Source organism: Methylobacterium sp. Leaf94 (genome assembly GCF_001426045.1).
Taxonomy (GTDB): domain Bacteria; phylum Pseudomonadota; class Alphaproteobacteria; order Rhizobiales; family Beijerinckiaceae; genus Methylobacterium.
Genome location: NZ_LMRM01000034.1, coordinates 224592 through 451644, shown reverse-complemented (window position 1 = coordinate 451644; position 227053 = coordinate 224592). Strand labels below are relative to the sequence as shown.

215 protein-coding genes, 1 tRNA gene, 3 pseudogenes and 1 riboswitch (2 of these 220 only partly in view) are annotated in these 227053 nt (G+C 69.3%); of the genes and pseudogenes, 100 read left to right on the top strand and 119 right to left on the bottom strand.

Annotated features, from left to right (window positions below; genetic code table 11):
* From ASG63_RS17625 to ASG63_RS17565, 13 genes are all read left to right on the top strand, one after another.
* On the top strand, positions 1-516 hold the 3' portion of the coding sequence (locus ASG63_RS17625; RefSeq protein ID WP_056219212.1) for a biotin/lipoate--protein ligase family protein. 231 nt of this gene lie to the left of the window's left edge; 516 of the gene's 747 nt are visible here — the last part of the coding sequence; its start codon lies beyond the left edge, outside the window; the stop codon is at positions 514-516.
* On the top strand, positions 513-1088 hold the full coding sequence (locus tag ASG63_RS17620; RefSeq protein ID WP_056219209.1) for a DUF6505 family protein: 576 nt from the start codon (positions 513-515) through the stop codon (positions 1086-1088). The genes ASG63_RS17625 and ASG63_RS17620 overlap by 4 nt, the downstream gene beginning before the upstream one ends.
* Before the next feature lie 35 nt (positions 1089-1123).
* The gene (locus tag ASG63_RS17615; protein ID WP_056219206.1) at positions 1124-2134 is read left to right on the top strand and encodes a DUF6352 family protein; all 1011 of its coding nucleotides are present in this window, start codon (positions 1124-1126) and stop codon (positions 2132-2134) included.
* Positions 2134-2709 carry a DUF3305 domain-containing protein gene (locus ASG63_RS17610; RefSeq protein ID WP_082559359.1) on the top strand — a complete coding sequence of 192 codons (576 nt, stop codon included), beginning with the start codon at positions 2134-2136 and terminating at the stop codon, positions 2707-2709. The genes ASG63_RS17615 and ASG63_RS17610 overlap by 1 nt, the downstream gene beginning before the upstream one ends.
* A complete protein-coding gene (locus tag ASG63_RS17605) occupies positions 2706-3380 on the top strand; it encodes a DUF3306 domain-containing protein (protein ID WP_056219203.1) in 675 nt (224 codons plus the stop codon). Before ASG63_RS17610 ends, ASG63_RS17605 begins: the two co-directional genes overlap by 4 nt.
* A gap of 168 nt (positions 3381-3548) precedes the next feature.
* On the top strand, positions 3549-4151 hold the full coding sequence (locus ASG63_RS17600; protein ID WP_056219199.1) for a TorD/DmsD family molecular chaperone: 603 nt from the start codon (positions 3549-3551) through the stop codon (positions 4149-4151).
* A 68-nt stretch (positions 4152-4219) separates the two neighbouring features.
* A complete protein-coding gene (locus ASG63_RS17595) occupies positions 4220-4459 on the top strand; it encodes a formate dehydrogenase (protein WP_056219196.1) in 240 nt (79 codons plus the stop codon).
* Positions 4460-4466: 7 nt separating this feature from the next.
* Positions 4467-7409, top strand: a complete 2943-nt coding sequence (locus tag ASG63_RS17590; RefSeq protein ID WP_056219193.1) for a formate dehydrogenase subunit alpha — start codon at positions 4467-4469, stop codon at positions 7407-7409.
* Positions 7410-7425: 16 nt separating this feature from the next.
* The gene (gene fdh3B, locus ASG63_RS17585) at positions 7426-8022 is read left to right on the top strand and encodes a formate dehydrogenase FDH3 subunit beta (protein WP_055955987.1); all 597 of its coding nucleotides are present in this window, start codon (positions 7426-7428) and stop codon (positions 8020-8022) included.
* Between the two features lie 71 nt (positions 8023-8093).
* On the top strand, positions 8094-9134 hold the full coding sequence (locus tag ASG63_RS17580) for a formate dehydrogenase subunit gamma (RefSeq protein WP_056219190.1): 1041 nt from the start codon (positions 8094-8096) through the stop codon (positions 9132-9134).
* A gap of 39 nt (positions 9135-9173) precedes the next feature.
* Positions 9174-9413: a hypothetical protein gene (locus ASG63_RS17575; protein ID WP_056219187.1), complete on the top strand. Its 240-nt coding sequence runs from the start codon at positions 9174-9176 to the stop codon at positions 9411-9413.
* A gap of 54 nt (positions 9414-9467) precedes the next feature.
* Positions 9468-10055 (top strand): hypothetical protein, encoded by a 588-nt coding sequence (locus ASG63_RS17570; RefSeq protein ID WP_056219185.1) that lies wholly within the window; start codon positions 9468-9470, stop codon positions 10053-10055.
* A gap of 2 nt (positions 10056-10057) precedes the next feature.
* On the top strand, positions 10058-10912 hold the full coding sequence (locus tag ASG63_RS17565) for a shikimate 5-dehydrogenase (RefSeq protein WP_274534742.1): 855 nt from the start codon (positions 10058-10060) through the stop codon (positions 10910-10912).
* A 298-nt stretch (positions 10913-11210) separates the two neighbouring features.
* On the opposite strand, the gene ASG63_RS17560 is transcribed toward ASG63_RS17565, so the two are convergent.
* Positions 11211-11447 (bottom strand): helix-turn-helix domain-containing protein, encoded by a 237-nt coding sequence (locus ASG63_RS17560; RefSeq protein WP_056219182.1) that lies wholly within the window; start codon positions 11445-11447, stop codon positions 11211-11213.
* Between the two features lie 192 nt (positions 11448-11639).
* Here ASG63_RS17560 and ASG63_RS17555 point away from each other — a divergent pair, with 192 nt between their 5' ends.
* Positions 11640-11999, top strand: coding sequence for a c-type cytochrome (locus ASG63_RS17555; protein ID WP_056219179.1), 360 nt, complete (start codon positions 11640-11642; stop codon positions 11997-11999).
* A 106-nt stretch (positions 12000-12105) separates the two neighbouring features.
* Here the strand turns inward: ASG63_RS17555 and pufC are convergent, their stop codons facing one another.
* The 12 genes from pufC to ASG63_RS17495 all read right to left on the bottom strand — a co-directional run bounded on the left by pufC (position 12106) and on the right by ASG63_RS17495 (position 23267).
* Positions 12106-13227, bottom strand: coding sequence for a photosynthetic reaction center cytochrome PufC (gene pufC, locus ASG63_RS17550; RefSeq protein ID WP_056219176.1), 1122 nt, complete (start codon positions 13225-13227; stop codon positions 12106-12108).
* Positions 13224-14216 (bottom strand): photosynthetic reaction center subunit M, encoded by a 993-nt coding sequence (gene pufM / locus ASG63_RS17545; RefSeq protein WP_056219173.1) that lies wholly within the window; start codon positions 14214-14216, stop codon positions 13224-13226. The genes pufC and pufM overlap by 4 nt, the downstream gene beginning before the upstream one ends.
* 27 nt (positions 14217-14243) lie before the next feature.
* Positions 14244-15068, bottom strand: coding sequence for a photosynthetic reaction center subunit L (gene pufL / locus ASG63_RS17540; protein ID WP_056219170.1), 825 nt, complete (start codon positions 15066-15068; stop codon positions 14244-14246).
* 108 nt (positions 15069-15176) lie between these two features.
* Positions 15177-15365 (bottom strand): light-harvesting antenna LH1, alpha subunit, encoded by a 189-nt coding sequence (pufA, locus tag ASG63_RS17535; protein ID WP_018043293.1) that lies wholly within the window; start codon positions 15363-15365, stop codon positions 15177-15179.
* A gap of 14 nt (positions 15366-15379) precedes the next feature.
* Positions 15380-15601, bottom strand: coding sequence for a light-harvesting antenna LH1, beta subunit (gene pufB, locus ASG63_RS17530; RefSeq protein ID WP_056219165.1), 222 nt, complete (start codon positions 15599-15601; stop codon positions 15380-15382).
* Between the two features lie 152 nt (positions 15602-15753).
* On the bottom strand, positions 15754-15969 hold the full coding sequence (locus tag ASG63_RS17525; RefSeq protein ID WP_055956535.1) for a hypothetical protein: 216 nt from the start codon (positions 15967-15969) through the stop codon (positions 15754-15756).
* A 134-nt stretch (positions 15970-16103) separates the two neighbouring features.
* Positions 16104-17570, bottom strand: coding sequence for a chlorophyllide a reductase subunit Z (gene bchZ, locus ASG63_RS17520; protein WP_056219162.1), 1467 nt, complete (start codon positions 17568-17570; stop codon positions 16104-16106).
* Complete coding sequence (gene bchY, locus ASG63_RS17515) at positions 17570-19180, bottom strand: chlorophyllide a reductase subunit Y (RefSeq protein ID WP_056219159.1); 1611 nt, start codon at positions 19178-19180, stop codon at positions 17570-17572. Before bchY ends, bchZ begins: the two co-directional genes overlap by 1 nt.
* A 6-nt stretch (positions 19181-19186) precedes the next feature.
* The gene (locus tag ASG63_RS17510; RefSeq protein WP_056219154.1) at positions 19187-20203 is read right to left on the bottom strand and encodes a chlorophyllide a reductase iron protein subunit X; all 1017 of its coding nucleotides are present in this window, start codon (positions 20201-20203) and stop codon (positions 19187-19189) included.
* Entirely contained in the window at positions 20200-21135 is a 936-nt protein-coding gene (gene bchC, locus ASG63_RS17505) for a chlorophyll synthesis pathway protein BchC (protein ID WP_056219150.1), read from the bottom strand. Before bchC ends, ASG63_RS17510 begins: the two co-directional genes overlap by 4 nt.
* Before the next feature lie 109 nt (positions 21136-21244).
* Entirely contained in the window at positions 21245-22396 is a 1152-nt protein-coding gene (locus ASG63_RS17500) for a methyltransferase (RefSeq protein ID WP_056219146.1), read from the bottom strand.
* 1 nt (position 22397) lies between these two features.
* Positions 22398-23267: a polyprenyl synthetase family protein gene (locus tag ASG63_RS17495; protein WP_056219143.1), complete on the bottom strand. Its 870-nt coding sequence runs from the start codon at positions 23265-23267 to the stop codon at positions 22398-22400.
* Positions 23268-23363: 96 nt separating this feature from the next.
* Here ASG63_RS17495 and crtD point away from each other — a divergent pair, with 96 nt between their 5' ends.
* Positions 23364-24887: a 1-hydroxycarotenoid 3,4-desaturase CrtD gene (gene crtD, locus ASG63_RS17490; RefSeq protein ID WP_244479947.1), complete on the top strand. Its 1524-nt coding sequence runs from the start codon at positions 23364-23366 to the stop codon at positions 24885-24887.
* Complete coding sequence (locus tag ASG63_RS17485) at positions 24845-25744, top strand: carotenoid 1,2-hydratase (RefSeq protein WP_200941372.1); 900 nt, start codon at positions 24845-24847, stop codon at positions 25742-25744. Before crtD ends, ASG63_RS17485 begins: the two co-directional genes overlap by 43 nt.
* 6 nt (positions 25745-25750) lie before the next feature.
* Here ASG63_RS17485 and ASG63_RS25440 read toward each other — a convergent pair whose 3' ends face one another.
* The 22 genes from ASG63_RS25440 to bchF all read right to left on the bottom strand — a co-directional run bounded on the left by ASG63_RS25440 (position 25751) and on the right by bchF (position 49680).
* Positions 25751-25912, bottom strand: coding sequence for a hypothetical protein (locus ASG63_RS25440; RefSeq protein WP_156394230.1), 162 nt, complete (start codon positions 25910-25912; stop codon positions 25751-25753).
* Positions 25909-27045 (bottom strand): phytoene/squalene synthase family protein, encoded by a 1137-nt coding sequence (locus tag ASG63_RS17480; protein WP_056219140.1) that lies wholly within the window; start codon positions 27043-27045, stop codon positions 25909-25911. Before ASG63_RS17480 ends, ASG63_RS25440 begins: the two co-directional genes overlap by 4 nt.
* Positions 27026-28552 (bottom strand): phytoene desaturase, encoded by a 1527-nt coding sequence (locus tag ASG63_RS17475; protein ID WP_056219137.1) that lies wholly within the window; start codon positions 28550-28552, stop codon positions 27026-27028. The genes ASG63_RS17480 and ASG63_RS17475 overlap by 20 nt, the downstream gene beginning before the upstream one ends.
* Positions 28553-28660: 108 nt before the next feature.
* A complete protein-coding gene (locus ASG63_RS17470; protein ID WP_056219133.1) occupies positions 28661-29293 on the bottom strand; it encodes a LysE family translocator in 633 nt (210 codons plus the stop codon).
* Positions 29294-29596: 303 nt separating this feature from the next.
* A complete protein-coding gene (locus tag ASG63_RS17465) occupies positions 29597-30187 on the bottom strand; it encodes a GNAT family N-acetyltransferase (RefSeq protein WP_056219128.1) in 591 nt (196 codons plus the stop codon).
* Between the two features lie 114 nt (positions 30188-30301).
* Positions 30302-31210, bottom strand: a complete 909-nt coding sequence (gene bchO, locus ASG63_RS17460) for an alpha/beta fold hydrolase BchO (RefSeq protein ID WP_056219125.1) — start codon at positions 31208-31210, stop codon at positions 30302-30304.
* A 10-nt stretch (positions 31211-31220) separates the two neighbouring features.
* Complete coding sequence (locus tag ASG63_RS17455) at positions 31221-32918, bottom strand: magnesium chelatase subunit D (RefSeq protein ID WP_056219121.1); 1698 nt, start codon at positions 32916-32918, stop codon at positions 31221-31223.
* Entirely contained in the window at positions 32915-34030 is a 1116-nt protein-coding gene (bchI, locus tag ASG63_RS17450) for a magnesium chelatase ATPase subunit I (RefSeq protein WP_082559372.1), read from the bottom strand. The genes ASG63_RS17455 and bchI overlap by 4 nt, the downstream gene beginning before the upstream one ends.
* Before the next feature lie 102 nt (positions 34031-34132).
* Positions 34133-35350, bottom strand: a complete 1218-nt coding sequence (gene hemA, locus ASG63_RS17445; RefSeq protein ID WP_056219117.1) for a 5-aminolevulinate synthase — start codon at positions 35348-35350, stop codon at positions 34133-34135.
* A 107-nt stretch (positions 35351-35457) separates the two neighbouring features.
* Positions 35458-36309 carry a putative photosynthetic complex assembly protein PuhE gene (gene puhE / locus ASG63_RS17440; protein WP_082487674.1) on the bottom strand — a complete coding sequence of 284 codons (852 nt, stop codon included), beginning with the start codon at positions 36307-36309 and terminating at the stop codon, positions 35458-35460.
* A gap of 1 nt (position 36310) precedes the next feature.
* Positions 36311-37354, bottom strand: a complete 1044-nt coding sequence (acsF, locus tag ASG63_RS17435) for a magnesium-protoporphyrin IX monomethyl ester (oxidative) cyclase (RefSeq protein WP_200957560.1) — start codon at positions 37352-37354, stop codon at positions 36311-36313.
* A 44-nt stretch (positions 37355-37398) separates the two neighbouring features.
* On the bottom strand, positions 37399-37701 hold the full coding sequence (locus tag ASG63_RS17430; protein ID WP_407067248.1) for a hypothetical protein: 303 nt from the start codon (positions 37699-37701) through the stop codon (positions 37399-37401).
* A complete protein-coding gene (puhC, locus tag ASG63_RS17425) occupies positions 37698-38174 on the bottom strand; it encodes a photosynthetic complex assembly protein PuhC (RefSeq protein ID WP_082487672.1) in 477 nt (158 codons plus the stop codon). The genes ASG63_RS17430 and puhC overlap by 4 nt, the downstream gene beginning before the upstream one ends.
* Positions 38175-38178: 4 nt before the next feature.
* The gene (puhB, locus tag ASG63_RS17420; protein WP_443189809.1) at positions 38179-38832 is read right to left on the bottom strand and encodes a photosynthetic complex putative assembly protein PuhB; all 654 of its coding nucleotides are present in this window, start codon (positions 38830-38832) and stop codon (positions 38179-38181) included.
* 29 nt (positions 38833-38861) lie between these two features.
* Positions 38862-39638 (bottom strand): photosynthetic reaction center subunit H, encoded by a 777-nt coding sequence (gene puhA / locus ASG63_RS17415; RefSeq protein ID WP_056219108.1) that lies wholly within the window; start codon positions 39636-39638, stop codon positions 38862-38864.
* A 12-nt stretch (positions 39639-39650) separates the two neighbouring features.
* Positions 39651-41069 (bottom strand): MFS transporter, encoded by a 1419-nt coding sequence (locus ASG63_RS17410; protein ID WP_056219105.1) that lies wholly within the window; start codon positions 41067-41069, stop codon positions 39651-39653.
* Positions 41066-41767, bottom strand: a complete 702-nt coding sequence (gene bchM, locus ASG63_RS17405) for a magnesium protoporphyrin IX methyltransferase (protein ID WP_056219102.1) — start codon at positions 41765-41767, stop codon at positions 41066-41068. Before bchM ends, ASG63_RS17410 begins: the two co-directional genes overlap by 4 nt.
* Before the next feature lie 14 nt (positions 41768-41781).
* Positions 41782-42675: a ferredoxin:protochlorophyllide reductase (ATP-dependent) iron-sulfur ATP-binding protein gene (gene bchL, locus ASG63_RS17400; RefSeq protein ID WP_056219099.1), complete on the bottom strand. Its 894-nt coding sequence runs from the start codon at positions 42673-42675 to the stop codon at positions 41782-41784.
* Positions 42672-46382 carry a magnesium chelatase subunit H gene (locus tag ASG63_RS17395; protein WP_056219096.1) on the bottom strand — a complete coding sequence of 1237 codons (3711 nt, stop codon included), beginning with the start codon at positions 46380-46382 and terminating at the stop codon, positions 42672-42674. The genes bchL and ASG63_RS17395 overlap by 4 nt, the downstream gene beginning before the upstream one ends.
* Positions 46357-47898 (bottom strand): ferredoxin:protochlorophyllide reductase (ATP-dependent) subunit B, encoded by a 1542-nt coding sequence (gene bchB, locus ASG63_RS17390; RefSeq protein ID WP_056219093.1) that lies wholly within the window; start codon positions 47896-47898, stop codon positions 46357-46359. Before bchB ends, ASG63_RS17395 begins: the two co-directional genes overlap by 26 nt.
* A 4-nt stretch (positions 47899-47902) precedes the next feature.
* The gene (locus ASG63_RS17385; RefSeq protein WP_056219090.1) at positions 47903-49180 is read right to left on the bottom strand and encodes a ferredoxin:protochlorophyllide reductase (ATP-dependent) subunit N; all 1278 of its coding nucleotides are present in this window, start codon (positions 49178-49180) and stop codon (positions 47903-47905) included.
* Complete coding sequence (gene bchF / locus ASG63_RS17380) at positions 49177-49680, bottom strand: 2-vinyl bacteriochlorophyllide hydratase (protein WP_056219086.1); 504 nt, start codon at positions 49678-49680, stop codon at positions 49177-49179. The genes ASG63_RS17385 and bchF overlap by 4 nt, the downstream gene beginning before the upstream one ends.
* A gap of 310 nt (positions 49681-49990) precedes the next feature.
* On the opposite strand from bchF, the gene ASG63_RS17375 reads away from it, so the two are divergent.
* The 8 genes from ASG63_RS17375 to ASG63_RS17340 all read left to right on the top strand — a co-directional run bounded on the left by ASG63_RS17375 (position 49991) and on the right by ASG63_RS17340 (position 58401).
* The gene (locus ASG63_RS17375) at positions 49991-50875 is read left to right on the top strand and encodes a cobalamin B12-binding domain-containing protein (RefSeq protein ID WP_056219082.1); all 885 of its coding nucleotides are present in this window, start codon (positions 49991-49993) and stop codon (positions 50873-50875) included.
* 71 nt (positions 50876-50946) lie between these two features.
* Positions 50947-52392, top strand: coding sequence for a transcriptional regulator PpsR (gene ppsR, locus ASG63_RS17370; protein ID WP_056219079.1), 1446 nt, complete (start codon positions 50947-50949; stop codon positions 52390-52392).
* Between the two features lie 132 nt (positions 52393-52524).
* Entirely contained in the window at positions 52525-53409 is an 885-nt protein-coding gene (gene chlG / locus ASG63_RS17365) for a chlorophyll synthase ChlG (protein ID WP_056219076.1), read from the top strand.
* Positions 53406-54767 (top strand): BCD family MFS transporter, encoded by a 1362-nt coding sequence (locus ASG63_RS17360; protein ID WP_056219073.1) that lies wholly within the window; start codon positions 53406-53408, stop codon positions 54765-54767. Before chlG ends, ASG63_RS17360 begins: the two co-directional genes overlap by 4 nt.
* Positions 54768-54771: 4 nt before the next feature.
* Positions 54772-55968: a geranylgeranyl diphosphate reductase gene (locus ASG63_RS17355; RefSeq protein ID WP_056219070.1), complete on the top strand. Its 1197-nt coding sequence runs from the start codon at positions 54772-54774 to the stop codon at positions 55966-55968.
* An 8-nt stretch (positions 55969-55976) separates the two neighbouring features.
* A complete protein-coding gene (locus tag ASG63_RS17350; protein ID WP_056219517.1) occupies positions 55977-56474 on the top strand; it encodes a TspO/MBR family protein in 498 nt (165 codons plus the stop codon).
* A gap of 3 nt (positions 56475-56477) precedes the next feature.
* The gene (locus tag ASG63_RS17345; RefSeq protein ID WP_056219067.1) at positions 56478-56786 is read left to right on the top strand and encodes a hypothetical protein; all 309 of its coding nucleotides are present in this window, start codon (positions 56478-56480) and stop codon (positions 56784-56786) included.
* A 34-nt stretch (positions 56787-56820) separates the two neighbouring features.
* Complete coding sequence (locus ASG63_RS17340; RefSeq protein WP_056219064.1) at positions 56821-58401, top strand: c-type cytochrome; 1581 nt, start codon at positions 56821-56823, stop codon at positions 58399-58401.
* 112 nt (positions 58402-58513) lie between these two features.
* Here the strand turns inward: ASG63_RS17340 and map (ASG63_RS17335) are convergent, their stop codons facing one another.
* The gene (map, locus tag ASG63_RS17335) at positions 58514-59263 is read right to left on the bottom strand and encodes a type I methionyl aminopeptidase (RefSeq protein ID WP_056219061.1); all 750 of its coding nucleotides are present in this window, start codon (positions 59261-59263) and stop codon (positions 58514-58516) included.
* A gap of 177 nt (positions 59264-59440) precedes the next feature.
* Here map (ASG63_RS17335) and hrpB point away from each other — a divergent pair, with 177 nt between their 5' ends.
* Complete coding sequence (gene hrpB / locus ASG63_RS17330) at positions 59441-61945, top strand: ATP-dependent helicase HrpB (RefSeq protein WP_056219512.1); 2505 nt, start codon at positions 59441-59443, stop codon at positions 61943-61945.
* Positions 61942-62385, top strand: coding sequence for a DUF805 domain-containing protein (locus ASG63_RS25830; RefSeq protein WP_056219058.1), 444 nt, complete (start codon positions 61942-61944; stop codon positions 62383-62385). The genes hrpB and ASG63_RS25830 overlap by 4 nt, the downstream gene beginning before the upstream one ends.
* A gap of 5 nt (positions 62386-62390) precedes the next feature.
* On the opposite strand, the gene lpxB is transcribed toward ASG63_RS25830, so the two are convergent.
* The 9 genes from lpxB to ASG63_RS17280 all read right to left on the bottom strand — a co-directional run bounded on the left by lpxB (position 62391) and on the right by ASG63_RS17280 (position 74127).
* Entirely contained in the window at positions 62391-63563 is a 1173-nt protein-coding gene (lpxB, locus tag ASG63_RS17320) for a lipid-A-disaccharide synthase (protein ID WP_056219054.1), read from the bottom strand.
* Positions 63560-64474 carry an LpxI family protein gene (locus ASG63_RS17315; RefSeq protein ID WP_082487668.1) on the bottom strand — a complete coding sequence of 305 codons (915 nt, stop codon included), beginning with the start codon at positions 64472-64474 and terminating at the stop codon, positions 63560-63562. Before ASG63_RS17315 ends, lpxB begins: the two co-directional genes overlap by 4 nt.
* The gene (gene lpxA / locus ASG63_RS17310) at positions 64471-65283 is read right to left on the bottom strand and encodes an acyl-ACP--UDP-N-acetylglucosamine O-acyltransferase (protein WP_056219050.1); all 813 of its coding nucleotides are present in this window, start codon (positions 65281-65283) and stop codon (positions 64471-64473) included. The genes ASG63_RS17315 and lpxA overlap by 4 nt, the downstream gene beginning before the upstream one ends.
* The gene (gene fabZ, locus ASG63_RS17305; protein ID WP_407067255.1) at positions 65280-65735 is read right to left on the bottom strand and encodes a 3-hydroxyacyl-ACP dehydratase FabZ; all 456 of its coding nucleotides are present in this window, start codon (positions 65733-65735) and stop codon (positions 65280-65282) included. Before fabZ ends, lpxA begins: the two co-directional genes overlap by 4 nt.
* 181 nt (positions 65736-65916) lie before the next feature.
* Positions 65917-66975 carry a UDP-3-O-(3-hydroxymyristoyl)glucosamine N-acyltransferase gene (lpxD, locus tag ASG63_RS17300; RefSeq protein WP_056219045.1) on the bottom strand — a complete coding sequence of 353 codons (1059 nt, stop codon included), beginning with the start codon at positions 66973-66975 and terminating at the stop codon, positions 65917-65919.
* A gap of 45 nt (positions 66976-67020) precedes the next feature.
* Positions 67021-69609 (bottom strand): outer membrane protein assembly factor BamA, encoded by a 2589-nt coding sequence (gene bamA / locus ASG63_RS17295; RefSeq protein WP_056219042.1) that lies wholly within the window; start codon positions 69607-69609, stop codon positions 67021-67023.
* A 335-nt stretch (positions 69610-69944) separates the two neighbouring features.
* The gene (gene rseP, locus ASG63_RS17290) at positions 69945-71105 is read right to left on the bottom strand and encodes an RIP metalloprotease RseP (RefSeq protein ID WP_056219039.1); all 1161 of its coding nucleotides are present in this window, start codon (positions 71103-71105) and stop codon (positions 69945-69947) included.
* 184 nt (positions 71106-71289) lie between these two features.
* Positions 71290-72867, bottom strand: coding sequence for a DHA2 family efflux MFS transporter permease subunit (locus ASG63_RS17285; protein ID WP_056219036.1), 1578 nt, complete (start codon positions 72865-72867; stop codon positions 71290-71292).
* 9 nt (positions 72868-72876) lie between these two features.
* Entirely contained in the window at positions 72877-74127 is a 1251-nt protein-coding gene (locus tag ASG63_RS17280) for an HlyD family secretion protein (protein WP_056219033.1), read from the bottom strand.
* A gap of 141 nt (positions 74128-74268) precedes the next feature.
* On the opposite strand from ASG63_RS17280, the gene ASG63_RS17275 reads away from it, so the two are divergent.
* Positions 74269-74913: a TetR/AcrR family transcriptional regulator gene (locus ASG63_RS17275; RefSeq protein WP_056219031.1), complete on the top strand. Its 645-nt coding sequence runs from the start codon at positions 74269-74271 to the stop codon at positions 74911-74913.
* Positions 74914-74921: 8 nt separating this feature from the next.
* Here ASG63_RS17275 and dxr read toward each other — a convergent pair whose 3' ends face one another.
* The 8 genes from dxr to ASG63_RS17235 form a co-directional block, all read right to left on the bottom strand.
* Positions 74922-76085, bottom strand: a complete 1164-nt coding sequence (gene dxr / locus ASG63_RS17270; RefSeq protein ID WP_056219027.1) for a 1-deoxy-D-xylulose-5-phosphate reductoisomerase — start codon at positions 76083-76085, stop codon at positions 74922-74924.
* Positions 76086-76097: 12 nt separating this feature from the next.
* Positions 76098-76961 (bottom strand): phosphatidate cytidylyltransferase, encoded by an 864-nt coding sequence (locus ASG63_RS17265; RefSeq protein WP_056219024.1) that lies wholly within the window; start codon positions 76959-76961, stop codon positions 76098-76100.
* 2 nt (positions 76962-76963) lie between these two features.
* Positions 76964-77797 (bottom strand): isoprenyl transferase, encoded by an 834-nt coding sequence (locus tag ASG63_RS17260; RefSeq protein WP_082501245.1) that lies wholly within the window; start codon positions 77795-77797, stop codon positions 76964-76966.
* A 63-nt stretch (positions 77798-77860) separates the two neighbouring features.
* Positions 77861-78427: a ribosome recycling factor gene (gene frr / locus ASG63_RS17255; RefSeq protein ID WP_056219022.1), complete on the bottom strand. Its 567-nt coding sequence runs from the start codon at positions 78425-78427 to the stop codon at positions 77861-77863.
* Positions 78428-78990: 563 nt separating this feature from the next.
* The gene (gene pyrH, locus ASG63_RS17250; RefSeq protein WP_056219019.1) at positions 78991-79713 is read right to left on the bottom strand and encodes a UMP kinase; all 723 of its coding nucleotides are present in this window, start codon (positions 79711-79713) and stop codon (positions 78991-78993) included.
* Between the two features lie 173 nt (positions 79714-79886).
* Entirely contained in the window at positions 79887-80807 is a 921-nt protein-coding gene (gene tsf / locus ASG63_RS17245) for a translation elongation factor Ts (RefSeq protein ID WP_056219016.1), read from the bottom strand.
* A 185-nt stretch (positions 80808-80992) separates the two neighbouring features.
* A complete protein-coding gene (locus tag ASG63_RS17240) occupies positions 80993-82060 on the bottom strand; it encodes a 30S ribosomal protein S2 (RefSeq protein ID WP_056219011.1) in 1068 nt (355 codons plus the stop codon).
* A gap of 168 nt (positions 82061-82228) precedes the next feature.
* Complete coding sequence (locus ASG63_RS17235; RefSeq protein ID WP_056219008.1) at positions 82229-82603, bottom strand: PH domain-containing protein; 375 nt, start codon at positions 82601-82603, stop codon at positions 82229-82231.
* Positions 82604-82698: 95 nt separating this feature from the next.
* Between ASG63_RS17235 and ASG63_RS17230 the strand changes: the two genes are divergently transcribed.
* The 21 genes from ASG63_RS17230 to ASG63_RS17130 all read left to right on the top strand — a co-directional run bounded on the left by ASG63_RS17230 (position 82699) and on the right by ASG63_RS17130 (position 101701).
* Positions 82699-83460 carry a pyridoxine 5'-phosphate synthase gene (locus tag ASG63_RS17230; protein ID WP_056219005.1) on the top strand — a complete coding sequence of 254 codons (762 nt, stop codon included), beginning with the start codon at positions 82699-82701 and terminating at the stop codon, positions 83458-83460.
* On the top strand, positions 83457-83870 hold the full coding sequence (gene acpS, locus ASG63_RS17225) for a holo-ACP synthase (protein WP_056219002.1): 414 nt from the start codon (positions 83457-83459) through the stop codon (positions 83868-83870). The genes ASG63_RS17230 and acpS overlap by 4 nt, the downstream gene beginning before the upstream one ends.
* A gap of 116 nt (positions 83871-83986) precedes the next feature.
* Positions 83987-84787 carry a signal peptidase I gene (gene lepB, locus ASG63_RS17220; protein WP_056218999.1) on the top strand — a complete coding sequence of 267 codons (801 nt, stop codon included), beginning with the start codon at positions 83987-83989 and terminating at the stop codon, positions 84785-84787.
* Positions 84788-84800: 13 nt separating this feature from the next.
* Entirely contained in the window at positions 84801-85595 is a 795-nt protein-coding gene (rnc, locus tag ASG63_RS17215; RefSeq protein ID WP_056218996.1) for a ribonuclease III, read from the top strand.
* A gap of 79 nt (positions 85596-85674) precedes the next feature.
* Positions 85675-86577, top strand: coding sequence for a GTPase Era (gene era / locus ASG63_RS17210; protein ID WP_156389836.1), 903 nt, complete (start codon positions 85675-85677; stop codon positions 86575-86577).
* A 127-nt stretch (positions 86578-86704) separates the two neighbouring features.
* Positions 86705-87625 (top strand): class I SAM-dependent methyltransferase, encoded by a 921-nt coding sequence (locus ASG63_RS17205; RefSeq protein ID WP_156394228.1) that lies wholly within the window; start codon positions 86705-86707, stop codon positions 87623-87625.
* 14 nt (positions 87626-87639) lie between these two features.
* Positions 87640-88377, top strand: coding sequence for a pseudouridine synthase (locus ASG63_RS17200; protein WP_156394235.1), 738 nt, complete (start codon positions 87640-87642; stop codon positions 88375-88377).
* A gap of 67 nt (positions 88378-88444) precedes the next feature.
* Complete coding sequence (locus ASG63_RS17195) at positions 88445-88708, top strand: PepSY domain-containing protein (protein ID WP_056218987.1); 264 nt, start codon at positions 88445-88447, stop codon at positions 88706-88708.
* A 456-nt stretch (positions 88709-89164) separates the two neighbouring features.
* Positions 89165-89641 (top strand): 30S ribosomal protein S6, encoded by a 477-nt coding sequence (gene rpsF, locus ASG63_RS17190; RefSeq protein ID WP_055956175.1) that lies wholly within the window; start codon positions 89165-89167, stop codon positions 89639-89641.
* A gap of 3 nt (positions 89642-89644) precedes the next feature.
* Positions 89645-89932 carry a 30S ribosomal protein S18 gene (gene rpsR / locus ASG63_RS17185; RefSeq protein WP_056173092.1) on the top strand — a complete coding sequence of 96 codons (288 nt, stop codon included), beginning with the start codon at positions 89645-89647 and terminating at the stop codon, positions 89930-89932.
* Positions 89933-90095: 163 nt separating this feature from the next.
* The gene (locus ASG63_RS17180; protein WP_056218984.1) at positions 90096-91121 is read left to right on the top strand and encodes a DUF2232 domain-containing protein; all 1026 of its coding nucleotides are present in this window, start codon (positions 90096-90098) and stop codon (positions 91119-91121) included.
* A 28-nt stretch (positions 91122-91149) separates the two neighbouring features.
* Positions 91150-91713: a 50S ribosomal protein L9 gene (gene rplI, locus ASG63_RS17175; protein WP_056218980.1), complete on the top strand. Its 564-nt coding sequence runs from the start codon at positions 91150-91152 to the stop codon at positions 91711-91713.
* Between the two features lie 290 nt (positions 91714-92003).
* The gene (locus ASG63_RS17170) at positions 92004-93491 is read left to right on the top strand and encodes a replicative DNA helicase (RefSeq protein WP_056218979.1); all 1488 of its coding nucleotides are present in this window, start codon (positions 92004-92006) and stop codon (positions 93489-93491) included.
* Between the two features lie 118 nt (positions 93492-93609).
* On the top strand, positions 93610-94116 hold the full coding sequence (locus ASG63_RS17165) for a DUF29 domain-containing protein (protein WP_082559356.1): 507 nt from the start codon (positions 93610-93612) through the stop codon (positions 94114-94116).
* 20 nt (positions 94117-94136) lie between these two features.
* Positions 94137-95234: an alanine racemase gene (gene alr, locus ASG63_RS17160; protein WP_056218976.1), complete on the top strand. Its 1098-nt coding sequence runs from the start codon at positions 94137-94139 to the stop codon at positions 95232-95234.
* 48 nt (positions 95235-95282) lie between these two features.
* Positions 95283-96719 (top strand): DNA repair protein RadA, encoded by a 1437-nt coding sequence (gene radA / locus ASG63_RS17155; RefSeq protein ID WP_056218973.1) that lies wholly within the window; start codon positions 95283-95285, stop codon positions 96717-96719.
* A 396-nt stretch (positions 96720-97115) separates the two neighbouring features.
* Entirely contained in the window at positions 97116-97721 is a 606-nt protein-coding gene (locus tag ASG63_RS17150; RefSeq protein ID WP_056218968.1) for a CvpA family protein, read from the top strand.
* A 107-nt stretch (positions 97722-97828) separates the two neighbouring features.
* Positions 97829-99319, top strand: coding sequence for an amidophosphoribosyltransferase (gene purF, locus ASG63_RS17145; RefSeq protein WP_056218966.1), 1491 nt, complete (start codon positions 97829-97831; stop codon positions 99317-99319).
* A 7-nt stretch (positions 99320-99326) separates the two neighbouring features.
* A complete protein-coding gene (locus ASG63_RS17140; RefSeq protein ID WP_056218962.1) occupies positions 99327-100076 on the top strand; it encodes an SDR family NAD(P)-dependent oxidoreductase in 750 nt (249 codons plus the stop codon).
* A 41-nt stretch (positions 100077-100117) separates the two neighbouring features.
* Positions 100118-100537: a dihydrofolate reductase gene (locus ASG63_RS17135; protein WP_056219496.1), complete on the top strand. Its 420-nt coding sequence runs from the start codon at positions 100118-100120 to the stop codon at positions 100535-100537.
* A 36-nt stretch (positions 100538-100573) separates the two neighbouring features.
* The gene (locus ASG63_RS17130; RefSeq protein ID WP_056218959.1) at positions 100574-101701 is read left to right on the top strand and encodes a carboxylate-amine ligase; all 1128 of its coding nucleotides are present in this window, start codon (positions 100574-100576) and stop codon (positions 101699-101701) included.
* Between the two features lie 9 nt (positions 101702-101710).
* Here the strand turns inward: ASG63_RS17130 and der are convergent, their stop codons facing one another.
* The 3 genes from der to ASG63_RS17115 form a co-directional block, all read right to left on the bottom strand.
* A complete protein-coding gene (der, locus tag ASG63_RS17125) occupies positions 101711-103069 on the bottom strand; it encodes a ribosome biogenesis GTPase Der (protein ID WP_056218957.1) in 1359 nt (452 codons plus the stop codon).
* 46 nt (positions 103070-103115) lie between these two features.
* On the bottom strand, positions 103116-103829 hold the full coding sequence (locus ASG63_RS17120) for a tetratricopeptide repeat protein (RefSeq protein ID WP_056218953.1): 714 nt from the start codon (positions 103827-103829) through the stop codon (positions 103116-103118).
* A gap of 120 nt (positions 103830-103949) precedes the next feature.
* On the bottom strand, positions 103950-104558 hold the full coding sequence (locus ASG63_RS17115) for an NnrU family protein (protein WP_056218950.1): 609 nt from the start codon (positions 104556-104558) through the stop codon (positions 103950-103952).
* Between the two features lie 119 nt (positions 104559-104677).
* Between ASG63_RS17115 and ASG63_RS17110 the strand changes: the two genes are divergently transcribed.
* The gene (locus tag ASG63_RS17110) at positions 104678-105862 is read left to right on the top strand and encodes a hypothetical protein (protein WP_056218946.1); all 1185 of its coding nucleotides are present in this window, start codon (positions 104678-104680) and stop codon (positions 105860-105862) included.
* Here ASG63_RS17110 and ASG63_RS17105 read toward each other — a convergent pair.
* Complete coding sequence (locus tag ASG63_RS17105) at positions 105846-106757, bottom strand: LysR family transcriptional regulator (protein WP_056218942.1); 912 nt, start codon at positions 106755-106757, stop codon at positions 105846-105848. The two genes, ASG63_RS17110 and ASG63_RS17105, sit on opposite strands and share 17 nt — an antisense overlap.
* 100 nt (positions 106758-106857) lie before the next feature.
* On the opposite strand from ASG63_RS17105, the gene ASG63_RS17100 reads away from it, so the two are divergent.
* Entirely contained in the window at positions 106858-107856 is a 999-nt protein-coding gene (locus tag ASG63_RS17100) for an aldo/keto reductase (RefSeq protein ID WP_056218940.1), read from the top strand.
* A gap of 9 nt (positions 107857-107865) precedes the next feature.
* On the opposite strand, the gene ASG63_RS17095 is transcribed toward ASG63_RS17100, so the two are convergent.
* Together ASG63_RS17095 and ASG63_RS17090 are read right to left on the bottom strand one after the other, a co-directional pair.
* A complete protein-coding gene (locus ASG63_RS17095; protein WP_056218936.1) occupies positions 107866-110442 on the bottom strand; it encodes an ABC transporter permease in 2577 nt (858 codons plus the stop codon).
* Between the two features lie 4 nt (positions 110443-110446).
* The gene (locus ASG63_RS17090; protein ID WP_244472739.1) at positions 110447-111160 is read right to left on the bottom strand and encodes an ABC transporter ATP-binding protein; all 714 of its coding nucleotides are present in this window, start codon (positions 111158-111160) and stop codon (positions 110447-110449) included.
* 161 nt (positions 111161-111321) lie between these two features.
* Between ASG63_RS17090 and ASG63_RS17085 the strand changes: the two genes are divergently transcribed.
* Entirely contained in the window at positions 111322-111951 is a 630-nt protein-coding gene (locus ASG63_RS17085; RefSeq protein ID WP_056219490.1) for an arylesterase, read from the top strand.
* A gap of 4 nt (positions 111952-111955) precedes the next feature.
* Positions 111956-112495 (top strand): RNA 2',3'-cyclic phosphodiesterase, encoded by a 540-nt coding sequence (gene thpR, locus ASG63_RS17080; protein ID WP_056218933.1) that lies wholly within the window; start codon positions 111956-111958, stop codon positions 112493-112495.
* Between the two features lie 20 nt (positions 112496-112515).
* On the opposite strand, the gene coaA is transcribed toward thpR, so the two are convergent.
* From coaA to petA, 11 genes are all read right to left on the bottom strand, one after another.
* Positions 112516-113520 carry a type I pantothenate kinase gene (gene coaA / locus ASG63_RS17075; RefSeq protein ID WP_056219487.1) on the bottom strand — a complete coding sequence of 335 codons (1005 nt, stop codon included), beginning with the start codon at positions 113518-113520 and terminating at the stop codon, positions 112516-112518.
* A 20-nt stretch (positions 113521-113540) separates the two neighbouring features.
* Positions 113541-113864: a phosphoribosyl-ATP diphosphatase gene (locus ASG63_RS17070; RefSeq protein WP_056218930.1), complete on the bottom strand. Its 324-nt coding sequence runs from the start codon at positions 113862-113864 to the stop codon at positions 113541-113543.
* Between the two features lie 92 nt (positions 113865-113956).
* Positions 113957-114733, bottom strand: coding sequence for an imidazole glycerol phosphate synthase subunit HisF (gene hisF, locus ASG63_RS17065; RefSeq protein ID WP_056218927.1), 777 nt, complete (start codon positions 114731-114733; stop codon positions 113957-113959).
* Between the two features lie 17 nt (positions 114734-114750).
* Positions 114751-115509 carry a 1-(5-phosphoribosyl)-5-[(5-phosphoribosylamino)methylideneamino]imidazole-4-carboxamide isomerase gene (hisA, locus tag ASG63_RS17060; protein ID WP_056218924.1) on the bottom strand — a complete coding sequence of 253 codons (759 nt, stop codon included), beginning with the start codon at positions 115507-115509 and terminating at the stop codon, positions 114751-114753.
* Positions 115510-115557: 48 nt separating this feature from the next.
* The gene (hisH, locus tag ASG63_RS17055; RefSeq protein ID WP_056218921.1) at positions 115558-116220 is read right to left on the bottom strand and encodes an imidazole glycerol phosphate synthase subunit HisH; all 663 of its coding nucleotides are present in this window, start codon (positions 116218-116220) and stop codon (positions 115558-115560) included.
* Positions 116217-116702, bottom strand: coding sequence for a DUF2628 domain-containing protein (locus ASG63_RS17050; protein ID WP_056218918.1), 486 nt, complete (start codon positions 116700-116702; stop codon positions 116217-116219). The genes hisH and ASG63_RS17050 overlap by 4 nt, the downstream gene beginning before the upstream one ends.
* 37 nt (positions 116703-116739) lie before the next feature.
* A complete protein-coding gene (gene hisB, locus ASG63_RS17045) occupies positions 116740-117342 on the bottom strand; it encodes an imidazoleglycerol-phosphate dehydratase HisB (protein WP_056218915.1) in 603 nt (200 codons plus the stop codon).
* Between the two features lie 97 nt (positions 117343-117439).
* Complete coding sequence (locus tag ASG63_RS17040) at positions 117440-118315, bottom strand: S-methyl-5'-thioadenosine phosphorylase (protein WP_056218913.1); 876 nt, start codon at positions 118313-118315, stop codon at positions 117440-117442.
* Positions 118316-118415: 100 nt separating this feature from the next.
* Positions 118416-119306: a cytochrome c1 gene (locus tag ASG63_RS17035; RefSeq protein ID WP_056218910.1), complete on the bottom strand. Its 891-nt coding sequence runs from the start codon at positions 119304-119306 to the stop codon at positions 118416-118418.
* A 22-nt stretch (positions 119307-119328) separates the two neighbouring features.
* Positions 119329-120615 (bottom strand): cytochrome b, encoded by a 1287-nt coding sequence (locus tag ASG63_RS17030; RefSeq protein ID WP_056218907.1) that lies wholly within the window; start codon positions 120613-120615, stop codon positions 119329-119331.
* Between the two features lie 33 nt (positions 120616-120648).
* Positions 120649-121224: a ubiquinol-cytochrome c reductase iron-sulfur subunit gene (gene petA, locus ASG63_RS17025; protein ID WP_056218904.1), complete on the bottom strand. Its 576-nt coding sequence runs from the start codon at positions 121222-121224 to the stop codon at positions 120649-120651.
* 513 nt (positions 121225-121737) lie between these two features.
* Here petA and ASG63_RS25430 point away from each other — a divergent pair.
* The gene (locus ASG63_RS25430) at positions 121738-122196 is read left to right on the top strand and encodes a hypothetical protein (protein WP_156394227.1); all 459 of its coding nucleotides are present in this window, start codon (positions 121738-121740) and stop codon (positions 122194-122196) included.
* A gap of 193 nt (positions 122197-122389) precedes the next feature.
* Positions 122390-124579, top strand: coding sequence for an ATP-binding protein (locus tag ASG63_RS17020; protein WP_162248650.1), 2190 nt, complete (start codon positions 122390-122392; stop codon positions 124577-124579).
* A gap of 39 nt (positions 124580-124618) precedes the next feature.
* Here the strand turns inward: ASG63_RS17020 and ASG63_RS17015 are convergent, their stop codons facing one another.
* The 7 genes and pseudogenes from ASG63_RS17015 to ASG63_RS16980 form a co-directional block, all read right to left on the bottom strand.
* On the bottom strand, positions 124619-125548 hold the full coding sequence (locus ASG63_RS17015; protein WP_056218898.1) for an amino acid ABC transporter substrate-binding protein: 930 nt from the start codon (positions 125546-125548) through the stop codon (positions 124619-124621).
* A gap of 309 nt (positions 125549-125857) precedes the next feature.
* Positions 125858-127534, bottom strand: a complete 1677-nt coding sequence (locus ASG63_RS17010) for a porin (RefSeq protein WP_056218894.1) — start codon at positions 127532-127534, stop codon at positions 125858-125860.
* A 922-nt stretch (positions 127535-128456) separates the two neighbouring features.
* Positions 128457-128798, bottom strand: a pseudogene (locus tag ASG63_RS26585) (transporter substrate-binding domain-containing protein); the annotation flags it as partial.
* Positions 128799-129138: 340 nt separating this feature from the next.
* Positions 129139-129420: a cation:dicarboxylate symporter family transporter gene (locus ASG63_RS26580; protein WP_338011820.1), complete on the bottom strand. Its 282-nt coding sequence runs from the start codon at positions 129418-129420 to the stop codon at positions 129139-129141.
* A 320-nt stretch (positions 129421-129740) separates the two neighbouring features.
* Positions 129741-130358: a bifunctional 4-hydroxy-2-oxoglutarate aldolase/2-dehydro-3-deoxy-phosphogluconate aldolase gene (gene eda, locus ASG63_RS16990; RefSeq protein WP_056218883.1), complete on the bottom strand. Its 618-nt coding sequence runs from the start codon at positions 130356-130358 to the stop codon at positions 129741-129743.
* Between the two features lie 32 nt (positions 130359-130390).
* Positions 130391-132214, bottom strand: coding sequence for a phosphogluconate dehydratase (edd, locus tag ASG63_RS16985; RefSeq protein ID WP_056218880.1), 1824 nt, complete (start codon positions 132212-132214; stop codon positions 130391-130393).
* Positions 132215-132415: 201 nt separating this feature from the next.
* On the bottom strand, positions 132416-133894 hold the full coding sequence (locus ASG63_RS16980) for a SulP family inorganic anion transporter (RefSeq protein ID WP_056218877.1): 1479 nt from the start codon (positions 133892-133894) through the stop codon (positions 132416-132418).
* A 341-nt stretch (positions 133895-134235) separates the two neighbouring features.
* On the opposite strand from ASG63_RS16980, the gene ASG63_RS16975 reads away from it, so the two are divergent.
* Complete coding sequence (locus tag ASG63_RS16975) at positions 134236-135486, top strand: GGDEF domain-containing protein (RefSeq protein WP_056218873.1); 1251 nt, start codon at positions 134236-134238, stop codon at positions 135484-135486.
* 40 nt (positions 135487-135526) lie between these two features.
* On the opposite strand, the gene ASG63_RS16970 is transcribed toward ASG63_RS16975, so the two are convergent.
* Positions 135527-136156 carry a L,D-transpeptidase gene (locus tag ASG63_RS16970; protein WP_056218870.1) on the bottom strand — a complete coding sequence of 210 codons (630 nt, stop codon included), beginning with the start codon at positions 136154-136156 and terminating at the stop codon, positions 135527-135529.
* Positions 136157-136230: 74 nt separating this feature from the next.
* Positions 136231-136668, bottom strand: coding sequence for a globin family protein (locus tag ASG63_RS16965; protein ID WP_056218867.1), 438 nt, complete (start codon positions 136666-136668; stop codon positions 136231-136233).
* Positions 136669-136966: 298 nt separating this feature from the next.
* Here ASG63_RS16965 and ASG63_RS26020 point away from each other — a divergent pair, with 298 nt between their 5' ends.
* Positions 136967-137380 carry a hypothetical protein gene (locus tag ASG63_RS26020; RefSeq protein ID WP_056218864.1) on the top strand — a complete coding sequence of 138 codons (414 nt, stop codon included), beginning with the start codon at positions 136967-136969 and terminating at the stop codon, positions 137378-137380.
* Positions 137381-138000: 620 nt separating this feature from the next.
* Positions 138001-138897, top strand: a complete 897-nt coding sequence (locus tag ASG63_RS16955) for a DUF4336 domain-containing protein (RefSeq protein ID WP_244479946.1) — start codon at positions 138001-138003, stop codon at positions 138895-138897.
* Between the two features lie 44 nt (positions 138898-138941).
* Here ASG63_RS16955 and ASG63_RS16950 read toward each other — a convergent pair.
* The 3 genes from ASG63_RS16950 to ASG63_RS16940 form a co-directional block, all read right to left on the bottom strand.
* Positions 138942-139027: transfer RNA gene (locus tag ASG63_RS16950), tRNA-Leu, on the bottom strand.
* A gap of 37 nt (positions 139028-139064) precedes the next feature.
* A complete protein-coding gene (locus ASG63_RS16945; protein WP_056218861.1) occupies positions 139065-140249 on the bottom strand; it encodes an FAD-dependent monooxygenase in 1185 nt (394 codons plus the stop codon).
* 17 nt (positions 140250-140266) lie between these two features.
* Entirely contained in the window at positions 140267-140521 is a 255-nt protein-coding gene (locus ASG63_RS16940) for a zinc-finger domain-containing protein (protein WP_055956304.1), read from the bottom strand.
* Between the two features lie 213 nt (positions 140522-140734).
* Here ASG63_RS16940 and map (ASG63_RS16935) point away from each other — a divergent pair, with 213 nt between their 5' ends.
* From map (ASG63_RS16935) to ASG63_RS16910, 6 genes are all read left to right on the top strand, one after another.
* Complete coding sequence (gene map / locus ASG63_RS16935) at positions 140735-141565, top strand: type I methionyl aminopeptidase (RefSeq protein WP_056218859.1); 831 nt, start codon at positions 140735-140737, stop codon at positions 141563-141565.
* 10 nt (positions 141566-141575) lie between these two features.
* Complete coding sequence (gene radC, locus ASG63_RS16930; RefSeq protein ID WP_056218856.1) at positions 141576-142289, top strand: RadC family protein; 714 nt, start codon at positions 141576-141578, stop codon at positions 142287-142289.
* Between the two features lie 102 nt (positions 142290-142391).
* Positions 142392-143831 (top strand): circularly permuted type 2 ATP-grasp protein, encoded by a 1440-nt coding sequence (locus tag ASG63_RS16925; RefSeq protein ID WP_056218853.1) that lies wholly within the window; start codon positions 142392-142394, stop codon positions 143829-143831.
* Positions 143832-143959: 128 nt separating this feature from the next.
* A complete protein-coding gene (locus ASG63_RS16920) occupies positions 143960-144904 on the top strand; it encodes an alpha-E domain-containing protein (RefSeq protein WP_056218850.1) in 945 nt (314 codons plus the stop codon).
* Between the two features lie 37 nt (positions 144905-144941).
* Positions 144942-145769 carry a transglutaminase family protein gene (locus tag ASG63_RS16915; RefSeq protein ID WP_056218847.1) on the top strand — a complete coding sequence of 276 codons (828 nt, stop codon included), beginning with the start codon at positions 144942-144944 and terminating at the stop codon, positions 145767-145769.
* A gap of 31 nt (positions 145770-145800) precedes the next feature.
* Positions 145801-146553 carry a hypothetical protein gene (locus ASG63_RS16910; protein WP_056218845.1) on the top strand — a complete coding sequence of 251 codons (753 nt, stop codon included), beginning with the start codon at positions 145801-145803 and terminating at the stop codon, positions 146551-146553.
* Here ASG63_RS16910 and ASG63_RS16905 read toward each other — a convergent pair whose 3' ends face one another.
* The 9 genes from ASG63_RS16905 to ASG63_RS16865 all read right to left on the bottom strand — a co-directional run bounded on the left by ASG63_RS16905 (position 146554) and on the right by ASG63_RS16865 (position 156980).
* Positions 146554-147627, bottom strand: a complete 1074-nt coding sequence (locus ASG63_RS16905) for an NAD(P)H-dependent flavin oxidoreductase (protein ID WP_056218841.1) — start codon at positions 147625-147627, stop codon at positions 146554-146556.
* A gap of 18 nt (positions 147628-147645) precedes the next feature.
* A complete protein-coding gene (locus ASG63_RS16900) occupies positions 147646-148302 on the bottom strand; it encodes a thiamine phosphate synthase (protein ID WP_056218838.1) in 657 nt (218 codons plus the stop codon).
* Between the two features lie 40 nt (positions 148303-148342).
* Positions 148343-149128, bottom strand: coding sequence for a thiazole synthase (locus ASG63_RS16895; RefSeq protein ID WP_056218835.1), 786 nt, complete (start codon positions 149126-149128; stop codon positions 148343-148345).
* Between the two features lie 34 nt (positions 149129-149162).
* The gene (gene thiS / locus ASG63_RS16890; protein WP_056218832.1) at positions 149163-149375 is read right to left on the bottom strand and encodes a sulfur carrier protein ThiS; all 213 of its coding nucleotides are present in this window, start codon (positions 149373-149375) and stop codon (positions 149163-149165) included.
* Positions 149372-150577: a glycine oxidase ThiO gene (gene thiO, locus ASG63_RS16885; protein WP_443189808.1), complete on the bottom strand. Its 1206-nt coding sequence runs from the start codon at positions 150575-150577 to the stop codon at positions 149372-149374. Before thiO ends, thiS begins: the two co-directional genes overlap by 4 nt.
* Before the next feature lie 77 nt (positions 150578-150654).
* Positions 150655-150783, bottom strand: a riboswitch (TPP riboswitch).
* A gap of 45 nt (positions 150784-150828) precedes the next feature.
* On the bottom strand, positions 150829-152076 hold the full coding sequence (locus ASG63_RS16880) for an adenylate/guanylate cyclase domain-containing protein (RefSeq protein WP_056218825.1): 1248 nt from the start codon (positions 152074-152076) through the stop codon (positions 150829-150831).
* 238 nt (positions 152077-152314) lie between these two features.
* Positions 152315-154309 (bottom strand): RNA polymerase sigma factor RpoD, encoded by a 1995-nt coding sequence (gene rpoD, locus ASG63_RS16875; RefSeq protein ID WP_056218821.1) that lies wholly within the window; start codon positions 154307-154309, stop codon positions 152315-152317.
* 200 nt (positions 154310-154509) lie between these two features.
* Positions 154510-156432: a DNA primase gene (gene dnaG / locus ASG63_RS16870; protein WP_056218818.1), complete on the bottom strand. Its 1923-nt coding sequence runs from the start codon at positions 156430-156432 to the stop codon at positions 154510-154512.
* A gap of 86 nt (positions 156433-156518) precedes the next feature.
* Positions 156519-156980: a GatB/YqeY domain-containing protein gene (locus tag ASG63_RS16865; RefSeq protein ID WP_056218815.1), complete on the bottom strand. Its 462-nt coding sequence runs from the start codon at positions 156978-156980 to the stop codon at positions 156519-156521.
* A 208-nt stretch (positions 156981-157188) separates the two neighbouring features.
* Between ASG63_RS16865 and carA the strand changes: the two genes are divergently transcribed.
* From carA to ASG63_RS16825, 8 genes are all read left to right on the top strand, one after another.
* Positions 157189-158430 carry a glutamine-hydrolyzing carbamoyl-phosphate synthase small subunit gene (gene carA / locus ASG63_RS16860; RefSeq protein WP_056218812.1) on the top strand — a complete coding sequence of 414 codons (1242 nt, stop codon included), beginning with the start codon at positions 157189-157191 and terminating at the stop codon, positions 158428-158430.
* Between the two features lie 211 nt (positions 158431-158641).
* The gene (locus tag ASG63_RS16855) at positions 158642-159019 is read left to right on the top strand and encodes a hypothetical protein (RefSeq protein WP_056218810.1); all 378 of its coding nucleotides are present in this window, start codon (positions 158642-158644) and stop codon (positions 159017-159019) included.
* A gap of 163 nt (positions 159020-159182) precedes the next feature.
* Positions 159183-162668, top strand: a complete 3486-nt coding sequence (gene carB / locus ASG63_RS16850; protein WP_056218802.1) for a carbamoyl-phosphate synthase large subunit — start codon at positions 159183-159185, stop codon at positions 162666-162668.
* Positions 162669-162793: 125 nt separating this feature from the next.
* Positions 162794-163270: a transcription elongation factor GreA gene (gene greA, locus ASG63_RS16845; RefSeq protein ID WP_181017364.1), complete on the top strand. Its 477-nt coding sequence runs from the start codon at positions 162794-162796 to the stop codon at positions 163268-163270.
* Positions 163271-163277: 7 nt separating this feature from the next.
* Positions 163278-163790 carry a hypothetical protein gene (locus ASG63_RS16840; RefSeq protein WP_056218798.1) on the top strand — a complete coding sequence of 171 codons (513 nt, stop codon included), beginning with the start codon at positions 163278-163280 and terminating at the stop codon, positions 163788-163790.
* A 50-nt stretch (positions 163791-163840) separates the two neighbouring features.
* Entirely contained in the window at positions 163841-164866 is a 1026-nt protein-coding gene (locus tag ASG63_RS16835; RefSeq protein WP_056218795.1) for a mitochondrial fission ELM1 family protein, read from the top strand.
* Between the two features lie 14 nt (positions 164867-164880).
* Entirely contained in the window at positions 164881-165855 is a 975-nt protein-coding gene (gene trxB, locus ASG63_RS16830) for a thioredoxin-disulfide reductase (RefSeq protein ID WP_056219483.1), read from the top strand.
* Between the two features lie 251 nt (positions 165856-166106).
* Positions 166107-166997, top strand: coding sequence for a LysR family transcriptional regulator (locus tag ASG63_RS16825; protein WP_055956592.1), 891 nt, complete (start codon positions 166107-166109; stop codon positions 166995-166997).
* Between the two features lie 57 nt (positions 166998-167054).
* Here ASG63_RS16825 and msrP read toward each other — a convergent pair whose 3' ends face one another.
* The 4 genes from msrP to ASG63_RS16805 all read right to left on the bottom strand — a co-directional run bounded on the left by msrP (position 167055) and on the right by ASG63_RS16805 (position 172124).
* Entirely contained in the window at positions 167055-168011 is a 957-nt protein-coding gene (gene msrP / locus ASG63_RS16820; protein ID WP_056218792.1) for a protein-methionine-sulfoxide reductase catalytic subunit MsrP, read from the bottom strand.
* A 135-nt stretch (positions 168012-168146) separates the two neighbouring features.
* Positions 168147-169841 carry an AMP-binding protein gene (locus ASG63_RS16815; RefSeq protein WP_056218789.1) on the bottom strand — a complete coding sequence of 565 codons (1695 nt, stop codon included), beginning with the start codon at positions 169839-169841 and terminating at the stop codon, positions 168147-168149.
* Positions 169842-169926: 85 nt separating this feature from the next.
* Positions 169927-170622, bottom strand: a complete 696-nt coding sequence (locus ASG63_RS16810) for a hypothetical protein (protein ID WP_200941281.1) — start codon at positions 170620-170622, stop codon at positions 169927-169929.
* A gap of 5 nt (positions 170623-170627) precedes the next feature.
* The gene (locus ASG63_RS16805) at positions 170628-172124 is read right to left on the bottom strand and encodes a leucyl aminopeptidase (protein WP_056218786.1); all 1497 of its coding nucleotides are present in this window, start codon (positions 172122-172124) and stop codon (positions 170628-170630) included.
* A 282-nt stretch (positions 172125-172406) separates the two neighbouring features.
* Here ASG63_RS16805 and lptF point away from each other — a divergent pair, with 282 nt between their 5' ends.
* The 5 genes from lptF (at position 172407) to rsmA (ending at position 179262) form a co-directional block, all read left to right on the top strand.
* Positions 172407-173576 carry an LPS export ABC transporter permease LptF gene (lptF, locus tag ASG63_RS16800; protein WP_056218783.1) on the top strand — a complete coding sequence of 390 codons (1170 nt, stop codon included), beginning with the start codon at positions 172407-172409 and terminating at the stop codon, positions 173574-173576.
* Positions 173577-173591: 15 nt separating this feature from the next.
* Positions 173592-174680, top strand: a complete 1089-nt coding sequence (gene lptG, locus ASG63_RS16795; RefSeq protein ID WP_056218780.1) for an LPS export ABC transporter permease LptG — start codon at positions 173592-173594, stop codon at positions 174678-174680.
* A 56-nt stretch (positions 174681-174736) separates the two neighbouring features.
* A complete protein-coding gene (locus ASG63_RS16790) occupies positions 174737-177346 on the top strand; it encodes an LPS-assembly protein LptD (RefSeq protein ID WP_443189807.1) in 2610 nt (869 codons plus the stop codon).
* Positions 177347-177454: 108 nt separating this feature from the next.
* Positions 177455-178405 carry a 4-hydroxythreonine-4-phosphate dehydrogenase PdxA gene (gene pdxA, locus ASG63_RS16785; protein ID WP_443189806.1) on the top strand — a complete coding sequence of 317 codons (951 nt, stop codon included), beginning with the start codon at positions 177455-177457 and terminating at the stop codon, positions 178403-178405.
* Positions 178402-179262, top strand: a complete 861-nt coding sequence (gene rsmA / locus ASG63_RS16780; protein WP_056218770.1) for a 16S rRNA (adenine(1518)-N(6)/adenine(1519)-N(6))-dimethyltransferase RsmA — start codon at positions 178402-178404, stop codon at positions 179260-179262. Before pdxA ends, rsmA begins: the two co-directional genes overlap by 4 nt.
* Before the next feature lie 87 nt (positions 179263-179349).
* On the opposite strand, the gene ASG63_RS16775 is transcribed toward rsmA, so the two are convergent.
* From ASG63_RS16775 to ASG63_RS16765, 3 genes are all read right to left on the bottom strand, one after another.
* Positions 179350-180348 (bottom strand): Tim44 domain-containing protein, encoded by a 999-nt coding sequence (locus ASG63_RS16775; protein WP_056218768.1) that lies wholly within the window; start codon positions 180346-180348, stop codon positions 179350-179352.
* 115 nt (positions 180349-180463) lie between these two features.
* Entirely contained in the window at positions 180464-181579 is a 1116-nt protein-coding gene (locus ASG63_RS16770; RefSeq protein ID WP_056218763.1) for an ATP-binding protein, read from the bottom strand.
* Positions 181580-181666: 87 nt separating this feature from the next.
* A complete protein-coding gene (locus tag ASG63_RS16765) occupies positions 181667-182299 on the bottom strand; it encodes a S24 family peptidase (protein WP_056218760.1) in 633 nt (210 codons plus the stop codon).
* Positions 182300-182517: 218 nt separating this feature from the next.
* Here ASG63_RS16765 and ASG63_RS16760 point away from each other — a divergent pair, with 218 nt between their 5' ends.
* The 3 genes from ASG63_RS16760 (at position 182518) to ASG63_RS16750 (ending at position 184589) form a co-directional block, all read left to right on the top strand.
* On the top strand, positions 182518-182910 hold the full coding sequence (locus ASG63_RS16760) for a DUF952 domain-containing protein (protein WP_056218757.1): 393 nt from the start codon (positions 182518-182520) through the stop codon (positions 182908-182910).
* Entirely contained in the window at positions 182907-183986 is a 1080-nt protein-coding gene (locus ASG63_RS16755) for a quinone-dependent dihydroorotate dehydrogenase (RefSeq protein ID WP_056218754.1), read from the top strand. The genes ASG63_RS16760 and ASG63_RS16755 overlap by 4 nt, the downstream gene beginning before the upstream one ends.
* A 228-nt stretch (positions 183987-184214) precedes the next feature.
* On the top strand, positions 184215-184589 hold the full coding sequence (locus ASG63_RS16750; RefSeq protein WP_056218750.1) for a response regulator: 375 nt from the start codon (positions 184215-184217) through the stop codon (positions 184587-184589).
* A gap of 51 nt (positions 184590-184640) precedes the next feature.
* Here the strand turns inward: ASG63_RS16750 and ASG63_RS16745 are convergent, their stop codons facing one another.
* The 6 genes from ASG63_RS16745 to ASG63_RS16720 form a co-directional block, all read right to left on the bottom strand.
* Complete coding sequence (locus ASG63_RS16745) at positions 184641-186110, bottom strand: PAS domain S-box protein (RefSeq protein ID WP_056218746.1); 1470 nt, start codon at positions 186108-186110, stop codon at positions 184641-184643.
* 324 nt (positions 186111-186434) lie between these two features.
* Positions 186435-186887, bottom strand: a complete 453-nt coding sequence (locus tag ASG63_RS16740) for a BLUF domain-containing protein (protein WP_056218743.1) — start codon at positions 186885-186887, stop codon at positions 186435-186437.
* A gap of 169 nt (positions 186888-187056) precedes the next feature.
* Positions 187057-187713 (bottom strand): SOS response-associated peptidase, encoded by a 657-nt coding sequence (locus ASG63_RS16735; protein WP_056218739.1) that lies wholly within the window; start codon positions 187711-187713, stop codon positions 187057-187059.
* Positions 187714-187716: 3 nt separating this feature from the next.
* Positions 187717-188025 carry a hypothetical protein gene (locus ASG63_RS16730; RefSeq protein ID WP_244476371.1) on the bottom strand — a complete coding sequence of 103 codons (309 nt, stop codon included), beginning with the start codon at positions 188023-188025 and terminating at the stop codon, positions 187717-187719.
* Complete coding sequence (locus tag ASG63_RS16725) at positions 187985-188194, bottom strand: hypothetical protein (RefSeq protein ID WP_056218733.1); 210 nt, start codon at positions 188192-188194, stop codon at positions 187985-187987. Before ASG63_RS16725 ends, ASG63_RS16730 begins: the two co-directional genes overlap by 41 nt.
* Before the next feature lie 337 nt (positions 188195-188531).
* Entirely contained in the window at positions 188532-188792 is a 261-nt protein-coding gene (locus tag ASG63_RS16720; protein ID WP_056218729.1) for a hypothetical protein, read from the bottom strand.
* A gap of 344 nt (positions 188793-189136) precedes the next feature.
* Between ASG63_RS16720 and ASG63_RS16715 the strand changes: the two genes are divergently transcribed.
* Positions 189137-189328, top strand: a complete 192-nt coding sequence (locus tag ASG63_RS16715; protein ID WP_056218727.1) for a hypothetical protein — start codon at positions 189137-189139, stop codon at positions 189326-189328.
* Between the two features lie 384 nt (positions 189329-189712).
* Here the strand turns inward: ASG63_RS16715 and ASG63_RS16710 are convergent, their stop codons facing one another.
* From ASG63_RS16710 to ASG63_RS27075, 3 genes and pseudogenes are all read right to left on the bottom strand, one after another.
* Positions 189713-189931, bottom strand: a complete 219-nt coding sequence (locus ASG63_RS16710) for a hypothetical protein (RefSeq protein WP_056218723.1) — start codon at positions 189929-189931, stop codon at positions 189713-189715.
* Positions 189932-190292: 361 nt separating this feature from the next.
* Positions 190293-190859, bottom strand: a complete 567-nt coding sequence (locus ASG63_RS16705; protein WP_082559352.1) for a PilZ domain-containing protein — start codon at positions 190857-190859, stop codon at positions 190293-190295.
* A gap of 648 nt (positions 190860-191507) precedes the next feature.
* A pseudogene (locus ASG63_RS27075) lies at positions 191508-191685 on the bottom strand (recombinase family protein); the annotation flags it as partial.
* A gap of 978 nt (positions 191686-192663) precedes the next feature.
* On the opposite strand from ASG63_RS27075, the gene ASG63_RS16700 reads away from it, so the two are divergent.
* Together ASG63_RS16700 and ASG63_RS25420 are read left to right on the top strand one after the other, a co-directional pair.
* Positions 192664-193635 carry an alpha/beta fold hydrolase gene (locus tag ASG63_RS16700; protein WP_056218715.1) on the top strand — a complete coding sequence of 324 codons (972 nt, stop codon included), beginning with the start codon at positions 192664-192666 and terminating at the stop codon, positions 193633-193635.
* A 24-nt stretch (positions 193636-193659) separates the two neighbouring features.
* Entirely contained in the window at positions 193660-193959 is a 300-nt protein-coding gene (locus ASG63_RS25420) for a hypothetical protein (RefSeq protein WP_156394225.1), read from the top strand.
* A 788-nt stretch (positions 193960-194747) separates the two neighbouring features.
* Here the strand turns inward: ASG63_RS25420 and ASG63_RS16690 are convergent.
* The 3 genes from ASG63_RS16690 to ASG63_RS16680 all read right to left on the bottom strand — a co-directional run bounded on the left by ASG63_RS16690 (position 194748) and on the right by ASG63_RS16680 (position 198107).
* Positions 194748-195782, bottom strand: a complete 1035-nt coding sequence (locus ASG63_RS16690; protein WP_056218709.1) for an efflux RND transporter periplasmic adaptor subunit — start codon at positions 195780-195782, stop codon at positions 194748-194750.
* Positions 195766-197466 carry an ABC transporter transmembrane domain-containing protein gene (locus tag ASG63_RS16685; RefSeq protein WP_056218706.1) on the bottom strand — a complete coding sequence of 567 codons (1701 nt, stop codon included), beginning with the start codon at positions 197464-197466 and terminating at the stop codon, positions 195766-195768. Before ASG63_RS16685 ends, ASG63_RS16690 begins: the two co-directional genes overlap by 17 nt.
* A gap of 359 nt (positions 197467-197825) precedes the next feature.
* Complete coding sequence (locus tag ASG63_RS16680) at positions 197826-198107, bottom strand: hypothetical protein (RefSeq protein ID WP_056218704.1); 282 nt, start codon at positions 198105-198107, stop codon at positions 197826-197828.
* A 354-nt stretch (positions 198108-198461) separates the two neighbouring features.
* Between ASG63_RS16680 and ASG63_RS16675 the strand changes: the two genes are divergently transcribed.
* Positions 198462-199358 (top strand): LysR substrate-binding domain-containing protein, encoded by an 897-nt coding sequence (locus ASG63_RS16675; protein WP_056218700.1) that lies wholly within the window; start codon positions 198462-198464, stop codon positions 199356-199358.
* Between the two features lie 124 nt (positions 199359-199482).
* Here the strand turns inward: ASG63_RS16675 and ASG63_RS16670 are convergent.
* Positions 199483-201254: pseudogene (locus tag ASG63_RS16670) on the bottom strand (methyl-accepting chemotaxis protein).
* Positions 201255-201629: 375 nt separating this feature from the next.
* Between ASG63_RS16670 and ASG63_RS16665 the strand changes: the two are divergent.
* Positions 201630-201986, top strand: coding sequence for a hypothetical protein (locus ASG63_RS16665; RefSeq protein ID WP_056218697.1), 357 nt, complete (start codon positions 201630-201632; stop codon positions 201984-201986).
* Positions 201987-202007: 21 nt separating this feature from the next.
* On the opposite strand, the gene ASG63_RS16660 is transcribed toward ASG63_RS16665, so the two are convergent.
* Complete coding sequence (locus ASG63_RS16660) at positions 202008-202649, bottom strand: TetR/AcrR family transcriptional regulator (protein WP_056218694.1); 642 nt, start codon at positions 202647-202649, stop codon at positions 202008-202010.
* Positions 202650-202860: 211 nt separating this feature from the next.
* Between ASG63_RS16660 and ASG63_RS16655 the strand changes: the two genes are divergently transcribed.
* Positions 202861-206277: an acyl-[ACP]--phospholipid O-acyltransferase gene (locus ASG63_RS16655; protein ID WP_056218691.1), complete on the top strand. Its 3417-nt coding sequence runs from the start codon at positions 202861-202863 to the stop codon at positions 206275-206277.
* A 490-nt stretch (positions 206278-206767) separates the two neighbouring features.
* Positions 206768-207025, top strand: coding sequence for a hypothetical protein (locus tag ASG63_RS25415; RefSeq protein ID WP_156394224.1), 258 nt, complete (start codon positions 206768-206770; stop codon positions 207023-207025).
* Positions 207026-207035: 10 nt separating this feature from the next.
* On the opposite strand, the gene ASG63_RS16645 is transcribed toward ASG63_RS25415, so the two are convergent.
* Positions 207036-208220, bottom strand: coding sequence for an aminotransferase class I/II-fold pyridoxal phosphate-dependent enzyme (locus ASG63_RS16645; RefSeq protein WP_056218682.1), 1185 nt, complete (start codon positions 208218-208220; stop codon positions 207036-207038).
* A gap of 234 nt (positions 208221-208454) precedes the next feature.
* Between ASG63_RS16645 and ASG63_RS16640 the strand changes: the two genes are divergently transcribed.
* Positions 208455-208838: a response regulator gene (locus tag ASG63_RS16640; RefSeq protein WP_018046001.1), complete on the top strand. Its 384-nt coding sequence runs from the start codon at positions 208455-208457 to the stop codon at positions 208836-208838.
* Between the two features lie 49 nt (positions 208839-208887).
* A complete protein-coding gene (locus ASG63_RS16635) occupies positions 208888-209421 on the top strand; it encodes a protein phosphatase CheZ (RefSeq protein WP_056218680.1) in 534 nt (177 codons plus the stop codon).
* Here ASG63_RS16635 and ASG63_RS16630 read toward each other — a convergent pair whose 3' ends face one another.
* Positions 209422-210336, bottom strand: coding sequence for a TIGR01459 family HAD-type hydrolase (locus ASG63_RS16630; RefSeq protein WP_056218676.1), 915 nt, complete (start codon positions 210334-210336; stop codon positions 209422-209424).
* A gap of 88 nt (positions 210337-210424) precedes the next feature.
* Positions 210425-211882 (bottom strand): EAL domain-containing protein, encoded by a 1458-nt coding sequence (locus ASG63_RS16625; RefSeq protein WP_056218672.1) that lies wholly within the window; start codon positions 211880-211882, stop codon positions 210425-210427.
* 245 nt (positions 211883-212127) lie between these two features.
* On the opposite strand from ASG63_RS16625, the gene ASG63_RS16620 reads away from it, so the two are divergent.
* The 3 genes from ASG63_RS16620 (at position 212128) to ASG63_RS16610 (ending at position 215052) form a co-directional block, all read left to right on the top strand.
* Positions 212128-212349 (top strand): heavy-metal-associated domain-containing protein, encoded by a 222-nt coding sequence (locus ASG63_RS16620; RefSeq protein WP_056218669.1) that lies wholly within the window; start codon positions 212128-212130, stop codon positions 212347-212349.
* Positions 212350-212578: 229 nt separating this feature from the next.
* Entirely contained in the window at positions 212579-214252 is a 1674-nt protein-coding gene (locus ASG63_RS16615) for a formate--tetrahydrofolate ligase (RefSeq protein ID WP_056218667.1), read from the top strand.
* Between the two features lie 122 nt (positions 214253-214374).
* Positions 214375-215052 (top strand): spermidine synthase, encoded by a 678-nt coding sequence (locus ASG63_RS16610; RefSeq protein WP_056218664.1) that lies wholly within the window; start codon positions 214375-214377, stop codon positions 215050-215052.
* Between the two features lie 7 nt (positions 215053-215059).
* Here ASG63_RS16610 and ASG63_RS16605 read toward each other — a convergent pair whose 3' ends face one another.
* The 3 genes from ASG63_RS16605 to ASG63_RS16595 form a co-directional block, all read right to left on the bottom strand.
* Positions 215060-215266 carry a hypothetical protein gene (locus tag ASG63_RS16605; RefSeq protein ID WP_056218660.1) on the bottom strand — a complete coding sequence of 69 codons (207 nt, stop codon included), beginning with the start codon at positions 215264-215266 and terminating at the stop codon, positions 215060-215062.
* A gap of 142 nt (positions 215267-215408) precedes the next feature.
* Positions 215409-215735, bottom strand: a complete 327-nt coding sequence (locus ASG63_RS16600; protein WP_244479942.1) for a hypothetical protein — start codon at positions 215733-215735, stop codon at positions 215409-215411.
* A 94-nt stretch (positions 215736-215829) separates the two neighbouring features.
* The gene (locus ASG63_RS16595; protein WP_056218658.1) at positions 215830-216399 is read right to left on the bottom strand and encodes a GNAT family N-acetyltransferase; all 570 of its coding nucleotides are present in this window, start codon (positions 216397-216399) and stop codon (positions 215830-215832) included.
* Positions 216400-216694: 295 nt separating this feature from the next.
* On the opposite strand from ASG63_RS16595, the gene zapE reads away from it, so the two are divergent.
* The 4 genes from zapE (at position 216695) to ASG63_RS16575 (ending at position 221837) form a co-directional block, all read left to right on the top strand.
* Positions 216695-217873 carry a cell division protein ZapE gene (gene zapE, locus ASG63_RS16590; RefSeq protein ID WP_056219477.1) on the top strand — a complete coding sequence of 393 codons (1179 nt, stop codon included), beginning with the start codon at positions 216695-216697 and terminating at the stop codon, positions 217871-217873.
* Positions 217874-218308: 435 nt separating this feature from the next.
* A complete protein-coding gene (locus tag ASG63_RS16585; protein ID WP_056218655.1) occupies positions 218309-218788 on the top strand; it encodes a (2Fe-2S)-binding protein in 480 nt (159 codons plus the stop codon).
* The gene (locus ASG63_RS16580) at positions 218785-221148 is read left to right on the top strand and encodes a xanthine dehydrogenase family protein molybdopterin-binding subunit (RefSeq protein ID WP_056218652.1); all 2364 of its coding nucleotides are present in this window, start codon (positions 218785-218787) and stop codon (positions 221146-221148) included. The genes ASG63_RS16585 and ASG63_RS16580 overlap by 4 nt, the downstream gene beginning before the upstream one ends.
* A 296-nt stretch (positions 221149-221444) precedes the next feature.
* Complete coding sequence (locus ASG63_RS16575) at positions 221445-221837, top strand: hypothetical protein (protein WP_056218650.1); 393 nt, start codon at positions 221445-221447, stop codon at positions 221835-221837.
* Positions 221838-221960: 123 nt separating this feature from the next.
* On the opposite strand, the gene ASG63_RS24475 is transcribed toward ASG63_RS16575, so the two are convergent.
* Positions 221961-222188, bottom strand: a complete 228-nt coding sequence (locus ASG63_RS24475; RefSeq protein ID WP_082487457.1) for a hypothetical protein — start codon at positions 222186-222188, stop codon at positions 221961-221963.
* Positions 222189-222580: 392 nt separating this feature from the next.
* Between ASG63_RS24475 and ASG63_RS16570 the strand changes: the two genes are divergently transcribed.
* From ASG63_RS16570 to ASG63_RS16550, 5 genes are all read left to right on the top strand, one after another.
* Positions 222581-222769 (top strand): hypothetical protein, encoded by a 189-nt coding sequence (locus ASG63_RS16570; protein WP_056218648.1) that lies wholly within the window; start codon positions 222581-222583, stop codon positions 222767-222769.
* Between the two features lie 766 nt (positions 222770-223535).
* A complete protein-coding gene (locus ASG63_RS16565; RefSeq protein WP_056219474.1) occupies positions 223536-224582 on the top strand; it encodes a sulfate ABC transporter substrate-binding protein in 1047 nt (348 codons plus the stop codon).
* A 63-nt stretch (positions 224583-224645) separates the two neighbouring features.
* Positions 224646-225518 (top strand): sulfate ABC transporter permease subunit CysT, encoded by an 873-nt coding sequence (cysT, locus tag ASG63_RS16560; protein WP_056218645.1) that lies wholly within the window; start codon positions 224646-224648, stop codon positions 225516-225518.
* Positions 225511-226395: a sulfate ABC transporter permease subunit CysW gene (cysW, locus tag ASG63_RS16555; RefSeq protein WP_056218643.1), complete on the top strand. Its 885-nt coding sequence runs from the start codon at positions 225511-225513 to the stop codon at positions 226393-226395. Before cysT ends, cysW begins: the two co-directional genes overlap by 8 nt.
* 4 nt (positions 226396-226399) lie before the next feature.
* A protein-coding gene (locus ASG63_RS16550; protein ID WP_056218641.1) for a sulfate/molybdate ABC transporter ATP-binding protein crosses the window boundary here: on the top strand, positions 226400-227053 show its 5' portion. 393 nt of this gene lie beyond the right edge of the window; the window shows 654 of its 1047 coding nt (coding positions 1-654); the start codon lies at positions 226400-226402; its stop codon lies beyond the right edge, outside the window.

Below are 227053 nucleotides of genomic sequence, written 5' to 3'. Positions count from 1 at the left end.
TTCCTGGCTGCCATGACGGCCCTGGCCGACGCTGTCGGCGCGCATGGTCCACCGGAGATGCCGCTGACCTTCGGCTGGCCCGACGTGCTAGTCTTCGACGGCGCCCGGCTCGGGGGGGGACGGTTGGGCTGGCCCGCCCACTGCCCGGAGGAATCGACGCCGGACTGGCTCGTCTTCTCGGCCATGCTTCTTCTCTCGAAAGGAGCCACCGGCGATCCGGGGCTCACTCCTGGTTCGACGGCCCTCGACGAGGAGGGCTTTGCGGCGGACATCCGGTTTCCGCTTGTGGAGAGCTTTGCCCGCAATCTGATCCGGACGTTCTCCCTCTGGGCGGAAGATGGCTTCGACGGGATCGCCGCCCGCTACCTCGCGCACCTGCCGACACCGCCGGGCGTGCCGGTCCATATCGATCGGGCCGGCGACGTCATCCTGGGTGAGTCCGAGCGCTGGCCTCTGGCGCGGCTGCTGCGCGAACCGGCATGGCTTGATCCTGAAACCGGGACGGTCCGTTTATGACGGCGCTCAAGCTGCCGCGCACACTGCGGCTCGACCCCTCTGATACCTTCGTCTTCGCGCATCCGGCCGAGCCGGGTGAATGGGCGGTGACGGGCTCGTTTCTTTTCTGGGACCAGGATCTTTCCGCCCTGGAGGGGAAAGCGCGCGCCGCCTTCCGGTCCGGTTTCGTCGGGGTGACGTCTCTCGGCTTCTCGACCCTGGTGGTGGTGACCGAAGCGTCCGAGACCGAGCGCGATGCCGCGGTCGAGGATTTGGCTCGACATCTTCACGAGCGTCTCGGTGCACCGGACCGGGTGACCGCACGGGCGGCGGCCCGCGAAGAGCTCGACTTCGCAGCCTCCCTCTGCGGCGTTCCCATCGGGAGCGTCGTAGCGATGCACCGGACCCAGACGGACGGCGAGATCACCGAAGCCTTCCGGACGTTGCACCAGCGCGATGCCGGAACGCCGGGAGCTGACCGTCTGCATGCCCATGCCCGCGCCTTTCGCTTCGTGGAGACCGATGAGGAGGAACCCGAGGAACGCGCCGATCTCATCGGGCTCGCGCGCGCTTCGGCTTCCTCGGGAAACTGATCGATGCCAGCCCTCGTACCGGGACAGACCCTGCCATGACCGAATTCTGGGTCTCCAGCGGCCACCACCTGACGCAGCGCACCGAGGGTGGGGGATTGGCCGTCACCGACGAACTGATCCTCGCCTATCTGGCCCGCCCGGAGGTATTGCCGCCCGACGACGCCTGCGCCGCGGAGCGTGGCCTGTATGCTGACCTGCTCGCCCATCCACGCCGCGTCGTATCAATGGAGGCCGTGAGGGCCATCGCGGATCCAGATGCTCGGGAAAACTGGGAGGTGCTGCTTGCCTTCCGAGACCGCCTGTTGGCGGCGCGCTCGATCGAGGCAGCCTATCTCGGAATGATCCGGGAGGGCCTGCAGGGCATTCCCTCGCTGTTCCTGAACCAGCTGGTCCACCTGATCCTGCGCAACGCCCTCGACGGCTGCGACGACCCGTTCGTGCTGCGCGCGGCGGAGCTGTTGTTCCGGCCTCAACGGATCAGTCGCCTCGATCACGCCGTTCTCCTGGCCGACGCCGAGGTGATCGAGGCGCGAGAAGGGAGCGCCCCCCTGTCGCCGCTGGTGAGCATGCTGGGCAAGGACGCGGCGAACGAACTCGACATCCTGAACGAGGACAATGCCTGGAGCTATTGGAGCCGCTCCGATGCATTCTCGATGGCGCTGAACCTCGGCTCCAGCATGCGCAGCCGCGAGGCGCTCGCCCGGGTGATCGAGGCTTTCGTCGGGCACCTCCTGAACGTCGAGGTTCGGGTCAACCCCCTCGACAAGCTCGAGGATTCCGACTGGCGCTGGTTCGTCGGCCTTGATGCGGAAGCGACGCGGATCGGCAACGCCCTCTGGCGGGGAGAACCGGTCTCGAACGCCGACCAGGAACGCGTCATCGCGCTCTTCAGCCTGACGTTCACCGACCGGACGCGCCTCGAAGACTCGGTCGGCGACCGTCCGGTCTACCTCCTGCTGGCGGCGACGGGCGCGAACCTCGTGACGCTGAAGCCGCACAATCTGATCGCGGGTCTCCCCCTTAAGACAGCGCAGGCGCCTTGCTGATGTCGAACGATCCGACAATACTCGACGAAGATGCGGGCGGACGAGCGCTGGACGACCCTGAGCAGGATCGCGCCAGGCCGCAGAATCATTTCGAGGTCGGTATCCTCGTCGCCCGACGGCGCCTGCGCGGCCCCTGGGCGACCCATGCCTGGCTGCCGGTCGCGGCACTCCCGGCGGCGCCTCCCGTCGCGAACTGGACCCCGCTTGCAGAAAACGAAGAGGAATCAACGTTCTACGCCGGATCCTACGAGGTTCTCCTCCACCCCGCGGAGACCTCGCATTATCGCGACAACCTCGTGTCCGGACGTCCTTCCCTCTGGGTCTCGTTGCGCAAGCTCGGTGAGGATTCCTACGAGATCGCGACTGTGACGGCGGACCCCTACGAGGGCGAGGCCATGGCGGAAGGCATCGGCGAGATCGTGGAGGCGGTCCCGATGCCGACGGAATGCCAGGGCATCCTGCTCGCGTTCTTCGAGGCGTTCCATGTCGAGCGGAAGTTCGAGAAGCGGAAGCGCGACCGCGCCGATCCGGAAGCGCTGGCGCGGGGCGGTCAGGGCAAGGGACGCGGCGAATGAACGAGAGCCTTCTCTCACGCTGGGCGCGACGCAAGCAGGAGGTTCGTCAGCACGAGCGCGCGCAGGCGATCACGGAACCGTCGGCGCTCGCGGTCCCGCCCGAACCGCAAGTCGTTGACGAAGCTCTGGTTTCCTCGGAACCAGCGCTCGACGACGAGAGCCTGGCGGACGCGATCGCCCGGTTACCGAAGATTGAGGATCTGACCGCGGAGACCGAGCTCGTTCCGTTTCTCAGGGCGGGGATTCCGGCGGCGCTGCGAAAAGCCGCCCTTCGGCGGATGTGGTCCGTCGATCCGGCGATCCGTGATTTCGTCAGCGAGGCCCGGGAATATGCCTACGACTGGAATACGCCCGGTGGGGTGCCCGGGCTCGGACCCATGCTCCCCACGGACGACATCACGGCAATGGTCGAGCGGATCATGACCGGCCACGCCCCGAAGCCGCCGCAGGAGCCGGTCGGTATCCAAGAGGGTGACGTCGAGGTCGCGCCGTCGACCGTCCCGGTCGCGGATGAAACCGCCGCGGAAACGCAGATGGTCTCCATCCAGGACGCGCCGACCGCGCACGTCGGCGCGGAGGACCTTCATCCATCGCAGAATGGCGAGCGCACGTTTCAATCGGCCCCGATTGTTTCGCCCCTGCGACGCCATGGCGGCGCGATGCCGAGCTAATGCGAAGAAACGCGATTGCCGTTCGGTGAAACCCTTTTTATTATCAATACAAACTAGACCGCACCTCAGGTGGAGCGGCGGGGGCCGGAAGGGTCGAGGAGTGGTATGCGTTCCGGTGCGCCGTTTTCAGAGCCGCCAGGGGAAGTCGGCGTCGGGGTGATGGATCGGATGGGCGAGGCCACGACGGTGAGCTTGGCCCTGGACGAGGTCGATCACCTGCGCGCGCAGCAGTACGACCTTCTCGCGGTCCTCCTCGGCCGTCCTCCCACGGTGGATCTTCTTCGTGCGTTGGCGGGGCTCGCGGGCGGCGACAGCGTCCTGGGCCGCGAGGTCGCTTCCCTCGCAGCCCTGGCCCGGGAGACGTCGGCGGATGCCGTGGAGCGGGAATATTTCGCGCTCTTCGTCGGTGTCGGGCGGGGAGAGCTTCTGCCCTACGCCTCCTACTACCTGACGGGGTTCCTGAACGAGCGGCCCCTCGCCCGGGTTCGCGAGGATCTCTCGGGACTGGGCATCGAGCGCGACCCGGCGACGACCGAACCCGAGGATCATCTCGCGATTCTCTTCGACGTGATGGCCGGGCTCACGGCCGGACGGTTCGAGGCCGAGCCCGGTGCCGCGCGCGCGTTCTTCCTCCGGCACATCGCGCCGTGGGGCGAACGTTTCTTCACGGATCTGGAGCGGGCCAAGGCGGCGCGCTTCTATCGCCCGGTCGGGGCCCTGGGACGGGCCTTCCTCGAGATCGAGGCGGCGGCTTTCGCGATGGATGCCTGAGGCATCCGTCTCTTTGGATCATGGCGCTCGACCCCGTGTCGGAGAGCGCCGGAGGGAGTGTGTGGGCGATGGGACAGGATCAGAAGGACCAGCTCGGCCGTCGCCAGTTCTTCCGCGCGCTCGGCGGCGGCACGGTGGCGGCCGCGGCCGGCATGGCGTCGCCGCTCTCGGTCACCGAGGCGCAGGCCTATGACCCCGGCACGGACGAGACCCGGTCGCGCTACCGCCTCACGGACGAGGTGAAGGCGTTCTACCGGACGAACGGCTACGAGACCCTTCAGAACAGCACGAACGCCGGAAAGAAGTGAGCCTGCGATGCTGACCAAGCGCAAGAGCGGCGAGGCGAGCCGCACCAAGCACCAGGCCGTCGCCGCGGGCCTCGCGGCCGGCGTGCTCGACCGTCGCGGCTTCCTGAAGAAGTCGGGCCTGACCGCCGGCGCCCTGGCGGCGGCCGGCACGATCCAGCTCGGTTCGGTCCGTCAGGCCCGCGCCGCCGGCTCGTCGGCCGTCGGCCCCGACGTCCAGATCAAGAAGAACATCTGCACCCACTGCTCGGTGGGCTGCACGGTGACGGCCGAGGTGGTGAACGGCGTCTGGGTCGGCCAGGAGCCGTCCTATGCGAGCCCGATCAACCGCGGCACGCACTGCGCCAAGGGCGCGGCGATCCGCGAGCTGGTCTCGTCCGACCGGCGCCTGAAGTACCCGATGAAGCTCGTCGGCGGCCAGTGGCAGCGCGTCTCCTGGGAACAGGCCATCGAGGAGATCGGCGACAAGCTCGGCGCCATCCGCGAGAAGAACGGCGCGGACTCGGTCTACTGGCTCGGCTCGGCCAAGTTCACCAACGAAGCCGCCTACCTGATGCGCAAGTTCGGTGCCTTCTGGGGCACCAACTCCGTCGATCACCAGGCACGCATCTGCCACTCGACCACGGTGGCGGGCGTCGCCAACACCTGGGGCTACGGCGCCCAGACCAATTCCTACAACGACATCCGCAACGCCAAGACGATGATCATCCTCGGCGGCAACCCCGCCGAGGCGCACCCGATCTCCATGCAGCACGTGCTGTCGGGCAAGGAGATCAACCGCGCGAACATGATCGTCATCGATCCGCGCTTCACCCGCACGGCGGCCCACGCCACCGAGTACGTGCGCATCCGCTCCGGCACCGACATTCCGGTGGTCTGGGGCATCCTCTGGCACGTCTTCCAGAATGGCTGGGAGGACAAGGAGTTCATCAGCCAGCGCGTCTACGCCATGGACGACGTCCGCAAGGAAGTCGCCAAGTGGACCCCCGAGGAGGTCGAGCGCGTCTCCGGCGTGCCCGGCGAGCAGCTGCGCCGGGTGGCGGAGAAGTTCGCCAAGGAGAAGCCCGCGACCCTGATCTGGTGCATGGGCGCGACCCAGCACACGGTGGGCACCGCCAACGTGCGCGCCCTCTGCATCCTGTGTCTCGCCACCGGCAACGTGGGCAAGCCCGGCACCGGCGCGAACATCTTCCGCGGCCACACCAACGTGCAGGGCGCCACCGATCTCGGCCTCGATGTCACCTCGCTGCCGCTCTACTACGGTCTCGTCGAGGGCGGCTGGCGCCACTGGGCCCGCGTATGGGACGTGCCCTACGAGTGGCTGCAGTCCCGCTTCGACGAGGTTCCCGCCGCGGCCGGCCGCAAGGCCCGCTCGCGCAAGGAGAACATGGAAGCGCCCGGCATCACCTCGACGCGCTGGTTCGACGCCGTGAACCTGCCGCCGGAGCAGATCGACCAGCGCAGCCCGATCAAGGCGTTCATGGTGTTCGGCCACGGCGGCAACACGGTGACCCGCCTGCCCGAGGCCATCGAGGGCATGAACAAGCTCGAGCTCCTGGTAGTCGCCGACCCGCATCCGACCACCTTCGCGGCCCTCGATGCCCGCCAGGACAACACCTACCTGCTGCCGATCTGCACCTCGCTGGAGATGGAGGGCTCGCGCACGGCCTCGAACCGCTCGCTCCAGTGGGGCGAGCAGATCGTGAAGCCGGCCTTCGAGTCGAAGAACGACTACGAGGTGCTCTACCTCCTCGCCAAGAAGCTCGGCTTCGCCGAGACGCTGTTCAAGAACATCAAGGTCGAGAACAACGTCCCTTCGGCCGAGGATCTGCTGCGGGAGATCAACCGCGGCGGCTGGTCGACCGGCTATTGCGGCCAGAGCCCCGAGCGGCTGAAGGCGCACATGCGCAACCAGCACAAGTTCGACCTCATCACGCTTCGGGCGCCCAAGGACGACCCGGAGGTGGGCGGCGACTATTACGGCCTGCCCTGGCCGTGCTGGGGCAAGCCCGAGCTGCGCCATCCGGGTTCGGCCATCCTCTACAACACCTCCCTCCACGTGAAGGACGGTGGCAGCACCTTCCGGGCCCGGTTCGGCACCGAGCGCAACGGCCAGACCCTGTTGGCCGAGGACAGCTTCACCAAGGATTCCGACCTCACCGACGGCTACCCGGAGTTCACCTTCGGGGTGTTCAAGAAGCTCGGCTGGGACAAGGACCTGACGGCGGACGAACTCGCCACGATCCTCAAGATCGGCGGCGACAAGGCCGACACCGTGAGCTGGGCCACCGACCTGTCGGGCGGCATCCAGCGGGTCTGCCTCGATCACGGCGTGATCCCGTTCGGCAACGGCAAGGCCCGGGCGAACGCCTGGAACCTGCCCGACCCGGTGCCGGTGCACCGTGAGCCGGTCTACTCGCCGCGCCCCGATCTGGTGGCGAAGTACCCGACCCGCCCCGACGAGCGGCAGTTCCGCATGCCGAACATCGGCTTCTCGGTGCAGAAGGCGGCCGTCGAGCGCAACGTGGCGCGCGACTTCCCCATCATCCTCACCTCGGGCCGCCTCGTGGAATACGAGGGCGGTGGCGAGGAGACCCGGTCGAACCCGTGGCTGGCCGAGTTGCAGCAGGACATGTTCGTCGAGATCAACACCGGCGACGCCGTCGAGCGCGGCATCAAAGACGGGTCCTGGGTCTGGGTCACCGGCGCCGAGAACAGCTCGAAGGCCAAGGTCAAGGCGCTCGTCACCGACCGTGTCGGCAAGGGCGTCGCGTTCATGCCCTTCCACTTCTCGGGTTGGTACGAGGGCAAGGACATGCGCGACTACTACCCGAAGGGCACCGACCCGGTGGTGCTCGGCGAGAGCGTCAACTCGGTCACCACCTACGGCTTCGATCCTGTGACGGGCATGCAGGAGACGAAGTGTACCCTATGCCAGATCAAGGCCGCGTGAGAGGAGCGCATCGACCATGGCCCGTATGAAGTTCCTCTGTGACGCCGACCGTTGCATCGAGTGCAACGCCTGCGTCACCGCCTGCAAGAACGAGCACGAGGTGCCCTGGGGCATCAACCGCCGTCGCGTCGTGACGCTCAACGACGGCAAGCCCGGCGAGCGCTCGGTCTCGATGGCGTGCATGCACTGCACGGACGCGCCCTGCGCGGCCGTGTGCCCGGTGAACTGCTTCTACACCACGGCCGACGCGGTGGTGCTGCACTCCAAGGACATCTGCATCGGCTGCGGCTACTGCTTCTACGCCTGCCCCTTCGGCGCGCCCCAGTATCCGCGCGTCGGAAACTTCGGCTCGCGCGGCAAGATGGACAAGTGCACCTACTGCTCGGGCGGCCCGGAGCCGGACCTGTCGGTGGCCGAGTACGAGAAATACGGCTCGAACCGCCTCGCCGAGGGCAAACTCCCCCTCTGCGCGGAGATGTGCTCGACCAAGGCCCTGCTCGCCGGCGACGGCGAGATGATCGCCGAGATCTACAAGCAGCGCGTGATCAAGCGCGGCTACGGCTCCGGCGCCTGGGGCTGGAAGACGGCCTACCGCGAGACCGTGGCGATCTGATCGCCCCCTCGCCCCTGGAGCCGGCGGCCGTCCGGCGGCTCCATGACGACACGCCATCGAAAGGAACGCCGATGCGGCGGGCAGTCACGCTCCTCAGCACCCTCGTCGTCGCGACGACGCTCCTGGCCGCGCCGGGCGCGTTCGAACCGGCACGCGCCCAGAATCCGATCACGCAGGATGGGCAGAACCCCATGGGCGCCAGGCCCACGGCGGATTCGGTGAACGAAGAGTTTTACTTCAAGCAGAACTCGAAGATCGTTGGGCGCGGGTCCATACCGGATCGCAAGTCCTACACGCTCGAACAGCCGCAGGGTCGCGAGTACCAGTCGTTCCGCGAGCACTACCTGCCGTGGATCGGGGCCGCCCTCATTCTCGGCATGATCGGCGCGCTGGGGGCGTTCTTCCTCTGGCGCGGGCGCATCCTCACGGAGCACAGCCAGGAATCAGGCCGGAAGATCCTGCGCTTCAACACCTTCGAGCGCTTCACCCACTGGATGACGGCCGTATGCTTCATCATCCTGTCGCTCTCCGGCCTGAACTACATCTTCGGCAAGCGCCTGCTGATGCCGCTGATCGGCCCCGAGGCCTTCGGCGCCCTGGCGCAGTGGGCCAAGTACAGCCACGTCTATCTCGCCTGGCCGTTCATGTTCGGCGTGGTGATGATGTTCGTGGTCTGGATCAAGGACAACATCCCGAACCGCCTCGACTGGGACTGGATCAAGGCCGGCGGCGGGTTCATCGGCAAGAAGCACCCGCACGCGGCCCGCTTCAACGCCGGCCAGAAGGGCGTGTTCTGGATGGTTGCCGGCTTCGGCGCCGCCATGAGCATGACCGGCCTGATGATGCTGTTCCCGTTCGCGCTGCTGGACATCAACGGCATGCAGGTCATGCAGGTGATCCACTCGCTGATCGGCATCGCCTTCATCGCCGGCATCCTCGCCCATATCTACATCGGCACGCTCGGCATGAAGGGCGCCTACGACGCCATGGGCAGCGGCAAGGTCGACCTGGCCTGGGCGCGCGCCCACCACGATCTCTGGGTGGAGCAGGAGCAGGCGAAGACGGCGAGCGGCCCGCAGCTCTCCGGTCGCCACCCCGCCCCCGCCGAGTAACCGAACACCCTGCACGCCCGCGCGGCGAGGACCCCGACCATGAAAGCCTTCATCCTCGCCATCATCGCGGCCATCGGGCTCGGCGTCGTGGCGATGTACGCCCTGACGAGCAATCAGACGTTCGCCTACCAGGCCTTCGCGACGTCGGGCGCCCGCGTGTCGGAGCCGGGCACCAATCTCGTCGGGGAGAAGTGGAACGGGGATCCGCAGACGAACGACACCGGGGAATCCGCCCACGGCAAGGCCACCGGAGAGCCGTCCCATCCGAAGCGATCCTGATCCTTCCAGCGATCACCGATGAAAACCACGAGCCCGGACCACAGGGGACCGAAGATGATCCGACGCCTGCCCTTCGCCGCACTGCTCCTGTCGGGCTGTCTCGCGGCGCCCGCGGCCTTCGCGCAGGATGCGGCACCCGCCCCGGCGGCGGCCCCCGCGAAGGGACCGGCGAACCTGTGCCAGGAACTGATCGCGTTCGTGCAGAAGCCGGAGGAGAAGAAGCAGGAGGCCGCCACGCCGCCCAAGCAGGCCACCGCCATCTCCAATGCCTCCGGCAAGAGCGACGGGCAGCCCTCCACGGCCGGCGGTGACCCGCAGCAGAACTCGGGGCTGAGCGGGCCCACGAACACCGATACCAAGGCGCCCACCAGCGACACCCGGGCCCCCGTCAGCGACGGCAAGACCGTCCTGGCGCAGGCCAATGCCGCCGCCAAGTCTCCGCCGCCCCCCGGTGCGCCGGCGCCGAGCCCGAAGCCGGATCCCGCCGTCGTGGCGCAGCTCGAGGCCGCCGCCGGAGCGAACGACCAGACCGCCTGCAGGGCGGCCGCGCGCGCTATGCGCGTCGCCGGCGTCATCATGCCCCCGCCCCTCCTGGCGCTCGCCGCCCTGAACCCGAAGCTCTTCGCGGGATCGCAGCCCTGAGGGTGGGCGGGACGGCGGAGAACGCGGAGGCGGGTCTGCCCGCGCGTCCCCCGATCGGACGGGACACGACGCTCTGCATGTCCCTGTCGGCCCGGCCGGGGCATTTCGGGTCGCGGTTCCACAACCGGCTCTACGCGCTGCTCGGTCTCGACTACGTCTACAAGGCGTTCTCGACCACCGACCTGCCCGGGGCGATCGGCGGCATCCGCGCCCTCGGCATCCGCGGCTGCGCGGTCTCGATGCCCTTCAAGGGGGCGGTGATCCCCCTCCTCGACACCCTCGATCCGTCCGCGCGGGCGATCGACAGCGTCAACACCATCATCAACGACGGCGGCACGCTGACCGGCGCGAACACGGACTATCTCGCCGTGCGCGCCCTGCTGGCCCGGCACGCGATCGATCCGGCGACGCCGTTCATCGTGCGCGGGTCCGGCGGGATGGCCAAGGCGGTCGTGGCGGCCCTGCGCGATTCGGGCTTTCGGCATGGGACGATCGTGGCGCGCAATGCGGCGGCGGGTGCGGCCCTGGCGGAGCGTTCCGGCTTCGCCCATGCGACCGCGCTCGGCGACGGCACGGCGCCGCTCCTCGTCAACGTCACGCCCCTCGGCATGGAAGGGCCGGATGCCGGGGCCCTGGCCTTTCCGGAGGCGGCCATCGCCGCCTGCGCCATCGCCTTCGACGTGGTCGCCCTGCCCTCCCGGACGCCGTTCCTCGCGGCGGCGGAACGCCTCGGGAAGCCGTGCATCACCGGGCACGAGGTCCTGGTCCTGCAGGGCCTCGAGCAGTTCATCCGCTACACCGGCGTGACGCCGTCCTCCGCGCAGGTGGCGGATGCGGCCGCCTTCGCCCGGACCTGACGGGACGAGGGCGCGCGGGCGTTCAGCCCGAGGTCACCCGGGCGACGACGGCAGCGATCGACGCCATCGTGCCGAGGAGGCGCCGCGGTCGTGACCGGACCGGCACCCTTGGCGTTTCTTCCTCGGCGCGGACCATCCGGCCTTCGCCGCGGGGGACATCGGTCATTCGCGAACGAGCCTTGCGGGACCTTCGGCGAGCGTTCGCCAAGTGAAGGCGACGGCGCGCTTCGGGCGAGCGTCCAACGCGAAGACGGGCTGGATCCGATGCCGGCAGCGCCGGTGTCGGGAGAGTGGCAGTCTACGCGCGCGGAGGGCCGTGCCGATGCCCGCCGCCTGTCCGCGCCGCGACGCGGGCCTGCGCCTCCGCCGCGAAGAAGGCGTCCAGGACACGCACGAGGTCCGGGTTCGGTTTCTTCATGCCGTTGATGAAACGCGAGATCCGCGGCTGGTTGATCCCGAGTTCCCAGGCGAGGCGCGCCTGGCTCCAGCCGGTGCGATGGAGGAACTGGCAGACGTCGGCGGGTTGGACCGGCATGGCTCCACCTGGGGCGATGAATTTCGCGCAGGGGCCTGAGGGTAGGCCCCCCAATCGGCCAAACCAGACGGTCGCCGCCCTTAATCCCTCCCGGACGATCACGTTGCCGTGATAATCGTTGCGGTTCGCATTACTTTTGATAGCGGCGCTTTAGCTAGGTTTCACCACCAGAACGATCTGCGAGGAAACCCCATGCGACACACGATCTACGGTGCTCTGTTTGCCGCCCTGCTCCCGATGGCCGCGCATGCCGAGGGGGATGCCGCGGCGGGGGAGAAGGCGTTCGCACCCTGCAAGGCCTGTCACGCCTTCGGCAAGAATGGGGTTGGACCGAACCTGACCGGCGTCGTCGGCCGCAAGGCCGCCTCGGAGGAAGGCTACACCTATTCCGCCGCGCTCAAGGGCTCCGGGATCACCTGGGACGAGGCCAATCTGCACGAGTGGCTGAAGAATCCGAAGGCGAAGGTCCCGGGAACCAAGATGGTGTTCGCCGGCTATCCCGACGACAAGAAGATCGACGATGTGATCGCCTACCTGGCCTCCAAGAAGTAGTCCCGCGCGACGAGACGCGTCACTCGTCGCGGACCGTCTCCGATCGTCGAAACGCCGCTGGAGACTTGTCCAGCGGCGTTTCGTGTCCGATCGGGAGACGGCCGGCCTATTGCGGCGTCGGAACGGGCATCGCGGGCTGATCCGGAACGGGCGATGGGGTGACCGGCGGATTGGGATCGGCGGCACTCGCCGTCTCGGTCGACTTGGCGAGCTCGGGATAGGCGTCGATGACGTTCGCACCGTTCAGGGGCTTGCTGACCCCGTTGTGGCAGGTGGTGCAATTGACCTTCGGCACGTCACCCAGAGCGCCGAGGCGGTTCGGGGGGAACGTCGAGAGCAGCGGCTCGAGGTAATTGCCGTTGATGTCCCGCACCATCCGGATGCCGTGCCAGGCGGTGGTCCGTTGCGGAGTGCTCTGCGACCAGTTCGAGATCGCCCGGGTGTTGTGACAGAAGGTACAGTTGACCCCCAGTCCCTCCGACATGTGGATCATCAACCCATAGGTCTTCTCCGCATCCTGGATCGGTTTGCCCTTGGTCGTCGGCAGCGCCGTCGTCGCGTTCACCCGGATCGCGTTGTTGTCGATGGTCTTGTCGGCGAGGTATTCGGTGAGGGTGTCGTAGGGGAGCGAGGCTAGGCCGACCGACGGCGCGGCCATGTTCTGCCCGTTGTTGCGGGCGATGAAGCCGCCCGGGCGATTGGGACCCGGCTGGGTGAACCAGATATTGGCCGGCACCGGCTGTCCCCGGTGGCAGGTGTAGCAGGTGACGCCCGCACCGCCGACGTGGTTCTCCTTCCAGGAACTGTTGATGTGCTGCGTCATCTGCAGCATCCGCCGGGCGACCTTCTTCTGATAGAGGCTGTCGTCGGCCATGTTCTCAGTATTGTGGCAGTAGGTGCAGCCTTGTTCGGGGCTGACCCACTCGGTCATCGACGCCATCAGGCGATTGAACTCGTTGACGCTGACGTTCTTGAGGACCTGGACGTTCTCGTAGGTCGTACCGGCGAGCTCCTCGCCGGGCTCGGCGGGATCGGCGGGCGCCGGCGCCAGGTTGGCGTCCCGGGTGTCCTCGACGGCTTCGCGGGTGTGGACCTGCGCCATCGCGGTCCCGCGAAAGCCATTCTGTTGGACCGCCAGCGGCGGTCGGTCCCAGTCGGTCAGACCAACCATCGCCACGGTGAGGAAGAAGGCGATGGAAGCTCCGAGGACGGCGAAGAAGGTCTTCATGGAGCTCCCCCAGGCAGGGTTGTGGGCGACACACTCAGCGGATCGACGACCGGCGGATAGACCTGCGGGTAGGACGGGGCGACGCCGTGCTTGACGGCCCAGAGGTACCAGTTGTCGACGACCGTCCCGGTGAGCAGGATTCCGATGCCGCCGGTGAGCGTCGTCAGGACCGCGAACCACCAAGCCCAGCGGTGGACCGATTCCATGGTGGCGTTGAAGCCCATGGTCCAGCGCCAGAACAGGGCGGCGCGTTCAGTGGCGGTGCCGCGGTCGACGATCTGGTCGATCTCGCGCTCGCCGCCGAAGCGGCTCACGGCCAGGATGGTGCCGCCATGCATCGCGAAGAGCAGCGTCGACCCGTAGAGGAAGACGATCGAGAGCATATGGAAGGGGTTGTAGAACAGGTTGCCGTAGCGCAGCGAGAAGGCGGCGGTCCAGTCGAGGTGGGGGAAGATGCCGAACGGGACGGCTTCGCTCCAGGATCCCATCAGCACCGGCCGGATGAAGCCGAGCACGAGGAACAGCCAGATCGCGGAGGCGAAGGCCCAGGGCACGTGGTAGCCGAGGCCCAGCGCCTTGGCGCGCCGGAACAGCCGCAGCCACCAGAGCAGGATCGAGGCGGTCAGGAAGAAGCCGGCGATGAGCCACCAGCCGCCCTCGGCCAGTGGCGGCAGGACTTTCAGGCCGTATTGCGGTCGCGGCGGCTCGAGGGCGAGCCAGGGCAATTGCCGCACGAACTGGATCGGATCCCAGTTCACGCTCGCCCACATGTTGAGGCCGATGATCTCGAAGGCGATCAACCCGCAGGCGAAGGAAAGCGCCCCGAGATAGCCGATGTAGATCGGGCCGACCTGCGCATTGCCGATGAGGCCGAACAGGTAGGAGTTGAACGGCGTGCCCCAGCGCTTGTTGGAGTCGACCGGGATGCCGAGGTCCGGCTGGACCGGGCGGACCTGCACTTCGGAGAAGATGTTCTGGTAGTAGGCCATGGTGTCGCGAGCCTCCCTATTCCGAGATCAGCGCCAGACGGGGAGATTGAGCCACCAGCCCCACCATTCGGGCCAGCCGCGGGTCCAGAACGGGCCGCTGATGACGATGCAGACGGCGCTCCAGAAGCCGGCCGACAGCGCCAGGAACAGGCCGAGCCGGTGGATGCCGAGCGTGCCGATCGAGTAGCCGATGGTGTCGCGGAAGAAGGTGTCCTCGTGCTCGGGAGTCTTCACCACCTCGCCCTTACCCGGATTGGTCGAGGATAGGATCAGCGAGCCGTGCAGCGAGAGCGCGAGCGTCGTGGTGAAGAAGAACGTCACCGCCAGCATGTGCGCGGGATTGTAGTGGAAGTGCAGGTACTGGTAGCCGGTGTTCGAGACCCAATCGAGGTGGCTGAGGATACCGTAGGGGAACCCGTGCCCCCAGGCGCCCATCAGGAGCGGCCTGACCACAACCAGGGTCACGTAGGCGAAGATCGCCACCGCGAAGGCGAAGGGCACGTGGTAGCCGATGCCGAGCTTGCGGCAGATCTCGACCTCGCGCAGGGCCCAGGACGAGAAGGCGCCGACGGCGCAGAAGGTGATGATCTGCCAGAGGCCGCCCTCCTGGAGCGGCGCCAGGGCGAGCCCGTACTTCAGATCGGGCGGCGCGATGTTGATCTGCCAGATGTTCCAGGTCGGTCCGAGCGCCGCACCGTAGATGATCAGCGCCGTTCCAAGCACCGAGAAGAACAGCGTCGTGACGCCGAAGAAGCCGACGTAGAACGGCCCGACCCAGAAATCGAACAGGTCGCCGCCGACCAGGGTGCCGCCGCGGATGCGGTATTTTCGCTCGAAACTCAGCATCGCCATCGCGACCTCCCCGCTCCACCACGTTTCTCGACCACGTCTGTCGGCGATGGCCGACGGGGGGCTTTTGGCGCCCGCCCGCCGATCATCCGTGCTTGCGGTGCGCGCCGGTCAGGCGGGCATCGTGGGCAGAACCAGCGTCTGCGCGTTGGCGGCGCGCGGCGCCTTGGGACCTTCCAGCCAATTGAACCGGTCGGTGCTGAGCAAGATGAAGTGGATCAGCAGCGCCAGAATGAAGAGGAAGGTGAAGAGCGCCACCAGGGTGCGGCGCGGATCGAAGAGAAGCCAGACCTTGTGCATGATGAGGGTCCTTCTCAGGAGAGCAGGGCGGCGACGCCCTGGGCGGCCGTCTCGAGGGCGGCGTAGCCCTTCGGTCCGGGCAGCCAGGGGCGCCACAGCCACACGAGGATGTGGGCGACCACGGCGATCGCCGTGAAGATGATGAAGCTGGTCAAGAAGATCGCGTGGAACTCCTTGGCTTCCGGTTCCGTCAGCCCGGACAGGCTGCTCGGTTTCTCGACAATGCCATTGGCCATTGGGTCAAACCTCCGCTTTGGCTAGCCGCGCCCGCACGTCCGGGTACGGTGGGTGTCACCGGACCGCGCGGAGCGGCCTCGGCGGTCCTTCCCGCCTGTTCGGACGGGAGGTCGATCGGGGGCGGGCGGAACGCCTCGACCCGAGGGCGAAGTCAGCCCATGAACACGAAGGGAATGGCCGAGACGGCCATCGCCCGGGCCTCGGCGAAGACCGAGCGCCGCCGCTGCGGCAGCGCCGTCCGGGCCTGCGGGATCACGCGCTGCACCAGCGCCGCGATGAGGAAGAACGGATAGGTGCTGGCCAGGATGATCCGGAACTGGACCTCGTCCTGATGCAGGCGCGACACCGGATTGAGCGAACGTTGCATGGGATGGGTCTCCTCTCGGCGTTCCGCGGCGGGACGCGTCCGGGTCGGGACGCGCGGGGTCGGCATCGACCGCTTGGACGGCGCCGCGCCGTTCCAATCGGAAAGGGAATGGGCGCCGAGGCCGGGACGCGCGCTCATGCGGCGGCTCCCAGGCTGGCCTCGGCGCGGGCGCGCTCGACGTGATCGGCGATCACCCGGCTTCCGCCCTCGCCGCGCGCGACGCGCTCGGCGGCATCACGCAGGCGCTTGGCCGCCGAGATCCGCACCAGCACGGGATGGGCCTCGACGAGTTCGTCGAGACGGGCCCGGGCCGCCTCGTCCCAGGGCAGCTCCCGGTGGAGCCGCGCTGGGGTCGCCTCGACCCTGTCCATGTCGCGGGCCAGCGGCAGGATGTGGAAGAGCATGTCGAACAGGGCGTTGCAGACCTCCTGGACGAGGTAGGTCGCGCCGGCGAACCCCATGAAGGGCGTGCCGGTGTGGCGCCGGATGATCGCGCCGGGGAACGAGGCCGGCACGAACACCGCCCGAGCACCGGACTCGGCCGCGTACATCCGCTCGTTGAAGGAGCCGAACAGCACCAGAGGCGGGGTCTTCGCGATGAGATCGCGGATCTCGGCGTTGTCGGTCTTCGCACCCGCCTTGCGAGCCACGGCGAAGTGGCAGGGCAGCCCCATCTCGTCCTCGAGGAAGTGCCGGACGCCGCGCGCGTAGGTCTCGGAGGCCACGATCCCGAAGCTCGCCGTGCCGAAGAAATCCTGCGTCACCGAGCGCCACAGGTCCCAGACCGGCTTGATTGTGGTGTGCTTCTCGCGGGCGATGAACGGCTCGGGGTCCAGGCCGAGGGCCTCGCCGAGCGCGCGCAGGAACCGCGTGGTCGAATGGATGCCGATGGGCGCCTGGAAGTAGGGGCGCTCCAGGGCCTCGCAGAGCAGGCGGCCGAACTCGCGGTAGAGGCAGATGTTGGCATCCGCGTTCACCAGGGCGGGCACGTCGGCGAGGTGCGAGCCGAGGGGAAACACGAGGTTCACGTCGGCGCCGATGCCCTCGACGAGGCGCCGGATCTCGGCGAGGTCCGAGGGCATGTTGAAGGTGCCGTAGGCCGGCCCGATCAGGTTCACCCGCGGTTTCACGCCCTCGCTGCGGGCGGGCCGGGCCGGAATGCCCTTCTTGGCGAAGCGCTTGGCGCCGTACTCGTTCCAGAGCCAGGCCATGGCCCGGTCGGCGGCCTGCCACTGATCCTCGTCGATGGTGCGCGGCAGGAAGCGCTGGAGGTTGGTGCCCTCCGGCGTGACGCCGCCGCCGATCATCTCGGCGATGGAGCCGGTGACGACCACGCTGGGCTGGGCGGGATCGAGGGTGGCGTGGGCCCGCTTCATCGCGGCCTCTGTGCCGTGCCGGCCGAGTTCCTCCTCGGCCAGGCCGGTCACCACGATGGGCAGTTCGTGCGGCGGCAGCGCGTCGGTGTAGTGCAGCACCGAGGTCACCGGCAGGTTCTCGCAGCCCACCGGGCCGTCGATGACGACCTGCAGCCCCTTGATGGCGGTGAAGACGTAGACGGCGCCCCAGTAGCCGCCGGCCCGGTCGTGATCGAGGATGAGCATCAGGCCATCTCCCCGATCGGCGCGTGTTCGAACTGTCCCGGGGCGGGCTTGGCCCGCACGGCCGAGGCGACGTTCCGGCGGAGCTTGGGCACGTCCTCCCAGATGCCGGCGGCATGACCCTCGCCGACCCCGTCGAAGAAGGCCCGCATGGCATCGAAGCGGCCGCGGTTGCCGAGCGCCGCGTTGATGACCTTGGCCAGCGACCCGGCGCCGGCGACGCCCATCAGCGGGCGGGCCGAGATCAGGTTGGTGAAGTAGAGGGCCGGGATGCCGAGGGCCTTGGCCTTCTGCACCACCGGCGTGGTGCCGATGGCGAGGTCCGGCCGCGCGTCCCGCAGGGCGCCGAGGTCGTCCTCCAGGGAGGCGCGGTAGCGCACCGTGACGCCGCGCGCCTCGAGCCAGGCCTGGTCGGCCTCCGAATAGGGCGTGCGCGGACAGGCGGTGCCCACATAGGCCAGGTCCGCGCCGCTCTCGACGAGGAGGCGCCCGACCAGCAGTTCAGACCCCTCGTACCCCGACAGCGTGATCCGGCCCCGGATCGGGTTGGCGGCGAGCGCGCCCCGGATCATCGGCAGGAGCCGGTTCTTGGCGGCCTCGACGGTGGCACGGGGCACCGCGCAGGCTTCGCCGATGCGGTCGAGCCAGTCGGCGGTGCCGTCATGGCCGACCGGGGCCGAACCCACGACGGGGCGGCCGGCGGCGGCGAATTCCCGGATGGAAGCGGTGTAGAACGGGTGGATCGCCGCGACCGCCGTGCAGTCGAGGGCCGCGTAGAGTTCGCGCCATTCCCGCGTCGGCACCACCGGTCCGGCGCTGAGTCCGAGGGGCTCCAGCAGGCCGCCGATGACGACCGGGTCGGCCGGAAACATCTCACCGAGGAGGGCCACGGTCGGGCGCTCGGCCCGCCCCGTGCGGGGCGCCTGGACGGGACCCTGCTCGGCCTCCGTGCGGGCGAACTTCAGCATCGCCCCGGCGAGCACGTCTTTGGCCTCGGCATGGGTCGGCACCCCGAAGCCCGGCACGTCGATGCCGATGATGCGGACGCCGTCGATCGCCTTCGGCAGGAGGCGCAGGGGCACGCCCGAGGCGGTGGGAACGCAGAGGTTGATGACGACGACGGCGTCGTAGTCGGCGGGCTTGGCCACCTGGAACACCGCCTCGCGGATGTCCTCGAACAGCTTGCCGGTGACCAGGGTCTCGGAGTTGAAGGGCACGTAGCCCACGCTCCGCCTGGCGCCGTAGAAATGCGACGTGAAGGTCAGGCCGTAGACGCAGCAGGCCGAGCCCGAGAGGATCGTCGCCGTGCGGCGCATCCGCAGGCCGACCCGGAGCGAACCGAAGGCCGGGCACATGCTCTGGGGCTGGTCGTGCGGGCCGGCAGGGTAATCCGTCCGAAGCTGCTCGAGCGTCTCGGACATGCCGGCGGCCTCGGCCGCCGCCCGCATCGTCGCTCTGCCCGAGTGGCAGCCCAGGCCGTCCGCTTTCGCGGCGGCAAGGTTCACCACCTCGGCCGGGGCCGCGACGGGGGCCAGGGTCGAAGCCGGGCGCTCATGGCCGGCGCGAAGGGTCTGGCGGGCGCGGAGGTCGGCGATGTCGAGGGTGACGGCCATGATGCGTCAGACCTCGTCGTAGACGACTTCGAGGGACGGCTTCACGACCTGCGTCGTGCCGCACATGTCCGCGAAGGTGGCGGGCACCAGGGTGACGCCCCGGCCGACGGCCTCGCCCTTGAACAGGCCGAGGAGCCCATCCTGGCTGAGGGGCGTCGGATGGTTCGGCGCCGCCGCGTGGACGTTTCGGGCGAGATCGGAGAACAGGGAGCCCCAGGGGCTCTCGGGCCGTCCGATGATCTCGTAGTTCGCGCTCTTCCTGCGGATGTCGTCGTCGGCCGGGATCGAGGCCAGGACCGGGATGCCGACGGCGGCCGCGAAGGCCTGCGCCTCGCCGGTGCCGTCGTCCTTGTTGATGACGAGGCCTCCGACACCGACGTTGCCGCCGAGCTTGCGGAAGTATTCCACTGCCGAGCAGACGTTGTTGGCGACGTAGAGCGACTGGAGATCGTTCGAGCCGACGACGATGACCTTCTGGCACATGTCGCGGGCGATCGGCAGGCCGAAGCCGCCGCAGACCACGTCTCCGAGAAAGTCGAGAAGGACGTAGTCGAAGCCCCATTCGTGGAAGCCGAGCTTCTCCAGCAATTCGAAGCCGTGGATGATGCCGCGCCCGCCGCAGCCTCGCCCGACCTCGGGACCGCCGAGCTCCATGGCGTAGACGCCGTCGCGCTTGAAGCAGACGTCGCCGATCGCGACCTGCTCGCCGGCAAGCTTCTTCTTGGTCGACGTCTCGATGATCGTCGGGCAGGCGCGTCCGCCGAACAGCAGCGAGGTCGTGTCGCTCTTCGGGTCGCAGCCGATCAGCAGAACCTTCTTGCCCTGCTGGGCCATCATGTAGCTGAGATTGGCGAGGGTGAACGACTTGCCGATGCCGCCCTTGCCGTAGATCGCGATGATCTGCGTCTCCTTGGAGGCGGCCACCGGCACGGGATCCGGCTCGATGCCGGCCTCGGCGCGAAGGGTCTCGGAAGCCGTCAGGGCGCCGCCGTTCAGCTGCGTGGCCTTCAGCTGGATGTTCATGCGGCTCTCCAATCCAGGATCATCTTCAGGCATCCGGCGTCGCCGAAGGCCGTGCGATAGGCGTCCGGTGCGTCCGCGGCCGGACGCCGATGGGTGACGAGGTCGTCGAGGCAGAGGCGCTCCTCGGCGATGAGCGCGAGGGTCGCGGCGAGATCCTCCGGCCGCCACTGGGCGGCGACGCGGATCCGGGCTTCCCGGAGAAAGGCCGGCGCGAAGGCGAAGCCGAGGCGGTCTTCGTAGAACCCGGCGAGAACGACCTCGCCACCGGGCGCGAGGCGCGCGATCCCCGTATCGAGGATCGTGGAATCGCCGCTGACATCGAGGATCGTGGCGTAGTCGCGCCGCGCATCGTCGTCCGGAGCGAGGACGGGATAGGGACCCTCGCTCGCGCGCCGCACCGGGTTGGTCTCCCAAACCTGCGGCGTCCCCCCGAGGGCCTGGGCGATCCGCGCGACGAGGCGGCCGAGGACGCCGTGGCCGATGACGAGGAGCGGCTGGCACAGGTCGATCCCCGCCAGGGCGTGCCGCGCGGTGGCGGCCAAGGCGATCAGGGTTCCGCGCTCGCCCCACGCGCCGTCGATGGGCACGAGGCGCTCGCCGGCGCTGACGAGGTGGGACGCGGCCCCGCCGAACAATCCGCGGACCGGACCGAAGCATCGCGCGCCGGGAACGAACACCGTCTGCCCGACCCGGACGCCGCTCGCGACCCCGGCCTCGACGACCTCGCCCACGGACTCGTAGCCGGGCACCAGCGGGTAGCCCATGCCGGGAAACGACGGCATCCGGCCCGACCAGAGCAGGCGCTCGGTTCCGGTGCTGATGCCGCTCCAGCGGATCGCCACGACGGCATCGGCCGCCGTGGGAGCATCGAGAGCCAGGCATTCCAGGCTGATCCGACCGGGATCGCGGAGGACGACGGCATCTGTCTGCATCGCGCCTGCCCTCCCCCCATCCATCGACTCGGTTCGTTCGATCCCGAACCCTTATGTCATCCTAGATAGACACTTTAAAACGTCAAGAAAAACTTACCCCGCACATGGCTTATCGCGTTGACACCAACAGGCGCGTCAGCAGAGGACGGCGCGTTGCGACCTCGACGGTGCGCCGGAAGCCTGCTTCGGAGAGAAGCGCCCTGAGTTCCCGCGCGGAGCGGCACTGCCCGCTGCCCATCGCGAGAAGGTAGAGGCCGAAATAGGCGTCCGTGATGGGCTCGCCGCCGGGCGTGCCACTCATGGGCTCGGCGAGGATGAGACGCCCGCCGGGGGGAAGCGCTTCGCGTACCGCCGCGAGCAGGATGCGGACGGTTGCGTCGTCGTGATCGTGCACCACCCGCACCAGGGTGATCGCGTCGGCACCGGGCGGGAGCGGGTCCGTCCGGAAGCTGCCGCCGAAGGCCTCGAAGCGGCCCGCGAGCCCGGCGCGCATCATGCGCTCCTCGGCGCGATCGGCCACCGCCGGCAGGTCGAAGAGCCTGAGCTGAAGGTCCGGCGCGACGCGGCCGGCCGCCGTCAGGAAGGCGCCCTCGCCGCCGCCGACATCCATGAGGCAGCGGTGGCGCCGCATCGGGTAGGCCTCGAGGAGATCCTCCGCGATCAGCGCCTGGGAGGCCGACATCAGCCCGCTGTAGGACGCAACCGCGTCGCCCTGCAGATCGGGCCCGTCTCCGGACGCATAGGGCCAGTACCCGGCGAGACGGGTCGGTCCCGCCTCGCCCCTCAGCAGGGCCACGGGGTCGCGCAGGTCCTCGTAGAGCAGCGCGTGGTGCTCGATCATCCGGCCGATCGCGGGGTTCCCCACCAGGGCGGCGCCGAGATCGGCCAGGAGGCAGTGGCCGTCCGGCAGCCGGCGGATCAACCCGAGGGAGGCCGCGGCCTTGAGGAGACGCGTCCCGGCCTCGGGCGCGAGCCCCATCCGGTGGGCGAGCGCCGCTTCCGGCACAGGGCCCTCCGACAGCATGCCGAAGAGATCGAGTCGAACGCAGGCGAACAGGGTCTGCGAATAGGTGAAGCCCGCGCAGAGATCGAACAGGGCGCGCGTCCGCGCCCGGGCGATCCGCCGCGTCAGGGGAAAGCCGGCCGCCCAGCGCTGGAATCGCGGATCGGCGACGAGGCGGGCCCGTAACGCGTACCAGCGCGCTTGAAGGCCACCGGCGCCGGCCCGGGCCGGTGGATCGAGGGTGGCGCCGCGCGCCACCTTACGCCAACTCCCGTGCCAGGCTCGCCGGCAGGAAGAGCCGCGTCTGCGCCTCGATCTCGGCGCGCAGCGTCTCGGCGCCCGGGCAATCGGGAATCACCTCGATCGCCTCGCGCACCAGACGCTTCAGGCGCGTGAGCGCCCCGCTCATCCCGAGGAGCGCGGCGGCGTTCGGGCGACCGAGCGTCGAGTCGCGGCCGACGGGCTTGCCGACCTCTTCCTGACGGCAGGCGACGTCGCGCAGATCGTCGGCCACCTGGTAGGCCTCGCCCAGGCATTCGCCGAGGAGACGCCACGGGAGCGACGGTACGCCCGCCGCGGCGGCCCCCGTGACCGTCGCGGCGGCGAAAAGGGCCCCGGTCTTGGCCTGTTGATACTCGGTCAACGCCACGGTCGGCTCGGACTCCCAGGCCTGGCCGGCGGCGATCCCGGAGGGCGAACCGGCCGCCCGGGCAACGAGGCCGACCAGGGCGGCGAGCCGCTTCGGGTTCCGGGCCGCGCCGCGCGCCAGCGTCTCGAAGGCGGACACGATGAGGGCGTCGCCCGTCAGCACCGCCAGGGGCTCGCCGAAGGCCGCATGGACGGACGGCTGGCCGCGCCGAAGGGGCGCGTCGTCGAAGCACGGCAGATCGTCGTGGACCAGGGAGGCACAGTGCAGAAGTTCGATGGCGGCGGCAGCCGCGTCCGAGGCTGCCGGATCGTCGTCACCGCAGGCGCGCGCCACCGACAGGCACAGGCGGGGGCGGATCCGGTGTCCGCCGGGAAAGACGGCGTAGCGGATCGACTCCGCGAGTCGTGGCGGCGCTCCGGGTGCTTCCAGGTGGGAAACGGCAGCGTCGAGGGCCTGCTCGATGCGACGGTTGGCGTCCATTGGCCGTAACTCCCATGCCGCTTGTTCTTGGACATCAAAAGTGTCAGTATTTGTTGACAGTCGTCAAGTCAGATTTACTTGACGGGAGGGAACCACGTGAAGATCGTCATCATCGGCTCGGGGATCGGAGGCCTGGTGGCGGCCCTGCGGCTCGCCCATGCGGGCCTCGACGTGACGGTGCTGGAGCGAGCGCAGCGGCCGGGCGGCAAGATGCGACGCGTGCCGGTGGGCGAGGCGGCGGTCGATGCCGGTCCTACCGTGTTCACGATGCGCTGGGTCTTCGAGGAGATCTTTGCCGAATGCGGTGCGGATCTCGCCGCCCATGTCGGGCTGGAGCCGGCCGCGATCCTGGCCCGCCACGCCTGGGGACCGGGCGAACAGCTCGACCTCCACGCCGATCCGGACGCCTCCGAGACGGCCATCGCGAACTTCGCCGGGGCGCGCGAGCGCGACGGATACCGCCGGTTCCGCGCCCGGGCGGCCGAGGTCTACGCCACCCTGGAGGGGCCCTTCATTCGTGGCGAGCGCCCGAGCCCGATCGATCTGACCCGCCGGGCCGGCCTCTCGGGACTGGGCGACCTCTGGCGAATCCAGCCCTTCACGACCCTGTGGCGCGCGCTGGGCGACTACTTCGAAGACCCGCGTCTGCGCCAGCTCTTCGGCCGCTACGCGACCTATTGCGGCTCGTCGCCCTTCGCGGCCCCCGCGACCCTGATGCTGGTGGCCCATGTGGAGAGCCAAGGCGTCTGGCACGTGGCCGGCGGCCTCAGCCGCCTTGCCGCCGCGGTCGCCGATCTGGCGGCGGAGCGCGGCGCCGGATTCCGCTACGGGACGGCCGCGAGGTGCATCGCCGTGCAGGGCGGCCGCGTCGTCGGCGTCGATCTCGACGACGGCGAGCGGCTGACCGCGGATGCCGTCATCAGCAATGCCGATGTGGCGGCCCTGGCCGACGGCCTGCTCGGACGCGACGCCGCCCGGGCGGCCGAGACCGTCCCGGCCTCCGAGCGGTCGCTCTCGGCGGTCACGCTCTGCGCGCAGGCCCGCGCCGAAGGCTTTCCGCTCTCGCGGCACACGGTGTTCTTCTCGGGCGACTCCGCCGCGGAGTTCGCGCGCATCCGTGCCGGGCATCTGCCGGACGATCCCACCGTCTACGTCTGCGCGCAGGATCGCACCGACGCGAACGCGCCGTCGGGTCGGCCCGAGCGCCTGCTCTGCCTCGTCAATGCCCCGGCCCGGACCTTCAGCCCCTCGGAGATCGAGACATGCGTGACCACGATGCGGCGGCGCCTGAGCGCGAGCGGATTGACCCTCTCGGAGACGGCGGATTCGGTGACGACGGGTCCGGCGGAATTCGCGCGCCTGTTCCCGGGATCGGCGGGCGCCCTCTACGGACGGGCGTCCCACGGCTGGATGGCCTCGTTCAAGCGCCCGGGGGCCCGCACGCGGATTCCGGGCCTCTACCTCGCGGGGGGGAGCGTCCATCCGGGACCGGGGGTGCCGATGGCAGCGCAGTCCGGGCGAATCGCGGCGGACAGCCTGCTGCGGGACCGGAGCGGCGCCCGCGCTTCGATACGCGGGTGGATCGCGACGGCTACGTCTGGTGGTACGTCGATGCCCTGAGCGAGGACGGCCGCCAGGGCCTGACCATCATCGCCTTCATCGGCAGCGTGTTCTCGCCCTATTACGCCTGGGACCCCGCCCGCGACCCCTTCGATCACTGCGCCGTCAACGTCGTGCTCTACGGGGAGCGGGCCAACCGCTTCTGCATGACCGAGCGGGGCCGTGCGAGCCTCCACCGGGATGCGGACCACATCCGGATCGGTCCGAGCGGCCTGTCCTGGGACGGCACAACCCTGACGATCCGCCTCGACGAGGTGACGGCGCCGATCCCCTCGCGGGTCCGGGGGACGGTGCGCCTGCGCCCGGGCGGCTTCACGCCGGGCCCCCGCACCCTCGACGCGCGGGGCCAGCACCGCTGGTGGCCGATGGCGCCCTCCTCGCCGGTGGAGGTGGCGCTGGAGGAGCCCGGGATCGCCTGGCGCGGAACCGCCTACTTCGACACCAACCACGGCGACACGTCTCTCGAGGCCGCATTTCGCGATTGGACCTGGTGCCGTGCCGACCTGCGCGACGGGGCCGCGATCCTGTACGACGTGAACCGGACGGACGGCACCCGGCAGGAACTCACCCTGTGCTTTGCCGCCGACGGAACGCCCCGGGACATCGATCCGCCGCGGCGTGTCGCGCTGCCGCCGACGCGGTTCTGGCGCATGCCGCGCGAGACGCGCAGCGACGACGCGCGTGCCGAGGTCGCGCGGACCTTCGAGGACACGCCGTTCTACGCGCGCTCGTACCTGCGTTCGACCCTGCGCGGCGAGGCGGTGCGCCCGGTTCACGAGAGCCTGTCGCTCGCGCGTTTCCGACACCCGCTGGTCCGGCTGATGCTTCCGTTCCGGATGCCGCGCCGGACGCGCTGAAACGGATCAGGCCGGCGGGTCCTTCGCCCGCTCGGCCACCGCGCGCTGGGCCGCCGCCCGGTCGCGCCGGATGCCGCGCTTCAGGACGACGAGTTGCCAGGTTGCCAGCCCGAGGGCGAGCGCGAAGACGAGACCGATGTCGAAGGCGGCGAAGAGCGGGTCGGTCATGGGCCGGCCGGCAGCGCGGCCTCGCGCGCGCGCAGGGTCTCGACGAGGTCGAGGACCCGGGCCGCCTGGGCGGGGACGTTCCACCAGGCCGTCGGCACCGGCACGGGCTGGGCGGCCACGGCCTCCACCAGGAAGGCGGTCTCGGCCAGGGCCGGCTCGGCCAGGTCTCGCTCGATCAGGCCCGGCGCGGCGGCCAGGGGCAGGAGGGCCCGGGCCATCAGGGCGGCCTTTCGCCGGCCGGGAACGCGGGCGCGGGTGGCGACCGGGTCGAGGCCGCCACGCTCGAGGTCGCGGCCGATCTCGGCGTAGATCAGGCGGGCGGCGCGGATGGCGGGCCGGCAATCGGGGGGCAGCCCGGGGATGCCCGCCTCGGCCCGGGCGTAGAGCGAGTCGGCGACGGCGAGCAGACGACCGACGATCGCCCGCAGTTCCGGGCCGGCGACCGGATCGGCGAGGAAGGCGTCCGGGTCGAGGCCGGCCTCCCGCATCCAGGCGAGCGGTAGGTAGAGGCGCCCGGCCCGGGCATCCTCGCCGACGTCGCGGGCGATGTTGGTGAACTGCATGGCGACGCCGAGGTCGCAGGCCCGGGCGAGCACGGCGGCGTCGCGCACGCCCATCAGCACGGTCATCATCGCACCGACGCTGCCGGCGACCCGGGCCGCATAGGCGGTGAGGTCGGACAGGGTCTCGTAGCGCCGCCCCTGCGCGTCCCAGGCCAGCCCCTCGATGAGGGCGGCGGGCAGGGCCTGGGGCAGCGTGTGGCCGGCCACGAGGTCGGCCATGGCCCGGTCGGCGGGGGAATCGGAAGGGGCGTTGTCGTAGATGCGAGCAAGGCGGGTGGCGAGGCGCGCCAGGGCCGCCGGACGGTCGCGGGCCGGGGCATGGTCCACCGCGTCGTCGGACAGGCGGCAGAAGGCGTAGAGCCCGTAGGCCGGCCGCCGGACCCGGGCCGGCAGCAGGGCGGAGGCGGCAAAGAAGCTGCGCGAGCCGTCCCGGATCGCGGCCCGGCAGGCGGCATGGTCGGCGGCATCCGCATGGGGTATCGCCCAGAGCGGCGGCCGCTCCGGTTCGCGCCGGACGGCGTCGAAGAACGGGCGGGCGGGCCGAACGATTTCAGGCGAAGAGACGCGCATCCGGCACCACCGTGTCGAGAACCCTGGCCGAGGACAGGACGCCGGGAAGCCCGGCACCCGGATGGGTGCCCGCGCCGACGAGGTAGAGATTGCGGAACGCCGACGAGGCGTTGTGCGGCCGGAACCAGGCCGACTGCGTCAGCACGGGTTCCAGGCCGAAGCCGGAGCCGCGAAAGCTGAGGAAGTCGCCAGCGAAATCCGCGGGGGTGGTCACGCGGGAGGTCACGATCGAACCCGCGAGGCCCGGCATCACCGAACGCTCCAGGCTGTCGGCGATGGCCTTGCGGTAGGGCTCCGCGAGCACCGACCAGTCCTGCCCACCGGCGAGGTTCGGCACCGGCGCCAGCACGTAGAACGCGTCGTAGCCCGGCGGCGCCAGGAGCGGATCGGTGGCGGTGGGGCGGTGCAGGTACAGGCTGAAATCCGGCGCCAGCACCTTCCGGACGAAGATGTCCTCGATCAGTTCGCGATAGCGCGGCCCCATCAGGATGGTGTGGTGGGCGAGGTCGGGGAACTGCCGGTTGGTGCCGAAGTACCAGACGAAGAGGCCCATGGAGGAGGACGAGGCCTTCAGCTTCGCCCGGTTCCAGGACCGGCCCTCCTCGCTGAGCAGCGACAGGTAGGTCTCGGCGGAATCGGCGTTCGACACGACGATGTCGGCGGCGATGCGGGTGCCGTCGGCGAGGGTGACGCCGGTGGCCGCCCCGGCCGCGACGTCGATGCGGGCCACGTCGGCCCGGCAGCGCAGGGTGCCGCCCTGCCCCTCGATCAGCTTGACGAGTCCGTCGACCAGGCGGCCGGTGCCGCCCATGGCGAAATGCACGCCCCAGCGGCGCTCCAGATGGGCGATCAGGCAGTAGATGGCGCTGGCCCGGAAGGGCGAGCCGCCGATCAGCAGGGGATGGAAGCTGAAGATCGTGCGCAGGCGCTCGTCGCGGATGTGGCGCGCCACGAGGTCGTAGACCGAGCGGTGACCGCCCAGCCGCAGCAGCGACGGCGTGATCCGCAGCATGTCGCGGATCGAGGAGAAGGCGACGTGCCCGAGCTCCTCGAACCCGACTCGGCAGATCGCGGCGCTGCGCTCCATGAAGCGCTCGTAGCCGGGAACGTCCTCGGGCGAGAACCGCGCCACCTCCGCCCGCATCGCCTCCGGGTCGCCGCTGTAGTCGAAGGTGGCGCCGTCCGGGAAGCGGATACGGTAGAAGGGCAGCATCGGCGCCAGGGTGACGTCGTCGGCCATGCGCCGCCCGCACAGACTCCAGAGTTCCTCGAACAGGAACGGCGCCGTGACGATGGTCGGCCCGGCATCGAAGGTGAAGCCGTCCTGGCGGTGGACCCGGGCCCGGCCGCCGGGCTGGTCCAGGCGCTCCAGCACCGTCACCCGGTAGCCGCGCGCGCCGAGACGCACCGCCGCCGCCAGCCCGCCGAAGCCGCTGCCGATCACCACCGCGTGCGGGCGGGGAGACCGGGTCGTCGCGAGGCTCGGCGAGTCGGCGAGTGTCAACATAGCCTGACACTATTCGCGGGAGGGCGTCCGGCGCAAGCGCGATTCTGCGCCGGCCTCGCCGGCACGCCGCCCCGACCCGTCCGGCAACTCACCGGAGCCGGCGAAGGGTCAGCGCCGCGCCTCAGTCATCATCCGGACGGCGAGGCCGGCCAGGACCGTTCCCATGATCCAGCGCTGGACCACGGCGAAGGAGGGCCGGCGCGTCAGGAACAGGGCGATCGACCCGGCCGAGACCGCGATCGCGGCGTTGACCGCGACGCTGAGGACGATCTGGATCGCCCCGAGGCCGAGGGCCTGGGCGAAGACGCTGCCCCGGGCCGGGTCGATGAACTGCGGCAGCAGCGACAGGTACATCACCGCGATCTTCGGGTTGAGCAGGTTCGTCAGGAAGCCCATCAGGAACAGCTTCCGGGGACCGTCCCGCGGCAGGGCCTTCACTTCGAAGGGAGAGCGCCCCCCGGGCCGCACCGCCTGCCAGGCGAGCCAGAGCAGGTAGAGGCCGCCGACGATGCGGATCGCGTCGTAGGCAAACGGCACCGCCAGGACCAGGGCGGTGAGACCGAAGGCGGCGCACAGCATGTAGACCACGAACCCGAGGGCGACGCCGCCGAGCGAAATCAGGCCCGCCCGCGGGCCCTGGCAGATCGAGCGCGAGATCAGGTAGACCATGTTCGGCCCGGGCGTCAGCGCCATGCCGAGGGCGACCGCCGCGAACGCAAGGAGGCTCGTGGTTCCGGACATCGTCGGGTCCCCTTCCGTGAGAAGCCTGGGGGCGGGCGAGCCCGGACGGCTGGAGCGGCCGGCGCACGATCCGCGCCGGTCCCCCGTCATCGGACATCGGGCGCGCGATGGCTACGGGACACAGCCGACCAACCCCAACCATTTCCCTCGGTTCGGGCGGAGACGCTTTCGGCGCGGACCCGTCTTGCGGACCATCGGCGCGCGAAGCCACCTCGATCTCGGCGCTCGTCCGAACCGGGGCTCCGTCAAGCCCGCATGTTCGAGGAACTCGTCGTCGCGGTCACGCTGCTCGTGGCGGCCACGCTAGCGCGGCTTCGCGAGCTGCCAGGTCAGGTGGGTCCGCACGGTGGGCCAGTCCGGCGCGACGATGCTGTAGACGCAGGTGTCCCTCAGGGAGCCGTCCGCGAGGCGCTGGTGGTGGCGCAGGATGCCGTCGAGGCGCGCCCCGAGGCGCTCGATGGCGCGCCGGCTCGCCTGGTTCAGGACATGGGTGCGGAACTCGACGGCGAGGCAGCCGAGGGCCTCGAAGGCGTAGCCCAGAAGCAGGCGCTTCGCCTCGGTGTTGAGATGGGTGCGCTGGACCCGCGCGGCGTACCAGGTCGAGCCGATCTCCACCCGCGGCCCGGCGGCGTCGATGTTCATGTAGGTGGTCATCCCGACGGGGCGCCCGCCGGGCCCGTCGAGGACGGTGAAGGGCAGCATCGTGCCGAGGTCCCGCAGGCCGAGCCGGCGCTCGATCTCGGCCGCCATCGTCTCCGGGGCGGGGATCGCCGTGTACCAGAGGCGCCAGAGCTCGCCGTCCTGCACCGCCTCGGCCAGGGCCGCGGCGTGGTCGTGCGCCAGCGGCACGAGTTCGACGTGCCGGCCGGTGAGGGTGACGGGCGTCAGCGCCATGGGCAGAAACCTCCCGGACGGGGGCCGAGCCGGCACCGTCGTCGGACATCCAAGATCGGACCATCCCCAGTCGGGCGTCCTCTCGCCCGTCGGTGCGGCCGGGCTGCGTCCGCGTCAAGTCCCGGCGGACGGTTGGACGGCGACCTGCTCCCGGTAGGCCTCGACGATCTCGTCGGCGACGCGCGCCGGCGCCTCCTCGTGGGCGAGGTGCCCGAGGTTGCGGATGAGGCGGACCCGGGCGTCGGGCAGCCGGTCCTTCAGGGCGAAGGCGGTCTCGGGGGCGATCGCCTTGTCGTCGCCGCCGACGAGCAGCAGCGTCGGCACCGCGAGCCGACCGATCTCCCGGTCGAGAGCGGCGAGGTTCCAGTTCGCCATCATGCCGAGGGCGCCGGCCACGTGGCCCGGGCAGCGGAAGAGGCGCCGGTAGAGTTCGAGGCCGCGGGCGTCGAGGCGCGAGCCGGTGCCGCGGATCAGGCGCTCCACCGCCGGACGGTCGGCGGTCCAGGCGAAGATCCTCGGGGTGACGGGGTTCAGGAACAGCATCCGGGCGAGCCCCGGAAACAACATCGAGGCGAGGCCGGGAAACGGCGTCAGGGCGCCGTTCAGGGCCACCAGCAGCCGGGGCGCGAGCCCGTCGAGGCAGAGCCGCACCAGGATCGCCGCGCCAGCGGAATGCCCGACCACGAGGTCCGGCGACAGGTCGAGGGTCCGCAGCAGGTCGCGGATCGCTCCGGCCATGCCGGGCAGGGACAGGCGCCCGGCGGGCAACGGATCCGTGAAGCCGTGGCCCGGCAGGTCCGGGGCCACGACCCGGAAGTGTTCGGCGAGCAGCGGCGCGAGGCTGGCCCAGGAATGGGTGGCCGCGCCGGTGCCGTGCAGGAGCAGGACGACGGGGGCCTCCGGCGCCCCGAACTCCTGCACATGCCAGGTCAGGTCGCCGGCGCGGATGAACCGGCTCGCGGCGCGATTGGGCCAATCCGCGCCGTCGCGCTCCCACTGGGGCCGGTCGCTCGGCGCAGGCATCGCAGATCCTTCAGCGGGCCGAGCGGATCGCGGTGCTCATGGCCGCGGCATCGGCATAGGGAAGCGGGACATAGCGCGCGCCCATCGCTTCGGCGAGGCGCCGCGCGGTCTCCTGCGGCCGCGCCGCGGTGTCGATGAGGATCGTCCGGATGGCGTCGGCCCGCAGGAGGCCGGCGGCGTTCAGGGCTTCGGCGCCGGCCGCGACCCGGCCGGGCGCCCCGGAGCGGGCGACGTTGGCGCGCCCGTCGGTGAGCACCACCACCACGGGGGTGCCGCCGCCGCGCCGGACGGCGCGGGCGAGGGTGCCGGCGGCGTCGAGGCCCGAGGCCAGGGGGGTGCCCCCGCCCCCCGGCAGGGCCGAGAGGCCGCGCCGGGCCCGCGCCAGGGCGCGGGTCGGGGCCAGGACGATCTCGGCCCCGGCGCCCCGGAACGCGACGAGGGCGACCTTGTCGCGCCGGACATAGGCCTCGGCCAGGAGCAGCTCGACGGCGCCCTTCGCCTCGGCCAGGCGCTCCAGGGCGGCCGAGCCGGAGGCGTCCACGGCGAAGATCGTGGTGGTCTCGCTGCGCTGGCGGAACCGCGTGATGCGGAAATCGTCGCTGCGCACCTGGATCAGGCGCGGGGCTCCCTCCGCACCGGCCCGCAGGCGCTGCCAGGGCGCGGCGGCCCGCAGGGTCGGCAGGAGGGCGAGGCGGCCCGTGCGCGGCGAGCCGGGCCGGGTGCCGGCCGGACGGCCGCTGCGCGGCGCCTGCATCACCGCGCCGACGCGGCCGGCCTTCGGGGAGGACGGCGCCGCGCCGGCCGCGCCCAGGCGGGCGAGGAGATCCGGCGGGATCGCCGCGCGGGCGGCCTCGACCAGGCTCTCGGCGCCCGGTTCGAGACCGGGATCGGACGACTCGGTCCCGTCCGGTGCGGGCGGCTCGGGCCGCTCCGCCGGCGCCGCCTCCGCGTCCTCCGGGCTCGACGGCAGGCGCGTCGCGCGCGGGGCGAGGACGAGGCTGGCGGCCTCGCGAACGTCTCGCGCGCGAAGCGCCTTGTGCCCCGCCAGCAGGCGGGCGATCCGCAGGGCCAGCAGGGGCGCCCGCAGGGAGGCGATGCCGAGCGCGGCCGCGACCGTGCAGAGATCCGCGACCGCGGCGTCGGGTTCGAGGTCCGGGTCGTCCGGTTCCGGCTCGCCTTCGGTCGCCGCCCCTTGCGTGTCGCCCCAGGCGAGACCGGTCAGGTCGAGGCGGAAGGCCAGGCGATCGGCCAGGGCCTCGGGAACCGCGGCGTCGTCGCCCTCCCCCTCGTCGAGGAGGATGAGGCCGATCCGCGTGCGGGTCCGCGCCGCCAGTCCGTCGCGCTCGGCCCGGATCGCGCCGGCATCCAGCGCGGCGGCGAGGCGCGCGGCGGTGCCGGAGGACAGGCGCTCCGCCATGGGCACCACCACGAGCCCGCCATCGGCCTCGGCCAGAAGGCCGGACTGGGCGACGGGCCGCCCCGCCGCCAGGGTCGCGGCGAGGTCGAGTCCCCCGAGGAGGCGGTCGTCGGCGATGCCCGCCGGCATCCGGCGGACGGGCCGGGCGGGTGCGAGTTCGCCTGCGAGACGGTCGAGCCAGAGGTCCCGCACCGGGCCGGCCCCGGCCCGGACGAGGACGCCGCCGCAGGCATGTGGGTCGCGGGCGACGAGGCGCGCCACGCGCAGGGCTTGGGCCCAGGCGGGGCTCATCGGGCGAGGATGTCCTCCACGGCGCGGGCGACCCGCGCGGTGGAGCCGGATTCGTCGAGGGGGTTGCGGCGCAGGCGGTGGCGCAGGGCCGAGGGGGCGATCCGGGCCAGGTGATCGAGGCCCACCGTCTCGGCGCCCTCGTAGGCCGCGAGCGCCCGGGCGGTGCGCATCAGCGTGAGTTCGCCGCGCAGGCCGTCGGTGCCGAGCGCCAAGCAGAGGCGGGCGGCGGCCTCCAGGGTGGCGTCGGGCACGGCGAGGGCGGGAAGCCGGGCGCGGGCGGCGGTGAGCGCCTTGCGGATGGCGCGGTCGGCCTTGGCGTAGCCGGCACAGAAGGCCGCCGGATCGCGCTCGTAGGCGTCGCGGCGGCGGACCACGTCGATGCGGGTCGGCAGGTCCGTGGGCGTCGTCACCTCGACGGCAAGGCCGAAGCGGTCGAGGAGCTGGGGCCGCAGCTCCCCCTCCTCCGGGTTGCCGCTGCCGACGAGGACGAAGCGGGCGGGATGGCGGATGCTGAGGCCCTCGCGCTCCACGGTGTTCACGCCCGATGCCGCCACGTCGAGGAGGAGGTCGACCAGGTGGTCGTCCAAGAGGTTCACCTCGTCGATGTAGAGGAAGCCGCGATTGGCCCGGGCCAGCAGGCCCGGCTCGAAGGCCTTCTCGCCGCGGGTCAGGGCGCGCTCCAGGTCGAGGGCACCGACCACCCGGTCCTCGGTGGCACCCAGCGGCAGGTCCACCACCGGGACAGGAACAGATTCGGCGCGCAGCTCCACCTGCTCGCGGCAGCGGTGGCAGTGCTCGGCCGGCCGGCCGGGATCGCAGGCATAGGGACAGCCCGCCACCGCCGCCATCGGCGGCAGCAGCGCGGCGAGGCCGCGGATCGCCGTCGACTTGCCGGTGCCGCGGTCGCCGAACACCAGCACGCCGCCGACCGACGGGTCGACGGCCGCGATGAGCAGCGCCCGGCGCATCTCGTCCTGGCCGACGATGGCCGAGAACGGGAAGGTCGGCGTGGCCGAGGCCGTTTGGGCCCGCGGCGCCTTGACCGGACCCGCGGCCCGGAGGATCGGCGGCGTCTCGCTCGGAGGCGTCGCGGAGACCGGTTTGAGGGACATCGCTCGGATCGATCCATTCACGATCATGGGCTTGATCTTCCTTGCGCGAGACCGTGTGCGGGGTCCCCTGCCCCCATGCGGGGTGCAGAGTTCGCGGGCGTCCTACTCGGCCGCCGCGCGCTGGACGCCCATCCGGCCCCAGATCGTGCTCAGCGCGCCGACGAGGTGGTCAATGTCGTCGTCGGAATGCAGGGGCGAGGGCGTGATCCGGAGGCGCTCGGTGCCGCGGGGCACGGTGGGGTAGTTGATCGGCTGGACGTAGATGCCGAACTCGTCGAGCAGGGTGTCGCTGATCGCCTTGCACAGCACGGGATCGCAGACCATCACCGGCACGATGTGGCTGTCGTTCGGCAGATAGGGGATGCCGGCGGCGTCGAGGCGGGCGCGCACCGCGGCGACCCGCTCCTGGTGCCGGGTCCGCTCGGCTCCGCTCGCCTTGAGGTGGCGGATGCTCGCCGCGGCCCCCGCCGCCACGGCGGGCGGCAGCGAGGTGGTGAAGATGAAGCCGGAGGCGAAGCTGCGCACGAAGTCGCAGAGCCTGGCCGAGCCGGTGATGTAGCCGCCATGGACCGCGAAGGCCTTGCCGAGCGTGCCCTCGATCACGTCGAGGCGGTGGGCGAGGCCGTCACGCTCCGAGATGCCGCCGCCGCGCGCGCCGTAGAGGCCGACGGCGTGCACCTCGTCGAGGTAGGTGAGCGCGCCGTGCGCCTCGGCCACGTCACAGATCTCCGCGATCGGGGCGATGTCGCCGTCCATCGAGTAGACCGACTCGAAGGCCACGATCTTCGGGCGGCCCGGATCGACGAGGCGCAGCTTGCGGTCGAGATCCTCGGGGTCGTTGTGGCGGAAGATGTGGCGCTCGGCGCGGCTCGCCTTGATCCCCTCGATCATCGAGGCGTGGTTGCCGGCATCCGAGAAGATCGCGCAGCCGGGGAGCTGGCTCCCGAGGGTGCCCAACGCCGCCCAGTTCGAGACGTAGCCGGAGGTGAAGAGCAGCGCGGCCTCCTTGGCGTGGAGGTCGGCGAGCTCGCGCTCGAGGAGGACGTGGTAATGGTTGGTGCCCGAGATGTTGCGGGTGCCCCCGGCACCGGCGCCGCAGCGGTCCAGGGCCTCGTGCATGGCGTCGAGCACGGCCGGGTTCTGGCCCATGCCGAGATAGTCGTTGGAGCACCAGACGGTGACGGGCCGCGTGCCGGACGGCGTGTGGTGGGTGGCGTGCGGGAACCGGCCCGCCTGCCGTTCGAGGTCGGTGAAGACGCGGTAGCGACCCTCGCGATGCAGGCCGGCCAAAGCAGAGCCGAAGATCTCTTCGTAGTTCATGCCCGTCCCCTTCCCTCGTTGCACGGCGGGTTTCGGCCCGCTCGCCCATCCTGCCGCCGCGGCGGCGTCGATCGAGCCGGTCCGCCGGGGCGGACCGGAAACCTGTTTCAGCGTCCCTCGGCCTCGGCGAGGCGGGGCTCGCCGACGCGAGGGCTTTCCCCGCGCGCGGCCGGGACGGGCGAGGACACCGGGCCGCCCCGGTCCGGTTTCGGCAGGCTCCACTGCCACAGAGCGGCCGAGGGCAGCGGCAGCATGAGGAAGCCGTGTTCCAGGGTGGCCAGCGCCATCAGGGTCGCCAGGATGCTGAGGCCGGCGACTTCGTGGGCGGTGATGCCCTCGGCCAGGGCCGCCAGCACCAGGGCGGCGGTGGCGAGGCCGGCCGCCGTCACCGAGACCGGGAACAGCGGGTTCATGGCGCGCACCCGCAGGTAGCTGCCGAGATAGGCGAGGTGCTCGGGCAGGAATTCGGCGTTGAGGTTGCGCACCCCGAGGAAGAGGTTCAGCCGGGCGGAGAGATTCATCCCCCACAGGACGAGGTAGGTCCACAGGGCGAAGAGGTTCGGCTGGCGCCAGGTCAGGACCAGGATCGCGAGGCCGCCGGCGACGATGGCCGCCTCGTGCCACAGGCTGGTGGCCGCCGCCGCGCGAAAGCGCCGGAAGCCCCGTGCGTCGGGCGGGCAGCCCTCCGCCCGGGGGCCGGAGACGTAACCCATGTAGTAGCTCATCTCCTGCCAGCCCCAGACCACCAGGGCCGCCGTGAAGGCGACGTATGCGCCGCCCGCGCTGGCATCGCCGGCCGAGGCGCCGATGGCCCACAGCGCCAGGGCGAGCACGCCCGTGCCCGCCGCCATGCTGACCCCGTGCGTCGCGCGCGGGCGGTGGTCGAGGAGCAGGATCAGGCCGGTGGAGAACCACCAGACCAGCACCGCATAGAGGGCGGGAAGCGCGTAGGCGGCCATCCTACCAGACCGGCTCGAGGCGGATCTCCGCCGGCATCGGGTTGTCGCGGGTCGGCAGGGCGTAGAGCCGGGCGAAGTTCACCGCCGAGGCGGCGACCCAGGCGCCCTGCTTGAGCTTGCCGAGGAAGCCGCCCTGCGCCCTGGCATCGGCGATCCCCACCGAGCAGGCGAGCAGCCGGTCGAGGGCCTGCTTGAAGCGCGGATTGTCGAGGTCCAGCGTCAGGGGGAACGTCTGCTTCGAGATCTCCGAGGTGATCCGGAAGACCTGGAAGTCGTAATCGGTCGGATCGACCCCGAGGGCCTCATGGAAGGCCGGCCGGCAATGGTCGCGGACATACATGGTCGCGAAGACCGCCAGGAGGAAGAACTTGATCCAGTAGCGGTTCACGCCGGAGGTCAGCTTCGGGTTGGCCCGCATCAGCAGGGCGAAGGCCTCGCCGTGGCGGAACTCGTCGTTGCACCACTTCTCGAACCACTTGAAGATCGGGTGGAAGCGGCGCTCGGGCCTGCGCTCCAGCTCGCGGAAGATGGTGATGTAGCGGGCGTAACCGATCTTCTCGGAGAGATAGGTGGCGTAGAAGATGAACTTCGGCCGAAAGAAGGTGTACTTCTTCGACTTGGTCAGGAAGCCCAGGTCCACGCCGATGCCGAAATCCTTCAGCACGTCGTTGATGAACCCGGCGTGCCGCGCCTCGTCGCGGCTCATGAAGCCGAACAGCTCGCGGATGTCGGGGTTCTTGGCGCGCTTGCGCATCTCGGCATAGAGCACGCAGCCCGAGAACTCGGCGGTGATCGACGAGACCAGGAAGTCCATGAACTCCTTGCGCAGGGCCGGGTCGAGCCCGGACATGTCGCAGTCGAACTCCGAATTGCGGGTGAAGTGGCGCTTGTTCGGATCGGCGCGCAGCTCGGCGATGAGCTTGTTCCACTCGGCCCGGACGGGCTCGACGTCGGTGCGGTCGAGTTCCTCGAAGTTGGTCGTGTAGAAGCGCGGCGACAGGAACGTCGTCTCCTGCGCGGCCTTGGTGGCCTCGTTGAGGGGCAGTTTGGGCGCGGGAGCCTTGGGAACGGACTGCTGAATGGCTGCGGTCACAGGCGCCTCCTCTCGGAAAAGCTGACTTCGTAGAGTTCGGTGAGCTCGAGGTGGCCCGCGAGCTTGGTCCAGAGCCGCTCCAGGCGTCCGGCGCGGGTCACGGTGGCGGTCCGGCGCACCACGAGGCGTTCGCCGTAGGGCACCGAGGTGGGCGCGTCGTGCACCTGCACGGCGTCGCCGGGCTCGATCTCGAAGCTGGCGTCGAGGACCACGTGGGCGTGCAGGCTCTCGGGCGTCTGTTCGATCTCGACGGTGCAGGGGACGTCGACGGTGCGGCGTCCGTTCAGCCAGGCCATCATCGTGCGGCTCCGTCGTTCGGCATCAGGCGGGCGAAGGCGGCGAAGTTCGAGGGACCGAAGGCGCCGAAATCGACGCTGCGGCCGGTGAGCGCGTCGTCGAGCCGGAGGGAGCCGTCGTCGAAGCGCGTCAGGCGGAAGGGGACGTCGCGCGGCAGGCCGGCCCGGAGCCGCCCCTGTGCGAAGCCCCGCAGGGTGGCACGGATGAAGTTGTCCGCGCCCGGGCGGACCGTGGCGACGAGGTCGCCGTGCTCGGCATCCCGCAGGGTGATCGAGCCGTCCGCCGCGTCGTCGACCCGGAGGGCGAGGCTCTGGACGGGGCGCGCCGGCTCCATCCGGGTCAGGCCGATGCTCTCGACCCGGCCGACGGTCACGGCCACCACGACGAAGCCGAGGAGGAGGCCGACGCCGGCCACGAGTCCCCGGGAGGTGCGGCCGGCAGTGCGTGCGAGGGGATGCGGGTTGGATCGGGTCATCGGATCAGCTCGCAGTGGCGAGGCGCGGGCCGGGCGCCACGCGCGGCCGCAGGATGACCGGGCCGGCCGTCTCCTCCGGCGCCGCGCGATGGGCCGCCAGCGCGCGGGCCAGGATCGCGGCCACCTCGCCGCCCTGCGCCACCGTGCGCAGCATCGGCTCGGGCCGGTTCACGTGCCAGGGCCGGGCATGGGGCCAGAGGTGGAGGTAGGCGACGCGGTTGCCCGGGCGAAGGCGCAGGGGCAGGTCGGCGCTGCCGTCGCCATAGAGGTGGCAGCCGGCCCCCTCCACCAGGGCGAAGGGCAGGTTCAGGGTCATCGGCAGGGCGATGCCGATCCGCATGACCACCCGGCGGTTGGTGATGGTGTAGGTGGTGGTGCGGGCCGAGAGCCAGCCGAGGAGCCCCAGGAGCAGGACCGCACCGGTGCCGATCCCCAGGGTGAGCAGGGCGAGCGACGCAGCCTCCCGAACCTGTCCGGCGAGGGCCGCCGGGAGCGCCGCCCACAGGGCCAGCCCGACGAACCAGAGGCCGACGAGGCGCAGATGCAGCGCCCGGAAGGCGATGCCGAAGCCGCAGGGGCGTCCCTGCCAGAGGATGTGCTCGCCGGCGGGCAGCGGCGCCGGCAGGCCGGGCGGCGCGTCGAAGGCGTTGGCGGGCAGGTGCGGCACGGGCCGCCTGATGGACCGGTTCACAGGATGGCCTCCTGCCGGGTGGGGGTCGCGTAGAGGGTGCCGCCGCCGTAGAACGCCATTATCCGCTCCTCTTCGTTGAGGGTGACCGAATCCGGATCCTTGGTGGTGGGGACGTCGGCGAACTGGTGCGCCAGCAGGGCTTCGCAGGTCACGCGCTGGGAGAACCGGCCGGTCCGGCAGAAGGTGGCGGGCATCAGCACCCGCCGGCCGCCGGCGCCGAGCTCGATCTCGTAGTAGCGCACCATGGATTCCCCGCGATCGACCCAGAGATCGCTCACGGTGCCGGCCACCTGCCGGTCGGCGCCGAACACCGACATGCCGATGGGGTTCGGGCCGAGTTCATGGACCACGAAGTGCTCCGCGACCCGCAGGGGCACGATGCGCTTCTCGCGATCCCAGGTCTCGTCGTGGCTGTCCTCGCGGTCGGCGTAGGAGCCGGGACCGATGGCGTCGTGCAGTCCATCCGTATCGGGCTCCAGCGGCGCGCCCGGCCAGACCTCGTGCTTGTGGCCGCGATAGGTCCAGGGGGTGCGCTCGCCGGTCTGGGGCGCGTGCTTCACGTGGCCGTTGGAGAGGAAGAAGGCCTTCGGCGACGGGATCAGGAACGGGTCCGGGGGCATCGCCCGGCCGCGGGCGGCCTCGGATTCGAGCGGGTAGCCCTCGCGGCGATCCTCGCGGCGCAGGTAGAAGACGAGGCCGGCGAAGAAGATCCAGAACGCGTAGAGGACCAGCTGCGCGACGTCGACGTAGCCCGTGATTTCACCTCTCGGCATGGCCGGTCTCCTTCAGGCTGAGCGAGGCAGGGATCGAGGAAGAGGCGTGCGGCTCTCGGGCCGGACGAGCGGGCCGATGGCCAGCAGCGTCGCGAACAGCAGCGCGATCTCCAGATGGTAGACGATGAGGTACCCGGTGGAGGGCAGGTTCAGCGCCTCGCCGAGCCGGCCGGTCTCGGCCAGATGCGCGCCGAGATCGCGCAGGATGCCGCTCGCCGCGATGGCGAGGCCGGCCGCGCTGGCCTGGACCGCGCCCCAGGCGCCGAGGGCGAGGCCCGTATCCTCCGGGCCGGCCTTGGCCATGGAGGCCGTCAGTGTCCCGTGAGCGAAGAGGCCGCCGCCGAGGCCGATCAGGGCGACGCCCACGGCGAAGAGCCGGGCGGAATCCAGGGGCGCGGCGAAGACCACCGCGGAGAAGGCCGCGATGCCCACGACCGCCCCGGAGGCCGCGACCCGGAAGGCGTCGCCGCCCCGGTCGAGCCAGCGCGCCGCGATCAGGAGCCCGAGGCCGCCGCCGGCGGCCAGCAGCGCGGTCAGGGCCGTGGTGGCGGCCACCGGCAGGTGCAGGATCTGGCCACCATAGGGCTCGAGCAGGATGTCCTGCATCGAGAAGGCGGCGGTGCCGAGCCCGGTGGCGACGAGGCGGCGGCGCACCCGGCCCTTGCCGGCATAGAGGGCCCAGGAGTCCGAGAAGGTCGGCCGGGGCAGGTCGCGCGCCGTGCGGGTGGGCGACCGGGGCTCCTGCTTCCAGAGGGCGATGCCGTTGAGCACGACGGTGAGGAGCGCGGCCCCCTGGATCACCTTGATGAGGCGCAGGGCCGAGAAATCCGCCAGCAGCAGCCCGAAGGCGATGGCGCTCACCACCATGCCGGCCAGCAGCATGACGCAGAGCAGCGCCACCACCCGCGGTCGCGCATGGGCCGGGGCGAGGTCGGTGGCCAGCGCCAGGCCCACGGTCTGGGTGGTGTGGAGGCCGGCGCCGACCATGACGAAGGCGAGCGCGGCGGCCACGTGGCCGGGCCAGGCCGGGCCGGTGGTGTCGCCCGACAGGATCAGCAGGGCGAAGGGCATGATGGCCAGCCCGCCGAACTGCAGCAGCGTGCCGAACCAGATGTAGGGCACCCGGCGCCAACCCAGGACCGAGCGGTGGGTGTCCGAGCGGAACCCGACGAGCGCCCGGAACGGCGCGAAGATCAGCGGCAGGGACAGCATCACGGCGACGATCCAGGCCGGCACCGCGAGTTCGACGATCATCACCCGGTTGAGGGTGCCGATGAGCAGCACCGCGGCCATGCCGACCGTGACCTGGAACAGGGCGAGCCGCAGCAGGCGCCCCATGGGCAGCTCCGCCGTCGCCGCGTCGGCGAAGGGCAGGAAGCCGGGACCGACGCGTTGCAGGGCGCGGGCCATGGAGGCGCCAAGGCGGGTCATGGCAGCCGCCGGAGTTCGAAGGCCTGGGACAGGTAGAACCCGCTGTTCACCCGGTGCGCGCGTGCGACCCGGACACCGGCCAGAGCCGGCTCCGCCGCCAGGCGACGGCGCAGGTCCGCCGCGCCGACGGGCACGATGGCGGGCGCCCGGTCGCCGCGCGGGAAGGCGCGGCCGGCCATGTGCATCAGCGTGAGAAGGGGCGTGCGCGGCGCGACGGTGAAGAGGATGCCGGCCTTGGTCCGGGCCGCTAGGGCCGCGAGCGCCTGCACGATGTCGGGCGTGGCGTAGTGGATCAGGGAATCCATCGCCACAACGTGGTCGAATCGGCCCAGCGCGGGGTCGAGCATGTCGCCGACCCGGAAGTCGATCCGCCCCGGACCCGACAGGGTGGTGCGCTCCCGGGCGAGGCCGATCAGCGTCGGCGACACGTCGATGGCGACGACCTCGGCGCCGCGGCGCGCCGCCTCCAGGCTGAGGGCCCCGGTACCGCAGCCGGCATCGAGGAGGCGCCGGCCCGTGAGGTCTTCGGGCAGCCAGGACAGGAGGTTGGTCCGCATGGCGTCGCGGCCGGCCCGCACCGTGGCGCGGATCTTCGAGACCGGCGCGTCCGAGGTCAGCCGGGCCCAGGCCTCGACCGCAGTGCGGTCGAAGTAGGTGGTGAGCTGAGAGCGGCGGGCGGCGTAGCTGTGCGAGGTCATGGTCCGGCGCCCGCTCAATCGAAGCCGAGGAATTCGAACAGGTCGCGGTCCTTCATGGGGATCGCGTTCAGCGGCTTGCCGCCGGCCCAGAGATGCGCCGCGAGACGCATGTACTCGGTGGTGACGGCTTCGAGTTCCGGCGTCGGCTCCATCTCGAACAGGGTCGACTTCTTGAGGCGCGAGCGCCGGACCACGTCGAGGTCGGGGAAGTGCGCGATGCGCTCGAGGCCCACGGCGGCATTGAAGCGGTCGATCTCGTCGGTCTTGGCCGAGCGGTTGGCGATGACCCCGCCGAGGCGCACCGGATAGTTCTTCGCCTTGGCGTGGATCGCGGCCACGATCCGGTTCATGGCGAAGATCGAGTCGAAGTCGTTGGCGGTGACGATGAGGGCCTGGTCGGCGTGCTGGAGCGGCGAGGCGAAGCCGCCGCAGACCACGTCGCCGAGCACGTCGAAGATCACCACGTCGGTGTCCTCGAGGAGGTGGTGCTCCTTGAGGAGCTTCACCGTCTGGCCGACCACGTAGCCGCCGCAGCCGGTGCCCGCCGGCGGGCCGCCGGCCTCGACGCACATGACGCCGTTGTAGCCCTCGGCCACGAAGTCCTCGATGCGCAGCTCCTCGGAGTGGAACTGCACGGCCTCCAGGGCATCGATCACGGTCGGGGCCAGGCGCTTCGTCAGCGTGAAGGTCGAATCGTGCTTGGGGTCGCAGCCGATCTGCAGCACGCGTTTGCCGAGCTTGGAGAACGCCACCGACAGGTTCGACGAAGTGGTCGACTTGCCGATGCCGCCCTTGCCGTAGACCGCGAACACCTTGGCGGTGCCGATCTTGAGGTTCGGGTCGAGCTCGACCTGGACGCTGCCCTCGGGCTGGCGCGCGGTGACGGGATTGCGGATGGCGATGTTCATGCGGCGACCCCTGCGGTGATGCCTTCGACGCGGTCCTCGAGTTCCTCCTCGGCGCGGTCGAGCGCGTCGCGCGTCTCCGCGTCGGGGGTCCAGAAGCCGCGCTGGTGCGCCTCGATCAGCCGGTGAGCCACCTTGGCCGAAGCGGTCGGGTTGAGGGCCGCCATGCGCGCGCGCATGGCGGGGTCGAGGACGTAGGTCTCGGTGATGCGCTGGTAGACCCAGGGGGCGACGCCGTTGGTGGTGGCCGACCAGCCCAGGGTGTTGGTGAGGTGCGCCTCGATCTGGCGCACGCCCTCGTAGCCGTGGCCGAGCATGCCCTCGGTCCATTTCGGGTTGAGCATCCGGGTGCGGGTCTCCAGGGAGACCTGCTCCGTCAGGGTCCGGACCACGCCTTCGCCGCGGGTCTGGTCGCTGATGAAGATCGGCACCGCCGCGCCGCGGGCTTCGGCGACGGCGCGGCCCATGCCGCCGAGACCGTCGAAGTAGTGGTCCACCGAGGTGACGCCGACCTCGACCGAATCGAGGTTCTGGTAGGCGAGATCGACGGTGGCGAGCACGGCCCCCATCAGGGCGCGCTGGGCGGTGGGCACGCCGGTGCGGCCGTAGGCGAAGGATTTGCGCCGCGCGAAGGTCTCCGAGATCTCGTCGGCTTCTTCCCAACGACCGGATTCGACGAGCTGGTTGACGTTGGCGCCGTAGGTGCCCTCCGCGTTGGAGAACACCCGCAGGGCCGCGGTCTCGAGGTCGATCCCGTGCTCGGCCTGGAGCGCCAGGGCGTGCTTGCGCACGAAGTTCCGGTCGGACGGCTCGTCGGCGGTAGCGGCGAGATAGGAGGCTTCGGCCAGGAGCTTGGTCTGGAGCGGCAGCAGATCGCGGAAGATGCCCGACAGGGTCACGACCACGTCGATGCGCGGGCGACCCAGGGTTTCGAGGGGGATCAGAATGGCGCCGCAGAGGCGGCCGTAGCCGTCGAAGCGCGGGGCCGCGCCGAACAGCGCCAGGGCCTGTGCGATGGGACCGCCCTCGCTCTTCAGGTTGTCGGTGCCCCAGAGCACGAGGGCGATGCTCTCGGGCAGCACCGCGCCCTCGTCGCGGTAGCGGGTCAGGAGACGCGCGGCCTGCCGGGCGCCGTCCGCTAGAGCGAAGGCCGAGGGCAGGCGGTAGGGGTCGAAGCCGTGCAGGTTGCGGCCCGTGGGCAGGATGTCCGGGTTGCGCAGGAGGTCCCCGCCGGCGACGGGGGCGATGAAGCGGCCGTCGAGGGCGGCGAGGAGGCCCCGGATCTCGTGATCCCGTGACAACAGGAGATCGGTCTCGCGCAAGGACGCGAAGGCGGCGCGGTTCGCATCGGAGGGGCCGAGACCGCCCTGCGCCAGGGCGGCGTCGATGGCCGCGCCGGCCACCAGGGCCTGGAGGCCGGCACGGGTGGGCACGAGGCCGTGGCTGGCCTCCGCCAGGGCGAGGAGGATGTCGGTCCGCTCCTCCGGCGGCGTCGACTGCCCGACCACGTGGAGGCCGTGCGGGATCAGGGTGTGCTCCAGTTCATGGAGTGCCGTGCCGAGGCCGTGGACGTGGCCGGCGAGATCGGCGGTCCAGGCGGGCTCGGCGGCGACGAGGTCGAGGCCGGCGCCCTGGGCCTGGATCAGCTCGGCGAGATCGCGGCGCTCGCCCACCGCCTCCGGCTCCAGGCCGCGCCAGCGTTCGATCGAGGCCTTGAGGTCGATGAGGCCGCGATAAAGTCCGGCCTGGGCCAGGCTCGGGGTCAGGTAGCTCACCAGGGTCGCGGCCGAGCGGCGCTTGGCCAGCAGGCCCTCGGACGGGTTGTTGGCGGCGTAGAGATAGATGTGGGGCAGCGCGCCGATCAGCCGCTCGGGCCAGCAGGCGCCGGACAGGCCGGTCTGCTTGCCGGGCATGAATTCCAGCGCCCCGTGGGTGCCGAAATGCAGGACCGCGTCGGCGCGGAAATCCTCGCGCAGGTAGCGGTAGAAGGCCGAGAAGGCGTGGGTCGGGGCGAAGCCGCGCTCGAACAGCAGCCGCATCGGGTCGCCCTCGTAGCCGAAGCCCGGCTGGACGCCGACGAAGACGTTTCCGAACTGGGCGCCGAGCACGAAGATCTGGGCGCCGTTGCTGTTCTGGCGCCCGGGCGCCGGGCCCCACTGGGCCTCGATCTCGGCCAGATGCCGCTCGCGCCGGACATGCTCGTCGGCGGGGATGCGGTGATGGACGTTGGCGGGGGTGCCGAAGCGGGCGGCGTTGCCGGCGAGCACAGCCTCGCGCAGGGCGTCGACGCTCTCGGGCACCTCGACCGCGTAGCCCTCGGCCTTCAGGGCCGCGAGGGTGTTGTGGAGGGAGTGGTAGACCGACAGGAAGGCGGCGGTGCCGATGCTGCCGGCGTTGGGCGGGAAGCCGAACAGCACCACGGCGACCCGGCGCTCGGCCCGCGCCTTGCGGCGCAGGACCACGAGGCGCTCGACGCGGGCGGCGAGCATGTCGGCGCGCTCGGGATGCACGACCATGTCGCGGGCGCTGGCGCCGAGGGAGCGGCTGGAGCGTCCGCCGAACACCATCGGACTGGTCGCGCCGTCGAGCTCGGGGATCGCCACCATCATGGTGGCCTCCACCGGCGACAGGCCCCGGTCGGAGGCTTCCCACTGCTCCAGGGTCTGGAACTCGAGGGCGTGGGCCGCGAGGTAGGGCACGTCGAGGTCGGCGAGGAGCGCCTGGGCCCCGGCGGCGTCGTTGTAGGCCGGGCCGCCCACCAGGGAGAAGCCGGTGAGCGAGACCAGCGCGTCGATGATCGGGCGTCCGTCGCGCCGGAAGAACGCATCGATGGCCGGGCGGTTGTCGAGACCGCTGGCGAAGGCCGGCACGACGCTGAGCCCCCGCGCCTCCAGGGCGGCGATGACGCCGTCGTAATGCGCCGTGTTTCCGGCCAGCACGTAGGAGCGCATGACGAGGAGGCCGACGCGGCCCTTCAGGGCGCCGGCGGGTGCGGGCACCTTCGCCCCGTCCTCGCCGATCCGGCCGGCCATGCGCGGATGATACAGCCCGCTCTCGGGGTAGCTGAGCGGCGCCGGCGCGGCGGCGATTCGGCGCCAGCCCTCGCGCGGGCCGGCGGCGTAGCGGCCGACCAGGAAGCGCACGAGGTTGGCGATGTTCTCGTCCGAGCCCGAGAGCCAATATTGCAGGGTGAGGAAATAGGCCCGGACGTCCTGGGCGGAGCCCGGAATGAACCGCAGGATCTTGGGCAGCTTGCGGATCATCGCCATCTGGCGGGCGCCGTTGCCCTGGGCGCCGGGCTTGCCGCGCAGCTTCTTCAGGAAATCGAGGGCGCCGCGCTTGGTGCTGTCCATGTCGAAGCGGTTAAGGCGGGTGGTCTTCACCACCTCGCCCGCCGACAGGCAGCCGATCATGGCGTCGCAATGCGGGCGCCGGGCCAGCAGGGACGGCAGGATCGCCCGGACGTGCTCGTCCATGAACAGCATGGTGGAGAGGACGATGTCGGCGCGGGCGATGTCGGCCTTGCAGGCCTCCAGGGCGGTGGCGTCGGTGTCCCAGGCGGCGGCCGCGTGGAAGTCCAGGGTGAGGCCCGGCAGGTCGCGGGCGAGCCGTTGGCGGGCGCGCTCCAGCGCGCTCGCCACGTGGTTGTCCATCGTCACTAGGACGACCCGGAGCGCCGGGCGCTCAGCGTCCGAAATGCGCTTTGGCATCGTACAATGTCTCGACGGTGATGAGCGGCAGGGCACGTTCCCGTGCGAAGCGCTCGGTGTTCGCGCGGGCCTTGCCCCGCACGAAGAACGGGATCTTCTTCAGTTCCTTCTCGGCATCGGTCGCCCAGGTCAGGAGGATCGGTTCTGCGGCCACAGAAGGTGCCGGGGCGACCGGCTGCGGCGCAGCGACGCCGTGCCGGGGCAGGTGCGAGGGCGCGGCGGCACCGTGGAACTCGGCATCCTCGCGGAACATGCCGAGCAGGTGTTCCTCCAGGCCCATCATCAGCGGGTGGACCCAGGTGTCGAACAGGACGTTGGCGCCTTCGAACCCCATCTGCGGCGAGTGGCGCGCGGGGAAGTCCTGGACGTGGATCGGCGCCGAGATCACCGCGCAGGGCAACCCGAGGCGCTTGGCGATGTGCCGCTCCATCTGGGTGCCGAGCACGAGCTCCGGTCCAGCGGCCTGGATCGCGGCCTCGACGTCGAGGTAATCGTCGGTGATCGTGGCCTCGATGCCATGGAGCGTCGCCTCGGCCCGGACCTCGCGGGCCAATTCGCGGGTGTAGGTGCCCAGGCCCACCACCTTGAAGCCGAGTTCCGTGGCGGCGACGCGGGCGGCGGCCAGCGCGTGGGTGGCGTCGCCGAAGATGAAGACCCGCTTGTCGGTGAGGTAGGTCGAATCGACCGAGCGCGAATACCAGGGCAGGCGCGAGGGGGCGCCGGCGAGGACGGGGGCGGGATCGACGCCCGCGGCGGCGGCCACCGCCTCGACGAAGCGGATGGTGGCCTGGACGCCGATCGGGACGATCTCGACCATCGGCTGGCCGAAGGTCTTCTGAAGGTGCAGGCCGGCGGCACGGGCGATCTCGGGATAGAGCACGACGTTGAAATCCGCCGCCCCGAGGCGCCCGAGATCGGCGGGCGTCGCACCGAGCGGCGCCACCACGTTCACGTCGATGCCAAGGGCGGCGAGGATCTTGATGACCTCCACGAGGTCGTCGCGGTGGCGGAAGCCCAGCGCCGTGGGGCCGAGGATGTTGCAGAGAGGGCGGCGCCCGTCGCGCGCGCTCGGCGTGCCGCCGGCCAGCGCCCGGACGAGGCGGTAGAGGGTCTCCGAGGCGCCCCAGTTCTCCTTCTTCTGGTACGCCGGAAGCTCTAGGGGGATGACCGGGATCGGCAGGTCGAGGGCGCGAGCGAGGCCGCCCGGGTCGTCCTGGATCAGCTCGGCGGTGCAGGAGGCCCCAACGATCATCGCCTGCGGCTGAAAGCGCGCGTAAGCCTCTCCCACGGCGTTCTGGAAGATCGCGGCGGTGTCAGCGCCGAGATCGCGGGCCTGGAAGGTCGTGTAGGTCACCGGCGGGCGGGCGTCGCGCCGCTCGATCATGGTGAAGAGCAGGTCGGCATAGGTGTCGCCCTGCGGCGCGTGCAGCACGTAGTGCAGGCCCTGCATGGCGGTGGCGATCCGCATGGCGCCGATATGCGGCGGCCCCTCGTAGGTCCAGAGCGTGAGCTGCATCGCCTCAGACCTCCAGCCGGGCGCGGCGCTTCAGCGGGCGCGCAAACAGTTCGGCGAGGTCTCCGGCCTGGTCGTAGCCCTGGATCGGGGTGAACAGCAGCTCGATCGACCACTTGGTCGCCAGCCCTTCCGCCTCCAGCGGGTTGGCGAGGCCGAGGCCGCAGACCGTGAGGTCGGGCTTTTCCGACCGGCAGCGATCCATCTGCGCGTCGAGGCTCTGACCCTCCACCACCTTCGTGCCGGCCGGCAGCAGCGCCAGGTCCGGCGCATGGTGCTGGCGATGGAGGTAGGGCGTGCCGACCTCGATCAGCTCCGCCCCCATCTCGCGCGACAGGAAACGGGCGAGCGGCAGTTCGAGCTGCGAATCGGGAAAGAAGAACACCCGCTTTCCGGCGAGGCGCTCCCGGTAGAGGTCGAGGGCGACGGCGGCGCGGGCCCGACCCGGGGCGGTGACGCGGGCGAATCGCTCGGCCGGGACGTCGAAGGTCTCCGCGGCGGCAGCGAGCCAGCCTGTCGTGCCCTCCGCCCCGAGGGGGAACGGCGCCGAGATCCGCTTCGCACCCCGGGCCTCGAGGGCGCGGGCGGTCTCGGCCAGGAAGGGCTGGGCGAGGAGGAAGCGGGTGTTGGGCCCGACCGCCGGCAGCGCCCCGGCGCGGCGCGCCGGCAGGAAGGCCACGTCGGCGAGGCCGAGATCCGCGAAGAGGCGGGCGAACTGGTCCTCGACCACGTCGGCCAGGGCGCCGACCACCAGGAGCGCGGGCGCCCCGGTCTCCGCGGCGCGGGGCATCTCGGGGACGAGGGCGGCGAGGCAGGCATCCTCCCCTTGCGTGAAGGTGGTCTCGATGCCGCTGCCCGAGTAGCTCAGCACCCGCACGTCGGGGTGGAAGCTGCGGGACAGGCGCTGGGCCGCCCGCGACAGGTCGAGCTTGATCACCTCCGAGGGGCACGAGCCCACGAGGAACAGCAGGCGGATGTCGGGGCGGCGCTCGATCAGGCGGGCGACCACCCGGTCGAGCTCCTCGTTGGCGTCGACGAGGCCGGCGAGGTCGCGCTCGTCGAGGATCGCGGTGGCGAAGCGCGGCTCGGCGAAGATCATCACCCCGGCCGCGGACTGGATGAGGTGGGCGCAGGTGCGCGAGCCGACCACGAGGAAGAAGGCGTCCTGGATCTTGCGGTGCAGCCAGACGATGCCGGTCAATCCGCAGAACACCGCGCGCTGGCCGCGCTCCTGGCGGATGTCGCAGCCCGTCTCCAGGGCGGGAAGCGGCGCATGGGCGTTCATCGCGCGGCCTCCGCGACCAGGCGGGACGGCCGCGTGTGGAGCCGGGCGGCGCGCAGCTTCAGCACGAATTGCGCAGCGTTGACGGCGTAGGAGGCGTAGGCGGCCAGGGCGAGGCCCATCAGGCCGGCGGTGTCGAGGGCGCCGGCGGCCAGCGCCACGAGGTAGGCGGTGTGCAGGGCCAGCACGAGCATGCTGACCATGTCCTCCCAGTAGAAGGCCGGGGCGAAGAGGTAGCGGCCGAAGACGGCCTTCTCCCAGATCGAGCCCGTGACCATGATCGCGTAGAGCACCAGGGTCTTCACCACCACGGACGCGTTGGCGGCGGTCGCGCCTTCACCTGTCCACAGGGTGCGCAGGACGAGGCCCAGACTCACGGCGAACACGAGGAATTGAAGGGGGGCCAGAACCCCCTGGACCAGGGTCCAGCGGGTGGCGTCGCGACGGGCGCGCTGATCGGCGTCGTAGAGAGGTCGTCTGGGCCTGTCCCCACTCCGGATCATGCTGTCCGCCCCCCTGTGGAGACCCCTTGCGACCAGGTCGCCGGGCCTCGTTGAAGGGGAGGTTAGGAAGGCGGTCCCGATGTGTCAAGCCAGCTTTACGTCAAAAGAGAATGACAGATTGAATGCAAAATAGTTACAGGGTGCGTATTGATAAAGTCAGTTTCGGGCGTATCGTGCGGCTTCATTGCAGAGGCCGGCCAAGCTGGCCCTCCCCGGCGCCGGGGTACTGAGGCGCGTGCTCAGACGTCCCGGAATTCGACGCGCAAGATCGAACCGACAGTAAAGCCGTCAGCCACATTGGGAGGGACCAATGGATGATGTGAGTCAGTTCGGTGATCGCTTGCGCTACGAACCATCCAGCCGGGATGTCGCGGACCTGTGCGAATCCCGCATCAGCGCCCAGCTCGCAGTCTTCGGACAAGCGATCCGGCTGCAACGGGATCTGGCGCGCGTCGTCGAATCCGAGATCATTCCCCGCCTGATGCTGGCGCACCGGATCGAGCCGGCCCCGGAGCCGACGGACGTGCTGCCGAGCGAGGAGCAGATCGCGGCCTTCACGGCCCTCATGCTCGACCCGGCGGGCGACGACGTGGAGGGCAGGCTCGCGGAACTCCTGGCGACCGGCCTTGGGACCGACAGCCTCCTCCTCGACCTCCTCGCACCGACGGCCCGCCACCTCGGCACCCTGTGGGAGGAGGACCTCTGCGACTTCGTCGAGGTGACCCGCGCCATGGGGCGGCTGCAGCGAATCATGCGCGAGATCACGAGCCGCTTTCGCAGCGAGCCCGTGGCCCCCGCCGTGAACCGGAAGATCCTGCTGCTGCCCTGTCCGGGAGATTCCCACAGGTTTGGCCTCACCTTGGTGGAGCAGTTCTTTCGGGAAGCCGGCTGGTCGGTGACCTCGACGATCACGCAGCCGGAGACGGACAGCCTCCGCTGCATCCAGGAGGAGTGGTTCGACGTCGTGGGACTGTCCCTCGCCTCCGAGACCCTGCTTCCGACGATGACCGAGACCGTGGCGGCCTTGCGCCGGAATTCTCGGAACGAAGCGCTGCGGGTCCTCGTTGGGGGCCCGGCCTTCGCCGCCAATCCGGACAGCTTCCGGCGCGTCGGGGCCGACGCGAGCGCCGGCGACGCCCGCACGGCCCTGTCCGTTGCCGAATGCTTGCTTGATCTGCCGGTCAGACCCTGCTGAAAGACAGTTTCGATCGACACAGCCTCCCTCCCTGATCCGACCTGCCCGACCACATCCCGACGTGGTGATCCGTGACCAGCCTGGCGCTTCCTGCCGCGAGCCATGCGCTCGCGGCGCTTCAAAAGTCACTCGGCCCTCTCGACGCGCAGGCGGCGGGATTGCTGGTGGCTGCCGCGACGGACCTGTCCCTGGTCATCGACGGTGACGGCGTCGTCCGGGAAGCGACGTTCGGCAGCGCCGATCTCGCGGACGAGGGCTGCGAAACCTGGCTGGGTCGGCCGTGGGTCGACACGGTCACGGTGGAGAGTCGCCCGAAGATCGCCGCGCTCCTCAAGGATGCCGCGCCCGGCGCCGTCACGCGCTGGCGCCAAGTGAACCACGTCTCGCCCACCGGCACCGACCTGCCCGTGCGCTACGCCGCCATGCGGTTGGCCAAGGACGGCCAGATCCTCGTCCTCGGGCGGAACCTGCGTGCCATGGCCTCGCTGCAGCGGACCCTGGCCGAGACGCAGCAGGCGCTGGAGCGCGACTACCTGCGCATGCGCGGCGCCGAGACCCGGTACCGCCTGCTGTTCCAGCTCGGCTCCGAGCCCGTCCTCGTGGTCGATGCAGCGACCCGCCGGGTGACCGAGGTGAATCCCGCCGCCTCCCGGCTGATCGGGCGGGCCGAGAGGCGCATCGTCGGCCAGGATGCGGTCGACCTGTTCGACGGCTCCTGTGTCCGCGACCTCGAATCGCTCTTCGCCGGCCTGCGGATGACCGGGCAGGCGGCCGACCTGGAGGCGAGGCTCGGGCATGGGCGCGGCGTCGTGCGCGTCGCCGCCTCGCTGTTCCGCCAGGAGAACGCCACAAGCATCCTGCTGCGGCTGGCCTCCCCCGAACCCCTGGAGACGAGCGCGGCCCGTACGGGCGCCGGGGCCCTCGACGTCCTGCGCAATCTGCCCGAAGGCTTCGTGGTCACCGACCCCGCCCGCCGGGTGCTCACCGCGAATCCCGCCTTCCTGGACCTGGTGCAGCTCGCCACGGAGGAGCAGGTTCGCGGTCAGCCCCTCGACAGCTGGATCGGGCGGGAGGAATCCGAGGCCGCCGCCCTGTTCGCGACGCTGTCGCAGCATGGCTCCGTCCGCCACTTCCCCACGCAGGTCCGCGGGGCTTACGGCAGCGTCGAGGATGTCGAGATCGCCGCCGTCTCGGTCCCCGGCGGCAGCCAGCCCTGCATCGGCTTCACCCTCCGTGCGACGCCCCGGCGCGCCGCGGCCGTGGCCGGCGGGCGCGAGCTGCCCCGCTCCGTCGAGCAGATGACGGAGCTCGTCGGGCGCGTCTCGATGAAGAACCTCGTGCGCGAATCCACCGATCTGATCGAGCGCCTGTGCATCGAGGCCGCTCTGCGCATCACCCGCGACAACCGGGCCTCGGCCGCCGAGATGCTGGGCCTGAGCCGCCAGGGCCTCTACGCCAAGATGCACCGTTACGGCATCGGCGATCTCGAAGGCCGCGACGCCCCCGACGAAGCCTGACCTGCGGCGGAGAACCGGTCGTCACGAACGTCTGACCGGGCGACCGGATGCGGCGTCGCCGGGGCCCGGCCTCACGACAATATTGTAAATCAAACTTGACACTCAGGTATGTAAAACTCTAGCGTCGTCGGTATGGCAACGCCTGCACCCAGCGCCCTCATCGAGCTTCTGAAGCCGATCACATGGTTCGCGCCGATGTGGGCATTCACCTGCGGTGTGGTCTCCTCCGGCGCCTCGCCCACCGGGCAATGGCCGGTGATCGCCGCGGGGGTGATCCTGGCCGGCCCCCTCGTCTGCGCCACTTCGCAGGCGGTGAACGACTGGTACGATCGCCACGTCGACGCCATCAACGAGCCGCAGCGGCCGATCCCCTCGGGTCGGATGCCCGGGCGCTGGGGTCTCTACGTCGCCGCGGGCTGGACCGTCCTGTCCCTCGTCGTGGCCGCCGCCCTCGGTCCCTGGATTCTCGGCGCCGCCCTGTTCGGCCTCGTGCTGGCCTGGATCTACAGCGCCCCGCCCCTGCGCCTGAAGCGCAACGGCTGGTGGGGCAATTCGGCGGTGGCGATCTGCTACGAAGGGTTGCCCTGGTTCACCGGAGCGGCGGTGATGGCCGCGTCGGTGCCGGACCACCGGGTCCTGCTGGTCGCCCTGCTCTACTCGGTCGGTGCCCACGGCATCATGACCCTCAACGACTTCAAGTCGGTGGAGGGCGACGGCCGGACCGGCATCCGCTCCCTGCCCGTTCAGCTCGGAACGCTCGGGGCTGCCCGTCTCGCCTGCCTCGTCATGGCCGTCCCCCAGGTAGCCGTCATCCTCGGTCTGTTCGCCTGGGACCGGCCCTGGCACGGAACGGTCATCGGCCTCCTGCTGCTCGGTCAGTTCATCCTGATGCGCCGCCTCCTGGCCGCACCCCGCGAGCGGGCCGCCTGGTACAACGGCACCGGCACCACCCTCTACGTGCTCGGCATGCTGGTGGCGGCCTTCGCCCTCCGGCCCCTGGTCCAGGGAGGTCCATGATGCCGAACCCGACCTTCGGCTGGATCGCCATCGTCCGGCTCGGCCTCGTGCAGACGGCCCTCGGCGCCGTCGTGGTCCTGATGACCTCGACCATCAACCGCGTGATGGTGGTGGAACTCGCCCTGCCGGCCATCGTGCCGGGCGGCCTCATCGCCCTGCACTACGCCGTCCAGGTCCTGCGCCCGCGCTGGGGCTACGGCTCGGATCGCACCGGCCGGCGCACGCCCTGGATCGTGGGCGGCATGGCGGCCCTGGCCCTCGGCGGGTTCGGCGCGGCCGTCGCCACCGCCCTCGCCGAGACGCACGAGGCCGCGGGCCTCGCCCTGGCGGTGGTGTCCTTCCTCACGGTCGGGATGGGCGCGGGGGCCGCCGGGACCTCGCTCCTCGTGCTCCTCGCCACCGGCGTCGACGCCCGCCGGCGCGGAGCCGCCGCCACCGTCGTCTGGGTCATGATGATCGCGGGCTTCGCCATCACGGCGCCGCTGGCCGGGCACTTCCTCGATCCCTTCTCGGGCGACCGCTTGATCGCCGTGTCCGGCACGGTCTCGCTCCTCGCCTTCGCGATGGCGGTCCTGGCGCTGCGCGGCGTCGAGCCGGCAAAAGGGTCGTCCGGCGGCACCGAGGCGGCGGAGAAGCGTCCGTTCCGCGAGGTGCTGGCGCGGGTCTGGGCCGAGCCGGAATCCCGGCGCTTCACGATCTTCATCTTCATGGCGATGCTGGCCTACAGCGCGCAGGAACTCATCCTCGAACCCTTCGCCGGCCTCGTCTTCGCGATGACGCCCGGGGTGACCACCAAGCTCGCGGGCCTGCAGCACGGCGGCGTGCTCGCCGGCATGCTGACCGTGGCGGGCCTCACCATGGGCCTCGGCGGTCCGGTGCTCGGGTCCCTGAAGGTCTGGACCACGCTGGGCTGCCTCGGCTCGGCCCTCGCCCTCCTGGCCATCGCGGCGGGTGGCCTGGCGGGCGCCGACTTCCCCTTGCGGGTGCCGGTCTTCGCCCTCGGCCTGTTCAACGGCATCTTCGCCGTGGCGGCCATCGGCTCGATGATGGCGCTGGCCGGGGCCGGCGGCGAGGCCGAGCGCGGCACGCGGATGGGCGTCTGGGGCGCGGCCCAGGGCGTGGCCTTCGGAGCCGGCGGATTCCTCGGCACCGTCGCGGTGGACCTGGCCCGCCTCGTCACGCCGCGCGTGGTCAACGCCTATGCCAGCGTGTTCGCCGCCGAGGCGCTGCTCTTCGTTCTCGCCGCCGCCCTCGCCCTGCGCATCGCCCATGCTCCCATGACCCAAGCCCCAGCAACCCAGGTGCCGCGGGGCCGGCGTCTTCAATCGTCGTTCGAGACATCGCTATCCACGAGGTGAGATCATGGCGGCCGATCGGGACACCGACCTCGAAACCTATGATGTGGTGGTTGTGGGCGGTGGCCCGGCGGGGGCCACCGCGGCCACCGACCTCGCGCGCAGCGGGCGGCGCGTGCTGCTCCTCGACAAGCCCGGACGGATCAAGCCCTGTGGCGGCGCCATCCCGCCGCGCCTGATCCGCGATTTCGCCATCCCCGACCATCTCCTTGTCGCGCGAATCCGCTCGGCCCGGATGGTCTCGCCCCGGGACAAGCGCGTGGACATGCCGATCGGCGACGGCTTCGTCGGCATGGTCGACCGGGCCGACTTCGATCCCTGGCTGCGGGAGCGGGCCGCCGCCGCGGGCGCGGTGCTCCGGCCCGCCACCTTCCGGCACATCGAGCGCGACGCGGAGGGGGTCGCCGTGCACTACCTCCAGGACGGCTTTCCCCGCGCCGCCCGGGCGCGCCTCGTCATCGGGGCCGACGGGGCGAGTTCGGCGGTGGGCCGCGCCGAGATCCCCGGCCACGCCGCCATGCGGCAGGTCTTCGCCTATCACGAGATCGTCCGCCTGCCCGAGGGGGATGCGCACGACGTCGAGGCCACGCGCTGCGACGTCTATTACCAGGGCAAGCTCTCGCCGGACTTCTACGCCTGGGTGTTCCCGCACGGCGACACGGTGAGCATCGGCACCGGGAGTGCCCGCAAGGGCTTCTCCCTGCGGGGCGCCATCCGGGCCCTGCGCGCCTCCACCGGCCTCGAGGCGGGCGAGACCGTCCGCCGCGAGGGCGCCCCCCTGCCCCTGAAGCCCCTGCGCCGCTGGGACAACGGCCGCGACGTCCTCCTCACCGGGGACGCGGCCGGCATCGTCGCGCCGGCCTCCGGCGAGGGCATCTACTACGCCATGCTCGGCGGGCGCCTCGCCGCCGAGGCAGGCCAAGCCTTCCTCGCCACGGGGCAGGCCCGGGCCCTCGCGGGCGCGCGCCGCAACTTCATGCGGCTGCACGGACGCGTCTTCCTGATTCTGCGGATCATGCAGGCGGTCTGGTATCGCAACGACGGCCTGCGCGAGCGCTTCGTGTCGATCTGCCGGGATCGCGACGTGCAGCAGCTGACCTGGGATTCCTACATGAACAAGGAGTTGGTCCGGGCCAAGCCCGCGGCCCATGCGCGAATCTTCTTCAAGGATCTCGCGCACCTGTTCCGCTGGGTCTCGCCGTGAATCCCGCCATGGCTCTCGACGGGGCGAGCGGCTGGGCGCCGGCCGGAATCGCCGCCGTCACGGCGATCCTGGTGGCGCTGGCGGGTGGCCTCCTGACCACGACCGGGCCCTGGTACCAGGCCCTCAGGCGCCCCGCGTGGAAGCCGCCGGACTGGGCCTTCGGCCCGGTCTGGACCACGATCTTCACGCTGACGGCGATCTCGGCGGTGCTCGCCTGGAACGCCGATGCGAGCCCGGCGGCCCGGGCGGCCCTGGTGGCCGCCTACGCCGTCAACGCCGTGCTGAACATCGCCTGGAGCGGCCTGTTCTTCCGCCTGCGCCGGCCGGACTGGGCCTTCGTCGAGGTGCTGTTCCTTTGGCTGTCGATCGCGGTGCTGATCATCGTCACAGGGCGCGTGCACGGGATGGCTGCCCTTCTCCTGCTGCCCTACCTCCTCTGGGTCGGGATCGCCGCCTGCCTGAACCGGGCGATCGTCCGCCTCAACGGTCCGTTTCGGAGCGCGTGAGCGATGGAGGCCTTTCTCGCCAGCGGTCACCTCGTGGACGCCATCCTGCTCCTCGTGGCCATCGAGGCATTGGGGCTGATCCTGTGGAGCCGTCGGGCGCAGGGCGTCTGGCCGCTCGCGCTCCTGTGCAATCTGACCGCCGGCGCGGCCCTGATGCTGGCGCTGCGCGGCGCCCTGACCGGTGCCGGCTGGCCCGTGATCGCCGGATGCCTCGCCGGGGCCGGGCTGGCGCACCTCACCGAGATGGCGCTGCGCCTCGGCCTCCTCGCCCCGCCCGTCCGCCTTCGCGATCCCCACGACACGCCCATCTGACCACCCCCCGACCCCACAGTTCCGGAGAGACGCCATGGACTACCGCCGCACCGCTCTCCGTCTGGGGACCGGCCTCGTCGTGGGATTGGCCGCCCCGGGCGTCTCGATCCATGGCGCCTCGGCCCAGGATGCCGAGCTGATCAAGCGCGGCGAGTACCTGGCGACCGCCGGAGACTGCGTCGCCTGCCACACGGCACCGGACGGGAAGCCCTTCGCCGGCAACTACGTGCTCAACACGCCGATCGGGAAGATCCGCACGCCGAACCTGACCCCGGACCCGGAGACCGGCCTCGGCCGGTGGAACGCGGACGACTTCTACCGCGCCTTCCACGAGGGCATCACCAAGGACGGCTCCTACCTCTACCCGGCCTTTCCCTTCGCCTGGTACACGAAGGTCACCCGCGCCGATTCCGATGCGATCTTCGCCTATCTGAAGTCGCTGCCGGCGGTGCACGAGCCGCGCAAGCCCTCCGAGATTCCCTTCCCCTTCAACATCCGCACGGCGCTCATCACCTGGCGCACCGCCTTCTTCACGGCCGGCGAATTCCAGCCGGACCCGCAGGCGAGCGCCGAGGTCAACCGCGGCGGCTACCTCGTCGAGGGGCTCGGGCATTGCGGCATGTGTCACAACGCCAACAAGATCGTCGGCAACAGCGGCTTGGCCGGCAAGCTCGGCGGCGGCGTCATCGATGGCTGGTACGCCCCCAACATCACCCCCGATGACCATACCGGCATCGGTGGCTGGAGCGACGACCAGGTCGTGACCTACCTGAAGACCGGCGCCGCCCCGGGGAACCAGCCAGGCGTCGCGGCGGGCCCGATGCGCCAGACCATCCAGGAATCCCTGTCGAAGATGACCGATGCGGACCTGAAGGCGATGGTGGCCTACCTGCGCACGCAGAAGGCCAAGGAGAGCTACAAGGTCAAGGACATCCAGGCCTTCAACCAAGCCGACGCCCCCGGTGCGGCGACCTATCTCAGCTACTGCTCCTCCTGCCACAAGCCGAACGGGAAGGGCGTCGAGGGGGCGATCCCGGCGCTCGCCGGCAACACCTCGGTGCAGGCGCAAGGCCCCGAGACGGTGATCCGCGTCATCCTCGGCGGCCTCTCGGCCCAGAACGGCTACGCGCCGATGCCCGCCATCGGCGCGGGCATGACCGACCAGGAGGTGGCCGACGTCACCGACTACGTCCGCAATGCCTGGGGCAATGCCGCCCCGGTGATCAGCGAGCGCGGCGTCGTCGCCACGGCGCGCAAGGCGACCGAGACGATGCTGGCCGGCACCGCGCCCTGCGCGGAGATCGCCCAGCCGGAGATCGCCAAGGCGGTGGCCGAGTCGGGGGCCGCCCAGAGCCTCGCGGGCCTCGACCCCGAGAACTTCATCCCAATCCTCAACGCGCTCTTGCCGAAGATCAAGGCCGCCGTCCCGGACGCCAAGGGCGACGATATCGTCAACGGGCTGACGACGGCCTTCTGCAAGGCCGGACGGAACGACACGCGCTACGACAAGGCCGGATGGCACGCGGTGATCGGCAGCTTCGCCAGCGTGACCTATGCCCAGCTCAAGAATCCCGAGCTGAAGGCCTCGACCATGGGTTCGACGCCCACGCCCTGACGGGATCGCCTTGAACGGGGCCGGTCGCGAAGACGGTGGATCCTGCGCCGCGGATCCTGCCGCGACGGGTCGCCCGGCACGGGCTCCGCTCCTGCGCCGCGGGTGCGCCTCCCTAGCTCGCCATGGTGACGACGAGCGGGCCGTTGCGGGTGGCGACGACCGTGTGCTCGTACTGGACCGTGGGCGCCTGCGGCCGGCTGTAGAGGGTCCAGGGATCGTCCCCGTCCTCGGCGAATTCGGCCCCGAGGGAGAGGAATGGTTCGACGGTGAAGACCAGGCCCTCCGTCGCGACCCGGCGCTCGGAGGCGTCGGGCCAGGTGGCGATCTCGGTGGGCTCCTCGTGGAGGGAGTGGCCGACCCCGTGGCTCGCCAGGTTGCGCACCAGCGTGTAGCCGTTCCGGCGCGCGAAGGCGCCGACCGCCTGGCCGATGGCGGCGATCGGCTTGCCGGTGCCGACCTGGCGCAGGCCGGTCCACATCGCCCGGCGGCCATCCTTGCACAGCCGCTCCACCGCGCGGGTCACGGGCGGCACGGCGAACGAGGCGCCGGTATCGGCGAAGTAGCCGTCCTTCGCCGCGGAGACGTCGATGTTGACGAGGTCCCCCGGAGCGATCCGGCGGTCCCCCGGGATGCCGTGGGCGACCTCTTCGTTGACGCTGATGCAGGTGGCCCCGGGAAAGCCGTAGGCCAATTCCGGCGCCGGCTGGGCGCCGGCCGCCTCCAGGAGCCGGCGTCCAATCCGGTCCAGCTCCGCCGTCGTCATCCCGGGCTCGATGGCCTTCCCCATCGCGTCCAGCGTCTGGGCAACGATGCGCCCGATCCGCTTCAGCGCCGCCAAGTCGTCGTCGCTCGATACCGTCATGTCGCTGTCCCTCGGGGCCGCCCGAATGGCCGGCCGCGCGCATCGCCGCTCGTCGCGGCATTCCCATAGCGGATCGTCGGCCCCGGGACGACCGGGGGTTCGGCATGGCGGCCATCAGCCTTCATCGGGCGATGCCCCGGCTTGCGGATCGCGCCGGATCGCGTCACCAGCACCGCGATGGCTCAGACGCTTCCCGCCACCGCCGTATCGGACCTGCCGATCGAGGACGCCCTCCCGGCCCTGCGCGACGCCCTCGCCGGAGGGCCGGCCGCGGTGCTGGTGGCACCGCCCGGCGCGGGCAAGACCACCCGGGTGCCGCTGGCCCTCCTCGACGCGCCCTGGCTGCGGCCCTCCCACAAGATCATCCTGCTGGAGCCGCGCCGCCTCGCCGCCCGGGGGGCCGCCGAGCGCATGGCCGCTACGCTGGGCGAGCGCGTCGGCGACACGGTCGGCCTGCGGGTCCGCCTCGGCTCGAAGATCTCCGGCCGTACCCGGATCGAGGTCGTCACCGAGGGCGTCTTCACCCGCATGATCCTCGACGACCCGGAACTCACGGGCATCGGCGCCGTCCTGTTCGACGAGTTCCACGAGCGCTCCCTCGACGCGGATCTCGGCCTCGCCCTGGCGCTCGATACGCAAGGAGCGCTGCGCGAGGACCTGCGGATCCTCGTCATGTCGGCGACCCTCGACGGCGCACGGGTCGCCGGCCTACTCGGGACAGCGCCGGTGATCGAATCGGAGGGGCGCGCCCACCCGGTGGAGACGCGGTACTGGGATCGCGACCCGAACCGGCGCATCGAGGAGGTCATGGCCGAGGCCATCCTGCGGGCCCTGCGCGCCGATCCGGGCTCGGTCCTGGCCTTCCTGCCGGGCCAGGGCGAGATCCGCCGGGTCGCGACGCTGCTGGCCGACAAGGTCGACGCCGTCACCGAGATCGCGCCGCTCTACGGTGCGCTGACGCCCGCCGAGCAGGACCGCGCCGTGGCGCCCGCGCCGCCGGGCCGGCGCAAGGTGGTGCTCGCGACCAGCATCGCCGAGACTTCGCTGACCATCCAGGGCGTGCGCATCGTCGTCGATTCCGGACTGTCGCGCGTCCCCGTCTACGAGCCCGGCCTGGGGCTGACCCGCCTCATCACGGCGCGCGCCTCCCGGGCCTCCGTGGACCAGCGCCGGGGGCGCGCCGGCCGCACCGAGCCCGGCATCTGCCACCGCCTCTGGGCGGAGGCCGCCACCAACGCCCTCGAGCCCTTCACCCGCCCGGAGATCCTCGCCGCCGACCTCTCGGGCCTGGTGCTCGACTGCGCCGCCTGGGGCGTGTCCGATCCGGCGACCCTCGCCTTCCTCGACCCGCCGCCCGCGCCCGCCCTGACCGAGGCGCGGGCGATGCTGCGCGACCTCGGAGCGATCGAGGTCGACGGGCGGCTCACGGAGACCGGCCGGGCCCTGCGCGCCCTGCCCCTGCCGCCGCGCCTCGCCCGCATGGTCGTCGGCGCAGCGGGATACGGCACGGCCCGCGCGGCGGCGGATCTCGCGGCGGTGCTGGTCGAGCGCGGCCTCGGCGGGGACGACACCGACGTGACCCATCGGGCCGAGCGCTACGGCCGCGACCGCGCCCAGCGGGCCGCGGACATGCGCCGCCTCGCCCAGGGCTGGGCCCGACAGGCGGAGGGCTTCGCCGGCAAACTGATCAGCGCACCGGCCGGCCTCGACATGAGCGAGGCCGGACCGCTCCTCGCCCTGGCCTATCCCGACCGCGTCGCCCGCGCCCGCGGCCGTGACGGCGAGTTCGTAATGGCCAATGGCCGGGCCGGGCGCGTCGATGCGGCCTCCGCCCTGGCCCGCGCGCCCTTCCTCGTCGTCGCCGAGCTCACCGGCAGCGCCGCCCAGGGGCGCATCCTGTCGGCGGCCCCGATCACCCTGGAGGCGATCGAGGCGTTGTTCGGACCGGCGATCGAGGCGGCGACGCAGATCGCCTTCGATCGGAGCGCCCGCGCCCTGCGGGCCCGCTCCCTGCGGCGCCTCGGAGCGCTCACCCTGGGGGAGCGAACCCTGCCCGTCCCGGCCGACCTCGCCTCGGCGGAGATCCTAGCGCGGGGCGTCGGCGAGATCGGTCTCCAGGCCCTGCCGTGGACGCCCGCGCTGACGCAGTGGCGCGCCCGCCTGCAGTTCCTGCGCACGGCCGATCCCGAGACCTGGCCCGACCTGTCCGACGCCCACCTCGTGTCCACGATCGAGGCCTGGCTGGCGCCCGAGATCGTCGGGCGCACCAGCCTCGATGCGATCGGTGCCGACGACCTGGCGCGCGCCCTCCAGGCGCTCCTGCCCTGGTCCCTGCGCGCCCGGCTCGATGCGGAAGCCCCGACACACGTCGAGGTACCCACCGGCTCGCGCATCGCCCTCGATTACGAGGCCGAGGGCGGGCCGGTGCTCGCCGTCCGGGTGCAGGAGCTGTTCGGGCTCGAACGCCATCCGAGCATCGCCGGGGGACGCATCCCCCTGGTGCTGCACCTGCTCTCGCCGGCCTCGAGGCCGATCCAGATCACCCGCGACCTGCCGGGTTTCTGGCGCGGGTCGTGGAGCGCGGTGCGCTCGGAGATGCGCGGGCGCTATCCCCGCCATCCCTGGCCCGAGGACCCGATTGCCGAGCCGCCCACCCGGCGGGTGAAGCCGAGGGGCACGTGAGCGAACGCCTCCACTCCCCCCTCGCCCTCTACGATCCGCGCGGGCGGCTCGCGGTCTCAGCCTACCGGTACCTGCTGATCCGCGCGCTGCTCCTCGGCTCCGGGCTGCTCTGCCTCGGCATCTGGCTCGCGAGCCTCGGCCTGCGCTGGGTCGGGTTCCTCGCGGTCGCCGGGATCCTGCCGGTGATGGGGGCGACGGCGATCCAGACGGTCCGGCGCCTGCACGACCGGAACCGCAGCGGCGGCTGGCTCGGCCTGTATGTCCTGGCGGAAACCGTCGGCGTCCTGCCCCTGGAGCGGGCCGTCGACACCCATCCCCTCCCCGTCATCGCCCTCGTGGCGGCGATGCTCGGCGTCTTCGTCTGGTTCTTCGTCGAGACGGTGTTCCGGGCGGGGAGCCCCGGGACCAACCGGTACGGTCCGGTCCCCGCAGCGCCTTGAGCGGGTCAGGCCGCGCGCCGGGCGGCCAGGACGATGCGGGCGGCGCTCCGGCTCGGGGGCTCGTCGTCCGGCAGGCGCATCAGGCTGTCGATGCGGGCGAGCGCATCGACCTGCGCCTCCCGCGCCGGCTCACCCGCGAGGAGCGGCGCCACCGCTTCGGCGAGGCGTGCAGCCGTGCACTCGGCCTGGATGAATTCCGGCATGGCATTCCGCCCGAGGATCAGGTTCGGCAGCACGATCGTGGGCACCTGGATGAGGCGGCGGGCCACCGCCTCCTCGATCCGCGAGACCTTGTAGGCGACCACCATCGGCACGCCGGCCAAGGCCAGCTCCAGGGTGACGGTGCCCGAGGCCGCCAGGGCCGCCCGGGCCCGGCGGAAGGTGGCGTGCTTGGCCGCCTCGCCGTGCACGAGGGTGACCGGGCTGTCCCACGACAGCGCGAGGCGCTCGATCAGGGCCCTGTGCCGGGTCACCGCCGGCAGCACCGCCTCGATCGGCCCGAAGCGCGCCGTGAGCCGCGCCAGGGTGGCGCCGAAGACCGGCATCAGTCGCTCGATCTCCGAGCGGCGCGAGCCCGGCAGGATCGCCAGGACCGGCTGCCCCGCCATGCGGGCCTCGGCCTCGACGGGGTCCGGCCGCAGCTCCCCGAGCCGCTCGATCAGCGGGTGGCCGACATAGGTGCAGGCGGGGCCGTTGAGGCGCCGGTGCGCCTCCGGCTCGAAGGGAAGGAGGGCCAGGACGTGGTCGATGAAGGGGCGCATCTTCGCCGCCCGCCACGGACGCCAGGCCCAGACGCTCGGGGAGACGTAGTCGACGATGGGCAGGTCCGGCATCCGCTTGCGTACCCGCGAAGCGACCGCGTGGGTGAAGCCGGGGCTGTCGATGATGACGAGGACGTCCGGCCGGGCCTCGACGACGTCGCGCACGGTCTGGCGGATACGGCGCAGCAGGGTGCGCAGGCGGGCGGCCACCGGCAGGTAGCCCATCACCGCCACGTCATCGATGGGAAACAGCGAGGCGAAGCCCTCCGCCACCATGGCCTCGCCGCCGACGCCGCCGAAGCGGATCGGCCGGTCGGACAGCTCGCGCAGGCCGCGCATCAGCTTGGCCCCGAGCTGATCCCCGGAATCCTCGCCGGCCACCAGCCAGATCGTCCGCTCGCTGTGCGGTGCGTTCATGATCCCGATCCCGTTCCGGCCTCCGGGCCGCCCGCGTCGGCGCCGAGGCCGAGGAGAAAGAGGCCCGCCCGGTCCGCGGCCGCGATTGTGGCCGGACGGTCGATGATCAGGGTGAAGGCCGCCTGGATGGCGAGGCCGGCGCAGCCCGCCGCCGCCGCGTTCGCCACCGTGCGGGGGCCGATCGCCGGCAGGTCGACGCGCAGGTCCTGACCGATCTTGGCGCATTTCACCAGCACGGTGCCGGGCTGCGCGCTGCCGTAGCCGAAGGGGCGGCGTCCGAGCATCCGGGCCCGGGCCAGCATCCGGTCGGTCCCCTCCGGACCCTCGACGGCCAGGGCCCGCTGCCCGACGACGACGGAGGCCTGGCCAACATCGAAATCCGACAGGGCCGCCAGTAGGGCGCGGCCGGTGACGATGGACTCCCGCGCCGCGGCATCGGGCGCGTGCCGGCCGAGCAGGCCCTCGGGCGTGAGAAGATCCGGGGCGACCTCGTGGACGCCGACCACGCCGTGGCCGTGCTCTTCCAGGAGCGCCAGGGCGCCGCGCAGGAGGCGGTCGTCGCCCCCGCCGGAGATGGCCTTGAGGGCGTCGCGGTTGCGCAGGGCCGCGGCGGCGTTGAGGATCGCGGCCGGGTTCGGCCGGGACACGCCGCCGGCCGGCACCACGGCGACCGGCCCCCAGGCCTTGAGGATCGCCAGGATGCCGGCGATGTCGAGGAGGTCGACGGTGGCGTCCGCACGGGCGCGCATCGCCCGCTCGGCGAAGCCCCGGATGGCCAGGACGCGGAACGGCCGTCCGGCCCGGTCGAGGGAGGTGGCCACGAGTTCCGGCAGGCGGCCGGCGCCCGCCACCAGGACCAGCGCCGCCGGTGCGGACGCGATGCGCGCCGCCGGCACCGGGTTCGCGCTCAAGCGGCGCCCGGCGTCTCGCGCGGGGTGCAGAGCGAACGCTTGCCGCCGGCGCGGATGAAGGCGACGATCTCGGCCACGGCGCGGTGGGTCTCAAACTCGGCGGCGACGTCCTCGAGCCGCTCCATCAGCGTGCCCTCGTTGGCGAAGAGCAGCCGATAGGCACGCCGCAGGGTGTGGATGTCCTCCCGGGCGAAGCCACGCCGCTGAAGGCCGATGATGTTGAGGCCCGATAGGTAGGCCCGGTTGCCCAGGGCCATCCCGTAGGGGATGCAGTCGTTCTCCAGTCCCGACAGGCCGCCGACGAAGGCGTGCGCCCCGACGCGCGCGAACTGGATCACGGCGGCACCGCCGCCGAGGATGGCGTAGTCGCCGACGCTGCAATGGCCGGCGAGCATGACGTTGTTCGAGAACACGACGCCGTCGCCGACCCGGCAATCGTGCCCGACATGCGAATTGGCGAGGAAGGTGCAGTGATCGCCGACCGTGGTCTCGAGCCCACCCCCGGCCGTGCCGGGATTCATGGTCACGCCCTCGCGGATCAGGCAATCGGCGCCGATCGTGAGGGTCGAGGCCTCGCCCTTGAACTTCAGGTCCTGCGGCGGATGGCCGATGGAGGCGAAGGGATAGAGCCGGGTCCGGGGGCCGATCGTGGTCTGGCCGGCCACCACGACGTGGCTGACCAGATCGCAGCCCGCCCCGAGGGTCACGGCCGGGCCGACATGGCAGAACGGACCGATCCGGACGCCCTCGCCCAGGGTCGCGCCGTCCTCGACCACCGCGCTCGGATGGATCTCCGCGGCGGCGCTCACTCCGTCACCAGCATCGCGCCGATCTCGGCCTCGGCGACGAGGACGCCGTCGACCCGCGCCTCGCCCCGGAACCACCACATGGTCCGCCGGTGGTTCGTCTTGGTCATGTGGTAGCGCACGGTGTCGCCGGGCACGACGGGCTTGCGGAACTTGCACTTGTCGATGGTCATGAAGAACACCTGCTTGGTGCGCAGCTCGTCGCTCATGATGTGGCGGCAGCAGATCGCGCCCGCGGTCTGGGCCATGCCCTCGATCAGCAGGACGCCGGGAAACACCGGCAGGCCGGGGAAATGCCCGGTGAATTGCGGCTCGTTGATCGTGACGTTCTTGATCCCGACGCAGCTCCGGTCGCCGTCGATCTCGACGATCCGGTCGATCATCAGGAAGGGATAGCGGTGCGGCAGGAGTTCCAGAACCGTCTGGATGTCAGCCGAGCCGAGTTCACGCGGCATGTCGCTCATCGATTGCAATACCCTGCTGCGCGTCGGCGCCTCCGCCGCCCGCCTTTTTCCCGTGTGTCGCCAGACCTGGAGGATGCGCCTTCATTCGGCAGAAGCCCGGCGGATGCAAGCCCTCGGCGACGAATGCGGCGGCAACATGCCCTCCCCGCGCCCGGATGGACGCGGCCGCGCCTCACGCCTTCGGCTCGTCTCCGCCGGTGGACCGCTCGGCCAGGCGCGCCAGCGTGGTCAACTCGCGGAACCAGGCCCTCACGGGCTTGGCCGGGGTCCCGCCCCATCGGCTGCCCGGGGGGACGTCGCGGTTCACGTTCGACGACCCCGCGATCTGGGAGCCCATGCCGATCCGCAGGTGGCCGACGACGCCGACCTGACCACCCAGGACGACGTAGTCCTCGAGGGTGGTGGAGCCGGAGATCCCGACTCCCGAAACGATCACGCAGTGGCGTCCGACGACGACATTGTGGGCGATCTGCACGAGGTTATCGATCTTGGTGCCCTCACCGATGATGGTGTCGCGGCTGGCGCCACGATCGATCGTGGTGTTGGCGCCGATCTCGACATCGTCCTGAACGATGACCCGGCCGATCTGGGGCACCTTCAGGTGCCCGCCGGGGCCCATGGCGAAACCGAAACCGTCCTGCCCGAGGCGGGCGCCCGGATGGATGATGACCCGGTTGCCCAGGAGGGCGTGGGTCAGGGTGGCCCCGGCCCCGATCGCACAGTCGCGCCCGATCCGGACGCGGGGGCCGATGCTGGCATTCGGCCCGATGACGGTGCCGGAGCCGATCTCGGCACCGGGGCCGACGACGGCCCCCGGATCGACCCGCACGCCGGGTTCGAGGCGGGCCTCGGGATGGATGTGCGCGCCCGGGGCGACGCCGGTGGAGCCGAAGAGCGAGGCGGGCCGCATCGCCTCCGGATGAAGCCGGGCCAGCAGGCCGGCATAGATCCGGTAGGGATCCCGCAGGACGAGGGCCACGGTCTCGGCCGGGACGCGTGGGGCGAACCGGGGCGACACGAGGCAGAGCCCCGCCCGGGTCGCCGCGAGGGCGTCGCCGTAGCGGGCGTTGTCCATGTAGGCGACGTCGGCCGGCGTGGCGGATTCCAGCGGCGCGGCGCCGGTGATCACGCCGTCGGGGTTCGCCCCCTGGGGAAGCGAAACGCCAGCAGCCTCGGCGATGGCGCCGAGGCTGAGGGTTGTGGTCGCGGAGAAGAAGATCGGATCTGACATGCCGTCACAACGTGCTGCCTCCCCGAAAGGAGGCAGCGCTCCGGGTCAGAACCGCGAGCCGCCGGAGAACCGGAAGGCCTGGAGCTGATCCTTGCCGACGCGGCCGAGGTAGTTGCCGGTCGCATCGTAGGCCTTCACACCTTCATCCTTCGAGAGGGCGTAGGCGTAGTCGAAGCGGATCGGACCCAGCGGCGAGTTCCAGAGGATCGACGCGCCGACCGAGGAGCGGATCGTCATCTTGTCGCGCACGTTCACGCATTCGGGTTCGACGCCGATGGTGTTCTGGTTGAAGTTACAGGCGCCGCCCGGAGCGATACCGTTGATGAAGGCATCGCCGTTCACGTTGAACTGCGTCCGGCCGTTATAGCCGAACAGCGTACCGGCATCGGCGAACACCGCGCCCTTCAGGCCGAGATCGCGCGGCACGCCGGGAAGCGGGAACTGAACTTCGACCGTACCGCCGAAGTAGGTCGAGCCGCCGATGGCGTTCGAGCGGCTGTCGCTGATGCCGACGTCGCGCGGACCGATGCCGTTGGGCGCGAAGCCGCGGACCAGCGACGGTCCGAGGAAGAACTGGTCGGTGATGCGCAGGGGCTGGTCGTTCAGCGCCGTGATGTGACCGCCCTGGAAGCGGACGAAGCCGACCACGTCCTCGTAGAGTTCCTTGTAGTACCGGGCGTCGCCGGTCACGCGGAAGAACTTCGAGTCGCCGCCCAGGCCCGCGACGTCGGGCTTCAGCTCGGCGTAGAGACCGTTGCGGGGCGAGCCCAGGTTGTCGAGGGTCGAGTAGGCCAGCGTCAGGCCGGCGAGCGAGGTCAGCGTGCTGCCCTGCGAACCCTTGAGCGCGATCGAGGCTTCGCCGTCGAGGGCACAGTTCGGGTAGATCGCCTGACCACCGACGTTTCGCACCGGGTCACCCGGGTTCAGACCCGGAAGCGTCGCGTTCGCGGCGTAGGTCGCGGTGTAGCCGGAAATCGGGTTCGAACAGTCGTTGTACGGCCGCTTGACCGTGTTCGGGACCTTCAGCTCGGTGTTGTAGAGTGAGTAGCGCAGCGTGATGCCGAACTCTTCGGTGATCGGCAGGCCGACGCGGAGCTGGCCGCCATAGACCGTGGTCTCGTAGCGCGAGTAGCGGGTCTGGTCGCTGTACTTGTAGAAGGCGTCGAAGCCGGCGGCGAGACGGTAGCCGAGGAAGTACGGCTCGGTGAACGAGAAGTCGAAGCCGCGCGAGTACTGGCCACCGGTACCGGCCACGCGGACGTACTGGCCGCGTCCGAGGAAGTTCGACTCCGAGATCGAGACCTCGCCGATGATGCCGTCCTGGGTGGAGTAGCCGCCCGCCACCGAGAACGAGCCCGTGGGCTGATCCTCGACGTCGATGTTGATGATCACGCGGTCGGCCGAGGAGCCCGGCTCGTTGGAGAAGCGCACCTTCTTGAAGAAGCCGAGGCCGTTCAGGCGCCGCTCGGCCCGGTCGGTCAGCACCCGGTTGTAGGCATCGCCCTCGGTGATATCGAGCTCGCGCCGGATCACGTAGTCGCGGGTGCGGGTGTTGCCGCGGATGTTGATGCGTTCGACGTAGACGCGCGGGCCGTCCTCGACCACGAAGCCCAGGGCCACGGTGTGGGTGGCGCGGTCGCGCTGGCCAGTGGGACGCACCTGGGCGAAGGGGTATCCCTGGCGCCCGACCTGGTTGGTCACGCCGTTGAGGGTCCGCTCCACGTCCTCGGCGTTGTAGACGTCGCCGACCTGGGCGCGGATCTCGCCGTCGAGGGTCTGGGTGTCGAGGCCCGGCAGGCGGGAATCGATCGCCACCGCGCCGACGCGGTACTGCTCGCCCTCATCGACGGTGACGGTGACGACCCAGCCGGCATCGCCCTCGCCCTCGACATAGCGGGCATCGGCGTTGACGACGCGGAAGTCGGCGTAGCCGTTCTTCAGGTAGTAGCGCCGGACGATGTCGAGGTCGTTGGTGATGCGATCCGGGTCGTAGACGTCGGACGTCTTGATGAAGCTGAGGAAGTTCATCTCCGAGGAGGACATCAGCTCGCGCAGCTTGGACGACGAGTAGGCGCTGTTGCCCACGAAGTTGATCGCCTTGATGCCGGTCTTGTCGCCTTCCTCGATCACGTAGATCACGTCGAGGCGGCCGTTCGGCAGGTCCACCGTCCGGTAGGTCACCTTCGCCGTCCCGCGGCCCGCGCGGCGGTAGACTTCCTTGATGCGCTGGATGTCGGCCTGGACCACGGCCTCGCTGAAGGCGCCGCGCGCCTTGGCCTCGACCTCGCCCTCGAGGGTGGCCTTCTCGATCTTCTTGTTGCCCTCGAACACCACCCGGTTGATCAGGTTGTTCTCGCGGACGCTGACGACGGTGCTGGCGCCGCTGCGGGAGACCTTCACGTCGGAGAACATGCCGCTCGCCAGCAGGTTGCGGCGGGCTTCCTCGGGCGAGCCGGAGGCGGTGCCGGTCACGTAGGACCGGATGGTGTCGGCATCGACACGCTTGTTACCCTGGACGACGATCTGCTGCGCCTGAGCGGTTCCACCGAGAACAAGGCCAGCGGCCGCCGCGGCGACTAGGACGATGGTCTGTTCCGCCGACTTACGCCGGCGCTTCCCCGTCATCGACATCATGTAATCGCCCGTCTCTTTATATCTTCAGCGCGAGTTTGCACCCGCAATCAGGCGTCCGTTTTCCGGGCGTCCTGACATCTGGTCCCAAGCTCAGCTTCTATCGGGATTCCCGCGTTAAGCAAACGCCGGGGGGTCCTGCACACCGGGGATTTTGGGGAGACGTGGCCTTCCGGTCACTTAACGCCCCGGCCCGATCGTCGAACAGGGTCAACAAACGGTTGCGCGCGAAACCCGAAGGTTCCGCGCGCGCGACGGATTGTGGTTAAGATCGAGGCGGTTGCGTGTCCCGTAGCGGGACCGGAGCGCGAACGCCGGACGGTCCCGTCCGGTCGCGCTCAGGTTCCGCGTGCGCCCCAGGACGCGCCGAGGTTGAGGATGTCGTTCCAGGCGGCGAACAGCATGAGGAACAGCACGAGGGCGAGGCCGATGCGGAAACCGATCTCCTGGGCCCGCTCGCTCAGCGGCCGGCCGCGGACGGCCTCGAAGGCGTAGAACAGCAGGTGGCCCCCATCGAGCAGGGGCACGGGGAAGAGGTTGAGGAGGCCGATCGAGACCGAGAGCAACGCGATCAACCCGATCAGGCCCCCGAGGCCGCCGCTCTGGGCCACGGCACCCGACACGCGGGCGATCCCGATCGGTCCGGAGAGCTGATCGGGGGATTCCCGGCCGGTGACCAGCTTGCCGATGTAGTCGATCGTCCGGTCGACCACGAAGTAGGTCTCGTAGGTCCCGAGGCCGAGGGACTGGACCGGGCCGTAATGCACGAGCTTCGCCTCGCTCGCCTTCGGACCCTGGATCCCGAGCCGGCCGAAGCGGTGACGACCGAACGGCGTCACATCCTCCTTGCGCTCGGGCACGGCCACGAGCTCGCGGGTCTCGCCGCCGCGCTCGACCGTGAAGGTCAGGCTGGAGCCGGCCGCCCCCGAAACCGTCCGCTGCATGTCGGTGAAGCTGTTGACCCGCGATCCGCCGATGGCGCGGATCACGTCGCCGGGCTCGAAGCCGGCCCGGGCGGCGGCACTGTCGGGCATCACGGCCTCGACGCGGGCCGGCGTCTCGTAACGCCCTCCGAAATAGATGGCGCCGGAGAACAGCGCGATGGCGAGGATGAAGTTGGCGATCGGTCCCGCGGCCACGATGGCGGCGCGCTTCGGCAGGGGCTGCGTCGGGAAGCTGGTGGCCCGCTCCTGTGGGGACATGCGGGCCAGGGCCTCGGGATCCGGAGCGCTGGCGCCGTTGGCGTCGCCGTGGAACTTCACGTAGCCGCCGAGGGGGATCGCCGAGAGCTTCCAGCGCGTCCCATGCCGGTCGTTGAAGCCGAACAGTTCCGGTCCGAAGCCGAGGGAGAAGGCGTGAACGCCGACCCCGCACCAACGCCCCACCAGGAAATGTCCCATCTCGTGCACGAACACGACGATGCTCAGCACGATCAGGAAGGGGATCACGGCGCCGAAGAAGCCGCTCGCCGTGCCGCCCATGGCGTTCAGAAAGTCCATTGGTCGATCCTCTCGGCCTCCCCCGGGGCCGTCGCTCCGCTGTAGCAGATCGGATGCGTCGAACGCGAACGCAAACCTTTTGGCCGGGGTTTGCGGTCGCAGGGGCGCATCGCGCGGCGCTGTCCCCGCATTCCCGGGGTCAGGGTAAAGAACCGCGCCGGCTTCGGATGCGCGCTCGACGTCCTCAGTGCCCGCCGCCGCCGGCCGCCGCACGGGGCCGCCGGATGAAGGGCACGGCGCAGGCCATGGCCACGAACAGGACGGTCAGAACAAGGAAGACGTCGGTGAATCCCATCACCAGACCTTGGACCCGTACGGTGTTCATCATGGCCTTCAGCGCCATCGCGTCGGCATCGCCGCCGAGCACCTCGAACTGCCGGCGGGTCATGTCCAGGCGCTCCAGCACGGCGGTGTTGGTCCAGGTGAAGCGCTCGTGCAGGCGGGCGAGGTGAAGGTCCCAGCGGTCGTTCAGGACGGTGTTGATCAGCGCGAGCCCGACGGCCCCGCCGAGGTTGCGGGTGAGGTTGTAGAGGCCCGAGGCGTTCTTCATGCGCGCCGGCGGCAGGGTGCCGAGGGCGATGTTGTTGATCGGGATCATGCACAGCATCAGCGAACAGCCCCGCAGGATCTGCGGCACCAGGAGTTCCCAGAAGTCCCAGTCCTTGGTCAGGCCCGTGACCATCCAGGTGCCGGTGGCGAACCCGAGGAAGCCGAGCGCCATCATCAGGCGCGGGTCGACCTTGCCCGAGAAGCGCCCGGCGATCGGCGCGGTGGCGAACATGCAGAGGCCCGAGACGAACATCGTCTCGCCGATCTGGAGCGCCGAGTAGCCACGCACCCGCCCGAGATAGACCGGGTAGAGGTAGGTCAGGCCGTAGAGGCCGATGCCGAGGACGAAGCTGAAGAGGCAGCCGGCCGTGAAGTTGCGATCGGAGAAGGCGCGCAGGTCGACGATGGGCTCGGCGGCCGTGAAGGCCCGCCAGAAGAAGGCGGGTCCGGCGGTCAGGCACACCACCGCGCAGGCGAAGACCGCCTCGTCGGCGAGCCAATCATGGTTCGGACCTTCTTCCAGCACGTATTCGAGGCAGCCGAGCATCAGCGCCATGAACACGAGGCCGAACCAGTCGAAGCGCTTGAACAGGGTCAGGTTCGGCTCGTCGAAATCGACCAGCAGGTAGGTCGAGACCGTCACGAAGATCCCCGGCACGACGTTGACGAGGAACAGCCAGTGCCAGTCGAACAGGTCGGTGAGGTAACCGCCCACCGTCGGCCCGATGGTGGGCGCGAGCGTCGCCACGAGGCCGATCATCGGCGAAACGATGGAGCGCTTCGAGGGCGGGAAGATCGTGAAGGCGGAGGCGAAGACCGTGGGGATCATACCGCCGCCGATGAAGCCCTGCGCGGCCCGCCAGACGATCATCTCGTCGATCGAGGTGGAGGTGGCGCACATCAGGCTCATCAGCGTGAAGCCGCCGGCCGAGATCACGAACATCCAGCGCGTCGAGACGACCCGCGACAGGAAGCCGGAGAGCGGGATCGAGATCACCTCGGCGATGAGGTAGCTGGTCTGGACCCAGGGGATCTCGTCGCCCGAGGCCGACAGGCCGGCCTGGATCTCGGCGAGCGACGCCGAGACGATTTGGATGTCCAGGATCGCCATGAACATCCCGAACACCATGCAGACGAACGCCACCATCCGGCGGCGGTCGAGCGGCGGTTCGGCGGCCGGTGCGGCCGGTCCCAGGGTGGCGGTCGCGGCCATCGCTGGCCCCTAGTGCCGGGCGGCCGTGCGGAGGCGGTCGTCTCCGGCCGCGGTCTCGGCGTTCTCGCGGGTGTCCACCCGGACGGTCACGGACAGGCCGGGCCGCAGGAGGCCCGCTCGGGCAACGTCCGCCGGTACGTGGACCCGCACCGGCAGGCGCTGGACGATCTTGGTGAAGTTGCCGGTGGCGTTGTCGGGGGGCAGCAGGCTGAAGACCGAGCCGGAGGCGGGGGAGAGCGACTCGACCTCGCCGACGATATCGCGATCCGGATAGGCATCCACCGCGATGTGCACGCGCTGGCCCGGATGCATGCGCTCGACCTGGGTCTCCTTGAAGTTCGCGTCGATGCGGACGCTCTCCAGGGGAACCAGGGCGGCGATGCGCGAGCCCGGGGAGACATAGGCGCCGGCCTCCGCGGCCTTGTTGCCGATCACGCCGTCGAAGGGCGCCCGGATCGTCGTGAAGTCCAGATCGCGCGCGGCCCGTGCCTCGGCGGTGCGCAATTCGGCGGCGAGGCCCTCCGCCTCCTTGCCCTGCGCGCGCAGCACCTCGACATTGGCGCGCATGGCCACCAGGGCGGCCTCGGCCCCCTTCACGGCGGCGTCCGTCCGGTCGCGGTCGGCCCGCGCCTGCTCGATCCGCGCCTTGGCGACGAAGTCGACCTTCTCGAGCTGCTGCTGGCGGGCGTAATCGGCCGTGGCGCGGACCGCATCGGCCCGGTTGGCATCGATCTGGGCCGAGGCCTGCAGCATCTGCGCCTGCGCCGCCTCGACCTGCCGGGCGATCCGGGCGATGGCCGCCTGCTGGGTGACGAGCTTGTCGTGGGCGGCCTGCGCGGCGAGGCGGTAATCGCCGTCGTCGATCCGGGCGATGACGTCGCCCCTGTGCATCATCTGCCCGTTCACGACCGGAACCGCCGCGAGATAACCCGGGATCTTGGCGGCCAGGACCGAGATGTCGGCCTGGACATAGGCGTCGTCGGTGCTGACGAAGAACCGTCCGACGGTCCACCAGGCCTGCGCCTTGTAGGCCCCCCCGCCGAGGGCGGCGAGGAGCAGCGTCGCCAGAACGACGTTGCGCGTCCGCCGGGGCTTGACGCGGGCTTCGCCCGTCGACGGCGCGATGACCGCCGGCGTCATCGGCTGGGCCGGCGCGGCGGCCGGTGACGCCGAGACAGTCCGCGTCTCGACGGCATCGGCTCGGATGGCGTCGCCTTGAGCCGGCTCGGCCCGAAACCCGTCGTCCTGGCGCAAGCTCATGGCATCGATCTCACGGCTTCGATCCCGTTCTTCGAGAGAATTGACCGAACCGTTCGGTCATTTTCGGGCCTGCGAACGCTGGCGCGACCCACGGCCTTGGGATATTGTGACCGAACCGTTCGGTCAATGAGGGTCAGGGCCATGGCGACCGCACAGGCCCCGCGCGATGCGCGGGAGCGCACATCGGGGGAGACCGACAAGCGTCGCCAGATCCTCGACGGGGCGCGCGCGGTCTTCATGGCATCGGGTTTCGACGGGGCGAGCATGGGCGAGATCGCCAAGGCGGCGGGCGTCTCGAAGGGGACCCTCTACGTCTACTTCGACAGCAAGGAGGCGCTGTTCGAGGATCTGGCGCTCGCCGAGAAGCGGGGTCTCGCGGAGGTGCTGTTCCGGCTCGATGCGGACGATCCCGACGTGCGGGGCGTCCTCACCCGTCTCGGCCGGAGCTACCTTGCCGAGATGATCCGGCCGGAGCACGTCACGGTGATTCGGATGGTCATCGGCGCCTGCGAGAAGTTCCCGCGCCTGGGCCAGGCCTATTTCGAGGCCGGGCCGGTGCAGGGCACGACGCGCTTGGCCGCCTATCTCGATGCGCAGGTCGCGGCGGGGCGCCTGCGCCCGGCCGGTACGGATCTGGCCGCGCGCCAGTTCCTGCAGATCTGCCAGGCCGGTCTCCTGACGCGCCTCCTCTTCAACGCCGGCGACGGCGTCTCCGAGGCGGAGATCGAGCACAACGTCAGCGAGGCCGTGCGCGTCTTCCTGGCGGGCTACAGCCCCGAGGCCTGAGCCCGGGCTCAGGCCGCCGCGACGGCCTGGCTGCTCCAGCGGCGCACCTCGGCATCGATGGCCAGGGCCTCGTCGACATCCTCGGGCGCGGTCCGGTACTGGCCGGCGAAGTGCGCGCAGGCGCGCTCGACCAGGTCGGCGATGCCGTAGAAGCCGATCGCGCCCTTGATGAAGGCCGCGACCGCGATCTCGTTGGCCGCGTTCATCACGGTGGGTGCGGCGCCCCCGGCGGCGAGCGCCGCCCTGGCGATCGCCAAGCAGGGGAAGCGCGCCTCGTCGGCGGCCTCGAAGGTCAGGCTGCCGGCGGCGGCGAGATCGAGATGGCGGCCGCGGGCGATCGTCAGGCGCTCGCCGAGACCGAGGCAATGGGCGATCGGCACTCGCATGTCCGGCATGGCGAGGCCCGCGGTCACCGCTCCGTCGCGCCAGTAGACGAGGCCGTGCACGATCGATTGCGGATGGACGATGACATCGAGGCGCTCGGGTTCGAGGGCGAACAGGTGGTGCGCCTCGATCAGCTCCAGCCCCTTGTTCATTAGGGAAGCCGAATCGATGTTGATCTTCATGCCCATCGACCAGGTCGGGTGGGCCGCCGCTTCCGTGGGCGACGCGGCGGCGATGCGCTCGCGCGTCCAGGTCCGGAACGGACCGCCCGAAGCGGTGATGGTCATCTTCGCCACGTCGTCGAGGCGGCCGTCACCCAGGGCCTGCGCGAGGGCGTTGTGCTCGGAATCGACCGGCAGCAGGGTGGCGCCGTAGCGTTTGGCGTCGCGCATGAAGGCGTCGCCGGCGCAGACCAGGCTCTCCTTGTTGGCGAGGGCGACGGTACGCCCGAGCTTCAGCGCCGCGTGCGTCGGGCGCAGACCGGCGGCCCCGCTCACGGCCGCCACCACGATGTCGGCATCCCGGGCAACCGCCTCGAGGACGGCGCCCTCACCGGCCCCGTTCGGGATGCCGGTATGGGCCAGGGCGTCGCGCAGGGCCGGACCGGCGGACGCGTCGGCCAGGGCCACGAAATCGGGCTGCAGGTTGCCGGCGAGCCGGGCGATGGCCTCGACGTCGCGCCCCGCCACGAGACCGCCGATGCGGAAGCGGTCGGGATGCTGAAGCAGCAGGTCGACGGTCGATTGGCCGATGGAGCCGGTGGCGCCGAGAATGGTGACGGTCAGCAACGGAAGGGTCCTTCAGGCCGCCGCGAGGCGGCGGGCGATGAGATAGAGGCCGACCAGGACGGCCACGGCGAAGAAGCCGTCGAGGCGATCCATGACGCCGCCATGGCCGGGAATGGAACGGCCCGAATCCTTCACGCCGTAGCGGCGCTTGAGGGCGGATTCCGCGAGATCCCCGCCCTGGCTCAGGATGGAGGCGGTGGCGCTGACGAGGGCGACGAGGGCGAGCGAAGTGGTCGCGAGGTCGCTCCAGCCATGGTCGCGCGCGACCATCACCAGGGCGACACCAGCCAACGTGCCCGCCGCGAGGCCGCCGAGCGCCCCGGACCAGGTCTTCTTCGGGCTGACCTTCGGCATCAGCTTCGGGCCGCCGAAGGTCCGGCCGGTGAAGTAGGCGATGATGTCGGTGGACCAGACCACGGCGAACATCCAGGCCGGTCCCAGGAGGCCGATAGAAGGATCGTCGCGCAGGGCGGTGGGAACCAGGGCGATCACCGCCGAGCTGGCCAGGCCCACGAGGGCCCGCCCCCGTCCCGCCCCGCCGCGGGCCACGGCCGCCACGAGGACCGCCCCGACGGCGCCGACCCCGAGGGCGATCCCGAGCGGGGCGTCGCCGTGCAGGCAGAGGACGAGGCCGAACAGCGTCGCGGCAGTCAGCGCCAGGACGAGACGCCGGGGCACGACCGCGCTCATGCCGATCCACTCGGCCGCGAAGACGATCCCGGCGGCGAGCCAGATCACCGCGAAGGGCCAGCCGCCGAGGACGAGGGCGGAGAGCACGATCGCGCCGAGCAGGATGGCCGACACCAGGCGGGTGTGAAACTCGCGGCTGGCGAGGAGGCCGCGCTGCGAGGCGGGTGCCGCCTCTCCGGGTGCCATGATCAGCCGGCCTTGCCGCTGAGGCCGCCGAAGCGACGGTCGCGGCGGTGATACTCGTCGACGGCGGCGCGGAAGGCGGCATGGTCGAAATCCGGCCAGAACTCCGGCACGATCACGTATTCCGCGTAGGCCGTCTGCCAGGTCAAAAAGTTCGACAGGCGCTGCTCGCCGGAGGTGCGGATCACGAGATCCGGGTCCGGGATGCCGGTGGTGTCGAGGGCGCCCGTGAGTACGTCGAGATCGATGGCATCGGGTGCGAGCCGTCCCGCCGCCACGTCCCGGGCCAGGCTGCGGACCGCCCGCAGGATTTCCTGCCGGCCGCCGTAGTTGAACGCCACGATGAGGGTCAGGCCCGTATTGGCCCGGGTGCGTTGCTCGGCCTCGTCGAGCAATCCGGCGATGTCCGCCGGCAGGCCTTCGCGCTCGCCGATGATGCGGATGCGCACGTTGTTGCCGTGGAGATCCGCCAGGTCGCGGCGGACGAAGAGCTTCATCAGACCCATGAGGTCCGCAACCTCGGCAGGCGGCCGCCGCCAGTTCTCGGAGGAGAAGCTGTAGATCGTCAGGTAGCGCACGCCGAGTTCGATGGCGGAGCGCACGGCGCGCCGGACCGCCTCGACGCCACGCCGATGCCCCTCGACCCGTGGCAGGCCGCGATCGGCGGCCCAGCGGCCGTTCCCGTCCATGATGATGGCGACGTGCGTCGGGGGCGCCGCCAGGGCAGGCAGGGGCGCACCCGGATACACCGCCGCAGCGGTCTCCGCCGCGCCCAGCGCGACGTCCGTGCCGTGCACCCGCGCCGTCTCGATCTGACGCGCGCCTTCTGAGCGACCCAACGCGCTTCTCCCCCAACCGTCTCTCGTGCCGATCACACGTGGCCCCGATCCCGATCCGGGATCCTAGACCTGCATGATCTCCTTCTCCTTGGCGGCGAGCACGCCGTCGATCTCGGCGATGAACTGGTCGGTGGCCTTCTGGACCTCGCCGGCCTGACGCTTCTCGTCATCCTCGCTGATCGCGCCGTCCTTCTCCAGCTTCTTGAGATGGTCCAGACCGTCCCGGCGGACGTGGCGGACGGCGACGCGCGCTTCCTCGGTGTACTTGTGCGCGACTTTGACCATCTCCTTGCGGCGCTGCTCGTTCATCTCGGGCACGCGCAGGCGGATGGTCTGGCCCTCGGTCTGCGGGTTCATGCCGAGATCGGATTCCCGGATCGCCTTCTCGACGGCGGCGATCATGCCGCGGTCCCAGACCGAGATGCTGAGAAGACGGGGCTCGGGCACGCTCACCGTCGCCACCTGCGCCATGGGCATCATCGCCCCGTAGGCATCGACCTGGATCGGATCGAGGATGCTCGGGGTCGCGCGGCCGGTCCGGAGCGATCCGAGATCCCCCTTCAGCGACGTCACGGCGCCCTGCATGCGACGCTTGAGGTCATTCAGGTCGAATTCTGGAATGGCTGCCATGCTGGACTATCCCGACGCGAACTTGAGGGAATGGGTCGGGCCGCCGGGGCCCGTTCGTGGGCCTCAATGAACCAAAATCCAGTGGGTCGCAAATGGCGTTCGTGTCGTTGGGGCAGGAAACGCCCGGGCCGGGCGGGCGCGCTGCGGGCCCGAGCCTTCCCAGCCTCCACTGCAGGCGGTCCGAAGCGCGGCACGCCCTGGCTTCCCCCGACATCGGCGCGGGCGCGCAGGCGGGCAGACGCGGGCCGCGGACAGCGGGATCGGATCGAATCGCCGCAGCGGATGGAGAGTCTCACGGGCGTGCGGCGCGACCGGCATCCCCGACCCTACGCCCGGGGACGTCGCACGGCTCGATCGGCGCCCGACCGCCGTGGCGGCGATGCGCCGCAAGACGCTTGCGCCGCGCCGGCGACCGGAGCTCCTCCGGGGCTTCAAGAGATCGCCGGCCGCCCGACCCGGCGCCAGGCTCGCGAACCCCTGATCAAGATCGGGCGCCACAGCCGGAAGGACAGCGGCGACGTCCGCAGGCGTCGCCCACCGAAAGGCCGCGGCCGCAGCGGTGCCTAGGGGACAACCTGGGTCGCCGGGGCACCACCCGTGAGGATCGCCAGGATCGAGCTCGGCGCGTGGACGGACCCGACGACGATCGACAGGCGGCTCTCGCGGGCGAGCGCGAAGGCGGCGGTGTCCATCACCTTGAGGTCGCGGGCGATGGCCTCGTCATGGGTCAGCCGGTCGTAGCGCGTGGCGGTGGGGTCGCGGTTCGGATCGGCTGAATAGACGCCGTCCACCTGCGTGGCCTTCAACACCGCATCGCAGCGCAGCTCGGCCGCCCGCAGGACGGCGGCGGTGTCGGTGGTGAAGAACGGGTTTCCGGTGCCGCCGGCGAGGACGACCACCTGGCCCTTGTCGAGATGATGCAGGGCGGGCTGGCGCGCATAGGTCTCGCAGATGGTCGGCATCGAGACCGCCGACATCGTGCGCGCCGGGACGCCGGCGGCGTTCAGGGCCGTTTCCAGCGCCAGGGAGTTCATCACGGTCGCCATCATCCCGAGGGAATCGCCGGTGGCCCGGTCGATCCAGCCGGCCGCCGAGATGCGGGCGCCGCGGATCATGTTGCCGCCGCCGACCACCAGGGCGATCTGCACGCCGGCCTCGCGGGTGCGGGCGATGTCGTCGGCGATGCCCGCCAGGGTCGGGGGATGCAGCCAGTACCCGTCCGGTGCGGCCAGCGCCTCGCCGGAGAGTTTCACGAGGACGCGGCGAAACGGTGTGGTCTCCGGCATCGAGCCAGTCCCCTCTAACCCGGCCTGGATCAGGTCGGGGAGCCAATCGGAAGCGGAGGGGTGTCTAGCCCAAGGGAGGCCGGAACGTCGAGGGGCGGCGGCATTCCTGCCGCCGCCCCTCGACGTATTCGGATGTCCCCGGCGCCGAATGCACGATCGGCGCCGGTGTCTTGTCAGCGCGAAAGGTTCGCGACCTCGGACGCGAAGTCCGGCCCGTCGTCCTTCTCGATGCCCTCGCCGAGGGCGTAGCGCACGAAGGCGGCGAGCTTGACCGGCGCGCCGGCCTTGCCCTCGGCCTCCTTCAGGACCTGGGAGATGGTCTTGGAGCCGTCGTGCACGAAGGGCTGCTCCAGGAGGGTGACCTCCTTGTAGTAGCTCTTCAGGCCGCTCTCGACGATCTTGGCGAGCACGTTCTCGGGCTTGCCGGCATTCTTCTCGCGCAGGATGTTGATCTCGCGGTCGAGGGTCGCCTGATCGACGCCGGCGGCATCGAGTGCCACCGGGTTGGTGGCGGCGACGTGCATGGCGATCTGACGGCCGAGGGTGGAGAGCACCTCGACGTCGCCCTCGGACTCCAGCGCCACGAGCACGCCGATCTTGCCGAGGCCCTCGACCACCTGGCCGTGGACGTAGGAGGCGATCACGCCCTTGGTCACGTCGAGCTTGGCGACGCGGCGCAGGGTCATGTTCTCGCCGATGGTGGCGATGAGGTTGGCGAGGCTCTCCTTGACCGTGGTCGCGGCGCCGGGGAACGTGGCGGCCTCGAGGCCTTCCAGCGTGCCGTCGGTGTTGAGCGCGAGCTTGGCGGCTTCGCGGACGAAGGCCTGGAAGCTGTCGTTGCGGGCGACGAAGTCCGTCTCGGAGTTCACCTCGACGATCGCGGCGTGGTGGCCGGCGGACTCGACGGCGACCAGACCCTCGGCGGCCACGCGGCCGGCCTTCTTGGCGGCCTTGGCGAGGCCCTTCTTGCGCAGCCAGTCGACGGCGGCTTCGATGTCGCCATCGGTCTCGTTGAGCGCGCCCTTGCAGTCCATCATGCCCGCGCCGGTCTTCTCGCGGAGCTCTTTCACCAGTGCGGCGGTGATGTTGGCCATGGCGGGTCCTTTCCGTGTCTTGTCGGATGCGAAACCTTCCCGCGGGAAGGCTTCTGAAGCGAACGGGTTCAGCGAAGCTGAGTCTTTTGAAGCGACTGAGCCCGGCGCTCTTGGAAAGCACCGGGCTTCAGGAAGCAGTGTCCGATCTGGCGATGGCGGCCCGATGACGGGCCGCCGCAGCGGGATCAGGCGGCAGCGGCAGCCTCGACGAAGCCGCGGGCCTGGTCGACCCAGCCGTCGCGACCGATGCGGCCGTTCAGCTTCAGGTCGGCATCGACCTTGGCGACGTCGTCGGCGCTCATGGAGGCCAGCTGCCAGTAGTGATAGATGCCGGCTTCGTTGAGCTTCTGCACGATCTGCGGGCCGGCGCCGTGGAGCTTGGACAGGTCGTCGGGCGCGCCGCGGGGGGCCGAGAGCAGCTCGAAGTGCTCGGTGGACTCGACGAGGGCGGCGACGTCGGCCTGGTTGACCGAGCCCGACTCGACGGAGGTCGCGCCGTCGTCGTTCGCCGGCAGCTCCTCGGCGACCGGCTCCTCGGAGGCGCCGAGATCGATGCCCATCGAGCCCTGGCCGCGCGAGATGCCGTCGATGGCGGCGCGGGCGATCAGGTCGCAGTACAGGGCGATGGCGCGGCCGGCGTCATCGTTGGCGGGAACGACGTAGGTGATGCCGTCCGGGTTGCAGTTGGTGTCGACGATGGCCGCCACCGGGATCCCGAGGCGCTGGGCCTCCTTGATCGCCAGCTGCTCCTTGTTGGTGTCGATCACGAACAGCAGGTCCGGCACGCCGCCCATGTCCTTGATGCCGCCGAGCGCCTTCTCGAGCTTGTCCTTCTCGCGGGCGAGCATCAGGCGCTCCTTCTTGGTGAGGCCCTGGGCCCCGCCGTCGAGGGTCTCGTCGACCTTGCGCAGGCGCTGGATCGAGCCCGAGATGGTCTTCCAGTTGGTCAGCATGCCGCCGAGCCAGCGGGAGTTGACGTAGTACTGGGCCGAGCGCTTGGCGGCTTCCGCGATGGTGTCGGCCGCCTGGCGCTTGGTGCCGACGAACAGAACGCGGCCGCCCTTGGCGACGGTGTCGCTCACCGCCTGCAGGGCCTGGTGGAGGGCCGGCACGGTCTGGGCGAGATCGATGATGTGGATGTTGTTGCGCGTCCCGAAGATGTAGGACTGCATCTTCGGGTTCCAGCGGTGGGCCTGGTGTCCGAAGTGGGCGCCGGCCTCGAGAAGCTGACGCATGGTGAAATCGACGGCCATGTCTTTTGTACTCTCCGGTTGGTACCGCCGCGGAGGAAGCGATCGCGCCCGAGGGACGACGACCACCGGAAACGCCTCATTCAGGCATGAGGCCGGCTCCGCGTGTGGAATGGGCGGGGCCTTAACAGAGCCCGGCCGCCGAGGCAAGGTTCGCCGGGGCGGTCGATCTCACCGGATCGACGCCGCGATCGCCTGCTGGATCGCCAGGATGTTGGCGCCGCGCTTGAGGGTCTTGCGGATCGGCTCGCCCCGGCCCGACACCCAGATCGCCAGTTCGGAATCGAGGTCGAAGCTGCCCGCCGTCTCCACCGAGAACGACGTGATCGCCCGGTAGGGCACGGTCAGGTACGAGACCTTCCGGCCGGTGAGGCCCTGCTTGTCCACCAGGATCAGGCGCCGGTCCGTGAACACGATGAGGTCGCGCAGGATCCGGAAGGCGACCTGCACCGGCTCGCCCTCGGTGAGAATGCCGGCCATCTGCTGGTTGACCTCCGCCGGCGAGAGATCGCTGCCGTGGCCGAGCAGTCCATCGAGAAAAGCCATCGCGCGCCGTATCCCCCTGAAGCCTCGCCGCACCTATGTAGGGGCGCGTCCGCCGTTCCGTCAGGGCGCCACGCCCGTGCCCGGAGTCCGCCTCCATGTCCTTTCCTACCTCTCGGCCGAGCCGCCTCCGGCTCGGCGTCAACATCGACCACGTCGCGACCGTGCGGAACGCCCGCGGCGGCACGGCGCCCGATCCGATTCGCGCGGCCCGCGAGGCGGTCGCGGCGGGAGCGGATGGGATCACGGCGCATCTGCGCGAGGACCGGCGGCACATCCGCGACGCCGACATGGAGACGCTGGCGCGCATCCTGACGGTGCCGCTCAATTTCGAGATGGCGGCCACCGACGAGATGATCGAGATGGCGATCCGGCTGAAGCCGCATGCCGCCTGTCTGGTGCCGGAGAAGCGCGCGGAGCGCACCACCGAGGGCGGCCTCGACATCATCGGCGGCCACGACGCGCTGCAACCCCGCATCGCCCGCCTGTCCGAGGCCGGCATCCGGGTCTCGCTCTTCGTCGAGCCGGACGAGGCAGTGATGGAGGCGGCCCGCCGGCTCGGGGCGCCGGTGGTCGAGCTCCATACCGGCAGCTACTGCGAGGCAGTGGCCGAGGGCGACGCCACGCGCACGGCGCACGAGCTCGACCGCATCGCCCAGGCGGCCACCTACGGGGCGGGGCTCGGCCTGGAGGTCCATGCCGGTCACGGCCTGGCCCTCGACAGCGTCGGTCCGGTGGCGGCCCTGCCGGAGATCGCCGAGCTGAACATCGGCCACGCGCTCATCGGCGAAGCGATCTTCGTCGGCCTGCCCCAGGCGATCCGCGACATGCGCGCTGCCATGGACGCGGCCCGGGCATGATTCTCGGCATCGGCTCCGACCTCTGCGACATCCGCCGGATCGAAAAATCGCTGGACCGTTACGGCGAGCGCTTCACCCATCGGGTCTTCACCGATGGCGAGCGCGCCAAATGCGATGCCCGCGCGGCGCGGGCCCCCTCCTATGCCCGCCGCTTCGCCGCCAAGGAGGCCTGCGCCAAGGCGCTGGGCACCGGCATCGCCCGGGGCGTCTTCTGGCGCGACATGGAGGTGGTGAACCTGCCCGGCGGCCGGCCGACCCTCCGCCTCACCGGGGCGGCCGCAGTGCACCTCGCCGCGATGGTCCCGGCCGGCCACGTGCCGAAGCTGCACATCACCCTCACGGACGACCCGCCCATGGCTCAGGCCTTCGTGATCATCGAGGCGGTGCCGGACAGCACGCCCGGGACTTAGCCGATAGCCCCCTGCGTTGCGGCGCCTTTCCGCATGGTCTATGCCGCCGGTCGACCGTCAACGACGGAAGCCGCCCGGAATCCGGGCGCGAGCGTCGGACCGGAGATGGCAGCCAGATGGAACGTGCCCGCGTGGACCAGCAGACGAAGCGTGACCTGAAGGCTGCTGACACCGGCACCTGGGCGAGCATCAAGGAGACGCTGAAGGTCGGCGGCCAGGCGCTGCTGATCGCGCTGGTGGTGCGTACGCTCCTGTTCCAGCCGTTCAACATCCCCTCGGGCTCCCTCGTTCCCACGCTCCTGATCGGCGATTACCTGTTTGTCTCGAAATATTCGTATGGCTATTCGAAGTACTCTCTGCCCTTGAGCGAGTACCTGCCCTTCACGGCCGATGGCAGGATCTGGGGCGCCGAGCCCAAGCGCGGCGACATCGCCGTGTTCAAGTTGCCCAAGGACAACGCTACCGACTACATCAAGCGCGTCATCGGCCTGCCCGGCGACAAGATCCAGATGAAGGCCGGGCTGCTCTACATCAACGACGTGCCGGTGAAGCGCGAGAAGATCGCGCCCTTCGAGACCACCGGGCCGTACGGCGAGCAGGCCAAGGCCGAGCAGTACCTCGAGACCCTGCCCAACGGCGTCACCCACCGGGTGATCGAGCGCGACGGCGACAACGGCTACTGGGACAACACCGAGCCCTACACCGTGCCGCAAGGCCGGTTCTTCATGATGGGTGACAACCGCGACAACTCGACGGATTCGCGCGATCTCGCCAATGTCGGCTTCGTGCCGTTCGAGAACTTCGTCGGCCGCGCGGAGATGATCTTCTTCTCCATCGACGAAGGCACGCCGGCATGGCAGATCTGGAACTGGCCGGCGAAGGTGCGCTGGAACCGGCTGTTCACGACCATCCACTAGGACGTTATCCATCGTGACCGAAGAGGCGCGTCCCTCCAGCCGGGCGCGGCGCGCGCCCCGTCCGAAGCCCGACCTCGCGGTGCTCGAGGCGCGGGTCGGCCACGTCTTCGCCGACCCGAAGCTGCTGGTCCAGGCCCTCACCCACGTGAGCAAGGCCGGCGGGAACGGCCGGCTCGGCAGCTACCAGCGCCTGGAATTCCTGGGCGATCGCGTCCTCGGCCTCGCCATCGGCGACCTCCTCTACGAGGCGTTTCCGCAGGCCGACGAGGGCGAGCTGTCGCGGCGTCTCGCCGGGCTCGTCCGGCGCGAGACCTGCGCCGCCGTCGCGACCACCTGGGACGTCGGCCCGCATCTCGCCCTCGGCCCCGGCGAGGTTCAGAGCGGCGGACGGCGCAACCAGACCATCCTGGCGGACGTGTGCGAGTCGATCCTCGGGGCGGTGTTCCTTGATGCCGGCTACGAGGTCGCCAAGGGCATCGTCAACGCGGCCTTCACCCCCGACACCGACACGGCGGCCCCCCGCGGCCGCGACGCCAAATCGGCCCTGCAGGAATGGGCCATGGCCCGGGCCCTGCCAATCCCGTTCTACGAAGTGGTCGAACGCTCGGGTCCCGACCACGCGCCGGTGTTCCAGATCGCCGTCCGCGTCGAGGGACTGGAGGCCGGCATCGGCATCGGCCCCTCGAAGCGCCTCGCCGAGCAGGAGGCCGCCCGCCTCGTGCTGGAGCGCGAGATCACCGGCCCCGCTCCCTCCCGAACCCAGGAGACGTCGGCGGACGTCGCTGAAGGACATGCCCCCGATGCCTGACGCCGATGTGCCCGACGACGACTTCGACGGCGACGACGACTTCGCCCCGCCGCCGCTGCAGCCGCTTCCCGCGGTGACGATGCCGGAGAACACCACCGCGGGGTTCGTCGCGCTGATCGGCATCCCCAATGCCGGCAAGTCGACGCTGCTGAACAGCCTCGTGGGCACCAAGGTTTCGATCGTCTCCCGCAAGGTGCAGACCACCCGCGCCCTGGTGCGCGGCATCGTCATGCACGACACCGCGCAGATCATCCTCGTCGACACGCCGGGGATTTTCGCCCCCAAGCGCCGCCTCGACCGCGCGATGGTGCATTCGGCCTGGAGCGGCGCCTCGGATGCCGATGCGGTCTGCCTGCTGATCGACGCCCGCAAGGGCGTGAGCGAGGAGGTTGACGCGATCCTGGCCAAGCTGCCGGACGTGAAGCGCCCCAAGGTGCTGATCTTGAACAAGATCGACCTGATCCCGCGCGACCGCCTGCTGGCCCTTGCGGCCTCCCTGAACGAGCGGATTCCCTTCCTGCACACCTTCATGGTCTCGGCCCTGAACGGCGACGGCATCGAAACGCTGAAGACGACGTTGGCCGGCATGATGCCGAAGAGCCCTTGGCTCTACCCGGAGGACCAGGTCTCGGACGCGCCGATCCGGATGCTGGCCGCCGAGATCACGCGCGAGAAGCTGTACGACCGCCTGCACGAGGAACTGCCCTACCGCTCCACGGTCGAGACGGACCAGTGGCAGGTGCGTCCCGATGGATCGGTCCGCATCGAGCAGACCATCTTCGTGGAGCGCGAGAGCCAGCGCTCCATCGTGCTCGGCAAGGGCGGCCAGACCATCAAGGCCATCGGCCAGGCGGCACGCCATGAGATCGCAGAAGCGGCCGAGCAGACGGTGCACCTTTTCCTGCACGTGAAGGTGCGCGAGAACTGGGCGGACGATCCGGCGCGCTATCGGGAGATGGGTCTGGAGTTCCCGCGCGGCTGAGCATGGGCTATGAGAACGGGAGATCGACGCCGCGGCGATTCTTGTCGCGCTCTGGCCGAGCCTCCCGATTTCCTGTCACGCCCTGAGCCGTCGAGGCGCGCGCGCCGTCGCGCCGGATCCCGTCACGATGTCCACCATGCCTGTCTCGGAAGCCGTCTACGGCGCGCCGCCCCTGGAACTGGTGGAGGTGCCCCCGCACGCGGTCCAGGTCTCGCCACTGAGCCCCGGCGCGGCCCGCCTCGAGGATCTGGAGCCCGGGCGCCTGGAGCGGCTCGACATCCTGGCGCCGGCCGGGACGATCGAGCGGCGCTACGTGCTGGCACTCGGCCTCAAGGCCCTGCGGCCCGGCGGGCGTCTGACGGCGCTGGCCCCCAAGGATCGCGGCGGCAGCCGCCTCGCCAAGGAACTCGCCGGGTTCGGCTGCGCGGTTCAGGAGGAGGCGCGGCGCCACCACCGGATCTGCGTCGGCACGCGCCCGGAAGCGATCAGCGGTCTCGAGGACGCCCTCCACGAGGGCGGTCCGCGCCACATCGACAACCTCGCCCTCTGCACGCAGGCCGGGATCTTCTCCTACGACCGCCTCGATCCCGGCACGGCCCTGCTCCTCGCCCACCTGCCGCCCCTCGCCGGCGCCGGCGCCGATTTCGGCTGCGGCCTCGGCATCCTGGCCCGGGCCGTCCTCCATTCGCCGAAGGTGACGGCCCTGACGCTGATCGACCTCGACCGGCGCGCCATCGAGATGGCGACGCGCAACGTCGGCGATCCGCGCGCCACCCTGCGCTGGGCCGATATCCGCGCCGGCGGCCTCGGCCTGTCGCGACTGGACTTCGTGGTGATGAACCCGCCCTTCCACGACGGCGGCGCCGAGGACCAGGCCCTCGGCCAGGCCTTCATCGCCCGGGCGGCGGAAGCCCTGCGCCCGGGGGGCAGCCTCTGGCTCACCGCCAACACCCACCTGCCCTACGAGGCGCCCCTGAAGGCGGCCTTCAAGAGCGTGACGCTGAAGGCCTCGGCCGGCGGCTACAAGATCTACGAGGCGCGCCGATGACGCGGCCGGCCAAGATCGCGCAGCTGCGGCTCGACCGCCTGCTCGCCAATATGGGCTACGGCTCGCGGCGGGAGATCGCGCTCCTCACCCGCGCCGGCCTCGTGGTCCTCGACGGCTCGCCCCTGCGCGACGCGGATCAGCGCATCCCGGTGACGCCGGACCTCGCCCAGCGAATGACCGTCGACGGCGCCGCCCTCGACCCGCCGCCGGGCCTGACCCTGATGCTGCACAAGCCCCTCGGCGTGACCTGCTCGCACAAGGAGGCGGGCCCCCTCGTCTACGGTCTCCTGCCCGATCGCTGGCGCAGGCGCGACCCTGCCCTCTCCACGGTCGGCCGCCTGGACAAGGAGACCTCCGGCCTCCTGCTCCTCACCGATGACGGCGCCCTCCTGCATCGGATCATCGCGCCGAAGGCCAACGTGGCCAAGCGCTACCGCGTCGCCCTGGATCGTCCGCTGAAGGGCGACGAGGGCACGGTCCTCGCCTCCGGCACGCTGATGCTGGAAGGCGAGGAGAAGCCGCTCCTGCCGGTCGGGTTCGAGGCCGAGGGCGAGACCGGCGCCGTGGTGACCCTGCACGAGGGGCGCTACCATCAGGTCCGGCGCATGTTCGCCGCTCTGGGCAACCACGTCACCGCCCTTCACCGCGACCGCGTCGGAGGCCTCGGCCTGCCGGACGACCTCGCGCCAGGCGAATACCGCGTCCTCGGCCCGGCGGAGATCGCCGCGATCTTCGCGGGCGAGGCGCCGTGACCGGTCCGGAACCGGACCCGGCGCGACCTGTTGGATCGGCGAACGCCAACCCGACGGGTGATCCGCAATGAACCGGTTCTCGACGCTCCTCCTCGCCCTCGCCCTCAGCACCGGCCCGGCGAGCCTCGCCCTGGCCGACACGCCGGGCGCCGACTGGATGCCGGCCGATCAGGTCAAGCAGAAGCTGATGGCCGCGGGCTACACCAGCATCACCGAATTCGAGGCCGATGACGGCCACTGGGAGGGCGAGGGCGTGAAGAACGGCGTCAAGATGCAGTTCCACGCCGACCCGATGACCGGCGCGATCCTCTCGGAGAAGCCGGACAAGTAAGCCGGTCCCCATCGGTCGATCGGTCGCGAACGCCGCGATCGGCCTTCCGACCCGGCCCGCCGCGTCGCGGACTCATCCCGGCCCGCCCGCGTTGCGGGGTCGACCCGCTGGCCCGGGTGACGATCCGTTCGAAGCGGATCAGGCTCCGGGCGGCGGCTCGGACAGCCCCCCCGCGTCCGCCCCGGCTTGCCAATCCCGACCGATTCGTTTATCCGCCACCCCTCGCGTTCGCTCCGGCTGGGGGCTGAACGGACGGTGTCGATTCGTTCGGCATAGGGTGAAGCCTCGTGAAAGGCCGACCCCGTCGTCCCGTGTCTCCGCCTTCGATCAACCGCTCGGGCCTTCAAACGGCTCGAAGGGCTTGGCGCCGGGCGATTGCGGATGAACCGGCCCGACGCTTCCTTTCCCGCACGTTTTTCGTGCCGTCGGGTCCCTTTGAATATGAAGGGCCCGTTAATGCCTCTCTACGAACACGTCTTCCTGGCGCGCCAGGACGTGACGGCCCAGCAGGTCGAGACCATGGTCGAGACCTACAAGGGCGTCATCGAAGCCAATGGCGGCAAGGTCGAGAAGATCGAGATGTGGGGCGTGAAGTCCCTCGCCTACCGCATCAAGAAGAACCGCAAGGCGCATTTCACGCTCCTCAACGTCGACGCCCCCCCGGCCGCTCTGGCCGAGATGGAGCGCCAGATGCAGATCTCCGAGGACGTCCTCCGCTTCATGACCGTCCGCGTCGAAGAGCTCGAGTCCGAGCCGTCGGCGATGATGCAGAAGCGCGACCGCGACGACCGCAAGGATCGTGAGCGCGGCCGTCGTCGGGACGACGAAGGCTTCGGCGGTGGTGGATTCGGCGGCGACCGCGATCGCGGCGACCGGGGTGATCGCGGCGACCGGGGCGACCGCCCCGAGCGCAGCTTCGGCGGGGAGGCTTAAGTCATGGCATTTGGTGCTGGACCCGGTGCACCCGCCGCTGGCGGGGCTGGTGGTGGTGCGGGCGGCGGACGCCGTCCCTTCTTCCGTCGTCGGAAGACCTGCCCCTTCTCGGGCGCGAACGCGCCCAAGATCGACTACAAGGACGTCAAGCTCCTGTCGCGCTACGTCTCCGAGCGCGGCAAGATCGTCCCGTCGCGCATCACGGCGGTGTCGGCCAAGAAGCAGCGTGAGCTCGCCCAGGCGATCAAGCGTGCCCGCTTCCTCGGCTTCCTGCCCTACGTGATCAAGTAAGCGCCCCGGCGCTCGCCCCGGCCCGTCACCACGGGCCGGGGCCTCACGCCGCTCGCGCGGCACACAGGTTCGTACCGGCCGATCCGACAGGTGGGCCGGGAATCGTTGGGGCCGGACGTGCCTCTAACCCTGCCCGGACCGGGACAGTGGGACAGCGGGATTGATGACACAGTTTCTCGGCATCGGTATCGGCGCGGGCCTCGTCTCCGCCCTCCTCTTCGGCGTCCTGCTGAAGGCGACGGCGCTCGCGATCCTGCTCTACCTGCTCGCCCCGCTCCCGATCCTGATCGTGGGCCTCGGCTGGAGCCACCGGGCCGCTCTCGTGGCCGCCGTGACCGGCGCCCTGGCCCTCGCCCTCGTGGTCCAGCCCTTCCTCGGCCTCGGCTTCTTCGCCTATCTCGCCCTGCCCGCCTGGTGGCTCGCCTATCTGGCGCTGCTCGGACGGCCGGGCGCCGACGGCACGATGGAATGGTATCCGACCGGGCGCCTGCTCGCCTGGACCGCCGGGACGGCCGGCCTCGCCTTCGTGGCCATCGCGGTCATCGCCGCCCCGAACTACGAGACCTTCCAGTCCCAGCTGCGGGGCATGACCCGGACGCTGATCCAGGTCCGGGCCGACCGCGCCGCCAATCCGGCGCCCCCCGCTCCGAAGCCGGACGCCCCCGAGGCAGACGCCAAGCCTCCGGCCGAGGCCCCGGCCGAGCCGGGTCCGCAGGATCCCGCCGAGGCGACCCGGACCGAGGTCGCCAACGCCCTCGCGGCTATCGCGCCCGGGCTCGCCACCCACGGCCTCACGGTCCTGCTGACCTTCTATCTCTGGGCCGCCGCCCGCATCGTGCGCATCTCCGGGCGCCTGCTCCGCCCCTGGCCGGACCTCGCCGCGACGATGATGCCGCGCCGGGTGCTGGCCGTGCTCGGGGGTGCGGTGCTGCTCGCCCTCGTGCCGGGCTATCCGGGCGTGCTCGGCGTCGCCGTGGCGGGGGCACTCAGCGCCGCCTTCGCGATCCAGGGCCTCGCCGCCTTCCACGACCGCAGCCGCGGCCGGCCCGGGCGCCTCGCCCTCCTGCTCGGCCTCTACCTGATCCTCTTCTTCACCCAGGGCGTCGCTCTCGTCGCCCTGACCCTGTTCGGCATCGCCGATACCGCCCTCGACCGCCGCCGTCCCCGCGACGCGGCCGGACGACCCTGATCCTCCCCCCAACCGAAGGACCAACACCATGGAAGTCATCCTCCTCGAGCGCGTCGCCAAGCTCGGCCAGATGGGCGAGACGGTGAACGTGAAGCCGGGCTACGCCCGCAACTTCCTCCTCGCCCGCGGCAAGGCCCTGCGCGCCACCGACGGCAACAAGAAACACTTCGAGACCCAGCGCGCCCAGCTCGAGGCTCGCAACCTCGAGCGCAAGTCCGAGGCGCAGTCCGTCGCCGAGACCCTCGAGGGCAAGAGCTTCGTGCTCATCCGTCAGTCGGGCGAGACCGGCGTGCTCTACGGCTCGGTCTCGACCCGCGACCTGGCCGACGTCGTCACCGCCGACGGATTCACCGTGGGCCGCGACCAGTTCGCCCTCAACCAGCCGATCAAGACCCTGGGCCTGCACACCGTCCCGGTCGTGCTGCACCCCGAGGTGGAGGTCTCGATCACGGTGAACGTCGCCCGTTCGCCCGAAGAGGCCGAGCGTCAGGCCCGCGGCGAGTCCACCACCGAGCGCGAGGCCTTCAACCTCGACGACCTCGGTCTCGAGGTCGGTGCCGCCCTCGCCGAGGCCGGCGACGACCGCGAGTAATCGCGCCACAGGACGGTGAAGAATGGGGACGACCGGCCTTAACGGTTGACTAGTTCCGCATTTGTTCCAGCATGGACGCCCGTCATCCGCGAGGATGGCGGGCGTTTCTGCGACCGCCCTCCCCGTCCGCGCGTCCAAAGAATGCGGCCGCGACGGAACGGGAAGCCGCAAAGCGCGAATCGGCTAAGGTTCGGCTAACCATGCCGGCGCCATGGTCGGGCGATAGCGACGTGCGGCGGCGGACCACCGCGCGGACGATGAATCGACGAGTCGGAGCCTCGAATCAGCCCATGGCCCTGCCCAACGCCCTGACGGCCAACCTTCAGCCCGTCGCGCAGGAATTCCGCGTCGCGCCTCACAACATCGATGCGGAGCAGGCCCTGCTCGGCGCGATCCTGGTGAACAACGACGCCTATTACCGGATCTCGGACTTCCTCCTGCCCGAGCACTTCATGGAGGACGTCCACCGCAAGATCTTCGAGGTGGCCTCGCAGCTCATCAAGGCGGGCAAGCTCGCGACCCCCATCACCCTGAAGACCTACCTGGGCGACGCCGACCTCGGCGGCCAGACGGTGATGCAGTACCTGGCGCGCCTCGCCGCCGAGGCCACCACCGTCATCAATGCCGGCGATTACGGCCGCACCATCTACGACCTCGCCATCCGCCGCCGCCTCATCACCATCGGCGAGGACCTGGTGAACGGCGCCTACGAGGCGCCGGTGGAATCCTCGCCCCGCGACCAGATCGAGGGCACCGAGCGGCGCCTCTACGAGCTCGCCGAATCGGGCAAGTACGACGGTGGCTTCCAAAAGTTCTCCGACGCCCTCACGGCCGCGGTGGACATGGCGGCCAAGGCCTACCAGCGCGAGGGCAAGCTCTCGGGCGTCGCCACCGGCCTGTCGGACCTCGACGCCAAGATGGGCGGCCTGCAGCGCTCGGATCTGATCATCCTCGCGGGGCGCCCGGCCATGGGCAAGACCTCGCTCGTCACCAACATCGCCTTCAACGTCGCCAAGGCTTACCAGTCGGAGAAGCTGCCGGACGGCCGGACCGAGACGAAGAACGGCGGCATCGTCGGCTTCTTCTCCCTCGAAATGTCGGCCGAGCAATTGGCGACCCGTATCATCGCCGAGCAGTCGGGCGTGCCGTCCTACAAGATCCGCCGCGGCGACATCCAGCCGGCGGAATTCTACAAGATCACCGATGCCGCCCGGGACATGCAGACGATCCCGTTCTACATCGACCAGACCGGCGGCATCTCCATTGCGCAGCTCGCCGCCCGCGCCCGGCGCCTCAAGCGCCAGAAGGGCCTCGATCTCCTCATCGTCGACTACCTGCAGCTGCTCTCCGGCTCGGGCAAGCGCAGCGACAACCGCGTGCAGGAGATGACCGAGATCACCACCGGCATGAAGGCGCTGGCCAAGGAGCTGGCGGTGCCGATCATCGCCCTGTCCCAGCTCTCCCGTCAGGTCGAGAACCGCGAGGACAAGCGCCCGCAGCTCGCCGACCTGCGCGAATCGGGCTCGATCGAGCAGGACGCCGACGTGGTGATGTTCGTCTTCCGCGAGGAATACTACGTCAACAACAAGAAGCCCCGCGAAGGCACGGAGGAGTTCTTCGCCTGGGAGGCCGAGATGAACCGCGTGCACGGCAAGGCCGAGGTGATCCTGGGCAAGCAGCGTCACGGCCCCACCGGCACCGTCGAACTCCAGTTCGACGCCAACATCACGCGCTTCTCGGATCTCGCGCAGTCCGACCGCCTGCCGGAGCAGATGTAGGCGGGCGGCTTCTGGCCGGGGCCGCCTGGGCGCCGACGCACCTCGCGGACGATCCCGGAATCCTGTAAGATCGCCAGCTTTCGTGAACCGTCGCACTCGGACGCGATAAGGAGCGACCGTGGCACATCCCAAGCGCGTCGAGGCCGAACCGCGCCTCGGCGCCTCCTATGACGGCGATCTGGCCGCTTGGTCCCTTGAACAGGCCGGACATCTGCGTCAGCGCGCCTGGGCGAAGCTCGACATCCCCCATCTGATCGACGAGGTGGAATCGGTGGCGCGCGCGGAACGGAACGCCCTGACGAGCGCACTTCGGATCATCCTGCTGCACATTCTGAAATGGGACCATCAGCCGGACATGCGAAGCCGGAGCTGGACGACCTCCATCCGCGTCCAGCGCCTCGCCGCGCTGGAGCGGATGGAGGACAGTCCGAGCCTCGGAGCGCAGATGGAGGACCTCCTGGCCCGTGCCTATCGACGTGCACGGATCGAGGCGGCGGCCGAGACGAATCTCCCCGAGGCCACCTTCCCCGAGACCTGTCCTTATTCCGCCGACGCGGTGCTGAACCGTGACATGCCCTGGCCCGAGGCCTCCAACGAGAAGGCTGGCATCTCATCCGAGCCCTGAATGATTTGGAACGGCGCCCGATGCTCGAAGGCACCCACGGCGCCCGCCTCACCATCGACCTCGCGGCCATCGCGGAGAACTGGCGGCGGCTCGGCGCCCAGGCGCCGGGGGTGGCGTGCGCCGCCGTGGTCAAGGCGGATGCCTATGGCTGCGGCCTCGCCCGGGTCGCGCCCGCTCTGTGGGCGGCCGGGTGCCGGACGTTCTTCGTCGCGCACCTGAGCGAGGGGATCGCGGCCCGGGCCGTCCTGCCCGAGGCGACGATCTACGTGCTGAACGGCCTCCTGCCCGGCCTCGGCCCGACGCTGGCGGCGCATGCGCTGCGGCCGGTCCTCGGCAGCCGGGAGGAACTCGCCGAATGGGCCACCCTGGCGGAGGCCGCCGCCGCCCCCCTTCCGGCGGCCCTGCACGTGGACACCGGCATGAACCGCCTCGGCCTCTCGGTGCCCGAGGCCCTGGCACTCTCGGGCGATCCGCTGATCGCGCGCGCCGGCATCGCGCTGCTGATGACCCACCTCGTCAGCGCCGAACTGGCGAGCGACCCGGTCAACGGGCGCCAGAGGGCGGATTTCGCGCGGGTCCGGGCCGCGCATCCCGGACTGCCCGGCTCCTTCGCCAACTCCTCCGGGATCTTCCTGGGGGCGGCGGCGCATCACGACCTGCTGCGGCCCGGCTACGCCCTGTTCGGCGGCAACCCGACCCCGTGGAAGCCCAACCCGATGCGGCCGGTGGTGCGGTTGGACGCGCAGGTCGCGCAGATCCGCGACGTCTCGCCGGGAGAGACCTGCGGCTATAACGGCCGCTGGCGGGCCACCGAGCCGCGGCGGCTGGCGACCCTCTCGATGGGCTACGCGGACGGCTATCCGCGCGCCGCGAGCGGACGCGGCATCGCCCTGGTCGACGGCGTCCGCTGCCCCATCCTCGGGCTGATCTCGATGGACCTCGTCATCCTCGACGTCACCGACGCCCCCGAGACCCGGCGCGGCACGACCGCGACCCTGATCGGCGACGCCCTCGACGTCGACACGGTCGGACGCGCCGCCGGCACCATCGGCTACGAGATCCTGACGGGTCTGGGTTCTCGCTATGTTCGCCATTATGTGACAGGAACCGGGGCCTGACCTCCGCCTGATCCGGGCGAGTCCTCCGGCTCCTCCAGCGGAATCGCGATGGCCAAGATCCAACAGAGCTTCGTCTGCCAGTCCTGCGGGGCGGTCTACAACCGCTGGCGCGGGCGCTGCGAGGCCTGCAACGGCTGGAACACCATCGTGGAGGAGACCGGGGCCACCGGTCCCCAGTCCGGGCCGGTCAAGACGCGGCCGAGCCGGGCCCGCGGCCGCGTCTTCGCCCTGGAGGGCCTGACCGGCGCGGTGAAGGAGGCGCCACGCATCCCGTCGGGGATCAACGAACTCGACCGCGTCACCGGGGGCGGCTTCGTGCGCGGCTCGGTGATCCTCCTGGGCGGCGATCCCGGCATCGGCAAGTCGACCCTGCTGATGCAGGCCTCCGCCGCCATGGCCCGCACGGGCGAGCGCGTCGTCTACATCTCGGGCGAGGAGGCGGTGGCGCAGGTGCGCCTGCGGGCCGAGCGCCTGGGCCTGACCTCGGCGGCGGTCGAACTGGCGGCCGAGACCAATGTCGAGGACATCGTCGAGACCCTGTCGCAGGGGCGCCCGCCGGCGCTCGCCATCATCGATTCGATCCAGACCATGTGGACCGAGACCGTGGAATCCGCCCCCGGCACCGTCACGCAGGTGCGCGGCTCGGCCCAGACCCTGATCCGCTTCGCCAAGACCAGCGGCACGGCGGTGATCCTCGTCGGGCACGTGACCAAGGACGGTCAGATCGCCGGCCCCCGCGTCGTCGAGCACATGGTCGATGCCGTCGCCTCCTTCGAGGGCGACCAGGGTCACCACTTCCGCATCCTGCGCGCGGTGAAGAACCGCTTCGGGCCCACCGACGAGATCGGCGTGTTCGAGATGACCGACATGGGACTGGCCGAGGTTCCGAATCCGTCCGCGCTGTTCCTCGCCGGCCGCGACCACGCGGCCCCCGGCACCGCGGTCTTCGCCGGCATGGAGGGCACGCGCCCGCTCCTCGTCGAGATCCAGGCCCTCGTCGCGCCCTCCTCCCTCGGGATGCCCCGTCGGGCGGTGGTCGGCTGGGACCCGAACCGCCTGTCGATGGTGCTGGCGGTGCTGGAGGCCCATGGCGGCATCCGCCTGGGCACGCACGACGTCTACCTCAACGTGGCGGGCGGCCTGCGCATCTCGGAGCCCGCCGCCGATCTCGCGGTGGCCGCCGCCCTGGTCTCGTCCCTGTCCGGGGCCACGCTGCCGCCCGAGACGGTGTATTTCGGCGAGATCGGGCTCTCCGGTGCGGTCCGCCCGGTGGCCCAGGCCCCGGCGCGGCTCAAGGAGGCGCTGAAGCTCGGCTTCGCCAAGGCGGTGATGCCGCAGGGGCGCGGCGAGGGCGGCGACGGCGCCCTCTCGACGGAGGCCCTGCGCCACATCGCCGACATGGTGGCGGGCATCGCCAGCAACGGTCCGCGCCGGGTCGCGCAGCGCCGCGGCCACAACCCGCCCGATTACGGCGACGACGATTAGGCCCTCGGCCGCACGGGCGGCCCGGTGAGCGGGCCTCGCTCGAGACCTCGGATCAGGTCTAGCGCCGGCCCGAGCGGAGGGCCGACAAACGATCCCGGCCGGGCGGAAGGTCAGGCCCGCGATCCCGGCGATGTGTTTCGGCGCAAAACCAGAAAACGGCCGGCACGCCGCCGAACAACGCGGCGCTCGGCCGGCTTTCTGGTCGTCGGAAACGGCCGGAAGACGTCGTCATGGGGCCGGGCGTCACGCGGGACCCGCACGAGCACCGGGCGGGAATGGGCCTCCACGCCAGGGTGACGGCCGAGTTTCCGCACGATATACAGGGCCGCGGCCGGGGGAAGCCGCACGATCCGGTCATCGTCGCCGCTCCGCCCCTTGAAGTGACAATCGTCAGAGATGCCGTTCTCCGTTCTCGATCTCGTCGTGCTGGGTATCGTCGTGGTCTCGGCGCTGTTGGCCGCCGTGCGCGGCGCGACCCGCGAAGTGCTCGCCATCATCGCCTGGGTCGCCGCCGCTGCCATCGCCTGGAAATTCCATCCGCTCCTGCTGCCCACCGTCAGCCAGCACGTGACGAATGCCACCGTCGCCCTGGTGGCCTCGATCGCGGCGATCTTCCTGGTGACGCTGATCGTCGTGTCGATCATCACCGTGAAGGTGTCGGACATGATCCTCGATTCGCGCATCGGCGCGATCGACCGTTCGCTGGGCTTCCTGTTCGGCGCCGGCCGCGGCTTCCTGATCTGCGTCATCGGGTGGGTGTTCCTGGCCTGGCTCGTGCAGGGCAAGATGCCGCCCTGGGCGTCCGAGGCCCGCAGCCGCCCGATGCTGGAGAAATCCGGCGAGGCCCTGGTGGCCCAGCTGCCCGAGAATCCGGAAGGCCTGCTGAAGCAGTTCAAGAAGCCCAAGACCGAGACGCCGGCCGATCCCGTCGAGCCGCCGGAAGGGGAAGTCCCGGCCCAGCGCCGTACCGAAGCGCCAGCCACGCCTGCCCCGCGACGCTGATCTGCGTCTCTGCGCGCTTGGTTGCAGCGCGAAGGCCGACTACATGACGCCTTCTTGACGGTGCCCGCCCGGGATTCGCGCGGGGCCAAGCAGGGAACGACATCATCATGTCTGTAGCCAAGTCGAGCGCCCGCCCCCCTGTCGAGGTCGTGGACGGGCTCGACCGCGACGGCGACACGCTGCGCGAGGAGTGCGGCGTGTTCGGCATCTTCGGCCATCCCGATGCCTCCGCCATCGTCGCCCTCGGCCTGCACGCCCTGCAGCATCGCGGCCAGGAGGCGGCCGGCATCGTCTCCTTCGACGGGGCGGTCTTCCATTCCGAGCGCCGGCCCGGTCTCGTCGGCGATTCGTTCTCGGATCGCTCGACCATCGAGCACCTCGAAGGCCCGGCCGCCATCGGCCACGTCCGCTACTCCACCACCGGCGGCACCATCCTGCGCAACGTGCAGCCGCTCTTCGCCGAACTCGCCAGCGGCGGCCTCGCGGTGGCCCACAACGGCAACCTCACCAACGCCCTCTCGATCCGCCGCGACCTCGTGCGCGACGGCGCCATCACCCAGTCCACCTCCGACACGGAGGTGATCCTGCACCTGGCCGCCCGCTCCCGGGCGCCGCGCATCGTCGAGCGCTTCACCGAGGCCCTACGCCAGATCGAGGGCGCCTACGCCATCGTGGCGCTCACCAACAAGAAGCTCATCGGCGCCCGCGATCCCATGGGCATCCGCCCCCTGGTGCTCGGCGAGCTCGACGGCCGCTACATCCTGGCCTCCGAGACCTGCGCCCTCGACATCATCGGCGCCAAGTTCATCCGCGACATCGAGAACGGCGAGATCGTGGTGATCTCGGAAGAGGGCATCGAATCGCTCCGCTTCGCCCCGGCCCAGCCGATGCGGCCGTGCATCTTCGAGTACATCTACTTCGCCCGGCCGGATTCGGTGGTGAACGGCAAGAGCGTCTACGCCGTACGCAAGAACATCGGCCACGAACTGGCCCGGGAATCGGCGACGGAGGCCGACGTGGTCATCCCGGTGCCGGATTCGGGCGTGCCGGCGGCGCTGGGCTTCGCCCAGGAGACCGGCCTCCCCTTCGAGATGGGCATCATCCGCAACCACTATGTCGGGCGCACCTTCATCCAGCCGACCCAGTCGGTGCGCGAGCTCGGCGTGCGCATGAAGCACTCGGCCAACCGCGCGGTGGTCGAAGGCAAGCGCATCGTGCTGGTCGACGACAGCCTCGTGCGCGGCACCACCTCGGTGAAGATCGTGCGCATGATGCGCGAGGCCGGCGCCCGCGAGGTGCATTTCCGGATCGCCTCGCCGCCGATCACCTACCCGGACTTCTACGGTATCGACACGCCGGAGCGGGAGAAGCTGCTCGCCGCCACCCACGATCTCGAGGGCATGCGCCGCTACATCGGCGCCGATTCCCTGGCCTTCCTGTCCATCGACGGCCTCTACAAGGCCATGGGCGAGGCGCGGCGCGACGAGGCCTGCCCGCAATACACCGACCATTGCTTCACCGGCGACTACCCGACGGGCCTGACAGATCTCGCCATCGCGGGACCGCGGCGCCTCGCCATGCTCGCCGAAGCCGATTGAGCGTCCGATGAGCGACCCGACCCAGCCGCTCGCCGGCCGCCTCGCCGTCGTCACCGGCGCCTCGCGCGGCATCGGTCGCGCCGCCGCCCTCGCCCTGGCCCAGGCCGGCGCCCACATCGTCGCCGTCGCTCGGACGCAAGGAGGCCTCGAAGAGCTCGACGACGCCATCCGGGGCGTCGGCGGCAGCGCCACCCTCGTGCCCCTCGACCTGACGGATTACGACGCCATCGACCGCCTGGGTGCGGGCATCCACGAGCGCTGGCAGCGCCTCGACATCCTGGTGGGCAATGCCGGCATCCTCGGCAACCTCACGCCGATCGGGCACGTGACGCCGAAGACCTGGGCGCAGGTGATGGAGATCAACGTCACGGCGAATTACCGCCTGATCCGCTCGTTCGATCCGCTGCTGCGGGCCTCCGATGCGGGCCGGGCCATCTTCGTGACCTCCGGCGCAGCCCAGAAGTGCCGGGCCTATTGGGGGCCCTACTCCGTCTCGAAGGCCGCCCTCGACGCTCTCGTGCGCACCTACGCGGCCGAGACCGCGACGACGCCCGTGCGGGCCATGCTGCTGAATCCCGGCCCCTTGCGGACCGCGATGCGCAAGGCCGCGATGCCGGGCGAGGACGACACGACCCTGAAGACCCCGGAGGATCTCGCGCCGCAATTCGTGCGCTTGGCCAGCCCGGATTTTTCGGAGTCCGGCAAGATCTACGACTTCCCGAGCGACCGGATCCTGACGCCGCAGATGGCGTGCTGACGCCGGACGCCGTCCCTCCTCCTCCGTTCTTCGAGACCGCCATGATCGACGTTCGCTGCATCTGCGCCATCGGCCTTCGCGGACAGCTGGGCCTCAACGGGCACCTGCCCTGGGAGGGCAACACCGATCCGCTCTTCGTCGAGGACGTGACGCGGTTCTTCGCCGTCACCATGGGCCATGTCCTGATCGCCGGGCCGAAGACCATCGCGTCGGTACCCGAGTTCGCCTTTAAGGACCGGACCATCGACGTCATCCGCAGCCACGAGAATCCGGAGGCCGTGCTGGCGCGCTATCCCGGGCGGCGCATCTTCGTCGGCGGCGGCATCGCGGTCTGGAACGTCTACGCGAAGTATATCCAGCACTGGGACATCACCCGCCTGCCCTACGACGGCGAGGCCGACCGCTGGTTCGACCCCGCCTGGCTCGTGGGCGGCCCCGCGCGGGCACAAACCGGCGCCTGACGGGTTGAGGGGAGCCACCCTTCCACAAGGCTCCCGATGACCTCAGCCCCTTACCGCTTCGGCATCGAGGAAGAGTACTTCCTGGCGGATGCCGAGACACGCGGCACCCCCCGTCGCTCGGTGAAGCCCTTCCACGTCCAGGCCGGCGAGGAATTGCCCGAGATCGGGCGCGAACTGCTCCAGTGCCAGATCGAGGTCTGCACCCCGCCCTCCACGGACTTCGCGCAGGCGCGGGACGTCCTGTCGCGCCAGCGCTCGGCCCTGGGCAAGCTCGGGCGCGAGCACGGCCTCCTCGTGTTCGCGGCGGGCACGCATCCGGTGGCGGACTGGGCGCGCCAGCTTCCCACCAAGGGCGACCGCTACCGGGGCATCCTGCGCGACGTCGGCCTCGCCGGCCGCCGCAGCCTGATCTGCGGCATGCACGTCCACGTGGAGGTGCCCGATCCCGACGCCCGCGTCGACCTGATGAACCGGCTCCTGCCTTACCAGCCGCTGCTGCTCGCCCTCTCGGCCTCGTCGCCGTTCTGGCAGGGCAAGCCGACGGGGCTGAGCGCCTATCGCCTCAGCGCCTTCGGCGAGTTGCCCCGCACCGGCCTGCCCGATCTCTTCGCCGACACGGCCGCCTACGACCGCTACGTGCGGATCATGACCCGGGCCGGCTCGATCCAAGATGCGAGCTTCCTGTGGTGGTCGCTGCGCCCCTCGATCAAGTTCCCGACCCTCGAATTGCGGATCGCCGATTCCTGCACCCGACTGGAGGACGCGCTGACCATCGCGGCGCTCTACCGCTGCCTCGTCCGTCTGGTGGTGCGCCGGCCGGAGCTCAACGCCGACCTCGACGGCGTCTCACGGGCGCTCGCCCAGGAGAACCTGTGGCGGGCCCAGCGCAGCGGCACCGAGGCCGAGCTGATCGACGAGGCGAGCGAGGAGGCCCTGCCTTTCGCCCGGGACCTGGACGATCTCCTCGTGCTCATCGCCGAGGACGCCGCCGCCCTCGGCTGCGAAGCGGAGGTGGCGCAGGCCCGCCGTATCCTCGCGGACGGCACCAGCGCCGAGCGCCAGGCGGCCACCTTCGAGGGGGCCCGCGACGGCGACAACTCGAACCGCCAGGCCCTCGATGCCGTCGTGGATTGGCTGGCGCAGACGACCTGCGGAGCGGCCTGAGCCCGAGGCTCAGCCCTTGTTTTCCCGGTCGAAGGGATTCTTCGAGGTGCGCAGGGACAGCCGGATCGGCGTACCGGGCAGTTCGAACGCCTCGCGCAGGGCGTTGACGAGGTAGCGGGTGTAGGATTTCGGCAGGCCGTCGAGCTGGTTGCCGAACAGGGCGAAGTGCGGCGGCCGCGCCTTCACCTGGGTGGCGTAGCGGATCTTGATCCGGCGGCCCGACACCGCCGGGGGCGGGTTGCGCTGGGTGGCGGCGCTGAGCCAGTCGTTGATCCGCGAGGTGGAGACGCGGGTGCTCCAGATCTCCTCGGCGTTGGTCACGGCCTGCATCAGCTTGTCGATGCCTTCGCCGGCGAGGCCGGAGAGCGGCACCACGGAGACGCCGCGGACCTGCGGCAGCAGGCGGGTGCAATCCTCGCGCAGCTTCTTGAGGAGGCCGTTCTGGTCGGCCACGAGGTCCCACTTGTTCAGGCCGATGACGAGGGCGCGGCCCTCGCTCTCGATCAGGTCGACGATGGTCAGGTCCTGCTTCTCGAACGGAATCGTGGCGTCGAGGAGCACCACCACCACCTCGGCGAAGCGCACGGCGCGCAGGCCGTCAGAGACCGCGAGCTTCTCGAGCTTGTCGTCGATGCGCGCCTTGCGGCGCATGCCGGCGGTGTCGTGGAGCTTGATCCGGCGGCCGCGCCATTCCCAGTCGAGGGAGATCGAATCGCGGGTGATGCCCGCCTCCGGACCGACGAGGAGGCGCTCCTCGCCGAGCATCCGGTTAATCAGGGTGGACTTGCCCGCATTTGGGCGGCCGACGATGGCGACCTTGAGGGAGCGGTTCGACGGATCGTCATCGTAATCCTCGTCCTCGTCGTCGGGCTTCGGCAGGGACTCGATCAGCGCGTCGTGCAACTCGCCGATGCCCTCGCCGTGCTCGGCCGAGAACGGGATCGGGTCGCCGAGGCCCAGGGAGAACGCCTCGTAGGCGCCCGACAGGCCCGCGCCCCCTTCTGCCTTGTTGGCGATGAGGATCACCGGGCAGCCGGCCCGCCGCACCATCTCGGCGAAGGGCTGGTCCGCCGGGAGCACGCCCGCGCGGGCGTCGATCACGAACAGAACCACGTCGGCCTCGAGGATCGCGGCCTCGGTCTGAGCGCGCATGCGGCCGATCAGCGAGCCGGGATCGGCCTCTTCCAGGCCGGCGGTGTCGATGATGCGGAAGACGAGACCACCGAAATTGACGTCGCCCTCGCGCCGGTCGCGGGTCACGCCGGGGCGGTCGTCCACCAGGGCGAGCTTCTTGCCCACGAGGCGGTTGAACAGGGTCGACTTGCCGACGTTCGGCCGTCCGACGATCGCGACGGTCGGCATATCCATGGTGTGCTCGTTTCGATCAGGCGTCCGTGAGAAGCGGGTCGAGGGCTCAGCGCGTGACGGGTGGGGGAGCGGCCGGGGCGGCGGGGGCCGCAGCGGTCACGGTGACGGGTCCGCCGGCCACCAGGGCCGCGTAGACCTCGATGCGCTGGCGCAGGTTCTGCGGCGTCTGCGGGTCGGCGTTGATCTGGTCGAACCAGCGCCCGGCGCCGTCGTAGTCGCCGCGCTTCAGGGCGACGAGGCCCAGCATCTCGCGGGCGGTGTGGCGGAAGGGGCCGTTCGGCGCGGCGAGGCCCTGGAGCGTCGCCAGGGCGGCGTCGGGCTCCGTGCCGTCGAGGCGCAGCAGGGCCGAGCGCAGGCGGGCGAGGTCACGCAGGCCCGTGCTCACGCGGGTGTCGTTGGCCAGCGCGTCGTACTCGGCGGCTCCGGCCTTCGGGTCGCGCTTGGCGGTCTCCGTGGCGGACCGGAAGCGCGCCAGGAGGGCGTAGCCGGAGGGTGCATCGCTCTCGATCGCCTCGAAGGCCTTGTCGGCTTCCGCGGCCTTGCCCTCACGGGCGAGGCGGTTGGCGACCTCGAAGCGCTCGGAGGCCGCCTCGGCGCGCACGCGCTGGTCGTGCTGCCAGTAGCGCCAGCCGCCGACGGCGACCACCACGAGGACCGCCAGGGCGATGATCACGCCGCTGTAGCGGCGCCAGATCTCGGCGACCTGATCCCGGCGATAGTCCTCGTTGACCTCGCGGATGAACTCGTTGTTTTCGGCCATGTCGTCTCACGCCGATCGGGAACCGAGCGGCCGCTGCATGAAGATGAAGGCTTGCGCCTATCACAGGCGCGGGCGGTTGGCGACCGGCTTCGACGCGAGGCCCTTCGGTCCGGACGCGTCTCAGGCCTGGCCCGGCCAGGCGGCGACGCCGATCAGGAGCGGATGCAGGTAGCGCGCGAACGCGAACCAGACGCCGAGGCCGATGACGACGGCCAGGGCGTCGTTGCGCCAGCCCGCCGGTGCGGCGGCGGGGCCGCCATGCTGCGCGGCCACGGCGCCGTGGGCGAGGGCCCGCCGCTTGGCGCTGATCCGGGCCATCACCGCCCAGGCGAGGAAGCTGCCGAACAGCAGGATCGAGCCGAGGTCGCCATTGGCCAGCAGGTGCGCGGTGGCCCAGATCTTCACGGCCAGCAGCATCGGGTGCTTGGCCCGGGCGCGGATGTGCCCCGGCAGGTAGGCCGAGGCCAGGGCGACGAAGGCCAGGGCGGTCAGGAGCAGGGCGAGGTGGCGAGTCCAGACCGGCGGGTCCCACACGGCGATGTAGCCGGACTGGCGATAGAGGTGGAAACCGTAGGCGATCAGCACGAGGCCCAGGAGGGAGGCCAGGGTGTAGGCGAGCTTGTAGCGGCCCTCGCCGACCTGATCGATCACCCGCGCCCGCCGTGCCCGTGCCATGGAGAAGGCATGCGTGCCGAGGAAAAGCACGAGCCCGAGGATGAGGAGGAGCATGGAAGGCCTTCGCGGGAGGGCGTCGGGGATCTGTGGACAGGGCCGGAATCGGACGCGTGCGCACAATCGAACTGTAACGGTTCAAAACCCAATCTGCGGCCGATGTCCAGGGACTCCCGATGACGCGCCCCCTTCCCCTCGCGGCCCGGCTCCTGCTCGCGCTGGTCTGCCTCGGCGGCCCGGCGGGCGCCGCCGCGGAGCCGCCGCTCTCCGCCCTGACCCTGGTCGGCCCCCCGGTAGTGATGTTCAAGGCCGGGCGCGACGCCTGCGACGGGGTCGACGTGCCCGACGCCTCGGCCCGCGCCTTCCGCGAGGCCTCCGGCGCCGTTGCCCTGTTCGGCATGCACTACCGGAACCGCGCCTTCCGCGGTCCCCGCCTCGACGCCCTGAAACTGGACTGCGCGGTGGTGCTCGAATCCGGCGGCAAGGCCGATCCGGCCGCCTACGACGACGCCTCGTGGATCACCGCCACCTGGACCGAGGACGGCCGCGCCGTCGCCGCCCTGGTCCACCACGAGTACCGGGCCAACGAGCATCCGGGCCGCTGCCGCGCCAAGGAGTACATGGCGTGCTGGTACAACAGCGTGGTGGCGGCCGCTTCGACCGATGGCGGACGCAGCTTCACCCGCGCGACCCCACCGGTGGTCGTGGCCGGCGCCCCCTTCCGCCAGGAGGTCGGGCAGGGCAGCCATCGCGGCTTCTTCAATCCGTCGAATGTCTTCTCGGACGGGACCTGGCGCTACTTCCTCGCCTCCACCACGGGCTGGACACAGCCCGGCAGCGACCAGTCCGCGGGGGTCTGCCTGTTCCGCACCCGCGATCCCGCCGACCCGACGCAGTGGCGCGCCTGGACCGGCACCGGCTACACGGCGGCCTTCCCCGACCCCTACGCGAAGCCCGCCAAGGCGGCGGCGACCTGTGCGCCGGTCGCGCCGTTCCCGACACCGGTCGGGGCCGTCGTGCGCCACCGGGGCAGCGGCGCCTGGATCGCGGTCTTCATGGCCAAGGCCGGGCCGGGCTTTCCGCAATCCGGCTTCTACTGGACCACCTCCCGCGACCTGCTGGACTGGGACACGCCGCGCCTGCTCCTGGCCGGCGCCACCCTGTACGACGATCCCTGCCGGGCGCCCGGCGGACTCATCGCCTATCCGTCGCTGCTCGATCCCGACGCGCAGGGGCGCAACTTCGACGACACCGGCGACACGGCCTTCCTCACCTACGTGACCCTGCGCACCGAGGGCTGCACCATCACCTCCGACCGCGACCTTCTCCGGCGCAACCTCGCGATCAAGGTGTGGCCGTGAGCCCCGCCTCCGGCCGCCGCACGAGGTCGATGAAGGCCTGCAGCGGCGGGGGGATCTGGCGCCGGCCGGCATAGTACAGGAACAGCCCGGGGAAGCTCGGACACCAGTCGGGCATCAGGCGGACGAGCCGACCGGACGCCAGGAGGTCGGCGACGCTGTCCTCGAAGACCAGGCCGAGGCCGAGCCCCGCCAGGGCCGCCTGCACGATCATCTCCTGATCGTTGACGACGAGGGGACCGTCGACGGAGACCGCCAGCGCCCGCCCGTCCTTCTCCAGTTCCCAGCGATACACCGCACCGCCGGGAAAGCGCTGCCGGATGCAGCGGTGCGCCACGAGATCGGCCGGGCTCTCGGGCATCGGCCGTCCGGCCAGATAGCCGGGGGCGCCCACCAGGGCGAAGCGCTGGGGCCCTCCGAGGGGCACCGCGATCATGTCGCCGGCCAAGTGCTCGCCGAACCGGACGCCGGCATCGAACCCGCCGGCCACCACGTCGGTCAGCGCATCGTCCCCCACGACCTCGACGCGGACGCCGGGATAGAGCGCGAGGTACCGCGCCACCAGCGGCATCAGGACGAGGCGGCAGGCCGAGCGCGGCGCGTTGATGCGCAGGGCGCCACCGAGCGTGGCGCGGAACGCGCCCGCGGCTCCGACCGCCGCGGCGATCTCGGCCAGGGCCGGCCCGATCCCCGCGAGCAGGGCCGCCCCCGCCTCGGTCGGCGCGACGCTGCGGGTGGTCCTGTGGAGCAGACGCACCCCCATCCGGGTCTCCAGGCCCCGCAGGGCGTGGCTCAGCGCGGAGGGGGACACCCCGAGTTCGAGGGCGGCCCGCCGGAAGCTTCCGTGCCGGGCGATGGCCGCGAACGCCGCGAGATCCGCGAGGTCGGCCCGCTGCATTGATGAGCCTCGCTCAACGGTTCGTCCAGGAGTGTCGATCTTATCGCCGATCCGGCCCCATGGCACACCGATGCGGCGAATTTCGAACCCAGGCACCGCGATGCGACAGCACCCCCTCGGCCAGACCGGCCTCACCGTCTCCGTCCCCGGCCTCGGCTGCATGGGCATGTCCGAATTCTACGGGCCGGCCGACGAGACGGAGTCCCTCGACGCCCTCGCGGCGGCCCTCGACCTCGGCTACGACTTCCTCGACACCGCCGACACCTACGGGCTCGGCCATAACGAGACCCTGTTGGGCCGCTTCCTGAAGGGCCGCCGCGACCGGGTCGTGCTCGCCACCAAGTTCGGCATCGTCCGCCCCTCCGACAGCCCCGACGACAGCGCAAAGCGGCGGATCGACAACACGCCGGCCTATCTCACCGCGGCCTGCGAGGCGTCGCTGACCCGGCTCGGCGTCGAGACCATCGATCTCTACTACTGCCACCGCCGCAACCCGGAGACCCCGCTGGCCGAGATGATCGGCGCGATGGCGCGCCTGGTCGAGCAGGGCAAGGTGCGCGGACTCGGCCTGTCCGAAGTCTCGCCCGAAACCCTGCGGGCCGCCCACGCGATTCATCCGATCGCGGCGGTCCAGAGCGAGTATTCGCTGTGGAGCCGGAGAGCCGAGGACGAGATGCTGCAGACCTGCCGCGACCTCGACGTCACCTTCGTGGCATACGCACCGCTCGGACGCGGGTTCCTCACCGGCAGCCTCGATCCAACGCGGCTCGCCGCGGACGATTTCCGCCGGGAAAATCCGCGCTTCCAGTCCGACGCCCTGGCCCGGAATCAGCGCCTGCTCGACGGGCTCGCGGCCGTCGCGGCGCGCCGGAACGCTAGTTCCGGCCAGATCGCCCTCGCCTGGCTCGTCGACCGCGCACCGGGCGTGGTGCCGATCCCCGGTACCCGGCGCGTGGCCCGCCTCGCCGAGAACGCCTCGGCCATGGACCTCGCGCTCACCCCCGGCGAGATCGCCGAGCTCGACGGGCTGTTCCCGCCCGGCGCCGCCGCCGGCGCCCGCTATGCCGCAGGAGGAACCGCCGGCATCGAGGTTCTGTGACGACCGCCGTCAGAACTGGCGCAGATACGGCGCCGGCTTCTGGCCGAGGATCCGCCAAGTCCCTGCCAGACCGAGGAGAATCGCGAAGGCGACCGCGAGGGCCGCCGCGAGGATCGCCCCCGACAGGTCGAGGGTGAACTCGAGCCTCATCACCCGGGTGACGATGACCCAGCCCGCCAGGGTGCCGGCGGCGAGGCCGAAGATCGCCGTGGCGAGGCCGAGGGCGCCGTATTCGAGGGTGTAGGCCGCCAGCAGCCGGCCCCGCGTGGCGCCCAGGGTCTTGAGCACGACCGCGTCGTAGAGCCGGGCGCGGTGCCCGGCCGCGAGGGCGCCGGCCAGAACGAACAGACTCGCCAACACGGCGACGCCGCTGGCGCCGCGAATGGCCAGGACCAGCTTGGCGACGATGTCGCTCACGGCTTCCAGGGCCTCCTTCACCCGCACGCTGGTGACGGAGGGGTAAGCCTTTGCCACGTCACGCAGAATTTCCGCCTCTGCCTTGGCGTCGGGTCCGTTCGGCAGGGTGAGGGTCGCCAGATCGGAGTGCGGCGCCCCCCGGAACGTCCCGGGCGAGAACACCATGACGAAGTTGATGCCGAGCGAGCGCCACTCGACCTTGCGCAGGTTGGCGACCCTGGCCGTCAGCGTCCGCCCCAGGACGTTGACCGTCACGTTGCTGCCGACGGCGAGGTTGAGCTTGCCCGCCAGTTCGGCATCGAAGGACACGAGCGGCGTCCGAGCCTCCTCGGGGGTCCACCAGTGACCGCCGACCAGAGAAGAGCCCTCGGGAAGGTCGTCGGCGTAGGTGATGCCGCGGTCCCCGTCGAGCACCCAGGCGGCATCCTCGGGCGCCTTGATCTCGCCGGCCGGAACGCCGTTCAGGGCGGTGATCCGACCGCGCATCATCGGAACGCGTTCGATCTTCGCCCCCGGCGAAAGGCCGCCGAGGAAGGCGTGGAAGGCGTCCGCATCGCTCGACGGGATGTCGAGGAAGAACAGGTTCGGCGCCTTAGCTGGCAGGGAATTCGTCAGCGTCCGCCGAACGTTGGCGTCGATCAGGCTCAGGGTGACGAGAAGGGTCACGCCGAGGCCAAGGGAGAGCACGATGGCGGGGGTGAGCGCCCCCGGCCGATGCAGATTCGCCAGGGCCATGCGGGGAGCCGCCATGCGCGGGCGCGGGAGGCGTCGCGCCACCGCCATCAGCCCGAGGGCGACGAGGCGCAGCAGCCCGAAGGCGAGACCGGCGGCGACGATGAAGACGAGCGCCAGGCGCCGGTCGAAGGCGGTGACCAATGCCAGCCCGACCAGCCCCATGAGGGCGGCCGCCAGGATCAGGCGATAGCGCAGACGGGTGCGGGCGGACCCCGGATCGACCACGTCCCGGAACAGCCCCGAGACGGGAATGTCGTGGGCGCGCCCCAGGGGCAGGATGGCGAAGGCGAGCGCCGTCAGGAACCCATAGGCCGCCGCAAGAGCGAGCTCGCCGGGTGCGAGGGTCGGATTCAGCGGCAGCGGCAGGGCATCGTGGAACAGCGCATCGAGCCCGAAGGGCAGGAACGCGCCCACCGCGAGGCCGATCGCGATCCCGAGGGCCGCGATCAGCAGGACCTGGGTCAGGTAGAGCACCACCACCTGCCCGCCCGGCGCACCGACGCTCTTCAGGGTCGCGATGGAGCCGCGTTTTCGCTCGACGAAGGCAGCGACCGCATTGGCGACCCCGACGCCGCCGACGATGAGCGCCGTCAGGCCGACCAGGGTGAGGAACTGGGTGAAGCGCTCGATGCTCTTGGCAAAGCGCGGATCGGCGTTGGTGCGCGCCCGCATCTCCCAGCCCGCATCCGGAGCGGCCTTGGCGATGGCGGCGGCGCGCGCCTCGAGATCGGCGTCTCCGACCCCCGGAATCTGCAGGCGATAGCTCCAGCGGTTCAGGCTGCCTGGCCGGATCAGGCCCGAGGCCGTCAGGGCCTCGTGCGTGATCAGCACCCGGGGGCCAAAACCAATACCGTTGGCGATGCGATCGGGCTCCGACACGAGAGTGGCGCGGATCGCGAACGGCCGGCCCGCAATGGTGATCCGGTCACCGACCTTCAGGTCGAGGCGGGTGAGCAGGGCCGGATCCGCCACCGCGCCGGCAGCGCCGTCGCGTTCGGCCAGGAGATCCGCGAGCGGTTCGGCCGGATCGGTGACGAGTTCGCCGGTGGTGGGGTAGTCGGCGCCCACCGCCTTCAGCTCGACCAGGGCCGCGCCGGTCTCTCCGGCCACGGCCATGGCGCGCAGGGTCGTGACCACGGAGACGCGACCCTGCGCGTCGAGGGCGGCGCGCTCCTCGGGCGTCGCCTCCCGGTTGATCAGGCTGTAGGTGAGATCGCCGCCGAGGATGCGCGCCCCCTCGCGGCCGAGACCGTCGGTGAGGGAGCGCGAGATCGAGGCGACGCCAGCGATGGCCGCGACGCCGAGGGCGATGCAGGCGAGGAACACGGTAAAGCCCGCCAGCCCGCCGCGCAATTCCCGAAGCGCGAGGCGCAGGGTGAGTGGAACGTGCCCCCCTGAGGAACGCCCGCTCGGGTTGGGAAGGGTGCCATGCATCGGGTCAGGCCTGGACCGGCACCGGCGCTTCCACCCGGCCAGAGCGGAGGCGGACGGTGCGGTCACAGAGACGCGCGAGGCCGGGGTCGTGGGTGACGAGGACGAGGGTCGCGCCGCGGTCGCGCTTCAGGGCGAAGAGCAGGTCGACGATCTGGCGACCGGTCGCCTCGTCGAGGTTGCCGGTCGGCTCGTCGGCCACGAGGATCGCGGGGTCGGGCGCGATGGCCCGCGCGATGGCGACCCGCTGCTGCTCGCCACCCGAGAGCTGGGCCGGATAGTGGTGCAGACGGTGGCCGAGCCCGACCGCCTCCAGCTCGACCTGTGCCCGGCGGTGCGCGTCGGGCTGGTCGGCGAGTTCCAGGGGCAGGGCCACGTTCTCCAGGGCGGTCATCGTCGGGACGAGGTGGAAGGCCTGGAACACGATGCCGATGCGGCGCCCGCGAAAGCGCGCCAGGGCATCCTCGTCGAGGCTTCCGAGATCAGTGCCCTCGACCAGGATGCGGCCCGAATCCGGCCGTTCCAGGCCCGCCATGACCATCAGCAGAGTCGATTTGCCGGAGCCGGAGGGACCCACGAGACCGACCGCCTCGCCCGGCGCCACGTCGAGGGAGATGCCGCGCAGGACATGGACGCGCGCCGCCCCACGGCCAAGGCTGAGGTCGATGTCGGAGAGGGCGATGGTCTGCGCCGTCGGCGCAATGGGGTTGTCGGACTTCAACGGGCGACCGATCTGTGTGCAGCTGTCGTCATCGTGACGGCGGGCAAGGTGGATGCAAGGGTCGGGGTTGTGATCGCATGGGTCTGTGTGGAGTCTCACGCCTCGCCGATATGGTCCGCTCACGGGCGGCGCGCCATGCCGGGCTCGGCCTCGCCGCTCTGATGACGCTCTTTGCCGCACTCGGGCTCGGCACGATGCCATCGCACGCCACGCCCGACGTGCCGCCGGTGAAGCTGGTGGCCTTCGGTGACAGCCTGACCGCTGGGTATCGCCTGCCCGCGAACGCGGCCTTTCCGGTGGTGCTGGAGCGGGCCCTGAAGGCACGCGGACGCGTCGTCACGGTGGCGAATGCGGGTGTCTCGGGCGACACCACGACCGGAGGCCTTGATCGCCTCGACTGGTCGGTCCCCGACGACACCAACGGCGTCATCCTCGAACTCGGCGCCAACGACATGCTGCGCGGCACCGACCCGGCGGTAACCCGCAAGGCCCTCGATGCGATGATCGAGCGGCTCAAGGCACGCGGCATTCCCGTGCTGCTTGCGGGGATGAAGGCCTCCCCCAACCTCGGGCCGGACTACGCCGCGCGCTTCGACGCGATCTACCCGGACCTCGCCAAGCGCTACGACCTCGTCCTGTACCCGTTCTTCCTCGACGGCATCGTCGGCGACCGGCAGGCCCACCTGGACGATGGCCTGCATCCGAACGCCAGGGGCGTCGAAACGATCGTGGCCGGCATGTTGCCGACGGTCGAGACCTTCCTCGACCGTCTCCATCCGCAGGCGCGCTGAGCCCGTGCCCCGCCTATTCACCGGCCTCGAAGTTCCCCCCGACCTCGCGCAGGCGCTCGCCCTGAAGCGCGGCGCTCTGCGCGGAAGCCGCTGGATCGAGCCCTCGGACTATCACATCACCCTGCGCTTCCTCGGCGATGTCGAGATCGACCTCGCGGAGGCGCTGCACGAGCGCCTGATCGAGGCGCGACCCCGGTCCCCCTTCCCCGTGACCCTCGACGGTATGGCGAGCTTCGGCGGCGACAGGCCGCGTGCGATTCTCGCCACGGTGCTGCCAACCCCGGAGCTTCTCGACCTTCAGGCCGAACAGGAGCGTCTCGCCCGTCAGGCCGGTGCCGAGCCGGAACGGCACAAGTTCACGCCGCACGTCACGCTCGCACGCCTCCGACGCGAGACCGGCGCGGAGGATGTCGCGGCCTATCTGGGCGAGCGCGGCCTGTTCACGCCCCTCACCTTCACGGCGGAGCGTGTGGCGCTGTTCTCGGCGCGGGAATCGAAGGGCGGCGGTCCCTACGTGGTCGAGGCAGCCTACCCGCTCGGATAGGGAACGGGCGCGCGGAGACGTCAGAGGCGGCGCAGTGCCACCGACTCGATGCGGTGGCTGGCCCCCTTGGCGAGGATCAGGCTGGCCCGCTGCCGGGTCGGCAGGATGTTGTCACGCAGGTTCGGCAGGTTGATGGTCGTCCAGAGCGTATCGGCGATCTCGATCGCCTCAGATTCCGTTACCTCGGCGTACTTTCGGAAATAGGAGAGCGGATCGCGGAAAGCGGTCTGGCGCAGGCGCAGGAAGCGATTGACGTACCAGCGGTGCAGGTCGTCCTCGTGGCCGTCGAGGTAGATCGAGAAGTCGAAGAAGTCCGAGACGAACGGGATCGCGGTGCCGTCGCGGGGCAGGCGCGCCGGCTGCAGGACGTTCAAGCCCTCGACGATGAGGATGTCGGGCGATTCGATGATCCGCTCCTCGCCCTGCACCACGTCGTAGACGAGGTGAGAGTAGAGGGGCGCCGCGACACGCTTCTTGCCGGCCTTGATGTCGGTGAGGAAGCGCAACAGCGCGGCCGTGTCGTAGCTTTCGGGGAAGCCCTTCCGCTCCATCGCGCCCATCCGCTTCAGCTCGGCATTGGGCAGCAGAAAGCCGTCGGTGGTGATGAGGTCGACCTTGGGGGTGTTGGGCCAGCGCGCGAGCAGGGCGGCGAGGACACGGGCGGAGGTCGACTTGCCCACGGCCACAGATCCGGCGAGGCCGATGATGTACGGTACCTTCGTCTCGTGCTCGGCGAGAAGGAAGCGCTGGGTCGCCTTGAACAGGCCTTGCGTCGCTGCCACGTAGAGCGAGAGAAGCCGTGAAAGCGGCAGGTAGATCGCCTCCACCTCCTCGACCGAGATCGGATCGTTGAGGGATTGCAGGCGCGCCACTTCCTCCGCCGCCAGGGTCAGGGGGGTGTCGGCACGCAGCTGAGCCCATTCTTCTCGGGTGAACAAGCGGTAAGGCGACAGCCGCTCCGAGCCCTGGCCGGTGACTGGGTCCTGGCCCCGGGCGGTCGGGCGTTCGATCACGGCAGGCGGCATCGTGAAAAGCGATTCGGCGTTCACGCGGGGCTCCGGGAGGCCTTCTCCGCGATCCCGCTCTGAACCGTGCGCCGCTCGAGCTCGGCCAGCACCTCGTTCAGAGTCACGCCACCGGCCCGCAGCAGGACCAGGAGATGGTACAGCACGTCCGCGGCCTCGCTGACGAGGCCGGATCGGTCACCCTGTACGGCGGCGATCGCCGCCTCGACCGCCTCCTCGCCGAGCTTCTTGGCCGGTTTGGCCGGGCCGCCGGCTAAGAGCTTTGCGGTGTAGGAGGTCTCGGGAGACGCTGCCGCACGATCCGCGACGAGGGCTTCGAGATCGCTGAGAGTGAACTGGGTCATACAATCCTGGTCCCGGCGAACCGGGCCTATCGTGCCGTGCAACCAAACGTGCGGCACGATGGATCATGACGCAAGGGCTGCGAAGGTCCGCCTCAGAGATCGAGGCGCATGGAGAGACCGGCCGCGGCCATGTGGACCTTGGCCTCGGATACCGTGTGCTGCCCGAAATGGAAGATCGAGGCCGCCAGAACCGCACTGGCACCGCCTTCGCGGACTCCCGCCACCAGGTCGTCCAGGCCGCCCACACCGCCCGAGGCGATGACCGGCACCGTGACGGCATCAGAAATGGCCCGCGTCAGGCCGATATCGTACCCGGAGCGCATCCCGTCGCGATCCATCGAGGTCACGAGCAATTCACCGGCGCCGCGGGCCGTGACGGTGCGGGCGAAGGCGATGGCGTCGATGCCGGTGGGCTTGCGTCCGCCATGGGTGAAGATCTGCCATTCCGGCGCCTCGCCGGGACCGGAGGTCCGCTTGGCATCGATCGCCACGACGATGCACTGGCTACCGAACTTTTCCGCACCGCGGGCGACGAAATCGGGATCGTTCACGGCTGCCGTGTTGATGGAAACCTTGTCGGCCCCGGCCAACAGAAGAGTGCGGATATCCGCCACCGTACGGATGCCACCACCGACGGTGAGCGGCATGAAGCAGGCTTCCGCCGTTCGGCTGACGACGTCGAGGAGCGTCCCGCGATCCTCATGGCTCGCCGTGATGTCGAGGAAGCAGAGCTCGTCGGCACCAGCCGCGTCGTAGGCCTTAGCCGCCTCAACGGGATCGCCGGCATCGCGCAGTTCCAGGAACTGGACGCCTTTCACGACACGGCCGTCCTTGACGTCGAGGCACGGGATGATGCGATTTTTGAGCACGAATAACCTCGGATGCGTCAGGCCGCCGGAGCCGCATCGGGCGCACCGGTCGCGCGCCGGATGGCCGCCAGGGCCTCGCGCGGGTCGATCCGCCCGTCGTAGAGGGCACGGCCTGTGATGGCGCCGGCGAGGAGCGCGCAGTCCGGTTCCAGGATGCGGTGGACGTCCTCGATCGAGGCAAGGCCACCGGAGGCGATCACCGGGATGGTCACCGCGCGAGCAAGGCCGAGGGTCATCTCGATATTGAGGCCCTTCAGGATGCCGTCGCGGGCGATGTCGGTGTAGATGATGGCGGCAACGCCCGCGTCCTCGAAGCGACGCCCGAGTTCCTCCGCCGTCATGCTGGAGGTGGTGGCCCAGCCCTCGACCGCGACGCGGCCGTCCTTGGCGTCGATGCCGACCGCGATCTTGCCCGGATAGAGGCGGGCGGCCTCGCGCACGAAGGCGGGATCGCGCACGGCGGCAGTGCCGATGATGACGCGGCTGACGCCTTTAGCGAGCCAGGCCTCCAGGGTCCGCATCTCGCGGATGCCGCCGCCGAGTTGCACCGGAAGCTTGGTCCGCGCCAGGATCGCATCGACGGCATCCGCGTTCATCGGCGCGCCCGCGAAGGCGCCGTCGAGGTCGACGACGTGAAGCCAGGAGAAACCCTGCTCCTCGAAGACCGCCGCCTGGGCCGCAGGATCGTCGCTGAACACGATGGCCTGGGCCATGTCGCCCTGAACGAGGCGGACACAGCGCCCTTCCTTGAGATCGATGGCCGGAAACAGGATCACGCGTCGGTTCGCTTTCGGGTGGGACGGGTCACAGGTGGGGTCTGCGCCTCAGGGACGCCAGCGGAGGAAGTTGGCGAGCAGTGCGAGGCCGAGCCGTTGGCTCTTTTCCGGGTGGAATTGGGTGCCGGCGACGTTGTCGCGCGCCACCATCGCGGTGACCGAACCGCCGTAATTGCTGTGGGCGACGCGATCTTCCATCCGCTCAGGCGACAGCGCGTAACTGTGTACGAAGTAGGCGTGCAGTCCGCCCGCGCCCGTCGGGATCTCCGACAGCAAAGCGTGTGGCCGGTCGATCTCGAGGGTGTTCCAGCCCATGTGGGGTACCTTGAGGCCGGGATCGTTCGGCTGGATCGGACCGACATCGCCGGGAATCCAGCCAAGGCCCGCGGTCGTGTCGTATTCCAGGCCCCGCGTCGCCAGGAGCTGCATGCCGACGCAGATGCCGAGGAACGGGCGACCCCGCTCGTGCGCCGCATGGGTCATCGCCTCGACCATGCCAGGTACGGCGTCGAGACCGCGGCGACAATCGGCGTAGGCGCCAACACCGGGCAGAACCACCCGGTCGGCCTTGGCGACCGCCTCGGCCTCGCTCGTCAGAACGATGCGCGTCGCGTCGAGGCCGGCCTCCCGAGCCGCCCGCTCGAACGCCTTTGCGGCGGAATGCAGGTTGCCCGAGCCGTAATCGATGATCGCGACGGTCTCTGCACTCACCGCCGACCCTCGCTGAACGGGAACATGCCGATGGCAAGGTCACTCGGCGGCACCGAGATGCCGATATGGGGCGCCGGTCCGGTGCGCCCTGTGGGAACACCGTCCAGCCAGCGTGCAGCAGCCTTCATTTCGGCCTCCTCGGCATTCGCGGCCGTCACGGCGTCGCGCACCGGACGCCCCGCCCGGGCGTAGGTCCACCGTCGGAGGGAAGAAGCCTCCAGTCCGATCAGGAGCGAAACGAGGACCGTGATGACGAAACCGGCGATCGGCGTCAGCCCGAGGAACCGCCCCCCGAACGCCACCACGGCCAACAGAGCAAGAACACCGAGGCCGGCGAGCCAGAGCCGGTGAAAGAAGAACCAGAGCGGCCCGAAAGCGAAAGCCGGCCAGGAGAAGCCATCCGGCACGAGGTGCGCCCGCTCGAGACCGTGTGCCTCGCCGACGAGGGCCCCCTTCGCGGGGTGCAATGTGTAGGTGCGCATCACGTCTAGCATCCTCCCTGCCGACCCGACGGGCGGATCAGAGCGATCCCTTGGTCGAGGGAACACGGCCGCCCTCGCGGGGATCGATCGACACTGCGTGCCGCAAGGCGCGGGCCAAGCCCTTGAAGCAGCTCTCCGCGATATGGTGAGCATTCTCACCGTAGAGCGTCTCGACATGCAACGTAATGCCAGCGTTCATGGCGAAGGCCTGGAACCACTCGCGGACGAGTTCCGTATCGAACTGTCCGATTTTTTCGACCCGAAACTGGGTTCGGAACACGAGGAACGGGCGGCCCGAGATATCGATGGAGACCCGCGTTAGGGTCTCGTCCATCGGCAAATGGATGTCGGCATAGCGGCCGATGCCGCGCTTGTCCGCGAGGGCCTGCGCGAAGGCCTGTCCCAGGGCGATGCCCGCATCTTCCACCGTATGATGGTGATCGACATGGAGATCACCCGTGACCGCCACGTCGAGGTCGAACAGCGCGTGGCGCGCGAACAGCTCGAGCATGTGGTCGAAGAAGCCGACCCCCGTCGAGACCTGAGCCCGCCCCGTCCCGTCGAGATCGAGCGCGACCTGCACGTCGGTCTCCGCTGTCTTGCGGCTGATGCGGGCGGCGCGCTTGGCCTCGTGGGTCACGGTTCGGTTCCGGTTTGGGGAAGAACCCGCCTTCTAGAGGGAAGACAGGGTCGCGGAAAGGGTGGACGGAGCCGATTTCACCGGCGCTCCCGACTACTCAGCGGTGCAGGACCCGGCCCGCCACCGCATCGAGCTTGGCGAGTAGGGCTGGGTCGCGCTGCGCGGGAGCGGTCATGATGGCGCCGTCGAGGGCGTGCTCCGTACCGACGGGGCAGGGCTCGCGCTCGGCCGGGAAATCGCGGGCGAGACGGGCGACGAGGCGCGCGGCCTTGTCGGCATTGGCTCGCGCCACCGCCACCACGGCAGCGACGTCGACGGCATCGTGGGTCGGGTGCCAACAGTCGAAATCGGTCACCATCGCGATCGTCGCATAGGTGATTTCGGCTTCGCGGGCGAGCTTGGCCTCCGGCATGTTGGTCATGCCGATCACGTCGTAGCCGAGCGCCTTGTAAGTGGTCGACTCGGCATAGGTGGAGAATTGCGGACCCTCCATGCAGACATAGGTCCCGTCGCGATGGACCGCGATATCCTCCGCCTGTGCCGCCGCAGCGATGCGCGCCTGCAGTGTCGGTCCGACGGGATGCGCCAGGGAGACGTGGGCGACGCAGCCATCGCCGAAGAACGAACCGGCGCGGCCGTGGGTGCGGTCAACGAACTGATCGACGAGCACGAAAAGACCGGGATGCAGCTCGGCTTTGAACGAGCCGCAGGCCGAGAGCGAGACGAGGTCGGTGACACCAGCCCGCTTCAGCACGTCGATGTTCGCGCGATAGTTGATACCCGATGGCGAGAAGCGGTGCCCGCGGCCGTGGCGGGCGAGGAACACCACCTTCGTCGCGCCGATGCGGCCGATGCGCAGCGCGTCTGAAGGCGCGCCCCAGGGGGATTCGATCCGCTCCTCGCGGACATCCTCCAGGCCGGGCAGGTCATAGACCCCGGACCCGCCCATCACGCCGAGCACCGCTGCCGTCATCCCGATCTCCAAAAGTTAGCGCCGGTCGCCCTTCCCTGGGACGCCGGCGCGGGTCGTGTCAACGGAGGACGGGCAGCCCAGAAGGACTGCCCGAACCGGATCAGTAGGTCTTGTGCAGTTCGGGCTGGAGTCCGTGGACCTCGCCGCCGACCTTCGCCCAGATCTTCTTCTTCACGTAGTAGAGCAGACCGGAGAGCACGAGCAGGAACAGGATCACCCGTAAGCCGAGAGCCTTGCGCGCCATCATGTGGGGCTCGGCCGCCCAGGCCATGAACGCCGCAACGTCGCGGGAATACTGCTCCGTGGTCTCCGGCACCACCGGCTCGCCCTTGTCGTTCTTGGCGTAGGTCACCTGCCCATCGCTGATCGGCTTCGGCATCGCGATGAGGTGACCGGCATAGTACTTGTTGTAGTAGGTGCCAGCCGGAATCTCCTTGCCGGCCGGCGGATCCTCGTAGCCGTTCAGGAGCGCGTGAATGTAGTCAACGCCCTGCTCCGAGAAGCCGATGAACGGCATCGCGTCGAGGACGAACCACGGGAAGCCGCGCTCGTAGGTGCGGGCTTTGGCCAGCACGGAGAAGTCCGGCGGCGCCTTGCCGCCATTGGCGGCGGCCGCCGCCTTCTCGTTCGGGAAGGGCGACGGGAAGGCGTCGGCAGCGCGGGCGGGACGGTCGACGTCCTCGCCGGCATCGTTCTGCTCCTTCACCTTGTACTGGGCGGCGAGTTCCTTGACCTGCCCGGTGGTGAAGCCAGGCCCCCCCTCCTCCGAGAGGTTGCGGAAGCGCACCAGGCTCATGCTGTGACAGCTCGAGCAAACTTCCTTGTAGACCTGAAAGCCGCGCTGAAGCTGAGCTTGGTCGAAGCGGCCGAAGGTGCCAGCGAAGCTCCACTTCTCACGGGGCGGATGGGGAGTTCCCTCATCCGCCGACGCGACGGTGATGCTCAGGACAGCCGCGAGCAGGGTTGCGGCGAGGACGCGGGTCGTTTTCATGGTTCTCAAAAGTCCCCTGCCTTCAACCCTTGGAGGACGGTGCGGCTGCGGCGCCGACCGGCATGCCGGACCCGCCCACCTGCTTTCCGGGACCCGTCACCGTCTCGAGGATCGAGCCCGGAAGAGCCTTCGGCGTCTCGAACAGGCCGACCAGCGGCATCACGAGCAGGAAGTGCAGGAAGTAGTAGGCCGTGCAGATCCGGGCGGCGATGACGTAGCCACCCTCCGGCGGCTTGGCGCCGAGCCAACCGAGCACCACGCAGACCACCACGAACAGCCAGAAGAACTGCCGGTAGATCGGGCGGTAATTACACGAGCGAACCCGGGACGTATCGAGCCAAGGGGCCAGGGCCAGGATGAGCACGGCGCTGAACATTAGAATGACGCCGCCGAGCTTGTCCGGCACGGCGCGCAGGATCGCGTAGAACGGCAGGAAGTACCATTCCGGAACGATGTGGGCGGGCGTCACCGCCGGGTTGGCCGGCACGTAGTTGTCGGCGTGACCGAGATAGTTCGGCTGGTAGAAGATCCAGTAGGCGAAGAAGGCGAAGAACACGACCGAGGCGAAGACATCCTTGATCGTCGCGTAGGGCGTGAAGGCCACCGCGTCCTTGCCCGACTTGATCGGAATTCCGGCCGGATTGTTCTGCCCCGTCACATGCAGCGCCCAGACGTGCAGGATCACCACGCCGGTGATCATGAACGGCAGGAGGTAATGCAGCGAGAAGAACCGATTCAGGGTCGGATTGCCGACGGAGTAGCCGCCCCAGAGCAGGCTCTGGATCGTGTCACCCACCACGGGGATCGCGGCCAGGATGTTCGTGATGACGGTGGCACCCCAGAAGCTCATCTGGCCCCACGGCAGGGTGTAGCCGAGAAAGGCGGTCGCCATCATCAGGAGGTAGATGATTACGCCCAGGATGTAGAGCACCTCGCGCGGCGCCTTGTACGACCCGTAATACAGCGCCCGGAAGATGTGGACGTAGACCGCCACGAAAAACATCGATGCGCCGTTGGCGTGCATGTAGCGCAGCAGCCAGCCGTAGTTCACGTCGCGCATGATGTGCTCGACGGAGTTGAACGCATTAGCGGCCGACGGGTCGTAGTGCATCGCCAGCCAAACGCCGGTGACGATCTGCGACACCAGCATGGCGATCAGGATCGCGCCGAAGGTCCAGAAGTAGTTCAGGTTCCGCGGCACCGGGAAGGAGACGAAGGACGAATGCACCAGCCCGATCAAGGGGAGGCGCGATTCGAACCACTTCGCCAAGGCGCTCTTGGGAACGTAGGTATTGCCGTGTCCGCTCATGGGGCGACCCGCTCCAAATCCTGTTTCAGGGTGTCAGGCGACGGCCTTGCCGCCCTCCTCGCCGATCCGGATCTTGGAGTCCGACTCGAAGACGTAGGGGGGGATCGGTAGGTTCGTCGGGGCGGGACCCCGGCGTACCCGGCCCGAGGTGTCGTAGAGGGAGCCGTGACAGGGGCAGGACCAGCCCTCGTACTGTCCTTGATGGCCGATCGGCACGCAGCCGAGATGCGTGCAGTTGCCGTAGACGACGAGCCACTTGGCGTGGCCTTGCTTCACGCGAGCCGAATCGGGCTGCGGATCGATCAGATCGGTGAGCTTCACCTCGGAAGCTTCCTTGATCTCTTTCTCGGAGCGACTGCGCACGAAGATAAGCTTGCCGCGCCAGAACACGTTGACGATCTGGCCTTCCTGAATTGGCGTCAGGTCGACTTCGAGGGGTGCGCCGGCCGCAATGGTCTCGGCATCGGGCGCCATTGAGGCGACGAAGGGCCAAGCCAAGGCACCGGCCCCGACGGCCAGTCCCGCGCCCGTCGCGAGGAACATGAAATCGCGACGCGTGCCGTCCGGCGCGCCGTGGGAGCTGTCGGGATCGGCTGCCGTGTTCGCCAAGTGTCAAACTCCAAGCATGATTGCGCCGGGCGACCCTGATCCCAACCCTGCGTCCAGGGCCGGCCGGGACCTTAGAGGCTTTAAAAGGAATGTCATCCCGGCGGGACGGAAGCACCATCCCACATGATTGTGCAATGCGACCCCGCGTCACCCGAAGTCAAGGCGCGAAGCCTTTCAGAACGTGCGGTTTCTATTCGTGGAGCGACCCCGTCGCGGGGGTGGCGCAGGAAGACCACAGAAGACATGCGCACACGCGCGGACCAGCTCGAATCCCGCCGGCGGCCATGCACATGCCGGGGGTATCGACAGCGGCACTCCACTGGGTGGAATTTGGAAGAATATCTCCGACCGCCGGTTCCGCGGGCGGACGCTGTCCAGCAGCGTGCCGGCTCGAAGAGCTCGCATTGCAACCGGCACAAGTTCTGGATCCGAAAGCGGCGCTGACTTTACGCGCTCCGGTTGCATGCCTTCCGCCGATCCTTCACCTTACCCCGCCTGGGCGCGATCGGCCGGATGGAGTACCTCGGCCGGACTGACTCGACAGCTCTGTCGGGGCGCTCGGTCCGGGCAGAAGCGCCGAAAGATTCGATGGATACCCCTGATCTGCAGTCCCCGCCGGCCGTGCTGCTGCGCATCTTCGCCGCCCCGGTGGTCTTTTCCTGGCGGACGACGCCGCGTCTGCGGATTGTCGGCGGAACTCCCCCGATGATCGCGGCGAACCTCGCGGGCGGTGAGGACGAGGCGCATCCGAATGCTACGGGAAGCGTGACCCGCTGGCGCGCGTTCCAGACCGTCGCAGGCACTGACGTGGCGATGAACCTCGAAAACGTCGTCGCGGACGCGGCGGCACGAAAGGGCCTACCATCCTGTTCCTCTTCCACCGCGCGCTCTCGTTTCTCCTCGTCGTTTCGGGAGCCGCCCCGCGGGTCTCGATTGACGGCAGGGCGATCGCCACCGATCCCCTCGCGGTGAGCACGATCTCGAAACACGCTCAGTCGACGACCATGGCGGGAGCCGCAGGCGCCCGCCTAGCGGAAGGTATAGGCTGGCTCTACTCGCGACATCGGACGGCGCAGTTCGGAGGTGCGATGTGAAGGGAGCACTCCAAGGGCTTCAAGTGATCGGACGGATGCTCCAGCGCAGAAGGCGTGATGCGCCAAAGCGGGTGCTTCTCGACGCCGAGGTCCTGCGCGACGCGTTCGAGGCCTTTCCGGATCCGCAATTCATCGTCGCGCTCCGACCCGGCGACGAAGTTCGGCTGGAGGACTGGAACGCAGCGGCGCGAAACCATCACGACAGCGCCGACGCCATGGGTCGCGCATTTGCCGATCTACTGCCTGCAAGTCAGGCGGCGCTGTTGCGCGCCGGCGTCGAGCGGGCGGCCACGACCGGTGCGAGTCTTCGCATTCGGAGCGAGGCCGCGGGTGTCGAAGGTCAGAACGCGTACGAAGCGACCTTCGTCCCGCTTCGGGTGACAGGTGCGCAGGCAGACCGACGGGTCATGGTCAGCCTACACGACCTCGGACCCTCGAGGCAGGTGGACTCTGGGCCGCCGGGGCCCGATCGGCTCACCGGCGAGGCCGGGTCTTCGGCTCTTCGAGGACAGGGACCCATCAAATCCGATCCCGACCGCCCCCCCACCGAATCGGCTTCGAAGCGAATCGGATCGGATCGCCGCCCGGCTGAGGCGCCCCCGGCCTCGGTTCGAGCGGATCTGATGGAGCGGCGGCCCGCTAATGAGCGCGTGCGGGAAAGCGAGGCGCGCTATCGCCTATTGGCCAACTACACCTCGGACCTCATCGTCCTCGACGATGTCAGCGGCCGACATCTCTACATCTCGCCCGCGGTGACGAGCATGCTCGGCTACACCGTGGACGAGGCCAATCGCATGGGTCTTCGGACGCTCGTCCATCGGGAGGACATCGCAAACCTCTCGGCAATTCTGCATGCTCTTGGGCTCGGGCAGCCGACCGGATCGGTGATCTACCGGATGCGGCACCGTTCCGGGCATGACCTCTGGGTCGAGGCCGCCTTTCGGCGAATTGAGGAGCAGGGCGAGATCCAGGTCATCCAGGCGATCCGCGACGTCACGCAGCGACAGAGACAGAAGGCCGACCTGCACAGCGCTCGCATCGCAGCCGAGGCCGCCGTGCGTGCGAAAGCTGAATTCCTGGCTACCATGAGCCACGAGTTGCGCACACCGTTGGCGGGCATCCTCGGCGTGCACGACCTTCTCCAGGGCGATGCCAGCCTCAACCGAAACCAGGCACGCCTCGTCGGTCTCGCGCAGGAAGCGGGGCGCTCGCTCCTTACCATCGTGAACGACATCCTCGATGTCTCGAAGATCGAGGCCGGTCGCCTCGTGATCGAGTCACTCCCCTTCAGCCTGGCCGGGCTGATCGAGGGCTGTCGGGAGCTCAGCGTCGAGATCGCACAGGGCCGCGAGATCCGCGTTGCCACGCAGATCGGACCTGATGTCCCGGACTGGGTCCTGGGCGATCCGACCCGATTGCGCCAGGTCATCCTCAATCTCACCGCCAACGCCATCAAGTTCACGCCCCAGGGCTCCGTCACCATGCGCGTGGCCTGGAAAGCGGCATCGAACGGCGGTCCGAGGCGGCGACCGGCCCTGCGGATCGAACTCATGGATACCGGGATCGGCATCCCGGAAGATGTCCTGCCCCACCTGTTCGAGCGTTTCGCGCAGGCGGACGGATCGATCTCGCGACGCTATGGTGGAACCGGTCTCGGCCTCACCATCTGCAAACGCCTGGTGCACCTGATGGGCGGCGAGATCGGTGCGCTGAGCCGGGTCGGCGAGGGCTCTACGTTCTGGTTCGAGGTGCCGCTGCGGCTCGCCGAGGCGGAGAACGATGTCGAGCACTCGCGGCTCGCCACTCTCAGCCGACCATTGCCGCAGCGCTGGCGCATCCTGTTGGCGGAAGACAATTCGATCAACCAGGAGATCATCGGGACGGTGCTGCGCCACAAGGGTCACACCGTCACGGTGGTGGATGACGGAGAGCAGGCGGCGACGGCGGCCTCCGGCCATGAACGTCCGGACCTGATCCTGATGGACGTGCAGATGCCGGGACTGGACGGTCTCGCAGCGACCCGCGTGATCCGCGCCCGGGAGCGGCAGGAAGGGCATTCTCCCACCCCGATCATCGCACTGACCGCCAATGCCATGCCCGAGGAGATGGAGCGGTGCCGCGCCGCCGGTATGGACGCACATGTCGCGAAGCCGATCGAGTGGCCGATGCTGTTCGAGACCGTCGAGCGCCTGGCGGCGCGGGTCGAACCAGCCGACCGCGAGGACATGCTCGCCCTCACAGAGGAACGCCCCGCCCCGTGAGGGGCGAGGCGTTCGAACGCGCGACGATGGTGTGTCGGCTCAGTACGCGGCCGGGTCGGCACTATCGCTCGGCGAGACGAAGGCTTTCGCCATGGCCTCGCTCATCGGCAGGTTCAGGTTGATGCCGCGCGGCGGAATCGGCTTCGTGAACCACTTGTCGTAAAGCGCCTTGCCCTCGGGGCTTTTGTAGAGCTTGGCGGTGGCTTCGTCGGCGACGGCCTTGAAGGGCGCGTCATCCTTGCGCAGCATGATGCCGTAGGGCTCGGGTTTCGACAGCGCCTCGCTGGAGATCGCGTAGGCACCCGGGTCCTTCGAGCTGGCAGCCAGCGAGGCCAACAGTACGTCATCCATGACGAAGGCGACTGCACGGCCGGTCTCGACCATCAGGAAGGCTTCTGCATGATCCTTGGCCGGCAGGATGGTCAGGCCGAGATTGCGTGCAGTGTTCGCCTCGTTAATCTGGCGGATGTTGGTGGTGCCCGAAGTCGAGACCACGGTCTTGCCCTTCAGATCGTCGATCTTGTCGAGCTTGGCCGACTTCTTGGCGACGAAGCGAGTGGCCGTGAGGAAGTGGGTGTTGGTGAAGGAAGCCTGCTTCTGACGGTCGGCGTTGTTCGTCGTCGAACCGCATTCGAGGTCGATGGTGCCGTTGGCGATCAGCGGGATACGGGTGGCCGAGGTGACCGGATTCAGCTTCACCTCAAGGTTCGGAAGCTTCAAATTCGTCTTCACGGCCTCGGCGATCTTCTGACAGATCTCAAGGGCGTAGCCGACCGGTTTCTGGTCGCCGTCGAGGTAGGAGAACGGAACCGACGCGTCCCGGTAGCCGATGGTGATCGTATTGGTTTCCTTGATCTTCTTCAGGGTTCCGGTGAGCTCTTGCGCCTGGGCGCTCCCTACCGCGAGTACCGACAGCGCGAAGCTGACGGCAACGGCGGATAGGGTGGATCTCTGGTGACACGAACGCATCTGCGGGCTGACTCCGGAAGGTCGATCACGGTTTGGCGATCGACAGGACTGACCTGGGCAACGTAGCAGCGGCACGAGCCACCGCAATCGTTGTTTTTGCGCTGTGCAAGCTGGCAACGCCCCCGCCCCTGGCAAAGCCCGTGCCGGATAATCCCGCTGCGTAGATTTCGTCAGGTCTCGCCCATGCAGATCAACACTCGGTACGCAAAAAGGCCCGACTTCTCAGCCGGGCCAGTTCGCATGTCTCGAAGATTCGGATCTGTGAGGATCCGGGCTCGCAAGGAGCCCGGATTGAGCCGCTCTGCGGCTTTAGAAGTCGCGCTGAACGCGGCCGCGGATCTGGAAGGTGTCCGATGCAGTCACAGTGCGCACTGCTCCGCTGGCGATGGAAGCAGCGGTGACGTTACCGGTGGAACGGGTCTGGTCAACGACGCGACCGTCCTGAACACCAACCTTGGTGTAGAAGCCTTCCAGACCGATATCGAGGTCCTTAACCGGCGACCAGATGATGCTTCCACCAGCAACAATCTGGTAATTGTCACGCAGGACGGGGCTGACGGCGAAGGACGCCTGACCCGGAATACCGGTGAACTGACCAGTCGAACCCAGCGTCTGGAACACGGCGGCGTTGGCGGCGCGGGCACCGTTGGCAAAGTTGAGCTCGCCGTAGCTGGCGAACACGGCCGAACGCCACTCAGGCGACCAGTAGTGCAGCAGCGAACCGACCACCGTGAAGCTGGTGGACAGCTCGATCTTGCCCGTGAACGGGTTGAGCGTCGCATCGGACATGTAGGGGTCGAACGCAGCGCCGTTGATGGTGCTGGCGCGCGAGGCGTAGCTGCCGTTGTACGAGGAGTAGCCAGTGTAGAGGGTCGCACCCTCGCCATAGGCACCCTGCAGGTACAATGTGTCGCCCGGGGCGATGAAGGGCAGGTTGATCTTGGCACCGGCCTGCACGGCCCAGCCGTACTCGCTGGGCGGACGCTGGTTCACGATCGCAGCGCCGGTCACGCCTGGGATGAAGGGCGCGGTCAGGATGCCGCCGTTGAAGTTGGTTGCATTGCCGGCGATGGCGTTGCCGGTGTTCAGCTCCTTGACGGCAGCAGAGAGCTGCATGGAGCCCCAGGCCGCATCGTAACGAAGCACACCGACGAAGTCAGGCATGCGGTTACGCTGGGCCACGTCCACGTTGCCGTAAGTGCCGACGCCGGTCACGTTGTTGATGCCGATGAGCACCGGCGAAGTCGCACCCGAGAAGGCAACATTCTGAGACTGTGAGCCGGCCGGAGCGAAGTTGGCATTCGCACCGAACTGCTGCGAATAGATCGTGTTGCGACGGAAGGACGGATCTTCCAGCGAGATCGTCGCCGAGAGGCCGCTGTCGCCGAGCTTGCTCGTATAGGCGAGCAGGTTGGTGGACTGCAGATCCGAGTTGGCGGTCGCGCCGGCGAACTCGAAATCGTGAGCGTAGAAGTCGAAGAACGAGGAAGCGCGACCGGCGGTGAGACCGGCGAACTGGATGAAGGCTTTGTCGGTGTTCACGAACTGCTGGACACGGCCGGCCTGATCCTGGCCGGTCGCACCGAACGCGTTGCCGATACGCTCCTGGGTGCCGGAGCGGAGGCCGCCGGTAGCGCCGGTGCGCGAGGCGAACTGGAGACGCACGAAGGCGCGCAGGGTGCCGTAGGCGGTCTGGGTGCGGGCATCGACGTTGATGCGGGCGAGGCCGATATAGCCGGTGGTGTCACCGTTCGTGCCTGAGCGGCTGTCGGTCGGCTGGTAGCCGACGTCAAGTCGAGCGCGGCCCGAGAGACGGATGCAGGTATCGGTGCCCGGGATGTAGAAGAAGCCGGCGCCGTAGGCGGAGCAGACACGGACGTACTCGATCGGAACAGCTTTCTTGACCGGAAGGTCGGCTGCCTGTGCTCCTGCGACCGCAGCAAAACCTGCCGCGGAGGCGAGAAGCGAGCTCTTCAAGAGCTTCATTGATATCTCCAAAAGCTTCGAGACCCGAGGGAAGGCTTACTGCGCCCGGGATCTCTATGGATCCCGGTGTCGCGTGGCCCTTTGTTCTTGAATGACCGAGCGTTGACCGCTGGAAATTGACTTGCTGCTCTGGCGTTGACCCCAGCGCAGGATCACTCTGTGCGAGGTGGTTCCTCGCGGCAACTCGGAATCGTGATCGGCGAAACGGTTCCAAGGCGCTGTTGCGGCGCTGCAACGTTCCGCAGGCGACTAAGTAACTGTTCTGTGGGCAGGTTTTCAGCGCTCCGGCCACCGTTCTACAGTTCGCTCCCAAGGAGGCAGAGACCGGCAAGTCCTCGAAAATACGAAATAATCTGTGATTTTCGACACATTCCGAGACCACGGCGTTCGTGGACTATTTCTCGGAAGCGTGCACAGCCCGCCAAGCTGCCAGGCATACCGTCCGGTATGCTGTGGATCGCCGCCTGGGACGGATCTGCCGCTGCGCCTCGCGGCGGACGCGTTACGACAACCGGCGCCGAATCGGGTCGCGCGGCGACAGACGCCCGCGGCGTCCGTCCGGGATCGACCAAGCGATCAATCCTGCAAGCCGATCACCTCAAAGTTGGTGCGGAGCTCATCGGACATCGGCACATTGAGACGGATGCCGGTCGGCAGGCGCTCGAGGAACCAGCGCTTTTAGATCCAGCGCAGCTCGCGGGATTCGGTAGGACGCTGCAAGGTTACGCTGACGAAGCTGGCGAGTTGCAGAACATCAACCCGTAGGGCTCGAACGATAACTTGTCGGGCCCGACCGTGTCGGCGGAGCCGCCCGGCCCCGCGGCGGCGATCAAGCCGTAGAGCTGGACATCGTCGGGACCGAGGGCATCCGCATGCCTGTCCCGGACCATCGCGAAGGGTTCGGCATGGTCGTGCCCAGTCCTTAGGGTAACAGGGATGCCGAGACGAGCGAAGAGCGCGCACACCACACCCCGTTGGTGGTACCGGCGGTGACCGCCACCGTCCGGTCGGCCAGATCGCGGAATGAACCGACCGGAGCACCGCGCTCCACCAGAAGCTTGATCGCGCTGACATAGGTGATGGGCGAGAAGGCCGCCATCTTCCGCCGCTCGGCATTGTCCGTGGTCGAGCCGCACTCGAGGTCGATCTGCCCGGACGTCACCGCCGCGATCCGCGTCTCCGACGTCACCGGCTCATACAGCACCTTCAAGTCCCTACGCCCGAGTTCCGTCCCGATGTCGTCGACGACCGTCAGGCAGAGGTCGGGGGCGTAGCCGACGGGTTGGCCGGACGGGTCCCTGAAGGAGAACGTTAGGGCGTTCTTTCGATTAGCGAAGGCGGACGGTGGCGGTCTCGCCGATCGTCTTCAGGAGCCGGAGAGAACGTCGATCGCCCAGGATGGACCGTCGCTGGCCAGCAAGCCGACGCTAGCCAGGGCTCCCATGAACGGTGCGACGTGCTGACATGTGAGTCCTCGCCACGAAGCCGTACCGGTGCATCGGACGTCGCCCCGCGACGCTTGCGACCGCTTGCTACGCGACCGGTTCCGGCAGTGGACTGACTTAATGATCCAGACGCTGGTCGGTAAACGATAGTTGCCCTTCTCACTTGGCCACCGCCACGGTCGCGACGCTGTTGCGCAGCACGTTGGTGGCCGAGCGGCCCTCGCCGGGCCGGAGAATGAGGACCATCACCAAACCGAGAAGCAGCGAGAAGAGCGAGGCCCCCACGAACCAGAGCATCGCCCTGCCCCCGACGCGACCCACCGAAGCCGTGTCGCCTCTATGTGCGATACCCGCGACGAGCCTCGAGAGGACGAGCGGCGCAACGATCATCTTGATCAAGCGCAGGAAGACATCACTGATCAGGGCGCTGTATCCGGAGATCTCCTTCGAGGTCTGCGGGTCAGGCCACGTGATATTGCTCAGTTACCCAACAGCGATCTCGAGCAACATTTCGTTGAGGAGGGAGGTGGTGAGCCTGAACTGCATCGCTTCCCCCCAACCGCCGCGCCTGATGGCGCTCCGCACCGGGAGCTAAGCTTCTGGTTCACCCGACACAGTTGAGCACAGGGCGTGCGAGGCTTGAGGTCGCGCCGTCGGCCAGAGAATGAAACTCCGGGCCGGACCATGCATTTCAGGACCTTGTCGCAGAAGACTAGCCTTTTTCCGGCTACAGCTAAGCGCGTCAATCGGCCGAGAAATCGTCAGGCGGCTCGCAGGCGCCGGGCTGCCTCGGCCGAGCGCCGGATGAGATCCGGCTCCGGCGCGCCCGGCGGGACGACCCAGCTTCCACCGACGCAGAGCACCGGTTTCAGGGCGAGCCAGTCCGTTGCGGTTGCTTCGGAGATGCCCCCGGTCGGGCAGAACCGGACCTGCCCGAAGGGACCGGCGAGCGCCTTCAGTGCCTTGATGCCGCCAGCGGCTTCGGCCGGGAAGAACTTGAACCGGTCGAGGCCATGGTCGAGCCCTCGCATGATGTCCGCCGCATTGGCGACACCCGGCAGGTAGGGCACCCCACGCGCGAGGGCGGCGCGGGTCAACGGATCGGTCAGGCCGGGGCTTACGATGAACTGCGCACCCGCCTCCATCGCCGCGTCCAGGTCGCGCGGGTTCAGGACCGTCCCGGCTCCCACTACGGCGCCTTCCACCCGCGACATGGCGCGGATCACGTCGAGGGCCGCTGGCGTACGCAGGGTGACCTCCAGGGCGGTCAAGCCCCCCGCCACCAAGGCACGGGCGATCGGTTCCGCCTGGGCGACTTCCTCCACCACCAGCACCGGGATGACGGGAACGGAGCGCATCAGGGCATCGATGGTGGTCATGGGGAGCGTCCTTGGCGGGGAATGCGGAGGCTTCAGAGGCCGGCGGCTGCGAGCATGGCAGAGGCGCCCTGCTCGGCCCCGTCGGCACCGTGGCGCATGAAGGCAAAGAGCTCGCGGCCCGTGCCCAAGGCCGGCGGCGGCGCGGCTGCCTCTTCTCGAGCCTTCCACTCGACCGGGTCGACAAGGGCCTCCAGGGAACCGTCCTCCGCGCTCAGGCGCACGACGTCGCCGTCGCGAACCCTGGCCAGGGGACCGCCACCGAGCGCTTCGGGGCTGAGATGGATGGCCGCCGGAACTTTGCCGGAAGCGCCCGACATCCGGCCGTCGGTCACGAGGGCGACGCGGAAGCCGCGATCCTGCAGAACGCCGAGCTGCGGAGTCAACTTGTGCAATTCGGGCATGCCGTTGGCCCGGGGCCCTTGGAAGCGCACCACCACCACTACGTCCCGATCGAGTTCACCGGCCTTGAAAGCCGCCATGACGTCGTCCTGGTCGTCGAAGACGCGGGCCGGCGCCTGGACCGTCCAGCGCGCGGGGTCGACTGCGCTGGTCTTGAAGGTGGCCCGGCCGAGATTGCCCTTCACCAGGCGCATGCCGCCGTCCGGCTGGAAGGCGTTGGCCGGACTGCGCAGGATGCTCTCGTCGTGCGAGCGCTCCGGAGCCTCCTCGAAGACGAGGTCGTCAGCGATCAGCTTCGGATCGCGGGCATGATCACGCAGGCGCGTGCCGGCTACGGTGAGGATGTCGTCGTGCAGGAGGCCGGCATCGATCAGGCTGGCGATGACGTAGGACATGCCGCCGGCCGCGTGGAAGTGGTTCACGTCGCCTGAGCCGTTCGGGTAGACCTTGGCCACCTGCGGAACCACAGCCGAGAGGCGATCGAAATCCGCCCAGTCCAGGATGATGCCGGCTGCCCGTGCGATGGCCGGCAGGTGGATGGCGTGATTGGTCGAGCCGCCCGTGGCGAGCAGACCGACGACCGCGTTCACGATGGCCTTCTCGTCGATACAGCGCCCGAGCGGCCGATAGTCGTTGCCCGAGGCGCCGATCTCGGAGAGGCGGTGCACCGCAGCCCGAGTCACAGCCTGGCGCAGCTTCGTGCCGGGATTGATGAAGGAGGCGCCGGGCATGTGCAGGCCCATCACGTCCATCATCATCTGGTTCGAGTTGGCGGTGCCGTAGAAAGTGCAGGTGCCCGCGCCGTGATAGGATGCCGACTCGCTCTCCAGCAGTTCATCGCGGCCGACCTTGCCCTCGGCGTAGAGCTGGCGGATGCGCTGCTTCTCCTTATTGGCTAGCCCCGAGGGCATCGGGCCGGCCGGAATCAGGATCATCGGCAGGTGGCCGAACCGAAGCGCCCCGATGAGGAGGCCGGGCACGATCTTGTCGCAGATGCCGAGCAGGGCCGCGCCGTCGAACATCCCATGGCTCAGGGCTACCGCGGTGGAGAGCGCGATCGTGTCGCGCGAGAACAGAGACAGCTCCATGCCGCGCTGGCCCTGGGTGACCCCGTCGCACATCGCCGGTACGCCGCCGGCGACCTGCGCGGTCGCGCCGACCTCACGGGCGAACAGCTTCATCTGTTCGGGATAGCGGCCGTAGGGCTGATGCGCCGAGAGCATGTCGTTGTAGGCGGTGACGATGGCGATGTTCATCGCCCGGCCGGACTTGATGACGGCCTTGTCCTCGCCGGAGGCCGCGAAGCCGTGGGCCAAGTTGCCGCAATTCAGCATCGGGCGCTGAACGCCCGAGTCGCGCTCGCGGGCGATCAGGTCGAGATAGGCCTTGCGGGTCGGTCCGGAGCGTTCGATCACGCGCGCCGTAACGGCCGCGATTTCCGGGTGAAGCGCGCTCATGGCCAATTCCTCCTCGAATTCGGGCGATGCCCGACGCCCGCTTGCGCCGGGGGCGGCGGCCCGCGCCTGCATCAACCTCTCGCGCCAGCACGACAGGGGCGCGAAAGCGGGGCCTGATCGCAATCGGACCCACGCGCCGTCAATGGCATCCGGGCGGCGGCCTGGCCAGCACCTCCTGCAGGTTGCGGGCCAGGCCGTTCGTTAATGACTGCCAGCCGCGAGGGTTGCGCCGGGCTTGTGGTGGGTACCCAGGCGCTCGACCATCGTGGCCGTGGCGGCGTTCATGCCGACGATCTCCACAGCCACTCCGTGGTGCCGGTACTTGAGCACCACGCGGTCGAGGGCATTGACCCCGCTGATGTCCCAGAAATGGACCGCCGTGAGGTCGAGGACGATCCCCGTCAGCCCGGCTTCGCGGAACTCGAAGGCGCCGTGGAAGGCTTCCGCCGTGGCGAAGAAGATCTGGCCGGTTACCCGGTAGGTCCGCACCGTGTCGGTCCGCTCGGAGGCCACCGCGAAGTAGCGCGTCACCTTGTGGGCAAAGAACAGACCGCTCAGCACCACGCCGAACAGGACGCCCTTGGCGAGGTCGTGGGTCGCCACCACCACGGCGACGGTGCCGAGCATGACGACGCTCGAGCTCTTCGGATGCGTCAGGAGGGTCCGCAGGGAGCCCCATTGGAAGGTGTTGATCGACACCATGATCATCACCGCCACCAGGGCGGCCATGGGAATCTGGGCCACATAGGGGCCGAGCACGACGATCAGGAAGAGCAGGAATACCCCGGCCCAGAGCGTGGAGAGCCGGCCCCGGCCGCCGGACGAGACGTTGATCACCGATTGTCCGATCATGGCGCAGCCCGCCATTCCGCCGAACAGGCCGGCGCCGATATTGGCGATACCCTGCCCGGCACATTCGCGGTTCTTGTCGGAGCCCGTATCCGTCATTTCATCGAGGATCGCCGCCGTCATCAGGCTCTCCAACAGCCCGACCATGGTCAGCGTCAGCGCGTAGGGCAGGATGATCCGCAGAGTCTCCCAGGTGAACGGGACCTCCGGCAGGGCGAAGACCGGCAACTCGGTGGGTAGGGCGCCCATGTCGCCGACCTTGTGGATTGGCAGGCCCAGGGCCATCGAGAACGCCGTCAGGACGAGGATCGTGATGAGCGGCGAGGGTACCGCCTTGGTCAGGTACGGCAGCCCGTAGATGAGGCCGAGACCGACCGCCGTCATCAGGTAGACCGTGCTCCCCTGCCCGATCAGTTCCGGCATCTGCGCCAGGAAGATCAGGATCGCCAGCGCATTGACGAATCCCGTCACCACGGAGCGCGAGACGAAGCGCATGAGATTTCCCAGGCGCAGGAGGCCGGCCGCGATCTGCAGCAGGCCGGTGAGGATCGTGGCGGCGAACAGGTAGCCGAGGCCGTGCTCCTTCACCAGCGACACCATCACGAGGGCCATCGCCCCGGTCGCGGCGGAGATCATCGCCGGGCGTCCTCCCGCGAAGGCGGTGATCACCGCGATGCAGAACGACGCGTAGAGGCCGACCTTCGGGTCCACCCCGGCGATCAGTGAGAAGGCAATCGCCTCCGGGATCAGGGCCAGGGCGACCACGGTGCCGGCCAGGATTTCACGCGTGATATTGGGAGCCCACTGGCTCCGCAGGTTGGTCAGGGTCATGGAAATGGGACATCCAATCGTTCCCGCGCGCAGTCGGGCGGCCGGGAATCGAGACGGGGAATGCGAGACAGGCCACCCGACGCGCATCGCGGGGCAGCCATCATGGAACCCGAACGGAAGGCGGGCGCCGAGGAGAGCGGAGCTACGGCGGCGTGGGCCGTGCGTACAATCTGGCTCGATCCTTCAACATGTGGTGGGTCTTAACAGGATTCCGCCGCGGTGCAATGGACGCCGAGTCCGTGCCGGGAGGGGCCGACGCTCCGCGCGAGGCACGAATGGCGTTTACGCGCATGCAAGCAAGGCGCGTATAGGCTCTGCTCGATCGTCGGTGAACGCGCCTCATGTCCGAAACGAATTCCAGCCTGATCGAGGCTGCGCGCCGCAGACCTTGGCACCGTCTGCGGCTGCCGAGAGACCTCGAAGCACAATTCACCGAGACGACGCGCTGGTCCCGGGCGACCTACATCCAATCTTGGCTCCTGATTTTCATCGTCTTCAATGTTCTGTCGCTGAAGATGGACTTCGACCTGCTCGGTCCAGAACAATTTGTGGTTCCGGCTTTCCTGACCCTGGGCGTGTTCCTGCCTGCGGGATTCGCGGCAATCACGGCGCTGCGCGGCATCACCAGTGCCCGGCGCCAGGCCGGGATCGTCATCGGCATCTCCGTGCTCGACATGGTGATCGTCCTGAACAGCGCCCGGATCGCGCCGCGGACCCATGCGGACACCTACCTGATCCTTGCGGTGATCGTGCCCATGGTGGTCGGGATGATCGCGCCGCTCTCGTTCCGGCACAGCCTCGTCCTCTGCGGAAGCGCCTTCTGCCTCTACGCGGCCTACGCCGTCGCATTCGTTCTTCCGCACAGCGAGGCGACCGGACTGCCGCTCCTGATCGCGAGCCTCACCCTCGTCCCCATCAAGCTCGCCTATACCCGCGAATGGACGCGCAAGGAGGCCTTTCTCCTGACCCTGGAAAAATCCGCCCGCGACGTCGATCTGGCGGCCGCCAACGCGCGCCTGACGGTCCTGTCCGAGACCGACAGCCTCACCGGGCTCCGCAATCGGCGCAGCGCCACGGCCCAGGTCCAGGCCGGATGGGGCGAGGCTTGCGCAGGCGGCGCCTGGGCCACGCTGGTGCTCATCGACATCGACGCCTTCAAGCGTCTGAACGACACGGCCGGCCATCCCGAAGGCGACCGCTGCCTGAGACAGGTGGCCGAGGCGCTCGCTGCGGCGGCAGCCCGCCACGGCGCACAGGCGGCCCGCTACGGGGGCGAGGAGTTCATCGTCTTCCGGCCCGGAGCGGACCCTTCGGAGGCGGCGCGGATCGGGGAGAGTCTGCGACTGGCGATCCAGGCCCTGGCCTATCCCCATCCGGGTCTTCCCGACGGCGCCTGCATCACCGTCAGCATCGGGGTCGCGACGGCGCATGGAAGCCTGGGAACTCCCGCGATCACGGCCGCCGATCTCCTCAAGGCGGCGGACGATGCCCTCTATCGGGCCAAGCGCGGCGGACGGAACCGGGTCGAGAGCACAATTCTGGCGCCGGCCTCGGCCACATCCGAGGCGGCGCGGACCAGCGCCTTCGGCTGAGGGCGCCGAGCAGCGAGATCCATCGCTTGGTGCGACCCGCCTAATCGAGACCGTCACCGACGAAATAGGCGTCACCGTCCCCGGCCGGGTCCCGGAAATCATAGACGGGGGCGCGGCGCGACACCAACCCGACGGCGGCGGCCGGCCGATAGGCTGCGGAGGGCTCGCGCCCCATCTGCATGCCGGCGGACATCACCCCGTCTTCGTCGCCGCGGCGGCGCCGCGACGCCATCACGGAACTGCCCTCGATGACCACCCGGGTCTTGCCCATGCCCTCAGCCTTGACGATGCTGAACAGGGTCGCGGCATTCTTCGGGGCGAGCCGGACACAGCCGTGGGAGGCCGCGCTGCCGAGGCGACGGGTGTGATTGGTCCCGTGGATCGCGTGGCCCTGCCCGGTGAAGAAGATCGCGTTCGGCATCGGCGCGTCGTCGAACTCGCGCGAGAAGTGCGTGCGCTCCATCCGGAACGGACGATGGGCTCCGCTGGGCGTGTCGTAGCCATCCACGCCCGTGGAGACGGGCCAGTCGTAACGGGTCCGCCCATCGACCGTCACGGTCATGCGCTGCGCGTCCTTGTCGACGGCGATCAAAACCTCCGCCCAGGCAGGACAGGTCAAGAACGTCGCCAGGGCGAAACCGGAGACCAGTGACGTCAGACGGGAACGCATCGGAATCCTCGAAAACACAAACAAAGCCGGACCGCCTACGCTTGCCGCGCGCGTTGGTTCCAGCGCAGCGCGGATCAGGCGTCGGCGGTCGATTCCGGTCGACGAACCTCGGCAGCCGCCGCCTTCATCACATTTGCCACGAGCGCATAGGTTTCCACCCAGGCCTCCCGGACCGCGGGGGTAAAATCCGGGCCCAGGCCCTGCTCCAGCGCCCAGAGCAGGGCGGCGCCCACCGGTTCATAATGCGCGGCCTGGGTTCCGAACGAGACGTGCTGTCGGCCCAGCGTCTGCAGCGCCGGCACCACCATCTCGGGCTTATGCAGGTTCGTGACCGCAAGCCCCAGCATCGCCATCAGTTTTTTCTTCTGCTCGCGCATGTCATCCGGAAACATCGGCCGAACCTGCGGAGCGATCTCGAACAGGCGTCCGTAGAAAAGGTCTGCCGCAGCGCCGGCGATCGGCCGAACTTTGGCGAAACTGTCCTGGACGAGAACAACTTGTTCCGGGGTCATGCGGAGCTCTACGCGGGAGGAGGGGATTGCGGCGCGAACGCCGCGTATGACGTTCTTGCCCCGGCAGCGACATCCCACAAGAGAGAACCCTGTCCTAACCTGCGATAGGGTCGATTCGCGAAGGGGCATTCCCCGCGACGGACGTTTCTCCGATGAAACTGAACGGATGCCGCCAACGCGCTTCAGCCTGGGTGCAGCGCCGCTTTGGCAATCTCCTCCTGAACAGCCGGGACAGCACCGGTTGGGCCAACGAGGCCGCGCACGATGCCGGCCTCCTCGACAAAGCAGGGGATGGGCGATGAAGACGTTGGCAGCTTTCACAGCCGTTGCGCTCTTGGCGATGGGCACGTTCGGAACGCCAGAGGCGCAGGCCCGGGGCCAGGGCGGCGCCATCTTGGCCGGCGTGATCGGGGGGCTCGCGGCGGGCGCTCTCCTGGGAACCGCAGCCTCGGAAGCTCACGAGGCTCCTGCCTACGGCTACGGTTACGGCCCTCCCGAACCCTGCTATGCCGACGACGATGAGGCTCTCATCGTGCGCGACCGCCCGGCACCGCTGGTTCGCCACTACGGGTACGACGAGGCCCCGGTCTATCGCAGATCGCGTACCGTGGTCCGAACCTATGGTGAGGAATTCGGCGGATACGGCTATCGCCACGCCGGATACGGGGATCGTCCGAACTGCGACCGTCCCTACGGCCGTGGCGGCTGGTAGTCAGGCCCCTCTCGAAGGCCGGCCGGGCGAACCGGACGGCCTCCTTCCAACGTCACCACGGAAGCCGGCGCAACCGTCTGTGCCGAGTCGCGTTGTCACTATTCGCGGATAGATAGACTATCCGTCAGCGAACGGCGCCGTAGCCGACTGTTAGGATGAATTTCGAATACCCCTATCTTTGCTTTCCTCGCCCCGACAATTGCAATCGGACGCCCTTTCGCGTCGGGGTCGACCGCGCCTTGGCGCTCTTGTTTCCGCCTCAAATGGACAGAGACCTTCCCGATCGGCTGATGCACGCTCTGCAAGCGCTGATCGCCGTCCTCCCGCCGCACTATGAAGGGGGCGGGTGATCACGACCGAGCTAGCATCCCGGCGTAGCCGAGGGCGCAGCGCCGGGCGCGTGAGGCTCATCGCAGAGGCCGGCCGAAGGCGGGAAACCATCCCGCGGATTCGACCCATCGACACGCATGACGCCTCGGTAAGCGAAGACGCGCCCTTTCCTTCGGAACTGACCTGGGTGGGCGTGGTACCCGCCGGTTTCGGGCGGCGCCCGGCGCGAGGGATGGTCGTGGTCGCGCACGACAGATTGACCTCCGGGTTCTGCCGAAGCGTTCCCCCGGGTGTACGTCGATGTGGATTGCAGGACCTTGGCGCATGACCTCAGCTATCCGCCCCTAAACCAACCGAAGGAGGTGGCGGACGGCGTCTGGATCGTCGATGCCGCACCAATTCGCGCGGGCGGCATTCTACTCCCTTTGCGGATGACGGTGCTGCGACTGGCCGGCGGTGAGCTGTTGCTCCACTCGCCCGTTCCGCACCACCCGGGCCTTCAACGTGCCGTGGAGGGACTCGGGCGTATCGGGCACCTCGTAGCGCCGAGTGTCGGGCATTGGATGTTCCTGAAGGACTGGCAGACCGCTTGGCCCAACGCGATCACCTGGGCGGTGCCGGGGCTCGAAGACCGGAGCCAAGTGCGCCGATCTGGCCTCGCGATCGATGCGGAATTGGGAGACCAGCCGCCACGCGTCTGGGCGAACGAGATCGATCAGGTCCTCGTCGCCGGACCCGTGTTCCAGGAAATCTGTCTGTTCCATCGCCCAAGCCGGACCCTCCTGCTGACGGATCTCATCATCAACCTCGAGGGCGACCTTCTGCCGGTCTTCGCGCGCCCCCTGGCCCGTCTGCTGGGCATCGTCGCCCCGGATGGCAAGGCACCGCTCTACCTGCGAGTCCTTCTGCGTCTGAATCATCGGGACACGGTCCGCGCCGCGCAGCGTCTCGTCGGCTTTCATCCGGACCGGGTGATCTTCGCGCACGGCCAATGGTTCAACCGCGATGCCGCCGATGCACTCCGGCGCTCGCTCGCCTGGATCCTCGACGAAGACCACGCCTGGGCTCGACCGTCTGCGGACGGCGAGATGTCCACCCGAGCGCCCCTGCGTTCGACGGCACTCGCGGGCGTGGCCCTCGCGGGTGTCGTGGGGCTTTTCGTCTATCTCCGTCGGTCGCGGCGCTGATCGTCGCTGCAAGCCGATGAGTGCAGAGACAGGATCGCGTGAGTTGGTGCGGACGGCGGGACTCGAACCCGCACAGCCAAAGGCCGCAAGATTTTAAGTCTCGTGCGTCTACCGGTTTCGCCACGTCCGCATGCCGGCATCAGCGGTAGCGGGGCGGCCTCCGCAGATCAAGGCGTCCAGCCGTAGAGCCAGGCGTAGCGACGGTTCATTCCGTCCGGCCCGAGGCGGCCCATCACGACATTACGGATCGTGCCGACGAGAGCCCCCGCATGATAGGTCCGGCCATTGGCACGGGCGGCCCGGCGAACGCGGCGCACCCGCGCACGCCGCACCGCATCGTAGCGAGCCAGGTCGGCACCGAGATCGGCGCCGTCCGCGCCCAGTTCCCTGGCGAGGATCGCCGCATCCTCGATGGCGAGGGCGGCCCCCTGTGCGAGGAAGGGCAGGATCGGATGGGCGGCATCCCCGATCAGGGCCAGCCGTCCGCGTGCCATCGGACGGGCGGCACCCCGATCCTCCAGCGACCAGACCAGCCAGGAATCCGGTACGGCCAGGAGGGCCGCGAGGGGCGGCGCCGCGTCGCGAAAGCGGGCGCGCAGCACGGCCGGCTCACCGAGTTGGCCCCAGCCCTCGCTGCCCTTCCGCTCCGGAATCACGGCGACGACGTTGACGTGCTGGCCACCCCGGATCGGGTAATGCACCACGTGGCGCGCCGGCCCAAGCCACAGGCCCGTGGCGTCGCCCGAAAGTTCGGGTGGCAGGGCTTCCCGCGGAACGATGGCCCGCCACGCCGCGGCACGCCCGGACCTCAGGTCCTTGCCGTCGAGGTGGCCGCGCAGGCGGGAGCGTACACCGTCGGCCCCGATGACGAGGTCGGCGGAAAACCGCTCGGTCCGCGTGCCCGTGCCGCTTTCCAGGGTCAGGTCGACACCGTCCGGTCGCTCCACCAGACCGGTCACGTCCCGTCCCATCAGGAGGCGGATACCCGGCCGGCCGCGCACAGCGTCGAGGAGCAGGGTCTGCAGGTCGGCCCGGTGGATGACGTAGTAGGGCGCGCCGAAGCGCTCGCGCAGATGGGCTCCTAGAGCGACGCCGCCTATGACCGTCCCACTCGTCAGGGCCCGCACCACCACTGCCGGCGGCTCGCTCGCCGCGCGTCGCAGGGCGGCGCCGAGGCCGAGGCCGATCAACACTCGGCTGGCATTCGGCGAGAGCTGGATCCCGGCCCCGACTTCGCTGAATCCGGTGCGGCGCTCGATGAGGGTGACGGCATGGCCGGCGGAATCGAGGGTGAGCGCGGCCGTCAGGCCGCCGATGCCCGCGCCGACGATGGCGATGTTCAGGGCCGGCACGGAGCCGCCTCGCCTGATCAGGCGGCGGCCGAGGTCCGGTCGTCCCAGACGCAGATCGCCGGATCGGCGTTGCCGGCGGCCAGGGTCGGCCGGTAGCGGAACAGCGTCGAGCAGTACTGGCAAATGGTCTCGTCGTCCGTGCCCATGTCGAGGAAGATGTGCGGATGATCGAAGGGGGGCTTGGCCCCGATGCACATGAACTCCTTGGAGCCGACGTGAATGACCGCCACGCCGGGCTCGTTGTGGAAATGCGGGACCGCCTTGTCAGCCATCGCCTCGTCCTGCCTGCCGGCCCGCCGAAGCCTCGTCCTCGAGGAAGGATCGTGCTCGTGCGGGCATCCGTGTTGTCGGGGTCTGCCGGGACCCGTCTCTAGCCTCTCCCTCGGCGCAATCCTAGTGCGCAGCGCGCGAAGGGTTGGCCTCGCGCGCGCGTCACCGTACATAGGGGCAGGCCCCGCCCCGGTTCCCCTCCGCGAAACGTCCCCATGACCCAGAACGAACAGGCCGTGTCCGAGAGCGGACGCCGCGCGCCCCAGCCGCCGATTCATGGACCGGAGGCCTTCGAGGGCATGCGCAAGGCCGGCCGTCTGACCGCGGAAGCCCTGGATCTGCTGATGGAGGCCACCGCTCCCGGCATCACGACGGACCATCTCGACAAGCTCGCCTACACCTTCGCCATGGACCACGGCGCCTATCCGGCCTCGCTGCTCTACCGCGGCTATCCGAAATCGATCTGCACCTCGATCAACCACGTGGTCTGCCACGGCATCCCGAACGACAAGCCCCTGCGCGAGGGCGACATCGTCAACCTCGACATCTGCCTCATCGTCGACGGATGGCACGGCGACTCGAGTCGGATGGCCTATGTCGGAGAGGTGCCGCGCAAGGCCCAGCGCCTGTGCGAGATCACCCACGAGTGCCTGATGCGCGGCATCGCGGCGATCAAGCCGGGGGGCTCCACCACGGATATCGGCCGGGCGATCCAGTCCTATGCCGAAGCGGAGCGCTGCTCCGTCGTGCGGGATTTCTGCGGCCACGGCCTCGGGCGCACCTACCACGATGCCCCCACCATCCTGCACTACGTCGAGCCGAGCTACGACGTTAAGTTCCAGCCCGGCCAGTTCTTCACGGTCGAGCCCATGATCAATCTCGGCCGGCCAGCGGTGAAGGTTCTCTCCGACGGCTGGACCGCGGTCACCCGCGACCGCTCGCTCTCGGCGCAGTTCGAGCACACCGTGGCGGTGACGGAGACGGGGGCGGAAATCTTCACCCTCTCGCCCAAGGGTCTGCACCAGCCCGCGCCGACCGCCGGTTGATTTCGGGCTCATGACCACCCGGCCGCCGTCCGCGCCCGACCCGTCGGACGGCGAGCCGCATTACCTCGGCCATCGCGACCGCCTGCGCGCCCGGTTCGCCCAGGGTGGGGCTGAGGCCCTTCCGGATTACGAGCTTCTCGAACTCGCCCTATTCCGGGCCATTCCCCGCCGGGACGTGAAGCCCCTGGCCAAGGCCCTGATCCGACGCTTCGGCAGCTTTGCCGAGGTGGTGAGCGCTGAGCCGGCGCGACTTGCTGAAATTGAAGGCATCGGCCCCGGGGTCATCGCCGACCTGAAGCTCATCGAAGCGGCAGGGCATCGGCTGGCGCGCGGGGCGATCGCCGACCGCCCTCTGCTCTCGTCGTGGAGCGCCGTGCTGGAATATTGCCGCGCCACCATGGCTTTCGCGGCGCGCGAGCAGTTCCGCGTGCTGTTCCTCGACCGGCGCAACCACCTGATCGCCGACGAGGTCCAGGGGCGGGGAACCGTCGACCACACGCCAGTCTATCCGCGCGAGGTGGCGCGCCGTGCCCTCGAGCTCTCGGCCACCGCCATCATCCTGGCTCATAACCATCCCTCGGGCGACCCCACTCCCTCGGCCGCCGACATCCGGATGACCCGCGAGCTCATCGGGGTGCTGGACCCCCTCGGCATCCTGATCCACGATCACATCATCCTGGGTCGGGAGGGTCACGCCAGCTTCAAGGGCTTGAAGTTGATCTGAACGTGCTACCCTACACGCAAGGGCGGTGGGCGCGGACTCCGATCCCAGGTCGCTGGCGCGCCTCTTGCCTAGACAAGAACGGTGTTCAAGGGGGAGACGCGAATGGCGCTCGCTGCATTCGACGAGATGACCGGGCTGCCCGATGGGGCGCTGAGCAACCCCGCCGTGCGCGAAGCCTACGACAGCCTGAAGCACTGGCTCGACACCACGCCGCCCGAGCATTTCAACACCCGCCGCAGCCAGGCCGAGATGCTGTTCCGGCGCATCGGCATCACCTTCGCGGTCTACGGCGCGAACGAGTCCACCGAACGGCTGATCCCCTTCGACATCATCCCGCGGGTCATCACGAAGCCCGAATGGGGTTTCTTGGAGCGAGGCCTCAAGCAGCGCGTCACCGCCATCAACGCCTTCCTGAAGGACATCTACGGGGCGCAGGAATGCATCAAGGCCGGCGTGATCCCGGCCGACCTCGTCTACCGCAACCCGCATTACCGCATGGAAATGCGCGCTTTCCGGGTGCCGCACGACCTTTACGTCCACATCGCCGGCATCGACATCGTCCGCACCGGGGAGAACGACTTTTTCGTGCTGGAGGACAATGCCCGGACCCCGTCCGGCGTCTCCTACATGCTCGAGAACCGCGAGGTCATGCTGCGGCTGTTCCCGGAGCTGTTCTCCCGCCACCGCGTCGCGCCGGTGGAGAACTATCCCGACGCACTGCTGGCGACCCTGCGCAGCCTCGCGCCGTCCACGGCGACCCGCGACCCCACCGTCGCGCTGCTGACGCCGGGTCGTTACAACTCGGCCTTCTACGAGCACTCGTTCCTGGCCGACAAGCTCGGCGTCGACCTCGTCGAGGCCTCCGACCTCTTCACCAAGGACGACGTCGTCTACATGCGGACGACCGAGGGCCCCCGCCGGGTCGACGTGCTGTACCGCCGTCTCGACGACGATTTCCTCGATCCGCTGGTCTTCCGCCCGGACTCGGTGCTCGGAGTCCCCGGCATCATGAACGCCTACGAGCGCGGGACCGTGACCCTGGCCAACGCCGTCGGCACCGGCATCGCCGACGACAAGGCGGTCTACAGCTACATGCCGGAGATCGTGAAGTTCTTCACCGGCGAGGAGCCGATCCTGCACAACGTGCCGACCTACCGCTGCCGCGAGAAAGAGGCTTTTGCCTATGTGATGGACAATCTCAGCGAGCTCGTGGTGAAGGAGGTCAACGGCTCCGGCGGCTACGGCATGCTGGTCGGCCCACACGCCACCAAGCGCGAGATCGAGGAGTTCGGACGCAAGCTGAAGCATGCGCCGGACGGCTTCATCGCCCAGCCGACCTTGGCCCTCTCCACCTGCCCGACTTTCGTCGCATCCGGGGTCGCACCCCGGCACGTGGATCTGCGCCCCTTCGTGCTGTGCGGCTCGGACGAAATCCGCATCGTCCCCGGGGGCCTCACCCGGGTCGCGCTGAAGGAAGGGTCGCTCGTCGTGAACTCAAGCCAGGGCGGCGGCACCAAGGACACCTGGGTCCTCGACGCCTGAGCCATCGCGCAGCATCCGGCGGGGCCTTCCGTCCCGGGTGCCTTTCCAAGTCCGTGCCGGCTCCGGCATAGTCCTTTTCGCCCTGCGGCCTGCGTTTCCGACGCCAGCCGACGTCCCGATGGAACCCCATGCTGTCCCGGACCGCCGACAACCTGTACTGGCTCTCGCGCTACGCCGAGCGAGCGGAGTTCGTCGCCCGCATCCTCGATGCCGCCCTGCGCCTAGCCGCCCTGCCGTCGAGCTACGGCGGCGGCGAGACCAACGAGTGGGCCTCCGCCCTGGCCTCGGCTGGCGATCCGGACGTGTTCAAGCCGCTCTACGCCAGCGTCACGGAAGCGACCGTCTGCGATTTCCTTGCCTTCAGCCCCCACAATCCTTCCTCGATCCGCTCCTGCATCGAGACCGCGCGCGAGAATGCCCGCAGCGTCCGCACGGCGCTGACCACCGAAATGTGGGACGCCATCAACGGCGCCTGGCTCGAGCTGCGCAACTACGAGGGACGCGACCTCAACCGCGACGAGTTCACCCGCTTCCTGGACTGGGTGAAGGGCGTCTCCCTCGCCTTCGACGGTTCGGCCTACCGCACGATGCTGCGCAACGACGCCTACTGGTTCACACGCCTCGGAACGGCGATCGAACGGGCGGACAACACCGCCCGCATCCTGGACGTGAAGTACCGCATCCTGCTCCCCGCCACGGAGAAGATCGGCGGCAGCCTCGATTATTTCCAGTGGACCACGATCCTGCGCGAGGTCTCGGCCTTCAACGCCTATCACTGGGTCTACCGCGAGAGCGTGAAGCCACTCCTGGTGGCCGATCTTCTCATCCTGAACCGGCAAATGCCGCGCTCATTCACCAACTGCTACGGTATGCTGGTGGAGCACCTCGACCTCATCGCCGACGCCTACGGGCGGCGCGGCGCGAGCCAGCGCCTGGCCAGCAATACCCTGGCACGCCTGGAAGGCGAGAACATCAACCGCATCTTCTCATCCGGCCTGCATGAGTTCGTGACGGAGTTCATCGTCGAGAACAATCGCCTCGGCGCAGCGGTCATCGAGCAATATCTGGTATAGGGCCGGCCCCGGCCCGACGCCGCGCAAAGGTCGCCGCATGCGAATCCGCGTCTTCCACGAGACCAACTATACCTATGAGCAGCCCGCCCGCGGGCTGATTCAGGTCCTGCGTCTGCGTCCTCGCGACCATGACGGCCAGTATGTCCGGCGCTGGCGCATCGAGCCCTCCGTCGACGGCCGCGTGAGCGAGCGCGAGGATGGCTTCGGCAACGTGGTGCACTGGTTCACGGCGGACGAGCCGGCCGAGGCCCTGTCGATCCGGGTCACCGGAGAGGTCGACACCCTGGAGATGCACGGCATCGTGCGCGGCACCATCGAGCGCCTGCCGGACGTGTTCTACCTGCGGGATTCGGATCTCGCCCTGGCCAACGACGCCATTCAGGCCTTCGCCCAGGAGATCTCGGCGGCCGGCGACCCGGCCCCCCTACCGTGTCTGCACCGGCTGCTCGCCGCCGTGCACCAGCGGGTCACCTTCGTCCCCGGCCCGGCCAGCGCCAGCACGAACGCCGCGCAGGCCTTCGTCCAGGAGAAGGGCGTCTGCCAGGACATCACCCATCTCTTCATCGCGGCGGCCCGCCACCTCGAGATTCCCACCCGCTACGTCTCGGGCTACTACCATCACGCCGACCGGGATGCGGATCAAGGCTCCGGCCATGCCTGGGCCGAATCGCTGGTGCCGGGGCTCGGCTGGATCGGCTTCGACGCCGCCCACGGTATCGCCACCACCGAGGCGCATATCCGCGTGGCTGTCGCCCTCGACTATCTCGGGGCGGCTCCGATTCGCGGCAGCCGCATGGGCGGCGGGACAGAAACACTCGACGTGACGCTTCGCGTCGAGCAAGCACAGGCTTCCGTCCAGTCCTGATCGCGGATGGACGCGCGAGAAAGACCGCTCCATGACCTACTGCGTCGGTGTCCTCGTCGAGGAGGGGCTGGTGATGATCGCCGATACCCGGACCAATGCCGGGCTCGACGACATCTCGACCTACCGCAAGCTCCACCACTTCAACGTGCCGGGCGAGCGCGTGATGATGCTGGCCTCCGCCGGAAATCTCTCGATCACCCAGTCGGTCCTCAGCCTTCTGGCCGAGGGAGTCGAGGGCGATGCCGGCGAGCCGAAGATGAAGCTCGTAGAGGCGCCGACGATGTTCCAGGCGGCCCAGCTCGTGGGCCGCGCCATTCGGCGGGTCCGCGAGATCGAGAAGGCGGGGTTCGAGGCGGCCAACCTGCGCTTCTCGGTCTCGCTGTTGTTCGGCGGACAGATCGGCTCAGACCCGATGAAGCTCTACCTGATCTACTCGGCCGGCAACTTCATCGAGTGCAGCGGCGACGCGCCTTTTCTGCAGATCGGGGAACACAAGTACGGTAAGCCGATCCTGGACCGGGCGGTTAAGTACGAGACCGACCTCTACGACGCCCTCAAGGTCGGCCTCGTCTCGATGGATTCGACGATGCGCTCGAACCTTGGCGTCGGCCTGCCCATCGACATCGCGGTCGCCCGCCGCAACGCCCTCGACCTCGAGGTAAACCACCGGATCGAAGCCGGCGAGAGCTACTTCCACGATCTGCGGGAGCGCTGGTCGGCGGCGCTGCGTGCCGCCCATCGGGCGATCCCCCGGCCGCCCTACGGCCCGGCCACGGCGAAGTGATCACGCCCTCGCGCGGCCGAGGAGCCTGAGCGCGCCCTCCGCGAGCTCAACGGTCAGGCGACCCGCCTCAGTCTCGCGGGCAAGGGGCGCCCCCTGCCCGGCCCAGAGGGGCGAGAAGTCGCCGGAGCCGCGTCGCTCGGCCTCGATCCGCAGGGGCTGGAGCCCGATGGCGGCGGTGGGGAAGACCGGCACCTCCGCGTGCCAGGGCCCGAGTTCACGCATGACGCGGTTCACGAGTCCCCGGGCCGGCTTGCCCGTCAGGACGTTGGTGATCGTGGTGTCCTCGTCGCGGGCACGGCGCAGGGCCTCCTGGTGCGGCCCCGAGAGAGCGGCCTCGGTGCAGCGCAGGTAGGCCGTTCCCAGCTGAACGGCGGAGGCGCCGAGCATGAAGGCGGCGGCGATCCCGCGGACATCGGCGATGCCCCCGGCCGCGATGACGGGCACGTCCACCGCGTCGACCACCTGGGGCACCAGAGCCATCGTGCCGACTTGCGTCGCGGGATCGCCGCCGAGGAACAGGCCGCGATGCCCGCCGGCTTCGGCTCCCTGCGCGATGATCGCATCGACCCCGCGCTCGGCGAGCCAGCGCGCTTCGCGCACCGTGGTTGCGGACGAGAGAATGATGCAGCCGAGCGCCCGGACGCGGTCGAGGAGCGCCGCTTCCGGCAGGCCGAAATGGAAGCTGACCACCGCCGGCCGGACGTCGGCGACGGCCGCGAGCATCGCAGCGTCGAAGGGCGACCGCTGTGCCATGACGATCAGAGCCGACGGATCAAGGCCGAGTTCCGCATAGTAGGGCGCGAGCCGGCTGCGCCAGGCGGACTCGCGCACTGCATCCGGCACGTCCGGCACGTGACAGAAGAAGTTCAGGTTGAACGGCGCGTCCGTCCGCGCCCGAATCGCCGCCGCTTCGTTGCGTACCGTGTCCGGGTTCATCGCCGCGCAGGCGAGGGAGCCGAGGCCCCCGGCCGCGCTGACGCTGGCGGCAAGGGCCGGCTTCGGTCCGATCATCGGCGCCTGGATGATCGGATGCTGCACCCTTACGCGCTCGAGAAAGCGGTTCTTTCCCCACATGCGCTGCCTCCTTGCCTGTCACCGCTCGTCGGATGTCGCGCCGAGGCGGGCGAGATAGGCGCGCACCTCGGCCACCGGGTCCGCGCCGTGCATCAGTGCGCCCATCACCGCGACGCCGGCAGCGCCCGCAGCGCGGCATGCGTCCACGCGGTCGACCGTGATTCCCCCGAGGGCGATGACCGGCATGCCGAACCCGGCGGCGGTTTCCAGGGCCGCCGCTCCGAGGGCGGGACCGTAGCCGGGCTTGCTCTGCGTCGGAAAGATCGGGCTGAGGGTAGCGTAGTCGGCGCCGGACCGCGCGGCCACCGCGATCTCCTCCAGTGTGTGCGCCGAAACCCCGATGCGACCGCCGGATAGGCGCCGGCGGGCTTCGGCGATCTCGGCCGCGGTGGTTCCACCGGGCAGATGGACTCCGTCGGCCCCGAGCTCGGCGGCGAGCGCCACATCGGCGCCGATGGTCAGTGAACCGCCCTCAGCCTGAACCAGACGCGCGATATCCCGGGCGAGCGCGCGCCGTGCATCCGGCGCCAGGTCGCGCTCCCGAAACCAGACCCAGCGGGCGCCGGCCCGCAGGAGGCGTTCGAGGGTGGCGCGGAGGTTCTGGGCGGCGACCTCCGGTACGTCGGTCGCCGACCTGTCCGTCACCACCAGTAGCCGCGCGGGCAGGCCGCTCATCGCCGTGCGCCGGTAGCGGGCGCGTCGGACGCAACCCGGCTCACGAGCCCACGAGACCGAGTTGCGGGCTCGACGGCTCGGCCCGGCCCCGCTTCGGGATGCGGCCGGCAAGATACGCGTCGCGGCCGGCCTGGACGGCGTTGCGCATGGCACGAGCCATCCGCACGGGATCGTCGGCTTTGGCGACCGCGGTGTTGAGGAGGCAGCCGGCGGCGCCGAGCTCCATGGCGATAACCGCGTCGGAGGCGGTGCCAATGCCGGCATCGACGATCACCGGCACCGGCGAGCGCCGACAGATCAGCTCCAGGTTAGCCGGGTTGGCCACACCCATGCCGGAGCCGATCAGCGAGCCCATGGGCATCACGGCGGCGCAGCCGAGATCGGCGAGACGCTGGCAGACCACCGGATCGTCGTTGCAATAGGGCAGCACGGTGAAGCCGTCATCGACGAGGTGGCGGCAGGCATCCAGCAGTTCGGCCACGTCGGGATACAGCGTTTCGCGATCGCCGATGACCTCGACCTTGATCCAGTTCGTATCGAGGGCCTCGCGGGCGAGTTCGGCGGTCATGATCGCGTCGCGCGCCGTCTCGCAGCCGGCGGTGTTGGGCAGGAAGCGGTGCCCCTTGAGCCGGCGCAGCGTATCCGAGCCGTGCCCCTGGAGCGAAACCCGCCGGATCGAGGCCGTGACCACCTCGGCGCCGGACGCCGCCACCGCATCGAACAGAATGCTCTGGGTGGGGTAGCCGGCGGTACCGATGAAAAGACGCGAGCCCAGGCTCACACCGCCAATCACCAGCGAGTCAGTGTCGTTCGCGATCTCGGTCATTCCCACCTTCCTGTCATGATGTCTCCCCTTTCGATCATCCGCCCTGCATCGCGCGGACGATCTCGACGCGGTCGCCGTCGCTGAGGGCGGTGAGCGCCCAGTCCCGGCGGCGAACCACGGACCCGTTGAGCGCGATGGCGATGCCCTGAGGGCTCTCGATGCCGGTCTCCTCGGCCTCCTCCCGGAACAGGGCGTCGAGGTCGGCAGCCGTGCTCTCGCGGGCCTCTCCGTTGACCGTGAGCTTCATGCGAACACCCTCTGCGGTGCCGACGCGAAGCGGGCTCGACCAAAATCCCGGGCGTAATCCGGCAGCGTTCCCTCGGCGACCAGGGCCGCGACCGCATCGGCGGTGGCGGGGGCCAGCAGGTAGCCATTGCGGTGATGACCGGTGGCGACGACGAGGCCGGGCGCCAGGGCATCGATGATCGGCGCATCGTCGTCCGAGGTCGGCCGGAGGCCGCTCCAGATCGCCTCCACCGCCATCTCCTCGATGCCGGGCAGGACGCGGCGGGCGCCCTCCAGCAGGGCGTAGAGGCCGCCGGCCGTGACGCCGGGGACGAAGCCGCAATCCTCCACCGTCGCGCCGACGATGAGATGGCCGTCGCTCTTCGGCGCCATGTGAACCTGCTCGGTCCAGACCATGTGGGTGAGGGTGCCGGTGCGGGCCGTGGTCCGTAGTGCGAGGGACTGGCCGCGCAGGGGCCGGACCGGCAGGGCGAGATGATCGGGCAGGAGTCCCGTCTCCCCACTCCAGGCGCCGGAGGCGAGCACGACGGTGTCGGCCCGGCTGATGCCCTGGGCCGTACGGACGCCAGTGACCCGGTCGGCACTCCAATCCAGCGCCTCGACCGCGCAGCCCTCCACGATGGCGACTCCTGCGGCGAGGCAGGCCCGCACGAGGGCGGCCATTACCCGGCTCGGATCGACCTGATGGTCGTGCGGGCAGTACAGGCCGGCGGTGACGGTGGGGCGCAGGCGCGGCTCGCGGGCCCGGGCCTCGGGACCGGTCAGCCAGCGAGCGTCGAGGCCGGAGCGCTTCTGCAGATCGTGCCGGAAGCGCAGGCGCTCGACCTCGTCGCGGCCGATGGCCAGCACCAGGGTGCCCTCCTCTCGGTAGTCGATGTCGAGGCCGGCCGCGGCCTGAAGGGCATCGCGGAAACCCGGCCAGCGCGACAGGCTCTCCAGGGCCAGGGGCAGCAGCGGGTCGGAGCCGGGCTCGTGCTCGGCAGCGGGGGCCAGCATACCGGTGGCGGCGAGGCTCGCCCCGGCGCCGACGGTGTCGCGCTCCACCACGGTCACCGATCGCCCGGCCTGCGTCAGGCGCCAAGCGATCGACAGCCCGATCAGGCCGGCGCCGACGACGACCACGTCACTGCGTGCCGGGGCAACGGCGGCCGGCGGCGCAACGCCATGCGTCCGTCGCAGGTTGAGGAAGGCGTTCGGGGTCACGTCCAACACAATCTCCGCAACAGGCGTCGAGATTGGTGGGGCTGCAGCTTCGCGTGGTGAAGCGTGCCGGGCTCGAGGAGAAACCCGCGGTCCAATCCCTACGCCGGTATGAACCGGGTCAGGTTCGAAGGATTTCCGCGCCGCCATCCGCGAGCGGACGGCCATCGGTTTCTCAGCCCCTTGCCGGGGATCTCCCTGGAACACCCCTGATGTGGGCCGTCCGCGCATTGGGGTCAATCCCCGAGCGGGCCTCAGGCAGCGGGCGGGCGCGCCGGCCGATAGACACCCATGGGTTCGGCGAACCCATCGAGCGCATGTTCGCCGAGAGGCTCCGGCATGTCCCAGAGGAAGTCGACGAAGGGCTTCGTCATCAGGATCGGTTCGCCCAGCGTCCGGTTCAGCCGGGCGACGCGGCTAGCGAGATTCACGTCGCGTCCAATCACGGTGAAGTCTAGTCGGGCGCCGGAGCCGACATTGCCGTAGGCGGCCTCGCCGTGATGCAGGGCGATGCCGGCGGCCACGGGATTGGCGAAGCGGCCGAGCGCATTAGCCTCCGCGAGGGCCGCCATGGCGCTTTGCGAGGCGGTGAGCGCCCCCTTGGCGGCACCGCCCAAATCGTCTCCGGGCTCGCGAAAAATCGCCAGCAGGCCGTCGCCTAGATATTTCAGGACCTCGCCGCCCTCGCGCTCGATGGCCGGCACTAGGCAGTCGAAGAAGATGTTCAGGAGGTCGACCGCCTCTTCCGGCGTCATGTCGGCGGAGATGCGCGTGTAATCGCGCATGTCGGCAAACAGGATCGCCGAGCGGATGCGCTGGACGTGACCGCGACGGATGGAGCCGCCGAGGATCGCCTTGTGCGGCTCGTCGCCGACATAGATCCGCAGGACGTGATCCAGTTGCTTGTTGACGCTGCGCATCTCCATGACCGCCGCCAGTGTCGGCATGACGAAGCGGAGAATCGCCACGTCCTCGTCGCGGAACCCCGCTTCGGATCGGGTGGCGAAGGAGATGCCGTTGCGCGTGCCGTTGGTGAAGAACAGCGGCGCGACGATGTAGTGCCGGTAGCCCTCGGCCTTCAGGTCCGGAATGACCGCGAAGGCCTCATCCGGGGTCTCGGCGAGATCGAGGATCAGCCACGCGCCGGTTTCGTGAACACGGAAGAACGGACTTGCCCGATAGGCCTTGTCCGACGCTTCCCCGTGCGGGAACAGACGGACCGTGGAGCCCGTCTCGCGGGTCCAGAACCGCCCGACGCCGGAATACTCGGAATGCAGGGCGTCGATGGCCGTGGTGGCGCGGTCCACCGGCACATCCAGCGCGATCAGGCGTTCGGCGAGGCCGGAGAGCAGGTCTTCCGCTTTCGGCATGCGGGCCCCCTCGCTCAGCAGCCAGTCGCGCAGGGCCACGCATTGCTGGAGGGCGCCGAAGGGGACGTCGGCCGCCTCCGAGCCATCGGCTTCGGCGGTGGGGGAAGGCTGGGGCGGGCCTTGATCGAGCATATGGCCAAGGTGGGTTGGAAGATGGCGTCCGGCAACGGCCACCGCTCTGGTTTCGTGCGTATCGTGCCGGCGTCACCGCTTCAACAGTGCAGACTGGGCCGGACGCCGGAGCCGACGCCGTTCGGCGCGCTTCATGCGCATCGATGGCCGGGAAGTCGAAACGAAAGAGCCGACCCCGAGAGGAGCCGGCTCATTCGCAGGGGTCGTTGGCCGGGGCGAGCCGGCGCAAACGAAGATGTCAGTTGTCGAGGAAGCTGCGCAGCTTGCGCGAGCGGCTCGGGTGCTTGAGCTTGCGCAGAGCCTTCGCCTCGATCTGACGGATGCGCTCGCGGGTTACCGAGAACTGCTGGCCGACCTCCTCGAGGGTGTGGTCGGTGTTCATGCCGATGCCGAAACGCATGCGCAGCACCCGCTCCTCGCGGGGCGTGAGCGAGGCGAGCACGCGCGTCGTGGTCTCCCGCAAGTTGGATTGGATCGCCGCGTCGATGGGCAGGACGACGTTCTTGTCCTCGATGAAGTCGCCGAGGTGGCTGTCCTCCTCGTCGCCGATCGGAGTCTCGAGCGAGATCGGCTCCTTGGCGATCTTGAGAACCTTGCGCACCTTCTCCAGCGGCATGGCCAGCTTTTCAGCCAGTTCCTCCGGGGTCGGCTCGCGACCGATCTCGTGCAGCATCTGGCGCGAGGTCCGGACGATCTTATTGATCGTCTCGATCATGTGCACCGGGATGCGGATGGTGCGGGCCTGATCGGCGATCGAGCGGGTGATCGCCTGCCTGATCCACCAGGTGGCGTAAGTCGAGAACTTGTAGCCACGCCGGTACTCGAACTTGTCGACGGCCTTCATCAGGCCGATGTTGCCCTCCTGGATCAGATCCAGGAACTGCAGGCCGCGATTGGTGTACTTCTTGGCGATGGAGATCACCAGGCGCAGGTTGGCCTCGATCATCTCCTTCTTGGCCTGGCGGGCTTCGCGTTCGCCCTTCTGGACCATGTTAACGATCTTGCGATACTCGCCGATCTCGAGGCCCGTCTCCGACGCGAGGGTCAGGATCTGCTCGCGCAGCCGGGCGACCTCGCTCGATCCCTTTTCGACGAGGTTCTTCCAGCCACGGCCGCCGAGGCTGCCGACGCGCTCCATCCAGTTCGGGTCGAGCTCCCAGCCCTGGTAGTGGCGCAGGAACTCGTCGCGGGCGACGCCGTGGCTCTCGGCGTAGCGCATCAGGCGGCCCTCATGGGAGATGAGACGCTTGTTGATGTCGTAGAGCTGCTCGACCAGGGCCTCGATGCGGTTGGCATTGAGGGAGAGCGACTTCACGTCGGTGACGACGGCGTCCTTGAGCTCCTCCTGCTTGCGCTCCTGCGCATCGGTGCGGGTGCCGCCCGAGGCCTTGAGCTCGGCGTGCTCGATCTGCAGCTTGCGCAGCTTGCGATAATTGTTCGCTATGTTGTCGAACGTCTCGAGGACGCGCGGCTTGATCTCCGTCTCCATGGCCGCCAGGGAGACGTTGTTCTCCATGTCATCCTCGTCGTCGCCCTCGGGCGGCGTCGGCGCGTCGCCCTCGGCGTCCTCGCTCTCCTCCGTGCCGTCGGCGATCTGCATCGCGTTCTTGGCGTCGGGGCCCGCATAGGTCGCTTCGAGGTCGATGATCTCGCGCAGGAGCACCCGGCCGTCGACGAGTTCGTCGCGCCAGATGATGATGGCCTGGAAGGTCAGCGGGCTCTCGCAGAGCCCGGCGATCATCGCCTCGCGACCGGCCTCGATGCGCTTGGCGATGGCGATCTCGCCCTCGCGGGACAGGAGCTCCACGGAGCCCATCTCGCGCAAGTACATGCGCACGGGATCGTCCGTGCGGTCGGTGGGCTCCTTGGTCGTCTCGGCGCGCAGAGCAACGGGCTTGGTGGGGGCGATCTCGGCGACCTCGGTCCCCTCCGCCCCGTCCTCGTCGTCGGCCTCGCCGTTGCCCTTGGCCTCCGTCGTCTCCTCGGTCTCCTCCGCCTCAACGACGTTGATGCCCATCTCCGAGAGCTGCGACAGCACGTCCTCGATCTGGTCGGGGTCGGACTGACCGTCGGGCAGAACCTCGTTGATCTCCTCGTAGGTGATGTAGCCGCGCTTCTTGGCGAGCTTCACCATCCGCTTGACGGAGGCATCCGTCAGATCGAGGAGCGGCCCGTCGGTCTGTTGCTCCGGAGCAGCATCCGTCTCGTCCCGTTCCGTTGCCTTCGTCGCCATGGTCCGCCTATGGTTGTCGTGTCAGCATCGCGCGGGAGCATGTCGCTCACTCCGCGTCGTCGACGCTGAAATACATGTGATGTGCGGTCCGCCGAAGTGACAGCCGCGTCGAAGTCAGATCCCGGTATGCAAGCGAGACGCTTGACCGATTGTTAACCATGAGCCGCCAATGGCGGCCGAATTCGTTCGCGGTGCGCGTCTCAGGGTGTCGATGCCTCATCCGCATCCGGCACCACCTCGTCCGCCTCCGCACCAGCGATGACGGCCATACGGGCCTTTACGTCGCACAGCCAAGCGAAGTTCGCCTCCGTCTCGTCCTCGACCAGGGCCCGCTCAGCCAAGCGGAGTTCGCTATTTAGCGCTCCAGACTTGCGGTGCAAGATCACGGCCTGACGCAATGCGTCTTCGAGACGCACAGGATCGGCATGCGCGTCAAGGGTCCATCGATCGCCCGGGCGCACATGACTGGCGAGCCGGGAGGCGGCTTCCGTGAGCCCGGCCCGCTTCAATCGGCTCTCCAGAACCGCGACGCCGGGCTGATCCGCGTCGGCGTGGCTGTCGAGCAGGAGGGAGCGCAACGCCTGCGCATCCGGGTCGCCCAGTTCGAGCTCGGCGAGATCCTCCGCCTCGATCCCGAGCAGTTCGGGGTGGACGAGGAGGCTGGAGACGATCATCGCCTCGCGGTCGCGAAACGCCACCGGGCCGGAGGCGCTGGTCTCGCCAGCATAGAGCGGATTGAACTTGGTGGTGATTCGCGGCGAGGGTGGCGGATCGCCCGGACGGGGCTGGCGCTGGAAGGTGGGTCGCGCGGAGGCCGCCCGCGGCTCCCAGGGGCCGCGGCGCCCGGAGGCGGCCTGCGGAGAGAGAGCGCGCAGGCGGCCCTCGATCTCGTCCCGGTAGAATCCCCGCACGGTCTCGTCGCGGATGGAGGCGACCATCTCGCGCAGCGATTTGGCGAGACCGGCTCGCCGCTCGGGCGTATCGAGCGGCGCCCCGTCGGTGGCGCGCGACCACAGCACTTCGACGAGGGGCCGGGCCGTGTCGAGCACCCGGTCGATGGCCGATTTTCCCTCGGCGCGCAGGAGGTCGTCGGGGTCCTGGCCCTCGGGCAGCATGGCGAAGCGCAGGGACTTGCCCGGCGTCAGGCCGGGCAGCGCCACATCGAGGGCCTTGAAGGCCGCACGCTGGCCGGCGCCATCGCCGTCGAAGCATAGGATCGGTTCGTCGGCGTTGCGCCAGAGAAGGCCGATCTGCTCCTCGGTGAGCGCCGTGCCAAGGCCCGCCACCGCGTTGGGATGGCCCGCCAGGGTCATGGCGATGACGTCGACGTAGCCCTCGACGGCGATGATGACGCCGCGATCGTGCGCAGGCTTGCGGGCCTGGTGCAGATTGTAGAGGAGCTGCCTCTTGTGAAAGAGCGGCGTCTCCGGCGAGTTCATGTACTTCGCCTTGGCGTCCTTCTGCATCGCCCGGCCGCCGAAGGCGATGACGCGCCCGCGCGAATCGGCGATCGGAAACATCACCCGGTCGCGAAATTTGTCATAGGGCACGCGGATGTCCTCGCCGGCCACCAGCAGACCGAGCTCGACCATCAGGTCGCGGTCGACATCCTTGGCGGCGAGGTGGTCGCGCAGGGCGTAGCGGTCGCCCGGAGCGTAGCCGAGGCGAAAGTGGCTCCGGGTCTCCGGGCCGAGCTGGCGCCGGTCGAGATAGGCGCGGGCCTCCGCACCGGCGCGGCCGCGCAGCTGCTCCTCGAAAAACGCGGCGGCCATCTCCATGACGTCGAAGGTCCCGGCGCGCTTGGTCTCCTGCTCGCGGGCATCGGCGCTCGGCGCCGGCAGGGTCACGCCGGCCTCCGCCGCCAAACGCTCCACCGCCTCCGGAAAGCTCAACCCCTCCGTCTCCATCAGGAAGGTGAAGACATCTCCGTGCTTGCCCGAGGAAAAGCAGTGATAAAACTGCTTCTGGTCGTTCACGTAGAACGAGGGCGACTTCTCGGCATTGAACGGCGACAGACCGCGCCACTCGCGGCCCGCTTTCTTCAGCCGGACGCGCCGCCCCACGATATCGGATGCGGGCAGGCGCGCACGGATCTCTTCAAGGATGTGGGGCGGGTAACGCACGGCAAGAACCGGACCTCTGCGGCCGCCCATCTTAGCGACCCGGGCTTAAAGAGTCCCCAACGCCGATGCGGGGCGCTGGGACGCCCTCAGGCCTTTGCGTTCAGCGCCTCTTTCACGAGGCCGCTCGCCTTGGCGAAGTCCATGCGGCCGGCATAGGCGCCCTTCAGGGCGGCGATGACCTTGCCCATGTCCTTGGGCCCGGCGGCGCCCACTTCGGCCACGGCCTTGTCGATGGCCGCCCGGGTCTCGGCCTCGTCCATCTGCTGCGGCAGGAAGCCGGCGATGATCGCGACCTCGTTGCGTTCGTTCTCGGCGAGCTCGGGCCGGCCACCCTGGTCGTAGACAGCGGCCGATTCGTTGCGCTGCTTGATCATCTTCTGCAGGAGCGCGAGGATTTCCTCCTCGGAGGCCGGCTCCTTGCCGAGGCCGCGCGCCTCGATGTCCTTGTCCTTCAAGGCGGCCTGGATCATCCGGACGGTGGCGAGTTTCGCCTTGTCGCCGGCCTTCATGGCTTCCTTCATCTCGGTGGTGAGACGGGCGCGCAGCATCGTGTGACTCCTGAAAGATGAACCCAGGGCAGCGGATCAACGGCGTGGTCTGCGAATTGCTGCGCGAACCAGGGTTCTTGAGACGCACCGACGCGAGGGCCACATTGACCCTAACACGGCACGCTCGCTATGAGCGCCGCACGACAAGCCGCCCGCATGCGCCGCTATACGGCGCCGGGATCGGCCGGACATAAGCGAGATCACGCCGATGCTGCAAGATGATGGCGTCCAGACGCCTGCCGTGCCCGCGCCCCCCGCTCCCTGGGCCGAGCCCCTGGCTACAGCCCTTCTGGTCCTGGCGGACGGGACCGTGCTGGAGGGCTTCGGCATCGGCCAGACCGGAACCGCCGACGGTGAGGTCTGCTTCAACACCGCGATGACCGGTTACCAAGAGATCCTGACCGACCCGTCCTATGCCGGCCAGATCGTCACCTTCACCTTCCCGCATATCGGCAACACTGGTACCAACGACGAGGACCTTGAGAGCCTCGATGCGGCGCCGGCCTCCGGCGTGCGCGGCACCGTGATCGCGTCCGCCTTGACCAAGCCATCGAACTGGCGCTCGTCGAGCCACCTCGACGCTTGGCTCAAGGCCCGCGGCATCGTCGGCATCACCGGCGTCGACACCCGGGCGCTCACCGCCCTTATCCGCGACAACGGCATGCCGAACGCCGTCATCGCCAACGATCCGGAGGGCCGCTTCGACCGCGAGGCCCTGAAGGCCCGTGCCGCGGCTCTCGCGCCGATGGAGGGTCTCGACCTCGTGCCGCCGGTGACGAGCCGGGAGCGCTCGGAATGGTCGCAGACCATCTGGGACGTGAAGGCCGGCTACGGCGACCGCAAGCCCGGCACCGGGCTCAAGGTCGTCGCGATCGACTACGGCGTGAAGCGCAATATCCTGCGGCTTCTGGCCGAAGCCGGCTGCGACGTCACCGTGGTACCCGCCACGACGACCGCCGAAGAGATCATGGCGATGAAGCCGGACGGGGTGTTCCTGTCGAACGGCCCGGGTGATCCGGCCGCCACCGGCGAATACGCGGTGCCGGTGATCCGAACCCTGCTGCAGGAGAAGGTGCCGACCTTCGGCATCTGCCTCGGGCACCAGCTCATGGGCCTGGCGCTGGGCGGCCGCACGGTGAAGATGGCGCAGGGCCACCACGGCGCGAACCACCCTGTGAAGGACAAGACCACAGGAAAGGTTGAGATCGTCTCGATGAATCATGGCTTCGCGGTCGATCCGGCGAGCCTGCCCGAGACGGCGCTAGAGACCCACGTCTCCCTGTTCGACGGCTCCAATTGCGGCCTCACCCTCACCGACCGGCCGGCCTTCTCGGTTCAGCACCACCCGGAGGCCTCGCCCGGCCCACGGGACAGCCACTACCTGTTCGAGCGCTTCGTCGCCCTGATGAAGGCCGGCAAGCCCGAGACCCTGGTCACCACCGCCGACTGATTCGTATGGCCGGACGGAGGCGATGCCCCTTCCGGCCACCGCGGCGGCGGCAGGCCAGCCCTGCACGCAGGCATGCCAACCGCGAGAAGGTTCCCGCCGCGTCACAAAAAATCCGGCATTCCGGGGCATCCCGGCATCGTTAACGGCCCGCTAAGGACGGCGTTCGAAGATCGTCGCCGGGTCGGTTCCGACGCTTGCCGGGGATTTCCACATGACGTTCGACGACGCGCGCGACGACTTCTCGCGCCTGCATCGCCTCTTCACGTTCCATCTCGGCGTGGCCGTCAGCCTCGCGTGGATGACCGCCCTCTACTCGGCCTGCTATGCGCCGTGGGTCCGCAACATCCGCGCCTTGATCGACCCGGCCGCGAGCCTCGACCGCGTCGAGAGCACCTGGTCCTTCCTGTTCGCGCTACCGGTGGTGATGACGCTGGCCTGGATTGGCCTGTATTTCGGCCGCGAGATGCTCCGCCGGAGCCAGACCCTCTCCAATGCGGCACTCGAATTCGCCGCCGCCGCCGTGGTCGCCTTCGGGGTGTTCTACCTGTCCATCGACCGCGCCGTCTCGGCTCTCTACCTGGGCTTCTGAGACGCTTCAGCGCTTCACCTTCGGCCCGCGCCCTTCCAATGGCGGCGGGCTGCGTGTAAGTGCCAGGATCAACGACAATCCACGCCGCTAGCGCCCCCAGGCCCGTGCCGCTTCTCCGGCACCGCGCATGGCCGGGCGCGCGTGCCTGCAGCCAAGGCGCCCGATGCCGAAACGCACCGACATTTCCTCGATCCTGATCATCGGTGCGGGGCCGATCGTCATCGGTCAGGCCTGCGAGTTCGATTATTCCGGGACCCAGGCCTGCAAGGCCCTCCGCGAGGAGGGCTACCGGATCGTGCTGGTGAATTCGAACCCGGCCACGATCATGACCGACCCGGACATGGCGGACGCGACCTACGTCGAGCCGATCACGCCCGAGATTGTCGCCAAGATCATCGAGAAAGAACGCCACGCCATTCCGGGCGGCTTCGCCCTGCTCCCGACGATGGGCGGCCAGACGGCGCTGAATTGCGCCCTGTCCCTCAAGAAAATGGGCGTTCTGGAGAAGTTCGACGTCCAGATGATCGGCGCCACCACCGAGGCGATCGACAAGGCCGAGGACCGCCACCTCTTCCGCGACGCGATGACCAAGATCGGCCTGGAGACGCCGAAATCGGCCCTGGCCAACGCCTCGGCGGCCAAGAAGGCCGACCGCGAGAAGTACCTGGCCGAGGTCGCCCGCATCGAGGCGGCGAACGAGGGCGAGGCCCGCGCCGCCGCCCTCGCCGCCTTCGAGAAGACCTGGCACCGGGGCGAGTCCGAGCGGCGCAAGCGCTACGGCGAGCACGCCATCGGGCAGGCGCTGATCGCGCTGGCCGAAGTCGGCCTGCCGGCGATCATCCGCCCCTCCTTCACCATGGGCGGCACCGGCGGCGGCATCGCTTACAACCGCGAGGAATTCCTGGACATCGTCGAGCGCGGCATCGACGCCTCGCCGACGAACGAGGTCCTGATCGAGGAGAGCGTCCTCGGCTGGAAGGAATACGAGATGGAGGTCGTTCGCGATAAGAACGACAACTGCATCATCGTTTGCTCCATCGAGAACATCGACCCGATGGGCGTCCATACCGGCGATTCCATCACCGTCGCGCCGGCTCTGACGCTCACGGACAAGGAATACCAGGTGATGCGCGACGCATCCCTGGCGGTCCTGCGCGAGATCGGCGTCGAGACCGGCGGCTCGAACGTCCAGTTCGCGATCGACCCCGCCACCGGCCGGATGATCGTCATCGAGATGAATCCGCGCGTCTCGCGCTCCTCCGCCCTGGCCTCGAAGGCCACCGGCTTCCCGATCGCCAAGGTCGCGGCCAAGCTCGCCGTCGGCTACACCCTCGACGAGATCGCCAACGACATCACCGGCGGCGCGACACCGGCCTCGTTCGAGCCGTCGATCGACTACGTCGTCACGAAGATTCCCCGCTTCGCCTTCGAGAAGTTCCCCGGCGCCGAGCCGACGCTGACCACCGCCATGAAGTCGGTGGGCGAGGCCATGGCGATCGGCCGCTGCTTCGCGGAATCGCTCCAGAAGGCCCTGCGTTCCCTCGAGACCGGCCTCACCGGTCTCGACGAAATCGAGATCGAGGGACTCGGCAAGGGCGACGACCACAACGCCATCAAGGCCGCCCTGGGAACCCCGACGCCCGATCGCCTCCTGAAGGTCGGCCAAGCCCTGCGCCTCGGCGTCAGCCACGAGGAGGTCCATGCCTCCTGCAAGATCGATCCGTGGTTCCTGGAACAGCTTCAGGCGATCATCGACCTGGAGAACCGGGTCAAGGCCCATGGCATCCCGAACACCCCCGGGGCGCTGCGCCAGCTCAAGGCGGCCGGCTTCTCCGATGCCCGCCTGGCCGTGCTCGCCAAGACCGACGAGGACAGCGTGCGGGCGGCGCGCCGCGCCCTGGGCGTGCGCCCGGTGTTCAAGCGCATCGACACCTGCGCCGCCGAGTTCCAGGCGCCCACCGCCTACATGTACTCGACCTACGTGGCGCCCTTCGCCGGCACGGTGGTGGACGAGGCACGCCCGACCGACGCCAAGAAGGTCATCATCCTCGGCGGCGGCCCGAACCGGATCGGTCAGGGCATCGAGTTCGACTATTGCTGCTGCCATGCCTGCTTCGCGCTCTCCGAGGCCGGCTACGAGACCATCATGGTCAACTGCAACCCGGAGACGGTCTCGACCGACTACGACACCTCCGACCGGCTCTATTTCGAGCCGCTGACCCAGGAGGACGTGCTCGAGATCATCGAGACCGAGCGTCAGGCCGGGACGCTCCACGGCGTCATCGTGCAGTTCGGCGGGCAGACCCCGCTAAAGCTGGCCCGCGCCCTGGAAGCCGCCGGCGTGCCGATCCTCGGCACCTCGCCGGATGCCATCGACCTCGCCGAAGACCGCGACCAGTTCAAGCGTCTCCTCGACAAGCTCGGCATGAAGCAGCCGAAGAACGGCATCGCTTACTCTGTGGAGCAGAGCCGACTTATCGCCTCGGATCTCGGCCTGCCCTTCGTGGTACGTCCGAGCTACGTGCTGGGCGGCCGCGCCATGGCAATCATCCGCGACGAGGCGCAGTTCGCCGACTACCTCCTCGACACTCTGCCGAGCCTGATCCCGTCGGACGTCAAGGCACGCTATCCCAACGACAAGACCGGACAGATCAACACGGTCCTGGGCAAGAACCCGCTCCTGTTCGACCGTTACCTGTCGGACGCCACCGAGATCGACGTCGACGCCCTCTGCGACGGCAAGGACGTCTTCATCGCCGGCATCATGGAGCACATCGAGGAGGCGGGCATCCACTCGGGCGATTCCGCCTGTTCGCTGCCCTCGCGCTCGCTGTCGCCGGAGATCATCGCCGAACTGGAGCGGCAGACCCGGGCCATGGCCCTGGCGCTGCAGGTCGGCGGCCTGATGAACGTCCAGTACGCCATCAAGGACGGCACGATCTACGTGCTGGAGGTGAACCCGCGCGCCTCGCGGACGGTGCCCTTCGTCGCCAAGGTGATCGGCGATCCGATCGCCAAGATCGCCGCCCGCGTGATGGCCGGCGAGTCGTTGGCGAGTTTTGACCTAAAGGCGAAGGTCCTCAATCACATCGCCGTCAAGGAAGCGGTGTTTCCGTTCGCCCGCTTCCCCGGCGTCGATGTGCTGCTCGGGCCGGAGATGCGCTCCACCGGCGAGGTCATCGGTCTCGATTCGAGCTTCGGCGTCGCCTTCGCCAAGAGCCAGCTGGGTTCGGGCACCCTGGTGCCGAAGGGCGGCGCGGTCTTCGTCTCGGTGCGCGATGCCGACAAGGAGCGCATCCTGCCGGCGATTCGGCTTTTGTCTGAGTTGGGCTTCTCGATCATCGCGACCGGTGGCACCCAGCGCTATCTCGCCGATGCGGGCGTTCCGACGGAGCGGGTGAACAAGGTTCTGGAGGGCCGGCCGCACGTCGTTGACTCGATCAAGAACGGCGACGTTCAGCTCGTCTTCAACACCACCGAGGGTGCCGGCGCGCTCTCGGACTCCCGGTCCCTCCGCCGCGCGGCCCTCTTGCATAAAGTGCCATACTACACCACTCTTGCAGGAGCGATGGCGGCGGCCGAAGGGATCAAGGCCTATCTTGGAGGCGATCTCAAGGTCCGCGCTTTGCAGGAATACTTCGCGGCCTGAATTCTCTCGCGGCATCCGTATTGAACGGAAGCCGTGTTGTTGGCGGTTCGGGAGTAATTTACTCTGGCCCGGAAGGAGCGGCACGCTCCGGCCGGGCTTATTCATTGTGGCGCGAGACGATGACGATAGACAAGGTTCCGATGACGGTGCGCGGTTACGCAGCGCTGGAGGAGGAGTTGAAGCACCGCCAGCAGGTAGAGCGCCAGCGGATCATCCAGGCTATCGCCGAGGCCCGCGCCCTGGGCGACCTGTCGGAGAATGCCGAGTACCATGCCGCCAAGGAGGCGCAGTCCCACAATGAGGGCCGCGTCCTGGAGCTCGAAAGCATGATCTCGCGCGCTGAGGTGATCGACGTGTCGAAGCTTTCCGGGACGAAGATCAAGTTCGGGGCCACGGTGAAGCTCCTCGACGAGGACACCGAGGAAGAGAAGACTTATCAGCTCGTCGGCGAGCCCGAGGCGGACGTGCGCTCCGGCCTGGTCTCCATCACCTCCCCGATCGCCCGCGCGCTGATCGGCAAGGGCGTCGGCGATACCGTCGAAGTGACGACGCCGGGCGGCGGAAAGTCCTACGAGGTCGTCGCCGTCCAGTACGGCGGCTGAGCCGCCCATGCGGTTGGGCCCCTTCCGGGCAGCGGCTCCGCTGCTCGGTCTCGTCGCACTGCTCGGATCGGCCTGGGCCGAGGACCTGCCGAGCCTCGGGGGCGAGCGCTTGGCCGGCGTCGACGTCGATGTCCGACCCCTGCTTGCCCTCGGCGGCGGCGTTCCGGCTCTGACGCTGCGTGAGGATCTGCTTTCCGCCCTGAAAGCTGAATTCGCCGACCGGCTCGGCGGCCGCGGGCCCGTGCTACTGGTGCGGATCACGAGCCTCTCGATCAATCCCTATGCCGGTGGCGACGGCGGACGTGGCCGCCTCGGCGGTGGCACGCAGAGCGATTATCTTGACGGCGAGGCCCTGCTCATCGGACGTCGGGGCGAGATCCTCGCGCGTCATCCCCAGCTCTCCGCGGTCCCGTCGAGTTCGGGCGGGGCCTGGTACGACCCGGCTTCCGAGCGCCGCCGGGTGACCGCCATCGCCCAGCACTATGCGGGCTGGCTCCGGCGCGCCCTGCCCCAGGATTGAGTGGACGGCGTGGCGGATGACGCCGCTCGAGGATTGACCTGGATCACCTGATGTCGGCAGCGTCCGCGATGCCCTCCACCACCGGCGCCGCTGCGCCGCTTCCCGACCTCGCTCAGGCCAGGACCTGGATCGTCACCGACGGCAAGGCGGGCGACGAGAACCAATGCGTCGGCCTCGCCGAAACCCTCGGCCTGCCGTTCGAGATCCGTCGGATCGCGCCCCGCCCCCCCTTCGGCTGGATGGCACCCTGGGGACCGACCGACCCGCGGGACCGGCCGGGCAGCGCACGCGGCGCCTTGTCCGGGCACCTCCCCGATCTGCTGATCGCGTCCGGGCGCCGGTCCGTCCCGTACCTCCGCGCCGTTCGCGCGGCGTCCAAGGGCCGCACCTTCACGGCCTTCCTGAAGGATCCCCGCATCGGCCACGACGCGGCGAACTTCGTCTGGGTGCCCGATTACGACGACCTGCGCGGCCCCAACGTCTTCACCACCTTGACACCGCCGCACCAGGTCACACCGGAGCGCCTCGCCGAGGCCCGCGCGCACCCGGACCCGCGCCTGTCCACCCTGCCCTGGCCCCGCATCGCGGTGCTGATCGGCGGCGACAGCCGACATTTGAGCTATCGTCCGGCGGATATGCGCAGGCTCCTGCGCGACCTCGACAAGCTCACCGAGGGCGGCTGTTCCCTCATGGTCACCGTGTCCCGGCGCACGCCGCAGAACCTGCGGGACGCTCTGCGGATTTTGGTGGCGACGAAAGGCGGTTTCTTCTGGGACGGTGGCAGCCCGAATCCCTATGTTTCGATGCTGGCGATCGCCGATTCGATCGTCGTCACCTCGGATTCGGCCAACATGGTCGGGGAGGCTGTAAGCACCGGGGCTCCCGTCCTCCTGTTCGACCTGCCCAAGACCTATATCCGCCACAGGCGGCTCTTCGCGGGACTCGCGATGGCCGGGGCCCTGAAGCCCTTCGTCGGCCGCCTGGAGGAATTGCACTACCAGCCCCTGGATGCGACGCCCGTCATCGCAGGCGCGATGGCCAAGGCCTATGCCGAGCACCGCGCGCGATGGGCCTGAAGGAGACGAGAGCGATGGCGCACACCCATTCCAAACTCATCATCATCGGCTCCGGGCCCGCCGGCTACTCCGCCGCGATCTACGCCGCCCGTGCCATGGTGGAGCCGCTGATGATCTCGGGCTTCCAGCCCGGCGGCCAGCTCATGATCACCACCGATGTCGAGAACTATCCGGGCTTCGCCGAGGCGATCCAAGGTCCCTGGCTGATGGAGCAGATGCGCTCCCAAGCCGAGCATGTCGGGACCAAGATCGTGTCCGAGTACATCACCAAGGTGGATTTCCAGGTCCGGCCGTTCCGGCTTGAGGCCGATTCCGGCGAAACCTACTCGGCCGACGCGGTCATCATCGCCACGGGGGCCCAGGCCAAGTGGCTCGGCCTGCCGTCGGAGGCCAAATACCAGGGCTTCGGCGTCTCGGCCTGCGCCACCTGCGACGGCTTCTTCTTCCGGGGCAAAGAGGTCGTGGTGGTCGGCGGCGGCAACACCGCCGTGGAGGAGGCGCTCTACCTCGCCAACCTCGCCGCCAAGGTCATCGTGGTCCACCGCCGGGGCGAGTTCCGCGCCGAGCGCATCCTGCAGGAGCGCCTGTCCAAGCACCCCAACGTCGAAGTGGTGTGGCACCACGCGGTCGAGGAGATCTGCGGGAGCGAGAAGCCGCCGTCGGTGACCCATGTCCGCCTCAAGGACACCCGCACCGGCGAAATCACGGAGCGCCGAACGGATGGCGTGTTCATCGCCATCGGCCACCAGCCGGCGACCGCGATCTTCGAGGGTCAACTGGCCATGCGCGACGGCGGCTACATCGAGACGGCGCCAGGCACGACGCATACGGCGATCCCCGGGGTCTATGCCGCGGGCGACGTCACCGACGACGTATACCGTCAGGCGATCACCGCTGCCGGTATGGGCTGCATGGCTGCCCTGGACGCCGAGAAGTACCTTGCCGCCCTCGAAGTCGGCGAAACACCCCAGCAAGCTGCCGCAGAATAGGAAGATTCTGGCGGACGACGGCGCCATGCGTCTTGCGCGCGGCGTCAAGACAATCGCAAGGTCGACCCACTAACCTAAGCGCTGACGGCATGAGCCGTCGGCGTCACCCGCATGACTCGCACCTTTCCGTCCACGTCCCGCGTGGGCCGGAGGGTCCGGGTCGCTCGGGCCAGGCACGAATAGCCGACTCGCACGCCGCGAGACGGGAAGCTTGGTCAGCCGGCGTCGGGTTGCGTACGGGAGTGGACGCCTTGGACTGGGACAAGATCCGCATCTTCCTCAACGTGGCGGAAGCCGGCAGCTTCACGCGAGCGGGCGACGACATCGGCCTGAGCCAGTCGGCCGTCAGCCGTCAGATCAGCGCCCTCGAACGCGAGTTGAAGGCGCCGCTGTTCCACCGCCACGCCCGCGGCCTGATCCTGACCGAACAGGGCGACCTCTTGTTCCGCGCGGCGCGGGACATGAAGCTGCGCCTGGAGAACACCAAGGCGCGCCTCGTCGAAACGAGCGAGCGGCCGACCGGCGACCTCAAGGTCACCACCACCGTCGGCCTCGGCACGGCCTGGCTGGCCCAGCGCGTCGCCGAATTCCTCGACCTCTACCCGGACGTGCGCGTCGAACTCATCCTCACCAACGAGGAACTCGACCTGGCCATGCGCGAGGCCGACGTGGCGATCCGGATGCGGCGTCCGGCCCAGCCGGACCTGATCCAGCGGCGCCTGTTCACGGTCCACTACCACGCCTTCGCCTCGCAGGATTACGTGAAGCGCTTCGGCGAGCCGAAATCCATCGCCGACCTCGACAATCACCGCCTGGTCTCGTTCGGCGGCAACGAGCCGTCCTACCTGCTGGCGACGCACTGGCTCTCCACCGTCGGCCGCGAGGGACAGGAGCGCCGGACGATCCACTTCACGGTGAACAACATCACGGCCCTGCAGCAGGCCATCGACACCGGCGCCGGCATCGGCATCCTCCCGGACTACGCGGCGGAGGGTCAGGCGGGCCTGGTTCAGGTCATGCGCGAGACCGAGATGCCGCACATGGAAAGCTATCTCGTCTATGCGGAGGAGATGCGGTCCGTCGCCCGTGTCCAAGCGTTCCGCGACTTCCTCGTGGCCAAGGCCCAGCGCTGGACGTACTAGAAGCGACACGGGACGCCTGAGCGGACGGGGCAGCGACCTACCCCGCCGCAGGGCCCGTCAGACGAACAGGCGCTCCTTCTCCAGCCCCTTGTAGAGGCTGGCCACCTGTTCGCCGTAGCCGTTGTAGATCAGGGTCGGCACGCGCTGGTCGGTGCCCAGGACCCGTTCCGTGGCCTGGCTCCAGCGGGGATGCGACACCGCCGGATTGACGTTGGCCCAGAAGCCGTACTCGGCCGATTGCAGCCCTTCCCAGAAGGTCTTCGGACGCTCGGCCACGAAAGAGATCTTGGTGATCGATTTCACCGACTTGAAGCCGTATTTCCACGGCACAACGAGGCGGATCGGCGCGCCGAACTGGTTGGCGAGCGGCTTACCGTAGACGCCCGTGGCGACGAAAGCGAGGTCGTTGCCCGCCTCTTCCAGGGTCAGCCCCTCGGTGTAGGGCCAGGGATACAGGAACGACTTCTGGCCCGGCGCCATCGACCGGTCGAGGAAGGTCTGCATCTGGATGTACTTCGCGCCTGAGGTGGGCTTCGCCAGCGCCACGAGCTTCGCGAGGGGGAATCCGGTCCAGGGCACCGACATGGACCAGGCCTCGACGCAGCGGTGCCGGTAAAGGCGCTCCTCCAGCGGCATCTTGCGGATGAGGTCGTCGATTCCGAGGGTCATCGGCTTCTCGACGAGGCCGTCGATGGCCACCGTCCAGGGCCGCGTCTTCAGGGCGTTGGCGGCCGGCAGGACCGACTTCGAGGTGCCGTATTCGTAGAAATTATTGTAGTCGGCGCTGAACTTCTCCGGGGTCAGCGGGCGGTCGAGGGTATAGGCCTCGTTGCGCTTGGCCGGATAGAGATCGGCGGTCGGGTCGGACGCCGCCCGGGCGCTCTCCGTCCCGATCAGCGAGGCGGCCGCCAGGCCCGCGGCCCCTCCAAGCAGGCGTCGGCGATCGAGGAAGACGCTCTCCGGCGTCGCGAGATGTTCGGGCATCTCCCATGCGTGGGTGCGTCTGATGTTCATGTCGTTCCCTCCGTTCAGCGCGAATCGCGGCGCGCCGGCCTGTTGTCCTGACATTGGCCGGACGCGGCGAGCGCGCAAGCCGTCTCAATGTCACCCTTCGCCGGCAGGCGGCCGCAGGTTACGGGCGGAACGCGATCACGGAGGGGGCGGATCGTCGCGAAGGGCCCGACGCAGCACCTTGCCAACGTTGGTCTTGGGCAGGGCGTCGTGGAAGACGACCCGGCGGGGAACCTTGTAACCGGTGAGCTGCGAGCGGGCGAAGGTCCGGAGTGCGTCTGTGGTCATCGCGTCGTCCTTGCGCACCACATGCGCGACGACCATCTCGCCGGTCTCGTCGTTGACCGCGCCGACCACGGCGCATTCGAGCACGCCCGGATGGCTCGCGAGCACGTCCTCGATCTCGTTCGGGTAGACGTTGAAGCCCGAGACCAGGATCATGTCCTTCATCCGATCGACGATGCGGACCTGTCCATCGGGGTTCAACACCGCCACGTCGCCGGTGCGGAAGTAGCCATCGGCGGTGGTGGCGTGGGCCGTCTCGTCCGGGCGCTTCCAGTAGCCGGCCATGACCTGGGGACCGCGCACGCAGAGTTCGCCGGGCTCGCCGATATCCACCTCGCGGCAGTCGAGCCCTCGGATCGAGACGTCGGTCGAGGGCAAGGGATACCCGATGGTGCCGCTCCACGCGGAGAGATCCGGCGGGTTGACGCAGACCACCGGGGAGGTCTCGGACAGGCCGTAGCCCTCCACGATGGCGCGACCGGTGATCGCCTTCCACTTCTCGGCGACCGCCGCCTGCACCGCCATCCCGCCCGCGATGACGAAATCCAACTTCGAGAAGTCGACCTCGCGGATCTTCGGATGGTTGATGAGCAGATTGAACAGGGTGTTCACCCCTGAGAAGTGGGTGAAGGGCGTCCCCTTGAGGGTCTTGATGAAGCCGTCGGCATCGCGCGGGTTGGCGATCAGCAGGCAACAGCCACCAACCTTCATGAAGAAGAAGAAGCAGCAGGTCAGGGCGAAGATATGATACAGTGGCAGCGCCGTGACCATGACGCGCGCTGCGCCGTCCTCGGCCGAGACGCGGAACCAGATCCGACTCTGCTCGACATTGGCCATGATGTTGCGATGAGTCAGCATCGCGGCCTTGGCGACCCCCGTGGTCCCGCCGGTATATTGCAGGAACGCCAAGTCGTCCGGCACGACGGGAACCCGGACCTTCGGCTTGCCGGTGCCCGCGCGGATCATCGCGTCGAAGCGGACCGCGAGTCCTTCGGGCAAGCGATAGGCCGGAACGGCTTTCTTCACATGGCGCGAGACCAGGGTGATCAGCCGCCCCTTCATGCCGAGGCCGTCGCCGGGACCGGCCAGGACCACGCGGTCGAGGGCGAGGTCCGGCAGGGCCTGCACCACGGTATGGGCGAAGTTCTCCAGGACGAAGAGGATGCGCGCGCCCGAATCGTTCAGCTGCGCCGTCAACTCGCGCGGCGTGTAGAGGGGATTGACGTTGACGACGATACAGCCGGCGAGGAGCACGCCGAAGATCGTCGCCGGATAGGCGGCGACGTTCGGCATCATGATGGCGACGCGATCCCCCTTGGTCAGGCCCTGCGCCGCCAGCCACGCGGCGACGGCCTCCGCCGACGCCCCGAGGGCCGCGTAGGAGATGCGGGCTCCGAAGCTCTCCAGCGCGGGCCGCGCGGCCGAGCGCGCCGTGCACTCCTCGAACAGGTCGACCAGCGTTCCGAGGCCGTCGACATCGAGCTCAGCGGGAATGCCCGGCGGATACGCGGACAGCCACGGGCGCACAGCGCTCCGGGTTTCGGCCATGTCGATCCTCCCTGCGATGCGACCCGGCGGCTTCCTGCCTCCTTAGTTCACACCTAAACTATCCTCGGGCATTCCGACGGCGGGATCAAGCGTCGGCGCGGGACAGGCGCAAACGATCCTGCCGCGTCGTCAGCCCGTTGCAACTCAGGTGCGGCAGAAACGCGATGCAGGCCAGGGTACCGGCTAACAGGGCATCCCCGATAGTCATCGATCGGCGCGGCCAGATGCCGAACCCCGCCGCGTGGGCGAAGCCCAGCATGGCCAGGGCGAACCAGAGGGCGAGGTACCGGAGCAGGACGTCGACCGCGGCCCGCATCCAGCGCCGGGGCTGGGATCGACCCGCAGGACCGTTGCCGATCAGCAGGGCGCCGACCCCCAGGACGCTTCCGAACACCGTCGCGGCGAGGGCTGATCCGAGGGCGTAGGCCGCCGGCATCGGCTGCTGCGTGATGAAGGCGGTGCCGCCGCTGGCGAAGGCGAGGCGCAGGGCCACGCCGCCGAAGGTGGGATAGAGGCAGGCTGCCAGGAACAGGGCCACGGCCAGCGCCCCGCCGATGAGGCGGCGGGGCCAGCCGGCCGATCCCGGCCGCAGGATCCGCAGGCCGAGGCAGGCGAGTCCGTAGACGATGGCCACCGCGAAGAGCGGGTAACGATCGAGGAAGAAGCCGTAGAAGCGGGCGTCGAGCTCGGGCGGCATGGCCACCCGCTGGTCGAACCCCGTAGCGAAAGTAAGCGCGATCGCCAGGAGCGCTGCCGCCAGCGGAGTCACGGCCGGCAGCACGCGGCTCAGGCCTCGTAGTTGTCGCGCACCAGGCGGTCGAGCAGGCGCACGCCCCAGCCCGCCCCCCAGCTCCTGTTGATCTCGCTCGCCGACGAGGACATCGCCACGCCGGCGATGTCGAGATGCGCCCAGGGCACGTCGTTGACGTAGCGCTTCAGGAAGGACGCCGCGGTCGCCGCGCCACCATGGCGGCCGCCGGAGTTCTTCATGTCGGCGAACTTCGAGTCGATCGCCTTGTCGTAAGCCGGAATCAGGGGCATCCGCCACACGGCCTCGCCCGTCGCCTCGCCGGCGGCCGTGATCTTGGCCGAGAGCGCGTCGTCGTTGGAGAACATCCCGGCGATGTCCTGGCCGAGGGCGACGATGATCGCCCCCGTCAGGGTCGCGAGGTCGATCATGAACTTCGGCTTGTAGGCGCTCTGGATGTGCCAGAGCACGTCGGCGAGGACGAGGCGGCCCTCGGCGTCGGTGTTGATGATCTCGATGGTCTGGCCCGACATCGAGGTGATGATGTCGCTCGGGCGCATGGCGTTGCCATCCGGCATGTTCTCGACGATGCCGATGGCGCCGACGACGTTCACCTTCGCCTTCCGACTGGCGAGCGCGTGCATCGTGCCGACGACGCAGGCGGCTCCGCCCATGTCACCCTTCATGTCCTCCATGCCGCCGGCGGACTTGATCGAGACGCCGCCGGAATCGAAACAGACCCCCTTGCCGATGAAGGCCAGGGGCGCCTCGGCCGGGTCGGCGGCGCCGTTCCAGCGCATCACCACGACGCGGGCCTCCTTCGTCGAGCCCTGCGCCACGGCGAGGAGGGCGCGCATGCCGAGCGCCTCCAGCTTGCCTGGGCCGAGAACCTCGACCTCGACGCCGAGCTGCGTCAGCGCCTCGGCCCGGCGGGCGAACTCCTCCGGATAGAGGACGTTCGGCGGCTCGTTGATCAGCTCGCGCGCCAGGATGACGCCGTCGGAGACCGCCTCCGAGACCTTCGCGGCCGCCTCGGCGGCGGCGCCATCGGCCACCATCAGGGTCAGCGCGGTGGCCCTGGCATCCTCGCCCTCGGGCTTCTTCTTGGTCTTGTAACGGTCGAAGCTGTAGTGGCGCAGGCGGGCCCCGAGGGCGAAATCGGCAGCGTTCTCGGCCGTGACATCGAGACCGGCGAGGATCAGGGCGGCCTGGGCGTTCCGGCCCGAGACCTTGCTGGCGGTGAAGCCGCCGAGCGCAGGCCAGTCGATCTTGGCGCGGTCCTTCTCCGAGCCGAGGCCGATCACCACCAGGCGGTCGGCGTCGAGGCCTGCGGGTGCGGGCAGTGCCAGGGCCGACAGGGACTTGCCCTTGAAGCGCTCGCTGGCGGCGGCACGGGCGACGAGATCGGCCACGCCGCCGCCGATCGCCTGGGCCACGGCCGGAGCCAGGGCGAGATCGTCGCCGACGAAGAGGACGACGTCGCCCCGGCCCACCGGGCCGAGGGGCCCGAACGCGATCGTAATTCCGTCCGCCATGACGCTAGCTTTCCGAGGATTGGGCTCGAACGAACCGTGCGTTCGAAGTGGTGCGTGCAGGATGTGCGGAGCGGCACGGCATCGGACGTGCCACTCCCGGCGCTTCTGTGTACCTGTTGAGGCACAGAACGCAACGCGACCGGACGGCCGTGAAAGCGCCCGAATCGGCGCGCCCGGATCGGAGTCGACGGCCGGGGGGCGGGACGGATACAAACGGGTGGGGCCGAGGCCTCGCCGGGCGATGCGGGGGGCGATCCGCAAGACGCCGATCCACGAGAACCCATGACGCAGATCGAGCGCTACATCTTCAAAATCGCGCTCGGGGCCTTCTTCGCCTGCCTCGTCGGCCTCACCGGTACGATCTGGGTGACGCAGGCCCTGCGCGAGCTCGACCTCATCACCGCCAAGGGTCAGACCCTGGTCATCTTCTTCCTCATCACCGGTCTTTCGCTGCCGACCCTGATCACCGTGATCGCTCCGGTGGCGCTGTTCATCGCCGTCGTCTACGCGCTGAACAAGCTCAACGGTGATTCCGAGCTCATCGTCATGTCGGCGGCAGGGATGCGACCGCGGCAGATCCTGCGCCCCTTCCTCAGCCTCGGCCTCGCGGTCAGCCTCGCGGTGGCCTTCCTGACGATCCAGGTGATGCCATCGTCGTTCCAGGAACTGCGCGACGTGCTGACCCGGGTGCGCGGCGACTTTATCGCCAACGTGGTCAAGGAGGGGCAGTTCACCAGCCTCGACAGCGGCATCACCTTCCATTTCCGCGAGCGCGGCCCGGGGGGCGCCCTGCTCGGCCTGTTCATCCAGGACAAGCGCGAGGCGGGCAAGTCGGTGGTCTACCTCGCCGAGCGCGGACAGGCGTTGGACTATGGCGGCCAGAGCTATCTCGCCCTGGAGAAGGGCAGCATCCACCGCCAGCAGAAAGATTCCCGCGACGCCTCGATCATCACCTTCGAGCGCTACACCGTCGACCTCGCCGCGTTCACGCCGCCCGACGCCGAGCTGGTCTACAAGCCGCGCGAACGCGCCACGGCGCAGCTGCTGTTCCCCGACACCAGCGAGACCTACTACAAGCAGCAGAAGGGTCGTTTCCGGGCCGAGCTGCACGACCGGCTCTCGTCCTGGCTCTACCCGCTGGCCCTGACCTTCATCGCCTTCGCGGCTCTCGGCGACCCGCGCACCACCCGCCAGGGGCGCGGCCTCGCGGTGGCCGGCGCCGTCCTCGCGGTGGTGGTCGTGCGCATCGGCGGCTTCGCGGCTTCCAGCGCGGCGGCGCGCAGTCCGGGCGCGGTGGTGGCCGTCTACGCCGTGCCCCTCCTCGCCATCCTGATCTCGGCGGTGATCATCTTCAACGGCGCGGCGGTGCGGGACTGGAACGCCCGGGTGGGCCGGGCCGCGACCGGGCTCGTCGGCCGCTTCGGCCGGCGCCCGCGCCTCGGCGTGCAGTGAGGCGGAGCTGACGCCATGCTGATCGGCGCCACCCTTGGCCGCTACTTCGCGATGCGCTTCGTGCGCACGATCCTGGGGGTGTTCCTCACGGTCTTCACGCTGGTCTACACCCTCGATTTCGTCGAACTCCTGCGACGCGCCGGGGACGCCGAAGGCGCGTCCACAGGTTTGATGGCGCAGCTCTCGCTCTATCGAACCCCGGCAGTGGCCGAGGGCGTACTGCCCTTCGCCATCCTGTTCGGCTCGATGGCCGCCCTGCTCCAGCTCTCGCGCAAGCTCGAACTGGTGGTGGCCCGGGCCGCCGGCATCTCGGCCTGGCAGTTCCTGCAGCCGGGCGTGTTCGTGGCGCTGGCCATCGGGGCCTTCACGGTGGGGGTCTACAATCCGATTTCGGCGCTGATGAAGCAGCGCTCCACCGAGATCGAGGCGAAAATCTTCGCCCGCTCGACCAAGGCCAACTCGGGTAAGGATCTCTGGATCCGCCAGCGCAGCCTCGACGGGCAGGCCATCATCCGCGCCGACACCGCGGTGGAGGGCACCACCACGCTGGCCGGCGTCTCGGTCTTCGCCTTCGACGAGGCCGGCATCTTCACCGCGCAGATCGAGGCGGCCAAGGCTAGCCTGCACGACGGCTACTGGGAGTTGAGCCAAGCCCGGGTGATGGCCAAGGGCCAGCCTGCCGAAACCTTCGACACCTACCTGATCGCCTCGACCCTGGTGCCCTCGCAGGTGCGCCAGCGCTTCACGCCGCCCGAATCCGTGCCTTTCTGGCAACTGCCGGAGACCATCTCACGCTCCGAGCGGGCCGGCCTCGACGCCACGCGGTACCGCCTCCAGTACGACGTCCTGCTGGCGCGGCCCGTCCTGTTCCTGGCCATGGTGCTGGTGGCGGCCAGCGTTTCCTTAAGGTTCTTCCGCTTTGGTGGTGTCGGCAAACTGGTGCTGAGCGGCGTCGCGGCGGGGTTCGTGCTGTACGTCGCCCGACAGGTGCTGGAAGGCCTCGGTGCCTCGGGAATCGTGACGCCGGCTGTGGCGGCGTGGTTCCCGGCCGTGGTAGGGAGTCTCCTTGGTACGCTCACGCTTCTCTATCAGGAGGACGGCTGATGTCGGACTCGGTGGTGGCGAAGGGGCGCAGGCCTTGGCAGGAGTTGGGACTGGCGTTGCGTAAGGTCGCCGACATCACGTTGGCCACGGGGTTCGTGGCGCTGCTCACGGCCGTCGCCCCCGCGGCGACCGGCGGGCCGGCGCTCGCCCAGGGGGCCCCGCGGGCCAGTGCCCCGAAGGCGGACGCCGGCAAGCCGGACTCGGGAAAGCCGGCCGAGCGCCTTCTCGTGGAGGCCGCCGAGCTCGTCTACGACAACGACCGCAACACGGTGACGGCCCGCGGCAACGCCGAGCTGCATTACGGCCCACGCACCTTGCAGGCCGACCGGGTGATCTACGACCGCAAGGCGAGCCGGGTCTTCGCCGAGGGCAACGTGCGCCTGACGGAGGCGTCGGGCGCGGTGGTCACCGGCTCCAAGATGGAGCTCACCGACGACTTTAAGAACGGCTTCATCGACGCCCTCCGGGTGCAGCAGAGCGTCCAGCTCAACGGGCAGACCGTCCGCACCCGCTTCTCGGCGCCCCGAGCCGAGCGGATCGAGGGCGACAGCACCAGCTTCGACTACGGCACCTACACGGCCTGCGAACCCTGCAAGAACAATCCGGAGACGCCGCCGCTCTGGCAGATCCGCGCCACCAAGATCGTCCACAACAATCAGACCCACACCGTCGCGTTCGAGGAATCGACCCTTGAGATCGGCGGCATCCCGGTCGCCTACCTGCCGTATTTCGAGACCGCCGACCCGACGGTGAAGCGCAAGACCGGCTTCCTGACGCCGCGCTTCCTCACTTCGACGGCCCTGGGCTCCGGTCTCGCGACCCCGTTCTTCGTCAACCTGGCGCCGAACTACGACCTGACGCTGTCGCCGGCCTTCCTGAGCAATCAGGGCGTCCTCGGCCAGGCGGAGTTCCGGCACCGGCTGGAGACGGGCTCCTACAACCTGCGCCTCTCCGGCATCTTCCAGACCACGCCGAGTGCCTTCCTGCCCGGCCCCCTCGGGGCGGGAGACCGCGACTTCCGCGGCTCGGTGGAGTCCAAGGGCCAGTTCTACATCAACGACCGCTGGCGCACGGGCTGGGACGTCGTCGGCGTCACCGACAAGTGGTTCCTCGACAACTACCGCATCCGCAACCAGAGCATCACCACGGACTATTTCCGTGAGGCCGTGTCGACCGCCTACCTGATCGGTCAGGGCGATCGCTCGTGGTTCGAGGCGAGGGGCTACTACTTCAAGGGCCTGTCGAGCTTCGACTGGCAGAAGGAGCAGCCCTTCGTCGCGCCGGTGATCGACTACGACAAGCGCATCAACGGACCCGGCTTCCTGGGCGGCGAGGTGCGGTTCGAGGCCAACATCACCAGCCTGACCCGCCGGGCGACGGATTTCCAGGCCGTTCAGAGCCCGACGGCCTATCTCCAGACGCCGACCATCAATGGCCGGACCTACTACCTCTACGAGACATGCACGTCCTTCTCGCGCGGCCAGTGCGTGATCCGGGGCCTCGCCGGCACGAACACCCGCGCCTCGGCCCAGCTGTCCTGGCGCCGCAGCTTCATCGACGACGTCGGCCAGGTCTTCACGCCCTTCGCCTACCTGCGCACGGACGCGTTCTTCGTCGACCCGCGCACCTCCGGCTACCAGAACGCCCTGTCCGCCAACATCGCGACGCAGGACGCGGATTTCTCGGGGCGCGTCCTGCCCGCCGTCGGCATTGACTACCGCTACCCGTTCGTCAGCAATTTCGGGCCGCTGGGCGTGCATACGATCGAGCCGATCGCGCAGGTCATCGCGCGACCGAGCGAGACGCGGATCGGCCGGCTGCCGAACGAGGACGCGCAGAGCCTGATCTTCGACGACACCTCGCTGTTCGAGTGGGACAAGTTCTCGGGCTACGACCGGGTCGAGGGCGGCATGCGCACCAATCTGGGCGCGCAGTACTCCGTCGTGACTCCCGCCGGTTGGTACGCGAACGTGATGTTCGGCGAATCGATCCAGATCGCCGGCGTGAACTCGTTCCGCCGCGGCGACATCGCCAATGTCGGCCTCGATTCCGGCCTCGACAGCCGGGCCTCGGACTTCGTCGGCCGGTTCCAGTTGTCGCCCAACCAGCACATCACCTTCATCACCCGCGGGCGCTTCGATCACGCCGATCTCGGCGTGAACCGGGTCGAGACCGGCGTGATCGCCCGCCTCGCTCCCTTCGCGCCGATCGACCTCTCGGCGTTCTACTCCTATTACAAGGCCCAGCCCGCCCTCGGCTTCGCCAACCGTCGCGAGGGCGTCACCGCCTCGGCCACCTATCACGTGACGCCGAACTGGTTCGTCACGGGCTCGGCCCTGGTGGACCTGTCGCACTACCTCGACGTGCGCGACAACTTCCAGACCGCCTACGCCTCCTACCTCGCGAACCCCGTCGGGGACGCGCCCGTCTACCGCAACCCGGGACGCGCCTATCTCTCGGGCATGAGCATCGGCGGGGGATACCAGGACGAGTGCACGACGGTGTCGGTCAACTACATCGTCTCGCCGGTGGCGGCGGCCCTCGGCACCAGCGAGCGCAACCGGACCGTCCTGCTCCGGCTTGAACTGAAGACCCTGGGCGAGGCGGACTTCCGCCAGAACCTGAACACGGCCATCACGGCCGACGGCATCTCGACGGTCCGCTGAGGCGGCTTGGCCCCTGGAACGACACGGAGTGTTGCGGTGAGCAGCCTGCACGGGCCGATCGCCCTCACCCTCGGAGATCCGGCCGGCATCGGACCGGAACTCGCCCTCATGGCCTGGCGCCTGCGAGACGCCGGGCCCGGGCTGCCGCCCTTCTTCCTGATCGGCGACCCCGCCTTCATCGAGCGGCGGGCAAGCGAACTGAACTTGCGAGTTCCCATCGCGGATGTCGGCCCGGATCTCGCCACCGAAGTCTTCGGGCGCGCCCTGCCGGTGATGGCCCTTCCCAGCGGCGCCGCCATTCATGCCGTGGCGGGCCGGCCGGATTCCGCCAATGCCGGTACGACGCTGGAATCGATCACCACGGCGGTGACCCTCGTCCGTGCCGGGGCGGCGACCGCCCTCGTCACCAACCCGATCGCCAAGTACGTCCTGACGCAGGTCGGCTTCGCGCATCCGGGCCATACCGAGTTCCTGGCCGCCTGCGCGGTGGAGCCCGGCGAGATCCCGCCGCTTCCCGTGATGATGCTGTGGAGCGAAACCCTGGCGGTGGTTCCGGTGACCATTCACGTCGCCCTTCGGCGGGTGCCCGACCTGCTGACGCAGGATCTCGTCCTGCGCACCGCCCGCATCGTGGCGGAGGACCTGCGCCGGCGCTTCGGTCTCGCCCGGCCGCGCCTCGTCCTGTCCGGCCTCAACCCGCATGCGGGCGAGAACGGCACCATGGGCACGGAGGATCGTGACGTGTTGGAGCCGGCGGTGCTGCAGTTGCAGAGCGAAGGCATCGACATCCGCGGGCCGTTGCCCGCCGACACCCTGTTCCATGCGCGGGCCCGGGAGACCTACGACGTGGCCCTGACGCCGACCCACGACCAGGCCCTGATCCCGATCAAGACCCTGGCCTTCGACGAGGGCGTGAACGTCACCCTCGGCCTGCCCTTCATCCGGACATCGCCGGACCACGGCACCGCCTTCGACATCGCCGGCAAGGGTATCGCCCGACCCGACAGCCTGATGGCGGCGCTCCGCCTCGCCGCCCGTCTCGTGAAGGCCGGCGCGTGAGCGAGGACGGAAGCACCAGCACCGATGGCCTGCCGCCCCTGCGGGAGGTGGTGCGTCGGCACGGCCTGGAGCCCAAGAAGGCGCTCGGGCAGAACTTCCTGTTCGACCTCAACTTGACGGGACGGATCGCCCGCTCGGCCGGCCCGCTCGACGGCGTGACCGTGGTCGAGATCGGCCCCGGCCCCGGCGGCCTCACCCGTGCGCTCCTGGCGGAGGGCGCCGCCCGGGTCATCGCCATCGAGCGCGATCCCCGCGCGCTTCCGGCGCTGGCCGAGATCGCGGCGCACTATCCGGGGCGCCTCGACGTGGTCGATGCCGATGCCCTGAGCTTCGACCCGGTGCCGCTGATCGGCACGGGGCCGGTACGGATCGTCGCCAACCTGCCCTACAACATCGGCACGCCCCTGCTGGTGGGCTGGCTCGCCAGCGCAGCCTGGCCGCCCTGGTGGGATTCCCTGACACTGATGTTCCAGCGCGAGGTGGCCGAGCGCATCGTCGCCGACCAGGACGACCGCGCCAATTACGGCCGCCTCGGCGTCCTCTGCGGCTGGCGGACCGAGGCCCACATCCTCTTCGACGTGGCTCCCTCGGCCTTCGTGCCACCACCGAAGGTGACGTCCTCCATCGTGCGGCTGACGCCCCGGCGCGAGCCGCTGGCCTGTTCGGTTCAGGCCCTGGAGGCGATCACCCGGGCGGCCTTCGGGCAGCGGCGCAAGATGCTGCGTCAGAGCCTCAAGGCGGCGGTGCCCGATCCGGCCCGGCTTCTGGACGCGGCCGGCATCCCCGAGACGGCAAGGGCGGAGGAAGTGCCGGTCTCGGCCTTCGTGGCGATGGCGCAGGTTTACAGGCCCGCCTGATCGCCGCCTCCTGAAACGCGGAAGGGCCCGCGCGGACATCTCCGCGCGGGCCCTTCGTTTCAGCGGCTCATCGCCGATGTCGGTCGTTCAGCGACCCTGCTGGATCGCCGAGAGGATCCAGCGGCCGCCGCGCTCGCGTACGAAGGTCCACAGTTCGACCGCCTCGGGCTCGCCGGTCTCGACGACCCGCTGGGTCTTACGGTCGAGAGTCACGTCTTTGATGGCGTAGCGCATCGCCACCGTGGCGTACTCGGCATTGCCCTCGCCCCAGGACTCGGAGAGGTCGCCCTGCAGCAACTTCACGTCCGAGATCCGATTGACGACACCGCGTGCCTCGTTGGCGCGCAACTCCTCAAGGAAGTAGCCGGCCATCTCCGGGGTGGCGAGGTTGCGGAGCGCGGCCACATCCTCACGGCCATAGGCAGCCTGCACGTCGTTGAGGGCGATCTCGAAGCTCTCGAAGTCGCCCGGTCCGATCTGGACCGGACGCGCCTGTGCAGGCTGGACCGGTGCGGGACCGCGCTGGGCGTTGCCGTAGCCGCCGCCCGTCGGGGTGCCCCCCAGGGGTGCGCCACCCAACGGGCCCGGATTCGCGCCGGCGCCGTCGAGATTGGAGCGGGACAGGCCGGCCGCGGCCGGCTGGCCCTGGCGCCGGCGGAACCAGCGCACGGCGAAGGAGACGAGCAGGACCACGAGGCCGACCTGGAGGATCAAGCCGAGGAACGAGGCGATGCCGCCGAGGCCGCCGAAGAAGCCGCCGCCCAGGAGCGCGCCGAGCAGGCCTGCGCCGAGCAGGCCGGCCATGAAGCCGCCGCCGAAGCGCCGTCCGGGCTGGGCGGCGGTGTTCATGCCGGGATTGCCCATGGCGGGGCCGGGCTGGGTCTGCGAGCGCTGGATCGGGGCCGGGGCGCCGGGCGCCGTGGTGGTGGCCGAGGGCGGCGCGTAGGTGCGCGAGCCGCGCGAGCCCATGCCACCGCTGCTGCCGCTACCGGGACGCGCCTCGACGACGGGCGCTGCGAGAACCAGCGTCGCGGCGAGCGCGAGGATGGATGCCGCGCGCTTCCGGCGAGTGGTGGAGGTGAGCATGAAAACGCCTCTGGTGAACAACTGGGAAGTCCGGCGATGACGCCGCTCCTGATATGGTGACGTTCGCGCCGGAGTTTTAGTCCGCTGTTCTTGGCAGAATCCTGTTGGATTCCCCTCAGAGCGCGGCAGGGAACACCATCCGGATCGTGGCGCCCTCACCGGGCTTCGAGTCGATCGACACCGTGCCGTTCTGGCGCTTCACGAGGCCGTGGACGATGGCGAGCCCGGCACCCCGACCGGCCTCGCGGCTGGTGACGAAGGGCGCGAGGGCGCGGGCCGCCATTTCGGGGGACATGCCCTGGCCCTCGTCGGTCACCGTGATGCCGACGGCGCCGTCGCCGGGCCGCTGCAGGGCCCGGTCCCCCGGGGGCACAGCGAAGGTCGCGATCACGATGCGCCCGGGCGCCGGCATGGCCTCGCAGGCATTGGCCACGATGTGGTTGAGGGCGAGCTCGATCTGGGTCGGGTTGCTGAGGCCGCAGGCGAGCCCCGGCGTGGTCCGGGTCTCCAGGGTGATCCGGGCCGGCAGCGTCGGGCCGGTCCGGGCGCCGAACGCTTCGATCAGCCCGTTCAGGTCGACCGGGCGGACATCGGGCGCGATGCGGCGCGAGAAGGCCAGGAGCTGGCGGGTCAGAGTGGTGGCGCGCTCGGCCGCGTCCGTTGAGCGGACGATGGCGCGCTGAATGAAGGGCTCGTCGCGGTCCCCCAGACGACGCTTCAGCCCGTCGATGTAGCCGATGAGGATCTGGAGGAAGTTGTTGAATTCATGGGCCACGCTGTTGGTGAGAAGGCCCAGCGCCTCGCGCTGACGGGAGAGTGCGAGGGCTCCCTCGGCGTCGTGGCGGCGGGTGACGTCCACGACCTGCGCCAGCCGGTAGGGGGTTTCCGGAACCGGGACGAGGTAGACCTGCACCCAGAATGCCGCACCGCCGCCCGGGCGCGCCAGCACCTCGACGCCCTCGGGCGCCCCACCGGAGAGAGCCGCCGCGAAGGTGGCGCCGGAGTCCCGATCACCGGCGAGCCCGAGCCAGTCGCGCAGGTCACCGTCGGAGGGCGCATCGGCGGGCCGGCGGACGAGGTCGCGGAGGGCGCGGTTGGCGAGGAGGATGCGGCTGCCGGGCGTGTCCGGCGCCAGCAGCGCGGCCGGCACGGCCGAGGCGGTCAGCAGTCGGGCGAGGCCGGCCTCCGGCGCACTTTCCGCAGGGTGATCGTCCGTCCGGGGCGATGCCATGGCCTGTCCGCCGATCCGGGGCACGCGGCCCCTCCGGCCGCAAGGCATAGCCCCAACCGGGAGAACGGCAAAGCTGCGCCGGAGACGCTACTGGCGCACCCACATCACCCGGCCGATCCAAGCGATGTCGCTGACGTTGACGACCCGGTCCACATGGTCCGGGTTCAGCGAGGCGAGCTCGATGGTGCGTGCGGTCTTGCGCTTCAGTTCCTTGGCCAGCACCTCGCCGGCCACGAGCCGCACCACCACCCGGTCGCCCTTGCGGACCCCGGCGGTCGGCGAGACGATGAGCACGTCGCCGTCGCGGTAGAGGGGGGCCATCGAATCGCCCTGCACCTCCAGGGCGAAGGCGCGATCGTCGGCCAGGTCCGGAAACTCGATCTCCTCCCAGCCGGGACCGCCGGTGGGCATGCCCTCGTCGGTGAAGAGGCGCCCGGCGCCGGCCTGGGTCATGCCGATCAGCGGGATCATGGTGCGCGGCGGTCCATCGCGCGCTTCGATCAGACGGAGAAATTCGTCGAGGCTCGCCCCGGTGGCGGCCAGCACCTTTGAGACCGATTCGGTGGAGGGCCAGCGCTTGCGGCCATCGGGGCCGATGCGCTTCGAGCGATTGAAGCTCGTCGCGTCCAGCCCGGCCCGCCGAGCGAGACCGGACGCGGAGAATCCGTGACGTTCCGCTAGGCGGTCGATTGCGGTCCAAATCTGTTCATGAGACAGCATCGAAAGCTCAAAGCGTATTACGGGTAAGACGTCCAGCCTAGAGTTAGGAAAGTAGAACTATTCTACTCGGATGGCAATGGTGCGAAGGCTGCCGATTCAGCCGGTCGCTTCATCCCCGGGTCCTGGCAACTCATGATGTCAACTTAGTCCGTGAGGTTGCAGTTTCGGACGTCGCGGCGGCGTTTGATCGGCCCTGCGAAACCCGGTACGGAGCGGGCATGGCGCTCATCTACAAGATCTCCCCCCGGGCCCTCTGGCGCAGGGCCGAGGATATCGGCCGCTTCGAGGGCGCCCCGATCGACCGCACCGACGGCTACATCCATTTCTCCACCGCCGCTCAGGTGGGGGAGACCGCGGCCCGCCACTTCGCCGGCGTCGAGGACCTCGTTCTGGTCGCCGTGGAGGCCGAAGATCTCGGGCCGGCCCTGCGATACGAACCGTCGCGGGGGGGCGATCTGTTCCCGCACCTCTACGCCGTCCTAGACCTGAAGGCCGTCCGGTCCGTGACCGACCTGCCCCTCGGGGCCGACGGGCGCCACGTCTTCCCGAGCGATCTCGGCGCAGCCCCCCTCGCCGGCGCGGGCCCCCAAGCCGAAGGACGCCCGGCATGATCGGCGCCCTCTTCCCCCTGGCCAAGCCCCTGCTGCACCGCCTCGATGCCGAGACGGCGCACAATCTCACGCTGCGCGGCCTCGCCGCCCTGCCCCCGCGCCGGCCGCCGGCCGACGATGCACGCCTCGCCGTCGAGGCCCTGGGCCGCCGGTTTCCGAATCCGGTCGGTCTCGCGGCGGGCTTCGACAAGGGCGCCGAGGTGCCCGATGCCCTGCTCGGACTCGGCTTCGGCTTCGTCGAGGTCGGCGGCGTCGTTCCGAAGGCGCAGCCGGGCAATCCCCGCCCCCGGGTCTTCCGGCTTGAACAGGACCAAGCGGTCATCAACCGCTTCGGCCTGAACAGCGAGGGCCTCGAGGTGGTGCGAGGCCGCCTCGCCGCCCGCCAGGGCCGGCCGGGGCGCGTCGGCGTCAATATCGGTGCCAACAAGGATTCGACCAACCGCCTCGCCGACTACGTGACCTGCACCCGCGCCCTGGCGCCGCTGGTGGATTTCGTCACCGTCAACGTCTCCTCGCCGAACACCCCCGGCCTGCGGGACCTCCAGGGCGAAGCCTTCCTCGACGAGCTGCTCGCCCGGGTGGTCGAGGCCCGCGACACGACCCATCCGGCCACCGCCATCCTGCTGAAGATCGCGCCCGACATCACCCTCGACGCCCTCGACGCGATGACGGCCACCGCCCTGCGGCGCGGCGTCCAGGGTCTGGTCGTGTCCAACACTACCATCGCCCGGCCCGGGACCCTTCGCGAGGCGAGCCTCGCCCGCGAGACCGGCGGCCTCTCGGGCCGGCCGCTCTTCGCGGCGGCGACCCGTCTCCTCGCCGAGACCTATCTGCGGGTCGACGGAAAGCTTCCCCTGGTCGGCGTCGGCGGCATCGACTCGGCGGAGGCCGCCTGGACCAAGATCCGGGCCGGCGCCAGCCTGCTCCAACTCTATTCGAGCCTCGTCTATGCCGGTCCCGGGCTGATCCCGAAGATCAAGGTCGGGCTGGTGGAACGAATGAAGGCCGAGGGCATGCCCCAGCTCGCCCCCATGGTCGGGCGCGACGCCGCCGCCCTGGCAAAGCTGCCGGGCTGACGCCGCAGCGCCGGGCCAGCGCCCTTACGCTCTCTTCACGTCACCGGATCGCGCGACGGAGTGCCCCGCTTCCGGGGGGAACCCGGACCAGAGCGCGTCCCTCGCAGCATGGTGCTCAGCCATATCACCACACCGCGGGATCAAACACCGAGACGGCCAAGGTCGGGAATACCCCTGGGCCTAACGGTCCCACAGGCAACCGTTCCGGAGGTCGCTTGTTGAACAGCAATGTCGAGGAAACGCGATCCCGAAACATCGTGGGTGCTTGTGGTCGAGGACGATGACCTCGTCCGCATGATGGCGGTCGACATGCTGGAGGATGCCGGCTTCTCGGTGGTCGAGGCACGTCAAGCCGATGAAGCCTGGTTCATCCTTCACGAGCGTTCGGACATCGGCGTGCTCTTCACGGACGTCGATATGCCCGGGTCTATGTGCGGAGTGACCCTGGCCGAGCGCGTCCACAACGCCTGGCCCGACATCCGGCTCGTCGTGACCTCGGGACGCAACCGGTTCGCGAATCGGGACATGCCGGATCACGGGTTGTTCGTCGCCAAACCGTACAGCTCCTCCCAGGTCGTCGACGCCATCCACCACGCGGCCTGACGTCTGGATGGCGTTTATCAGAATGAGGATACCCGACCGAACGGCGCCCCTTCAGTCTCGGGTGATCTCCAGCAGCGGCGCCTCGGCCGTGAACACGACGCCGCGCGGGCGGTAATCGATCTCCGCCGTCCCTCCGATCTCCTGGGCCAGGGCGCGTTCGATCATGCGGGAGCCGAAGCCGGTCCGCGTCGGTCTCGAGACCCGGGGTCCACCGACCTCCTGCCACTGGAACCAGAGCCGGTCGGGACTGGACCCGTCCACGATATCCCAGCTCACGATCACCCGACCGTCGTCCCGCGAGAGGGAACCGTACTTGACGGAATTCGTCGCGAGTTCGTGGATGGCGAGCGCGAAGGCCAGGGCGACGCGCGGTGCGAGGCGCAGGATCGGTCCGCCGATCTTGAAGCGATGACCCTGCTCGACGCCGAACGGGTGCAGCGCCGCAATGACGACCTCCGTCAGAGTCGCCCAATCGCCACTGCCCCGGGCCAGCATTTCCGTCGCGGCCGACAAGGAACGTAGGCGGGACTCCATCGCGACCTGCGCCTCCTCCAAGGAAGCGGCACCCCGCAGCGTCTGGCGGGAGATGGATTGGACGGTCGCCAGGGTGTTCTGGATGCGGTGGTTGAGCTCGCCCGCAAGGAGGTCGCGGTGCTCTTCGGCCCGCTTGCGGTCCGTGATGTCCAGGCTGATCCCGGCGATGCTCAGAGGTGTGCCATCCGCGCGGTACGAGGCCTGGCCGCGAAACTGCAGCCAGCGTGTCTCGCCTCGCGGAGTGATGACACGGATCTCGACGTCGTAGTCCGAGTGGCCGGCAATCGCAGCGTCCCGGGCCGCGAGCTTCCTGGGGAGATCCTCCGGATGGATGGCCTTGAGCATCTCCTCGTAGGTCAGCGGTTCGTTCTGCGGGCGACCAAGGTTCTCCTTGAACCCATCCGACGAGACCAGGCGCATGACGCCGAGATCGAGCGTCCAGGCTCCGAGGCGTCCGGCCTTCAGGGTAAATCGGAGGCGCTCCTCGCTCTCGATGAGTTCGAGGGAGCGGCGGGCCGACTCCGCCTCCAGGGCGTCGCGGTCCTTCTGGAGGACGACAAGCCGCTCCTTTTCGAGGGTCACGTCATACTGCGAGGCGAAGAAGTAAGTCAGTTCGCCGTCGGGCGCGAAGACAGGCGAGACGAGGAGGCGGTTCCAGAAAGCGATGCCGTCCCTGCGGTGGTTCTTCAGGTCGATCTCGATGGTGACGCGCCGGTCGATGGCGTCCCTGACCCGCTTGACGTCCTCGGGGTTCGTCTCGGGGCCCTGCAGGAAACGGCAGTTGCGTCCGATGATCTCCGAGCGTTCGTAGCCGGTGAGCTTCACGAACGCGTCGTTCACGTACACGATGGGATTGTCGGGCAACCGCGGATCGGTGATCACCATCGGCATGCGCGTCGCGCGCACGGCAGCGGCGAAGGGATCGGAGCCGACGACGGAGCTGGTGATCTCGGCGTCGATGCGCGCGCCGTCTTCGGAGTCGTTCAAGTGTCGGCCGTCCCGGTGATCAGAAGCGTTCTAGTGAACGATCCTGATCAGGCCAGGGGTGTGATTGTCACACCGCCCATCGCCGCTGCGCGTTCGGTCCCGACGCTCGTGAACATCGGGAAGCGCGAGCCCAGCCGCCGATCTCGAAGACCTTCACGGGCATCAAGACCTGAACCTCGTCGGCGTTCGGTCTTCCGCTCCAACGACCGGCGAGATCTCGGGCTGCGCCTCAGCCGCTGAACAGCGACCGAGGCCTCCCACGGCGTTCGATTCCAGTAAGGCCAGAGTGGTGATCGGCGCCCCAAGAATGACGGTGGGATACCGTTAGCTGGCGAGACGCTGCGCCTGACGCTTGGCGGCATCGAAGGCCTGGAGGTCGAGCGCGAGGTTGATGATCTGCGTGCTCTTCAGGCGTGTGGGCTCGATGGCGCTGCCGATGCCATGCTGCAGGTAGACCTCTTCCACCTCCGGCGTCCGCATGGCGCCTCCCATGGTCCAGTTGGGAAAGGAGCGGCTCGGACTGTTGCGCGCATCCATGATGGTCGCCGTCGTGTGGCGCGGATCCCGTGCAATACGAGTATAAGTCGCGCTTACCTGCGCCTGCTCACCCTCCAGGATCTGGATGAACCAGGTCTTGTCGAAGATCAGGAACCCGGTGATCCCGTCTCGGCTGTTGTTGCGCTGTGAGGCTGTGACGATCTCCCGCAAATTCGTCAGCATCGCCCGGTCGTTGCCGAGGACGACGTTGCGGCTGTAATAAACAAGCTGGTGGATCATCGCAGTTTTTCGCTTCTGCCATCAGTCGTTGTATGAGTAGATCTTTTTCTCTCTCGACCAGATGGATTGATAACGTAGCCCGGTGAAGATCGTCTTTAATCTGATTTGCTTGTTTGGCAGCTAAGTTAATCAAATGACAAGGTAGGAATTTGCGAAGCCGCTCGATTTTTCACTCTGCCGGATCCTTTCGAGATCCCGTCGCCACGATCCGCATCATCGCATCCGGCAGGGGACGCTGAAGCTCCAGCGCAATCTCGGTCGGGGCCGCGAGCCAGGTGCTCCACGCCTCCGGCGTCGTCAGCAGCACCGGCATGGCCTTCGGGTGGACCGGGCCGACGATACCGTTGGCCTCGCAGGTCAGGAAGGAGAACAGGTGGTGCTCTTCCTCGATGCGGTCGGGGTTCTCGGCCTTCGTGCCGCGCACCCCCGTCCAGGGGCGCCAGATGCCGGCGAACGCAAACAGCGGCCGGTCCTCGCCGAGAGCGAACCAGGTCGGCGTCTTTCGCGGCTTGGTGTCGGCGTACTCGCTGAACGAGGAGACCGGTACCAAGCAGCGGTACTCCGGCTTCAGCCAGGGCCGCCAGTGCGGGCTCTTCACGTTGCGCACGTTGGTCACAGGATGCTCGCCGAACGACTTCGGGCCCGGGATGCCCCAGCGCAACATCTCCAGGACGCGTTCGCCGTCCTCGGTCACGCGCACGATGGGCGCGCGCTGATCGGGGAAGATGCCCGGCAGCGGCGGCAGGTTGCCGGTACGATCGACCGACACGCCGAAGGAAGCGCGGATCTCGGCCTGGGGCGTAACCAGGCTGTAGAGGTTGCACATGGCTCAGGTCCTCGACGGCAGCCCCGCGGGTTCAGGCCCACCCGTGGTGTCGAGCTTGGCCCGGCACGTCATGCCGTAGACGTTGGGGGTCCGGCTTCCAACCTCGCGCTGGAAGCGGCAGGTTTGCGTGAGGGCCAGGTACACGTCCAGCACCGAGGCATGCGCGCCGAAGCGCTGGCGCAGTCGCTCGATCACATAGGATCCGCGCCGTCCGCAGGGACTGCACAGGAGGACGATGCGTTCGGCGCGGACATCGCACAGGCGCTCCACGTCAGGTGCCCCGACCGGGTCCGGCACCGCGAACGTAGCCATAGGAGATCCGCCGTTCGGCCGTGGCCAGCTTCGCCTCCAAGCTCAGGATGTCCTCGATGGCCTGCAGCAGGGCCCGGCGGGCATCGCCACCGGCCGCTTCTGCGTAGGCCAGAGCGATCATCTCGGCCTCGCTCATGGACGCCATCTCGGCGATCTGCGTTGCGGTCATGGGTCTTGCCCCCCCTTCAGTACAAAGCAGGAACATTCTGGACGGGCGCGGGTCAAACGCTTTGTGGACGACCTGTGCAGACCGGGGACAGAGGGCAGAAACGCCTTGCCAGGGGGAGCGTCACGCTTCGCTTCGAAAAGCTGTCAAGCATAGCAAGAGACCCGCCGCGGCCAGGGCCAGGCGGGTCTCGAAGGCATATCCGTAGGGCTCGGCCTTTACAGGCTCAAGGAGGCGTTGGCCGAGCCGACGATGCTGCAGACGATGCCACCCGCGAAGGCAGCGATCATCGCGGTGGAGAAGCCTTTCAGCAGCATGGGAGTCTCCGTCGCGAGCCCAATCAGCAGCGGTTTCCGCCCGAGGTCTGGCCGTATTGCTGGGTGGGGAAGTTCTGCTGGTTGGCGTTGCCCTCGGCGGCCGAGCTCATCGGACAACCGAGATAGGCCGGAGGACGGCGCACATCGTTGACCGAGCCCGTGGTCTCGACGTCGTAGGGTGCGAACGACGTGTAGCGAGAGGGGCTGTCATAGGCCATGGCGGACGAGATCGGAGCAACGCCAAGGACAAGGGCGGTGGCGAGGGCGGCGATACGGGTCTTCATTAAAGCTTACGAGCTCCTTCACAGTACGAACCAATGTCTTAGTTCGTTTCTCTCTGTGTCTGAAACCAATATGGGGAGCCGTTTTCATTCTTGACGTGCCAGGGGACACGCACTGCACCGGATTAAAACTGAGCGTCGCAAATCCGGCCTCGGCTGGTCAGGCACGGGGCACCGAAGAGACATCCCAAGGCGTTGCATTTGATAGAGGTATACCAGAGACATTGCCTGAGCGGACGTTTCCGATCCAGGATCCAGGCTGCCCCACTTGGCCACCTGTGATCCGATCCGGGCTACGATCTCGCAAATGCCAACCCCATATCCCGGTCGAGAGCGGAGACGATGTCGTGTTCACAGTGAAGGGGATTGATCCGAGTGGCAGGGTGATGACCTTCGCCTGCGGCACGGACGAACAGGCGATGGAGAAGACGTGGGAGCTGCGGCGGCGAGGCTTTCGGGACGTCGTGGTCGTCGATCCCAAAGGCAAGGAGCTCGGCGATGGGGCGTTCGAGCGCTCCCTGGAGATCGACTGGGAATGAGCCGCGTGGCAGGCGGGTTACCCGGTGCGTGGCTCTAGCGCGTGCAGTCAGGCGCGACGCCACCGCATCGCGGCGAGCGTGCCCTCGATCTGCCCTCGCATTCATAGGTTCGCCATCGAACGCTCCCCCCGGCTGCCGAGGGCATGAAGGGTTGCCATGGGCTCGTTCCGATGCGCCTCGCCCCGGGCGATCACGTCATCGCGTACCTCGACCGTCTCCGCGGGCAACCCGTTCGTATGCCCTCCCCGTTCAGGCATCTCGGCTTTGGCCGCCGTCGGCACGACATGGAACGCCCGGGAGGCCTTTTGGCTTGCGCGGGAACGACCGGCTTCACGAGCCTCGATCAGTCGAACTGGTGGTCGAATGGTGCGGTCCCCCCGACAGTCAGCCCGTGCGCCGCCCCTGTTCGGCCTCTGCGCGCCAGGCATCGCACTCGCGCTCGGCCTGCGCCAGTCGGAGACGCAGGGCCTCGTTCGCGGCGTGCTGTTCACCCGCGTCGACCGCCAGCTCGACGCATTGGTCCTGAACCTCCGCGAGTTGCCGGCGCAGCTCCGCATTCTCGATGACCACGGCAAGGAAATCGGCGCTGCGCTGGTCGCTCATTCCGTCCCCTATCACACCCATCCTGGGGCGGCGGGTCTATCTCAGCTCGCTGAACGCCACCACCCGGGACAGCGCGGCCCCCGGCCGCGGATCCCTGCCGCGCGATGCACGATGGCCTCGTACCGATCCACGGACTCCCTCAGGAGATCGCCCAGGCGAGCACCAGCATGCCGCCGAGGAACATCCCATAGGTGGCCATCACGGCGACGACTTCGCGATGCTGCCGGAGGACGGAATGGGAAGCGAGGAGCATGACACGGGACCAGAAGCTGGAATGCCCCCTCTTCTGATCCAAGACCCCTCCTGAGGCGAGACCTTCGGCCTGCGGAACGAACGAGAAACATCGCTCGTGGTGCGGCGGTCACAAAGCCGCCGAACGACGGCCTTGCCCCTTGCTGAAGGGAGGCGCCAAGAGCTTTGCGGTCGAGGCCGGTATCAGAGCCGCGCTGGTGCTGCGAAGCGCTTCCCGAGATTGATCAAACGGATCCGGCAAGGGCTCGATATACGCCCAGCCCATGGCGTTGCGCCGCTCGATCAGATCCATCACCGCGTCGACGGCACGACGAAGACGCACCCGGGTCATCGTGGCTTCGCTGTCCAGGGCTGGGTTGAGCGCTTCGAAGACGAGGTCTTCCTTGAACGCGGTCTCGATGAGGATTTCCTCTATCTCATGACGAACAGGATCAAGGAATTCGATGCCATAGCCGTCCGCTTCTCGCCGGGCGATGCGACACGCACGGGGTAGGCTGCTCAAGCCGATCGCAAGATCGAAATTTGCCGGGATGGGCGCGTTCTTCGGCGTACGCACGAAGCTTCCGTGAGTGGAGATATCTGTGATGAGGCAAGGAATAGGGTTACTTGAGAGCGGAACGAAGATCCTCGCCTCCAGATTGCATTGCTGTCTTTTGAATCGCCGCCGATCGGGCATCTACTATACCATTTTGTTGCATTAATACATCAAACTCGAGCCAATATCCCGATTGCCGGGTTAACAAACAATGAAATTACCCGGGAAAAGAATTTTGTGTCTATGCGGAACTTCCTGTGAGACATTGGGTAGATGCAAATCTAGTACGGGCCCTGAAGAGATCACCTAAAGCTCTGCACCTGAACAAGGTATACCAGTGCCGACGCTGTTGCTCGGGTCGATCGGGATTCATGAGGCTGCGCTGGCCAAAGGCCGAACGGTCCCGGGTCGCGTTGTTCGTCGTGTCGCGATCGCCGGTGGTCAGGATCACGCGTGTGGTTCGTACGGTACCCAGAGCATCGTCGGCCCCACTCGCCGGACAGACGAAGCGCCCTGCCCCGTCACGCCAGGAGCCCTCCCCTCCGTCCCACCAGCGCCCATCCGTTAGATGGAAGACGCGCCGTCCATGCGGACGGGCGCAGACCTCGCAACGTCCCTTGGCTCGCTCGAAACGGATCACGGCCGAGAGATGCGGCCAGTCGGTGGGGTAGACGAAGCGGTGCTCGCGCCGGATCCGCTACGTCTGCCTCGCTGCGGGGGCGGGCCTGGAGGAACTCGCTGAAGAGCGTGTCCCGGCTGACCCCGAGGCGCGTGGCGATGGCCGCGATCGAGAGAGTCGATGGTGCGCATCATCTGGACGAGCGAGCGTCCAGACGACGAGCACGTCGGTGGGGCGGAGTGAGGCGAGGGCCGCCTCGAACTCGGGGCCCTTGATCCCGGCCTTATCGAACGTCTTCTCCTCGAGCAGGCACTCGCAGCCGGCTCGTGTCAGCGCATCACGCTGCAGGTCGAGGGTCGAGACGAGGGCATATCGGGATAGTGATTCCGGTACGTTTCATCCGCAATGGAAATCCAATCCTATATTTCCCGACAGAGATGGGGCGTCTCAAGGGTGCGTAGATTGGGCCCGGCAAGGGTAATCGGAAAACAATCGGATCTTCGACATCCCGGCCATTCGAGCGAATGTCTAGTGCTTTCTGGGGTTCATCATCGAGGTTCCATCGCAACCAATCACCCTGCGATCAGTTTCTTGTGATCAGCACCTCCGAACGCGTCTGCGCCGTTCCCGGCTGATCCAAGGACATCGACATGCGGGCTTTAAAGGCGATGACGATCGCCGCGCTGGTTCTGAACCCAGCCCTTGCACGCGCTCAAGGCGCATTGAGTCAGCCCACGCCCGATAGCAGCGGCGGAACCGGTAGACCTGCGAACCTATGCACGGAACTCGTTGCCTTCGTGAAACAGCCCGAGGCCGCGACAAAGGCCGCGGAGGCACCGCCACAGCTCGCTACGGCGGTGACGGCCAAGAAGAGTGACGATACGTCAGCGAAGCCCTCAGCTCCGGGCACGCCCCAGAACACCTCGGGTCAGAGCGGGCAGATCACGGCCTCCGGACCGGGTGCGGCTGGTCCCCAGGGTGAGGCGCAGAACAAGGCCGCTCCGGCAGGCTCCACGGCCACGGCATCGGGACCTGCGAAGGTCGCGTCTGCGACGGTCCCGGCTGCGCCCGCGGCTCCCAAACCTTCCGCCGAGAACGTGCAGCAGATCGAGAGCGCGGCGGGCACGAACGACATCCAGGGTTGCCGAGCCGCTGCTCAGACCATGCGGCGGGCCGGCGTCGTGATGCCAGGGCCACTCCTGGCTCTCGCCGCGATGGCACCCCGGCTCCTGGAAACCGCCCCTCGTCCCTGAGAACGCTCGACCCCCATCGCACGCGCACCGTCTCCTCGATCAGGGAGCCACTTTCACCACAGAGGATCACACTATGACGCGCCGCTCGACCACGCCCTGGCTGGTTCCCGCTCTCATCGGGTCTGCTGCTGCTCTTGGTGCATCCGCGCTGTTTGCGGTCGTGAGCGCCCGCGAAGCCGAGCGGCGCACGCCGCCCATCGGCGACTTCATGACCGTGGATGGTGTGCGCTTGCACTACATCGTCCGAGGCCACGGTCAGCCCTTGGTGCTGATCCACGGCAACGGTACGATGATCCAGGACTTCCTGGTCAGCGGGATCGTGGACGAACTCGCCAAGCGCTACCGGGTCATCATCTTCGACCGGCCGGGCTATGGCTACAGCAGCCGGCCCCGCGGGATCTGGACCCCGCGGGCTCATGCGACGTTGTACGAAAAGGCTCTGGAGCGGCTTGGCGTCTCGAACGCGGTGGTCCTTGGGCACTCCTGGGGCAGCCTTGTCGCCATCGCCCTGGCGCTGCAGGCGCCAAGCCTCGTGCGGAGTCTCGTCTTGGCTTCGGGCTACTACTACCCGACGCTGCGGGCCGATTTGATCCTGGCTTCACCCCCGGCGATCCCCGGCATCGGGGACGTCCTGCGCTACACCGTATCGCCACTCGTTGGTCGGGCTCTCATGCCGGGCATGATCAAGGGGATGTTCGCGCCGGCTCGTGTGCCGGAGCGGTTTGATCGGGAGTTCCCCAAAGAGATGATGCTGCGACCTCTGCAGCTCCGAGCTTCCGCTGAGGATGCTGCGTTGATGACCCCGGTGACGGTCGAACTGCAGGCGCACTACCGCGAACTCAAATTGCCCGTCGTCATCATCGCCGGGGCCGACGATCAGATCGCAGATGTCGGACGTCAATCCGAGCGATTGCACCACGCCTTGCCTCAGAGCGAATTCATCGTCGTCCCAGGCATGGGCCACATGATCCATCATCTCGCGCCAAAGCAGGTCGTTCAGGCCATCGACCGCGCGTTCGAGATGGCACGCGGCGACCGTGTGTAGTCAGAAAGGGCGGGACGAATTCGCATGGCACACTACATCGCAATCGAGAGAGCTACGGGCCGCGTCTACGGCGATACGGCACGCTTTGGTCAAGCCGGGAACGTGGCCTCCCCGGATGATGCGGTCTTTCTCTTTGACCGCCATCATGGCCGTGCGGCTCGCGGGTTTGGTCACGTCGGGCCAACGAGCACGGCGGCAAGCTATGACGTCTATGAGATCCAGCCGTCCGGCTCTCATGCTCCGACGGCCAGCGAGGCTGGAGCACATGCCCTCGTGAAGGACCACGGATCGTGGGTGGTCGCGCTCGTCAGCTACAATTCCTGACGAGCCTAGGACCGCGCAATCGATCTCGTCACGGAAAAGGCCAGAAACGCACTGGCTCCGACGGAAAGAGCTGCGATCACCAACAAATCGACGTCCGGCTCAAGCCACTTCAAGCCGGCCCCGATGTGCCAGGCATGAAGCCAGAAGCCGCTGATGGGAAGTGCAAGCACCGCTGTCGTCACAAGGTAGATGCGCCACCTGAACATCCGGCGAGCCTACGCCTGATCACGTGGAAGCGCTATTCCCGCAACATGTTACGCCTGTCCCACGCATGGCGAAGCCGGTCAGCGCGACAGGCGAGCAAGGCTCCCGCTCCCATCGGACCAACCGGCTTCAGTCGTACAGTATTGCGGCCGGCCGTGTCGGCCAGCAGCGTGATCGGCTCGGACCGAGGCAAACACCCCATCTCCGATCTGACAGATGCAGTTTCGGTCAAGGTGGTTAAAGCTTCCTTACCCGTCACCGGAAGACCGCGAACCGAAACGGTGGGCCTTCGCGTTTCAGGCCAGCCTGAAGGTCGGCTGACAGCCGCCTCGGCGACGTCTGATGTCGGAACGACCGCTGTTTCCCGACATCGTTGCCGTCCGGTGTGCGTATGACCCCATCGTGACGCGGGCCATCCGCATTCGACCCACCCCTGCCCTTCAACGTCCTTGAGGCGATGCTCGGAAGCAGGCGTTCGACACCCCATCCGGGATCGGAATCCTCGAACGCAGGAACCGCGCGGATGGCCGCCATCGGCCTTCCGACCATCGGGGAAGACAACGGGCGTACAGTTCGACGGCGTCTCATCTTGTCGCCTCCTGCCCCTCGCGACCGGGCCTGCGGAATTCCAGCGGGAAGTTGTTTAGGACGCGCCAGAGTTCGTAGCCGACCGTCACCGTCTCCATCTGGATCCAGCCGCGCACCTTGGCGCCCAGGGGAATGAACGCGACGTCCGGCCAGGCGATCTTGCCGGGTGCCGGCTCCACCAGGACCCGGAACAGGCCGTTCGGCTGAGCCGAGGGGTCGATCATCCGAACCTGCCCATCGAACAGGCCGTGGGCCACCGATGGCCAGCCGCTGAACTGAATGGCCGGCCAGCCCTCGAAGGCGAGGCGCACGGGCTGCCCGGGCCGGATCAGGGCCACGTCGCGGCCATCGACCATCAGTTCCACCACGCGCGTGGAGGCGTGCGGAGCTAGGGTGGCGAGGATGTCCCCGGCATTGACCAGGGTCGCTCCGGCCGCCGCATTGATATGCAGGATCCGCCCATCGCGTGGTGCGCGCACCAGCTGCGCCGCCTGACGGTTCGCCGTCACATCCAGGCGATTCAGCTTCCCCCTGACCTCGGCCAGCCGCACGCGGCGCTCCGCGACACGGATCTGCGCGGCCTCGAAGTTGCGCCGCGTCACGAAGCCCTTGTCCGCCGCCTCCCGGGTCTGGCTGACCTCGCTCTCGGCCACCCGCACCGCCTGTTCGGCGGCCGCGATCTCGGCCTCGATCTGCTCCCGCTCGGCCCCGAGCCGCTGAAGCAGGAAGGGGTCGTTGTCGGCCAGCCGTGCGATCGGATCGCCCGCCCGGACCCTTTGGCCATCCTCCACGTACCAGTGCTCGACCCGCCCTTGGACGAGGGCCGTGATCGTCTGCACGCGGTCGGCCGGGTTGGGCGCGATCACGCGGCCCGTTCCGGCCGAGGTCTGGACCCAGGGCACGGTGAGGAGGATCAGCGCCGCCAGGACGAGGCCGATACCGAGCATCCAGGCGAGCGCGAGGGCGGCACGGGGCGGGCGGATCGCGGTCAGCGTCGGGAAGTGATGCAGGTGTTCAGGCCGCGACAGCACGGGACGTCTCCTTGTCGTTGGCGCGGGCGAGCAGGCCCGCGGGATCCGCGAACCGGACCTGGTCGCGCCTGCAGAGCCAGAGATAGCCGTCGTAGGCCTGTGTCTCGGGACGTTGGGTGAAGTGCAGAACGGTCGTGCCCGCCTGGCGCAGGGCCACCAGAGCCGCCGCGACGTGTTCGGGCGCCACGAGGTCGTAGAGGGTACTCAGGATCAGGAGCTTGGGGGGCCGCGCCACCGCCGCGGCCAGCTTCAGGGCCATGATCTCGCGGGTCGAGAGCGGCCAGCCCGAGGACGAGAGCGGGGTGTCGAGGCCCTGCGGCAGGTGCAGGATGCGCTCCGACAGACCGAGGCGGTCGAGGCAATCCTGGGTCGTGGCTCCTCCCTGGTCGTCCGCGAGGGCGAGGTAGGCGCGGATCGTGGTCTCGACGAGCGTCGGACGGTCGAGAACCAGGATCTCGGAGCGCAGGCGGTACATCTCGAAGGAGGCGATGTCGGCCCCGCCGATCATCACCAACCCGCGCCGCGGCTGCACCGAGCGCTTGAGCAGCGCGGCCACCGCTTGCTCGACCTGCGCCTCCGCGGTGACGGCGATCTGCTCGCCGCTGCCGACGGCGAAGTCCAGGCGCCCGCCCTCGACCTCGACGTCGCGTAGGCGAAGGGAGCCGGTCGCCGGCACCGCCCCCGTCCGCGCGAAGTCGTTCTCCTGCTCGATGTCGTAGAACAGCGACAGTTCGTGCAGCGCGGCCACGAGGTCGTAGAAGCTCTCCAGGAAGGAGCCGAGCTGCGAGATGCCGTAGAACACTCCCGACAGGACGAGTTCGGCCGCCACGAGCTGCCCGATCGAGAGCTGGCCCTGCAGGATCAGCCATCCGCCCAGCGCCAGCAGGGCCGCGCTGGCAACGGCGTAGACCGTAAGGCAGCCGAGGGTCTGCGCGAAGGTGTGACCGAAGTGGCGGCGGTGCGCCCGCACATAGGCGGCCGTCACGGCTTCCGAGCGCTGCAGGGCGAAGTCGAGGTGGCGGCTGCTCTTGTAGAACCCGTTCGAGCCGCCCACGATCTCCAGCCAGCGGGCGGTGTCGTGCTTGGCGTGGCTGAGCCGCACACCCGAGCGGATCGCCGGGCCGGCCCAGACCAGCCACAGGAACAGCAGCGCGCCGACGAGGACCCCGTTAAAGGCCAGGAAGAAAGGGTGGTAGAAGCTCGTCAGGATCAGGCCGAGCGTCGATTGGAGGACGATGGCAAAGCCGCCGATCAGAAGGTGCGGCACCGCCCTCTGGACCGTCATGAGGTCGAAGAACCGATTGAACAGGTCGCCCCGCTGGGCGTCGTCGAAGAACGGATTGCGGGCGTGGACCGCGCGCAGGGTGATCTCCGCCACGATGCGGCCGAAGACGCGCCGCTCGAACAGCGCCATGAGGTAGACCCGGGCGGCGCTGAGCGCCGCCGCGATCGCCAGCAGGAGCAGGAGAAGTCCGGACAGCACGAACAGGGGCGCCGGCAGCGCGGTGTTCGCGACCGAATTGATCAGCAACTGGACCGAGATGGGCGTGGCAAGGCCCAGGAGGGCGATGGCGGCCCCGTAGACGACCGCCATCCAGACGTATCCGGCCTCCGGCTTCAGGAGGCGTCCGATCAGCTTGCAGGCCTTTGCCAAGGTCAGCGGTGTGTGCGGCGGCCCGATCATGGTTCACATCGTTCCAGGGTGGCGCACGCAGCCGCTCGCGATCCGCGGCCGGCCAGTGCTCGGATTTCGGATGAGGACGGCGCAGCCTTCGCCCCGGCTGCGCGTCCGCGCGGACTCGACCGATCCGCTCTGCAACGGGCGGTCGGCTGGGCGCCTGACGGGCGCCTCGCACTCCAGGCAGCCGCGGGAAAAGCGGTCCTGCCGGATGCAGGGCTATGCGGGGGTCTTGGAACGCGTGTGCGGCGGGCGCCCGCGTAGCGGTTCGCCAGAGCCTGTCGGCTTTGGCGAACCGAGGGGGTCTGGCCGGCGGCCCACGGGGTCAGCGTCGTCCACCGGCCCATGGGCCGGTGGCAGGGGCGTCAGCAGCGATAACCACCCGAGACCTGGCCGTACTGCTGGACCGGAAAGTTCTGCTGATTGGCGTTCCCTTCCTGAGCCGAACTCCGCCGGCAACCGTATGCGCTGTAGCCCTGATCTTTCGGCAGCGTGATCGCGCCGGTGACCAGACCGTCCCAGGTGGTGGGGGGAAGGGGGCGCTGCTGCGGACCGACCCGGTAGTCGGCCATCGCCACCGAGGTCGCCCCGGCGACACCGAGGGCGACCACGAACGTCGCAGCAAAGGTCTTCATCACGGCTTTCATGGCTCATCTCCATTGCTTGGGCTTGGGACACGCGAACCGGTGGGTTCGCGTGATTGGGCTGGGGCTCGAAGCGGCCTCTGTCCGCCGCATCGGTCCCGTGCTGCCACAACAGAGATTTGGATAAGCCCAGGCAATCAACAATGTCTCCGCCACAATGCAAAGCATTGCGTTTTCAAATGGAGCGATCACCGCCGCTTAAGATACGGCAGAAGTCATTGTATTCAAAATACCCACAAGCATACACTTCAGTCTTCATGTGCGATACGTCACACGGGAGCTGAATTCGGTCAATCTGCCCAGCGAGACTTTGTCCCAGCTTCTTGTACGGCGAATGAAGGCCTCGACATCAAAGGGATGCCGATGCCATCGCTCCCCTTCGATCTCGATCTTCTGCGCACCTTCGTGGCCATCGTCGACAATGGCAGCTTCACCCGCGCCGCCCGGCGCATGGAGCTGACCCAGTCGACGGTCTCCCTGCAGATCAAGCGGCTGGAGGAGGGCCTTGGACAACGCCTGTTCGACCGGGATGGTCGGGAATTGCAGTTGACGCCCGAAGGCGAGGTTCTGCTGACGTATGCGCGGCAGATGCTGAAGCTCGGGAGCGAGGTCCTTTCTCGCATCGTCGAACCGGATGTGCGGGGCGTGGTTCGGCTGGGCACACCCGAGGATTTCGCCACCGTGCACCTATCGGACATCCTGGCCCGCTTCGCGCGGGCCCACCCTCAGGTCGCGCTGGAGGTATGCTGCGACTTCACCGTGAACCTGCTCGACGATTTCTCGAAGGGCCGCTATGACCTGATGCTGTTCAAGCGCGAGCCCCAGGGGTCCGGCGGCGGCACGAAGGTCTGGCGGGAAATCCTCGACTGGGCCGCATCGCCCCGCCTCCTCACGGAAGCCAGCGATCCGGTGCCGCTCGTCCTTCCGCCTTCGCCCGACGTGTACCGCCGGCGCGCCTTGTCCGCGCTGGATGCGAGCGGACGCCCCTGGCGCGTGGTCTACACGAGCCAGAGCCTGGCGGACCTTCAAGCGGCGGTTCAGGCGGGACTCGGTGTCACCGTGCTGCCGACCGAGATGATCCCGGCGGGACTGGTCTCGGTCGGCAATCGCCTACGATTGCCGAAGCTGCCGGACACCGAGATCGTCCTTTACCGGGCGCCCGGCCCCCTCTCACCGGCTGCAGAACTCCTGTCGTCCACGATCATCGCTGCGCTGGAGCGGCACGCGACCTGCCAGGAAACAGTCGCTTTGTAGCGTCGCCGTTCCGGCAACACTGTCGTCCTGCGAACACCGCAGGTGGTCCGAGACGTCCCGAAACAGGGCTGCACCGTCTCGTCGATGGAAACCAAATCACCGTGTCCGGCGCTTTGCCGGCCATCTATGCCGCCCGCACCGTTGCGAGAAATTGACGGACCTGGGCGTTCAAGTGCTCGGACTGGCGTGACAGCTCGGAGGCGGCGCCCAGCACCTGGGCGGCGGCCGCGCCCGTCTCTTCGGCCGCGCCGGCTACCCCCGAAATGTTACTCGTGACTTCGCTCGTCCCCATCGCAGCCTGCGCGACGTTGCGCACGATTTCCTGGGTGGCGGCCCCCTGCTCCTCCACCGCCGCCGCGATCGTCGTTGCAACCCCGCTGATGTCCTGAATACGTGCGGTGATGCTGCCGATCGCCGAGACGGCGCGCTCTGTCGAGCCCTGGATCTGGGCGATGTGCCCGCCGATCTCCTGCGTGGCCCGCGCCGTCTGGTTGGCCAGCTCCTTGACCTCGGCGGCCACCACCGCGAAGCCCCGGCCCGCCTCGCCGGCCCGCGCCGCCTCGATGGTGGCGTTGAGCGCCAGCAGGTTGGTCTGCCCGGCGATCGAGGTGATCATCGTGACCACGTCGCCGATGCGCGCCACGGCCGTGTTGAGCTGCTGGACCAGCTCAGCCGTCTCGGCGGCCTCTCGAACCGCGCTCTGCGCCATCGTGGCGGACGTGCTGACCTGGCGGCCGATCTCCTGCACCGAGGAGCCRAGCTCCTCGGCCGCGGCCGCCACGGTGTTGACGTTGGAAGCGGCTTCTTCCGCCGCGGCAGCGACACTGGTCGTCTGGTTGGCGGTCTGGGTGGCGGTGCCGGCCATGCTCTGGGCGGTGGCCTGCAGCTCGGTGGCCGAACTCGTCACCATGCCGATCTGGTTGGCGGTCTGGGTGGCGGTGCCGGCCATGCTCTGGGCGGTGGCCTGCAGCTCGGTGGCCGAACTCGTCACCATGCCGAKGATGCCGCCCACCGCCCCTTCGAAGCTGTCGGCCATCGCCCGCATCGTCGCCTGGCGCTGCGCCTCCGCCCCCGCCCGCGCCTGGACCGTGTCCTCCTCAAGGGCCCGCATCCTGATCAGACCGTCCTTGAACACCTGGACGGCGTCCGCGATGGTGCCGATCTCGGTCCGGGCGCCCTGGTGCGGGATGGTCACGAAGAGGTCGCCGCCCGCCAGCGCCTGCATGGGCCGGACCACGGCGCGAATGCCGTGCGTGACGCCGCGGATGATCAGGAAGGCGGACAGCGCCGACATTGCGAGAGCCACCAACATAGCGGTGAGACCCAGGGTCTGGGTCTGCTCGAAGATGGCCATGCTGCGGGCCTGCGCCTGCGCGGCGCCGTCTTTGTTGAGGGCCGCGAGCTTCTCCAGGGTGTTCGACGCGGCGCGGCGAACCGACAGGCCCTTGCTCTCGTAGAGCTCGAAGGCTTGGGCTTTCTGTCCGCCGCGCGAGAGATCCAGGATGGCTTGGCGGATCGGCAGGAAGGCGGCCGCATCGCGCCGGTAGCTGTCGTAGAGAGCACGCTCCTCCGGCGAGGCGATCATCGGCTCGTAGATCGCCCGGCGATCGGCCAGCTTCTGGTCGAAACGCACGAGGTCCGCCTCGATCGAGGCCGTCAGCTTCGGGTCGGTGGCCTGATATGCGTAAGCACGACCGCGCTGATGCGGGCCGTGACCGTATCGATCTCGCCCAGGGCGCGGATGCTCGGAAGCCAGTTCGTTTCGACCTCCAGGCTCTGCGCGCGCATGCGCTGAGTGCTGAAGAGTGCCGAGAGGCCCAGGCCGACCACGAAGACGGTCAGGAGCGAGAAGGCCGCGATCAGACGGCGGCGGATGAAGAGATTTTGGACGGACACGACGAACTTCATCGGGTGCCGCCTGGAGCAAATCAACACGCGCGGCGAGCAGCCACAACGCATTGCGGATGCTTAAAATCTTGCGTTCACGAATGAATTGTTCTGAACCCCTGGTTGCACCAGCGAGAACCCATCAGAGCTTCTGGAAATCTCGCGATTTGTTGCAGCTCCGATATCAGTCCGAGGTCTCAGACCTTGCGCCGATCGAAATCTCAATCCTGTCGCAGGGCGAAACCCCGACTGGCGTCACGGATTTTGCGCCGTCGGCATGGGGCCGAATACGATCGGAGGGCTCCGGCCCAACGGCGATCTAATCCTTACAAATTGAATCATGTGGTTCACGAAGTCGCGAGCGACGCAGCGGATGATGGTGTCATGGCCATCGATCCCTTCACACCGCGCAATCTCGCCTCGGCCATCGCCTTCGGGGGTCTCGTGACGATGATGATCGCGCCGGAGCCGAGCTGGCATTCCGCCGGCATCGGCCTCGCCTGCCTCCTCGCGTTCGGCGGCCTGTCGCTCCTGCCTGCGCCGCGGTCCGAGTTACACGACTCGGGGTCTTCGACCGCCAAGCGCCGCGGCGGCCGGCCGAGGACGGACGACGCGCGCGAGGTCCCGGCCCGGGCGGAGCCGGCGTACAAGGCGCCGGAGCCGCCGGCATCGCGCGGTCTCACCGATCCCCATCCCGCCCTCTTCAAGGGGATGCGGACGCGCCGCAGCAGCGTCCTGTAGGATCCACCGGCCCGAGGGCGCTCAGGCGCCCGCGGTCTCGGGCCTTCCCCGGTCCGGCCCGTCGAGGAAGCGTCGGACAAGCAAACGCGCGAGGTCCCGGGGCGATTCCGGTGTCAGCACCGCGAGCTTGCGCGAAGTCGAGAGCGAAGCGAGGCCGTGCAGGGCAGCCCAGAGGGCCGCCACCGCCTGCCGGCGCTCGTCCGGGTCGGGGATCATGGGGGCCAGCACGCGGGCGACGAGGTCGGTCGTCTGGCCCAGGGCTTCGGCGTACCAGTCCGGGAAGGGGCTGTCGGGCGCGATCTGGTGCTCGAAGACGAGGCTCCAGACCTGGGGATCCGCGGCGACGAAGCCGAGATAGGCATCGGCGAGGGCCAGGGCCTTGTCGCGCGGTGCGGCGTCCGGCGTCACCGCGGATTCCAGGGCCGCGTGCAGGCGGGCGAGGGTGCGGGCATTGACCCGCATCATCACCGCATCGAGGTCGCCGACGGCATTGTAGATCGAGTTCGGCGCATACCCGATGGTGCTGGCCAGCCGCCGCATCCCGAGGCCGCGCAGGCCCTCCCGCCGGACGAGGTTCTCGGCGGCCTTCGTCACCAGCGCGAGGAACTCGTCGCGGTTGTGCTCGCCGCGCGGGCCCGTGCCCCGTTTCTCCACCCGTGCCATCCTGTTTCCCGCTCCGTGGATCCCGAGGTCGGGTCATCGTCCCCGTGCGGCACCGCACCGGCCGACTTCTCAGATTGCACGCCGTGCAATCGCGCCATTGAACCCCATCTGCGGCGGCGATATGTTTTGAACGTTGTTCAAATGACGCGTGGTTCACCATTTGACGCTATCGCCGCGTGCGGGCAGTCATGCGTCGTCCGAGGAGACTTCCATGTTTCGTACCTTGATGACGACGCGCCGCTTCGCACCCTTGTTCTGGTGCCAGTTCTTCTCGGCGTTCAACGACAACTTCCTCAAGAACGCGCTCGTATTCCTGATCCTGTTCAAGGTGGGCGGTGCGGGCGGTGGCAGCTCGCCGATGCTGGTCACCCTGGCGGGCGCGGTCTTCATCGGCCCCTTCTTCATCCTGTCGGGCCTCGGCGGACAGATGGCGGACCGCTACGACAAGGCGCTCATCGCCAAGCGGTTGAAATTCGCCGAGATCTTCGGTGCGGCGGCGGCGGCCCTGGGGTTCTGGCTGCACTCCGTGCCGGTGCTGTTCGTGGCGCTCGGCCTGTTCGGGACGATCGCGGCCCTGTTCGGGCCGATCAAGTACGGCATCCTGCCCGACCACCTGCGCCGGGACGAACTGACCGCCGGCAACGCCCTGGTCGAAGCGGCGACCTTCCTCGCCATCCTGCTCGGCACCATCGTGGCCGGCCTCGCCACCGCCATGGGCGGCGGCGCGCTGGCCTTCAGCACGATGATCATGGTGTTCGCCGTCCTGTGCTGGCTCTCGGCCCGGGCGATCCCGTCCACCGGCGAGGGCGCGCCGACCCTGCGGGTCGACCCCAACGTCGCCCGCTCCACCGGTGCCCTCCTGCGCGATCTCTGGAGCGACACCCGGCTGTGGCGCGGCTCGTTGATCGTGAGCTGGTTCTGGCTCGTGGGCGCCGTGGTGCTGTCGCTGCTCCCCGTCCTGGTGCGCCAGAGCCTCAACGGCTCCGAGACCGTGGTGACGACCCTGCTCGCCGTATTCTCCATCGGCATCGCGGTGGGCTCGGGGCTGGCCTCCTGGCTCGCCAGCGGTCGCATTGTGCTGCTCCCCACCCCCGTCGGCGCCCTGCTGATGGGCGCCTTCGGGCTCGATCTCGCCTGGACGGTGGCGCATCTCGGGCCCGTCTCCGGCGATCCCTCGGACGCCTGGGACTTCCTCACCACGGGGACGGGCCTGCGCGTCACCCTCGACCTGTTCGGCCTCGCCGTCGCCGGCGGCCTCTACATCGTGCCCTCCTTCGCCGCCGTGCAGGCCTGGACCGACAAGGACAAGCGGGCCCGCGTCATCGGCGCCGTCAACGTGCTCACGGCCGCCTTCATGGTGACGGGGGCGCTGGGCCTCGCCGCCCTCCAGGGCGCCGGCTGGTCGATGGCTGCGCTCCTGACCCTGCTCGGCGTGCTCAACCTCGTGGCGGGCGTGGTCATCCTGGCCGTCCTGCCGACGAGCCCGTTCCGCGACTTCCTCTCGATCCTGTTCCGGGCCTTCTACCGCCTGGAGGTGCGCGGCCTGGAGAACGTCGAGAAGGCCGGCCCGAACGCCATCATCGCCCTCAACCACGTCTCGTTCCTCGACGCGCCCCTCGCGCTCTCCCTCTTGGACCAGGAACCGGTCTTCGCCGTGGACCACGGCATCGCGCAGCGCTGGTGGGTGAAGCCGTTCCTGGCGATGACGAAGGCGATGCCCCTGGACCCGACACGGCCGCTGGCCACCCGCACCCTGATCAATGCGGTCAAGAGCGGCGAGACGCTGATCATCTTCCCCGAGGGGCGCCTCACGGTCACCGGCAGCTTGATGAAGGTCTATGACGGGGCCGGGCTCATCGCCGACAAGTCCGGGGCCATGGTGGTGCCGGTGAAGATCGACGGCCTGGAGAAGACGGTCTTCTCGCGCCTGTCGAAGAACCAGGTGAAGCGGCGCTGGTGGCCGAAGGTCACCGTCACGATCCTTTCGCCGGTCGCCCTTAGCGTGGACCCGGCCCTCAAGGGCAAGGCTCGCCGGCAGGCGGCGGGCGCCGCACTCTACGGAATCATGTCCGACCTCGTCTTCCGCACCACGGAGATCGACCGCGGCCTGATGCAGGCCCTCGTGGAGGCGGGCGACCGCCACGGCTGGCGCCGCACGGCCGTCGAGGATCCGACCGGATCGTTGAGCTTCTCCCGGCTGGTGATGGGCGCCAACATCCTCGGGCGGAAGCTGCAGGGGCTCGGCACCCCCGGCAAGCCCCTGGGCGTGATGTTGCCGAACGCCAACGGTGCGGCCGTGACCCTGTTCGCCCTGGCCTCAGCCGGGAGGGTTCCGGCCATGATCAACTTCTCGGCGGGCGCCGCCAACGTCCTGTCGGCCTGCAAAACTGCCGAGGTCGACACCATCCTGACCTCCCGCGCCTTCATCGAGAAGGGCCGCCTCGGCGCTCTCGTGGAGGCGATCCGGGGGGCCGTCACCCTCGTCTACCTCGAGGACATCCGGGCCGGCATCACGACGGGCGACAAGCTGCGTGGCTTCCTCTCCAAGCGGGCGCCCCTGGTGCCCCGGCGGGGCGACGACCCGGCCGCGATCCTGTTCACCTCAGGCTCGGAAGGCGCACCCAAGGGCGTGGTGCTCGCCAACCGCAACATGCTCGCCAACACCGCGCAGGTGGCCGCCCGGATCGATTTTGGGCCGAGCGACAAGGTGTTCAACGTGCTGCCGGTGTTCCACGCCTTCGGGCTGACGGCCGGCCTGGTGCTGCCCCTGGTCTCGGGCGTCCCGGTCTACCTCTATCCCTCGCCTCTGCACTACCGGATCGTGCCCGAGCTGATCTACGGCTCCAACGCCACCGTCCTGTTCGGCACCGACACCTTCCTGGTGGGCTATGCCAAGACCGCCCATTCCTACGACCTGCGCTCGCTGCGCTACGTCGTGGCCGGGGCCGAGGCGGTGAAGGAATCCACCCGCAAGACCTGGGGCGAGAAGTTCGGCCTGCGCATCCTGGAAGGTTACGGCGTCACCGAATGCGGCCCGGTGGTCGCGCTCAACACCCCGATGTTCAACCGCTTCGGCACCGTGGGCCGCCTCCTGCCCGGCCAGGATTGGCGGCTGGAGCCGGTGCCCGGCATCGCGGAGGGCGGACGTCTCGTCCTGCGCGGTCCCAACATCATGCTGGGCTACCTGCGGCCCGAGCGCCCCGGCAGCATCGAGGCGCCCCCCGAGGGCTGGTACGACACCGGCGACATCGTCGCCATCGACGCCCAGGGCTTCGTCACCATCAAGGGCCGGGCCAAACGCTTCGCCAAGATCGCCGGCGAGATGGTGTCGCTGGCCAGCGTCGAGGCCCTCGCGGCCGAGCTGTGGCCCGATACCCCGAGCGCCGTCGCCGCCGTGCCGGATGCCCGCAAGGGCGAGCGGCTGGTGCTGTTCACCGAACGCAAGGACGCGACCCGCGCCGCCTACCAGAGCTTCGCCAAGGGCAAGGGCGTGCCGGAGATCGCGATTCCCGCGGAGGTGGTGGTGCTGGAGCGGGTGCCCATGCTCGGGACCGGCAAAGTCGATCAGGTCAGCGTGGTCAAGCTCGCCCACGAGCGCGCGGCCGGCCAAGCGCCCGCCGCCGCCTGACGGATCCGCGGCGGCCGAAAGCCCCGCGGCGCCCCGAAACGACGCCGTATCGGCCCGCACACGACGGGTCGGAGCGCAGGGTCGCCGGCCCGGATCCCACGCGGACCGCGCGGTCCCGTGGGCCGGGCAGCGTCCCCATAGCCCGGCAAACGGCCGGTTGGACGTCTGTTTGGGACGCCGAGACAACAGATATGGACTCACAGACCAAGCAACCGACTCAACCCGGCGGCGGGATTGCTTATGCTGTTGCAGACGCTGCAGGACCCGACGAGCGGGTCGTGCAGGGGGACGGGATCACGGGCGCGCACGGCGCGCCGCGCTGGGTCCCGCGCAGATGGCAACAGGCGTGATGACCGCTGACATTCGCAAGCTCCGACCTCTCGGCGACGGGCCCGGCCCGACGAACGCGACGGCAGGGATCGGCGCTGTCGCACGCGCGGCCCTCCCCACCCACGGCAACACCCAGGATTCCCGGAGGAGACTCATCGTCGTGACGGAAAAGACCCATCCCGAAGCCTTCGGTCACACCCCACCCGCCGAAGAGAGCCACCTCGCGGATGGAACAGCGGATACCGATGTGACCGTCCTGACGGGCGAGACCGGGGACGCGGCACCGATCGTTCGCCGTCGCGGCCCCCTGGTCACGCGCTGGATCGGCTTCTCGGCCCAGCGCCGGCGGGCGCGGGAGCGATCGAACCGGCTCCAGGACCGGCATCACGAGGCCGGCGGCGCACGCTCCAACTCCTGATCCGTCCGGGTCAGGTCTCCGGCGAAACCCGTGGGCCGATGCCGAGCGCCCGCAGCGCGTCGGCCAGGCCGTCGACCTGCGCCGGGTCGTGTGCGGCCGAGAAGGCCACGCGCAGGCGGGCGGTGCCGGCCGGCACCGTGGGTGGCCGGATCGCGACGACGAGGAAGCCGCGCGTCTCCAGGGCGGCCGAGAGCGCGAGCGCCGCCTCCGCCGTCCCGACGTGGACGGGCACGATCGGGCTCGTCGCCTCGGGCAGTCCGAGGCGCGCCGTGAAGCGGCGGGCCAAGGCCAGGGGGCGGGCAGCCCGCTCGGGCTCCGCCTCGATGATCTCCAGCGCGCGCAGGGCGGTTGCGGCCGAGGCGGGCGGCAGGCCGGTGGTGTAGACGAAGCTGCGGGCCCGGCTGGTCATGAGGTCGACGACGTCGCGCGAGGCGCAGAGATAGCCGCCATACGAGCCCAGCGCCTTCGACAGCGTGCCCATCTCCAGGGGCGCGCGGGCCCCCGCCTCCACCACGCCGAGACCGTGCGCATCGTCCACCAGCGTCCAGGCATCGTGGGCGGCGGCAACCTCCAGGATGGCGTCGAGAGGCGCGCGGTCCCCATCCATGCTGAAGATCCGCTCGGTGAGGATCAGCGCGCGTCCGTGCCGGCCGCGGCGCGCCGCCAGGATGTCCCGCAGGTGGCCGACGTCGTTGTGGCGGAAGCGCAGCATCGTCGCGCCCGAGACTTGCGCCCCCGCGAACAGGCAGGAATGACCGAGGGCGTCCACGAGGACGAGGTCCCGGGCGCCGGCCAGGGCCGGCACGATGCCGAGATTGGCCATGTACCCGCTGCCGAAGACCAGGGCCGCGTCCTTGCCCTTGTGGGCGGCCAGCCGCGCCTCCAGGGCGGCGAGGACGGGATGATTGCCGGTGACGAGGCGGGAGGCGCCGGCGCCGGCGCCGTAGCGCGCCAGCGCCTCCTGTCCGGCGGCGATCACGCGGGGATCGTCGGAGAGCCCGAGATAGTCGTTGCACGAGAACGAGATCAGCGTCCGGCCGTCCCGGTGCGCGATCGGACCGGGTCCGCGCGCGGTGTCGATGAGGCGGCGGCGCAGGGCGCGCGCATCGAGGTCGTCCAGGGCCTGCCGGGCGAAAGCGTCGAGGCTGGACGGTGCGGAGTCGGAGGTGTCGGGCGGGGGCGGCGCGAGGGACATGCCCCCCGCATGGGGGCGAGCGGGGCGGCCTTGTCAAGGCGAACGGAGTCCATCCCCGCCACGCCCGGACATTCCTGAAGTCAAGACAAGATGGGCCGCGTGGGCAGTTAACCGCTTCGCAATGCGAAGCTGCGTAGTTTCATCGCCAAGGGGCGCCCAAACCTTGGCGTTCCGGCCCATTCCCGGAGGGTCGTGCCCAGGCACGGGCCCTCCCCTGACGGAGCACACCGACCCATGGCCCTCGATCTCGGCATGCCGATCCTCGTCGTCGACGATTATCAGACGATGGTCCGTATCATCCGCAACCTCCTCAAGCAGCTGGGCTTCGAAGAGGTCGACGACGCCTCCGACGGAACCGCCGCCCTGGCTCGCCTCAAGAACCGCAAGTACGGCCTCGTCATCTCCGACTGGAACATGGAGCCCATGACGGGCTACGAGCTGCTGCGCCACGTCCGGGCCGACGAGGCCCTGCGCACCACCCCGTTCATCATGGTCACCGCCGAGTCGAAGACCGAGAACGTCATCGCCGCCAAGAAGGCCGGCGTGAACAACTACATCGTCAAGCCGTTCAACGCCGCCACCCTGAAGAGCAAGATCGAAGCCGTCTGCGGCGCCTGATCGATTCGAGACATAGCCCAGGAACACCGAATCGAGGAGCCGGGAGCCCATGGCACTCGCCAAGCAGGCGCGGAACGTGAATCCCGCGTCGGATAAGCCGTCCTTGATCCGTGAGTTGGTCGAGATCGCGGACTACATCGCCCATCTGCGCAACGAGATCGCCGCGCTGCGGGCCAACGAGCTCACCCGGGATCGCCTGCCGATGGCGCACGAGGAGCTCGGCAGCGTGGTGGCCGCCACCGCGGGCGCCACGAATTCCATCATGAACACGGCCGAGGAGATCCTCGGCCTGCCGGACGACAAGAACTACCGCGCCACCGTCGAGGCGCGCATGAACGACATCTTCGAGGCCTGCACCTTCCAGGACATCACCGGGCAGCGCATCGCCAAGGTCGTGGAGGCCCTGCGCCAGCTCGAGAGTCGGCTCTCGCGCTTCGCCAGCGCCGTCAAGGCCAAGGACGAGGGCGGCATCGACCCGGAGGAGGTGGAGCGCCGGGTCCGCAAGGAACTCCTCATCCTCAACGGTCCGCAGCTCCACGGCCCGGCCGTCGCCCAGGACGAGATCGACGCCCTCTTCGCCTGATCACCAGACCAGGCGCTCGATCACCGCGTCGGGCCGGACCGCCTGACGATCGAGCCAGTCCGCAATGTCCCCGAGCGTCGCATGCGCCGTCGAGACGCCGAGCTCCTCGGCGTGGATGCCGCGCGCCACCAGCAGGCTGGGGATTCCGAAGGCCGTCGCCCCGGCGATGTCGGTGCGCAGCGCATCGCCGATGGCGAGCACCCGGGCGGGCTCCGGCGGCGCCCGGTCGTCGAGACTGCCTGCGAGCGCGAGCGCCGCCTCGTAGACGGGGCGATGGGGCTTGCCGGCATAGGTCACCGCGCCGCCGAGGGCCGCGTAGGCCTCCGCGATCAGCCCCGCGCAGGGAATGAGCTCGCCCCGGCGCTCGACCACGAGGTCGGGATTGGCGCAGATCATCGGCACGTCCCGGGCCCGCATCGCCTCCAGCGTCCCGCGGTAATCCTCGGCGGTCTCGCAGGTATCGTCGAACAGGCCGGTGCAGATGACGCGCTCGGCCTGCGCCACGTCGACCAGGGTCACGTCGAGGCCGTTGAAGATCGTGGCATCGCGCTCCGGTCCGAGATGATACAGGCGCTCGCCCGGGTGGGCGGCGACCAGGCTGCGCGTCAGGTCGCCCGAGGTCAGGATCGCGTCGTAGGCGCCCCGGGGCACGCCGAATCCGTCGAGGATCGCCTGTACCCCGGCCCAGGGACGCGGCGCGTTCGAGACCAGGATCACCCGGCGGGGCCGCCCGCTCTCCGGAAGGGCGCGAAATCGCGTCAGGGCGTCGCCGGCTCCCGGATGCGCGTTGGTGCCGTCGTGCAGCACGCCCCAGACGTCGCACAGGATGAGATCGTAGCCCGCGGCGATCGTCGCGAAGCCGTCCAGGGTCGGAACGGGCCGGGACGGGCCGGGACGGGCGGGCGTATCGGGCATGCGGCGGGCCTCGAGCTGACGGGCGGGCGTTTCGGGGAGCGCCGCCCGGTTAGGCGGGACCTCCGGGAAAAGCAACGCCGCGCGGGTCTCAGCCGGCCCGGCGCAGGAAGTCGCGGAACGGGCGGCGCTGGGGCGGCGGCTCCGGATCCTCGCTCGGCGGAGTCGGCTCGGACGAGGCCGGGGCCGCCTGGAGCACCTCGGCGCGCACCACCCGGGCCGGCGCGAACACGCTGCCCTGCGCCAGGGGCACATCGAGCTCGATGAGGTCGGGCACATCGGTCTCGCGCTCCACGCCCTCGGCGACGAGGCGGATGCCGGTCCGCGCCAGGGAAGCTACGAGGTCCTCGAGGGCGATGTCGGGCATGGCCTGGCGCGAATCCGGGCGCAGCAGCAGGTCGGCCGGGACCTTCACCTGTGCGACCCCGCGATCCGCGAGGGCCAGGGGATCGAGGCGCAGGTCGAGGGGGCGGTCCAGGATGAAGCCGATGCGTCCGCGCAGGTCGGCCAGGGCGCCGGCCTGCTCCGCGTCGAGGTTGCGCCAGCTTGCCTGCGGCAGGGCCAGCATGACCCGTCCCGACAGGTCCGGCGCTCCTTCGACGAGGCGCCCGAGCGAGCGCAGGAAGCCCGGCTCGAACAGGGAGCGCGGCGACAGGCCGTAGGCCACCGCCGCCTGGCTGCCCCGCCCGGCGAGGTGCTGGGCGATGGTGGCGACCCGCTGGAGCATGCGGCGGTCGAGGTCGGTGGTGCGCCCGTGGCGCTCCAGCACCGGCACGAACGCCTCCGGCATCAGGGTCTCGCCGGCCAGGCGCAGGCGTGCCATCGCCTCGTAGGACACCACCTTGCGCTGGGGCAGGGACACGATGGGCTGGAGGTGGACCTCCAGGCCGGCGGCGTCGAAGGCGGCGATCAGGGCCGCGTCGCGCGCGGGGTCGCGCACCGGGGCCTCGGCCCGGCCGAGGGCCCGCGGCGTCCAGGGCGCGACCAGCGGCGGATCGGTGCGCCGGAGAGGCGGCGCGTCGAAGCGCGGCTCGGGGCGAATTTCAGGCTCCGGAGCGATGACCCGCGGCACGGGGTGGAGCGGAGGAGCGACGGGCGGAACGACGGGGGCGGGCACGGCCTTGAGGCCGGCGATCTCGCCGTCCTGCGCCGCCACCACGGCCGCGAGTTCCCGCACGATGCCGCTGAGGAGACCGATCTCGGCCGTGACCTCCTCGATGCCGGCGCTGAGGTCGCGGGGATCCGGGCCGGGGGCGCTCGCGGGAAGCCCCGCATCGACGGCCCGGACCTGCTGCTCGGCCAGGGCGCGGGTCACCGTCTCCAGCCGGACCAGCCGCTGCGACAGCACGTCCACCTCGCCCGACAGCTTCTCGCACCGGGCGGTCAGCGTGCCCGCGCGGCGATGGGCGACGAGGGCCGCCACGAGCCCGAGGCCCGCGAGCCCGAGGCTCGCCCCGAGCGGGGAGAAGACCGCGAGCGGCCCGAGAAGGCAGAGCCCGAGCAGACCGAGGGCCCACAGGCTCGTACGCCGGCCGATGATCCGGGCCATCGGAGTCTTCGATCCTCGATACGACAGGGAAATACGGGTGCCGGTCCGACCTCGGCCGGTCCGGCGTTCTTTTGTTGCCGAGACGCTCCCGGCCCACAAGCCACCGGACGGCCCCGCAAACGGATTTTCCCGAACTGTGTCCTGTGCTTCCGGGACGTCCCACGCGGCGCGCGCCGGACCGCTTGCATCGGCGTCGCGAGGCGCCACAATGCGCCCCGCGGAACGAGAAGCCCGGAGCGAACCTCATGGACGCGACGCCATCGGACCTCCTGATGCAGGTGGAGGGCATGACCTGCGACGGCTGCGCCGCGGCGGTGTGCCGGGCCATCCAGCGCCTCGACCCCGAGGCCAAGGTCGCGGTCGACCTCGATCACGGACGCGTCGCGGTGACGACCACCGCTCAGGCCCTGAGCATCGCGGAGGCGCTGAACGAGGCCGGATACACAGCGAGTGCCATGACGGGCTGACACAGGTCTGATCCCAAACAAATTTTTGCCTGCAAATTCAAAATTTCCGACGCGCTTTTGCTTGTCCCTTCACGCAAACTGATGCGATCGATGATGCGTGGCCGCTCGGCCGATCCGCACGGCCCAACGTCGGCGGATCCGGTCCTGGCGGCGAACGACGAACGCCAGCGGACGGAATGCGGCCTTGCCGGACCCGATCGCGCAAGAACAATCCGGGAGAAACGCACCAATGCCCTCAGATATCGAGATCGCGCGCGCGGCCACGCTTCAACCGATCACCGAGGTCGCCGCCAAGATCGGCATCCCGGACGACGCGCTGCATCACTACGGCAAGCATATCGCCAAGATCGATCACGCCTTCATCAAGTCGCTCGAGACCAAGTCCGAGGGTAAGCTCGTCCTCGTGACGGCGATCAGCCCGACGCCGGCCGGCGAGGGCAAGACCACCACCACGGTCGGCCTCGGCGATGCGCTCAACCGCATCGGCCAGAAGACCGTGATGTGCCTGCGCGAGCCCTCGCTGGGGCCCTGCTTCGGCATGAAGGGCGGCGCGGCCGGCGGCGGCAAGGCCCAGGTCGTGCCGATGGAGCAGATCAACCTGCACTTCACCGGCGACTTCCACGCCATCACCTCCGCACACAGCTTGGCGGCCGCCCTCATCGACAATCACGTCTACTGGGCCAACGAGCTCAACATCGACGTGCGCCGCATCCACTGGCGCCGCGTGGTCGACATGAACGACAGGGCCCTGCGCGCCATCACCCAGTCCCTCGGCGGCGTCGCCAACGGCTTCCCCCGCGAGGACGGCTTCGACATCACCGTGGCCTCCGAGGTGATGGCGGTGTTCTGCCTCGCCAAGGACCTGGACGACCTCGAGGCGCGCCTCGGCCGCATCGTCATTGCCGAGACCCGCGACCGCAAGCCGGTGACGCTCAAGGACGTCAAGGCCACGGGCGCCATGACGGTGCTCCTGAAGGACGCCCTGCAGCCCAACCTCGTGCAGACCCTGGAGGGCAACCCGGCCCTGATCCACGGCGGCCCCTTCGCCAACATCGCCCATGGCTGCAACTCGGTGATCGCCACCCGCGCGGGCCTCAAGCTCGGCGACTACGTGGTCACGGAGGCCGGCTTCGGCGCCGATCTCGGTGCGGAGAAGTTCATCGACATCAAGTGTCGCCAGGCCGGCCTGAAGCCCTCCGCAGTGGTCATCGTCGCCACCGTGCGCGCTCTCAAGATGCATGGCGGCGTCTCCAAGAAGGAGCTCGGCTCCGAGAACCTCGAGGCCCTGGAGAAGGGCTTCGCCAACCTGGCGCGCCACGTCGCCAACGTGCGCAGCTTCGGCCTGCCCGTCGTCGTGGGTGTCAACCACTTCTACGCCGACACCGATGCGGAGCACGCCAAGCTGAAGACGCTGTGCCGGGACCAGCTCCAGGTCGAGGCCATCACCTGCAAGCACTGGGCGGAGGGCGGTGCCGGCGCCGAGGAGCTCGCCCACGCCGTGGTCAAGCTCGCCAACGGCGAGCAGAAGCCCCTGAGCTACGTCTACGAGACCGAGACCAAGCTCACCGACAAGATCCTCGCCATCGCCACCAAGCTCTACGGCGCCGGCGACATCCAGGTGGAGTCGAAGGCCGCCACCAAGCTCGCCCAGTTCGAAAAGGACGGCTACGGCCACCTGCCCGTCTGCATGGCCAAGACGCAGTACTCGTTCTCCACCGACCCGAGCCTGATGGGCGCGCCCTCGGGCCACCTCATCGCGGTGCGCGACGTGCGCCTCTCGGCGGGCGCGGGCTTCGTCGTGGTGATCTGCGGTGAGATCATGACCATGCCGGGCCTGCCCAAGATCCCGGCCTCGGAGGGCATCCACCTCGACGCCAACGGGCAGATCGAGGGGCTGTTCTAGCCCGCACGAACCCGCCCCCCGCGTCGGGCGGGGGGCGGGTCGGCGCCGCGGTGCCACGTGATCCGGTCGGCGACCCGTGCTAGCCAGGGTCGCATGATCCGCCCTACCCGCCAGTCCCCCTCGTGATCCCCTGGGTCGTCCTCGGCACCGCGCCCGTGCCGGGCGGGTCGGACTCCCTGCGCCTGCTGCAGCGGGGCACCGAATTCTCGATCCAGCTCGGCCACAACGAGCTGATGAACAGCCGGCTCAGCGGCTCCGAGGAGGCGCTGGCGACCCTGACCGCCGCGCGGCTCGGGCTCCGGACGAATGCCTGCTGGCTGATCGGCGGCTACGGCATGGGCTTCACCCTCCGGGCCGCCCTCGACGCCCTGCCCGCGGAGGCCCGGATCGTGCTGGCCGAGCTCGTGCCGGCAGTTCTGGACTGGGGCCGCGGCCCCCTGGCGGGCCTCTCGTCCGAGGCGCTGTCGGACCCGCGCGCCGAGGCGCGGGTGGCGGACGTCGCCGCGGTGATCCGCGCAGGGCGCGGGGCCTACGACGCGATCCTCCTCGATGTCGACAACGGCCCGGACGGGCTGACGCGCCGCGCCAACGACCAGCTCTACGACGCCGCGGGCCTCGCCGCCGCACGGGCCGCCCTGCGCCCCGGCGGGGTTCTGGCCGTGTGGTCGGCCCATCCCGATCCAGCCTTCACCCAGCGACTGGCGCGGGGCGGCTTCCGGGTGGAGGCGGTCGGCGTGCGGGCCGGGCGCTCGCGCGGGGCGCGCCACACCATCTGGCTCGCCGAGCGACCGGCCCGGTGACGGGAGCTCAGGCCGAGGCACTCCGGCGCTCGCGCTGCCGGCTGAGGCGGGTCGCGCCGTAGATCGCGGCGAGCTGGCGCCGGGCAGCCTTGACGGGGGCTTCGTTCCGCTCGGCGCAGGCGGCCCTGATGATGCGCAGGGCATCGGCCACGGAACGCTCGAGGCGCGCTTCGGCCGGCCGGCTCAGCGGGCGGGTGGTCTCGGTCCGGTCCATGCTGGGCCCCTCGTCGGCGAGCCCGTCCTCTCCCGGGGCGGGTCCCGGCGGCGACCATCGGCAGAGGGCGGGGCGGCAACAAGGCAGCGTGGCCGTAAGCGCGGGCGCAGGTCGGCGTCAGGCGACGGAATGCCCCCGGACCTCAGTCCCGGCCCTGGCCCTCGTTGAACTTGTCGCGACAGGTATAGCCGACGAAGCACTTGGGATCGTCCCGGGTTGTCTCCCAGGACGGCAGGGTGGTTTCCGGCAGCGGGCAGAACCCGCCGTCGCGCACGAAGCGCGCGTAGGTCGCCGGCCCCGTACTCATCACGACGGCGCCGGCCCGGGCCACCAGGGCCGCGGCTTCGGCGCAGGTCATCGCGCGGGTGTCGGGACGGGCCTGGGCATCGGTCTGGGCCAGGGCCGCGCCCGGCAGGAGAGCCGTGCAGGCGAGGAGGACGGACAGGCTCCGCCGCGAAAGATCCATCATGGTGCCCCCTGGCCGAACCCGGGCGGGGGGAACTCGTCCGGGCGGCGTCATACCGGCCACGATACCTCCCGGACCCCGTGCGGCAAAGCCGGACTCACGCCGCCGTGAGGGCGAGGGTGAAATCCACCGCCTCGGTGACGCCCTCCTGCCACAGGGAGACGGGGGTCGGCCGGGCGAGATGCAGGGCGCCGTCCGCCTCGCCGCCGGTGATGCGCAGGTCCGCGCCGACCTTGGCGGCGAGGCCCCGCATGGGCCGGTTCCAGGCAAGGCAGCGCACGTGCAGGTCGCGCACGCCGCGGTTGCGGGCCGCGGCGGCGATCCGCCGGAACAGGGCTTGGCCGAGGCCATGGCGGCGATAAGCCTTCTCCACCGCGAAGGCGGCCTCCGCCTCGGTCCCGAGGACGAAACCGGGCGGCGGCGCGGAGGTGGGACGCAACTCGCCGAGCCCCCGCAGGGTGCCGTCGACGAAGCAGCCGAACATCAGGCCCTCGGCGCTCAGGGCGTTGCGCGCATAGGTGAGCGCGGCCGCGTCGCTCAGCGCGCCCATGAAGCGGTTGGCCCGGGTCTCCGGGTCGAGCCGCAGGAAGTAGGATTCCACCGCCGGGCCATCGTTGGGCCACAGGCGGCGGAGGATCGGTTGAAGGGTCGGATGCGTATCGGGCATCGGGTGCCGGTCTCCGGTTTCGGGGCGCGCAGGACGTGCCGGTTCCGGGCGTAGCCTCCCTCAAGGCGGATCAGATCTGGCATCGCTGCCACATTTGTGCAATGCAGCAAAGCGACCGGCTGCCGCGCGTCCGGCGCCGGAACCGGATCCGGGGCTTGATCCCGCGGGGTGGCCGCGTCAGACCGGCAGATCCACCGGCCGCCCGATCCCCTTCCTCCGCGAACAGGTCGCCCACACCGTGAACGCCCCCTCCTCCTCGGGCCTCGCGCCGTCGAGCCAGGCCAAGGCCGGCGCCGTGTCCCCCGGTCCGGTCTCCGACCGCTACGAAGCCCTGGTCCGCACCGCGGCCATCGAGCGCGACCCGGCGCAGATCCACTTGGTGCGCGCCCTCGACCGCCTGGTGCTGGAGCTCGGCCGCCGCAAGCGCGCCCGCAAGGGCAGCGCGCTCGGCTGGCTGTTCGGCCGCCGGGACGATGCCGCGACGACGCCCAAGGGGCTCTACATCTGGGGCTCGGTGGGACGGGGCAAGACCATGCTGATGGACCTCTTCCACGAGGCCGCCCCCGAACCGAAGCGCCGGGTGCACTTCCACGGCTTCCTCGCCGACGCGCACGAGCGCATCCACGCCCATCGCCAGGCCCTGAAGGCTGGCACCGCCAAGGGCGACGACCCGATCCCGGTGGTGGCCGATGCCCTGGCCGACGAGGCGACGCTGCTCTGCTTCGACGAGTTCACCGTCACCGACATCGCCGACGCGATGATCCTCGGCCGCCTGTTCGGCGCCCTGTTCAAGCGCGGCGTCACGGTGGTGGCGACCTCCAACGTCGAGCCCGACCGGCTCTACGAGGGCGGCCTGAACCGCGCCCTGTTCCTGCCCTTCGTCGCCGAACTGCAGGATCGGGTGGAGGTGCTGCGCCTCGATTCCCGCACCGATTTCCGGCTGGAGAAGCTCGGGGGCGCCTCGGTCTATCACGTGCCCGCGGACGGCACGGCGGCGGCGGCCCTGGCGGCTGCGTTCAAGGGCCTCACCGGCAAGGCCAAGGGCCGGCCCGCGACCCTGCGGGTGAAGGGGCACGATGTGCCGGTACCCGAGGAGACCGGCGGCGTTGCCCGCTTCGGCTTCGCCGACCTCTGCGCCCAGCCGCTCGGCGCCTCCGACTACATGGCGGTGGCCCGCGCCTTCCACACGGTGATCGTCTCGGACATCCCCGTGATGGGGCCGGACAACCGCAACGAGGCCAAGCGCTTCATCACCCTGGTGGACACCCTCTACGACGCTCACGTGAAGCTCGTCGCCTCGGCAGCGGCCGAGCCCCAGGCCCTCTACACCGCCACCGAGGGGCGCGAGGCCTTCGAATTCGACCGCACGGTCTCCCGCCTGATCGAGATGCGCTCCTCGGAATACCTCGCCCTGCCGCACGGGGCCGGCGATTCCGGCGCGAGCGGGTCGAGCGCCGGCCTGGTCGAGACCTGAACCGCGAGACGCGAGAGCCGGGAGGGCCGACCGTCACCGGTTGGGATTTGCGTGGAAGCCGGCAAAAGCAACGTGCGACCCGGCGATCCGGACCACCCGTCCGGCTTCGCCCCGTGCGCAACGGCACATGGAGGCCGCATCGCCCGTCCGGGGACGGATGACGGGGCCAGCCTCCGGTTGCGCCGCAACAGCCCGGACGTTTAATTGGATTCATTCCGAGGTGCGGGGCGTGGGGGCTTCGTGCGCTGCGACGGCTCTCCCGATCGGAGAGGCCGGATCCGCCGCCGCATCTCAGGACCTTTCGATGTGGACGGCGACGCCACGTCGACCGTGCCAACGCCCGACATGTGACCCCGACGGCTTCCCGCCGGTTGATGGATTGGCGTGACGCCGATCCCGACCGGCCCGTGGCCTGATCCATGACAGGATACACCGATGATCAAACTGACCGTGAACGGAGCTGAACGCAGCTTCGACGGCGATCCCGACATGCCGCTGCTGTGGTACCTGCGCGACGAGGTCGGGCTCACCGGAACCAAGTTCGGCTGTGGGCAGGCCCTCTGCGGCGCCTGCACCATCCATGTGGGCGGAACGGCCGTGCGCGGCTGCGTCACCCCCGTCTCGGCCGCCGAGGGGCAGGCCGTCGTCACCATTGAGGGCCTGTCCCCCGACGGCAACCATCCGGTTCAGGTTGCCTGGCGCGACCTCAACGTGGCGCAGTGCGGCTACTGCCAGTGCGGGCAGATGATGCAGGCCGCCTCCCTCCTCACCGAGACCCCGAAGCCCACCGACGCGCAGATCGACGAGGCCATGAGCGGGAACCTGTGCCGTTGCGGCACCTACCCCCGCATCCGCGCCGCGATCCACCAGGCCGCGGGCCAGAAGCCCGCCGTGAACAAGGGAGAGCGCCTGTGATCCACGAAGCTCAAACCATGGCGGCCCGCGCCACCGCGCCGGCCGACGTTGCACCCGTGGAGACCGTGCCCGGTCCGAGCGCCCTCGCCAATGTCAGCCGCCGCGCGATGCTCGGCGGCATGGGCGCCCTGGTGCTCGCCCTGTCCTGGCGTGACCCGGCCCAGGCCGAGGACAAGAAGGACGAGCCCAAGAAATACGGCGCCGATGCCATGCCGCATGGCTGGCAGGACGACCCGAAGGTCTTCGTCGCCATCGCGTCCGACGGCACCGTGACGGTGACCTGCCATCGCTCCGAGATGGGCCAGGGCGTGCGCACCTCGATCGCCCTGGTGGTGGCCGACGAGCTCGAGGCCGACTGGTCCAAGGTGAAGGTCGCCCAGGCCTGGGGTGACGAGGCCCGCTTCGGCAACCAGGACACCGACGGCTCGCGCTCGCTCCGCCACTTCTTCCCGCACCTGCGCCATGCCGGTGCCGCGGCCCGCGCCATGCTGGTCCAGGCCGCCGCCAAGCAGTGGGGCGTGCCGGCGAGCGAGGTGAAGGCCGAGAACTCGATCGTCACCCACGCCAAGTCGAAGCGCAGCCTCGGTTACGGCGAGGTCGCGGCCGCAGCCGCCGAATTGCCGGTGCCGGCCCGCGAGAGCGTCGTGCTGAAGAAGCAGGACGCCTTCCGCTACATCGGCAAGGGCAAGATCGGCCTCATCGACAACCACGACTTCACCGTCGGCAAGGCGATGTACGGCATCGACACCCGCCTCGACGGGATGCTCTACGCCCTCATCGCCCGCCCGCCCGTCTACGGCGGCAAGGTCAAGAGCGTCGACGATTCCGAGGCCATGAAGGTCGCGGGCGTGGTCAAGATCTTCACCATCGACGCGCCCGAGATTCCGTCCGAGTTCCAGCCCGTCGGCGGCGTCGCCGTGGTGGCCAAGAACACCTGGGCGGCGATGAAGGCCCGCGAGGCCCTCAAGATCACCTGGGACGACGGCCCGAACGCCACCTACGATTCCGTCGCCTTCCGGGGCGAGCTGGAGAAGGCGGCGCGCGCGCCGGGTAAGGTCGTGCGCGACCAGGGCGACGTCGCCGGGGCCATGGCCAAGGCCAAGACGAAGCTCGAGGCGGAGTACTTCGTGCCCCACCTCGTCCAGGCCCCGATGGAGCCGCCGGCGGCCACCGTGCGGATCAAGGACGGGTTCTGCGAGGCCTGGGCCAATACCCAGGCGCCCCAGGCGACGCATGATCGCCTCGCCAAGAAGCTGAACCTGCCTGCCGACAAGGTGAAGGTGAACGTGACGCTGCTCGGCGGCGGCTTCGGCCGCAAGTCGAAGCCCGACTACGTGCTGGAAGCGGCCCTGTGCAGCCAGGCCGTGGACGGGGCGCCGGTCAAGCTGATCTGGACCCGCGAGGACGACCTCCACCACGGTTACTACCACACCATCTCGGTGGAGCGCCTGGAGGCCGGGCTCGACGACAAGGGCATGCCGGTCGCCTGGCTGCACCGCTCGGCGGCGCCCACCATCGGATCGATCTTCGCCCCCGACCCGAAGCACGAGCTGCCGTTCGAGCTCGGCATGGGCCTGACCAACACGCCGTTCGCCGTGCCCAACATCCGTCTTGAGAACCCGGCGGCGGATGCCCACGTGCGCATCGGCTGGTTCCGCTCGGTCTCCAACATCCCGCACGCCTTCGCGATCCAGTCCTTCGTGTCCGAACTCGCCCACGCGGCGGGACGTGACCCGAAGGAGTACCTGCTCGCGTTGATCGGTCCTGACCGGCTCATCGACCCGACCAGCATCAGCGACGTCTGGAACTACGGCGAGGATCCCGCCCGCTACCCGATCGATACGGGGCGCCTGCGCCGCGTGATCGAGGCGGCAGCCAAGGGCATCGGCTGGGGTCGCAAGATGGAGAAGGGCACCGGCCTTGGGATCGCTGGCCACTACAGCTTCGTCACCCACACGGCGGTGGCGGCGGAGGTGGCGGTCGGCCCCAAGGGCGAGGTGCAGGTCAAGCGCGTCGACATCGCCATCGATTGCGGACCGCAGGTCAATCCGGAGCGGATCCGTTCGCAGATGGAGGGCGCGGTCGTCATGGGCATGGGCCTCGCGCTCACGGCCGAGATCACCTTCAAGGACGGACGCGCGCAGCAGAACAACTTCGACGGCTACGAGATCACCCGCATCGATGCGGCGCCGAAGGAGATCCATGTCCACCTGCTACCGAACCCGGACTACAGCCGTCCCCTCGGCGGGGTCGGCGAGCCCGGCGTTCCGCCCGTGGCTCCGGCGATCGCCAACGCGATCTTCGCCGCCACCGGCCGGCGCATCCGGCAGCTGCCGATTCGCGACCAGCTGAGCGCCTGATCGGGCATCGCCCTCCCGGGTTCCGGGAGGGTTCGGGGCGCAGGGCGGATTCGTGCCGTCCTGCGCCCCGTCTCATATCCGGCCCCATCGGATCCGACCGCACCCTGGCGGAGGCGAAGGCGTCCGGACGCCCACGCACGCTCGTGCCGATTCCGCCTCGGGTCGGCGAACCGTGTTCCCGCCGGCGGTTTTCCCGCCCCGCCAAGGGAGCCCGGCCTCGCTCCCGGGGGTTGACCCTCCGACGGAGGCGGCCTCGGTCGAGTCGACCCCACCTTCCGAATCAAGGACAGCAATCGATGACCCGTTCCCTGTGGCCCGTTGCCGGGTGTCTCGCCGCCGGTCTCCTCGCAGCGGGTGCGGCGCCCGCCCTCGCCTCGCCCTGCGGCGATCGCATCGCCAAGCTCGAGGGACCAGTGAAGGATCTGGCCAAGGAGGCGATCTCCGCCAACACCAGCGGCAAGGCCACGGCCAGCGCGCGCAGCGGTCAGGGCATCACGGGAAGCGGCGGCAGCGCCTCGGCCGAGGCCGCGGCCCCCGAGAAGTCGGCGGAGGCCGGAGAGGGCGGCGACAAGGCGATGCAGGCGAAGGTGGCCCTCGACGAGGCGCGCACGGCCGACAAGAAGGGCGATGCCAAGGCCTGCGGCGAAGCGGTCGATCGGGCGCAGAAGCAAGTGGACGGCGCGCCCTGAGGCGCGGGCCCCGGCCATGGGGCCCGGGGGAGCGCTGGCCCCGTCATCAGGGGCCGGCGCGGGTCTTACGGGTTGGGGTGCATCGGGGGCGGCGACGGCATCCGCCCCACCTGCCTACGGATTTCAGGCGCTGGTGACGGCCGCGAGAGCGTGGTCGTTTCCGTTCAGGCCGGCGCAGAGATCATCGATCTCTGCCAGATCAAGAGCTTCCCCGGAATCGCTCGCAATAGCATCAATCAAGTGATCCTGATGCGGGCTGAAGGGATGCCCCTGCAAACGATAGAATTGATAATAGCGAAGCGCGGCTAATACAGCATCACGTTCTCGATCAGTAATGGTAATATTCTGCATGCCGGTTATAATTCCCGTTATTGGTTGCGGGAGTTCGAGAAACAACCACTCTGCGGCGCCGTGAGCTTGGATGTTGTAAGCGAATCCGGACGGATTCGTCCATCACCGGAAACCCTCCGTTAGCCGTTTCACCATCGACCCGAACCGCCCTTGAACGGCCAAGTCTTTGGCCGGTCGCCATTTCCGCCGAAGGGCGCCGGCAGAGGTTTTTTTTAGCCCTGCGATTTTATCCTATGCGCTTGACAACCTTTGATAAGTCTTGCGGCGCTTGCAACGCCGGCTCGCCGGACCCATCGCGGCGTCAGCGTATCCTTAACCGATCGGTGCCACTGTCACGCTTCGACCGCCCTGCCTCGTGCGCAGCGCGGGATGCGAAGGCCGGGGTCCGAGTCATGCCCAAGACCCGAAGCGAATATTCGTCCGGAGCCGATGGGGTGCGGCCCGCCACGCCGACGCTTGGCCCCAGCGTCCGCCGCCATCTCGGGCACACCCTTCGCTCCTTCTACGCCGAGATCGTGGCCGATCCGCCGAGCGCACGGCTCGAGGCGCTGCTCGCCCGGCTCGGCAAGGGTAAGCGCTGAGCCCCGGGTGTGGCCCGTTTACCGCGTTTCCCAATGTTGCCCTCGCATGTGCGTGAATTCACGGACGGTTCACGCCGGGATCGCTAGTGGTGCGTTGATCCGATGAGCACGCGCACTCCGCCGCGCTCTCACACGAAGCAGTTCCATGATCACGCTCGCCCTCGTCGTTGTCGGCAACATCCTGCTGGCGTCCCTGTTCTCGCTCATCGCCGTCGCGGCGGACTGAGCGTTCCGCGCCGTAGCCTGAGGCCGGCGCGCCCCATTCCTCAGCCACCCTCACATTCCCGCCAGCCGCCAGCGGTAGCCGGGATCCTGCCCTGAGGCGGTCCCCGATGCCCCGAGGCTCCCGCCTGCGGGGTGTTCGGCGTGGCCTCGGCCGGGTGGGCCGCGCCCCCGACCTCATCCTCGAGGGGGCGGGCACCGGGCACCCTTCTTCCGCGGTGAAGCCAACCGATCGCGGCGATCGCCTCCCCCCGGCGCAGGACACCCGACCAGCTTCGAAGAATGATGGAAATGTCCTTTCTATAGAACCCGGTGCGACCAGCAGTTTCTTCTTCCGTGGAGAACCAAGGGAGTATCCTGTTCTCCCCCGAGGTAAATTCGCTTTCTATCGGGGGGTCTCCGGGGAACGAAGGGACCCATACCGGCTTATTCGACCCAGGCCCAACGCTTGACAACGTTCGTTAAAACGAACGAAACCAGCACCGCCGGGGTCGCGATGCGGATGCCTCCGCTCCGGCTGCGCGAGCCAGATTCGGAGACCCCCGTGAGCGAGACTTCTTCCCGGACCACCGGCCGCACCCGCCGCCATGCAGTCCTGCTCGGCGCCGGCCTCGCCGCGGCCCTGCTCGCGCCGACCCTGGCCTGCGCCCAGACCGAGCTCCTCAACGTCTCCTACGATCCGACTCGCGAGCTCTATCGCGAGATCAACGCGGCTTTCTCCGAGGAGTGGAAGGCCAAGACCGGCGAGACCCTGACCGTGCGCGCCGCACATGGCGGCTCGGGCTCGCAGGCCCGCACGGTGATCGACGGCATTCCGGCCGATGTGGTGACCCTCGGCATCCCGTCCGACATCGACGCGATCAGCCGGATCTCGAAGAAGATCGTCCCCGATTGGCGGACGAAGCTGCCGAACCAGGGCCTGCCCTACACCTCGACCGTGGTGTTCCTCGTGCGCAAGGGCAACCCGAAGGGCGTGACGGACTGGGGCGACCTCGTGAAACCCGACATCAAGGTCATCACCCCGAACCCGAAGACCTCCGCCGGCGGTCGCTGGAACTTCCTCGCAGCCTGGGGCTACGCCTACGAGAAGGAGGGCAAGGACGCCGACAAGGCCAACGCCTTCGTGGGGGCGGTCTACAAGAACGTCCCGGTCCTCGACACCGGCGCCCGCGGCTCCACCGTGACCTTCGCGCAGCGCGGCCTCGGCGACGTGCTGCCCACCTGGGAGAACGAGGCCTACCTCGTGTTCGAGGAGTTCGGCCGCGACAAGTTCGATGTGGTGGTGCCGCCGACCTCCATCTACGCCGAGCCCCCGGTCGCCCTGGTCGACGTCAACGTCGACAAGAAGGGAACCCGCAAACAGGCCGAGGCTTATCTTCAGTTCCTCTATTCCGATCGGGCGCAGGCCATCTTCGCCAAGCACCATTACCGCCCGCTCAACCGCGCGGCGGCCAAGCCCGAGGACCTGGCGCAGTTGCCCGAGCTGAAGCTGTTCAAGATCGAGGATCTGCAGGGCGACTGGGACGAGATCCAGAAGAAGAATTTCGACAACGGGGGCCTGTTCGACCAGCTGAGCAAGGCGGGGCGCTGACCCGGCGCTCCCCGATCCCCGCGCTTACCCGGGCGGGGCCCGAGACCTGAGCAGGACACCACCATGGCCCCGCCCCCGCGCGCCAACCCGCCAACCCGTGCGAAGCGCCGCTTCCTCCGTCCGAGCGTGATCCCCGGTTTCGGGCTCGCCTTCGGCTACACCCTGACCTGCCTCGGCCTGATCGTGCTGCTGCCACTGGCCGCTCTGGTGACGCGCGCCTCCGGCCTCGGCTTCGCGGGCATCTGGGAGGTCGCCACCGATCCACGCGTGGCCAGCGCCCTGCGCGTCAGCTTCGGCGTCTCCCTCCTGGCGGCGCTGACGGCCTCGGTGTTCGGCTTCCTCATCGCCTGGGTGCTGACGCGCTACCGGTTTCCCGGCCGCAAGATCGTCGACGCGGTGGTGGACCTGCCCTTCGCGCTCCCCACCGCCGTGGCCGGCATCGCCCTGGCCGCCCTCTACGCCCCCAACGGCCTCGTCGGCGCGCAGCTGGCGCGGATCGGCATCGAGGCGGCCTACACGCCCGTGGGCATCTACATCGCCATGGTGTTCATCGGCCTGCCCTTCGCAGTGCGCACGGTGCAGCCGCTGATCGCCGAGATCGACAAGGAGATCGAGGAGGCCTCCGCCACCCTCGGTGCGGGGCGCGTCCACACCCTGGTGCGGGTGGTGCTGCCGCCGCTGATCCCGGCGGTGCTCACGGGCTTCGCCCTCGCCTTCGCCCGCGGGGTCGGCGAGTACGGCTCGATCATCTTCATCGCCGGCAACCTGCCCTACGTTTCCGAGATCGCGCCGCTCCTCATCGTCATCAAGCTGTCCGAGTACGATTACGGCGGCGCCTGCGCCATCGCCACGATCATGCTGGGCATCTCGTTCCTCACCCTCCTCGCCATCAACCTGATCCAGGCCTGGAGCCGGCGGAGATTCGGCTATGTCTGAGACCTTCGCCCCCGTCGCCCTCGCCGAGGCGCGTCCGGCCAGCGTCGTCACCGAGGGGCGCTGGATCCGCTGGCTGCTGATCGCCGTCGCGATCCTGTTCCTGGCGCTGTTCCTGGTGCTGCCGCTCCTCACCGTGTTCGCGCAGGCCTTCGCCAAGGGTTTTACCGCCTACCTCGCCGCCTTCACCGAGGCCGACGCCCACGCGGCGATCCGGCTGACGCTGCTGACCGCCGCCATCGCGGTGCCGTTCAACCTCGTCTTCGGGATCATGGCCTCCTGGGCCGTCGCCAAGTTCGAGTTCTGGGGCAAGAACCTGCTCGTCACCCTGATCGACCTGCCGTTCTCGGTCTCGCCGGTAGTCTCGGGCCTGATCTACGTGCTGGTCTTCGGGGCGCAGGGCATCCTCGGCCCGTGGCTGCTCGATCACGACGTCCAGGTCATCTTCGCCGTACCGGGCATCGTGCTGGCGACCATCTTCGTCACCTTCCCGTTCGTCGCCCGCCAGCTCATCCCGCTGATGCAGGAGCAGGGCACGGCGGAGGAGGAGGCGGCGCTGACCCTCGGGGCGTCCGGCTGGCACGCCTTCCGGACGGTGACGCTGCCCAACATCCGCTGGGGCCTCCTCTACAGCGTGCTCCTCTGCAATGCCCGCGCGATGGGCGAGTTCGGCGCGGTCTCGGTGGTCTCCGGCCACATCCGGGGCCTCACCAACACGCTGCCGCTCCACGTGGAGATTCTCTACAATGAGTACAACTTCGTTGCCGCTTTCGCCGTCGCCTCCCTCCTGGCCGGCCTCGCCCTCGTCACCCTCTGCGTCAAATCCCTCCTCGAATGGCGCTACGCCGACGAGATCGCCGCGGGCGCCCGGGGCCACTGAGCGGGTGGGCGGCTCCACCGCCATCCGGGTCGAGGCGCTGTCGAAGACGTTCGACACGGCCGCGGTCCTGCACGACTTCTCTCTCGACGTGCGGGCGGGCGAGTTGCTGGCGCTGCTCGGCCCCTCGGGCTCGGGCAAGACCACGCTGCTGCGCATCATCGCCGGCCTCGATTTCCCCGATGCGGGCCGCATCGTGTTCGGGGCCGAGGACGCGACCCGGCTCCCCGTGCAGCAGCGCGCGGTGGGCTTCGTGTTCCAGCACTACGCCCTCTTCAAACACATGAGTGTCGCCGAGAACATCGCCTACGGACTCAACGCCCGGAAGCGGTCCGAGCGCCCGGCCAAGGCCGAGATCAAGCGCCGGGTCGGCGACCTCCTCGACCTCATCAAGCTCTCCGGCTTCGCCGACCGCTATCCAAGCCAGCTCTCCGGCGGACAGCGGCAGCGCATCGCGCTGGCCCGGGCGCTCGCGGTGGAGCCGCGCGTCCTCCTGCTCGACGAGCCGTTCGGCGCCCTCGACGCCCAGGTGCGCAAGGACCTGCGCCGCTGGCTGCGCGAGATCCACGACCGCACCGGCCAGACCACGATCTTCGTGACCCACGACCAGGACGAGGCCCTGGAGCTCTCCGACCGTGTCGCGGTGCTGGACAAGGGCCGT

Excerpts from the sequence above, each read along its gene's own strand:
- ASG63_RS16675 (WP_056218700.1), top strand. The coding sequence starts at position 198,462 with ATGCCGATGCCATCGCTCCCCTTCGATCTCGATCTTCTGCGCACCTTC.
- lptG (WP_056218780.1), top strand. The coding sequence starts at position 173,592 with ATGCTGATCGGCGCCACCCTTGGCCGCTACTTCGCGATGCGCTTCGTG.
- bchI (WP_082559372.1), bottom strand. The coding sequence starts at position 34,030 with ATGTCCCTCAAACCGGTCTCCGCGACGCCTCCGAGCGAGACGCCGCCG.
- cysT (WP_056218645.1), top strand. The coding sequence starts at position 224,646 with ATGGCCCCGCCCCCGCGCGCCAACCCGCCAACCCGTGCGAAGCGCCGC.
- ASG63_RS17180 (WP_056218984.1), top strand. The coding sequence starts at position 90,096 with ATGACACAGTTTCTCGGCATCGGTATCGGCGCGGGCCTCGTCTCCGCC.
- cysW (WP_056218643.1), top strand. The coding sequence starts at position 225,511 with ATGTCTGAGACCTTCGCCCCCGTCGCCCTCGCCGAGGCGCGTCCGGCC.
- ASG63_RS16805 (WP_056218786.1), bottom strand. The coding sequence starts at position 172,124 with ATGGCGGACGGAATTACGATCGCGTTCGGGCCCCTCGGCCCGGTGGGC.
- ASG63_RS16735 (WP_056218739.1), bottom strand. The coding sequence starts at position 187,713 with ATGTGCAACCTCTACAGCCTGGTTACGCCCCAGGCCGAGATCCGCGCT.
- edd (WP_056218880.1), bottom strand. The coding sequence starts at position 132,214 with ATGAGCGCGCTTCACCCGGAAATCGCGGCCGTTACGGCGCGCGTGATC.
- ASG63_RS17360 (WP_056219073.1), top strand. The coding sequence starts at position 53,406 with ATGATGCCGAACCCGACCTTCGGCTGGATCGCCATCGTCCGGCTCGGC.
- ASG63_RS17095 (WP_056218936.1), bottom strand. The coding sequence starts at position 110,442 with ATGCATGGCACCCTTCCCAACCCGAGCGGGCGTTCCTCAGGGGGGCAC.
- pyrH (WP_056219019.1), bottom strand. The coding sequence starts at position 79,713 with ATGCCGGAGACCACACCGTTTCGCCGCGTCCTCGTGAAACTCTCCGGC.
- ASG63_RS16570 (WP_056218648.1), top strand. The coding sequence starts at position 222,581 with ATGCCCAAGACCCGAAGCGAATATTCGTCCGGAGCCGATGGGGTGCGG.
- ASG63_RS16600 (WP_244479942.1), bottom strand. The coding sequence starts at position 215,735 with ATGATGGATCTTTCGCGGCGGAGCCTGTCCGTCCTCCTCGCCTGCACG.
- bchB (WP_056219093.1), bottom strand. The coding sequence starts at position 47,898 with ATGCAGCTCACGCTCTGGACCTACGAGGGGCCGCCGCATATCGGCGCC.
- ASG63_RS17120 (WP_056218953.1), bottom strand. The coding sequence starts at position 103,829 with ATGGCCGAAAACAACGAGTTCATCCGCGAGGTCAACGAGGACTATCGC.
- ASG63_RS17470 (WP_056219133.1), bottom strand. The coding sequence starts at position 29,293 with ATGTCCGGAACCACGAGCCTCCTTGCGTTCGCGGCGGTCGCCCTCGGC.
- rpsR (WP_056173092.1), top strand. The coding sequence starts at position 89,645 with ATGGCATTTGGTGCTGGACCCGGTGCACCCGCCGCTGGCGGGGCTGGT.
- bchO (WP_056219125.1), bottom strand. The coding sequence starts at position 31,210 with ATGCCTGCGCCGAGCGACCGGCCCCAGTGGGAGCGCGACGGCGCGGAT.
- ASG63_RS16970 (WP_056218870.1), bottom strand. The coding sequence starts at position 136,156 with ATGCGTTCCCGTCTGACGTCACTGGTCTCCGGTTTCGCCCTGGCGACG.
- eda (WP_056218883.1), bottom strand. The coding sequence starts at position 130,358 with ATGACCACCATCGATGCCCTGATGCGCTCCGTTCCCGTCATCCCGGTG.
- ASG63_RS16655 (WP_056218691.1), top strand. The coding sequence starts at position 202,861 with ATGTTTCGTACCTTGATGACGACGCGCCGCTTCGCACCCTTGTTCTGG.
- fabZ (WP_407067255.1), bottom strand. The coding sequence starts at position 65,735 with ATGCCGCGTGAACTCGGCTCGGCTGACATCCAGACGGTTCTGGAACTC.
- ASG63_RS17070 (WP_056218930.1), bottom strand. The coding sequence starts at position 113,864 with ATGACCCAGTTCACTCTCAGCGATCTCGAAGCCCTCGTCGCGGATCGT.
- ASG63_RS17115 (WP_056218950.1), bottom strand. The coding sequence starts at position 104,558 with ATGCTCCTCCTCATCCTCGGGCTCGTGCTTTTCCTCGGCACGCATGCC.
- ASG63_RS16760 (WP_056218757.1), top strand. The coding sequence starts at position 182,518 with ATGGCGCTCATCTACAAGATCTCCCCCCGGGCCCTCTGGCGCAGGGCC.
- ASG63_RS17105 (WP_056218942.1), bottom strand. The coding sequence starts at position 106,757 with ATGCAGCGGGCCGACCTCGCGGATCTCGCGGCGTTCGCGGCCATCGCC.
- ASG63_RS17035 (WP_056218910.1), bottom strand. The coding sequence starts at position 119,306 with ATGAAAACGACCCGCGTCCTCGCCGCAACCCTGCTCGCGGCTGTCCTG.
- ASG63_RS16640 (WP_018046001.1), top strand. The coding sequence starts at position 208,455 with ATGGCCCTCGATCTCGGCATGCCGATCCTCGTCGTCGACGATTATCAG.
- carB (WP_056218802.1), top strand. The coding sequence starts at position 159,183 with ATGCCGAAACGCACCGACATTTCCTCGATCCTGATCATCGGTGCGGGG.
- ASG63_RS16700 (WP_056218715.1), top strand. The coding sequence starts at position 192,664 with ATGACGCGCCGCTCGACCACGCCCTGGCTGGTTCCCGCTCTCATCGGG.
- ASG63_RS17385 (WP_056219090.1), bottom strand. The coding sequence starts at position 49,180 with ATGAACGCCCATGCGCCGCTTCCCGCCCTGGAGACGGGCTGCGACATC.
- ASG63_RS16775 (WP_056218768.1), bottom strand. The coding sequence starts at position 180,348 with ATGCTCACCTCCACCACTCGCCGGAAGCGCGCGGCATCCATCCTCGCG.
- pdxA (WP_443189806.1), top strand. The coding sequence starts at position 177,455 with ATGGCCTGGCGCCTGCGAGACGCCGGGCCCGGGCTGCCGCCCTTCTTC.
- ASG63_RS24475 (WP_082487457.1), bottom strand. The coding sequence starts at position 222,188 with ATGCAGAATATTACCATTACTGATCGAGAACGTGATGCTGTATTAGCC.
- ASG63_RS16915 (WP_056218847.1), top strand. The coding sequence starts at position 144,942 with ATGCGAATCCGCGTCTTCCACGAGACCAACTATACCTATGAGCAGCCC.
- ASG63_RS17150 (WP_056218968.1), top strand. The coding sequence starts at position 97,116 with ATGCCGTTCTCCGTTCTCGATCTCGTCGTGCTGGGTATCGTCGTGGTC.
- ASG63_RS16980 (WP_056218877.1), bottom strand. The coding sequence starts at position 133,894 with ATGACCCTGACCAACCTGCGGAGCCAGTGGGCTCCCAATATCACGCGT.
- ASG63_RS17340 (WP_056219064.1), top strand. The coding sequence starts at position 56,821 with ATGGACTACCGCCGCACCGCTCTCCGTCTGGGGACCGGCCTCGTCGTG.
- ASG63_RS16900 (WP_056218838.1), bottom strand. The coding sequence starts at position 148,302 with ATGAGCGGCCTGCCCGCGCGGCTACTGGTGGTGACGGACAGGTCGGCG.
- radA (WP_056218973.1), top strand. The coding sequence starts at position 95,283 with ATGGCCAAGATCCAACAGAGCTTCGTCTGCCAGTCCTGCGGGGCGGTC.
- lpxB (WP_056219054.1), bottom strand. The coding sequence starts at position 63,563 with ATGAACGCACCGCACAGCGAGCGGACGATCTGGCTGGTGGCCGGCGAG.
- ASG63_RS17575 (WP_056219187.1), top strand. The coding sequence starts at position 9,174 with ATGAAAGCCTTCATCCTCGCCATCATCGCGGCCATCGGGCTCGGCGTC.
- ASG63_RS16685 (WP_056218706.1), bottom strand. The coding sequence starts at position 197,466 with ATGATCGGGCCGCCGCACACACCGCTGACCTTGGCAAAGGCCTGCAAG.
- ASG63_RS17350 (WP_056219517.1), top strand. The coding sequence starts at position 55,977 with ATGGCTCTCGACGGGGCGAGCGGCTGGGCGCCGGCCGGAATCGCCGCC.
- ASG63_RS16895 (WP_056218835.1), bottom strand. The coding sequence starts at position 149,128 with ATGACCGAGATCGCGAACGACACTGACTCGCTGGTGATTGGCGGTGTG.
- radC (WP_056218856.1), top strand. The coding sequence starts at position 141,576 with ATGACCACCCGGCCGCCGTCCGCGCCCGACCCGTCGGACGGCGAGCCG.
- ASG63_RS17615 (WP_056219206.1), top strand. The coding sequence starts at position 1,124 with ATGACCGAATTCTGGGTCTCCAGCGGCCACCACCTGACGCAGCGCACC.
- ASG63_RS16635 (WP_056218680.1), top strand. The coding sequence starts at position 208,888 with ATGGCACTCGCCAAGCAGGCGCGGAACGTGAATCCCGCGTCGGATAAG.
- ASG63_RS16940 (WP_055956304.1), bottom strand. The coding sequence starts at position 140,521 with ATGGCTGACAAGGCGGTCCCGCATTTCCACAACGAGCCCGGCGTGGCG.
- ASG63_RS16660 (WP_056218694.1), bottom strand. The coding sequence starts at position 202,649 with ATGGCACGGGTGGAGAAACGGGGCACGGGCCCGCGCGGCGAGCACAAC.
- ASG63_RS16975 (WP_056218873.1), top strand. The coding sequence starts at position 134,236 with ATGTCCGAAACGAATTCCAGCCTGATCGAGGCTGCGCGCCGCAGACCT.
- ASG63_RS16680 (WP_056218704.1), bottom strand. The coding sequence starts at position 198,107 with ATGAAAGCCGTGATGAAGACCTTTGCTGCGACGTTCGTGGTCGCCCTC.
- lptF (WP_056218783.1), top strand. The coding sequence starts at position 172,407 with ATGACGCAGATCGAGCGCTACATCTTCAAAATCGCGCTCGGGGCCTTC.
- ASG63_RS17430 (WP_407067248.1), bottom strand. The coding sequence starts at position 37,701 with ATGATGGCCTGGCTGAACGGACGCCGCACCGTCGACGTCCCCTGCACC.
- rpoD (WP_056218821.1), bottom strand. The coding sequence starts at position 154,309 with ATGGCGACGAAGGCAACGGAACGGGACGAGACGGATGCTGCTCCGGAG.
- ASG63_RS16855 (WP_056218810.1), top strand. The coding sequence starts at position 158,642 with ATGACGTTCGACGACGCGCGCGACGACTTCTCGCGCCTGCATCGCCTC.
- ASG63_RS16710 (WP_056218723.1), bottom strand. The coding sequence starts at position 189,931 with ATGAGCGACCAGCGCAGCGCCGATTTCCTTGCCGTGGTCATCGAGAAT.
- ASG63_RS16625 (WP_056218672.1), bottom strand. The coding sequence starts at position 211,882 with ATGGCCCGGATCATCGGCCGGCGTACGAGCCTGTGGGCCCTCGGTCTG.
- ASG63_RS17085 (WP_056219490.1), top strand. The coding sequence starts at position 111,322 with ATGACGCTCTTTGCCGCACTCGGGCTCGGCACGATGCCATCGCACGCC.
- ASG63_RS17010 (WP_056218894.1), bottom strand. The coding sequence starts at position 127,534 with ATGAAGCTCTTGAAGAGCTCGCTTCTCGCCTCCGCGGCAGGTTTTGCT.
- ASG63_RS25440 (WP_156394230.1), bottom strand. The coding sequence starts at position 25,912 with ATGACCGACCCGCTCTTCGCCGCCTTCGACATCGGTCTCGTCTTCGCG.
- ASG63_RS17620 (WP_056219209.1), top strand. The coding sequence starts at position 513 with ATGACGGCGCTCAAGCTGCCGCGCACACTGCGGCTCGACCCCTCTGAT.
- ASG63_RS17015 (WP_056218898.1), bottom strand. The coding sequence starts at position 125,548 with ATGCGTTCGTGTCACCAGAGATCCACCCTATCCGCCGTTGCCGTCAGC.
- ASG63_RS16615 (WP_056218667.1), top strand. The coding sequence starts at position 212,579 with ATGCCCTCAGATATCGAGATCGCGCGCGCGGCCACGCTTCAACCGATC.
- ASG63_RS16910 (WP_056218845.1), top strand. The coding sequence starts at position 145,801 with ATGACCTACTGCGTCGGTGTCCTCGTCGAGGAGGGGCTGGTGATGATC.
- map (WP_056219061.1), bottom strand. The coding sequence starts at position 59,263 with ATGACGGTATCGAGCGACGACGACTTGGCGGCGCTGAAGCGGATCGGG.
- ASG63_RS17375 (WP_056219082.1), top strand. The coding sequence starts at position 49,991 with ATGGATGATGTGAGTCAGTTCGGTGATCGCTTGCGCTACGAACCATCC.
- alr (WP_056218976.1), top strand. The coding sequence starts at position 94,137 with ATGCTCGAAGGCACCCACGGCGCCCGCCTCACCATCGACCTCGCGGCC.
- ASG63_RS17280 (WP_056219033.1), bottom strand. The coding sequence starts at position 74,127 with ATGAGCTTGCGCCAGGACGACGGGTTTCGGGCCGAGCCGGCTCAAGGC.
- ASG63_RS16905 (WP_056218841.1), bottom strand. The coding sequence starts at position 147,627 with ATGTGGGGAAAGAACCGCTTTCTCGAGCGCGTAAGGGTGCAGCATCCG.
- ASG63_RS16920 (WP_056218850.1), top strand. The coding sequence starts at position 143,960 with ATGCTGTCCCGGACCGCCGACAACCTGTACTGGCTCTCGCGCTACGCC.
- ASG63_RS17455 (WP_056219121.1), bottom strand. The coding sequence starts at position 32,918 with ATGAGCCCCGCCTGGGCCCAAGCCCTGCGCGTGGCGCGCCTCGTCGCC.
- ASG63_RS17480 (WP_056219140.1), bottom strand. The coding sequence starts at position 27,045 with ATGCGCGTCTCTTCGCCTGAAATCGTTCGGCCCGCCCGCCCGTTCTTC.
- ASG63_RS16725 (WP_056218733.1), bottom strand. The coding sequence starts at position 188,194 with ATGACCGCAACGCAGATCGCCGAGATGGCGTCCATGAGCGAGGCCGAG.
- bamA (WP_056219042.1), bottom strand. The coding sequence starts at position 69,609 with ATGATGTCGATGACGGGGAAGCGCCGGCGTAAGTCGGCGGAACAGACC.
- lpxD (WP_056219045.1), bottom strand. The coding sequence starts at position 66,975 with ATGTCAGATCCGATCTTCTTCTCCGCGACCACAACCCTCAGCCTCGGC.
- ASG63_RS17605 (WP_056219203.1), top strand. The coding sequence starts at position 2,706 with ATGAACGAGAGCCTTCTCTCACGCTGGGCGCGACGCAAGCAGGAGGTT.
- ASG63_RS17590 (WP_056219193.1), top strand. The coding sequence starts at position 4,467 with ATGCTGACCAAGCGCAAGAGCGGCGAGGCGAGCCGCACCAAGCACCAG.
- lepB (WP_056218999.1), top strand. The coding sequence starts at position 83,987 with ATGGAACGTGCCCGCGTGGACCAGCAGACGAAGCGTGACCTGAAGGCT.
- ASG63_RS17555 (WP_056219179.1), top strand. The coding sequence starts at position 11,640 with ATGCGACACACGATCTACGGTGCTCTGTTTGCCGCCCTGCTCCCGATG.
- ASG63_RS17285 (WP_056219036.1), bottom strand. The coding sequence starts at position 72,867 with ATGGCCGCGACCGCCACCCTGGGACCGGCCGCACCGGCCGCCGAACCG.
- ASG63_RS17195 (WP_056218987.1), top strand. The coding sequence starts at position 88,445 with ATGAACCGGTTCTCGACGCTCCTCCTCGCCCTCGCCCTCAGCACCGGC.
- pufM (WP_056219173.1), bottom strand. The coding sequence starts at position 14,216 with ATGGCCTACTACCAGAACATCTTCTCCGAAGTGCAGGTCCGCCCGGTC.
- ASG63_RS16770 (WP_056218763.1), bottom strand. The coding sequence starts at position 181,579 with ATGGCATCGCCCCGGACGGACGATCACCCTGCGGAAAGTGCGCCGGAG.
- ASG63_RS17050 (WP_056218918.1), bottom strand. The coding sequence starts at position 116,702 with ATGCGCACCTACACATTGCACCCCGCGAAGGGGGCCCTCGTCGGCGAG.
- ASG63_RS16835 (WP_056218795.1), top strand. The coding sequence starts at position 163,841 with ATGTCGGCAGCGTCCGCGATGCCCTCCACCACCGGCGCCGCTGCGCCG.
- map (WP_056218859.1), top strand. The coding sequence starts at position 140,735 with ATGACCCAGAACGAACAGGCCGTGTCCGAGAGCGGACGCCGCGCGCCC.
- ASG63_RS16595 (WP_056218658.1), bottom strand. The coding sequence starts at position 216,399 with ATGCCCGATACGCATCCGACCCTTCAACCGATCCTCCGCCGCCTGTGG.
- ASG63_RS17275 (WP_056219031.1), top strand. The coding sequence starts at position 74,269 with ATGGCGACCGCACAGGCCCCGCGCGATGCGCGGGAGCGCACATCGGGG.
- tsf (WP_056219016.1), bottom strand. The coding sequence starts at position 80,807 with ATGGCCAACATCACCGCCGCACTGGTGAAAGAGCTCCGCGAGAAGACC.
- era (WP_156389836.1), top strand. The coding sequence starts at position 85,675 with ATGCCGGAGAACACCACCGCGGGGTTCGTCGCGCTGATCGGCATCCCC.
- ASG63_RS16705 (WP_082559352.1), bottom strand. The coding sequence starts at position 190,859 with ATGCCCGATCGGCGGCGATTCAAAAGACAGCAATGCAATCTGGAGGCG.
- ASG63_RS17355 (WP_056219070.1), top strand. The coding sequence starts at position 54,772 with ATGGCGGCCGATCGGGACACCGACCTCGAAACCTATGATGTGGTGGTT.
- acpS (WP_056219002.1), top strand. The coding sequence starts at position 83,457 with ATGATTCTCGGCATCGGCTCCGACCTCTGCGACATCCGCCGGATCGAA.
- ASG63_RS17240 (WP_056219011.1), bottom strand. The coding sequence starts at position 82,060 with ATGGCCGTCGATTTCACCATGCGTCAGCTTCTCGAGGCCGGCGCCCAC.
- ASG63_RS17110 (WP_056218946.1), top strand. The coding sequence starts at position 104,678 with ATGACGCGCCCCCTTCCCCTCGCGGCCCGGCTCCTGCTCGCGCTGGTC.
- ASG63_RS16720 (WP_056218729.1), bottom strand. The coding sequence starts at position 188,792 with ATGAAGACCCGTATCGCCGCCCTCGCCACCGCCCTTGTCCTTGGCGTT.
- ASG63_RS16730 (WP_244476371.1), bottom strand. The coding sequence starts at position 188,025 with ATGGCTACGTTCGCGGTGCCGGACCCGGTCGGGGCACCTGACGTGGAG.
- ASG63_RS17410 (WP_056219105.1), bottom strand. The coding sequence starts at position 41,069 with ATGACCCGCCTTGGCGCCTCCATGGCCCGCGCCCTGCAACGCGTCGGT.
- ASG63_RS17395 (WP_056219096.1), bottom strand. The coding sequence starts at position 46,382 with ATGCCAAAGCGCATTTCGGACGCTGAGCGCCCGGCGCTCCGGGTCGTC.
- ASG63_RS16840 (WP_056218798.1), top strand. The coding sequence starts at position 163,278 with ATGCGGTTGGGCCCCTTCCGGGCAGCGGCTCCGCTGCTCGGTCTCGTC.
- ASG63_RS17040 (WP_056218913.1), bottom strand. The coding sequence starts at position 118,315 with ATGACGGCAGCGGTGCTCGGCGTGATGGGCGGGTCCGGGGTCTATGAC.
- ASG63_RS17475 (WP_056219137.1), bottom strand. The coding sequence starts at position 28,552 with ATGTTGACACTCGCCGACTCGCCGAGCCTCGCGACGACCCGGTCTCCC.
- trxB (WP_056219483.1), top strand. The coding sequence starts at position 164,881 with ATGGCGCACACCCATTCCAAACTCATCATCATCGGCTCCGGGCCCGCC.
- bchC (WP_056219150.1), bottom strand. The coding sequence starts at position 21,135 with ATGCAGACAGATGCCGTCGTCCTCCGCGATCCCGGTCGGATCAGCCTG.
- puhC (WP_082487672.1), bottom strand. The coding sequence starts at position 38,174 with ATGACCCGATCCAACCCGCATCCCCTCGCACGCACTGCCGGCCGCACC.
- ASG63_RS17140 (WP_056218962.1), top strand. The coding sequence starts at position 99,327 with ATGAGCGACCCGACCCAGCCGCTCGCCGGCCGCCTCGCCGTCGTCACC.
- ASG63_RS16880 (WP_056218825.1), bottom strand. The coding sequence starts at position 152,076 with ATGCTCGATCAAGGCCCGCCCCAGCCTTCCCCCACCGCCGAAGCCGAT.
- ASG63_RS16645 (WP_056218682.1), bottom strand. The coding sequence starts at position 208,220 with ATGTCCCTCGCGCCGCCCCCGCCCGACACCTCCGACTCCGCACCGTCC.
- fdh3B (WP_055955987.1), top strand. The coding sequence starts at position 7,426 with ATGGCCCGTATGAAGTTCCTCTGTGACGCCGACCGTTGCATCGAGTGC.
- der (WP_056218957.1), bottom strand. The coding sequence starts at position 103,069 with ATGGATATGCCGACCGTCGCGATCGTCGGACGGCCGAACGTCGGCAAG.
- ASG63_RS17495 (WP_056219143.1), bottom strand. The coding sequence starts at position 23,267 with ATGGACGCCAACCGTCGCATCGAGCAGGCCCTCGACGCTGCCGTTTCC.
- ASG63_RS17570 (WP_056219185.1), top strand. The coding sequence starts at position 9,468 with ATGATCCGACGCCTGCCCTTCGCCGCACTGCTCCTGTCGGGCTGTCTC.
- bchF (WP_056219086.1), bottom strand. The coding sequence starts at position 49,680 with ATGATCCGGAGTGGGGACAGGCCCAGACGACCTCTCTACGACGCCGAT.
- ASG63_RS16965 (WP_056218867.1), bottom strand. The coding sequence starts at position 136,668 with ATGACCCCGGAACAAGTTGTTCTCGTCCAGGACAGTTTCGCCAAAGTT.
- bchL (WP_056219099.1), bottom strand. The coding sequence starts at position 42,675 with ATGAACATCGCCATCCGCAATCCCGTCACCGCGCGCCAGCCCGAGGGC.
- hemA (WP_056219117.1), bottom strand. The coding sequence starts at position 35,350 with ATGAACTACGAAGAGATCTTCGGCTCTGCTTTGGCCGGCCTGCATCGC.
- bchM (WP_056219102.1), bottom strand. The coding sequence starts at position 41,767 with ATGACCTCGCACAGCTACGCCGCCCGCCGCTCTCAGCTCACCACCTAC.
- ASG63_RS17265 (WP_056219024.1), bottom strand. The coding sequence starts at position 76,961 with ATGGCACCCGGAGAGGCGGCACCCGCCTCGCAGCGCGGCCTCCTCGCC.
- ASG63_RS16575 (WP_056218650.1), top strand. The coding sequence starts at position 221,445 with ATGACCCGTTCCCTGTGGCCCGTTGCCGGGTGTCTCGCCGCCGGTCTC.
- ASG63_RS25430 (WP_156394227.1), top strand. The coding sequence starts at position 121,738 with ATGGAGTACCTCGGCCGGACTGACTCGACAGCTCTGTCGGGGCGCTCG.
- ASG63_RS16630 (WP_056218676.1), bottom strand. The coding sequence starts at position 210,336 with ATGCCCGATACGCCCGCCCGTCCCGGCCCGTCCCGGCCCGTTCCGACC.
- ASG63_RS17580 (WP_056219190.1), top strand. The coding sequence starts at position 8,094 with ATGCGGCGGGCAGTCACGCTCCTCAGCACCCTCGTCGTCGCGACGACG.
- ASG63_RS16750 (WP_056218750.1), top strand. The coding sequence starts at position 184,215 with ATGTCGAGGAAACGCGATCCCGAAACATCGTGGGTGCTTGTGGTCGAG.
- ASG63_RS17510 (WP_056219154.1), bottom strand. The coding sequence starts at position 20,203 with ATGAACATCCAGCTGAAGGCCACGCAGCTGAACGGCGGCGCCCTGACG.
- frr (WP_056219022.1), bottom strand. The coding sequence starts at position 78,427 with ATGGCAGCCATTCCAGAATTCGACCTGAATGACCTCAAGCGTCGCATG.
- purF (WP_056218966.1), top strand. The coding sequence starts at position 97,829 with ATGTCTGTAGCCAAGTCGAGCGCCCGCCCCCCTGTCGAGGTCGTGGAC.
- bchY (WP_056219159.1), bottom strand. The coding sequence starts at position 19,180 with ATGGCCGTCACCCTCGACATCGCCGACCTCCGCGCCCGCCAGACCCTT.
- ASG63_RS16765 (WP_056218760.1), bottom strand. The coding sequence starts at position 182,299 with ATGCTGTCTCATGAACAGATTTGGACCGCAATCGACCGCCTAGCGGAA.
- ASG63_RS17345 (WP_056219067.1), top strand. The coding sequence starts at position 56,478 with ATGGAGGCCTTTCTCGCCAGCGGTCACCTCGTGGACGCCATCCTGCTC.
- hrpB (WP_056219512.1), top strand. The coding sequence starts at position 59,441 with ATGGCTCAGACGCTTCCCGCCACCGCCGTATCGGACCTGCCGATCGAG.
- pufA (WP_018043293.1), bottom strand. The coding sequence starts at position 15,365 with ATGCACAAGGTCTGGCTTCTCTTCGATCCGCGCCGCACCCTGGTGGCG.
- carA (WP_056218812.1), top strand. The coding sequence starts at position 157,189 with ATGCTGCAAGATGATGGCGTCCAGACGCCTGCCGTGCCCGCGCCCCCC.
- ASG63_RS16605 (WP_056218660.1), bottom strand. The coding sequence starts at position 215,266 with ATGGACCGGACCGAGACCACCCGCCCGCTGAGCCGGCCGGCCGAAGCG.
- thiS (WP_056218832.1), bottom strand. The coding sequence starts at position 149,375 with ATGAAGCTCACGGTCAACGGAGAGGCCCGCGAGAGCACGGCTGCCGAC.
- ASG63_RS16585 (WP_056218655.1), top strand. The coding sequence starts at position 218,309 with ATGATCAAACTGACCGTGAACGGAGCTGAACGCAGCTTCGACGGCGAT.
- ASG63_RS17610 (WP_082559359.1), top strand. The coding sequence starts at position 2,134 with ATGTCGAACGATCCGACAATACTCGACGAAGATGCGGGCGGACGAGCG.
- ASG63_RS17205 (WP_156394228.1), top strand. The coding sequence starts at position 86,705 with ATGTCCACCATGCCTGTCTCGGAAGCCGTCTACGGCGCGCCGCCCCTG.
- ASG63_RS17560 (WP_056219182.1), bottom strand. The coding sequence starts at position 11,447 with ATGCCGGTCCAACCCGCCGACGTCTGCCAGTTCCTCCATCGCACCGGC.
- ASG63_RS16925 (WP_056218853.1), top strand. The coding sequence starts at position 142,392 with ATGGCGCTCGCTGCATTCGACGAGATGACCGGGCTGCCCGATGGGGCG.
- ASG63_RS17235 (WP_056219008.1), bottom strand. The coding sequence starts at position 82,603 with ATGGCTTTTCTCGATGGACTGCTCGGCCACGGCAGCGATCTCTCGCCG.
- coaA (WP_056219487.1), bottom strand. The coding sequence starts at position 113,520 with ATGCCGCCTGCCGTGATCGAACGCCCGACCGCCCGGGGCCAGGACCCA.
- bchZ (WP_056219162.1), bottom strand. The coding sequence starts at position 17,570 with ATGCTCATCCTCGATCACGACCGGGCCGGCGGCTACTGGGGCGCCGTC.
- ASG63_RS17600 (WP_056219199.1), top strand. The coding sequence starts at position 3,549 with ATGGGCGAGGCCACGACGGTGAGCTTGGCCCTGGACGAGGTCGATCAC.
- ASG63_RS17135 (WP_056219496.1), top strand. The coding sequence starts at position 100,118 with ATGATCGACGTTCGCTGCATCTGCGCCATCGGCCTTCGCGGACAGCTG.
- rplI (WP_056218980.1), top strand. The coding sequence starts at position 91,150 with ATGGAAGTCATCCTCCTCGAGCGCGTCGCCAAGCTCGGCCAGATGGGC.
- puhA (WP_056219108.1), bottom strand. The coding sequence starts at position 39,638 with ATGCCGAGAGGTGAAATCACGGGCTACGTCGACGTCGCGCAGCTGGTC.
- ASG63_RS17030 (WP_056218907.1), bottom strand. The coding sequence starts at position 120,615 with ATGAGCGGACACGGCAATACCTACGTTCCCAAGAGCGCCTTGGCGAAG.
- puhE (WP_082487674.1), bottom strand. The coding sequence starts at position 36,309 with ATGGCCGCCTACGCGCTTCCCGCCCTCTATGCGGTGCTGGTCTGGTGG.
- ASG63_RS16665 (WP_056218697.1), top strand. The coding sequence starts at position 201,630 with ATGGCCATCGATCCCTTCACACCGCGCAATCTCGCCTCGGCCATCGCC.
- chlG (WP_056219076.1), top strand. The coding sequence starts at position 52,525 with ATGGCAACGCCTGCACCCAGCGCCCTCATCGAGCTTCTGAAGCCGATC.
- rpsF (WP_055956175.1), top strand. The coding sequence starts at position 89,165 with ATGCCTCTCTACGAACACGTCTTCCTGGCGCGCCAGGACGTGACGGCC.
- rseP (WP_056219039.1), bottom strand. The coding sequence starts at position 71,105 with ATGGACTTTCTGAACGCCATGGGCGGCACGGCGAGCGGCTTCTTCGGC.
- ASG63_RS26020 (WP_056218864.1), top strand. The coding sequence starts at position 136,967 with ATGAAGACGTTGGCAGCTTTCACAGCCGTTGCGCTCTTGGCGATGGGC.
- ASG63_RS17130 (WP_056218959.1), top strand. The coding sequence starts at position 100,574 with ATGACCTCAGCCCCTTACCGCTTCGGCATCGAGGAAGAGTACTTCCTG.
- ASG63_RS17170 (WP_056218979.1), top strand. The coding sequence starts at position 92,004 with ATGGCCCTGCCCAACGCCCTGACGGCCAACCTTCAGCCCGTCGCGCAG.
- ASG63_RS17465 (WP_056219128.1), bottom strand. The coding sequence starts at position 30,187 with ATGGCGCTGACGCCCGTCACCCTCACCGGCCGGCACGTCGAACTCGTG.
- ASG63_RS17525 (WP_055956535.1), bottom strand. The coding sequence starts at position 15,969 with ATGCAACGTTCGCTCAATCCGGTGTCGCGCCTGCATCAGGACGAGGTC.
- ASG63_RS17230 (WP_056219005.1), top strand. The coding sequence starts at position 82,699 with ATGTCCTTTCCTACCTCTCGGCCGAGCCGCCTCCGGCTCGGCGTCAAC.
- ASG63_RS25420 (WP_156394225.1), top strand. The coding sequence starts at position 193,660 with ATGGCACACTACATCGCAATCGAGAGAGCTACGGGCCGCGTCTACGGC.
- ASG63_RS16620 (WP_056218669.1), top strand. The coding sequence starts at position 212,128 with ATGGACGCGACGCCATCGGACCTCCTGATGCAGGTGGAGGGCATGACC.
- ASG63_RS16815 (WP_056218789.1), bottom strand. The coding sequence starts at position 169,841 with ATGGCCGAAACCCGGAGCGCTGTGCGCCCGTGGCTGTCCGCGTATCCG.
- ASG63_RS17100 (WP_056218940.1), top strand. The coding sequence starts at position 106,858 with ATGCGACAGCACCCCCTCGGCCAGACCGGCCTCACCGTCTCCGTCCCC.
- pufB (WP_056219165.1), bottom strand. The coding sequence starts at position 15,601 with ATGGCCAATGGCATTGTCGAGAAACCGAGCAGCCTGTCCGGGCTGACG.
- ASG63_RS16755 (WP_056218754.1), top strand. The coding sequence starts at position 182,907 with ATGATCGGCGCCCTCTTCCCCCTGGCCAAGCCCCTGCTGCACCGCCTC.
- ASG63_RS17595 (WP_056219196.1), top strand. The coding sequence starts at position 4,220 with ATGGGACAGGATCAGAAGGACCAGCTCGGCCGTCGCCAGTTCTTCCGC.
- ASG63_RS16740 (WP_056218743.1), bottom strand. The coding sequence starts at position 186,887 with ATGATCCACCAGCTTGTTTATTACAGCCGCAACGTCGTCCTCGGCAAC.
- msrP (WP_056218792.1), bottom strand. The coding sequence starts at position 168,011 with ATGAACATCAGACGCACCCACGCATGGGAGATGCCCGAACATCTCGCG.
- ASG63_RS16865 (WP_056218815.1), bottom strand. The coding sequence starts at position 156,980 with ATGCTGCGCGCCCGTCTCACCACCGAGATGAAGGAAGCCATGAAGGCC.
- pufL (WP_056219170.1), bottom strand. The coding sequence starts at position 15,068 with ATGGCGATGCTGAGTTTCGAGCGAAAATACCGCATCCGCGGCGGCACC.
- pufC (WP_056219176.1), bottom strand. The coding sequence starts at position 13,227 with ATGAAGACCTTCTTCGCCGTCCTCGGAGCTTCCATCGCCTTCTTCCTC.